The organism is Cupriavidus sp. USMAHM13, assembly GCF_001854285.1.
Lineage (GTDB): Bacteria > Pseudomonadota > Gammaproteobacteria > Burkholderiales > Burkholderiaceae > Cupriavidus > Cupriavidus malaysiensis.
In genome coordinates this window covers 2596392-2823226 of record NZ_CP017752.1, presented here as the reverse complement: position 1 = coordinate 2823226, position 226835 = coordinate 2596392, and the positions used below count along the sequence as shown (strand labels likewise).

The following is a 226835-nucleotide window of genomic DNA, read 5'->3' as shown; positions in this document are numbered from 1 at the left end:
CGCGCGCTGATGACCAACCCGGCGCTGCTGCTGCTCGACGAACCGATGGAAGGGCTGGCGCCGATCATCGTGCAGGAACTGCAGCGCGTGATCGGCCGGCTGATCGCCGGCCAGCTCGCCGGCGAGGCCGGCATGGCCGTGATCCTGGTGGAGCAGCATGCGCGCCTGGCGCTGTCGATGACGGCCCGAGGCATGGTGCTGGAGCGCGGGCGCGTGGTGCATGCCGGGACCAGCACGGAACTGCTGGCGGATGCCGGGCGGCTGGATCGCTTGCTGGGGGTGGGGTAGGGAGCAGGGCCGGCGTTGGCTGCCGTCCCTGCTGCCGTCCCTGCTGCCGTCCCGCTACTTGCCGGAGTCCTTGACTTCCGGGAACTTGTCGAACTCGACGTTCTGCAGTTCGCCGCCGACCTTTTCCACGCGGCGGATGTACACCGTCTGCACCACGTCGCGCGTGGCCGGGTCGATGTAGATCGGGCCGCGCGGGCTGGTCAGCTTCATGCCCTTGAAGGCCGCCATCATCTTGTCGGCATCGGTGCTGCCGCCGTTCTTGCGGATCGCTTCGTAGATCGCGGCCATGCCGTCATAGGCGGCGACCGCCATGAAGTTGGGGCGCCCGGCGCCGGGGTTGGTTTCGGCGAAAGCCTTCAGGAAGGCCTTGTTCTCGGGCGAGTCGTGCGCCATCGAGTAGTGGAAGGAGGTGATCACGCCCAGGGTGGCGTCGCCCATCGCCGGCAGTACGTGGTCGTCGGTCAGGTCGCCGGTGGCGATCACGCGGATGCCCGCATCGGCCAGGCCGCGTTCGCGGAAGCCCTTCATGAAGGCGACGCCCTGCTCGCCGGCCGGCAGGAACAGGAATACGGCCTCGGGGCGCGCGTCCTTGATGCGCTGGATGAAGGGGGCGAACTCGGGGTTGCGCAGCGGCACCCGGATCGATTCCACCACCTGGCCGCCGCCGCCGATGAAGTTGGTCTTGAACGCGGTCTCGGCATCGATGCCGGGCGCGTAGTCGGCCACCAGGGTGACCACCTTGCGCAGCTTGTTCTTGACCGCCCAGGCGGCCATCGGCGCCGACACCTGGGGCAGGGTCATCGAGACGCGCGTGATGTAGCTGGATTTGGTGGTGATCACCGACGATGCCGCGTTCATGATGACCATCGGCTTCCTGGCCTGGTCCGCCACCGGGGCCACCGCCAGCGCTTCGGGCGTGAGCCCGAAGCCGGCCAGGATGTCGACCTTGTCGCGCACCACCAGCTCCTGCGCCAGCCGCTTGGCCACCTCGGGCACCGGCCCGGTGGTGTCTTTCAGGATCACCGTCACCTTGCGGCCCGCCACGCTGTCGCCATGCACCTTCTGGTAGGCCTTGATGCCGCCCTCCATCTGCTTGCCGTAGTCGGCGAAGCTGCCGGAGAAGGGCGCGATCAGGCCGATCTTGACCGGTTCGGCCGCGCCGGCGGCGGCTGGCAGCAGGGCGACGGTGCTGAGCGTGGCGGCGGCCAGGACGGCGGCCGCGCGCAGCAAGGGTGCAGGCTTCATGGAATGGTCTCCTGGTGGCGCGGCTCGCATGGCCGCATCGACCTCGCAGTGTAGGGGCGGGCGCGCCACATGACAATGCCGGCCTTGCCGGGGGGACGGGCCGTGCCAGTGCGCCATGCGAAAGCCCCCGGATCGAAAGACACCCCCGATCGGCCGCGCCTCCAGGCCGTATGCTCGGCTGTGCTTTCTCTGGCGCAATGGACTAACATGCCCGGCGGGACCATCATCTGCCACGCAGCGGGAGTCAGCCATGGCCAAGCGGGAACGCAGCGCGCGCGTGCTGCAGGAAGAAGCGAGCCGGCGCATCCAGAAGGTCGACGAGATCGCCGACGAGGGCGCCAGGATCCGGGTGCCGCTGCCCCAGGCGCATCCGCGCGACGCGCGCGGGCGCAACTGGGACATCAAGGGGATCGGCAAGGGGTCGGGCCACGAGCGTGCCGTGCGCGAGGTGGTCGACCGCCTGCGCGACGAGTTCGACCTGGGCGAGGCGCCCGCCGGCTCGGCGCCGAATCCCTTCGGCGACTGAGGCGGCCGCGGGGCGCGCCGGCGCGGGGCCTCAGCCCAGCAGCGTGGCCAGGCCCAGCGTCAGCAGCAGGGCCACCACCGAGATCACGGTTTCGCAGACCGTCCAGGTCTTCAGGGTCTGCGGCACCGTCATGTTGAAGTACTCCTTGACCAGCCAGAAGCCGCCGTCGTTGACGTGCGACAGGATCAGCGAGCCGGCGCCGGTGCTCAGCACCAGCAGTTCCGGGTGGGTGCCCGGCACGCTGGCGGCGATCGGCGCGACGATGCCGGCGGCGGTGGTCATGGCGACCGTGGCCGAGCCGGTGGCGATGCGGATCAGCACCGCGACCAGCCAGCCCAGCACCAGCACCGAGACGTTGGCGCCGGTGGCCACGTCGACGATGGCGTTGGAGATGCCCGAGTCGCGCAGGATGCGGCCGAAGCCGCCGCCGGCGCCGACCACCAGCGTGATGATGGCGACCGGCGCCACGCATTCGTTGGTGAACTTGAGGATGGTATCGCGGTTGAAGCCGCGCGCGCGGCCGAAGGTGTACAGGCTGACCAGCACGGCAATCAGCAGGGCCATCACCGAATTGCCGATCAGCTTGACGAAGTCGTTGGCGAAGGTCTTGGGCGTGGTGAACAGGTCGGCCCAGCTGCCCAGCAGCATCAGGAACACCGGCAGCAGGATGGTGAAGACGGTGATGCCGAAGCCCGGCAGCTCGTGCGAGGCCTTGACGCCCTCGTCCTCTTCGGTGAACTGTGCGGCGAGCGGGTTGACCTCCGGCAGCTTGACGTAGCGGTCCATCAGCTTGGCGAACAGCGGGCCGGCGATGGCCGCGGTCGGGATGCCGACGATCAGCGCGTACAGGATGGTCCGGCCGATGTCCGCGCCGTAGGCGGTCACGGCCAGCAGCGCGGCCGGGTGCGGCGGAATCAGGCCGTGCACCACCGACAGGCCGGCCACCATCGGCAGGCCGACCAGCACCATCGAGGTGCCGGTGCGCTTGGCGACGTTGAAGGCGATCGGGATCAGCAGCACGAAGCCGACCTCGAAGAACACCGGCAGGCCGACGATGAAGGCGATGGTGACCATTGCCCAGTGCACGTTCTTTTCGCCGAAGAAATCGATCAGCGTGCGCGCGATGCGCTCGGCGCCGCCGGACTCGGCCATCATCTTGCCGAGCATGGTGCCCAGGCCCACCACCAGCGCGATGTGGCCGAGGGTGCCGCCGACGCCGGCCTCGAAGGACTTGATGATGTCGCCCATCGGCATGCCGACGGCAAAGCCGAGCAGCACCGAGACCGTCACCAGCGTGATGAAGGGATTCAGTTTGTAGCGTGCGATCAGCACGACGAGCGCGATCACGGCGATCAGCGCATAGACCAAGAGCGTGGTTCCGGTGACGGCACCCATATTGTCTCCTTGTATGGCACGGCTCCCGGCCGTGCACTTCCGCTGCGGATGCGGCCGCGCCCTGCGCGGCGCCGCGCGCCGGCATGGGCGCCGTGCGCAGGGCGCCGCCCGGCGGGGCGGCTGCGATGGAAAGCTGAAAAAAAGAAAAAGAAAAGGCTCGAATCAGGCCGTGCCGGCGCCTGCTGCAAGGCTCCCGGGCCATCCGGGGCGCCCGGCACGGCTACGCCACTTCAGGCTGCCGGCTTCTTGTAGGCGATGCAATCGACCTCGACCTTGCAGTCCACCACCATGCTGGACTGCACGCAGGCGCGCGCCGGCGGATTGGCGCCGAAGTATTCCTTGAAGACCTTGTTGAACGAGGCGAAGTCGCGCGCGTCGTCCAGCCATACGCCGCAGCGCACCACGTGCTCCGGCCCGTAGCCGGCCTCGGCCAGGATGGCGAGCACGTTGCGGATGGCCTGGTGGGTCTGGGCCACGATGCCGCCGTCGATGACTTCGCCGTCGACCATGGGCACCTGGCCCGAGACGTAGAGCCAGCCGTCGGCCTGCGTGGCGCGCGCGAAGGGCATGTGCTGGCCGCCGGTACCGGTGCCGCCTTCGACGCCGTATCGTTTGATTTCCATGAGGACTCCTGTGAGGCTGTGTCTGAATCCGAAACTGTGTCGGGATGGAGGGTGAAAGCGGGCAGGGCGCGCGTCAGCCGCGTCAGCCGCGTCAGCCGCGGGGGGCGCCGATGCTGGCGCCGCCCTCGGTGCCACGCGCGAGGAAGCGGCCGGCCCGCGTGCCGGTGGGCTGGCGCTCGTGCCAGGACAACTCGCCGTTGACCCAGACCGCGGCAATGCCTTCGGCGGGCTGCATGGGGTCGGCGAAGGTGGCCGCGTCGCGGATGGTGTCGGCGTCGAACAGCACCAGGTCGGCCCAGCAGCCTTCGCGTACCAGGCCGCGCTCGCGCAGGCCGAAGCGCTCGGCCGGCAGGCCGGTCATCTTGTTGACGGCCACTGCCAGCGGGAACAGTTCGCGGTCGCGCGCATAGTGGCCGAGCACACGCGGGAAGGCGCCCCACAGCCGGGGGTGGGGCAGCGGATCGTTGGGCAGGCCGTCGGAGCCGATCACCGTGGCGGGGTGGCTGAGGATGCGGTCGACGTCGGCGTCCTCCATGCAGTGGTAGACGGCGCCGGCCGGCTGCAGCCGGCGCGCGGTCTCGTGCAGGTCCAGTTCCCACCCGGCCGCGATCTCGGCCAGCGACTTGCCGCCCATCTCGGGGTGCGGCTCGGACCAGGTCACGGTGATGTCGAAATCGCTGGTGACCTGCTTCAGGTCGAGCGTGGAGGAACTGGCGGTGTAGGGATAGCAGTCGCACCCGACCGGCTGCCAGCGGCGCGCGGCGTCGAGCGCGTCGAGCACTTCGCCGCTGCGGCCCCAGTTGGGCACGCCGGCGCATTTCAGGTGCGAGATCACCACCGGCACGCGCGCGTGGCGGCCGATGCGGAAGGCCTCGTCCATGGCGTCGAGGATCTCGGCGAACTCGCTGCGCAGGTGGGTGGCGTAGAGCGCGCCGGCCTGCGCCAGCGGTTCGGCCAGGGCCAGCACCTCTTCGGTCGGCGCGCAGAAGGCATTGGCATAGGCCAGTCCGGTGGACAGGCCCAGCGCGCCATGCTGCAGGGCGTCTTCGAGCTGGGCGCGCATGGCGGCGATCTCGGCGGCGCTGGCGGCGCGGTCGAGGCGGTCCATCTGGTTGCTGCGCAGCGCGGTGTGGCCGACCAGGGCCGCCACGTTGACGGCCGGGCGGGCGCTGGCGATGGCTCGCACGTAGCTGGCGAAATCCGGGTAGCGGAAGGCATCGGCCTCGCCGAGCAGGTTCATCGGGTCGGGCGGGTCGCCGCGCAGCGCGACCGGCGCCGCGCTGATGCCGCAGTTGCCGACGATGACCGTGGTCACGCCCTGCGACAGCTTGGGCGTCATGTCCGGCTGGCGTACCACATTGGTGTCATCGTGCGTGTGCACGTCGATGAAGCCGGGGGCGAGCACGAGGCCGTGGCCTTCCACCACGTGCGCCGCGGCATCGGGGTCGATGGCGCCGGCGGCGTCGATGCGGGCGATGCGGCCGTCGCGCACGGCCACGTCGGCCAGGCGCGCCGGCGCGCCGGACCCGTCGACCAGGGTCACGTTGCGGATCAGGGTGTCGAAGGCATGCGGCATCTCAGTCTCCCAGCGGTTGCCTGCCGTCGCCGCGGGGGCCGCGGTGCGCGTCCAGCACGTACTTCAGGCGGCGCAGCCGCTCTTTGTTCGGTTCCTGCTGCAACAGCGCCAACTGGGTGGCGAGCACGTCCATCACCAGCATCATGGCGTAGCGCGAGGCGGACGGCTTGAAGATGAAGTCCGTCTCCAGCGTGCGCAGCGGCAGCAGCACGTGCGCCCGCCCCGCCAGCGGCGAGCCGAGCGCGGTCACGGCAACCAGGCGCGCGCCATACTCCAGCGCGACATCGCAGCTCGCCAGCATTTCCGGCACCTCGCCGGTGGCCGAGAAGGCCAGCACCACGTCGTCGCGGTCCAGCGTGGCCGCCACCATCTTCTGCAGCAGCGCGTCCTGGTAGCTGGCCACCGGCCGGCCCAGCCGCGCCAGGCGGTAACGCGCCTCGTCCGCCATGAAGGTGGAGCCGCCGCCCATGCCGAAAGCGTAGATCATGCGCGCCCCGAGCAACAGGCGCGCCGCCTGCTCGATGCGTTCGGCGTCCAGCAGTTTCAGGCTGGCGTCGAGCGAGGCGACCGCGTCGGCGTGGATGCGGCCCGCCAGCGTGTCCTGGGCGTCATCGGACGCCGGCGCCTGCAGGAAGCGCTGGCCCACGGCGGTGGCCTGGGCCAGGCGCAGCTTCAGGTCGCGCACGTCGCGGCAACCGATGGCCTTGGCGAAGCGGGTCACGCTGGCCTCGCTGACGCCGGCCTGGCGGGCCAGTTCGTTGATGCTGGCGGCAGCGGCGCCGCCAAGGTCGGCGAGGATGACCTGCGCCACCTTCTGCTCGGCCAGGCGCAGCGCGGGGCCGCGCTCGGCGATGCGGGTGAGGATGTCGAAGGGGGCGGTCATGGCGGGGAGGGCGGCGCTTGCCGGGCGAGGCTGGCGCCGCTTGCGTGTTACTTTATAACAAGGATGAAATATCGTAATTTCAAGGCTATGATTACGTCAATCGGAAAATTGACGGACCCGCCTGGGGCCGTGCAGAGGTGACAGTCAGCATGCGTGAAATAAAGTACCAGACGGGCATGATCGACCCGCTCAACAAGGCGCTGGGCAAGCTCGAGGCGCCGCTGGCGCCGGCCGAGGCGGCCGCGGGCCAGGACTGGAGCCTGCTCGACGAATCATTGAGCCTGCCGGCGGCGGTGCTCTACGAGTCACGGCTGGCGCACAACCTGGCCTGGATGCGCGGCTTCGTCGAAAGCTACGGCATGCAGCTTGCGCCGCACGGCAAGACCACCATGGCACCGAAGCTGTTCGCGCGCCAGCTGGCGGCCGGTGCCTGGGGCATCACGCTCGCCACCGCCCACCAGACCGCCGCGGCCCACGCCCATGGCGTGCGCCGCGTGCTGATGGCCAACCAGCTGGTGGGACGCCGCAATATGGAGATCGTGGCCGACCTGCTGCGCGATCCCGGCTTCGAATTCTTCTGCCTGGTCGATTCGCCGGCGCTGGTCGACCAGCTCGGTGCCTTCTTCCAGGCGCGCGGCCAGACCCTGCAGGTGCTGCTGGAACTGGGCGTGGCGGGCGGGCGCACCGGCGTGCGCGACGCGGCCCAGCAGGAAGCCGTGCTGGCCGCGCTGGCGCGCTGGCCGCAGGCGCTGTCGCTGGCGGGCGTGGAACTGTACGAGGGCGTGCTCAAGGAGGAGGCCGATATCCGCGCCTTCCTGCAGCGCGCGGTGGCGGTCACCCGTGAACTGCTGGCGGCGGGACGCTTCGGCCGCAGCCCGGCGGTGCTGTCGGGCGCCGGCTCGGCCTGGTATGACGTGGTGGCCGAGGAATTCGCCGCCGCCGGCACCGGCAACGCGGTGGACCTCGTGCTGCGCCCGGGCTGCTACCTGACCCACGACGTGGGCGTCTACCGGGCCGCGCAGGAGCGTATCCTGGCGGCCAACCCGGTGGCCCGCCGCATGCAGGAAGGGCTGCTCCCGGCACTGCAGGTCTGGGCCTACGTGCAGTCGATGCCCGAGCCGGATCTCGCCATCATCGGCATGGGCAAGCGCGATGCCGCCTTCGACGCCGGCATGCCGATCCCCGCACAGCGCTATCGTCCGGGCACCGCCGCGCCGGTCGAGGCGCCGTCGCATTGGGCGGTCACCGGCATGATGGACCAGCATGCCTACCTGCGCCTGCAACCGGGCGACGACCTGCGCGTGGGCGACATGATCGCCTTCGACATCTCGCACCCTTGCCTGACCTTCGACAAGTGGCGGCATATCCCGGTACTGGACGACCGCTTGCGTGTGGTCGACGTCGTGCAGACCTTCTTCTGAACGGGACTGGCCGCGGGGAGCCCCGAGGAGTCCCTGTAGTCCCTGTGCAGGCCCCTTCGGGACCGACGCTCCGGCAGACCCCTGCGGAAGAACATCAAGGATGAGCGCATCATGAGCATCGACATACTCGCCTACGGCGAGCCGCTGGTCGAATTCAACCAGCAGCCCGACCGGCCCGGCCACTACCTGCAGGGCTTCGGCGGCGACACTTCGAATTTCTGCATCGCCGCGGCGCGCCAGGGCGCCAGCACCGGCTACCTGAGCGCGGTCGGCGAGGACGGTTTCGGCGAGCGCCTGCTGGCGCTGTGGACCCACGAGCGCGTCGACACGCGGCACGTGCGGGTCGACCCCGCGGCGCCGACCGGCGTCTATTTCGTCAGCCACGACCACCGCGGCCACCGCTTCGACTACCTGCGCGCCGGCTCGGCGGCGAGCCGCTACAGTCACGAGCACCTGCCGCTGGCAGCCATCGCCGAGGCGCGCTACCTGCACCTGTCGGGCATCAGCCTGGCGATCAGCACCAGCGCCTGCGACGCCGGCCTGGCTGCCATGGCACACGCACGCAAGGCCGGCACCCGGGTCTCGCTCGACACCAACCTGCGCTTGCGGCTGTGGCCGCTGGCGCGGGCCCGCGCCATCATGCGCGAGGCTTTCGCGCTGACCGATGTCTGCCTGCCGAGCTGGGACGATATCAGTGTGCTGACCGGCCTCGATGACCGCGACGCCATCGTCGACTACCTGCTCGGCTGCGGCATCGGGCTGGTGGCGCTCAAGCTGGGCGAGGAGGGCTCCTATGTGGCGACGCCCGACGCGCGCACGCTGGTGGCGCCCCATCCCGTGCATCCGGTCGATGCCACCGGCGCCGGCGACTGCTTCGGCGGCTGCTTCATCGCGCGCCTGGCCGCCGGCGACGATTCTTTCGCGGCGGCGCGCTATGCCAACGTGGCCGCGGCCTTGTCGACCACCGGCTACGGCGCCGTCGCACCCATCCCCGCGGCGGAAGCCGTGCTGGGACGGCTGGGCAGCCCGGTGGCGCTGCCCGCCCAGCCCTTCGCCTGAGCCCGTCCGAGCGGACTTTCCCGCCCCCTAGACCGTAGACAGTAGACCGACCCAACCGACCGCCATGCAAGCCAATTCCTCCCCTCTGCTCACCCGCCTCGATGGCGTGCCCGTCATCCCCGTGCTCGAATTCGCCTCGGTCGACGAGGCGCTGCACGTCAGCGAGGCCTTGATCGCCGGCGGCCTGCCGGTACTGGAAATCACCCTGCGCACGCCGGTGGCGCTGGACGCCATGCGGGCCGTGGCCGCAGCCTTTCCGCAGGCTTGCGTCGGCGCCGGCACGGTGCTCAACGCCGCCCAGCTCAAGGCCGTGCGCGAGGCTGGCGCCCAGTTCGCGGTGTCGCCGGGTCTGACGCCGGCGCTGGCCGTCGCCGCGCAGGGCGAGGGCATCGCGCTGCTGCCTGGCGTGGCGACCGCCAGCGAGGCCATGGCGGCGCTCGAGGCCGGCTTCTCCTTCCTGAAGTTCTTCCCGGCCGAGGCGGCCGGCGGCGTGCCGATGCTGAAATCGCTGTACGGCCCCTTCGCGCAACTGCGCTTCTGCCCGACCGGCGGCATCAACGCGGCCAAGGCGGTGGAATACCTGGCGCTGCCCAATGTGGTCTGCGTGGGCGGTTCCTGGATCGTGCCCAAGGACGCGGTCGCCGCCGGCGACTGGGGCCGCATCCGCACGCTGGCGCAGCAGGCGTCGGCGCTGCGTTGAGCCGCGGGCAAGGGAAAAGAGAAAAAAGAGAAAAGAAAAGCCGGGCAGGAGCCCGGCTTGGCGACGCGTGCGCGGCCGATGCCGCTGCGCCTACTTGGAGCGGTCCGCCGCGCTTTCCAGCTTCTGGCCACCCTTCTGGATATCCTGACCCAGCCCGGCCATCGTATTGCAGCCGGCCAGCAGGGTTGCAAGCAGTACAAAGCCAATCCATCCTTTTTTCACGCCAGGCTCCTTCCTTTCGATGCGAACAGTGATTGGGCGCCGATTTTACCGTCGGCGCGCGGTCTCATTGACGCACGAATGTGCCAATTTGTAACTTGGCGGAAGACCGGCTGGACAATGGCGGCCGGACTGTGCGAGAAGGCGTTCCTTTCCGCTCAGCCGCCGCGGGCCGAGGCCAGCAGGTCGCGGGCACGCTGGTCGAGGGTGGCGTGGATCTGCGGCAGCCAGCGCGCGGGGAAGGGCTGGGCCAGCAGGTAGCCCTGCATGCTGGTGCAGCCCCAGCGGCGCACTTCGTCGAGTTGCGGGCGCGTCTCGATGCCTTTCGCGCAGGCGCCGTAGCCGGCGTCGCGCGCCAGGGCGCAGGCCGCCCGCAGGCCAGCCGCGACCTCCGGACCCTGGGCCGGGCTGCCGAGCTGGCGCGCGTCGAGCGTGACCAGGTCGGGACGCAGCAGGCCGAGCGCATCGCGGCAGATTTCCGTATCGGTGAAGTCGCCCAGGGCAAGCTGAACACCCGCGCGGCGCAGAACCTCGAAGCGGGCGCCGAGCAGGTCGCTGGCGCGTACCGCGTCCGGGCAAGGCACCTCGATGCAGACGCGCGCGCCCTGCACGCCCAGCCTGCCGATGGCGGCGCCGAGTTCCTCGATCAGGTGTTCCCGGTGGAGCTGGGCGCCCGGCGCCGGAAAGTGGAATTGCACCGGAACCGGAAAGGAAGCGGCCGCCAGCAGCGGCAGGGCATCGTTGAGAATCCAGCGCGCGACGTCGCCCATCAGGCCGAGCGCCTCCAGCGCCGGCAGGAAATCCTGCGGCGCGACCCGGCCGAATGCGGCGCTCTGCCAGCGCAGGCGCACCGTGTAGCTGTCGACGCTGGCCGCATCCGCATCCAGGCGCGCGCGCGGCTGCAGGTTGATGGCGAACTCACCGCGTTCCAGCGCCTGTGGCAGGGCGGCGAGCATGGCCGCCGGCAGCGGCGGCGCGGCCACCGAGCCGGCGCTGGCGATGGCGTCGCCCCCGCGCCTGGCCACGCCGAGCATGGTGTCGACTGCCCGCTGCAGGCAGCGTTCGGCGGGGCAGCCCGGCTCGCCCAGCGCCACGCCGATGCTGCAGGAAAGGAACAGCTCGAAGCCGCCGACGGCCACTGGCCGCGCCAGTGTGTCCGCCACGGCGCGGGCCAGGCGCAGCGCTTCCGGCTCGCCGCCATGCAGCGGGGTGGCGATGGCGAGGTCGGCTTCGCCCAGCCATTGCAGCAGCGCGTCGGCCGGGAGCACCGCGCGGGCCCGCTCCAGGATGCGCGCGCGCAGCTTGTCGCTTATGGCGGGTCCGAGTGGCAGGCGGGCATGGGCGAAGCGGTCGAGGCGGACGGCCAGCATGGCGAGCCGCGCCTCGGGGCCGGGCGAGCCCGTGCCGGGGCCGGCGGCAGGTGTCGGGCCCAGCCGGCATGCCGCCGCGAGAAAGGCGGCGTGCCCGCGGGCCTCGGCAAGGCCGGGCGCCATCCCGGAAGGGGACGGCGGGCAAAGCGATGGCGGATAAGGTGGTCGAGCGGCCTCGTCTTGAGACATGGCGGAATCCTGACGGCGGTGGCGACACCTGGCTGCGCGGGCTCGTGCACTGCAGGTTCCCGCCATGCCGCGCTGCCGCCGGGAGCCGCGGGCGCGCGTGGCGCGCCCGCTCTCCGATCATACGGCACCGGCGCTATTTCACCACGAGGGCTGGCCCGGATGGCGGAGGCGGAATGACGGGTTCCTGACCGTGGTCAATTCCGCCGGGCGGGGCCGCAGGGCGGGATCCTGGGGGCCGAAGCGCGGGGGCGAAGCGCAGGGCCGAACTCAGGCCGTGGTGTCGGACTCTTGCTCGGGCGGTACGGGGGTGGCCAGCACCTTGTCGATGCGCTTGCCGTCCATGTCGACGATCTCGAAGCGCCAACCGCCCCATTCCACGCTGTCCGTGGTCTGCGGCAGGCGGCCGAGCAGGAGCAGCAGCATGCCGGACAGCGTGTGGTAGCGCTCCTTGGCCTCCTCGGGGACATAGCGCAGGGCCAGGCGGTCCTTCATTTCCGGGATCGGGATCAGGCCGTCCAGCAGCCAGGAGCCGTCCGCGCGCTGCACGGCCCACTCCTCGTCGGCGCTGGTGGGCTTGAATTCGCCGGTGATGGCCTCGATCAGGTCCTGCAGCGTGACCAGGCCGAGCACCTCGCCGTACTCGTCGATGACGAAGGCGATCTGCCCGCCCGACGAACGGAAATTCTCCAGCAGTTCCATGCCGGTGACGCTTTCCGGGACGAACACCGCCGGTTGCAGCACCGCGGTCAGGTCGGTCTGCTCGCCGCGCAGGCGGCGCGCGAGCAGTTGGCGGGCGCTGACCACGCCCAGCAGGTCGTGCATGCCGCCGCGCACCACCGGGAAGCGCGAATGATCGGAGGTCTCGATGCGGCGCAGGTTTTCCTCCAGCGTCGCCTCGACGTCCAGGCAGACCACTTCGCCGCGCGGCACCATCAGCGAGGTCAGCTGGCGGTCGTCGAGGCGGAACACGTTGCGCACCATGGTGTGCTCCTGCTGTTCGATGACGCCGGCCTCGGAGCCTTCGATCAGCAGGGCGTGGATTTCTTCTTCGGTCACGGCGGGGCCGCGCGCGCCTTCGACGCCCAGCACGCGCAGCATCAGCCGGGTCGAACCCGACAGCAGGCGCACCAGCGGTGTCGAGGCCGTGGCCAGCCAGGAGATCGGGCGCGCGGCGATGCGCGCGATCGACTCGGGCGCCAATTGGCCGAGCCGCTTGGGTACCAGTTCACCCAGCACGATGGAAAAATACGTCAGGCCCGCGACCACGATGGCCGTGGCCACATAGCCCGCGGTGGTGGCGGGCAGCCCGAATCCCTGCAGCCAGACGCCGAACGGCTGGGCCAGCGTCGACTCGCCGACCACACCGTTGAGCACGCCGATCGACGTGATGCCGATCTGCACGGTGGAGAGAAAACGGGTCGGGTCTTCGCCCAGCTTGACCGCGGCGATCGCACCGCGATCGCCTTCCTCGATGCGGCGCTGCAGGCGCGCCTTGCGCGCTGTCACCAGCGCGATCTCGGACATGGCGAACAGGCCGTTGAGCAGAATCAGCGCCAGTAATATGGCAATTTCCATCAGGGTGCGCGCCCTTTGCGCGCGGGGGTGAAAAACGTCAAGGATACCATCCGCGCATGTCAGGCCGGAGTCATCTGCGGGCATGTCCTATGATGGCCGGGAGCGGACCCCTGGAGGAAACAGCCATGGAACGGCGTTTCGAGTATGGCGGCTATGCGGTGCTGGCAAGGGCGGTGCCGGCCGGGCAGGGCTATCTGGGCCTGGCGGTGATCGCAGATGCCTTCGGCGAAGAGGCTTCGGTGCCGACCCACAGCCAGGAGGTGGGGGTGGCGCCCACGGCCGAAGCGGCGCTGGCCCTGGCCGAGGCGGCGGCGATGCGCGCCATCGACGCGGGCGAGGTGGAGTGATGATGCCGGCATTGTGGCGGGCGGATGGCAGAAGAAGCGCCCCGGTTCCGGATGCGCACTGGCGGGGCGCTGAATCGCGGTGATTACCTCGAAGGTATTCGCCCAGCCTCACCCGGCGTGCTGTAATACCGCCATGGACACCCTGACACCCGCTTCCGAAGCGGCGCTCGACTTTCCCGCGCTGCTGCGCTACTGGCGCAACCGCCGCGGCTACAGCCAGCAGGCCCTGTCGCAGGTCGCTGGCGTGTCGCAGCGCCATATCAGTTTCCTCGAGTCCGGCCGCGCCAGGCCGAGCCGGGAGATGGTGCTGGCGCTGGCCGAGCGCCTGGGCGTGCCGTTGCGCCAGCGCAACCGCCTGCTGCTGGCCGGTGGCTATGCGCCCGCCTACAGCGAACAGGGCCTGGCGGCGCCGCCGGCCTCCATGGTGCAGCAGGCCATCGCCCTGATCCTGGCCAAGCAGGAACCCTATCCGGCCGTGGTGCTCGACCGCTTCTGGAACCTGGTGGATGCCAACCAGGCCTATCGCCGCATGCTGGGGCTGCTGCTGCGCGGGCGCGCGCCGGCGGCGCTGGAGCAGGGCGGCGGCCGCGTCAACCTGATGCTGACGGTGTTCGACCCGGCCGGGTTGTGGCCGTCGATCGAGAATGCGCGCCAGGTCGGGCGCTACCTGCTGCGCCGCGTCTGGCAGGAACTGCAGGTACAGGCGCACGACCGCACCGCGCGCGAGATATTCCAGCGCATCGCCGTCTGGCATCCTGACATGGTCGGGCCGGGCGGCGTGCCGCTGTTCGACGATGAGGCTGGCGAAGGCGTGCCGCCGCCGGTGCTGCCGGTGGTGGTGGCGGGGCCGGGCATCCATGCGTCCCTGTTTTCCACGCTGACCACGCTGGGGATTCCGCAGGACGTCAGCCTGCAGGAACTGCGCATCGAGTGCTTCTTTCCCGCGGACCGCGCCTCCGCCGCCGCCTTCGAGGCGCTGGCGCAGTCCGCGCCGGCGTAAGGTTCAGACCGAACGCACGTGTTTGCGGCGGCCGCCAGGGTTGCCGGCGTCGAGGCCTGTGCGACAATGCCGGCTGTTTTTCCCGTCTTTACGAGGGCCCGCCCATGCTGTTTCCACGATGTCTCCGTGCCGCCGCGTTGATCGCCGGCGGCGTCCTGTGCTCTGCCGCGCATGCGCAGACGATGAACAACGCGACGGCCACGCGACCGGTCGCCACCGGCCTGTACCAGTGCGAGAGCGCCAGCGGCGATACCGTGTTCCGCTCCACGCCGCGCGATGGCTGCACCCTGTTGTCCGCCCCGGATCCCTCGGCTCCCGATCCGCAACGCTGGCTGCCCATGATGGGTGCCAACGGCGTGGTGAGTTACTTCGACACCGCATCGGTGCGCCGCCGCGGCAGCGAAGTCGGCGTGGTGCTGATGCGCAATGCCCCGTCGGGGGGCGTGATCCGCACCACCGCCGGCGAGCCGATCGCCTCCTCCCTCAAGCGCATGGTGCTCGATTGCGCCAGCTCGACCTACCTCGTCGTCGAGCAGACGCTGTACGGCAAGCGCTATGCCCGCGGCGAACCCCTCTATACCATCCGCGCTCCCGAGTCGCGTGCGCCGCAGTCCGCATCCAGCGGCACCATCGCCGGCGACCTGATGAACCGCCTCTGCCATTGAGCGCGCCACGCGCCGCGCCGTCCTTGCGGCGGCGCGCGTTGCTTGCTGCACCCGTCTCCAGGCGCTTGTCTGCGGCCGTCGCCGCCGTGGCTGGCGCTTGTCTCCCCAGGTTGCTGCCAAGTGCCCCCGGCGAGGTGATGCGTCGCCCGCAAAGCCTTGTGGCAAGCGGCGTTCCGGCAACCCTGTAGGAAAATGTTGCAAACGTTTCCGGGGTGAAACGTGACTTTTAAGGCTCCGCTTGCTAAGGTAATTCTTGCGCAATGCAGCAAGACTAAGCTGAGAGCGTCTCACTTGTTGCTGGCACCGAGCGGCAGAGTTTTCGTCTGCTGGCCTGCCTCTTGCAACGGCTTCCGTCATCCTTTCCGTTTCAGGACTCTTCCTCCGGTTTTCATGTCCGAACCCACAGTGCTGTCCGGCAGCCTGGCAGCGAACTTCCGTCCCGCGACGCCGCGCCGTGCCGGCGCGCGGCGTTGTCTCCAGGCCCTGGCCGCATTGGTGCTGGGGTGGGCTGCGGCCGCGCATGCCTTCGACTTCAACATGGTGGCGGCGCGCGCGCGCCAGCTGGCCAGCACGCCTTACAAGGCCCCGGGCTCGACCAATGTGCCGCGCGAGTTGCGCGAGCTGCCCTACGAGCGCTATCACGAGATCCAGTTCAAGCCGGAGCACTTCCCCTGGCGCAACAACCGGCTGCCGTTCGACTTGTCCTTCTTCCACGAAGGGATGGTGTTCGATCAACCGGTCCGTATCAACGAGGTCGTCAGCGGCAATGCGCGCGAGATCCGCTTCGATCCCTCTGCGTTCCAGTACGGCCCGGTCAAGGTGGACCCGGCCCAGTTGAAAAAGCTGGGCTTCGCCGGCTTCCGCGTGCTGTATCCGCTCAACCAGGGCAAGCGCAAGGACGAGGTGGTGTCCTTCCTTGGCGCCAGCTATTTCCGCGCGCTCGGCAAGGACCAGTGGTACGGCCTGTCCGCGCGCGGGCTGGCGGTGGACACCGCGCTGAATTCGGGCGAGGAGTTTCCCCGCTTCGTCGAGTACTGGATCGAGCGCCCGGCAGCGGGCGACAAGCAGCTGACCATCTACGCCTTGATGGACTCGCGGCGCGTCGCCGGCGCCTATCGCTTCGTCATCAAGCCGGGCGACGAGACCGCGATGGAGGTCAAGGCACGCCTGTTCCTGCGCGAGAACGTCACCAAGCTCGGGCTGGCGCCGCTGACCAGCATGTACCTGTTCGGCGAGAACCAGCCGTCGGCCCAGCCCGACTTCCGCCCCGAGGTGCACGACTCGGACGGGCTGTCGGTGCAGCTTGGCACCGGCGAGTGGATCTGGCGCCCGCTGGTCAATCCGAAGCGCCTGCTGGTCACCTCCTTCGCGGCGACCAACCCGCAGGGTTTCGGCCTGATGCAGCGCGACCGCAGCTTCGCCAGCTACCAGGAAATCGGTGCGAACTACGAGCACCGGCCGAGTGCCTGGGTGGAACCCAAGGGCAATTGGGGTTCCGGCCGCGTGGAACTGGTGCAGATCCCGACGCCGGATGAGACCAACGACAATGTCGTGGCCTTCTGGGTGCCCGACAATCCGCCCAAGCCCAAGCAGCCCTTCGACTTCGAGTACCGCCTGCTGTGGCAGAAGGATGGCGAGCGCACGCCGCCGCTGTCCTGGGTCACGCAGACCCGGCGTGGCCAGGGCCTCACGCGCAAGGATGATGACACCAGTTTTTCCTTGCAGGTCGATTTCGAAGGCCCCATCTTCAAGAGATTGCAGGCCGACGCGCGTGTCGACGCGATGATTTCGGCCGACAGCAATGGCGAGGTGCTCAAGAGCACCGCACAGCGCAACCCGGCGACCGGCGGCTACCGCCTGACGCTGGTGGTGCGCCGTAAGGATGAAGGCAAGCCGGTGGAACTGCGCGGCTACCTTCGCAATGGCAATACAACCCTGTCCGAGACATGGAGCTACATCTTACCCCCAGGCTGAAGCGAGGCCAGGCGGCATGTGAACGCTATGTCGAATGCCTGCCTGCCTCGCCCGAACAGCGCCGGGCGCTGCTCGACGATGCTACGCGCGCCGGCGGCGGCGACGCGCAGGCCACCATGCATGCCCTGCAGGCCCGCTTGGCGCGGGCCGATGCCGGCACGGCCGCGGCAGCCCCGGCCGGCGCATCCGCGCCGGACGAGGCTGAGCACGACGACGGCTATGGCTCGGTCGGGCAGCGCTTTACCATGGCGTACGGCGAGGCCGGCGACGCTGCCGGCACGGCGGCAGGTCCCGTGCTGCAGCGGCGCGCCGACGGTACCGTGCGCGTCGATACCGGGCCGCGTCCGCAGCGCGGCGCCATGGTGCCCAAGCCTTGGCCGCCGCACGTGCTGGGCCACTGGCTGCGCAACCTGGCGCGCCGCCTGAGCGGCCGCCCGCCGGTGCCGGCGGTATGGGATACGCTGCACGACGGCCCGGATGCCCTGGGCACCTGGCACCCGGCCGGCTCCCACCGGCGCTGGGTGCTGCTGGCGCTGGTGCTGGCGCAGACCGGGCTCGCCACCTATTTCATGGCGCATGTGCTGCCCTATCAGGGGCGGGACCTGCTCGAGGTCGCCATCCTGACATTGTTCACGGTGCTGTTCGCCTGGGTGTCCGCCGGCTTCTGGACGGCGATGATGGGCTTCCTGGTGCTGGCCAAGGGCGGCGACCGCCACCTGATCTCGCGCAGCGCCGCCGCCGACGGCCCGATTCCGGCGCAGGCGCGCACGGCCGTCATCATGCCGATCTGCAATGAAGACGTGACGCGCGTGTTCGCCGGCTTGCGCGCGACCTACGAGTCCGTGGTGCGCAGCGGGCAGATCGACGCCTTCGATTTCTTTGTGCTGTCCGACAGCGGCAATCCGGACCTGCGCGTGGCCGAGACCGATGCCTGGATGGAGATCTGCCGCGCGGTCGGCGGCTTCGGGCGCATCTTCTACCGCTGGCGCCGCCACCGCGTCAAGCGCAAGACCGGCAACGTGGCCGACTTCTGCCGCCGCTGGGGCAGCCAGTACCGCTACATGATCGTGCTCGACGCCGACAGCGTGATGAGCGGCGACTGCCTGGCCACGCTGGTGCGGCTGATGGAAGCCAATCCCGGCGCCGGCATCATCCAGACCGCGCCGCAGGCGGTGGGCCGCGAGACCATGTACGCGCGCGTGCAGCAGTTCGCCACGCGTGTCTACGGCCCGCTGTTCACGGCGGGCCTGCACTACTGGCAGCTCGGCGAATCGCACTACTGGGGCCACAACGCCATCATCCGTGTGAAGCCCTTCATGGAGCACTGCGCACTGGCGCCGCTGCCCGGCAAAGGGCCGCTGGCGGGCGAGATCCTGTCGCACGACTTCGTCGAGGCCGCGCTGATGCGCCGCGCCGGATGGGGGGTTTGGATCGCCTACGACCTTGCGGGTTCCTACGAGGAACTGCCGCCCAACCTGCTTGACGAACTCAAGCGCGACCGCCGCTGGTGCCAGGGCAACCTGATGAATTTCCGCCTGTGGCTGAAGCAGGGTTTCCACATGGTCCACCGCGCGGTGTTCCTGACCGGAACCCTGGCCTATGCGTCGGCGCCGCTGTGGCTGCTGTTCCTGCTGCTGTCGACCGCGCTGCTGGCCAAGCACGAACTGGTGCCGCCCGAGTATTTCACGCAGCCTTACCAGTTGTTCCCGACCTGGCCCGAGTGGCATCCCGAGAAGGCGCTGGCGCTGTTCTCGGCCACGGCGACGCTGCTGTTCCTGCCCAAGCTGGCGAGCGTGCTGCTGCTGATGCGGCAGGCGCGCCAGTACGGCGGCCGGCTGGCGCTGCTGGGCAGCGCCCTGGTGGAGATGGTGCTGTCAGCCTTGCTGGCGCCGGTGCGCATGCTGTTCCATGCCAAGTTCGTGCTGGCAGCCTATGTCGGCTGGGGCATCAGCTGGAAGTCGCCGCCGCGCGAGGATGCGCAGACCGGCTGGGGCGAGGCGCTGCGCCGCCACGGCGGGCATACGCTGGTGGGGCTGGCCTGGGGAGCGCTGGTGTACTGGCTCAATCCGTCCTTCATCTGGTGGCTGCTGCCCATCGTCGGCTCGCTGGCCTTGTCGGTGCCGCTCTCGGTGTTCCTGTCGCGTGTCTCGCTCGGGCGTGCGCTGCGCCGCGCCAACCTGTTCGTGATCCCGGAGGAGGTGAGCGTGCCGCGCGAGATGCAGGACACGCAGCGTTTCGTCGAATCCGCGCACGCCAGCCCGGACTTCATCGATGCGGTGGTCGATCCCGTGACCAACGCGTTGCTCTGCGCGACGGGCAGCGCGCGGCGCGTGCAACCCGAAGCCGCGCGCCTGCGCAATGAAGCCCTGCTGCAGCACGCGCTGACCTCGGGCCCGGCTGCGCTGACCCCGGCCCAGAAGCTGCAGTTGCTGGGCAATCCGCTGGCGCTGGCGCGCCTGCATGCGCTGGTGTGGGGCTCGTCGCTGGCGCACGAAGACTGGAAGCGCACGCGCGCGGTGCTGCGTCGTGTGGCCGATAACGTGGTGCCGTTGCGCCAGCGTGCCGCGGCCTGAGGGTCCGCAGGTCCGCAGACCTGTTTGCGCGCCGCGGGTGCAAGGCCCGCGCGCCGCGCTGGCCGGCACCGCCTCCAGCGCCCCGGCGTTCCAGTGGTCGAGCAGCCTCAGCGCTGCGCCGTCGCGCAGATCGGTGCGCTGATGTAGACGTCGCCGACGCGGCGCTCGCCGCGCTCGTTGCGCGTCATGTAGCGGAACATCATGCTGATCCCGAGCTTGGTCAGGATCTCGACGTCACGGTTGGCGCAGATATTGCGCTGCAGGGGCGCGGCGTAGTTCACCTCGAAGCTGGCAAGGTCGAGCATCGGGCCGCGGTAGTTGGTCAGTTCGAGCTGGAACAGCACATGCTTGCCCGGCACCGTCTGGCAGCGCCGCAAGCGGGTCTCGGCATCGATGTCGATCGGCAGCGCATCGTTGAGCTGGCGGCAGGCACGCGCCAGCACGCTGTCGGGCCGGTTGGTATTGCGCAGCAGTTCGGGCACGCCCGCCGCGCCGGTGTTCTGGCCCGTGGCGGCACCCTTGAGCATGCGCGCCAGCGGTTCGGCTTCGTCCGCCGGCGGCTGCGAGGCGGCCTGCGGCCGGGCTGCGGCGGGGGCCGCCGCAGCGGGCGGCATCCAGGGCCCCGGTGCCAGCGAAGCGGCCAGGCCGAGCACAGCGAGGAGCGGCGTTTGTCTTGTTCTCATGCAGAAAAACGTTGCCCGGACCAGGGCCGTCAACCGCCGGCCAAGCTCATATGGCAGTGCGGTCGTCGGCCACAGCGTCGTCGACAGGCCGCATTGTACCCTTCCGCCCGCCTGCCGTGAAAGCCGCGCCACACATGGGATCGGCGGCGACGGGGCGGCATCGCGTGGACAGCTCTTCTCCTGCCGGTTTCGTTATGCTGTGCAACAATTGCGGCTTCGCACCATGCGTGCGGGCGTGCCTGCCCGCCGCGGCCAACCGATTGCAGGGTTCCCGCTATGACGTCTTCCGCCAGCGCGCAGCAGGCCGCGCGCTTCCCCCTCTGGCTGCTGGTCTGCGCCTCGCTGACGGCGCTCGCTCCGCTGTCCATCGACATGTATCTGCCGAGCTTCCCGACGCTGTCGGCCGATCTCGGCGTCGACATCGGCCGCATCCAGTTGACCCTGGGCACCTTCCTGGTCGGCCTGGCGCTCGGCCAGGCCTTCTACGGCCCCTTGAGCGACCGCTACGGACGCAAGCCGCCGCTGTATGTCGGGCTCGGCCTGTACGCGGCCGCGGCAGCCGGCTGCGCGCTGGCGCGCGATGTCGAGGCGCTGATGCTGTTCCGCTTCCTGCAGGCGCTCGGTGGCTGTGCCGGCATGGTGGTAGCGCGCGCGGTGATCCGCGACCGGCTTGCGGCGCACGAGTCGGCGCGCGCCTTTTCCTCGCTGATGCTGGTGATGGGGCTGGCGCCGATCCTGGCGCCCATCCTCGGCGGCTTCATCCTGCAGACGCTGGGCTGGCGTGCGATCTTCTGGGTGCTGGTGGCGGCGAGCCTGTCCATCCTGTGGCTGGTGCACCTGCGCATGGAGGAGTCGCTGGATCCGGCGCGTGCAGCGCCGCTGCGGCTCGGCCATGTGCTCGCCGGCTATGGCGAACTGCTGCGCGACCGCGAGTTCCTCGGCTACTCCTTGTCCGCCGGTTTTGCCCAGGCCGGGATGTTCGCCTATATCGCCGGATCCCCCTTCGTGCTGATCGAGCTGCACGGCATCGCGCCCTCGCACTACGGTTTCGTCTTCGGCGCCAACGCCTTCGGCCTGATCGCCATGTCCCAGTGCAATGCGCGGCTGGTGCGCGGCAGGCCGCTGGACCGCGTCCTGCGCGGCGCCTTGCTGGTGCCCTGCGCGGCGGGCCTGGGACTGGCCGGCGCCAGCCTCGCGGGCTGGGCCACGCTGCCGGTGCTGCTGGCGGGCTTCTTCCTCTTCATCGCCGCGCTGGGCTGCATCCTGCCCAATGCCTCGGCCATGTCGCTGGCCCACCAGGGCCATCGCGCCGGCACGGCCTCGGCACTGATGGGCACGCTGCAGTTCTCGCTGGGAACGCTGGCGGGCGCCGCGGTCAGCCTGTGGCATGACGGCACGGCACTGCCGCTGGCGGTGGTGATGGGCGTGTGTGGCGTGGGTGCCGTGCTGATGCGCGCCTACGGATGCCGCGGGGCAGGGCATCCCTGACGGGGGCGCGCCGGGTAAGTCGAACGCGCGTTTGGCGCGGGCCCGCAGGCTCAGGCCGCGGCCTGTACCGGTACCGCGGCGGCGCCGTTCTGGACCACCACCATCTGCGCCGGCATCGGTGCCGCGAAGCCGGCCTGGCCGAAGGTGTCGCGGATCACGCGGTTGGTGTCGAAATAGACCTGCCAGTAGTGGTCGTTGTTGCAGTAGGGCCGTACCGCCAGCACCGGTCCCACCAGCGTGAACTCCAGGATTTCCACGTCGACCGGCGGCTCCGCCAGCACGTTGGGGATGGCGGCGAGGCGTGCCTTGAGCAGCGCGGCCGCTGCGGCCGGGTCGGTGCTGCCGGCGAGCTGGGCCTTGAGTTCGACGCGGCGGTAGGGGTTGGCGCTGAAGTTCTGGATGGTGTCGGCGAAGATCTTGTTGTTGCCGACCACCGTCAGCACGTTGTCGGGCGTATCGAGCGTGGTGGAGAACAGGCCGATCTCCTTGACCGTGCCGGTGATGCCGCCGACGGTGACGAAGTCGCCGACCTTGAAGGGGCGCAGCACGATCAGGAAGGCGCCGGCGGCGAAGTTGGCCATCAGGCCGGACCAGGCCATGCCGATGGCGACGCCGGCGGCGGCGATCAGCGCGGCGAAGGTGGTGGTCTGGATGCCGAAGTAGCCGAGGATGCCGATCACCAGCACGACGTTGAGCGTGACGGTGACGATGGAGCCGACGTAGCGCAGCAGGGTGGAATCGACCTTCTGGCGCGACAGGGATTTCTGCACCAGGCCGACGACGAAGTGGATCAGCCAGCGGCCGACGATCCAGAAGGCGAGGGCGGAGAGTATCTTGACGCCGAACTCGGTGGCGTAGGCGGTAACCGTTTCCTGAAATTTCTGCAGCGTTGCGGCATCCATTGGCGTGTTCTCCCGGCTGGCTGGACAGAGATCGATCCCGGATCGACGGATCGATGCGGATTCCTGCCTGCCGCGGCGGTGCCGGGCAGGCAAAAATCATTATTGCGCTGCCAAAATCGGAAGTTCAAGCAAACAATGGTAAGGCGCCGGGCGGCCTGCCGCCGCCCGGCGCCTGCCTGTCTTTGTCTGCCGGTTCTCGTTTACCAGTTGGTCTCACGCTCCGCGGTGGCGGAGATGCGGTGCAGCGACAGATCGGCGCCGTTGAATTCGGCCTCGGGATCGAGCCGGATGCCGACGAACTTCTTCAGCGTGCCATAGACCACCGTGCCGCCGACCAGGGCGATGACGATGCCCAGTACCGTGCCGATCAGTTGGGCCAGCAGCGATACGCCGCCGATGCCGCCCAGCGCGCGGGCACCGAAGATGCCGGCGGCGATGCCGCCCCAGGCCCCGCACAGACCGTGCAGGGGCCATACGCCGAGCACATCGTCGATATGCCATTTGTTCTGCGCCAGCGTGAACAGGTAGACGAACAGCACACCGGCAACCGCGCCGGTGGCCAGCGCGCCCAGCGGGTGCATCAGGTCCGAGCCGGCGCAGACCGCCACCAGGCCGGCCAGCGGGCCGTTGTAGGCGAAGCCCGGATCGTTGCGCCCGGCCCACCAGGCAGCCAGGGTGCCGCCCACCATGGCCATCAGCGAATTGATGGCGACCAGCCCGCTGATCTTGTCGATGCTCTGCGCGCTCATCACGTTGAAGCCGAACCAGCCCACCGCCAGCACCCAGGCGCCCAGCGCGAGAAACGGGATGTTCGACGGCGGATGCGCGCTGATGCGCCCATCTTTCTGGTAGCGGCCGCGCCGCGCGCCCAGCAGCAGCACGGCGGGCAGCGCGATCCAGCCGCCCACGGCGTGCACCACGACCGAGCCGGCGAAGTCATGGAAGGGCACGCCGGTCAGCGTGGTGATCCATTGCTGGACGCCCAGGCGCTGGTTCCAGGCGATGCCTTCGAAGAAGGGGTAGACGAATCCGACCAGTACGAAGGTGGCCATCAACTGAGGCGTGAAACGGGAGCGCTCGGCAATGCCGCCCGAGATAATCGCCGGGATGGCCGCGGCAAAGGTGGCCAGGAAGAAGAATTTCACCAGTTCATAGCCGCTTTTCTGTGCCAGCACGTCGGCGCCGACCATGAAATTCACGCCATAGGCCACCGTATAGCCGATGAAAAAATACGCAATAGTGGAAACCGCGAAATCCACCAGGATTTTGACCAGGGCGTTGACCTGGTTTTTCTTCCGTACCGTGCCCAGTTCGAGAAAGGCGAAGCCGGCGTGCATGGCCAGCACCATGATCGCGCCTAGCAGGATGAACAGGGCGTCGGTGCCGCTCTTCCAGTTGTCCATGAGTCCCTCATGCTCAAAATAGGCGCATGGGTATGCAAAAAGCGTTCCAAGTTGGGGCCGGTCGCACCATGGCATGGTGCAGACGCACCGTAGTGGGGGTTGTGGCGGAAGTCCCGGGACAAGCCGCCGCATCGAGGCGGGTCCGCGCGCACCGATTCGGAGCGGCCTGCTTTGGCTTTGTGCACCTAATCGGGGCGCGGCGCCAGAATGGGGCGTGCGCCGGGCGCGCCGGAGCCGGTCCGGTGCATGGCCGCCGACGGGGAGACCAGGCCAGGCGGGGAGACGCATGGCCTGCGTCCATCGGCGGACGCATCGGCGGCATCGGTCGCACCGGAGGCGCCGATCATGCCGGCGTCATTGCCATTGTTTGCATTCCGGGACGCGTGCGAATAGCCCTGCCAGCTGCCTAAATCCGCTACAAAGGCGCGCCGGCGAAGGATTTGCGGGTTTTTTTCGTTGCGTCGGTGCCACTGGGGATTGCTCTCGGCGCAAAGGGCAGATTAGACTGCGCCGATCGGTGAACTGCCGCCTGGAGGCGGGGCCGGTGAAGACGACCAACAAGGGAAATCAGCCATGAATAAAGGTGAACTGGTATCTGCCATCGCCGCGGACGCGGAACTGAGCAATGCTGCAGCAGAGCGCGCGCTGAATGCCGCGCTGGACAATATCAAGAAGGCAGTCTCCAAGGGTGACTCGGTGACGCTGGTGGGCTTCGGCAGCTTCAGCTCGGGCAAGCGCGCAGCGCGCACCGGCCGTAACCCGCGCACCGGCGAGACGATCAAGATTCCGGCTGCGAAGACGGTCAAGTTCGCGGCTGGTCAAGGTTTCAAGGACGCTGTGAACAAGAAGAAGTAAGCCGTCCGCGGTCCATGCTTCGCGATAGAGCGGCCTTTGCGGCCGCTTTTCATTTTGCGGCGCGATGACGCCGCGCCGTGTCACGGCCGGCAGCCTGTTCCGGCGGTACACTGGCCGGGCCGCGCCCTGCGGGCGCCGAACTTTCCTTGGCACCAGGTAGCATCATGAACGAATTGCCCCACCAGCTTTCCATGACCGTGCTGATGACGCCGGACATGGCCAATTTCTCCGGCAATGTGCACGGAGGCACGATCCTGAAGTATCTCGACATGGTGGCCTATGCCTGTGCCAGCCGCTATGCCGGCAGCTACGTGGTCACCCTCTCGGTGGACCAGGTGACCTTCCGCCAGCCCATCCACGTAGGCGAACTGGTGACCTTCCTGGCGGCGGTCAACTTCACCGGGCGCAGCTCGATGGAGATCGGCATCAAGGTGGTGACCGAGAACATCCGCAGCAAGCTGGTGCGCCACACCAACAGCTGCTATTTCACCATGGTGGCGGTCGACGACGACGGCAAGCCGACCGAGGTGCCGCCGCTGCAGCCCCGCGACAAGGTCGAGCGCGAGCGCTTCGCCGCCGCTCAGCAGCGGCGCGCGCTGCGCCAGGAAATGGAGGCGCGCCAGCACCAGATCAAGGCCGCCCCGGCGGCCTGAGGGAGACGCGATGCGCACCATTGCCAGCGTGCTGGCCGCCGGCTTCCTGCTGGCGGCCGCGGCGGCGCAGGCCGAGGAGATCGGCAGCGTCAGCACCAATTTCCGCGTGACCGGTTCCGACAAGGTCGTCATCGAAGCTTATGACGATCCGCAGGTGGCTGGCGTCACCTGCTATGTCTCGCGTGCGCGCACCGGCGGCATCAAGGGCACGCTGGGCATGGCCGAGGATCCGCCGGAGGCCTCGATCGCCTGCCGCCAGGTCGGGCCGATCGCCTTCAAGGCACCGCTGCGCCAGCAGGACAATGTGTTCTCGGAGCGGATGTCCATCCTGTTCAAGACCTTGCACGTGGTGCGCGCGGTCGACCGCAAGCGCAACACCCTGGTCTACCTGACCTATTCCGACCGCATCGTCAGTGGCAGCCCGCAGAACAGCGTCACCGCGGTGCCGGTCGAAGCGGCCACGCCGATCCCGGTCAAATAGCCGGTCGGCAGGGCCACCGCGCGCCGGCGCGCTCCCTGCCATTGGGGGACGCGCCGGCGGGTGCCGCCGTCCGTCCCATCCCGTCGCCTTTTATTGGCCTGCCGGCGCCGCGGCGGGCCACTGTGCCATGGCGGCAGCTTCCACGGCGCAGTCGCGCTCCGGCGCCAGGCCGCGCGTGCGCGCGGCGGCCAGTTCCTGCCGCGCCAGCGCCAGGTCGGCGCGGAACACCGGGTCGGCATGCAGGCGCGCGACCGCAGCGGCACCCATCACGCGGCCGGCATTGGCGTCGCTCTGCCAGTGGACATTGCAGACCAGGCGGCTGTCGCCGAAGGCGCGCCCGCGCGCGAGGATGGCGGTGGCGCGTTCCGGCGCCACTTCGGCCAGCACCAGCGCCCAGGCCCAGCCGACCGCATTGTGGCCGGAGGGATAGGAGCCGTCCTTGACGAGCTTGGCCTCTTCCTGCGGCGTGCAGGTCGGCTGCCCGTTGACCATGAACGGCCGCTTGCGCTGGTATTGGTCCTTGGCGCGGTAGGTTGCCAGTCCGGCATCGGCCAGCGTGCGGCGCAGCAGCAGGTAGAGGTGCGGCGTGTCCTGGGCGTTGACCGGGGCCCCCAGCACGCAGCTGAAGGCGCCGGCCGCCTTCGGGAAGCCGAGTTCGGCGTCCTCGCTGGCAAGTTGCCAGCGCGCGCTGCCGCGCAGCGCGGTGGCGCGGCGCGCGATGTCGTCGTCGAGCGCCTGGGCGGCGGAGCCCGGCGCGGGCGGCGGGGGCACCAGCACCAGGCTGTCGGGCAGGTCCTGGCGCGGCAGGTAGCCGGCCAGGATGCCCGGGCGGATTTCGGGAACCTGTCCGATCGGGCTGCCAGCGGCACCGGGGCCGGCGGCACAGCCGCCCAGGGCCAGCAGGGCGGCGGCGCCGAGCAGCGCCAGCGCCACGCCGGCAGGGCGGGGGCGGACCGGCTGCGGCGGCGTTATCGTCGCTGGGAGTGATGGCATCGGGGTGGTCTCCTTTCTACTTCCTGTTTTTGTTCTTGTTCCCGGCCTGCCGCCGGGCCCGTCGCGAGCCGGGCGGCAGGAGGGCGGGGCGGTCTCAGGCCGCCGGCCCGAACATGGCCCGCAGCGTGGACTTCAGGATCTTGCCATTGGCATTGCGCGGCAGCATATCGGGACAGAACAGGATACGCACCGGCACCTTGAAGGCCGCCAGCCGCTCGCGCAGGTAGTCCTGCAGTTCGGCCTCGCTGACGCCGGCATCCGGCTTGAGGCTGACCACCGCGCCGGGCTCCTCGCCGAGCGTCTTGTGCGGGATGCCGACCACGGCAGCGTCCATCACCGCCGGATGGGAGTACAGGGCGCTTTCCACCTCGATGCAGTAGATGTTCTCGCCGCCACGGATCAGCATGTCCTTCATGCGATCGATGATGTAGAGATAGCCCTCCTCGTCCAGGCGCGCGATATCGCCGGTCTTGAGCCAGCCGTCGACGAAGGTCTGGGCCGTGGCTTCCGGCTTGTTCCAGTAACCGCGCACGACGTTGGCGCCGCGTACCCACAGTTCGCCGGCCTGCCCGGGCGGCAAGGCCTTGCCCATCTCGTCGACGATCTTCATCTCGCCGATGGGCAGCGCCGGACCGGCGCTTTCCGGCCGGTGCACGTACTCTTCCGCGCTGTGGCTGGTGAAGGTGGCCGAGGTTTCCGTCATGCCCCAGCCGATGCCGGGCGCGGAAGCCGGGAAGACTTCCTTGATGCGCCGTACCAGTTCCGCCGAGGCCGGCGCACCGCCGTAGTTGACGTTTTCCAGGGAAGACAGGTCGAAGCGCGCACGCTCGGGATGTTCGATGATCTGCCAGGCGATGGTCGGCACACCGCCGGCCGCGGTGCAACGCTCGCGCTCGATCAGCCCCATCGCGCGCACCGGGTCCCAGCGGTGCATCAGCACGATCTTGCCGCCGCTGGCGATGGTGGCATTGAGCACCGCCATGCAGCCGGTCACGTGGAAGAAGGGGACCGACAGCAGCGAGCCCTTCTGCGCAGCTTTGGGATCCGGCGTGGGGATCGGCTCGCCGCGGCGCAGGAAGTTGCGCATCGGGCTGAGCAGGCCCGCCATTGCCACCACGCTGGCGTTGCGGTGGGTACCGATGGCGCCCTTGGGTTTGCCGGTGGTCCCCGAGGTGTAGAAGATGGTGGCGTCGTCGTCCGGCGCGAGCGCAATGTCCGGCGGCGCGCAGGGCGGCAGGCCCTGCCAGTCGGATGCCGGGCCGAGCAGCGACTCCAGCGCGCGCACCTGCACGCCGGCCGGCAATGCAGGCAGCGCGCCTTCGCTGCGCGAGACGTAGATCTTCTGCAGCGCGGGACAGGCGCCGAGATGCGGCGCGATGCGCTCCAGGCGCTCCGCATCGACGATGGCGACGCGGCTGCCCGAGTCGGCCAGGCCATATTCCAGCTCGGCGCCGGTCCACCAGGCATTGAGCGGCGTGACGATGGCGCCGGCGAGCAGTGCGCCATAGAAGGCAACCGGCCACTCGGGCAGGTTGCGCATGGCCAGGGCCACGCGGTCGCCCTTGCGCACGCCGTCGCGCACCAGCGCATCGGCCACGGTCAGCGCGGCGCGGGCGAAGGCTTCATAGGAAACGCGCTCGTCCTCGTAGACGACGAAGGTCTTGTCGCCGTGGCTGCGGCCCAGCAGGAACAGCTCGCGCAGCGTCGGCGGCGCGTTCTTCCAGGTGGTGACGGGTATTCCGCGTACCGTCACCGTTTCGGTTTCGAACGGGGCACCGGGCGCGGTCAGGCGCGCGTGCGCCTCGGCCAGGCTGATGGCCGGCCAGGCGCCGGCGGGCGAAGGGCTAGTCATGACTGCCTCCCTGTCTGCAGGCAGGTTGGATGGGGCCGGGCACGCGGGCGCGGGGCCCGGTGCGCCGGGCCGTCGCTGCGGGACTGCCCGGATCAGGGATCAGATGGTGACGCCGCCGTCGACGACCAGGGCCTGCCCGGTCATGAAGGAACTGGCCGGCGAGGCCAGGTAGCAGGCCGCGCCGGCGATCTCCACCGGCTCACCGATGCGGCGCAGCGGCGCGCCCTGGGTGGATTGCTTGTAGCGCTCGGGATCCTCCCACAGGGCCCGGGCGAAGTCGGTCTTGATCAGTCCCGGGGCGATGCAGTTGACGCGCACATTGTGCGGGCCGAACTCGACCGCGAGATTGCGCGCGAGCTGGAAGTCGGCGGCCTTGGAGATGTTGTAGACGCCGATGGTGGGCGAGCCGCGCAGGCCGCCGATCGACGAGACGATGATGATGGAGCCGTCCTTGCGCTCGATCATCTGCGGCGCCACCATCTGGATCAGCCAGTGGTTGGAGATGACGTTGTTGTCCAGCACCTTGCGGAACTGGTCGTCGCTGACGCCGGCCATCGGGCCGAAGTAGGGGTTGGAGGCGGCGTTGCAGACCAGCACGTCGATCTTGCCGAAGGCGCGGTTGGTCTCGTCGACCAGGTTCTGCAGGTCTTCCTTGGAGGAGATATTGGCGGGCACGACGATGGCGGTGCCGGCGCCGTGGCGCGCGTTGATGGCATCGCAGACTTCCTGGCAGGCCTCTGCCTTGCGCGAGGAAATGACTACCTTGGCTCCCTGCACGGCCAGTTGCTCCGCGATGGCGCGGCCGATGCCGCGCGACGAGCCCGTGACGATGGCAACCTTGCCCGTCAGATCAAACAATGACATGTTGTCTCCTGATGATGCGCGGCCGTCCCGTCAGGGCGGCGCTGCTGGCTTTCCGCTTGGATTGGTCGGCGATGGCCCGGCGTCGGCGACGCCGCGGGGCACTGCCTTACCGACCGGTACATTATGTGTGAGGCGGCGCGGCCCAGTCCACAGCCGCGGGCGCGCGGCGGCGCGCATATCAGCATTCTTTTTGCCGGCAATGCGCGCGGTGCATGGTGCCGCCTGCAGTGCAGGACACGCCGGCCCGCGCGCCCCGGGCGGGCCGCGTCGGGACCTGCCGGAGCGCATCGGGACGTGCGGTAATCCCCGCCCTGTCAGGCCGGGCGGCCGCCGGCCAGCAAGGCTGGCAGCGCCTGCGCCAGTCCGGCGCGGCTGGCGGCGTCCAGCACGATGCCGAAGCGCGTGTCCAGCACGTCCAGCACCGCCTGCGCATCCGCCAGCCGCTCGCGCTGCACGCTGCCGTCGGCGGCGCGGGCGGCGAATTCGCCATCGCCCAGCGTGAGGCGGGTGCTGCCCTCGGTGCGTGCCACCATCAGGCGGCGCAGGAAGATGCTGTCGGGATGCGTGGCGACGTACCAGTTGCGCGGCACGAAATCGAGCCAATGCTGCGGTGCGAGGTCGAAGCGGTAGACCTGGCGCCAGCCGCCGTCGCCGCGCGCTTCGAGATCGAAGGCCGGGTAGGCGCCGGTCGCGGCCGATGCCGGCACCGCGGCCAGGCGATAGGGCCGGGTGTCGTCGCGCTCGCCGTCGAGCGGCAGCGCGCGGTCCGGCGTCGGGCCGCCGAAGCCGACGTCGACGATGTAGCTGCGGTGCGCCGCTTCGACGCGCAGCAGCATGTGTGTCTGCAGCGTCAGCCGGTCCGGCGGCACCTGCCAGCGCACACGCGCCGCCAGCGGCGTGACGCGGAAGCCGAGCGCCTCGAGCGCGGCGGCCAGCAGCGTGTTCAGTTCGAAACAGTAGCCGCCGCGTGCGCGTGTCACCAGCTTGTCGAACACGCTGTCGGCATCGATGGCGACGGGCCGGCGCAGCAAGGGGTCGATGTTCTCGAAGGGGATGGCCGCGAGCTGCGCGGCGATCAGCGCATCGAGCGCGTCGCGCTCGGCCCGTGCCGGTGCATCGATGCCGACGCGGGTGAGGTAGGCGCGCAGGCGGGCGGGGTCGAGTGTCGTCATGGCGGCGGGAACGTTGAGCGGCAGCGCAGGGGCGCGTGCAGGGGGCGGGCGGCGTGTCGCCTAGCCGAGCGCCGCCAGCGCATCCGGGTCGAGCAGCTCGATGCCGGCGTAGTGCAGGCGCAGCAGGCCGCGCGCTTCCAGGTCGCGCAGGGCCTGGTTGACGGTCTGGCGCGACAGGCCGAGCATCTGCGCGAGTTGTTCCTGCGGGATGCGCAGGGTGCGCGGGGCCGGCGCCGCCTGGCTTGCGCCGGTGCCGCCGCCATTGCCCTGGGCCAGCGCGGCCAGCCGGCGCGCAGTGCGCGCCAGCGGCGCCAGCAACTGCGCCTCCTCGACGAAACGGAAGGCCTGGCGTGTCTTGGCCGCCAGCAGCCGGCCGAATTCCGGCCACCACTCGGGGTGGGCCTGCAGCCGCCGCAGCAGCTTCTCGCGCGGCACCAGCAACACGCTGGCGGCGCTGACGGCGTGCGCGTCGTGGGTGCGCTGCAGGCCGTCGAACAAGCAGATCTCGCCGAACCAGGTGCCCGCTTCCAGCAGCCCCAGCAGGGCGGCCTTGCCGGCAGCGCTGACGGCATCGACCTGCACGGTCCCGCTCAGCACGCAGTAGAGGCCGTCGAACGGGTCGCCGCGCGAGAACAGCGCCTGGCCGGGGGCGAGCGAGCGCGTGGCGGCATCTTCGAGCAGTGCCTCGCGCAAGGGCGCGGGCAGGGTGCGGAACCAGGCGCCTTCCTGCACGGTAGCGAATGCCGGCGGCGCCAGGGTGGGATGCGGGGGCCGTGAACGGGTGGGCTGCGATGCGATGCCCATGGTCGATATCTCCAGTCTTGGCGGCCGGGCAACTGTCAAAAACCGGACAGACCCGGCCGGTGCTGCCTAATACTATACGGCCAGCCCGAATGGCGCGCCCGCTTCCGATCCCGGCGGGACCGCGCCGAGCCTCAAGGAGACCTGGATGAAGACACTGATCGAGCACCTGGCCGGCTATGCCGCCTACCATCGCGATCCGCGCAACGTGCTGACGCATTTCGTCGGCATACCGATGATCGTGCTGTCCGTGACCACCCTGCTGGGCCGGCCGGCGCTGGCGCTGGGCGACGGCTCGGCCTTCGTGACGCCGGCCATGGTGGTGTACGCACTGTCCTGCCTGTTCTACCTGCGCCTTTCGCTCGGCTTCGGCCTGGCCATGCTGGTCCTGCTCGGCGGCTTCCTGCAGGCCGGCGCCTGGCTGGCGGGTCTGCCCACGGCACAATGGCTGGCGGCAGGCATCGGCCTGTTCGTGGTGGGCTGGATCATCCAGTTCGTCGGCCATTACTACGAGGGGCGCAAGCCCGCTTTCGTCGACGACCTGACGGGACTGATCGTGGGGCCGCTGTTCCTGGTGGCCGAGGCCGCCTTCTGGCTGGGGCTGGCGCGCGAGACGCGCGCTGCGATGGAGGCACGCGCGCACTGAGCGGCCGGCGGCGCAGCGCGCCGGCCGGTTCGCAGCATGCCAGCCGCTTCAGGTAGATAACGTCAGGCAGGCAACGTCAGGCGCGCGGCGAGCCCGCCGAGCGGGCTGCTGTCCAGCGTCAGGCGGCCGCCGTAGAGGCCGGCCACCTCGGTCACGATGGCCAGGCCCAGGCCGCTGCCGGCGGCGCTCTCGTCGAGGCGGCCGAAGCGCTCGGTGGCCAGGGCGCGCGCCTCGGGTAGCATGCCGGGGCCGTCGTCTTCCACCAGCACCTGCAGCATGGCCCCGGCGGTGGCATTGTCCACGGTGCCGGCAGGGGCCGCACCGGACTCCGCGCCGGACTCCGACAGCGAGACCCGCACGCGCGAGTGCGCCCACTGGCAGGCGTTGTCGAACAGGTTGCCCAGCATTTCCAGCAGGTCTTGCCGGTCGCCGGCGAAATGCCCGCTGCCGTCCACCGCGATCTCGAGTCCCTTCGCCGCGTGCAGGCGGCCCAGCGCGCGCGCCAGTTCGGCGGCTGCCGCGGCGGCGTCGATGCGCGTGCCGCGCGAGGCGGCCGCGCCGGCAGCGCGTGCGCGCGCCAGGTGCCGTTCCACCTGGCGCCGCATTGCTTCGATCTGCCGCCGCGCGGATGCCGCCGCCGCGCCGGGCAGCGCGTCCGCGTCGTTGGCCAGCACGGCCAGCGGTGTCTTGACCGCGTGGGCGAGATCCGCCGCCTGCCGGCGCGTGCGCTCCAGCGCCTGGGCATTGTGCGCCAGCAGCGCGTTGATCTCGCGCACCAGCGGTTCGACCTCGCTCGGCCAGGCGCCGCCGAGGCGGCTCTCGCGGCGCGCCTGCATGCCGGCCAGGGCCTGTCGCAAGCGCGCCAGCGGCGCCAGGCCGAATTTCACCTGTGCCGCCACCGCGAGCAGCAGGCCGGCGCCGAGTGCCGTCAGCGACCACCACAGCATCCGGTTGAAGGCCTGGCGCGCGGTGCGCAACTCGGTGCGGTCCAGTGCCACGGCCAGCTCGACCGGCGTGTCGGCCGATGCCAGCACGATGCGCCGCGCCACCACCAGCAGCGATTGGCCCTCCGGCCCCGGCCGCACGTCGGCGGTGGTGCCATCCACCCGGCGGGTGGCGGCGGCCGGCATTTCCGTATCCCACAGCGAGCGCGAGCGCAGCAGCGCCTTGCCGGCACGGGCCTGCCAGTAGGCGCCCGAATACGGCAGCTCGTAGCGCGGGTCGGCCGGCGCGCGGGTCAGGACCAGGTGCCCGCCGTCCCAGTCGAGGGCGGCGGCCAGGCTGCTGAGCTGGTGTTCGAGCTGGCGCACGTAGGTCTGGTCGACATGGCGTGCGAACAGGGCCGACAACAGCCAGCCGGTGCCGCCCAGCGCCGCCACCAGCCACACCGCCGCCACGGCCAGCAGGCGCAGCGCCAGCGAATGGCGCAGCATGCCGCCGGCGCGGCCGCCCGCGCCGGTGCCTGCGCGCGGCGGCGCGCTCATGCCGGCTCCGGTGGCGGCCGCAGGCGGTAGCCCTGGCCGCGCACGGTCTCGATCACGTCGACGCCCAGCTTGCGCCGCAGCCGTCCGACGAAGACCTCGATGGTGTTGCTGTCGCGATCGAAGTCCTGCGCATAGATGTGCTCGGTCAGCGTGCTCTTGCTGATCACGGCGCCGGGATGGTGCATCAGGTAGTCGAGTACCTTGAACTCGTGCGCGGTGAGCGCGACCGGGGCGCCGTCCACGCTCACGGTGCCGGCACGCGCATTGAGCCGCACGGGACCGCAGGCCAGCTCCGGCGACGGCATGCCGTGCGCGCGCCGGATCAGCGCACGGATGCGCGCGAGCAGCTCTTCCATGCGGAACGGCTTGGCCAGGTAGTCGTCGGCGCCGGCATCGATGCCTTCCACTTTCTCGGTCCAGCTGTCGCGCGCGGTCAGGATCAGGACCGGCACCGCGACCGCCGCGGCGCGCCAGCGGCGCAGCACGGTCAAGCCGTCCAGGCGCGGCAGGCCCAGGTCGAGGATGACGGCGTCGTAGGGCTCTTCGCTGCCCAGGTGCCAGCCGTCGATGCCGTCGGCGGCATGGTCCACGGCATAGCCGGCCTCGCGCAGGCTGGCGCCGACCTGCGCGGCCAGCGCGGCTTCATCTTCCACCAGCAGGATGCGCATGATGTCAGGAGCCCTTCCTGGCCTGCTCGATGCCGTGTCCCTTGGCCTTGAGCAGGGCCGCGCTGCGGGCATCGTATTCGAGCTTGGCCACCGAGCCGTTCGGCAGCAGCAGCTTGACTTCGTACTGCCAGGCACCGTCGTCGCGCTCCAGCTTGACGCCGATCACATCGCCGGCGAACTGGCGCGAGACGGTGTCGAGGATGCGCGACAGCGGCAGGATCTCGCCGGCCTGCACGGCGGCGCGCGCGCGGTCCGCGTCCTTGTCGGCGCGCGCGGGCAGGGACGGGCCCAGCGACAGCGCGAGCAGCAGGGCCGCGAGGATGGCAGGGCGCCGGGGCGGCCGGCGGAAGCGGGAGGCATGGAGCATAGGCGAAGGAGCGTGCCAGGGATGCGCTGAACGGAAGCTGAACGGCGGGCTCAGCCGGCGTTCAGGCGGGCGGGCGCAGACTGCGAAGCCTCTCCACCGTCCCGCACCGCCATGCCCGCAGAGCTTACACGCCAGCATGATATCTCTCACGCCGCGCGTCCCGGCGCCGTCCGTTCGCCTGACGGCCGCGCCGCGCCACCCGCTTCGCTCCGCACGCAGGCGCTGCTGGCGCTGGCGGCGCTGTCGAGCCTGCTCGGCGTGGCCGCCCTGTTCGCGCTGCATGCCGGCCTCGGCGCCGTGCTGGCCGAATGGCGGCGCTGCGGCAGCAGCCTGGCGCTGATCGCGCTGGGCGCGCTGGCAGCGGGGCCGCTGCTGGCCGCCTGCCTCGATGAGCGTGACGGCGACGAGGGCTAGCGCCGCGCGCGCAGCGATGCCTGCACGCCATGGCGAATGTACGGCGGCCTGCCTGGGCCGTCTCGCATGGACACCTTTCTCGGGCTGCACTACACTCGACCGCGATAAAACGCACGACCGTTCGAATTTATACGTCCGACGCATGGTCTGCCATGAATGCTCGACATGACCATTGCGGCGGTGTTTCTACCCTCGAAGTGCGAATGGAAGGAGACAAGGCATGGAATCGAAGAACGTTCCACACGTGGCAGAGCTGTTGCGCGACGCGCCGAAGAACTGGGGCAGGTGGGGGCCTGACGACGAAGTCGGTTCGCTCAACTACCTGACCCAGGCGGAGGTGCTGCGCGGCGTCGCCGCGGTGCGCTCCGGCAAGACGTTCACGCTGCAGATCCAGATGGGCCATCCCAAGGGCGACCCGGTCTGGCCCGGCCGCGCGCAGGCGCGCCGTCTCAACGTGATGGACAAGGGCCACTACCTGTGCGGCAAGGGTCCGGTCTTCCCCGGCGAAGGCGAGTACGCGGACGACATGATGATCATGTACCTGCAGGGCTCGACCCAGTACGACGCGCTGGGCCACGTGTGGTACGGCGACCAGCTGTGGAACGGCTTCGATGCCAGGTCGACCATCGGCGGCCTCGACAAGGCCAGCGTGCTGCCCATCGCCGAGCGCGGCGTGGTCGGGCGCGGCGTGCTGATCGACATGGCGCGCCATCGCGGCAAGGACGTGCTCGATCCCGGCGAGACCTTCACCCACCAGGACCTGCTGCAGGCCGCCGAGACGCAGGGCGTGCGCATCGAGAAGCACGACATCCTGATCATCCGCACCGGCTGGATCGGTTCCTTCTACCATCGCGACCAGACCGAGTTCTACCAGAACTTCATCGAGCCGGGCCTGACCTACAGCCCGGAGCTGGTCGAGTGGTTCCACAAGATGGAGATCCCCAACCTGGTGACCGACACCATCGCCAACGAGGTCACCATGGACCCCGTTTCGGGCGTGGCGCTGCCGCTGCACAATGCGCTGATGCGCAACCTGGGCGTGACGCTGACCGAGATCGCGCAGCTCGACCCGCTCGCCGCCGATTGCGCCGAGGATGGCCAATGGTCCTTCCTGTACACGGCGGCGCCGCTGAAGGTGGTCAACGGCAGCGGCGCGCCGGTCAATCCGGTGGTGATCAAGTAGGCGCCGCAGCACGGCCTGCCCCGTCCCGCGCCCGGCGCCCGCGCCGGGCGTTTCCCCGACGCCGGCGCGCCCCCGGGCCGCGCCGCGGTGTCCGCTTCCAGGAGGGCACATGATGTCCCTGCCCAGCAGCACTCCCTACGACGGCAAACCCTGGCTGGCCCGCTACCAGGCCGGCCAGCCGCATGCCATCGCTCCCGCCTTCACCGATGCGCTCAGCGTGTTCCGCGCCGCCGTGGCGCGTGCCGGAGAGCGGCCGGCCATCCTCTACTTCGACGGCAGCCTGAGTTACGCGGAACTCGATGCCCAGTCCGACGCGCTCGCCTGCGCCTGGCTGGCGCGCGGCTGCGCGCGCGGCGACCGCATCGCGATCTACCTGCAGAACGTGCCCCAGTTCGTCATCGCCCTGGTGGCGGCGTGGAAGATCGGCGCCATCGCGGTGCCGGTGAACCCGATGAACCGCGCGCGCGAGTTGCGCCTGCTGCTCGCCGACTCCGGCGCGCGCCTGCTGGTCTGCCACGAGTCGCTGTATGCCGAGGTGGTGCATCCTCTGCTCGCGCAAGAGGCCGGGCTGGCCGCGCTGGCCGCGCGCGGCCAGCCGGCGCTGCAGCCGGCGGTGATGACGACCTCCGAACTGGAGTACCAGTCGCGCCTCGATCCCCGCCTGTTCGCCGGCGGGCGGCGCGTGCCGGCCGAGGCGCTCGCGGGCGCCGAAGACCTGGCCGGGGTCATCGCGGCCCATCGCGGCAGCCGTCCGCCGCCGGTCTTGCTCGGGCCGTCCGACATCGCCATGCTGGTCTACACCTCGGGCACCACCGGGGTGCCCAAGGGAGCGATGAATACCCACGGCAACATCGCCTTCAATGCCCAGGTCTACCGCGACTGGATCGCATTGCAGGAAGGGGCCCCCATTCTCGGCGTGGCGCCGCTGTTCCATATCACAGGGCTGGTCGGGCATATCGGCGCGGCCTTCATCTGCGCGGCGCCGCTGGTGCTGGCCTGCCGCTTCGAGCCGGGCGTGATCCTGGATGCCATCCGCGAGCACCGCGTCGCCTTCACCATCGGTTCCATCACGGTCTTCATCGCCTTGATGAACCACCCGCAGGCCACGCGCGAGCACTTCGCCACGCTGACGCGCATCTATTCCGGCGGGGCGCCGATCCCGCCCAGCGTGGTCGAGGCCTTCCGCGCCCGCTTCGGGCACTACATCCACAACGGCTACGGCCTGACCGAGACCAACTCGCCCACCCACGTGGTGCCCTTCGGCAGCGAGGCGCCGGTCGATCCCGCCTCCGGGGCACTGGCGGTCGGCGTGCCGGCGTTCAACGTCGAGTCCTATATCGGCGACGACGAGGGCCGCCCGCTGCCGGTCGGCGAGGTGGGCGAGATCATCTCGCGCGGGCCGATGATCGTGCCGGGCTACTGGAACAAGCCGCAGGAAAGCGCGAAGGCGATCGTCGACGGCTATTTCCGCACCGGCGACGTCGGCTTCATGGACGAGCGCGGATGGTTCTACCTGGTCGACCGCAAGAAGGACATGATCAACGCCGGCGGCTACAAGGTCTGGCCGCGCGAGGTGGAGGACGTGCTGTACACCCACCCGGCGGTGCGCGAGGCGGCCGTGGTCGGGGTGCCGGACGACTACCGGGGCGAAACCGTCAAGGCCGTGGTCAGCCTGAAACCGCAGGCGCAGGCGACTCCGGAAGAGCTGGTGGCCTACTGCAAGGAGCGCATGGCGGCCTACAAGTACCCGCGCATCGTCGCCATCCTCGACGAACTGCCGAAGACGGTGACCGGCAAGATCCTGCGGCGAGAGCTGCGGGGCTAGCGTCGCGGACCGCGGGAGCGCGGACGGGTAGCGCCGGAGCGCCGGAGCGCCGTCTGCCTGCGCGGTGGCAACGGGGGCCGCCGTCGCGCATTGCCGGCCTCCTGCGCGCGCGGTTCCGCAAGCTGCGCACGGTCCGCGCGCGCCGTGGGGCCGCGTTGCGCAGCGTTGCCGCAGCGGTGAAATCAGGTACCGCATGTCCATCGCAGTGTGCTGCTGAGGTAAAGCAGCGACAAAACACGGGGTTTTCACCCGGTTTGGCTTGCCGCATGCACGAAAAGTCCTTGACGTGTCGCAGTTTCCGCTATGATTCAGTGGGCGCCGGCAAGGGCGCGTCGGTTGGCGGGAAGCGCTTCCGCGCACCACCGCAGCGACGAACCGGCCGGCACCATTCTGTTCAACTCACGTATATCGATATGGCGACCAAAGCGAAACCGACCGCGAAGACTGCAACCAAGCCCGCTGCCAAGAAGGCCGCGGCAACCAAGGCTCCCGTGAAGGCTCCCGTGAAGGCTGCTGCTGCTGCCAAGAAGGCCGCGCCGGCTGCTGCCGCGCCGACGCCGCGCCCGCTGAAGGACACCTTCAACAAGTCGAGCCTGGTCGCTCACCTGGTTGCTCAGACCCAGCTGGAAGCCAAGGCCGTGAAGTCGGTTCTGGCCCATCTGGAAAACACCATCGTCAGCGCGCTGCACAAGAAGGGCGCCGGCGAATTCACGCTGCCGGGCCTGCTGAAGGTCACCGCGCAGCAAGTGCCGGCGAAGAAGAAGCGCTTCGGCAAGGACCCGTTCACCGGTGAAGAGCGCTGGTTCCCGGCCAAGCCGGCCAGCGTCAAGGTCAAGGTCCGCCCGCTGAAGAAGCTGAAGGACGCCGCGCTGTAATTCGCCTCCGCAGTCCAAGCTTGAAAGGGAGCCGCCTCGCGGCTCCCTTTTTTATTGCCGCGCCGCCGCCGGATCGCAACGGCAATGAGGCGCGTTCCGGCCTGCGGCGGCGGCTCGATGAGAGGATAATGCCCGCGTTGCCGGCACCACGCCGGCGCTCAAGGAGTCCCCATGTTCTCTCGTCGCTACGGTGCGGTGTGGTCGGCCGTGCTGGCCCTGGCGGTGCTGGCCGCCCTGGCCGCCGCGCACCGCGCCTCCGCCTGGTGGCTGGTGCTGCCGTCGGCCTTGCTGCTGGTGGGCCTGCACGACCTGCTGCAGTCGCGCCACGCCATCCTGCGCAACTACCCGATCTGGGGCCATCTGCGCTTCTTCTTCGAATTCGTGCGGCCGGAGATCCGCCAGTACTTCATCGAGGACGACACCGGCGAGATGCCCTTCTCCCGGCAGCAGCGCAGCATCGTCTACCAGCGTGCCAAGAGCGAGGTCGACAGCCGGCCTTTCGGCACCGAGCTGGACGTGCGCGCGGTCGGCCACGAGTGGGTCGGCCATTCGCTGGCGCCGAGCCGCATCGACTCGGCGGATTTCCGCATCACCGTGGGGCCGCAGCGCGCCCAGCCGGTGCAGCTGTCGGTGTTCAATATCTCGGCCATGAGTTTCGGCGCGCTGTCCGGCAATGCCATCCGCGCGCTCAACCGGGGCGCCCGCATCGGCGGCTTCATCCACGATACCGGGGAGGGCTCGATTTCCCCCTACCATCGCCAGGAAGGCGGCGACCTGATCTGGGAGGTGGCGTCCGGCTACTTCGGCTGCCGCCGCGCGGACGGCAGCTTCGACCCGGACAAGTTCGCCGAGCAGGCGCGCTCGCCGCAGGTCAAGATGATCGAGGTCAAGCTGTCGCAGGGCGCCAAGCCGGGCCACGGCGGCGTGCTGCCTGCCGCCAAGGTGACACCGGAGATCGCCGCCACGCGCGGCGTGCCGCTGGGGCAGGACTGCGTCTCGCCGGCCCGCCACAGCGAGTTCTCCACGCCGCTGGGCCTGCTGCAGTTCGTCGACCGCCTGCGCGACCTGTCGGGCGGCAAGCCGACCGGCTTCAAGCTCTGCATCGGCCATCCCTGGGAGTTCTTCGGCATCGTCAAGGCCATGCTGGAGAGCGGCATCCTGCCGGACTTCATCGTGGTGGACGGTGCCGAAGGCGGCACCGGCGCGGCGCCGCTCGAGTTCGTCGACCATATCGGCACGCCGCTGCAGGAAGGCCTGCTGCTGGTGCACAACACGCTGCTCGGCGTGAACCTGCGCGACAAGATCCGCATCGGCGCCAGCGGCAAGCTGGTGACGGCCTTCGACGTGGCGCGTACGCTGGCGATCGGCGCCGACTGGTGCAACTCGGCGCGCGGCTTCATGTTCGCGCTGGGCTGCGTGCAGGCGCAGAAGTGCCATACCGACCGCTGCCCGACCGGCGTGGCGACGCAGGATCCGGTGCGCCAGCGCGCCGTGGTGGTGCCCGACAAGGCTGAGCGCGTGGCCAATTTCCACCGGCACACGCTGCATGCGCTGCAGGAACTGCTGCAGGCCGCGGGTTTGCAGCATCCCTCAGACCTGCGCGCACACCATATCGTGCGCAGGGTCTCGGTCAACGAGGTGCGCCTGCTGTCCGACCTGCTGAAGTTCCTGGCGCCGGGCGACCTGCTCAACGGCAACTACCGCTATCAGCTCTACGAAAAGTACTGGCCGATGGCCCGTTCGGACAGCTTCGCGCTGTAGCGCGACATGGCACGATATGGCGCGACGTAGTGCCCCGGCGAGCCGCTGCTCAGGCACCCGGCGCCGGCAGGCGCGCGCGGCCCTGCTGGCGGAAGGCGGTCGGCGTCTGCCCCACGTGCCGCATGAAGAAGCGGGCGAAGTAGGCGGCATCGGTGTAGCCCAGCGTGGCGGCGATCTGCTTGATGTCGAGGTCGCTGTACAGCAGGTCGCGCTGGGCCTCGACCACCAGCCGCGAGTGGATCAGGCGCAGCGCCGAGCTGCCCGCCAGCTGCTGGCAGATACGGTTCAGCTGGGTCGGCGTGACCCCGACCGCGGCGGCGTAGTGGGCGACGTCCTGGTGCTGGCGGAAGCCGGCTTCCAGCAGTTGCTGGAACTGGCGGAAGTGGCGCGCGGTGCGGCCGCCGGCCGGCGCCGTTTCCGCAGCCCCCGCCGCGGCCCGCCGCCGCGCGATGCCGACCAGTATCAGCGACAGCAGTGCTGCCAGCGCCGCCCCGCGCCAGAGCGAGACGGCGTGTATCTCGGCGCGGAACAGGCCGAGCGCGCCGGCCAGCACGGCATCGCCCCCCGCCAGCGGGCCGCCCGGGTTCGCTGAGTCCTCCGTGCCCCCGATCCTGCCCACGCGGTCGTGAAAGGGGCGCGCGAACAGCGGTAGCGCGTCCGGCACGCCGGCCAGCAGGTTGCGCAGGTAGTGGTCGGTCATGGTGATGACGATGCCGTCCACGTCCGGCGTGAAGCGGAAGCCGTGCACGCAGCGCGGCGGCACCGCCACCAGGGTGCGCTCCGCCAGCGCCAGCCGTTCCTCGTCGAGCAGGGCCTCGCCGCCGCCATGGTGCACATAGAGGATCTGGAAGAAGCGTTCGTGCCGGTGCGGCTTGATTTCCCAGTCGTTGACGCGGCTGCGGGCCGGGATCGATTCGAAATGCAGCTGCTCCAGCAGGGGCTCGTTGGAGTTGACCCCGTAGAGGGAATAGGTCGGTACGGTTTTCATCGCGGCAAGGACGGGCGCCGGGGCCGCCATTGTCCCGCCGCGGCAGGGCGCCTGTCTATCGGCTCCGGCCCGGGGCCTGAGCCCCGGCGGGCTTCACTGGTCGGCCCTGGCCCCCGAGCGGCGCACGATCTCGGCCCACTTGCGGCCCTCGGCCTCGGTGTAGCGGGCGAATTCCGCCGGCGTGGAGCCGACCGGTTCCGCTCCCATCTCGGCATACTGGCGCTGCACTTCCGGCTGCCGCAGCGCCTGCGCGGCGTTGGTGGCGAGTGTCTCGACCACCGCCGGCGGCGTGCCGCGCGGCACCCACAGCCCGTACCAGGTGCTGATGTCGAAGCCGGGCAGGCCCGACTCGGCCACGGTCGGCACGTCGGGCAGCGCGCGGGCGCGCTTGCGGGTGGTGACGGCCACCGCGCGCAGCTTGCCCGACTTGATGAAGGGCATGGCCGACGGCATCGAGTCGAACATCAGCTGGATCTGTCCGCCCATCAGGTCCGTCAGCGCGGGCGAGCTGCCCTTGTAGGGCACGTGCTGCATCGACACATGCGCGGCCAGCTTGAAGGACTCGCCCGCGAGTTGCTGCGCCGAGGCGTTGCCGGCCGAGCCGAAGTTGAGGGCGCCGTGCTTCTCCTTGGCCAGCGCGATCAGGTCCTGCACCGTGCGCACCGGCGAATCGGCGTTGACGACGAGCACCAGCGGCACCTCGGCGAGCTGGGTGACCGGCACGAAATCGCGGAAGGCGTCGTAGCGCATCCTGGGGTAGATGCTGGGATTGATCACATGCAGCGAGGCATTGGCCAGCAGGGTGTAGCCATCCGGGACGGCGCGTGCCACGGCTTCGGCGCCGATCATGCCGCTGGCGCCGGGCTTGTTGTCGACCACCACGCTCTGCCCGAGCGTGTCGCCCATGCGCACGGCGACCACGCGCGCCAGCAGGTCGGTCGGGCCGCCGGGCGGATAGGGCAGCACCAGGCGGATGGGCCGTTGCGGATAAGGCTCGGCGGCCGCGGCCGGGCCGGCGCCGAACAGCGCCGCCGCGCCCAGTGCCGCCAGCAGGGCGAAGGCCCGTGCCGGCGCGCGGCGCCGCGCGCCGGGACGCATGGAGCGGGCGCTCGCGCCCGCGGTCGGTTGTCTCATGGTGCTGTCTCCTCGTTCTCGTTCGCCCTTGGGCTAGTTCTTCTTCAGGGAATCGTTCGCGGTATCCGGCGGCCCGTCTGCCGCGATCCGCAGCGCGACCTTGCCCACCACCTGCCGCGTCTCGAGCGCGTGCAGCGCGTCGGCCAGGCCGCCGTGCGGGTACACCTGCGAGACGGTCGGGCGGATCCGGCCCGCGCATGCCCAGTCGAACAGGGTCTGCATCGCCGCCTGCAGCGCGGGGGCGTGGCGGGCACGCTCGTCGGCGGGCGTCCAGCCGATGTAGCGGCCGACGAAGAAGCCGTGCAGCGTCAGGTTCTTCACCAGCAGCAGGTTGAGCGGCGCCTGCGGGATGCGCCCGCTGGCGAAGCCGATGCTGAGCAGGCGCGCGTTGGCGGCGGCGGCCCGCAAGGCCTGGTCGAACAGGTCGCCGCCGACCGGGTCGGCCACCACGTCGGCGCCGCGCCCGCCCGTCAGTTGCTTGACCCGGGCGGCGAGATCCTGCGGCGCCACCGCATGAGCGGCGCCGCGCCGCAGGGCTTCGGCGCGCTTGGCCTCGGTGCTGGCGCAGGCGATCACGGTGGCGCCGAGCTGGTGCGCGATTTCTACCGCCGCCAGCCCGACGCCGGCGCCGGCGCCGAGCACCAGCACGGTCTCGCCGGCCTGCAGCGCGCAGCGCCATACCAGGCCGCAGTAGGCGGTGCCATAGGAAAGCGGCACTGGCAGCGCCTGCAGCGCTTCGAGGGCGTCGGGCACCGGATAGACGGTGTATTCGGGCAGCCGCAGCACTTCGCCGAAGCAGCCCCAGTCGGCGATGGCCACCACGCGGTCGCCCGGACGCAGCCGCGTCACGCCGGCGCCGCAGGAGAGGACGCGGCCGACCGCTTCGGTGCCGGGCACGAAGGGCAGGGGCGGCCGCGTCTGGTAGCGCCCGGCCACCATCAGGCCGGTGGCGTGGCTGACGCTGGCGTACTCGACTGCCAGCGTGACGGTGTGCGCATCGTCCGCCGGCGGGCGCGCGACCTCGGCCAGTCGGGTGGATCCGGGCGGGCCGAAGGCTTCGCACAGCACGGCACGCATGGTGTCCGGGCCGATGGCGGCGGCGGGGCTCATGCCAGGTCTCCGTGCGCGGCGGGCAGCGCCGGCGCCTGCCGCACCACGCCGTCGCGCAGCCAGGCGGCGATCTGTGCCGGGGCGATGCCCGCCTCGCTCAGCACCGCCTCGGTGTGCTCGCCGATGCGGGGTGCCGCGCCGGCCGGCCGCCGCAGGCCCCGCGCCGGCACGCCGGCGAAAGGCAGGGTGCCCAGGCCCGGCTGCGCAAGCGGCTGGAAGCTGCCCTGCTGCGCTGCCTGGGGGTGGTCCAGGACCTGGTGGTAGTCGCGCACCGGCGCGTGCAGCACGTCATGCGCCTGCAGCACGCGCTGCCAGTGCGCGGTGTCGTGGCGGGCCAGGCAGTCGGCCACCGCGGCATGCAGCCATGGCGCGTGCGCCATGCGTGCGGCGTTGTCGGCGAAGCGTGCATCCTGCAGCCATTCCGGCCGCTCCAGCGCCTGGCACAGGCGGCTGAACTGGGCATTGTTGAGCGCCAGCACGCTGAGGCTGCCGTCGCGTGTGGCGAACACCCCATTGGGGGCGCTGACGGGCCCGGCGGCGACCGCGCCCTGGATCGCGTACTCGAGGATATTGTTGGCCTGCAGGGCGCAGCAGGCGTCGAACAGGCTCAGCTCGACATGCGCGCCGGATGGCGCCCCTTGCGGAGCCGGCATGGCTTCACGCCGGAAGCGGCGGCACAGCGCGGCCGCGGCCGCCTGCGCGGCGTACAGGCCGGTGGCGGCATCGGCCAGCAGCATGCCGACGCGGCGCGGGGTGCCGTCCGCGCCGCGGTTGGTGAACATCAGGCCGCTGTCGGCCTGCATCACCGAGTCGGAGGCGGGGTGGTCCGCGTAGGGGCCGTCGGCGCCGTAGCCGCTGATCGACACATAGACCAGGGCCGGCTGCTCCGCCGCCAGGTCCGCGTAGCCCACCCCCAGCCGCGTGGCCACCTGCGGGCGGAAGTTCTGCACCACGACGTCAGCCTGGCGCGCCAGCGTGCGCAGCAGGCGCCGTCCATCCGGGGTGGCGGCATCGATGCAGACGCCGCGCTTGCCGCCGTTGTAGGCGATGGCCAGCGCGCTCAGCTCGCCGCGTACCACGCCGACATGGCGCCCCCAGTCGCCGGAGGGCGGGTCCACCTTGATCACCTCGGCGCCCTGCTGCCACAGGATGTGCGCGCAGTAGGGGCCGGCGATGCCCTGGCTGATGTCGAGCACGCGCAGGCCGGCGAAGGGCAGCTCGGAGGCGGCGGGCGGGGAAGGGAACGCGGGGGATGCAGCAGGGGTTGCCATCTCGGAATCAGGGAAGCGGGCGATGGCTTATGCTAGGCGGCGCGCCTGCTTCGAACAATCCGCCGACCTGTGCCAGCCGTGTTGACTGATGATTGACAATTCCCTCGACCTCAACCTCATCCGCCTCTTCGTCACGCTGGTCGAGGCTCGTACCCTGACGGCGGCGGCCGCGCGCAGCGGCATGACGCGCTCCAATGTCTCGCGGCGCCTGAAGTTGCTGGAGCAGCAGCTCGGCGCGCAGTTGATGCGGCGCACCACGCGCCATGTGGAACCGACCGAAGCCGGCAGGCTGCTCTATGCCCATGGGGTACGCATGCTGGACGAACTGCAGGCGGCGGGTGCGTCGATCGACAGCCTGGGGCAGACCGTGCGCGGCGACGTGCGTATCCGCCTGCCGACCGGGCTGGGCCATCTCTACCTGGCGCAGGTGCTGCTGGACTTCGCGCAGCAGTATCCGGCCATCTCATTGCGGGTGCTGATTAACGACTTCATCGGTGACCTGATCCCGGCGGAAGTCGACGTGGCGCTCAAGATCACCTCCACGCCGCCCGAGGACCACGTGGCGCGTCGCATCGGTGCCGTGCGCTGGTGCCTGTGCGCCACGCCGGCCTACCTGGCGCGGCGGGGCGCGCCTGCGGGCCCCGCCGAACTGCCGGGCTGCGCGCTGATCGCGCCGGCCTCGCTGGGCCGCCGCTTCGATCTCAAGCTGACCGCGGCCGGCGAGCCGCAGGTGCTGCGGGTGTCGCCGCGCATCCAGTCGGGCGACTATCCCTTCCTGCGCGAGGCGGTGCTGGCGGGCCTGGGCGTGGCGCTGCTGCCGCGCTATGCGGTCTGGCAGCAGATCGGCCGTGGCGAACTGGAAGAGGTCTTGCCCGGCCACGAGCCGGAAGGCGTGGGCGACAGCATCTATATGCTGACCGCGCCCAACCGTTTCCCGACGCTGGCCACGCGTACCCTGATGGATTTCATCCGCGCGCGCCTGCAGGGGCAGGAAGCCGTGTGGGAGGGCATGCCGGCACACACGGTGCCGGCATGACGCCGCGCCGCGCCGGAACCTCTGGCGGCGGCGCGGGGGCGGGTCGTGCATCGCCGCCCGCGGGCCGCGACGCACAAGGGGAGGGGGTGGTGTCTTACTGCGGTCCGAGCTTGCGGATCAGCGCGTCGAGCTGTTCGAGCTCCTGGGCGTCCAGGTCGGTCAGCGGCGCGCGCACCGGGCCGGCGTCGTGGCCGACCAGCTTGGCGCCGGCCTTGACGATGCTCACCGCATAGCCTGCGCGGCGGTTGCGGATCTCCAGGTAGGGCAGGAAGAACTCGTCGAGCAGCTTGCCCACGGTGGCGTGGTCGTCGGCGGCGATGGCGCGATAGAAGTCCATCGCCGTCTTCGGGATGAAGTTGAACACCGCCGAGGAGTACACCGGCACGCCCAGCGCCTTGTAGGCGGCGGCGTAGACTTCGGCGGTCGGCAGGCCGCCCAGGTAGGACAGGCGGTCGCCCAGGCGGCGGCGGATGCGCACCATGTTCTCGATCTCGCCCACGCCATCCTTGAAGCCGATCAGGTTGGGGCAGCGATCCGCGAGCCGTTCCAGCATGTCGGCGGTCAGGCGCGAGTTGGCGCGGTTATAGACGATCACGCCGATATCGATGGCCTTGCAGACTTCCTCGACGTGGGCGGCGATGCCGGCCTCGCACGCTTCGGTCAGGTAGTGCGGCATCAGCAGCACGCCCTTGGCGCCCAGGCGCTGGGCTTCCTTGGCGTAGGCGATGGCGGTGCGGGTGGGGCCGCCGGCGCCGGCCAGGATGGGCACCTTGCCCGCGCAGGTCTCGACCGCGGTGCGGATGACGTTGGCGTAGTCATCCGGCGTCAGCGAGAAGAACTCGCCGGTGCCGCCGGCCGCGAACAGAGCAGTCGCACCGTAGGGTGCCAGCCATTCGAGCCGCTCGACATAGGTGTCGGGGCGGAAGTTGCCCTGGGCATCGAAGTCGGTGACGGGGAAGGAGAGCAGGCCTTCGGAGACGATCTGCTTCAGTTCTTGCGGTGTGGTCATGGGCTTGCGTCCGGTTGGCCTCGCGGGGAGGCGTTGCAGGTGGCGATTGTTTGCTATTTGTTATACGTCATCGTACAACTAGACGGCGCCTGGTGCAAGCCGTCCGGGGGGAAAGGGCCTCAGGGAAAACACGGGAGGGCCGGGCAGCCGTCGCGGCCAGCGATCCCGCGGCGCTCCCGTCCGTGATGGACAGCGTTCCCGGGCGGCTCGCGCCGGCGGCGGCACGGGCGATGGGAAAGGATGCGGCTGTCGCTAGGGTAAACACCGAGGTGGTGCTGCGAATCGTCTCCCTATAATCCATGTCATATGATGACATATCACGGTGAGCCGGCCATCTGCTTTTCCGATCGCCGCTGTGAGGAGACCCGACCGGATACGCGCCTGAGGAAGACAGCCAGGATCAACCAGCCCGGTGCCGGATGGCAGCGGGCACAACCACTGAACGACAAGTGAACGAACGTCAAGGCGAGGGCGGCCAGGGCATGGCCCCGCTCTATATCCGCATGCATCCCCAGGACAACGTGGCCATCGTCGCCAACGACGGCGGCCTGGCCGAAGGCGGCGTCTTCCCCTGCGGCCTGGTGCTGCGCGAGCGCGTGCCGCAGGGCCACAAGGTGGCGCTGGCGGACCTGGCCGCGGGCGATCCCGTGATCCGCTACAACGTGGTGATCGGCTACGCGGCGCGCGACCTGCCGCGTGGCAGCTGGGTCAACGAGCGGGTGATCGAGATGCCGCCCGCGCCGGCGCTGGACGACCTGCCGATCTGCACGCGCGCCGCCGGGCCGATGGCGCCGCTGGAGGGTTACACCTTCGAGGGCTTCCGCAATGCCGACGGCTCGGTCGGCACGCGCAACATCCTCGCCATCACCACCACCGTGCAATGCGTGTCGGGCGTGGTCGAGCACGCGGTGCGGCGCATCAAGGCCGAGCTGCTGCCGCGCTACCCCAATGTCGACGACGTGATCGGGCTGGAGCACACCTACGGCTGCGGCGTGGCGATCGACGCGCCGGATGCGGCGGTGCCCATCCGTACCCTGCGCAATATCGCGCTGAACCCCAATTTCGGCGGTACCGCGATGATGGTCAGCCTGGGCTGCGAGAAGCTGCAGCCCGAGCGCCTGCTGCCGCCCGGCACCATTCCCATCCAGGCCGGCGCCGGCGAAGTGCAGGTCGGCGTGGTCTGCCTGCAGGACGAACAGCACGTGGGCTTCGGTTCCATGATCGCGGCCATCATGGAGATGGCCGAGACCCACCTGGCCAAGCTGAACGCGCGCCGCCGCGAGACCTGCCCGGTCTCCGACCTGGTGGTCGGCGTGCAGTGCGGCGGCAGCGACGCCTTCTCCGGCGTGACGGCCAATCCGGCGGTGGGTTTCGCCACCGACCTGCTGGTGCGCGCCGGTGCCGCGGTGATGTTCTCGGAAGTGACCGAGGTGCGCGACGGCATCGGCCAGCTCACCGCGCGCGCCGCCACGCCCGAGGTGGCGCAGGCGATGATCCGCGAGATGGCCTGGTACGACGCCTACCTGCAGCGCGGCCGCGTGGACCGCAGCGCCAACACCTCGCCAGGCAACAAGAAGGGCGGCCTGTCCAACATCGTGGAAAAGGCCATGGGCTCGATCGTCAAGTCCGGCAGCGCGCCGATCAGCGGCGTGCTGGCGCCGGGCGAGAAGCTGCGCCAGAAGGGCTTGATCTACGCCGCCACGCCGGCCAGCGACTTCATCTGCGGCACGCTGCAGCTTGCCGCCGGCATGAACCTGCACGTCTTCACCACCGGCCGCGGCACGCCCTACGGGCTGGCCGAAGTGCCGGTGATCAAGGTCGCCACGCGCAGCGACCTGGCGCGCCGCTGGCACGACCTGATGGACGTGGACGCGGGCCGTATCGCCACCGGCCAGGCCACCATCGAGGAGGTGGGCTGGGAGCTGTTCCGCCTGATGCTCGACGTCGCCAGCGGCCGCAAGCAGACCTGGGCCGAGCACCACCAGCTCTACAACGCGCTGGCGCTGTTCAACCCGGCGCCGGTGACCTGAGCCTACTCTCCCGCAGGCCGCCCGCCACGCTCGTGCGGGGGACACCCGTCGCGGCGGGCGGCCTCCCGCAGAGGTGTGGCGGGGCCGCGTCAGTGCCGCTGGACGGGCAAGCTTGTTTGCGGCTTCCCATTGCCTGGGGATTTCCGGTCTTTATATAATAACGATTCTCATTATCGTTATTTGTGACTTGGCGCGCGGCCCGTCCGCAGGCGCCGGGAGCCGGATCATGGCCGCCGAAGCGGGGATACAGCAGGAAATTCAGGCGCTTTACCGCGGTCACCACGACTGGCTGCATGGCTGGCTGCGGCGCAGGCTGGGCTGCGCGCACCGCGCTGCCGACCTCGCCCACGATACCTTCATGCGCCTGCTGGCGCGCGAGGAGGCGCTGCAGGTCCTGGAGCCGCGCGCCTTCCTGTCCACCGTGGCGCAACGCGTGCTCGCCAACCACTGGCGCCGCGAGAAGCTGGAACAGGCCTACCTGGAGGCGCTGGCCTGCCTGCCCGAGCCGGTGGTGCCGTCGGCCGAGGCGCGCGCCATCCTGCTGGAGACCCTGCACGAGATCGATGCCTTGCTGGACGGCCTGCCGGTGCCGGTCAAGCGTGCCTTCCTGATGGCCCAGCTCGACGGCATGAGCCAGCTCGAGATCGCCGCCGCGCTCGATATCTCCGTCACCACCGTCAAGCGCTACCTGGTGCGCGCCGGCACGCAGTGCTATTTCGCGCAGGGTGGGGCATGAGCGCGGCCGGCAGCGAAGGGCGCGCGCGCAAGCTGTCCGCGCGCCCTCCGGCGATTTCCCCCGAAGTGGCGCGCCGCGCGGTCGAGTGGCTGGTCACGCTGCAATCGGCCGAAGCCGACGGGCGCACGCGCGCCGACTGGCGCCGCTGGCTGGAAGCGCATCCGGACCACGCGCGCGCCTGGCGCCATATCGAATCCTTCAACGGGCAACTGCGCGAGGTCGCTTCGCCGCTGGCCAGCGCGGTGGCGCGCGCGGCGCTGGCCGCCCCCGGCTCGCCGCGCCGGCGCCATGCCGTGCGCGCGCTGGCGCTGTTGTTCGCGGGCTGCGGCGCCGCCTGGCTGGCACGCGAGCAGGCGCCGCTGCAGGGCTGGCTGGCCGACCTGCACACCGGTGTCGGCGAACGCCGCACCGTGCGCCTGGAGGACGGCACGGCCCTGGTCCTGAATACCGACAGCGCCGTCGACGTGCACTACGGCGGCACCGGGCGCGTGGTGCGGCTGTTGCGCGGCGAGATCCTCGTCAGCACCGCCAGGGACCGGCAGGTGCCGGCGCGCCCCATGCTGGTGGAGACGCGGCAGGGCCGCCTGCGGCCGCTGGGCACGCGCTTCGCCGTGCGCCAGTTCGAGGGCAGCAGCTGGGTCGGCGTGCTGGAAGGGGCCGTCGCGGTCGAGCCGCTCGACGTTGCCGGCGGCGGGCCGGTCGTGGCTGCCGGCGGGCAGGTCCGCTTCGGCCGGGGCGGGGCCGAGGCAGCGGCGCCGCTGGCCGACACGGCGGTGGCCTGGACCGACGGCATGCTGGTGGCCAGCGCCATGCGGCTGGAGGACTTCCTGGCGGAGCTCGGCCGCTACCGCCCGGGCCGCCTGCGCTGCGATCCCGCCGTGGCCGGGCTGCGTGTCTCGGGCACCTATCCGCTGGCCGATACCGGCCGCGTCCTCGACCTGCTGCGTACCACGTTGCCGGTGCGCATCCACTTCCTGACCCGCTACTGGGTCACGGTGCTGCCGGCGCCGGCCTGACCGGCCGCGCGTTTTTTTCGCTTTTTTGCTGGCCGGGTGGCCTGTTTGGAAATCTCGCGTGACTTAGGAGATGAGAACACCGTCTTCGAGTCCACCGCGAGTCTGCCTTCATGACGCATCACCATCGCCCGGCCCGGTCCCGCGCCGGCTCCGTTTCCTTCCGACCCGCGCGCCGCGCCGCGCTCGGCCAGCAGGCCCTGCGCGTGCTGCGGCACGCCATGCTGGGTGCCAGCCTGGGCGGTGCGCTGCCGCAGGCAGGCCTTGCCCAGGCTGCCCCCGCCGGCGCGGCGGCCGAGGCGCCGCGCAAGTCCTACGACATTCCGGCCGGCCCGCTGGAGGCCGCGCTCAACCGCTTCGGCCGCGAGGCCGGCATCCTGCTGTCATTCACGCCGGAGCAGACGGCGGGGCGGCACAGCGGCGGCCTGCGCGGCAGCTATGGCACCGCCGCCGGCCTCGCCGCCCTGCTGCAGGGCACCGGCCTGGCCGCGGTGGCGCAGCCCAATGGTGGCTACGCGCTGGCGCCGCGGAGCGGTGCGCAGGCCGCAGCGCCGGTAGCGGGGGATGCCGCCACGGCCCTGCCGCAGGTGACCGTCAGCGCGCAGTCGATCGGCAGCTACCGGCCTGCCGCCAACAGCTCGGTGATGCGCTCGGACCTGCCGCTGCAGGACACGCCGCAGGCGGTCAACGTGGTGCCGGCCCAGGTGCTCAAGGACCAGCGCCCGCGCAACCTCGACGACGCGCTGGCCAACGTCAGCGGCATCACCCAGGGCAATACCCTGGCGGGAACCCAGGACACGCTGATGAAGCGCGGCTTCGGCGGCAACCGCGACGGCTCCATCATGCACAACGGCATGCCGCTGGTGCAGGGCCGCGGCCTGAATGCCGCGGCCGACAGCGTGGAGGTGCTCAAGGGGCCATCGTCGCTGCTGTACGGCATCATGGATCCGGGCGGCGTCATCAACATCGTCAGCAAGCGCCCGCAGCTCAAGCAGAGCACGGCCCTGTCGCTGCTGGGCAGCACCTACGGCCATGGCAAGAACGGCGCCGGCATCACGCTCGATACCACCGGCCCGCTTGGCGAGTCGGGCCTGGCCTACCGCATGGTGGCCGACCATGTCGACGAGCAGTACTGGCGCAATTTCGGCGTTCATCGCGAAACCCTGATCGCGCCGTCGCTGGCCTGGTATGGCCGCGATACGCAGGTCGTGCTGTCCTACGAGTACCGCGACTACCTGTATCCCTTCGACCGCGGCACCGCGATGGATCCCCGCAGCGGCGCGCCGTTGCCGATCCCGGCCCGCCGGCGCCTGGACGAGCCGTTCAACAATATGGTCGGCAACTCCCACCTGGCCCAGCTGGCCGTGGACCACCAGTTCAACGGCGACTGGCGCGCGCACTTCGGCTACAGCTACAACCGCGAGACCTACGACGCGAACCAGATCCGCATCACCGGCATCAATACCACCACCGGCCTGGTGAGCCGCAGCAACGACGCCACCCACGGCGCGCTCAGCACGGACAGCTACGGCATCGCCTACGTCGACGGCAACTTCCAGCTCGGCGGCATGCGCAACAACCTGCAGATGGGCATGGACAGCGAATACCGCCTGATCTACCGCGCCGACCTGCTGCGCCAGTCCGTGTCCAGCAAGTTCAGCTACCTGAACCCGGTGTACGGGCAGATCAGCCCGTCCAGCACGGTCTCCGCCAGCGACAGCGACCAGACCGACGCCCTGCACAACACCTCGGTGTTCCTGCAGGACAGCCTCTACCTGACCGACCGCTGGATCCTGGTGGCCGGCATGCGCTTCCTTTCGTACAGCCAGTGGGCCGGACGCGGCCGTCCCTTCCATGCCAACACGGACATCGAGGGCAATCGCTGGCTGCCGCGCGCCGGCCTGGTCTACAAGTGGAGCCCGGCGCTGTCGCTCTATGCGAGCTATACCGAATCGCTCAAGCCGACCTCGACCATCGCGCCGCTGAGTTCCGGCGTGGTGATCGATTCGGCCGTGGCGCCGGAGCGGGGCAGGTCGTGGGAAGTGGGCGCCAAGGCCGACCTGGCCATCGGCCTGACCGGCACGCTGGCGCTGTTCGATATCGACAAGCGCAACGTACTGGTGTCGCAGTACAACGATGCCGCCAAGCTGACCGAATGGCGCACCTCGGGGCGGGCGCGCTCGCGCGGTGTCGAGCTGGATATCACCGGCCAGGTCGGGCCGCGCTGGAACGTCATCGCCAGCTATGCCTACATCGATGCCAAGACCACCGAGGATCCGCTCTACGCGGGCAACCGCCTGTGGAACGTGGCGCAGCACACCGCCTCGCTGTCCGCCGTCTATGACTTCGGCAGCCTGTTCGGCGGCGACCGCCTGCGCCTGGGCGGCGGCGTGCACTACGTCGGCAACCGGCCCGGCGACTCGGCCAACAGCTTCATGCTGCCGGCCTACGCGGTGGCCGACGCCTTCGCCAGCTACGACACACGCGTCGGCGGACAGAAGGTGCGTTTCCAGCTCAATGTCAAGAACCTGTTCAACACGGTCTACTACCCGTCCAGCGCCAACCAGTACTTCGTCGCCGTGGGCGACGCGCGCCAGGTGTCGCTGCTGACCACGATGGAGTTCTGAACCATGCCGCATCCGCTTCCCTCACGACCGTGTGCCGATGCGGCCGCTGTGGCAGGGGCCGCGCGCCGGCCCTCGCGCAGAGCCTTCCTGGCCGGTGCCGCGCTGGCCGCAGGCGCGGTCCTGCTGCCGGGCGCGGCCCAGGCGCAGCCGGCGGCGCGTGGCCGCGTGGTGCTGGTCGTGCAGCAGCAGGGGCCCAGCCTGGCGGTCGACCAGGCCATCGCGGCGCACCTGCGCCGGCGCGGCTTCGCCGTGGACCTGCTGGACCAGTCGGCGGCCCCGGCGGCCGCGGCAGGGGCCGGCCTGGTGGTGCTGTCCTCGACAGTGGCGGCCAAGTCGGTCCAGGCCGGCTGGCGCCAGCTCGCCATCCCGCTGCTGACCTGGGAGAACGACCTGCTGGACGATCTCGCCATGACCGGCAAGCGCCTCGACAGCGACTACGGCGAGGCCGGGCGCGAGCGCTACCTGTGGCTGGTCAACGCGCCCCACCCGATGGCCGCGGGACTGCCCGCCGGCAGCGTCAACGTCTATGCGCGCCAGGCGCCGATGAGCTGGGGCAGGCCCGGCCTGGGCGCGAGCATCATCGCCACGCTCTACGGGCAGCCCGAGAAGGCAGCCATCTTCGCCTACGAGAAGGGCGCCACGATGGACTACGAAGCCCTCGCGCCCGCACGCCGCGTGATGTTCTTCCTGGCCAACGACACCTTCACCAACCTGTCCGCGCCCGGCCTGCGGCTGTTCGATGCCGCGATCGACTGGGCCATCGGCGCGCCGGACACGGCCTGCGTGACGGCGCGGGGGGCGGAGGCGGGCTGATGCTGGGCTCGGCCGGCGGTGGCTGCCGGCTGGCTTCAGCGGGGGCAGGCCTCGTGCCTCTCGTCTCATCTTATTCAATTAACGGCCAGGCGTTTTTTGTTCTGCTTCAGACGCGGCAGGGCCGCGCCATGACGATAGTGTCATGGGGAGGGAAAGGGCCGCTGCCGGTTGGCCGTGGGGCTTGTCGGCTTCGATTCTGTGCTCGCGTGCTGGATCACACCGTTGGCTTCGCTTGGGCGTGGCGCCTTGCTAAACCACCCCTCTCCCCCGCCCTCTCCGTGCGGGGAGAGGGAGCCAAGACCGTGTGCTTGGCGCTCGGTGTTGGTGCATCTCGTCGGCTTTGTCCAGCGCGACGTGGTTCGCACCGCGCCGCTTCGCTCCCCTCTCCCGCCTGCGGCAGAGGGGCCGGGGGAGAGGGCCGGCATTCGCTAGCACGATGGCGTTCGCAGGCCGGCAGGCGCCGCCCTACACCAGCCGCGCGCCGGGCCAGGCGCCCGACATCACCGTATTGCGCACCGATTGCCGCACGGTCTGCATGATGTCCCACAGTTCAGGCACCGGCGGGCGGTTGCGCGCCGTGGCGAGCGCGACCTGCCGCGTCACCACCGGCTCGACCAGGCGCGCCGAGTGCAGGCGGCCCTGGGCGACGCGGTCGGCCACGGCGGCGAAGGGCAGCAGCGTGGCGCCGCAGCCGTCTTCCACCAGGCGCATCGACACCGTGTTCGATGCATCGCATTCCATCGCCAGTTGCAGGGAGGCACCGTTGCGCGCGGCCAGGGTCTCGGCCAGCACGCGCAGGCCGTGTCCGGTGCTGGGCAGGATCAGCGGCACTTCGGCCAGCCGCCGCACGGGGAAGGTCGGGCCGAGGTGGCTCCAGGAGGTGGGGGTGACCAGGGTCAGGTCTTCCTCCAGCAGGATGTCGACCTTGAGCGCGCCCTGCTGCTCGGGCAGGTAGAGCAGCGCGACGTCGATCTCGCCGGCGGCCAGCCAGGCCAGCAGCGGGCTGGCCAGTCCTTCGACGAAGCGCACCTTGGTGGCGGGAAAGCGCAGCTTGAGCGCGGTGCCGATGGCGGCGAAGGCGGTGTTGGCGATGGTCGGCTGGGCCGCGATCACCAGCTGGGCCGGCCCCTTGGCCGAGGAGGCGCGGATGGCCTCGCGCGCTTCGGCCAGCGTGGCGGCGACCTGGCGTGCATAGCCGAGCAGCGTCTGCCCGGCCTCGGTCAATACCACGCCACGGCCGCTGCGGTGGAACAGGCGCGCATCCAGCGCGGCCTCCAGCCGGGCGATCTGGCGGCTGATGGTCGACTGGTCGGCGCCCAGTTCGAGCGCGGCGCGCGAAATGCTCTGCGTGCTGGCGACGCAGACGAAGCAGGCCAGGTCGTCGGAGTTCAGGGCGGAGGGCGGGGTGGCCATGCCGGGCGTCAGGCCTTGCCGGCGCTGCCGGCAGTCCCGTCCGCGCTGTCCGCACCATCCGCGCCGGGGACCTTGTCGCCGATGGCGAACGACGCCATGTGTTCCAGCGCCCGCACCAGTCCGGCGTGGTCCCAGCGCGCGCCGCCGAGCGCGCTGCAGGTGTTGAACAACTGCTGGCAGGAGGCGGTATTGGGCAGGTTGACACCGAGCTTGCGCGCGGTGGACAGCGCCAGTTCCAGGTCCTTCTGGTGCAGCGCGATGCGGAAGCCGGGCTCGAAGCGGCGCTCGATCATGCGCTCGCCGTGCACCTCGAGGACGCGCGAGCTGGCGAAGCCGCCCATCAGCGCCTGGCGCACGCGTGCGGGATCGGCGCCGGCCCTGGCCGCCAGCACCAGCGCTTCGCCCACGGCCTCGATGGTCAGGGCCACGATCACCTGGTTGGCCACCTTGGCCACCTGGCCGTCGCCCACGCCGCCCACCAGGGTGATGTTCTTGCTCAGGCATTGCAGCAGCGGCTGCACGCGCGCAAATACTTCGGGCTTGCCGCCGGCCATGATGGACAGGGTGGCGGCCTTGGCGCCGACCTCGCCGCCCGACACCGGCGCATCGACATAGTCGCTGCCCAGTGCCTCGATGCGTGCAGCGAAATCGCGCGTCTCGATCGGCGAGATCGAGCTCATGTCCACCACCGTCTTGCCCGCGCCCAGTCCCTCGGCCACGCCGCCGGCGCCGAACAGCACGCGCTCGACGTCCGGCGTGTCGGGCAGCATCAGGAACACGGTGTCGGCCTGGCGCGCGACCTCGGCGGCGCTGGCGCAGGCCTGCGCCCCGGCGTCGCGCAGGGCCTGCGGCACGCCGCTGCGGGTGTGCGCGTACAGCGTGTGGCCGGCGGCCAGCAGGTGTGCCGCCATCGGCGTGCCCATCACGCCCAGGCCGATGAATCCGATCTTGCTCATGTGTCGCTCCCTGCCTCAGGCATGTATGCGGCGCCGCTCACGAGGCGAAGCGCTCGCGCAGCGCCCGCGTGGCGTCGCGGAACAGGTTCTGGTCGAGCCCGACCGCGACGAAGGCGGCGCCGCGCTCCAGGTAGCGGCGTGCGTCCGCCTCCACCGGGGTGAGGATGCCGACCGCCTTGCCCGCGCGTTCGGCGGCGCCGAAGATGCGCTCCATCTCGGCCTGCACCTCGGGGTGGTTGGGGTTGCCGAGATGGCCGCAGGCGGCGGCGAGGTCGGACGGGCCGATGAAGACGCCATCGACGCCATCCACGGCGCAGATCGCCTCGGCGGCATCCACGCCCTTGCGGCTCTCGATCTGTACCAGCACGCAGATATTGTCGTTGACCTGCGTGAAGTAGTCGGCGACGGTGCCGTAGCGGTTGGCGCGCTGGACCATGGACACGCCGCGCGTGCCCTGGGGCGGGTAGCGCGTCGCCGAGACCGCGCGCGCGGCTTCGTCGGCGCTTTCCACCATCGGGATCAGGAAATTGTAGAAGCCGATGTCGAGCAGGCGCTTGAGCAGGATGGGGTCGTTGGCGGGCGGGCGCACCACGGGCGCGCTGGCGCTGTCCTTCAGCGCCATCAACTGCGGCACGAAGCTCAGCACGTCATTGGGCGCGTGTTCGCCATCGAGCAGCAGCCAGTCGAAGCCGGCCAGGCCGAGGATCTCGGTGGTGGTGGGATTGGCCAGCGAGCACCAGCAGCCGATCTGGCGCTGGCGTGCCAGGATGGCCGAACGGAAGCGGTTGGGCAGCGGCGAGGGCAGGAGGGAAGGCATGAGGATTCCTGTGCGGGATAAGGGAAGGCAGGCGGCGCGGCGGCGCGATGATGCGATAGCGTTCAGCCGGTGATGCCGATCTGCCACGGCGCGAATTCGTGGTCGCCGAGGCCGAGCAGTTCGCTTTTGCTGCGGCGGCCGGAGGCGGTGGCGAGGATGTCGGCGAAGATACGTTCGCCCATGCTCTCGATGGTGGCGGTGCCGTCGAGGATCTCGCCGCAATTGATGTCCATGTCCTCCTCCAGCCGGTGGTACATCGGCGAGTTGGTGGCCAGCTTGAGCGAGGGCACCGGCTTGGCGCCGAACATCGAGCCGCGGCCGGTGGTGAAGCAGATCAGGTTGGCGCCGCTGGCGATCTGGCCGGTGGCGGAAACCGGGTCGAAGCCCGGCGAATCCATGAACACCAGGCCCTTCTGCGCGATCGGCTCGGCGTAGCGGTAGACCCCCATCAGCGGGCCGGTGCCGCCCTTCATCGAGGAGCCCAGCGACTTCTCGAAGATATTGGCCAGGCCGCCGGCCTGGTTGCCCGGGCTGACGCGGCCGTTGATCTGCACGTCGCGCCCGGCTGCGTAGACGTCCTTCCACCAGCGGATGCGCTCGACCAGCTTCTCGCCGATCTCGCGGCTGGCGGCACGGCGGGTCAGGGTGTGTTCGACGCCATAGATCTCCGGCGTCTCCGACAGGATGGCGGTGCCGCCGTGGCGCACCAGCAGGTCCATGGCGGCGCCCAGCGCCGGGTTGGCGGTGATCGAGGAGAAGCTGTCGGAGCCGCCGCACTGCAGGCCGATGCTGATGTGCTCGGCGCTGACCGGCCGGCGCCGCGCGCGGTCGGCCTCGGGCAGCAGCGCCTGCACCGCGGCCACGCCGGCCTCGATGGTCTTGCGCGTGCCGCCGGTGTCCTGCATGGTGAAGGGCACCAGGCGCGGGCCGGCCTGCAGGCCCTCGGCTTCCAGCAGGCCGGCGACCTGGTTGCGCTCGCAGCCCAGTCCCACCACCAGCACCGCGGCCAGGTTGGGATGGCGCATGTAGCCGGCCAGCGTGCGGCGCAGCAGCGCCATCGGCTCGCCGCTCATCTCCATGCCGCAGCCGGTGCTGTGCGCGAAGGCCACCACGCCATCGACGTTGGGATAGGCGGCCAGCCGCTCCGGCGTGAACCACTCCGCGATCTTGTGCACCACCGTGGCGGAGCAGTTGACCGTGGCCACCACGCCGATGAAGTTGCGCGTGGCCACGCGGCCGTCGTCGCGCACATAGCCGTCGAAGGTGGCGCGCTGGTGTGCCGGCAGCACGGCGGCGGGGACGTAGTCGCGCGCGTGGGCGTAGTCGCGCTCGAATTCCTCGAAGGCGATGTTGTGCCCCGAGACCAGGCTGCCGGGCGCGATGTCGGTGCTGGCGAAGCCGATGGTGGTTTGGTACTTGAGGATCGGCTCGCCCTTGCGGATCTGCCGCGCCGCGATCTTGTAGCCGGCCGGCACCTGGGCGCGGACATGGAAATCCGCGCCGGGCACGGGGGTGCCGATGGCGAGGTCGGTGCGGGCGATCAGGACGTTGTCGCCGGCGTGCAGTCGGATCACGGGGGGGATCATGCGGGGGTCTCCTTGTTCTGGTGGGGGGCGCCGCATGGCGCCGGCTCGCCCCGGCGCGCGGCGGCGGCCTGCCGGCGGCCAGCGCCGCCGGCAGGCCAGGCGGGTCAGCTCGCGCTGGTGATGACCTGCTTGGCGTAGCTGGCGCGCTCCATCTCGGCCACTTCCACGCTCACCTGCACTTCGCCGCCGGCCAGCGGGCGCACGGCTTCGGCGATGACGTCGCATACGGCCTGGCCGAGCGCGCGGCGCGTGGCCAGCTCGCGCCCGTCGAGGATGCACAGGCGCGCATGGACGAAGGCACGCTCGCGCGCCTCGGTGCCCTGGCGGTAGACCGGCAGGGTGATGCAGCGCGACTTGATGTCGGCTTCCTGGAACTGGCCGCTGGCCAGCAGGGCGGCGTTGACCTCGTCGAGCAGCTCTTCCTGCGAGCGGTTCAGGCGGGTGTTTTCCGTGAGTTCGATGGTGACGTGCGGCATGTGGCTTCCAATCGGGTGATACAGAGACAGATGATGCGGGTGCTACGGATGAGGCGCTCCGACGTCAGGCGGCCAGGCGCGACAGCGGTCCCGGTGAGCTGCCGCGCGCGGCTTGCACGCGGGCGGCGGCATCGTCGAGCTGCGCCAGCGTGCCGGCGTCCACCGGCACCCATTCCGCGCGGGCGCGGCGCCAGGCGCGCTCGGGTTCGCCCGGCAACTGTACGCCTGCGCAGTCCGGCTGGAGCGCCGACGAGCGGATCCAGTCGACGAAGGCCTCGACCTCGTGGCCGAAGCTGGTGCTGCTGCCCAGCCGCGCCGGATCGAAGACCAGGGCCAGCATATTGTTCCAGACCGCGTGCTCGTGCGTCAGCGTCTCCGGACGGATGGTGTGGCCGCCGGTGACCGCGGCGCCCAGCAGCTCGCACATCACCGCCAGCACATAGCCCTTGTGCTCGCCGAAGCTGCGCAGCGCGCCCTGGGGCGTACCGGCCGGCGGGAACATCACGCCCGGGTCCTCGGTGGGGTGGCCGGCCGCGTCCAGCAGGCAGCCCGGCGGGACCGGCACTTCCTTGTTGTGGGCGACCCGTACCTTGCCCAGCGCGATCGCGCTGGTGGCGAAGTCCAGCACCAGCGGCGCCTGCCCGGGCACCGGCACGCCGATGGTGAAGGGATTGGTGCCGTAGCGGGCCTGGTAGCCGCCATGCGGGGCCACGATAGGTTTGGACAGCACGTTGACGAAGTGGATGGAGATCAGGCCGGCGGCGCTGGCCTGCTCGGCCCAGTGGCCGACCCGCCCCAGGTGGTGCGAGCGGCGCAGCCCCATCACGCAGACGCCGTGTTCGCGCGCGCGGCCGATGGCCAGTGCCATCGCCTGCTCGGTGACCGCCTGGCCCATGCCGCGGTTGCCGTCCAGGCTCAGCATGGCGCCGGTGTCGTGCAGCACGCTCACCTGCTGGTTGAGCTGGAGCTGGTCGCCCAGCCATGACAGTACGTACTTCGGGATCATGCCGACGCCGTGCGAGTCGTGGCCGGCGAGGTTGGCGCCGACCAGGTGGTCGGCGGTCAGGCGGGCTTCGCGGGCGTCGCAGCCGGCGGCGAGCCAGAGCTCGTCGACCCAGCGGTGCAGGGCGTCGGTGGGAATGCGGGATTCGCTCATGGGATGTCTGAGGTGGGCTATCAGGGGTGGGCGATGGCTGGGGGCAGGGCGGACTTGCCGGCGTGGCGCAATGCAAGGGGTTCGCTCGGTCGCGGCCCGAGGGGCCGGCCGGCGCGCAGGTGTGTGCCGGCGGCCGGACCCTCATGATAGCGCCCGGCGGCTCCGGCGCCACATGACGCTGCAAGGAGCCACATGGCGCCGGGCAAGGTGATCGAGCCGCGGTCGCTCATTCGAGCCGGATGCCGGCGCTCTTGACCAGCTGGCCCCACTTTGCCACCTCGGCCTTCTGGAAGGCGCCGAGCTGGGCCGGGCCGGCACCCGAGGGCTCGATGCCGAGCTGGGCCAGGCGGCCACGCACGGCCGGGTCGGCGAGGATCTTGCCGATCTCGCCGGCGAGGCGGTCCACCACCGGTGCCGGCGTGCCGGCCGGCGCGAAGATGGCCTGCCAGGAGACGATCTCGTAGCCCTTGAGCCCGGCCTCCGCCAGCGTGGGCACGTCGGGCAGCTCGCCGGCGCGCTTGCTGCCGGTGGTGGCCAGCGCGCGCAGCTTGCCGGACTGGATCAGTGGCATGGCCGCCACGCTGTTCTCGAACACCAGGTCGACCTGCTTGCCGAGCAGGGCCTGCATGGCCGGGCTGCTGCCCTTGTAGGGCACGTGCAGCAGCTTGACGTCCGCCAGCTTGGCGAACAGCTCGCCGGCCAGGTGCTGCGAGGTGCCGTTGCCGGACGAGCCGAAGGTGACCTGGGTGCCAGGCACGCGCGCGGCGGCGATCACGTCCTGCACGCTCTTCCACGGGCTGTCGGCATTGACCACCAGCACGTTCGGCAGGGTGCCGATCAGCGCCACCGGCTGGAACTGCTTGACCGGGTCATAGGGCATCCTGGGATAGAGGCTGACGTTGATGGCATGCGAGCTGATGGTGCCGCCGACCAGCGTGTAGCCGTCCGGGGGCGCCTTGGCGACGTAGTCGGAGCCGATATTGCCGCCCGCGCCGGCGCGGTTCTCCACCACCACCGGCTGGCCCAGCGCGACCGACAGGCGCTGGCCGATCAGGCGGCCCAGCACGTCGGTGGTGCCGCCGGCGGCGAAGGGCACCACGTAGTTGATCGGCTTGCTCGGCCATTTGTCCTGGGCGTGGGCCTGGGTGGCGGGCAGGGCAGTCATGCAGGAAAGGCAAAGCGCAGCGAATGCTGCCCGGTGGCGGGAGGGCAGGGTGGGCATGGCGGTAGTCTCCTGTGTTCTTTTATATGTGGGGCGGCACTTGCGGATCCGCGCGGGGCACGCCGGGCGTGGCGGGATACGGTGGCCTGCCGCCAATCTACACGCCGCGCGGGGGACGAGCCTTGCGCTGGATGCATAGCAGAAATGCGCCAGGTGCCGGGCGCTGCCCGCGGCACCGACGCACACTGGCGGACATCCCGGCTTCTCCGAGGAGGCCGGGCGGACCGGCAGCCGCTTGCGCTGCCGGCAGCGCAAGCGCCCGCACAGACCACACCGACATGACCCGCACGCCACCCGCCTCCGCCTCCGCTTCCGCTTCCGCATCCGGCCAGCCCCAGCCGCTTTCCGACACCCGCCGCCGCAGCGGCGGCCGCGCGCTGGTCGATGCCCTGCGCATCCATGGCGCCGAGCGCATCTTCTGCGTGCCCGGCGAGAGCTTCCTCGACGTGCTCGATGCCCTGCACGATCAGCCCGCCATCGACCTGGTGGTGTGCAAGCACGAGGGCGCCGCGGCCAATATGGCCGAGGCCGACGGCAAGCTGACCGGGCGCCCCGGCATCTGCTTCGTCACGCGCGGGCCGGGCGCCACGCACGCGAGCATCGGTGTGCATATCGCCGCGCAGGACTCGACGCCGATGATTCTCTTCGTGGGCCAGATCGCACGCGGCCACAAGGGGCGCGAGGCCTTCCAGGAGGTCGACTATGCCGCCATGTTCGGCGGCATGGCCAAATGGGCGGCCGAGATCGACGATGCCGAGCGCATCCCGGAGATGGTGGCGCGCGCCTTCCGCGTGGCGACCTCGGGCCGGCCGGGCCCGGTGGTGCTGGCGCTGCCCGAAGACGTGCTCGACGGCGAATGCGCCTGCGCCGACACTGCGCCATACCGCCCGGTCAGCGCGGCACCGTCCGCGGCCGATGCATCCGCCCTGGGCGAGATCCTGCGCGGGGCGCAGCGGCCGCTGGTGATCGCCGGGGGCGCCAACTGGAGCGACGCCGCGGCGGCGGCTTTCTCCCGCTTCGTCCAGGCCTGGAACCTGCCGGTGGCCTGCGCCTTCCGCCGCCAGGACGTGTTCGACAACCGCGACGCGCACTACGCCGGCCACCTGAGCCTGGGCATGAACGCGCGCCTGGCCGAGCGCGTGCGCCAGGCCGATGTGATCCTCGCCTTCGGCACCCGCCTGGGCGACATCGCCACCGATGGCTATACCTTGCTGGACGTGCCCCGTCCGCGCCAGCGCCTGATCCACCTGCATGCCGACAGCGCGGAACTGGGCCGGGTCTACCAGCCCGTGCTGGCCATCCAGAGCGGCATCGAAGCGGGTGCGGAGATGCTGGCGGCCCTGCCGGCCCCGGCTTCCGCGCCTTGGGCCGAATGGACGGCCGGCGCGCACGCCGACCACCTCGCCTTCGCCGCACTGCCGGCGCCCCATGCGGAACTGAGCGGGGTCGACCTGGGGGCGGCGGTCGCCCACCTCGACCGCGTGCTGCCCGACGACGCCATCCTCAGCAACGGCGCCGGCAACTACACCGTCTGGCTGCACCGCTTCTATGCCTACCGTCGTCCCCGCACCGAGCTGGCGCCGACCTGCGGCGCCATGGGCTACGGACTGCCGGCCGCCATCGCCGCCAAGCTGCGCGCGCCCGAGCGCACCGTGGTCTGCTTCGCCGGCGACGGCTGCTTCCTGATGTATCCGCAGGAACTGGCCACAGCGGCGCAGGCCGGCGCCAACCTCATCGTGGTGGTGGTCAACAACGGCATGTACGGCACCATCCGCATGCACCAGGAGAAGCGCTACCCGGGCCGCGTCAGCGGCACCGGCATCGCCACCCCGGACTTCGTGCAGATGGCGCAGGCCTGTGGCGCCTGGGCGGAGCGCATCGAGCGCACCGAGGACTTTGCCGCGGCCTTCGAGCGTGCCCGCGCGGCGGGCCGGCCGGCACTGCTCGAGCTGATCACCGATGCGCGCCAGATCACGCCGGCGATGCGGCTGGCCGACTGAGGGCTGGCCGCCTGAGCAGGACCGGGCGCGGCCGCGCACCGCGCCGGCAAGGACCCGCCCACAGCTGCCGGTCAACAACGTTGCCGAACTGACGCGCTACGTGAAGCAGGCCAACGGCAAGGTGACCTTCGCCTCGTCCGGTACCGGCACCTCCATCCACCTGTCGGGCGAGCTGTACAAGGTGATGACGGGCACCTCGATGATCCATGTGCCTTACAAGGGTAGCGCGCTGGCCGACACCGACCTGATGGCCGGCCAGGTGCAGCTGATGTTCGACAACGCGCCGACCGCGCTGCCTTTCGTCAAGGGCGGCAAGCTCAAGGCCCTGGCCGTGACCGGCGCCAGGCGCATGAATGCGCTGCCCAATGTGCCGACCATGGAGGAGGCCGGGCTGCACGGCTTCGTCACCGGCTCCTGGTTCGGCGTGTTCGCGCCAGCGGGCACGCCGCGCGAGATCGTCGCGCGCCTGAGCGACACCATCGTCGCCGCCGTGCGCCGGCCTGGCATCCGCGCGCTGCTGCTCAATGCCGGCGCCGAGCCGGATCCCAAGCCGGCGCCCGAGTTCCAGGCCTTCGCGTTGGCCGAGAAGGCGCGCTGGGAGAAGGTGATCAAGGCGGCCGGCGTGTCGGGCGACGCGGATTGAGCCAGGAACCGGGAGCCAGGAGAGCGAGATGAAGGAAGAGACGCAGACGGTGCGCCACGACAGCGCGGCGCTGGTGGAACTGGCCGGCAGCCTGCTGCGCAGCGCGGGCATGCCGGGTGACCGTGCCGACGACGTGGCGGCGATCCTGGTCGAGGCCGACCTGATGGGGCACGACACCCACGGGCTGCAACTGCTGCCGACCTACCTGGCCGAGATCGAGAGCGGCAGCATGGCGGTGCAGGGCGACTACACGGTGCTGAGCGAGCGCGCCGCGGTGGCCACCTGGGACGGCCATCGCCTGCCCGGCCCGTGGCTGACGCTGCGCGCGCTCGACGCCGCCATGGCACGCGCGCGCGACTACGGCACCGGCACCGTGACGATCCGGCGCAGCCACCACATCGCCTGCCTGGCCGCCTACCTGGAGCGCGCCACGCAGGCTGGCTACGTGATGCTGCTGTTCTCGTCGGCACCGGCCGCGGCCACCGTGGCGCCGTTCGGCGGCACCCGCGCGGTGTTCTCGCCCAGCCCGCTGGCGGTCGGTTTCCCGACGCCGCGCGGTCCGGTGCTGATCGACGTCTCCACCTCCATCACCACCAACGGCCTGACCGGGCGCCTCTACCGGGAAGGGAAGCGCCTGCCGCATCCGTGGCTGATCGACGCGCAAGGGCGGCTCAGCGACGACCCCGCCGTGCTGTTCGCGCCGCAGGCCGGCTCCATCCTGCCGCTGGGCGGGCTCGACGCCGGCCACAAGGGCTTCGCCCTGTCGCTGATGGTGGAAGCGCTGACCGCCGGCCTGTCCGGCCACGGCCGCGACGACCCGGGCAAGCGCTGGGGCAATACCGTCTTCCTGCAGGTGCTCGATCCCGAGGCCTTTGCCGGCGGCGAGGCCTTCGCCCACCAGATGGGCTGGGTCGCCGGGGCCTGCGCCGACAACCCGCCGCGGCCCGGCGTCGATGCCGTGCGCCTGCCCGGCCAGGGCGCGCTGGCACGCAAGGCGCGCCAGCTGCGCGACGGCGTGGCGCTCAATCCGGCCATCGTGCCGCAGTTGGCGCCATGGCTGGAGAAGTACGGCGTGGCGATGCCGGCGCCGGTGGCCGGTTAGGGCGGGCCCGGCACGCGCCCCGGTGCCGCCTTCAGCCCGCCGTCACCCCCAACGCGGTCTCGATCTTGCGGATGCTGGCCAGCAGGTGCGGCCGCACCGTGTCGAGCAGCTGTGCGGCCGGCACGATGGCGGCGGGGCCGCTGCAGCTCAGTGTCATCGGCGGCAGGGCCGGACCGGGGCGGAAGGCAGCGGCGATGGAGTTGATGTGCGGCAGCCATTCGCCGAAGGAGGTGGTGCAGCCCAGCCGCTTCACCTCGTCGTGGCTGGTGGCGAGGATGGCATCGGCACGCGCCGCGTCGATGCCGTCACGGCCGCGGAAGGCCGCCACGGCACGACGCTGGTCGATGCCGCCGAGCGCGTCCAGGTAGGCGCGCCCGGCCGCGGTGGCCAGGCCGGAGATGCGTGTGCCGACGGCCACGCGCAGGGTCAGGTAGGACTCTGACTGGCAGTTTTCGAAGATCATCATGTGCGCGCGGTCGCGCACGATCAGCGAGGCCACGCCTTGCGACAGTTCGGCCAGCCGCTGCATGTGCGGGCGCACCACGGCCAGCACCTCGGCGCCTTGCTGGGCGGCGGGCGCCAGCGCCAGCGCCGAACTGCCGAGCCGGTAGCGGGCCGGCTCGTACAGCGGCTGCAGGTAGCCCAGCTCGGTCAGCGTGTGGGTCAGGCGCGAGACGGTGGATTTCGGCAGCCCGCAACGCTGGGCGATCTCGGCATTGCCCAGCACGGTGTCAAAGGAGCGGAAGCAGGCCAGCACGTCGAGTCCGCGCGCCAGCGCCGTGACGAAATGGCGGTCTTCCTTGCCGGCCCGGACCGCCGTATCTGTGCCATCCGCGCCATCCGCGGCGTCCGCCACGGCAGAAACGCCGTTCTCCTCTGGCTGTTCCGCAATCATTTCCTGTTGTGCTTGCATGGTGGCTTCGTGTCTGGGGTCAGGCCGTCGCGTCGAGCGGCTTGCGCGGCCAGGCACTGAACGTGCCGAGGCGACGCGCGGTTTGATCAATGGTCTTCGGCAATTCCCCATAGCGCCGCGCGCTTGCGGCATGCCGCAGTGCTACCCGTTCCGGCACCTCGGCCACCCGGGGGCCGCTGGTCTGGTACGGGCGCGCGCAGACAGGCTGAAGGCAGATGGAGCGGGCGATGGCCAGGGAGGGGGAAGCAGGCAGGGCGGGCAAGTCAGTGGCGCCGGCAGTGGCGGGCCGCTGGGTGCTGCGCATGGGGGTCTCCGGGACGGCTTCCGGCGTGGGCACCGGTCTTGTTGGTGGGCGCTATGGTCCCATCGATTGCCTGGAGGCGTCAACCGCATTGTGGAATTCATATTCTGCATTGCGGAATATGGAGGCAAGGCGCCTTGAGCCTTGAGGCAGGCGGGCAGGGCGGGCAGGGCGCGGGCAGGACGCCGCCATGAATGCGGCCCGCGCCGGCGTGTGCCGGGGCGGGCCGTGGCTGGAGGACCGGGGAGGGGCCGGGAGGGGCGGCGCGGCCGCCCGCGATCAGGAGTGGAACAGGGTTGCCGGAGCGGCGGCCGGCGCGGCCGGACCGAAGCGCTCGGGCGCCAGGCGTGCCAGTTGCTGCAATTGGCGCAGCCGCTCGGCCAGCTCGGGGTGGGGCTGCACGTCCAGGCACATGCCGGAAGGGCAGCCGACGCCGAGCACGTCGAGCGCGCGGCGGAAACCGTCCGGGGTCAGCCCTTGCGCGGGATCCACGCTGACCAGATGCGCAAGCTGCTGTGGCTGCAAGCTGTCCGGCGCGGCGCTCAGGATCACGTAGGCGGACGGAGCGGGGCGCTTGGCGAAGTAGGCTGCGATCTCGGCGCCGAAGCCGCCCGGCGCCGGCGGCATCATGTCCTCGACCTGCAGGTCCAGCTGCTGCAGGATGGCGGCGGGGATGCCGCGCCGCCAGTGGTCGGACACCACGACGCGGGCACCGGCCAGCCCGAACAGCCGGCGGATGAAGCCGAGCGCGACCGGGTCGAAGAAGCGGACATCCTTCAGCGTGCCGCTGTCCGGCGTGCCGCCCAGGCGGGTCGCCGAGCTGGCGGAGTAGAGGACACCAGGGATGTCGAGCAGGATGAGGCGGTCGGACATGGTTTCCTGTGCGGTTTGCGCGTCGGGTTGAGTTGTCTCAAGACTACGCGGCGGCGCGCAGGAAGCCGAGTGCCTCCGAGGGCATAAGTTGCAACATATCTGTAACTTTTAGATGGAAGTCGTAAAAGCCACCTGCACGTGTCTGACATTTGTTTCCGGCAGACACATCTGCGGCCCGGAGGGCGTGCTGGTGTCGCTGCCAGGGGATTTTCTTGTGACAGGCCAACCTTCGTGCAACCCGAAGCCCTTTAGTCTTGAGCCATGCAGATATCAGAACTTGCCAAGCGCGTCGGCGTGACCGCCCACGCTGTCCGCCACTACGAAAGCCTCGGCTTGCTGGTCGCGCGGCGGCGGCCGTCCGGCTACCGCGAGTTCGACGAAGGCGCCGTGCGCGAACTGCGCTTCATCACCATGTCGCGCCAGTGCGGCTTCTCGCTCAAGCAGATCGCCGCGGTGCTGCCGGATTACCGCAGCGGGGTGCTGACGGCGGCCGACATGATCGGCATGCTGCAGGCCCGCATCGCCGAGGTGGACGCCGAGATCGACAAGCGGCAGGTATTGCGCGCCCATCTGGTGGCGCACATCGGCTGGTTCGAGGCACGCGAGCAGCGCCGCGCGGACAAGGCGGCGCAAGGTGGGCGCGGCTTTCCGCGCGCGCCGCGCGAGGCCTCGCTGGCGGCCAAGGGACGGGCCGCCGGGCCGGACGACAAGAAGGTTTCGACACGTAGCAGGAGACAAGGACCATGACAGAGAACCCCGCCGATTTCGCCCGCGACCTGGAGGCAGCCGTGATGGCCATGCCGGCGGCGCGCACGCTGGGCTTGCGCTTCACGCGCATCGAGGCCGGCCAGGTGGAGCTGGAGCTGCCTTACCAGCAGACCCTGAGCTTTCGTCCGGGCCAGCTCCAGGCCACGCCGATCTTCGCCGCGGCCGACTTTGCCGCCGTGTCCGCCGCCGGCACGCTGCTGCCGAAGGGGTGGGCCAACGCCACCATCGACTGCGCCCTCAAGATCGTGGGGCCGGCCCGTGGCGACCGGCTGGTGGCGCGCGGCCGCGTGGTGCAGGCGGCCCGGCTGCTGACGGTCGCTGCCGCCGAGGTCTTCGCCTGCGATGCCGAGGGGGAAACGCTGTGCGCCACCATGCTGGCGACGGCACGCAATATCGCGCCGCCGGCCTGAGCCGGCACCTTCGCGTGGCCGCTGCCTCATTCGATCATTCGACGCCGGCGTAGCGCCGCAGTGCCTCGGCGCTGCAGGCGCGGGCGTCGAAGGTGATGACCCTGCCGGCCGAATCGAAGTAGACGCTGAGCGCGCCGCTTCCCAACGGTGCCGTGGCCGGCGACGTGTACTGGAAGCATTCCAGACCGGCTTCGCCGATGCGGCTGTCGGGGTGGCCCTTGATCCGGATGACCTGCTGCTTGCTCATGCCCACGGCCAGCGCGGGCCGTTTCGGCGCCGGCGGCGGCGGAGGGGGCGGCTCGAGTAACGAGCAGGCCGGCAGTACCACGGATGCCAGTACGATCATCCAGGTCGTTCGCATGTCCTCTCCTTGCTTGTCTGGGAACAGGAAGAAGGGCGGCACGGACCTCCACGTGCATCGCGCAGGGCCGCGGCGCTTTCTCTGATGCAATGGACAAGCATACGCGATGTCCGGCGGGCTGCCGCCCAGGTGGACCGGGGGAGGATCGGCCCGCTGCCGCCGCGCACGGCATGGCCGTGCGCGGCGAGGCGGCTGCGGCGGCCCGCCGGGAGGGGGCTCAGAAGCGGAAGCGGGCCACGTCGGCGGCCAGCGCCGCGGCCTGGTCGTCGAGGCGGCTGCCCTGGGCGGACAGGTCGTCGACCAGGGCGGCATTCTGCTGCGTGGTCTGTTCGAGGCGGCCGATGGCCGCGCCGGCCGCGCGGATGCCGCCGGCCTGCTCCTCGGCCAGCACGCGCAGGCCGTCGGCCAGTTCATGGCTGTGGGCGACCGCGTTCTCGATGCCGGACATGGCGCGCACCACCTCGCCGCTGAGGCGCGCGCCGCTCTCGATCTCGCGGCCGGCGTCGCCGATCAGGGTGCCGATCTCGCGCGCGGAGGTGGCGCTGCGCTGGGCCAGCGCGCGCACTTCCTGCGCCACCACGGCGAAGCCGCGGCCGGCCGCGCCGGCACGCGCGGCCTCCACGGCGGCGTTCAGTGCGAGGATATTGGTCTGGAAGGCGATGCTCTCGATCACCGCGACGATCTCGGAGATGCTGCGCGAATGGGCATGGACGGCATCCATGGCGCCGCTCATTTCCCGCACCACGGCGATGCCGGCGTCGGTGGCCGCGCGCGCCCGGCGCGCCATCTCGCTCGACTCCAGCGCCTGCTGGTGGGCCTGCTCCACCAGCGTGGTGAGCCGGCCCACGCTGGCGGCGGCTTCGGCCAGGGCCTGCACCTGCTGGGCGGTGCGTGCCGACAGTTCCTGGTTGCCGCCGGCCACGCCCTGGCTGGCGGCGGTGATCTCCAGCGTCGAGCGGTGGATGCGCTCGAGCACGCCGGCGAGCTGGTCGCGCATGCCGCCGAGGTAATACAGCAGGCTGCCGCGGTCGCCGGCCCGCAGCGGAATCGACGCGGTGAGGTCGCCGGAGGCGATGCGGTTGGCCACCTGCGCCGCCGCGCGCGGTTCGCCGCCGAGTTCGGCGGTCAGGCTGCGCGCGGCCAGCCAGGCCAGGCCGACGGCGGCCAGCAGGCTGGCGCCGAGCAGCACCGCCGTCATGGTCTGCGCGGCGATCTGCTTGCCGGCGACGTGCGCGACGGTGTCGGCCGCCTGCCGTTCCTGTTGCGCGCGCAGGGTCTCCATGTGGGCGCCCAGCTTCTGCAGCGCTTCGCTGACGAAGTGCCCGTCCACGGAGACCGCGCTGTCGAACTGCAGGGTGTCGAGCGGCTGGCGCTTGACCAGGTCGACATAGCTGGCGATCAGCTTGCCGGCCGCCGCGCGCTCCGCGAGCAGCGACGCGACGCGGTCGGGCGCAGCCTGCTTGACGTGGTCGAGTGCGCCGTCCAGGCGGCGCAGGCCGGCGTCGACATCGGCGCCGGCGGCGTCGCGCTCGCTGGTGCTGGTGGCCATGGTGAGCGCCAGCTGGGCGCGTCCGATCTGCTCGAGCGCGGTCTGGGCATGGGCGGCCGCGATGGCGCCGTTCATGTCGCGCTGGTAGAGCGTGTCGGTCATCTGCTTGATCGACACCAGGTTGACGATGCCGCTGAGGCCCACCGCAGCCCCGAACAGATAGACCAGGGCGAAGGCGGCGCACAAGCGCGCCGCCAGCGGCAGGCGCGCCAGCCAGGCGGGGGCATCCGGCAGGATCCGGCCCGCCAGCTTGAGTTTGAGGACTTGTGACACGGAGAGGACTCCTGGCAGGCCGAAGCCTGGCTTGCTGCTGACCCGGACCATGCGCGCTGCCGGCTGTTTTGCGGGCTGGCACTCGGCTGCCCGGGACGGTCGAATCGCGCATGGCGTTGCTGTAGCGCGATGATGTCGCATCGATGTGACGCCAACATGACATTCATGTGTCATTCACAAAATTGCGTTTTGTCACGGCACTGTCATGTTCGTGTCATGAAATGTCGATGCGGCAGCACAACAGGCCGCGGTTCCTGTTTGCCATCCGATCATGTCCACCGCCGCTTCTGCACCGGCCCTGCGGCCGGCGCTGCCTGGCCTGCCTCCCGTGCAGGCCGTTTTCCAGCCCATCGTGCAATTGCACGACGCGGCGCTGCTTGGCTACGAGGCGCTGGTGCGCGGCCCCGAGGGGTCGCCCTATGCCAGCCCGGATGCCTTGTTCGGACTGGCGCACGACAGTGTCGGTACCATCGCGCTGGAACTGCATGCGGCGCGCGCCGCGCTGGCTTCGTGGCAGGAGCAGGGCCTGCCGGGCCGGCTCTTCCTCAATTTCAGCCCCTTGTCGCTGCGCCATCTGCTGGCCGAGCGCGGCCGTGCGATGGGCGCGCTGCTGGGCCAGCGCGCGCCGGCCAGCCGCGTGGTCATCGAGGTCACCGAGCAGACGCCGATCGGCGACGCCGCCGGCTTCGCGCAAGCGATGGAGGTGCTGCGCGCCATGGGCCTGCAGTATGCGCTCGACGACTTCGGCACCGGCCACGCCAACCTCGATCTGCTGGCCCATCTCTCGCCGCACTACGTCAAGATCGACAAGTCGCTGATCCGGGGCATCGCCACCTGCTCGCGCCGGCTCGAAATCCTGCGCGCGGTGCTGCGCATGGTCAGTGCCTTCAGCGGCCACGTGATCGCCGAGGGCGTGGAGGAGGAGGATGAATTCGCCGTGCTGCGCGACCTTGGTGTTTCCTGCGCGCAAGGCTTCTACCTGGGGCGGCCGCAGGCGCGTCCCGTGCCCGAGGTCTCGCCGCATGCGCTGCGCGCGCTCGCCTCGCGCCAGATCGCGGTGTTTCCGCAGATGGTGAGTTCCGGCTGGTCGGGGCTGACGGCCGGGGCCTTGATGCGCGATGCGCCCACCATGCGGCCGGCCACGGTCAATGACGAGGTGCTGGGCTGCTTCCATGCGCATCCGGACCTGCACGCGGTGGCGGTGGTGGACGAGGCAGGCAAGCCCCTCGCGATCATCAACCGGCAGCATTTCATCGATCGCTACGCGGCGCCGTTCCATCGCGAGCTGTATGGGCGCAAGGCCTGCGTGGTACAGGCCAACCGCGAGCCGATCTGCTTCGACCGCCATGTCAGCGTGGAGGAGATGGCGCAGGTCCTGGCGCGCGCCAGCCAGCGGGCCCTGGCCGATGGCTTCATCGTGACCGAGCAGGGCCGCTACGCCGGAATCGGTACCGGTGCCGAACTGGTGCGTGCGATCACGGACATCCGCATGCAGGCGGCGCGCCATGCCAATCCGCTGACCTTGCTGCCCGGCAATATCCCGCTGAACCAGCACATCGACCGCCTGATCGCCTCGGGCAATGCCTTCCATGCCTGCTATGTGGACCTGAATCATTTCAAGCCCTACAACGATCAGTACGGCTACTGGAAGGGCGACGAGATGCTGAAGGGGGCGGCCGCGATCCTCGCCCAGGCCTGCGATCCGGCGCGGGATTTCCTCGGTCATGTGGGGGGCGATGATTTCCTGGTGCTTTATCAGAGCGCGGACTGGGCCGAGCGCGTGCGCGCCGCCATCGACAGTTTCAATGCCATCGCCAGTGCGATGTATCCGCCGCAGGCCAGGGCGGCCGGTGGTATCCACGCGGAAGACCGGCTCGGGCGGAAGACCTTTTTCCCGACGGTGTCGATGGCGGTCGGCGTGGTGCGTGTCGGCGCCTCGGGCATGGCCAGCCTGCGCCGCCAGGGCAGCAGCCTGATCGGCAGCGCCGCAGCCGCGGCCAAGCGCGAGGCGAAACGCGCGCCGGACGGACTGGCGATCATCGAACTGAATGCGGCGGATGCGCTGCGGTCACCCGTCCACTGAATCCCTGAAAGCGGTCGGTGGGGTCGGTGCCTGGCATGGCCTCCACCTCCCGTTTCATGATGCGATGGGCTAGCGTGACGCGTGGCGGCGCCGCATGGCGGAGGCGTGCCGGCCAGGCAGCACGTCCAGCCGGTAGCCCCTCGCATAGACCACGGACAACAGCACGCCATTCTCCTCGTGCAGCCTGAGCGTCCGCCGCAGGCGCGACACCAGGCCGGAGAGGGCACGCGATAGCGGCGGCAGCTCGCGGCCCCAGACCGCTTTCTCGATGCGGTCGCCCGACAGCACCTCGCCGGCATTGGCGAACAGCAGCAGCGCCAGTTCGAATTCCTTGGTGGTCAGTCCGATGCATTTCCCGTCGGCACGCGTGACCTGCTGCGTCTGCGTGTGCAGCGTATAGGGCCCCACGCGCAGATTGCCGCCACGCGTCGGCGCTCCCGGCGCGGGACGCCGGCTCAGCGCACGCATGCGCGCCAGCAGTTCACGGGGGCGCTGCGGCCAGGCGACGCAGTCGTCGGCGCCGGCGAGGAAGGCCTCGAGCACCCGCTCTTCGTCGGCGCTGTCGGTGAGCATCAGGATCGGAAGGTGGCGCGAGCGCAGGTTGCGGATTGCGCGGATGACGTCGGCGGCGTGCCAGTCCTGAGTGGTCGCCTCGACCAGCAGCAGCGAGAATGGACCGTGGCAGAGGCCGTGCAGCAGGTCAGCGCTGCGGCGGAAGGTCTGGCAGGCGAAGCCGGCATCGTCCAACTGGGTGGGCAGACTGGCGGCTTGGGAGGCACAGGACGTCAGCAGGGCGACGGGAAGAGTGGCTGACATGGAGCTTGCGAAGCGAAGGTCGGGTTGCCACGGCCTTGGGGTGCGTGGTGGGAACCAGGTGCGGAGCCGGCCTGGAACCGCGTGCCAGCATAAGCACGGGGGGCGCTTGTCAGTTTCGGAATCGTCTGCATTGCCGGCGGGAGCCGGCGCATTCTCGCTGCGTCAAGCGGCCGTCAAGCGGGCTTTGTATGGTCTTGCAGTCATTGATTGAAGAACGGGCGTCTTATCCACACGAAGTGTGGATAACCCATCCGTCCAGGCGCCGCCACCCCGTTGTTTGCGTGTTTCCATCGGCGTGCGCAAAAAATGAGCAGGAGCATGCTGTAATGTGCGGTTTGGGGCTTCCCCTGGCCCCGGCGCGAGCCGGAAGCCGCTCGCGCCCGGGGGAATCCTGCCGCTGCTGCAGTGCCGTATGCGCCGCCGCCTATGCCAGAATAGCGGCATCGCCACTCTTGCTTGCGCATGCGAGATACCCGCTGATGTCCAGCCCCAGCACCATCGCGACCATCGTCCTGTGCTTGCACGGGATCGGCATGCTGGCGGCCCTGCACGCCATCATGACGGTGCGCACGGCGCCGGGGGCGATCGCCTGGGCTGGCTCGCTGGTGCTGATGCCCTACCTGGCGCTGGTTCCCTACCTGATCTTCGGGCGCAGCCGCTTCGCCGGCTACGTGAGCGCGCGGCGCTTCAACACCGACCGGCTGCGCGAGCTGACCGCCGGCATGCAGGCCGGCGAGCGCGAGGCCAGGCGCGCCAGCGTGGTGGCCGAGCCGCCGCTCGCGGCCATGCGCGCGCTGCCGGGCCTGACCGGCGTGCCCTGCCTGGCCAACAACGACGTGCGCCTGCTGATCAATGGACAGGCCGCCTTCGAGGCGATCTTCGCCGCGATCGCGCAGGCGCGCGAAGTGGTGATGGTGCAGTTCTTCATCGTGCACGACGACGGACTCGGCCGACGCCTGCTGGAGTTGCTGTGCGAGCGCGCGGCGGCCGGCGTGCAGGTCTATTTCCTCTATGACAGCATCGGCTGCCATGCGCTGCCCAGGCACTATGTGCAGGCGCTGATGGCGGCCGGCGTGCGCGCGCGCGCGTTCGCCACGCGGCGCGGTTTCGTCAATCGCTTCCAGCTCAACTTCCGCAATCACCGCAAGCTGGTCGTGGTCGACGGCGAGCAGGCCTTCACGGGGGGGCTGAACGTCGGCGATGAATACCTGGGAAAGCGCCCGCCGCTGGCGCCCTGGCGCGATACCCATATCGCGGTGCGCGGTCCGGTAGTGCTCGATCTGCAGATGGCCTTCGCCGAAGACTGGTACTGGGCCGCGCGCGAGGTGCCGCGCCTGCTGCCGCCTCCGCCCGGGCCGGCCGGCGCGATGGTGTGCCAGCTCGTACCCTCCGGGCCTGCCGATCCACAGGAAACCTGCTCCCTGTTCTTCGTCGAGGCCATCCAGTCGGCCCGGCGCCGCGTGTGGATCACGACCCCGTACTTCGTGCCGGACGAGGCGGTGTTCGCGGTGCTGCGGCTGGCGGTGCTGCGCGGCGTCGACGTGCGCATCCTGATTCCGTCGCGCCCCGATCACCAGGTCGTGTACGCGGCGTCGAAGCTGTATGCCTACCAGGCCGTCCGCGCGGGCGTGAAGATCTATCGCTACCAGCCGGGCTTCCTGCACCAGAAGGTGATCCTGGTCGACGATGTGGCGGCTGCGGTCGGCAGCGCCAACCTCGACAACCGCTCGTTCCGCCTGAATTTCGAACTGATGCTGCTGACCGCCGACCGCGGCTTCGCCGCCGAGGTGGAGACGATGCTGGAAGCGGATTTCGCGCAAGCCAGGCAGATCGACAAGGAAGAGTACCAGCGCAGTCCCGCGCTGCTGCGCGTGGCCACCCACGTGGCGTCCTTGTTCGCGCCCATCCTCTGACGCGTGGGGCCGGTCCGCCGGTCACCGGCCGCGGCTGCTTGTGTACACTGTCTACTATGACATCGCGCGTTCCCGCTCCGCCTTCCCGCCATCGCATCTCGGCGCCGGCCGCCACGTCGCCGCCGCGCCGCGAGACCTACCGGCATGGCGACCTGCGACGTGCCCTGCTCGAGGCCGGCGTCGAACTGGCGCGCGCAGGAGGGCCGGGCGCGGTGGTGCTGCGTGAGGCGACGCGCCATGCCGGCGTCGTGCCGAATGCCGCCTACCGGCATTTCGCCAGCCGCGAGGCGCTGCTGGACGCCGTGCGCGCTGCCGCGCTGTCGGCCCTGGCGGTCGCGATGGAGGCCGAGCTGGCCAGGCTGCGGCGCGGCGCCGACGCCGCCGCGTTCGCGCGTGGCGGCCTGCGCGCGGTCGGCACCGGCTACCTGAAGTTCGCGCAGGCGCAGACCGGGCTGTTCCGCACCGCGTTCAGCGTGGCCGAGCCGGTGCACGAGTCCGCCACCGGTGGCCAGATGCCGGCCGATCCGGCCATGGCCGGGCGCAGCGGGCGGAATCCCTTCCAGTTGCTGGAGGCCGCGCTCGACGGGCTGGTCGAGGCCGGCGTCCTGCCGGCGGCGCGCCGGCCCGGGGCCGAGTACCTGGCGTGGTCGGCGGTGCACGGGATGGCGATGTTGCTGATCGACGGACCGCTGCGGCGGCTCGGCAAGGGCCAGACAGCGGTGCTGGGCCAGCGGCTGCTGGACATGGTGGAGCAGGGCCTGTAATCCAGCCGGCCGCAGAGGGGGAGCGCGCTGGCAAAAAAAGTGCTGCGATGCGCGATGCATCGCAGCACGTCAATGAGGCGCATCTGCCGGTGCAGGCAGATGGGGGTGTGGGCCTCAGATCGGGACACCCCGTCGGGGGGACAGGGTGCGGTAGAACTTTATTTGCAACCGCCTGCGAGTTGTTTGGGAGTAGTCCGCAAGGCTATTTGGAAGTATCTGAATGATCGGCAAACCAGCGTCAAGGGCCGCGACAGCAGGGCCGGGATGATGCGCTCACTGCTGCTGGTACCCGCCGCGGCATTGCTGCTGGGCGCCTGCGCCGGCGAGCCGGCCTTCCCGGGCGATGCCGAACGGGGCTGTCCGCGCTATCCGGCCAATGCCTCGCCCTACGCCTGCGACGGCTGGCCCTGCGACGACAGCTACGTGCCCTATGCCCATCCCTATCCCTTTGGAGGGCCGATCCGGCCCTCTTATTACGACGGGCCGGGGTGGCCGGGCTTCGGTGCCTTCTCTGTCGGGGTCGACAGCCCCTTCTACGGCTATCGGTACGGCTATCGGTACGGCTATCGGCATGGATTCCGCTACGGTCTTTACTACGGTCGTTACTACCACGGCTACCGCGGAGGCTACGCCGACCGGCGGGGCTGGCGCGGCAGCCGCGCGGGCGCTCCGGCGGCGGGCGGCCGCTCCGGTGGACGCGGCCGCTAGCCGGCCCGCCAGGTTCTGGAGTATTCCCGCAGGGTAGATTGCGCCAATGCCTAGTCCTGAAGGGCACCGGCTTCCTACACACTCCTCCTTTTCAGTCAGGCGGCGAAGCGTTCGCCGACCTTTTTCCTTAGCATGGAGTTCATCTGCTTATGAGTGTCTTTCAAGGGACCGGTGTCCTGCTCGCCTTGATTGCCGTCTTCGGCGTCATCAACCATCGCTTCATCAAGCTGCCCGACACGCTGGGCATTACCGCCGTCGGTATCGTCGCCTGCCTGGCGGTGTCGGCATTCGGCTTCAGCCACCCGCAACTGGTGGCACAAGCGCGCGCCCTGGTGGCGCGCATCGATTTCCCCGAAGTGGTATTCCACGGCCTGCTGGGCCTGCTGCTGTTCGCGGGCGCGCTGCACGTCGACCTGTCACGGATGCGCCAGCAGCGGCGCGCCGTGCTGTTGCTGGCCACGATCGGTGTGCTGATCTCCACCCTGGCGGCGGGCGCCGGATTCTATTTTGCCGCGCAGTGGCTCGGCCATCCGATCAGCCTGCCCTGGTGCCTGGTGTTCGGCGCACTGATCTCGCCGACAGATCCCATCGCCGTGCTCAGCGTACTCAAGAAGGCGGGCGCGCCGGAAAGCCTGGAGGCCAAGATCGCCGGCGAGTCCCTGTTCAACGACGGTACCGCCGTGGTCGCCTTCCTGACGCTGCTGGGCCTGGCCACAGGCGCAAAGGAGCTTTCCGCGCCGGACGTGGCCACGGTCCTGGTGCGCGAGGTGGCGGGTGCGCTGGCGCTGGGCGCGGCGGTCGGCTACTGCGCGTCGCTGCTGTTGCGCAGCGTGGACAGCTATCCCGTGGAAATCCTCATCACGCTGGCATTGGCCATCGGCGGCTACGCCCTGGCCGAAGCCGTGCACGTGTCGGCACCGCTGGCGGTGGTCATCATGGGCCTGGTGATCGGCAACCACGGTGCGGCGACGTCGATGTCGGAGAAGACCCGCGAACACCTGTTCTCATTCTGGGGGCTGCTGGACGAGCTGCTGAACCTCGTCCTGTTCGGCCTGATCGGCCTGGAAATCATCGCGCTCTCGCTGCAACAGCACATCGTCTGGCTCGGCCTGGTAGCGATTCCCGTCGTGCTGGCAGCCCGCGCCGTCAGCGTGGCCGTGCCGCTGCTGGCATTGCAGCGCTTCCGCCGCCTCAACCCGCATTCCGCCACCATCATGACCTGGGGAGGGCTGCGCGGCGGCATTTCGATCGCGCTGGCGCTTTCGCTGCCGGATTTCGACGGCCGCGAGATAGTGATCGGCGTGACCTACGTGGTGGTGGTGTTCAGCCTGCTGGTCCAGGCCACCACCTTGGGCCGCCTGGTCAGGCGCCTGGGCGCAGGGCCGGGGGCGCGCGCCGATACCGCACAGCCAGCACAGCCGGCCTAGTCGCCTGCATCAAGGGATGCGGGACCCGGGCCAGCGGCGCGGCTACCAGCAAGGTCACAGGTCACCGGCATCGCGCCACCTGTCCCGCATGCGAGGACGTTTCCGGCTTCACCCGGCGGCGTGCTCGCCCCGCTCAGGTGAGCTGCCGCAGCTGGCCGATGACGTTCATCAACTGCCCGTGTGCCACGATCACGCCGGATTCGTCCTGCAGCGCTTCCTGGTAGCGCTTGCAGAAGGCCGGGTCTCCGCGCTGGCTGAACAGCTTTTCGCTGGCCGCGGCGACCGCGCGGCAGGTTTCGTCGTGATGTTCCTTGCTGTCGAGTTCTTCGTCGATCTCGATGATCAGGCGCGAGAGGGGGTCGAGCCAGCGAAAGTAGGCATCCTCGGTCACGATCTGCACGAACTGCCCCGCTGGAATCGGGCCGTACAGGCGTTCATATTGACCTCGGTCATACCCGATCACTTCCTTGTGCACCTGGAGCAGCGCCGCGCGCAGGGCTCTCAGGCCTGAACGGCGATTCTCCTGGATGGCGAGGAACTGTTCGCTGGGCATGCTCTCCTCCTTTTCTGAGTGTTGCTAAGCGGATCCCGATGTCGTGCCGGACACTTCCAGCCAGTGCTCGGACGCGCTTGCCAGTATAGGCAGAGGCTATCGGTCCAGCCAGCGGCCAGCCCTAGCGAGTTTCCCGCATGCGGTTTGTCCCGATTGGCGCTGCGGGGCGGCTGGCGCTTGAGGAGGCGAGGGCCAGCGAAGGGCGGCCGCCGGATCACGCGCGGCTTGCGTGCCGGCCGCGCTACCCGGGGTCGGGCGGCGGGCGCCGGACGGCCCCGCCTGCACTTGGCTCAGGCTGCCTGCGCAGCCGCTTGCAGCAGGTGCTTCTGGATCTTGCCGCTGGTGGTCTTGGGCAATGCCGCGACGAAGTGGTAGCGGCGCGGGCGCTTGTAGGCGGCCAGCCGGTCGCCGTGGACGAGGAAGCGGTCGAGCGTGGCGGCGTCGACCGCGGCGCCGTCGCGCGGCACCACGTAGGCGCTGACGACCTGGCCCCAGACCGCATCGGCCTCGCCCCGCACGGCGACCTCGAGCACGTCGCCGTGCTCGATCAGCGCATCTTCCACTTCGCGCGGATAGACGTTCTCGGCGCCGGAATTGATCATGTGGTCGATGCGGTCGCGGATCCACAGGTAGCCGTCGCCATCGAGCACGCCGACGTCGCCGGTGTGGTACCAGCCATGGGCCAGCGCGCGCGCGTTGGCTTCGGGCCGGTTCAGGTAGCCGCGCATCATGCAGGGGCCGCGCACCAGGATCTCGCCCGCCTCGCCCGGGGCGCAGGCGTCGGCGGGATCGGTCGGGGCGCCATCGTCGCGCAGCCGCGCCACCACCAGGTCGTGGTTCAGCGCGGGGGTGCCCGCCGAGCCGGGGTGGCTCAACTGCTCGTGCGGATAGAGCACCGACATGCAGGGGCCCATCTCGGTGGTGCCGTAGACCTGGATCAACTGTGCGCCGACGAGCCGGTCCCATTCGCGCACCAGGTGCGGGGCCATCGACGCGCCGCCGTACTCGACCAGGCGCAGCGAGGCGAGGTCGCGTGCCGGCAGGTCGGGATGGTTGAGCAGCATGCCCACCATGGTGGGCGCCGCGAAGAAATGCGTGACGCGCTCGCTCTCGATCAGGTGCAGGGCCTCGGCGGCGTCGAAGCGCCGCTGCAGGACCTGGGTGGCGCCGACCTGCAGCCGCGGCAGGAAGCTGGTGTGCAGTTCGGCGGTATGGTTCAGCGGTGCCACGGACAGGCCGACGTCCTCGCGCGACAGGCGCATGGCCTGGTGCATCAGCGCGTTGTGCGCCAGCTTGCTGCGGTGGGTATGGAGCACGCCCTTGGGCCGGCCGGTGGTGCCGCTGGTGTACATGAGGATGCAGTCATCGTCCTCGTCCACCGCGATGCCAGGTGCCGTGGCGGGGCGGCCCGCGGCGAGGGCTGACAGGCGCGACGTGGCGAAAGCCGGCGCCGCATCCTCGTCCGCATAGATCCAGTGCGTGGTCGCGGGCGCCAGCGTGGCGGCCTTTTCCGCCACGTTGGCGCCCTCCGCTTCGAACAGCAGGGCCTTGGCGCCGCCATCCGCCAGGATGAAGGCGAGTTCCTGCGCGGCGAGCCGGTAGTTGACCGGATTGAAGACCGCGCCGATGCGCGCCGCTGCCAGCAGGCTGAAGACGAAGGCGGGGGTGTTGTAGAGGAAGGCAGCGACGACGTCGCCCTTGCCGATGCCCAGCGACAGCAGGCCGTGTGCGTGCCGGTTGACCTCCGCATCGAGTTCGGCGAAGGTCCAGGCACGGCGCTGCGCGCCATGCCCGTAGACGAGAGCGGTCTTGCCCGGCAGGTAGCGCGCGGGCCAGGCGAGGGTGTCGCCCAGGGTCTGGCTGTGCTTCAAGTCTTGTCTCCGGCTCGCCGGCAGCGATGTCTGCCGGGTAAAGCCGAAAACTATAAGGCGCGCCGCGCCGCAGGGGAAAGAACCTTTGGAAGTTTGCTTATGCCGGAAACGGCATATTTGCCGGCGACCGGGATCTTCCAGGCATCCGGGCCATCCGGGCCATCCGGGCGGCCCGCGCGCCTAGCGCGCGCTGTCGCACTGCGGGCAGACGCGCAGCAGCAGCGGGCCCTCCAGGCCGAGTTCGCCATCCTGGGGCAGGGGGCGTGCCTCGCCTCCGGCACCGGCCAGCATGCAGCGGCAACCGGCCGGACGCGGTTCCAGGCGGCGCGGCGTGCCTGCCGGCACGACCGCATAGTGGACGCCGAGCTGTACCCGGCGTTCCCACTGGCCGCTCGGGTCGAGCATCAGCAGCCACTGGCGGATCTGCGTCGACCAGTGCGCCACCGTTTCCGCCTTCACTTCGAGTTGCCGGGCCGCTTCCGCCAGCGACATGCTGCGCGCCAGCAGCGGGAAGATCTGCGCGAAGCGATCGACATGCCGCAGCCGGGCCAGCGGCGTGGCGCTCAGCCGGGTGAAGCGCCGCCGGCAATGGCGGCAGCGGAACTGGGGCAGTTCGTCGCCGCTCGGCGCGCAGGCATGGGCATCGTCCGCGCCGCAGTGCGGGCAGGCCGGCGCGATCGCCGCCTCGCTGCGCAGCACCTGCCAGGCGGCCTCGAGATAGGCGGCCAGCTCCGCATCGCCGCGGTTGCGGTTGCCGCTGCTCACGTGCATCAGGCTCGTCGGGCGCGGCTGCGCGCCGGCGGTGGACGCGAGGCCGGTGCAGGTGCGGAGGGCGGAGTGCTGGCGCATGGATGGAATCATGGTTGGCTTGTCTTGGCGCCGCTGTCTCCGGCGGCGATGGAAGAGGTGTCGCCGTGCCACCAGCCGCCACCCAGGGCGAGGTAGAGCGCGGCGGTATCGGCGAAGCGGCTGGCGCGCGCTTGCACGGTGGCCTGCACGGTGGTCTGGTAGGCCTGTTCGGCGTTGAGCAGCGCGAGCACGTTGATCTGTCCGAGTTCCAGTTGCCTGCTGGTGATGTCGAGCGTGCGGTTCGCCGCTTGTTCGGACTTCAGGGCCGCCTGCAGCACCAGCGCGTCGGCGTCCAGCGCATGCAGGGTGTCGGCCACGTTCTGGAAGGCAACCACCACGGTCTCGCGGTACTGCGCTTCGGCCTGGGCCATGGCGGCATCGGCAGCGCGCTTGCGCGCCAGCAGCGTGCCGCCGGCGAACAGTGTCTGGGTCGCGCTGCCGGCCAGGCTCCAGAACACGTTGCCGTCGTTGAACATCTGGCTGAACACGGTCGAGCTGCCGCCCAGGCTGCCGGTCAGCGTCAGCTGGGGCAGCATGTTCGCGATCGCCACGCCGACCTGCGCGGTCGCCGCATGCAGGTTGGCTTCGGCGGCACGCACGTCGGGGCGCTGGTGCACCAGTTGCGACGGCAGCGAGACAGGGAGTTCGCGCGGCAACTGGAAGTCGGCGAAGGTGAAGGTGTCCTCCGGGCCTTCGGCGGGCAGCTTGCCGGTCAGGGCGGCAAGCTGGTCGCGCTGCAGCGCGAGCTGCTTGCGCAGCGTGGGCAGCGCCTGCTCGGCCTGCGCCAGCTGGGTCTGCGCCGCCGCGACGTCGAGGCCGCTGGCCGCGCCCAGACCTTGCTGGCGCTGGAGATTGTCGAACAGGCGGGTATTGATCTCGACGATGCGCTCCTGTGCGTGGATCTGGGCGCGCAGGCCCGCTTCCTGGATCGCGGCCACGACCAGGCTCGAGGCCAGCGTCAGGTAGGTCGCCTCCACCTGGCAGCGCTGCGCTTCCTCGCTGGCGCGCAGCGATTCGACCTGGCGGCGGTTCAGGCCGAACACGTCGGGTGCATAGCTGATCGCCAGCTGCGCGGTGTGGAGGGTGAAGTATTCGTCGCCGGAAGTCAGCGTCGGCGAGATCGTGCCGACCGCGTTGCGCTGGCGGCTGGGCGAGTACGAGGCTTGCAGGGTTGGGAAGAAGGCCCCTTGCTGTGCCTTCACGTTCTCGTGCGCCTGCCTCAGTGCCGCTTGCGCCGCGGCCACCGTCGGGCTGGCCTGGAAGGCATCTTCGATCAGGCGGTCCAGCTTGGGCGACTGGAACAGCTGCCACCACTGGCGCGGAATGTCCATGCCGGCGACAAAGCGCTGGGCTTCGCCGCCCACGGTTGCTGCCGCGGCAGTCTGCGCCGGCAGCGGGGCCGGCGTGTAGCCGGCCGTGGCCGGTGCAGCAGGCGTCTTGAAATCCGGGCCGAAGGCGCAGGCCGAGAGCAGCGCACAGCCCGCGGCGGCGGCGGCCAGGGTGCTGCGTTGCCACCGGAATGGCCCGGTCTGCGGCGTGCGGTTGGGGAGAGACATCGATACGGCCTGCAGGCGTCCGGCTGGAATGTGCAGCGATTCTAGGAGCGATCCCGCAGGCCGAATACTGTGATTCGTCACAGTCCTGTGATTCCTCACAGTAGACTGCCCCCCATTGGTGCAAGCATGATGCGGGCAAATTTGCGCTATCTGTGGGGGTCCGCCGTGCCAATCGATGTCAAATCCGCCGCCATCGGGGCGACGGCCGCCGCTGTCGTGGTGGGAGGACTGGTGTTAGGCCTGTCCGGGCACACGCAGCCGACAGCCCTCTACGGCCCGCCTGCGGGCGGGCCCGCTTCGGCGCCGGCCGCGACCGTGCGCGGTGCGCAGGAAGTCACGCTCAACCAGGGGCAGATGCAGCACGTCAAGGTGGCCCCGGTGGAGGAGCGCGATTTCGCCAACCGGCGCGAGGCCATCGGCAACGTCGACTTCAACGAGGAGCGGTCGGTCCAGGTGTTCCCCACCAACCAGGGCAGGATCCGGCGCGCGTTTGCCAGGATCGGCGAAGACGTGCGCAAGGGCCAGCCCCTGTTCGAGATCGACAGTCCCGACCTGGTGCAGGCGGAATCCACGCTGATCTCCACGGCCGGCACGCGCGAGCTCACCACGCGCGCGCTGCAGCGCGCGCGCGGGCTGCTGGAGATCCAGGGTAACGCGCAGAAGGACGTGGACCAGGCCGTTGCCGATCAGCAGACGGCGGACGCCGCCTACAAGGCCGCGCGCAATGCGGTCGCCATCTTCGGCAAGAGCGAGGCCGAGATGGACCGCATGATCAAGGAGCGCCGCACCGATCCCGTCCTGACCGTGACCAGCCCCATCGATGGGCGCGTCACCGCGCGCAACGCCCAGCCCGGACTGCTGGTGCAGCCGGGCAGCAGCACCGCGCCTTATACCGTGTCCGACCTGTCGACCATGTGGATGCAGGCCTTCGTGCCCGAGACCGACAGCCCGCTGCTGCGCGTCGGCCAGCCGGTCAAGGTCAAGGTGATGGCCTTCCCCGGGCGCGTGTTCGACGGCAAGGTCACTTCGATCGGTGCCACCGTCGATGCCGGCACGCACCGCGTGCTGGTGCGCTCCGAGATCCAGGATCCGCACCACGAACTGCGCCCCGGCATGTTCACCTCGTTCGAGATCCGCACCGGCGAGCCGATCCGATCGCCCGCGCTGACGGTGGACGGCGTGGTGCGGGAAGGGGACGGCACCATGACCGCCTGGGTCACCGCGGACCGCAAGCGCTTCACGCGCCGCGTGGTGAAGATCGGCCTGATGCAGGACGACGTGATCCAGATCGTCGACGGCCTGCGGCCGGGCGAGCTGGCCGCCACCGAGGGCGCGCTCTTCATCAGCAACGCCGCCGCCATGTCCGGCACCTGAGCCGGCGATGCGCACCGAATCCATCCATACCCGATGAGCATCGAGCTGAACAAGAGGTAAATCCGTGCTGAGTGCCCTTCTCAAGCTGTCGCTGACTCGCCGGCCGCTGATCCTGCTGTTCCTGCTGGTGTTCGCCGGCGCCGGCCTGTTCGCCTTTTCCAAGCTGAACATCGAGGCCTATCCCAATCCCGCGCCGGTGATCCTGGAGATCACGGCGCAGGCGCCGGGCCTGTCGGCCGAGGAGATGGAGCGCTACTACACGGTGCCGATGGAAGTCGGGCTGGCGGCCACGCCCGGCGTCGAGAGCATCCGCTCGACATCCTTCTACGGCCTGTCCTTCGTGCGCGTGACGTTCAAGTACGGCATCGACTACTACTTCGCCTACACGCAGGCGGCGCTGGCGCTGCAGCAGAACGTCAGCCTGCCCAACAACGTGCAGCCGCAGATCCAGTCCTCCAGCCTGGTCGGCGAGATCTACCGCTACCAGCTCAAGGGGCCGCCGCACTTCGGCCTGACCAACCTGCGCACGCTGCAGGACTGGGTGCTGCAGCGCCGCCTGAAGACCGTGCCGGGCGTGATGCAGGTGGTGAGCTGGGGCGGCACCACCAAGGAATACGACGTCGATGCCGACCTGCACAAGTTGGAGGCCTACAACGTCACGCTGCCGCAGATCGTCACCGCGCTGGGCAATGCCAACGCCAATGTCGGCGGGCGCACCATCAACTTCGGCCAGCAGTCGGTCAATATCCGCGGCGTCGGCCTGATCCAGGATGTGTCCGACATCGAGAACATCGTGCTGACGCAGAGCAACGGCGTGCCGGTGCTGATCAAGGACGTGGCCAGGGTCAAGGTCGGTTTCACGCCGCGCCTGGGCCGCTCGGGGCGCGACAACGAGGATGATGTGGTGACGGCCGTGGTGGTGATGAACCGCACCCTGCAGACCAACGAGGTGGTGGCCCGCGTCAAGGCCGAGATCGACAAGATCAACAGCGACGGCACGCTGCCGGCGGGCGTCAGGATCGATCCCTACTACGACCGATCCTCCCTGGTGGCGGTGACCACGCACACCGTGCTGCACAGCCTGCTGTTCGGCTGCCTGCTGGTGTTCTTCATCCAGTGGGTCTTCCTCGGCGACCTGCGCAGCGCCATCATCGTCAGCGTCAATATCCCCTTCGCGCTGTTCTTCAGCATCATGATCCTGGTGCTGGTGGGGGAGTCGGCCAACCTGCTCTCGGTGGGGGCGGTCGACTTCGGCATCATCGTCGACTCCTCGGTGATCCTGGTCGAGAACGTGTTCCGCAACCTGCAGATGCCGGCCGCCGAGCAGGCGCGGCTGCTGGCCAGCCGCGAGGCTCGCGTGCTCGGCATGCGCGTGCCGGAGCGCATGCGCATGATCTTCGTCAGCGCGCTGCAGGTCGACAAGGCCGTGTTCTTCTCGGCCGCCATCACGGTGGCCGCCTTCGTGCCACTGTTCACCATGCAGGGCGTGGAAGGACAGATCTTCGGCCCGATGGCGCGCACCTACGGCTACGCATTGCTGGGCGCGCTGATCGCCACCTTCACCGTGACGCCGGTGCTGTGCAGCTACCTGCTGCCCAAGGACATCGAGGAGAAGGAAACCTGGCTGGTGCGTGCGCTCCACCGCGTCTACGCGCCGACGCTGAAGTGGTCGCTGTCGAACAAGCGCTTCGCCGTGGTCGTCGGCGCCTGCGTGCTGGTGCTGACCGGCGTGCTGATGTCGCGCCTGGGGACCGAGTTCCTGCCGGCGCTGGAGGAAGGCAACCTGTGGATCCGCGCGACCATGCCGCCGACGGCCTCGCTGGAGGCAGGGGTCCAGCCGGTGGCGCGCATGCGCCAGATCCTGCTGCGCCACCCGGAGGTGGCCACGGTGGTGTCCCAGCATGGCCGCCCCGATGACGGCAGCGATGCCGCGGGCTTCTTCAATGCGGAGTTCTTCGTGCCGCTGAAGCCGTTCGACCAGTGGCCCGCCGGCATGACCAAGGAAAAACTGGTGGCGCAGGTGCAGAAGGAGTTCAACGATGAGTTCGCCGGCATCGCGCTGAACTTCTCGCAGTACATCCAGGACAACGTCGAGGAAGGGCTGTCCGGCGTCAAGGGCGCCAACTCGGTCAAGATCGTCGGGCGGGATCTCGACACGCTGGAGCGCCTGGCCGACCAGGTCGAGCGCGAGATGTCGCAGGTCAAGGGCGTGACCGACCTCGGTGTCTTCCGCGTGATGGGCCAGCCCAACCTGAACATCCGCATCCGCCGCGACGCGGCGGCGCGCTACGGCTTGAACACCGGGGACGTCAACACCGTGATCCAGGCGGCGCTGGGCGGCACGCAGGCGACCACCGTGCTGGAAGGCGACCGGCAGTTCGCGCTGACGGTGCGCCTGGCGCCGGAGTATCGCAACAACATCGATGCCATCCGCAACCTCAAGGTGGCCTACCAGACCTCGGGCGGCGGCAATGCCTATATCCCGCTGAGCGAACTGGCCGACATCACGCTGGACACCGGCGCTTCGTACATCTTCCACGAGCGCAACCAGCGCTTCATCCCGGTCAAGTTCAGCGTGCGCGGGCGCGACCTGGGCGGTACCGTGGCCGAGGCGCAGGCGCGCATCGCGCGCAACGTCAAGCTGCCGGAAGGCTATCGCATCGACTGGGCCGGCGAGTTCGAGGAACTGGAGCAGGCCAAGCAGCGCCTGGAGGTGATCGTGCCGATCAGCATCCTGATGATCCTGGTGCTGCTGTACGGCCTGTTCAACTCGCTGCGCGACAGCCTGATGGCGCTGGCCGGCATCCCCTTCGCCATCGCCGGGGGCGTGGCCGCGCTGTTCCTGACCGGGCTGGACTTCAGCATCTCGGCGGCGATCGGCTTCGTCTCGCTGTTCGGCGTCTCGGTGATGGACGGCATCCTGATGATCACCTACTACAACGACCTGCGCGGCCAGGGCATGCCGTCGGGCGGAGCGATGTTCCATGCCGCGCAGCACCGCATGCGGCCGATGCTGATGACGGCCCTGTCGGCCTGTATCGGCCTGTTCCCGGCGGCCATTTCCACCGGCATCGGCAGCCAGGTGCAGCGGCCGCTGGCGACGGTGGTGGTGGGCGGCATGCTGGTCGGGCCGATCATGCTGCTGGTGATTGTGCCGGCGCTGCGCATGGTCTTCCTCGGCAAGGATGCGCAGCCCGACGGCGAGGGCGGCGCGGCTGCGGAATCGGGGGTGTAGCGGCGGGTGCGCAGCGCCTGGCGGTGGCGGCGCGCGGCCGCCGTCGCCTGCCGCCGCCAGAGCCCGATCCTCAGGGTTTGATGATGCCGGCCGAGGCGGCCTTGACCACCGCCTCGATGCGGGTGGCGACGCCGAGCTTCTCGCGCGCGTTGTCGATGTGGAAGTCCACCGTGCGCTTGGACAGGCCGAGGATGGTGGCGATCTCGCCCGAGGTCTTGCCGCGCGCGGACCACACCAGGGCCTCGATCTCGCGCTCGCTCAAGTGGACCGCGGGCAGCGCGGGGCGCTGGCGCGCGACGCGCGCCAGCCGCGTCTCGACGATGCTGGCGAGGATGTCGAAGTCCACCGGCTTGGTGACATAGTCGTCGGCGCCCAGCCGGCGCCCCTTCAATTCCGCCTCGCGCTGGGCCAGCGCGGTCAGGAAGATGAAGGGCATGTCGGCGAAGCGCGGCGCCAGCGCGGTCACCCGCTCCAGCAACTCGAAGCCGGTCATCACTGGCATACTCACGTCGCAGAGCACCAGGTCGGGGGCGTCGCGCAGGATGGCGGCCAGGCCTTGCTGGCCGTCGTGGGCGATGTCGACGGCGAAGCCGCGGTCGACCAGTTCTTCCGCGATCAGGTCGGCGGTCTCGGGATCGTCCTCGATGCAGAGGATCTTGCGCCGCGCGGCGTTCATGGCAGTCTCCGCGGCGGGCGGGCCGGGGCGGCCCGCGCGCCGGCCCGGTGCGGGCAGGCAGGTTTCATCATGCGTATCTTATGAAGCATCCGAGTCAGGCGTCCGTTACGGCGCCAGCCAAGCCGCAGCGGCCCGTGGCGCGCCGGCGCGCGGGCATACCGGCGTTGCGCCCGATCCGGGTACGGCTGTCGCTGGTGTTCGTGCTGTTCCTGTTGCTGGTGGCCGGGGTGGGCGTGTTCAGCATCGACCGGCTGGCGAGCTTCCACAGCGTTTCGGCCCAGATCAGCGGGCGCTGGCTGCAGAGCAACCGTATTCTAGGGGATCTGAACAACTACATCTCGGATTTCCGCGGCAGCGAGGGCGACCTGCTGATCGCCAGCACACGCGCCGACCTGCACGCCGCGGAACAGGAGATCGCCCGCCTGGACGATATCGTGGAGGGCGGCGAGGCGCGCTACAGCCGCCTGGAACACGATCCGGCCGAGCTGGCGCTGTTCCAGCAGTTCACGCAGGAGTGGGCCACCTACCGGCAGGCCGCCTTGCGCGTCAGCGCGCTGGTGCGCAGCGGCGACATGCCCGGCGCCATCCAGCTATACCACGGCGATTCGCGCCGCGCCTTCAGCGCCGCCAACGGCACCCTGTCGGTGCTGACCGAGCGCAATGTGACGGGGGCGGCCGAGGCCACCGAACGCGAGGCACAGGCCTACGAGGAAGCACGCCGGCTGATCGCTGGCGCCATCCTGATCTCGCTGTGCCTGGCGGTGGCGGCGGTGGCCTATATCGTCGGCGCGGTGTCGACGCCGATCGCGCGCCTGGTCGAGCGCATGCACCGCATCTCGGATAACGACCCCGACGTGGACATTCCCGGCGCCCAGCGCCAGGACGAGATCGGCGACATCGCCCGCGCGGTGGTGCGCTTTCGCGACAATACCCGCGAACTCGAGCGCAGCAAGGCGGTGCTGGCGGCGCAGACCGCCAGGCTGGAGCAGACCCTGGCCAACGAGCGCCGCATGGCCGAGCTGCAGCGCAATTTCGTCTCGATGGCATCACACGAATTCCGCACGCCCCTGAATGTGATCGACGGCCATGCGCAGCGCCTGCTGCGCATGCGCGAGCCGCTCTCGGCCGAGGCGCTGGCGGAGCGCTGCGGCAAGATCCGCGGAGCCGTGCAGCGCATGACCAGCCTGATCGACCGCCTGCTGGATTCGTCGCAGCTGATGGACAGCGTGGCCATGGCGGCACCGCAGAGCGAAGACTTCGCCTTGCCGCAGCTGCTGCATGAGGTCTGCGAGATGCATCGCGACAGCTCGCCCAGCGCGCAGCTGGAAGAGGCCTTCGACGCCGCCGCCGCCGAGTACGTGCACGGCGATCCGCGCCTGCTGTTCCAGGCCTTCAGCAACCTGGTCGGCAACGCGGTCAAGTACTCGCCGGCGCGGTCGCCGGTGCGGATTGCCATCGAGAGCCGCAAGGACGCCCTCGCCGTGTCGGTCGAGGACCAGGGTATCGGCATCCCGGAGAACGATGTGGCCCACCTGTTCGAGCGCTATGTGCGCGGCGCCAACGTGGCCGGCACCGTGGGCGCGGGCGTCGGGCTCTACCTGGTCAAGCTGGTGGTCGACCTGCACCATGGCGAGGTAGCGGTGGACAGCCGCGAGGGGCGCGGATCGCGTTTCACCGTGGTGCTGCCGCGCGTGGCGCCGCCGCGCCGCATGCCGTAGCCGCGCGGGGCGGGCCGCCGGCGCGCGGCGCTCAGACGCGGAAGTCGGCGATCATGTCCTCGTCGGTGCGCGCCTCCAGCCGCCCTGAGCGGCACGCGGCGGCAAAGGCGTCGTAATCGCGCTCGACCTGGTCGGCATAGCTCGCGGCATATTTCAGCAGGGCCTCGACGAAGCGGTCGCTGCGGCCCATGTAGGCGGCGATCTCGATGGCCTTGCCGCCCGCCTTGGCGTGGGCGCGCGCCAGGCTCCAGCCGCACAGGTTGGCGTAGCCTTCCAGCACGTCGAGATCGAACAGCTCGATGTCTGCCGACAGCTTCATGTCGCGCAGCTGGCGGAAGTAGAAATGCCGTCCGGTCGGCCCGGTCGACCAGCCGAGGAAGATGTCGCTGGCCGCCTGCAGCACGCGCTGGCCGAGCACCACCCGCTGTCCCTCGTGGGCCGCCGCCTTGCCCGACAGGCTGCGCCGGATCACCGACGGGCTGGCTTCCTTGATCTGCAGGAACATGGGCTTGCCCAGGTCGTCCGTCATCAACAGCACCAGGCAGCGCGTGCCGACACTGCCGACACCGACCACCTTGAAGGCGAGGTCGTGCGCGCGGAAGTGGCTGAGCAGCGCGCGCCGGTCGTGTGCGAGCGTCTTCAGGTAGCGCGCGAACATCTGCCCGGCCAGTTCCTGCCAGTCGTCCAGCCGCAGCCAGCCGTCGTCGGCGTCGAACAGGGAGTTCACGCCGTGCACGTGGAACATCGCCGGCGGCATCTCGCGGATGGTCCAGGTGCCGTCACGCAGCTCCGCCATCTTTTCCAGCATGGTGTCGTGCGTGCGCGTGGCCGCGCGTTCCATGCCATGGCGGATCGCGCGGCGCCGCTCGGGGGTGAGCGCGGTCTCTAGCATGCGCTCGAAGGTGATGCGGTCGTACCAGAGTTCGAGCGCGCTGTATTCGGCATAGCGGCGCATGCGCGCCTGGTACTGGCGCACCACGGCCTCGACCATCGCCTCGGCGGTGCCGCGGCTCAGGCGCAGGTGGCGCGCCGCCAGGATAAAGCTGACCGCCAGCCGCTTCAGGTCCCATTCCCACGGGCCCTCGTCGGCCTCGTCGAAGTCGTTCAGATCGAATACCAGCTGGCGCTCGGGCGTGGCGAAGCCGCCGAAGTTCAGCAGGTGGGCGTCGCCGCAGATCGGCATGGCCATGCCGGTGCCGGGCAGGCGGCCGAGATCATGGGCCTGGAGGATGGCGCTGCCGCGGAAGAAGGCGAAGGGCGAGGCCAGCATGCGGCCGTAGCGCAGCGGTACCAGGCGGGGCACGCGACCCGCGCTGCTCTGTTCGAGCAGGGCGATGGCGTCACGCTCGGGCTTGCCGGCCTCGGCGTGGGCGGAGCGTTTCATGTACTCGCGTACGGCGCGCCCGGCCGCCGCACGGTTTGCCGGCGAGGTCTGCGCCATCATGCGCCGCTCTCCGTCACGCAGGCGGACGCAGCGGGTCCGGGGCGGGACCGGCGTGAAGGAAATGTCCTGGTTGCAGCTGGATACCGCATCGCTTTCTCCTGGCGGGCGCCAGGCGCGGCGCCGCGGTGGCGCGCGTCCCCGGCCGCGGCGGGACGGATTCTGTCCATGCGACAGGAGCATAGCAGTCAAGCGCGTGTGTGGAGAGGGCTTTTGCATCTCCCTGCCCGCATCTCCCCGCCGGTCCGCCAGGGGCAGGGAAATGGATCGCCCGGCCCGGCGGGGCACGGGCCCCGCTTGCGGAGGGAGCCCGCGCTTGCCGGCTGCCTGCCGGCCGCCGGTGCGCTGGCTAGTGCAGGCCGAGACGATAGCTCACGGCGTAAGGCAGCTTGCCCGGCTTGGCGCTGCCGACGGGCTGCGACAGGGCGGTGAACTCGGTCTCGTTGAAGGCATCGAGCCGGCCCAGTTCGGCGGCGGTCTTGCCGTTGCTGACCACCGCGCCCGGCGCCAGCGCCACCATGGCCGTGGCGGCGGCACGCACCGCCGACAGGTAGCTGGCGTTGTCGTCCAGGTTGTAGCCGGACAGCTTGACCTGCCGGCGCAGCCAGTCGCCCCAGTAGAACTCGGTGAACTCGGTGGCGCCCGCCAGCTGCTGGTAGCCGATGTCGCGCGTGAAATAGACCAGGGAGCGGTAGCGGTCATTGCCCAGGCCGTTGCCGAAGCCCAGGCCGGCCGGCAGCTGGACCGGCGTGATGGCGCGGTTGTCGGCATCCTTGAGCCACACCAGCTTGCGGGCGCGCAGCGTGCGGAAGAAGGCGCCGCGGCTCAGGGTCGACAGGTTGTCCTGCACCTTGATCCACATCCTGGCCTTGCTGCCGCCATCCGCGCTTTCCCACACGCTGCTGAAGGTGTGGTGGCCATCGGTCAGGTAGGGCACGCCGCCGGGGCCCACCACCAGCGTCTTCATGTCCTCGGGCTTGGTGCCGACGTCCTTGGTGCAGGTGAAGGAAGACAGGTCGTCCAGGCGGGCGGTGGCCAGCGGCGCGCTCTTGCTCTTGTTCTGCCCGTTGGCCTCGCAGGCGTCGTCGAATTTCTTGACGGGGTCGGCCGCGTAGCGGCCCAGCTTGTAGTAGATCTGGTCGTAGCCGATCGCCGGCTGGGTCGGGCGCAGGTCGCCCAGCGTCACCTTGATGATGTCGTTGGCCTTGGCACCAAGGTAGGCGGAATTGCCGGCCTCGGCCGGCATCGGCGTGCAGACCCCCATCAGCTGGCGCGTGCCGCCCTCGACCTGGCGCAGCTGGTAGGCGAGCCGGGCGTTGACCGGCAGCAGGGCGAGGGTAGCTTGCCGGGCCTGCCCGTCGACCGTGAGCGGCCAACTGCCCGCGATCAGGCCATTGGCGTTGCCGCCGGCGGCGGCGTTGTAGCGCAGCGCGACATCGGCGGCGAGGTTGTCGGCGGCCAGGGTGGTGCCGCCGACGGAGACGATGTTGCGCGCAGTGCGGCCGGTCGTTGCACCGGCGCTGTCGAGTTCCGGCTCGGCGCACAGCCAGTCGCCGTCGATGGCCTGGGTGCCTAAGGCCTGCGTGGCTTGCAGCAGCCAGCTGCCGTTGCGGGCGGTGCCGTTGCTCTCGCGCGAGGCTTCGTCGACCACCAGCGTGGCCTGTCCTGCCTTGGCGCCTTCGGCGCGTGCCACGAACAGGCGTCCGACCGCCTTGCCGGAGAGCGACAGGGCAAAGGCGCCGGGGTAGCGCGCCTGGTCCGCGTCGGCGGCCAGCTTGCCGCTCTCGCCGCCGCTGCAAGCGTCGGCATAGGCCTGGCCCGGGCAGTAGCGCACGGCGCCGTCGCTGCCGATGCGCAGCTGGCCGGCGGCGGCGAGGGTGCCGGCCTGGCGCAGGAAGTTGTAGGTGCCGGCGATGTCGGCGAGCTGGGCGCCGCGGTTGGCGGCGCTGAGATGGCCTTGCAGCAGGCTGCCGTCGCCGGCGGCGACGTTGGGGACCTGGCCCAGGGCGCCCGACAGCACGCCATCCTGCAGGGTGAAGGTGAAGGTGACCGCGGCGGCGGCCTGGGCCAGCGCGGCGGGCGCGCCGGCACCGGCCGTGAACTGGCCGGCACGGTAGCCGTTGCCGGCGGCCGCGTAATCGGCGACCAGGCTGCCGGCCAGGCCGAACTGCGAGTCGAGGAAGCGCAGTGTCAGCTTGCCGGCGGCGGGCTGGCCGAGTTCGACCGAAACCGTATCGCCGAAGCCGATCGCGCCCACATAGAGCTGGCCGCCGGCCAGCGGCGCCACCGCCGCGGGCGTGCTGGTGCCGGGCGTGCCGCCCCCGTTGCTGCCGCCATTGCCGCCGCTGCCGGCGACCGGCGCAGCGTCGTCGCCACCGCCGCAGCCGGCGATCAGCGCGGCCGCCAGGCCGCAGGCGATGGTCCTCGAATGCCCCTTCATGTTCTTCCCCGTTCCTTTTTTCGATGATCCGCGCCGGCGCATGTGACGCCGGATGCAGGCGGACGGTGTGCAAATCTATGGCAGGAAGATGACGGTGGTGTTACAGAATGCGTTGTCGAGAGGACAAGCAGGGGGCGTATGGCGCGCCTTGCGGCCGCTGGCGTGCCGGCGCCGGACCGCAAGGCGAGGTGATGCGGCAGGGGAAGAGGCTCGGCGAAGCGAGCCGGGGCGGGGCGCGGTCCAGCCCGTGCCCCGCCCCGGCGGCCCCGGGTGCTGCCTTGCCTTAGAAGGGCAGCGGGCCGACCGCAGATTGCGGCGCCGCCGGCGGGAACTGCAGCGGGCCGGTCTGGCGCTGCAGCGCGTAGCGCAGGTAGACGCCGGCGTACCACTGCCGGTAGTCGCGCGCATTGTCGATGCCGAACAGGCCGCCGACGTACATCTGCTGGCTGGCCTGGTACTCCATCGAACCGACCAGGTTGTACGCCAGGCCGGTCTTGGACTGGCCTGGGTAGACCGCGCTGGTGGCGTTGGTCAGGCCGGCCGCGTTGGCGCTGGCCACGGCGCTGTTGGCGGCGGACTGCGCCGCCGCATTGGTCGGGAAGAAGTTGGAGTCGTTCTCGGAGAAGGACTGCACGCCGAGCGCGCCGCGGATGTGGTACGCGATCTTGCCGCTGCGGCCGGACAGCGACATCGGCAGCGTCACGGCGAAATAGCGCTGGGGGCTGAAGTAGCCGCCCTGGCCGAAGGTGAAGTAGCGCAGGTTGTCGGCATAGCCCATCGAGGTGAAGTTGATGCCGCCCATCCAGCGTTGCTCGGGTGTGTCGAGCAGGCGGATGTAGAAACCGCCGCCACCTTCCCAGCGGGTGTTGCGCGCCACGTCGTGGCCGGTCAGCAGGCCGTAGCCGCCGTAGCCGTAGATGCCCAGGGTGCCGTCGTCCCAGCCCAGGTCGGCACGCCCGCTGCTGTTCATCACGCCGCCCCAGCGCAGGCCGGCACGGGTATCCTGCGCGCCGGAGTAGGACAGCACGCTGTCGGTGACCGGGCGCCGCGACGCCGCCAGCGACAGCGTGGTGCGCTGCGTGACCGGCAGGTTGACCTTGACGCCGGCATTGACGTCGGCGTACTGGAAGCCCAGCGGGGTCGAGCCCACGTCGGCATTGATGCGCTCCGACTCATAGGCCACGCCCACCGCCGCGCCGAAGGCGCTCTGGTTGCCGGCCGAGGCGCCGGAGCGCGCCACCAGCGGGCCGGCGCCGAAGCGGTAGGCCGAGTTGTAGTCGGTGCCGACCGAGCCGGCATCGATGGTCACCGGCGTCACGCGCGCCACCAGCTTGCCGTTGCCCGCCGGCATCCTGCCTTCCGCCACCACCTGCGTCTCCATCATCTGGCTCATGCCGGAGTCGCCGCTGCGGCCGCGCAGCATCGGACCGCCAGCCAGCATCGGGCTGCGCTGCGCCTGGAGGTCCTGCAGTTCCTGCTGCGCGGTGCGCGGCGTATTGGTGTCCGCTTCCTGGCTGTCGTTGTCGGACAGCCAGGGCAGGCGAGACTGGGCGCCGAGCGGCTGGCGCGCGGGCACGGCCACGGGCTGGGGCGCCGCCACCGCGGCGGCATAGGCCTGGGCGGGGGAGGCGTTGGCCGGCAGCGGCGCCGCGGCGGGAGCGGCCGCATAGCCTGCGGCATAGCCCGCTGTAACCGGCGCCACAGCCGGCGCCGCGGCGGCACGCGTATTGCGTGTGTTGCCTGTGCTGCGGCTCGCTGTGGTTGCGCGGGTGCCGGCGCCAGCGGCCGGGTAGTAGGCGCCCGGTGCCTGCATGGCCTGCTGGGCAGCCTGCTGCTGCGGCACGGGGATGTAGGGCTGGCCGTAACCCTGCTGCGCGTAGGCGGGCGGTGCAGCCGGCAGCGAGGCTGGCTGCATCACCGCTTGCGCGGCCACCGGCGCCGGCATCGGCGCATAGGGTGCGTTCGAGCCCGGTACCGGCAGCTGCGAGGTGCCGCGCTGCCCGGGCAGGCCGACGAAGGGGTTGCCCGGCACGCGGTCGAAGCCCGAGCCGGGGCGCGCCGGCGCCAGGCCCGGCATGGCGGCGCCGGCCTGCGCGGCTGCGGCATTCTCGGCCGCCACGGCGGCGCGGAAATAATCCATGGCCTTGGTCGGCTTGCCTTCGGTACGGTAGAAGCGGCCGGCCTCGGTCAGCACGCGCGGCGACTTGGGTGCCTGCGCCAGCGCCATCTGCAGGATGGCTTCGCCGCGGCTGAATTCCTTGGCGGCGCCGGCCGCGCCTACCGCCGACAGCAGCAGGTCGAGGTTGCGCGGGTCCTTCTCGATCAGGCCCTCGTACAGCGTCAGCGCCTTCTGGCCTTCGCCGGCCTTGGCATACATGCGTGCCAGGCTGCCGCGCACCGCGGCATCGCCCGGCCGTTCGGACAGCGCCGGCGCCAGCGTGTCGTAGGCCGCCACCAGGTCATTGGCCTCGGTCAGCTGGTCGGCCTGGCGCACGATGTAGGCCACGCGCAGCGAGTCGTAGTCGCGCCGCTGCGGCGCGTTCATCGGAGCGTTGAGGAGCTGGCGCAGCAGGCCGGCCAGTTCGACGTCCTGCTTGGTCTTGAGCAGGATGGCGGCGTACTGCAGTTGCACGCCGACATCGGGCTTGGCGGTGCGCCCGATCACGGAGCGCATCAGCATCAGCGCGTGGGTCTCGTCGCCCGCGTCGGCATAGGCCAGCGCCAGCGCGCCGAGCTGGTCGGCATCGCGCTGGGCATAGCGTTCGGCCTGCTGCAGCACGTTCAGCGCCGCGGCCGGCTGGCCGGCGGCGGCCAGGCCGGCGGCACGCTCGGCTTCGGCGTGCACCCACAGCCGGCGCTGCAGATTGCCCATCTCGCGCGTGCGGTTCTGCGGCGGGATGCGCTCCAGCGCATCGAGGCCGCTCTGCCAGCGCCCGGTCTCGGCGGCCAGCAGCGCGCTGGCGAAGAGCACATCGGGCTGGTCGGGGTTGGACATCAGCAGTCCGTCCATGACCCCGCGCGCCTGCTCGGGCTGGCCCATGGCGACGTAGGCGCGTGCCACTTCGAGCCGCACCCAGGGGTCGGTCGGGTCGGCCGCCATGGCGTCTTCCATGGCACGGCGCGCGGCCGCCGTGTCGCCGCGGGCCAGGGCTTCGCGGGCCTGGATACGCGCCTGTTCGGCGCGCAGCTTGCCCAGCGAGCCGACCTTGTCCTGCTGCTGCGGCGTCAGCCGCTCCACCACGGCCAAGGCTTCGGCGTTCTTGTTCTGCGCCGCCAGCACGTCGACCAGGCCGCGCGTCGCATCGGGGTTGTCGGGCTGCTGGCGCAGCACGCGGCGGTAGCCGGCCTCGGCCGCGGCGTACTGGCCATCGGTGGCGAGCACATCGGCCAGCGCCACCTGGGCCGCCGGCTGGTTGGCGTCGAGCTTGGTGGCGCGCTCCAGCAGCTTGCGGGCCTCGGCGCGGTTGCCGGCGTCGCGCGCGGCGTTGGCCTGCTCCATCAGCATCCAGTAGTCCGCGCTGTTGTGCGCGCTGCGGTAGCGCGCGCCGGCGCCGCGCCGCTCGGCCTGCTCGAAGAAGTCGGCGGCCTCGGCGAACTTCTCCTGCTTCAGGCGCAGCACACCCATGCCGCCGAGCGCGTCGGCGTCGCCGGGACGCTGGGACAGGGCGTTGCGGAAGGCCGTGTCGGCGCCCTCCAGGTTGCCGGCGTCGAGCGCGCGGAATCCTTCCTGGACCACCTTGCGCACCGGGTCGGCGCTCGGCGCTTCGGCGCGGGCCGCCTGCTGCTGCGCGCGCGCGATCGCGTCGAGCTTGGCGCGCACCGCGGTGTCGTCGGGATGGGTGGCGAGCCAGGTCTGGAACAGCGGTGCGTCGGCCGGGCGGCCGCCCAGCCAGGTCAGGGCGCGGCGCCAGCTCTCGCTGGCCTGGGTGCCGACGTCGGAGCGCTTGGACAAGGCTTCGAGCTGGCGGATGCCCTCGCGGCGCGTGTTCTCGCGATAGGTCAGGTGCTGTGCGAGCGCGAGCTGCGCGCGCACATCGCCGGGGTTGTCGCGCACCAGTTGCTCCAGGCCCTTGCGCGCCTGTTCCCAGCCTTGCGCGGTGCCGCCGAGCGTCTGGTAGTACTCCAGCGCCAGGTCGCCTTGCGGCGCGGCGCCGCCGGCAGCCTGCTGGTAGCGCTTGACGGCCTCTTCGGACTGGCCGGCGCGCGCCAGCTGGCGCGCCTGCTCGACCTGCTGGCGCGTGCCGGCGCTGCCGCCGTTGCGGATGGCCTGGTCGAGGCGCCCGGCCAGCGGCGAGTCCGGCTTGGCCTTGCGCAGCCGGTCGAGATAGGTGCGCGCGCTGTCGGCCCGGCCGGCTTCGAGTTCGGCGACGCCCATGCCGTACAGCGCATCGGGCTGGTTCGGGTCCAGGCGCAGGATCTTCTGCCAGGCTTCGATGGCGCGGTCGCTGCGCCCGCGTGCCTGCCAGAACTTGCCCTGGTCGGTCAGCAGCTTGACCGGATCCTCCTGGGCCGCGGCGCTGACGCTCCACATGGCCATCAGGCCGAGCAGCAGCGAGCGCGCGGCCGGCCGCGCCTGGCCACCCGCCGTGCCGGCGCCGGCCTGCCGCCGGCTGCTCATCCGCCTCACTTCGCTGCTGCGCTTCGACATGCTTTTTCCCACTGCAGTTCTAGTTGTCCCGAGGGCGCGAACCGGTAGCGGCCTTCGTCATAGCCGAGGCCGAACAGTCCGAGCACGGTGTCGTAATAGGTTGCCGGCGCGCGCTGCTGGTGCACCGGGTCGGCCAGTCCCTGGGCACGGCTGCGCTGCGCTGCCAGGCCGGACGAGCCGGCCGCGGCCAGGAAGGGCAGCAGCGCCGCGGAGAAGCCGAGCGGGCCCTCGCCCTCGAGCGCGCCGCTGTCGGCGTGCATGCGCTCGGGCGGCGCGGCGAGCCCGGCCATGCGCTGGGCGTGGGGCGCCAGAGCCTGCCGGATGGCACGGCCGGCCGCGTCGGCGCGCGGTGTCATGCCGGACCACAGGTAGACGCGGATGGCGTCGTAGCTGCTGACGTCGCCCTTGACCGCATCGGTGCCGAAGCCGCCCGGGCTGGCATAGGCGGACCAGTCGGGCACGATGCCCTGCCGGGCCACCGCCGTGATGAAGCGCCCGGCCTGCACGGCCAGCGTGGCCCATGGCCCGGCACCGTCGGCGGCAGCCAGGCGCCTCAGCACCGGCACCGGCAGGTAGCTGGCATTGAGGCGCCACTGGCGCGGTGCGTCGCTCTTGGCGTCGCTCCTGGCGCCGCCCTTGCCGTCATCCTTCGCGGCCGAGGCAGCTTCGGCCTTGTCCGCCGGCTTCGGGCCGCCTGTCATGAAGCCTTGCGGTCCCGGCAGCAGCATGGTGCCGAAGCCGGGCAGGCTGCCGACCTCCTGCGCCGCCACCTGCTTGAGCAGGGCGCGCGCGGCCGTGGCGTAGCGGGGTTGTTTCCACAGGCGCGCGCCTTCCAGCAGCGCGTAGGCGAACCACAGGTCGGCGTCGGAGGCGGAGTTGGCATCGATCACGCCCCAGGAGCCGTCGCTGCGGCGGCCCCAGCGCCAGGCCGGCAGCCTGGTGGCGAGATCGCCGGCGCCCAGGTTGGCCACGCTCCATTGCCACAGGCGGTCGAAGGTGGCGCGGTCGTTGGCGATCAGTGCGAACACCATGCCGTAGGACTGCCCCTCCGAGGTGCTGTGCTGCTCGGGCGTGGACGGATCGATGACGCGGCCGTCGTCCTGCACCAGGCGGGCGAGGAACTGGCGGTACAGCGGCCAGTCGCAGGCCTGGGGGGCAACCTGAGCGGCAGCCTGCGCCGGCCGCGGCAGCGCGCCGAGCAGCGGCGCGGCGCCGAGCGAGCCCAGCCAGCCGAGCAGGCGCCGCCGCGAGGCGAACGCAGCGTGCCGCATCAGCCCTTGCCTCCATGCCGCATGGCGGCACGTGCGCGCAGCGTCAGGTACAGCATGGCGCCCAGCAGCAGGGCCGCCAGCCCGATCATCAGCACCAGCGCGTAGGGCCGCTTGGACAGCCACCAGTGTGCATAGGTCCACGGCGGCAGGCGGCCGACGTAATAGTTCTGCTGCGCCGCCAGGCTGTCGATGGTCTTGCCGCGCAGCACCGCCAGGCTGCCTTGCACCTGGGCGAGCTGTTCCGGCGTCAGCAGGGCATCGGTCATCGCCTGCAGCCCCTGCGGCGTGTTGCCGATCACGGCGACCACGCTGCGGCCGCTCTGCAGCGGCGATTCGAAGCCGGCCAGCGCCGCCTGGGTACCGCTGGCGCTGACCGACAGGCGCGCGGCGACGCGCCGGTCGCGCGACAGCTCGGCGCCGTTCCACCAGTCCAGCAGCGTCGAGTAGACCGAGGTCAGCGTGAAGCGCCCTTCGTTGGCGCCCAACCCGACCGGCATGCTGTCGGCCCAGCGGCTGAGCAGCGGCTGGTTCTGCGGCGTGCCTACCACCAGCAGGTCGCGCGAGGCCACGCTCTGCACCTGGGCGGCACCTGTCACGGTCACGCCGGTGGCGGGGTAGCCGGTCGACTCGCCCATGCGGCCGAGCAGGGTCAGGTAGGCGGTATAGTCCTCGGCGCCGGGCTTGTCCGGCAGCACCACGGCCGTCTCGGAGAGATCGGCCAGGCGCGTGAAGGGGAAGCCGCTGTTGCCGAACACAGCGAGGTCGGGCAGGGCGATGAAGTGCGGCAGGCCGGATACGTCGATGGTCGAGTCCGGATCGATGGCGCCCTTGACGTTGTCGATCAGCACGTCCTTGCAGGCGCCCTGCTTGAGATAGTCGTAGTAGTAGTGGAACTGCAGCTGTGTCTGCGCCGGCAGCTGGAACAGCGGCAGCTTGATATTGGCCGTTTCGGGGATCGAGCCGTCGGGCAGCGCGCGCTCCAGCAGCTGCGTGACGCGGCCCTGCTGGTCCTTGACGGCGCGCAGCGGGAAGGCGCGCAGGAAGCGGCCGCCGACGTTGACGTTGAGCGTGGACTTGTCCAGCACCGGGCGCGGCGTGTAACGGTACTTCAGCTCGATCGGCACGCCGTGCCCGCGCCAGTCGAACAGGTCGGGCGGCAGCCGCAGGTTGACGCGCACCAGGTCCGGGTTGTAGCCGGAAACGTTCAGGTCGCGCGTGTTGGCCAGTTCGCCGAAGCGCACCGGGCGGTCGGTGCGCAGCCAGTTGGGCGCGTCATAGGGCTGGCGCGGGGCGATCTGGTCGATCTGGGTGATCGTGGCGGTGCTGCCGGACAGCGCGCGCGCGCCCAGCGCCAGCCCCTGGGCGGCTTTCTTCAGCTCGGCGCTGTCGCGGCCCATCACCAGCAGCAGCTTGCCGTTCGCATCGCCCGGATTGGGCACGATGGCCACCGTCGGGCCCGACACCGGCGGCAGTGCGACGCCGGCGGGGCGTTCGTCGGCGGTGGCGAAGACCACCGCGTTGCCGCTGGCGGGCACCTGGTTCAGTGCCGCCGGGAAAGAAGCACCGCGATAGCCGGCCAGGGCGCCGAACCACGAGGACACCGCGCCGGCGGCTTCCAGCGTGGTGGTCGATGGCGCGCCGGCGAAGACGAAGGGCAAGGTCAGCCGGCGCACGTCACGCCGGTCGAAGAAAGGCAGCGGCAGCAGCGCCAGGTCATTGGCCATGCCCAGCGAGGTGACCGTCAGTTCCAGCACGCTGGCATTGCTGACGGTGGCCCACAGGCTGCTGTGGAAGGGGTCCTCGCAGTCGGTGGTGTAGTGGCCGATCAACTGCAGGTTGAGCCGGTTGAACTCGGTGATCAGCTGCGGCTCGATGGTGATCTCGCGCTCGATCGTCGTGCCCGCCTGTTCCTTGGGCACCGGCAGCGCCGCGGCGACTTCGCCGTTGACGATCACGTTGATATGCGACAGCGCGGGGATCAGCGCCGGGGAATAGGTGTAGCGCAGCTTGAGGCGGGCGCCGGTGACCACCTGGTCGGCGCGCACCGAGAAGGGCACGCCGTTGACGCCGTCGACGCCGCGCAGCTGGAAGGGGTTGTCCGCGCCCAGCTGCTTCAGGGTGAAATTGACCTGTTGCGTGCCGGCGCGCGGCCCCGCGGGCTGGGCCGTGCCATCGGCCGGGAGCGGCGATTGGCGCGAGGCGGCGGGCACGGTGGCGGCCTGGCGCTGGGCGCCGGCAGGGGCCGCGGCCAGCAGGGCCAGTGCCAGCAAGGCGCTCAGGCGGGCGGGCCGCGCGCGTCGTTGCGCGTGCGCGTCGGATGGGCGTCGAATCGTCATCAAGGCTGTCTCTTCTTGTTCCTGAATTCCGTTGTTTTTGGGGGCCGGCCGCGGCGGGCCGGGGCCGTCAGCGCGCGCGCGCCTGCGGTGCGGGCCGGCGCAGCAAGCGGCGCATCTCCCGACCGAGGTGGAACATCACGTTCTGGAATCCCATCACGCCGATGCGCATGATCTGCCGTGCCGCCAGCCGCGGCGCGTCGGGGCGCTTGCGGCCCCATGAGTCGATCCAGGCGTCGGCGCGGGCGAACGTGCACTGCACGAATTCCATCTCCTGGCGCGGCGTCATCTCGTCGAGCGCGAGGCCGGTATGGCTGCGCCCGTGGAACACCACCTTGCCGGTGAAGGCATGCTCGTCCTCCTGCAGGTAGAGCGACACGGTGACCGCGTCGCCCTTCTTCAGCTCGCAGCCGGGCGGCAGCTTGAGGCCGAGGCCGCCTTCGGCGAAGTCGCTGGTCTCGCAGACGATGGTATTGCCGTCGGCCAGGCGCAGCGCGGCCGGCAGGCGCATCGCCACGCGGTGCGATTCGCGGATCTGGCGCGTCTCGGTGGCCACCGCGATCGAAGCGCCCAGGATGATCAGGTTGTACACCGTCCAGATCAGGTTCAGCACCACCGTGGTGGTCTCGACCTCCTGCCAGACGAACAGGCGCATCACGCCCACCGCCAGCCCCAGCAGGTTCAGCAGCAGCATGATGAGGTAGGGGCGCGAGATTTCCCAGTCGAAGTAGGCTTCCTCGATCACGCCGCCCTTCGGTGTCACGTTGAACTTGCCCGCGGCGGGGTTGAGGAAGGCGACCAGGGTCGGGCGCATGATGTACCAGGCCAGCACCGACTCGTAGACCTCGTTCCAGAAGGAATGGCGGAACTGGCCCTGCACGCGCGAGTTGGTCATATTGGCGTGCAGCAGGTGGGGCAGCGCGAAGATGGCGATGGTCAGCGCCGAGGCCTGGATCACGTGCGCGCCGAACAGCAGGTAGGCCAGCGGCGCGGTGAGGAAGACCAGGCGCGGCAGCCCGTAGAAGAAGTGCAGCATCGCGTTCAGGTAGCACAGGCGCTGCGGCAGCGACAGCCCGGGACCGAACAGCGGGTTGTCCAGCCGGCAGATCTGCGCCATGCCGCGCGCCCAGCGGATGCGCTGGCCCACATGGCCCGACAGGCTTTCGGTGGCCAGGCCGGCCGCCTGGGGAATGGCCAGGTAGGCGGTGCCATACCCCTTGCGGTGCAGCTTGAGCGCGGTGTGGGCATCCTCGGTCACCGTCTCCACGGCGATGCCGCCCACTTCGAGCAGCGGGGCGCGCCGGATGATGGCGCACGAGCCGCAGAAGAATGTGGCATCCCACAAGTCGTTGCCGTCCTGGACCAGGCCGTAGAACAGCTCACCCTCGTTGGGCACCTGCTGGAAGGTGCGCAGGTTCTTCTCGAACGGGGCCGGCGAGAAGAAATAGTGGGGCGTCTGCAGCATGGCGAGCTTGCGGTCCTTGAGGAACCAGCCGGTGCAGATCTGCAGGAAGGAGCGCGTCGGGATGTGGTCGCAGTCAAAGATGGCGACGAACTCGCCGTCGGTCTTCTTGAGCGCCTCATTGATATTGCCCGCCTTGGCGTGGCGGTTGTTGTCGCGGGTCAGGTGCGCGACGCCGACCTTCTCGCAGAAGGCGCGGAATTCCTCGCGGCGGCCGTCGTCCAGCACGAACACGCGGATCTTGTCGGCGGGCCAGTCGAGCGACATGGCGGCGAACACGGTCGGCTTCACCACCGAGAGCGGCTCGTTGTAGGTCGGGATGAAGACGTCCACCGTCGGCCAGGTCGAGGTGTCATCGGGCATCGGCACCGGTTTGCGCTTGAGCGGCCAGGCGGTCTGGAAATAGCCCAGCATCAGCACCGCGAAGGCATACAGCTCGGCCAGTACCAGGCCGGTGCCGAAGGCGACGTCGGTCCAGTTGGTGAAGCTCATCGTCTCGGTCAGGCGCCAGTACATGTAGCGGCTGGACGCCGACATGGACAGTACCACCAGGATCAGCGTAGCCAGCCGCCCGTGGATCCGGTTCAGCCACACCGCCATGGCGAAACAGGCGGCGGCGAAGCCGACCTGCTGCCAGAAGTCCAGCGGCACCGTCACCACCAGCAGGAACAGGAACAGCGCGACCACAAGGGCAGCCACGCGTGCTCCCGGGTGGTTCCACAGCGGCAGGCCGACAAAGGTGTTGCCGAAGCCCCGCACGCGCGAGGACAGGCGATCGAACCAGCCGGCGCGGGGTGCCGCGGTGGCGGCTGCGGGAGGGGAGGGCTGGCGCTTCATGCTTCGACTCCGTGCAGGCCCAGCGCCTGGCGCAGCCAGCCGGCGCAGCGCAGCAGGTCCTGGGTGGCCTGGCTGTTGGGGTTGTATTCCAATACGCTGCGGTCGAAGGCCAGCGCTTCCGCCACGGCTTCGTCGCGATGGACCACGCCCAGCAGGCGGTCGCCGAACTGCTGGCGCAGCACCTGCAGCACATCCTTGCCCAGCTGGCGGCTGACATCGACCTGGTTGACCACCACGGCATGGCCCAGATAGTCCGGCCGTCCCTCGCAGTAGGTCTGGATCAGGTCTTCCATCAGCGGCAGCGTGGCATACGAGGCCGCGTCGGCCAGCGTCACGACCACGCACACCTGCGCGCAGGACAGCGCCTGCCGCATATACGGGGAGGGGCCGGGCGGGGTATCGATGATGACCACGTCGTCGCGGCCCGGCAGTCCCAGCAGCTCCAGGTGCGAACGCAGCCAGGCGGGCTCGCCGGCAAGCCGCTGCTCGAAGCTCGAGCGGTCCGCTTCGTTGAGCGCGCCGAAGGGCAGCACCTGCACCGTCGAGCGGCCCCGGAACACGCTTTCGTGCCAGGGCTGGCCGGCCAGCGTGGCACGCGCATGGCCGTCGATCAGCTCGGGCGGCATGCCGAAATGCAGGCGCAGCGCGTTCTGCGGGTCGAGGTCGATGGCGAACACGCGTTGGCCCACCTGTGCCAGGGCCTGGGCGAGATTGGCGGAAAGGGTGGTCTTGCCGACGCCCCCCTTGGCCGACACTACAGCGACGACCTTCATGGGCGCTTCAACCGGTCGAGAAGGGAGCGGCGCAACTGTGCCCGCTCGGCGTCCGGATCCGCGCTGCGGCCTTCCAGGCGCGCGAACACCCGGGTGAGCTCGGTGCCGGACGCCTGGCTGGCGGCATTGGCCGATGCGGCGGCCACGGCGGAGGCGAACTGGGCCGGGGGCGCGACATAGGCCCGCGCCGGCGCGGGCGGCGGCGGCACGGTTGCGCCAGCCAGCCTTTGCTTGAGCGTCAGCCTGGCCGCTGCCGGGGTTGCCGAGGGGGCGGCGGGCTGTGTGGGCTGTGCGGCGCTGGACGCCGGCATGCCTTGCAGGCCCGGGTGGGCGACCGGTGCCGCGGGCGCTGCCGGAATTGCCGGCATGGGCTGCAGCAATGGCGCACCGGCCGGCGGCAGGCCGGCCGTGCGCACCGGCAGCGGCGGCCGCGTCGGGGCGAAGTGGGAGGGCGGCAGTGGTGCCTGGGGGGTGGGTGCCGGAGGCAACTCCGGCTGCGCCGGCGCCGGCGCCGGCGCCGGCGGCTGCCGCAGCATGGCGCCCGCCAGCTCGCCGGGGGATACCGGCGGCACTTCGTCGGGCCGATCCGCCTGGACGGCAGACAGCAGCGGCCAGCGCGCGCGTGCTTGCTGCGCACCCTCGCTGCGGACGATTTCGCGGTAGGAGGTGGTGTCGCCACCGAACCGCTTGAACAATTTTGTCAGGTCGTCGGACTGGCTCATGGTCTTTGGCTGGTCGATAGATTCCGGTGCGGCGCGGCAAGCTCGTGCCGGGCGCCGCCGCCGGAGGCCCGGTCCATTCAGCGCCCGAAACGGAAGGCGACTGTGCCAGTGGCGTCGATCTGCGTCACCTGCGTCAGGGCCAATGCGTCGGAGGAGCCGAGGACGCGGAACCAATGCTGGTAGGCGCCTTCGAGGAAGCCCGGTGACCACGCATCGGCCGACTCGCCAAGCGCCGTCCTGAGCGGGGCGCAATGGTGGTGGATGGTCAGCGTTTCGCCGTTGTCCTCGATCCGGGTCCAGCCCCAGTCGATGCGCAACCACACCTGCGTGAGGGCCTGCTCCAGGTCGGCGACGGTGTCGCAGCGGCCCAGGTCGAAGCGCTCGGCGAACCGCGCGCCGACCCGGCGCATCAGTTCGCGCAGGCTCGCGACATCCAGCGTATCGGCCAGCTCGGATGCAAAAGCGCCAAGCACATCACGCCATTGCGAGGAGCAATGACGTTCCGTCAGATATTGAAGCGTGGACAAAGTCACCCCGTAATTTCCTATTTTGATCTGCAGATCGCTGTTATTGATTTCCTGTTACATTTTCATGCCTTTTACGGTACCGAAGCAATTGCTTTGACCGCACTTTATTCCGATGGGTAACATTGTCCCTTTCTCACAACAACCCCCCGAAATGGTGAGGAAAACCGCCGGATTGCTCTGATAGGATCGCGCCCCTTCGGCGCTTGTCCGGTCCCTTGTCGGGCGGGCCTCCGATACTCCCAGGCAGGGTGTGCGGATTATCTCCGAAGCCGGGCCAGAGGGCGATAAGATGCATCCAGAAGCGATGTTAGACTGGCTCGTCGCTGTCTTGCCCCGATCCCATGAGACTCACGGACTACACTGACTACAGCCTGCGCACGCTGATCTTCGTGGCGGTCCACCCGGACGGGCTGGTGACCATCCAGCAGGTCGCGGACGCCTTTTCCATTCCGAAGAACCACCTGATCAAGATCGTCCAGCGACTCGGGCAGGCCGGTTTCCTGCACACCGTGCGCGGGCGCGCGGGGGGCATCCGGCTCGGGCGGCCTGCCGCGCAGATCCGGATCGGGGATGTGATCCGTGCCACGGAGCCGGATTTCGGCCTGGTCGAGTGCTTCCAGTCCGGCGAGAGCGCCTGCGTGATCACCCAGGTCTGCGGTTTGCGCGGCGTGCTGGCCGATGCCTTGCTGGCCTATTTCGATGTGCTGGACCGCTATACCCTGCAAGACCTGGTCGCCCGTCCGGCGCCATTGGTGCGCTTGCTGTCCGGGGCGGGCGTGTCCGTGCCCCTGCCTGCCAGGCCGGCGCGGCGCATGCCTGGCGGCGAGCCCTGAACGGGGCGGCAGGTCAATCCATTCTGTCTAGTGCAGCCAGCCGCTGGCGAAAGCCGCGGCGGGAAGCGGCTGCGAGAACAGGAAACCCTGTACCTGGCGGCATCCCAGCTTGCGCAGCATCTCCAGTTGCGCCGGCGTTTCCACGCCCTCGGCGACCACCTGCATGTCCAATGCGCGGGCCAGCGCGACCACCGCGGCGACGATGGCGCAGGTCTTGGGCTCCTGAGCGTCGAGCGGTGTCACGAAACTGCGGTCCAGCTTGAGCTCGTGTGCCGCCAGCGCATGCAGGCGCGCCAGGCTGGAGTGGCCGGTGCCGAAATCATCCAGCGCCACCCGCAGCCCGGCGGTGCGCAGCCGGGCCAGCACATCGGCGATGTACTGCGGATCGTGCATCGCGGTCGACTCGGTGAATTCCAGCAGCAGGCGATGCGGGCCGATACCGTGGCGCCGCAGGCAATGCCCGATCTGCGGCAGCAGGTCCGCATTGCGCAACTCGCGCAGGGAAACGTTGACGGCGACCTCGGGCGTGGGAAGGCCCTCGGCATCCCAGGCCGCCAGTTGCCGGCAGACCTCGTCGACCATCCAGTGCCCGATCGACTCGATGTGGCCGCTGCGCTCGGCCAGGGGGATGAACGTATCGGGCAGCAGCAGTCCGAAGCGGGGGTGCTGCCAGCGCGCCAGTGCTTCCGCGCCGACCAGTTGTCCGGTCGCGGTGTCCAGCTTGGGCTGGAAGAAGGCGCGCAGCTCGCCGCGCCGCGCGGCGTGTGGCAGGTCGCGCAGCAAGGCCTGGCTTCCGGCCGCAAGCGCCGTGGTGGCGGGGCGGGTGTTGCTGCGGGGACGGGGGTCCGGGCTCGGCGTGCCGATCGTGTTCACAGGGTTCCGGCCTTGGCGGGGCATGGTATCCAGCGCCACAGAGTTTCTCCAGTGACGAATAAGGCAATGTCCATGCCAAGCCTGCCGCCCGCGGTCGCTGGCCGCGCGCCGGTGGCGGGCCTTTGCCTGCTGCCAGGCGGGTTGCCGTCGCGTGCGCCGCCGCGCATCGGTATCGCGGCGCCGGGGCCGCGCCGCTCCACGGCGGCGGCTCGCTTGCGGCAGTTCCTCGATCCGTTGCGAAAACGTTACGTGTTACGTCGCACGTAACGTAACACTCCTCCTTCAGCGGCCCTCCCGGCGCGCGCCACGGCGGACCTCCACGTGATTTCCCGATAGGCCGGAAACCCAGTCCCCACAAGGCTTTGCGGGTGGCAAGCCGGTTTTTGCGCCGTCCCGCGCGGCGACGCAGGCGCCGATGGCACAGCGATTGCACACCATGCCGGTACCGAGCAGGCACAAAGAGTACGCGTTCCAACGCGTCGACCAATGCAACGGGAGTGAAACGTCGTCAAGACGGATGGCGGCCGGACGGATGCAATCAAGTCCGCCGGGAACGCCGGGCACGGGCGCCTGCGCCCGTGTCCTTGTGGGGGGCGGCTGCCGCAGGCCACGTGCCGGGCGCCGCCGCCTGGTTTTGGGAAGGAGGCCGGAGCCGGCGCAAGCGGCTGCGGCAGCAATCTACGGGGAGAAACAACGTCATGGAAGCACGGGACAAGACTGTGTTCACGGCGGAGCAGCTCGACGCCTACTTTGCGTCCTACGTCGGCATGGAAGGTGGCGATCCGGCTGCCCCGGTCTGGTTCTGCGATGCCACGCCGCATACCTGGGCCGAAGCCCTGGCTGCGCCGCTGGTGCCGCGCGCCGAGCCGACCGCCTGGGACAGCGACTTCCGCGCGCGCCATCACGATGTGATGCAGCGCTGGCAGTCCCACCAGAAGATCGCACGCATCATGGCGTCCGCTCGCGCCGAAGTGTTCCGTCGGCCGCAGAGTGAATGCGACTGGCAGCACTATTTCGATACGCACCTGTTCGCGCCGGGCGGGGCCGAGTTCAAGATGAGCCTGTTTCCGCTGCCGGCCAACCATATCGGTTCGGTGCCCTGGTCGCAGGCATTCCGCGGCCAGCCGGCTCTGGTGCCCAAGCGGCGCTACCTGGACCTGTGCCGCAACGGCGGGCGCTTCCGCTTCGTCGCCGACACCCGCCGGCGCTGGAAGCCCAAGCTGGTGGTCTGCTTCGGCGAGCGGCACCGGGAAGATTTCGTGCAGGCATTCGGTCTCGGGCACGTGCACGCGAGCGAGCACGTGCTGCAGCCGGCCGACCAGGCCAAGACGCTCTACATGGTCGAGCACGACAACACCACCTGGATCATGTGCGCGGCGCTGGCGGGCGCCGCCGGCATGACCTCCGACGTGCTGCTGGATGCCTTGGGCGCCTTCATCGCGCCGTGGCTGGAGCAGGCCGACTTCGCGCGCTGCGGTGGGCACTGCGGCCGGGCCGCGGCGGTGTCGCCGCAGCGCCGGCTGCCGGAGTCGAGCTGGCTCGGAGCGCTGCGGGCGGCCTGAGCCTCCCGGGCGGCGGCACGCGCGGCAGGCCGCCGCCGACCCGGTCGCCAGGGCGGCAACCGTGATCGCGCCCGCGCTGCGCCGGGCCTAGCTGGCGCGCACGATGTGCACGGGACGGCGCTTGCCACTGGCGGGGTGGCAGGCTTGGGAGTAAAATCGCTGCCTTCGCTCTTCCGGCAGTCCCCCCTATAACATGACAATGAGCCCCCGTTCTTCGCGCTTGGCGTGCATCGATGCACTCAAGGCGGTCAGTTCGCAGCTGATTGTTCTGCATCATCTCGCCTTCTACGGTCCGATGTCCGATGCGGCGCACGTGCTTGCGCCCGGCGTGCTCGACTGGCTCTCCCAATACGCCCGCATCGCGGTGCAGGTCTTCCTGGTGGTCAGCGGCTTCCTCGCCGCGCGCAGCCTGGCGCCGGGCGGCGAGCTGCTGGTACAGCGCCCGCTGGCCGCCTTGTGGCGGCGCTACCAGAAGCTCGTGGTGCCCTATAGCGTGGCCATCGTGCTGGCCATCGCCGGGGCGGCGGTGGCGCGCCACTGGATGCACCACGATTCGATTCCCGCGGCGCCGCACCTGCGCCAGTTCATCGCCCACGTGTTGCTGATGCACAGCCTGCTCGACGTGGACGCGCTGTCGGCCGGCGTCTGGTACGTGGCCATCGACATGCAACTGTTCGCGCTGCTGCTGGCGCTGCTGTGGGCGGCCCGCACCATCGGCGCCGGTGCGCGCGGCTTCGGCATCGTCCTGGTCGTGGCGATGGCGCTGGCCTCGCTGTTCTGGTTCAACCGCGATGCCGCCTGGGACGTCTGGGCGGTCTACTTCTTTGGCGCCTACGGGCTGGGTACGCTGGCCTACTGGGCGTCCAGCCCCGGGCGCCCGGCGCTGCCCCTGCTGCTGCTAGGGGCGGTGGCCCTGCTGGCGCTGGCGGTGGACTTCCGCCTGCGCATCGCCCTGGCGCTGGTGGTGGCCTTGCTGCTCGGCGTGGTGCGGCGCCAGGGTTGGCTGGAGCAATGGCAGGGCGGGGCGCTGCTGGCCTGGTGCGGGCGCGTCTCCTACTCGGTATTCCTGGTCCACTTCCCGGTCTGCCTGGTGGTCAACGCCTTGTTCTTCCATTTCCTGCCTGGGCGGCCGCTGGCCAATGCCTGCGGCATGGTGCTGGCGTGGGCGGCCAGCAACGTTGCCGGGGCGCTGTTCCATCGCTATGTCGAGGCCGCCGGCCTGACCGGGCTGTTGCGCGCGCGTTGGATGCTCTGGCGCAGCGGCCATGCGGCCTGACCGGCGGCACGGGGCGCACGGGGCGCACAGGGTCGATCGTGCGAGCGGCACCCATCGGGTGCCGCTTTCTCATGGTGCCGTGCACCGCGCCTGATGCCCGCCGGCCGTCCGGCCGTGGCCCGTCCTGCACCTCGGTGGTGCGCGGATGGCGTGTGCTGCGCCTCACACAGGGCTGAAATCGAGGTTGGGAGATGGCACGAAGGTTGCCTAGTATGGAAGCGTAAACCTGACCATTTGGTCAGGATTTCCTTACCGAGGCCGTCATGTCCGACCACATCGTCCTGACTTCGCACGCCCGTCGCGGCAAGCCCGCCGAGCCGATCTGCTGGGGGGCGCCGACCGCCACGGAGCGCGGGCCTGTGATCGCGAGCCTGACCAATCCGGCGCACCGCAACGTGATCGGGACCCATGGCGGTGCCTATGCCGTCTATCGCGCGCTCGCGGTGGCGTCCGGAGCGCTGCAGCGCGACCACCGGCCCGATTTCACCGACACCGCGCCCGCGGTGCCGGTCGGACCGCATCCGCAATGGAGCGACCCGGACAAGATCGTCTCGCTCGATCCCTGGGGCCACCTGGTTGCGACGGCCTTCGCCGAGCGCATCGCGGCCGGCATCGACGTACGTCCCACCATCGCCATCACGCGCGCCCACATCAATATGCCGGAGCTGGTGGCGGCGATCGCCGCGGGGCGGCTCAAGCCGGATGGCAGCATCCTGTTCGCGAACGGCGACGTGCGCGTGACCAAGGCCGCCATCGATCCGGTCTGGCACCTGCCCGGACTGGCGCGCCGTTTCGGCATCAAGGAAAGCGTGCTGCGGCGCAATCTGTTCGAGCAGACCAGCGGCATGTTCCCGGAGCTGGTGACGCGGCCGGACCTGAAGGTTTTCCTGCCGCCGATCGGTGGCATGACGCTCTATTTCTTCGGCGACCTGGAGCGGCTCGGCGATCCCGGCACGCGCGTGGCGTGCCGCGTGCATGACGAATGCAACGGCTCGGACGTGTTCGGCTCCGACATCTGCACCTGCCGCCCCTACCTGGCTCACGGCATCGAGGTCTGCATCGAGATGGCGCAGCAGGGCGGAGTCGGGCTGGTGGTCTATAACCGCAAGGAAGGGCGTGCATTGGGCGAGGTCACCAAGTTCCTGGTCTACAACGCGCGCAAGCGGCAGGCCGGCGGCGACCGCGCGGAAACCTATTTCGCCCGCACCGAATGCGTGGCGGGCGTGCAGGACATGCGCTTCCAGGAACTGATGCCCGACGTGTTCCACTGGCTGGGCATCCGCCGCATCGACCGCTGGGCCTCGATGAGCAATATGAAGCACGGTGCGCTGGTGGCACAGGGCATCGAGGTGGTGGAGCAGGTGCCGATACCGGAAGAATTGATCCCGGCCGATGCCAGGGTGGAGATCGACGCGAAGGTGGCGGCCGGCTATTTCACGCGGTATACGCCGCCCGATGCCAGCGAACTGGCGCTGGCCAAGGGCAGGGGGTTGGAAGAATGAACGCTTTTCCGGAAGGGGATCTGGCGGGGGCCGGCGGTGCGGACGCAGGGAGCGGCTGGCTCTGTCCGCTGCCGGAGGGGCATCTCGCGGCAGCGCTGCTGAGCGCGCGGGCCGTGCGCAAGCATTGTGCCGAAGTGACGCGTTTCGTTGCCTCCGGGGAGTCGGCGCTGTTCAGCTGGCACCCGGAACGGGTGCCGGAAATCGCGGACTACGTGAGCGCGACCATCCGGCGCCGCTATCCGGACCTGGTCGTGCCCTACCATAGCCGCTGGCGCCATTTCGAGGCCGGCGGGCCCGGCGAGACCGTCGACCGCTGGCGCATGCTGTGCGAGCGCGCCGGCCTGAACGGGCCGGAGCAGCGCGAGGAGCGCGCCCGCATCGGCATCGACCTGGTGATTCCCAGCGTGCTGCTCGACGCCGGCGCCGGGCCAGACTGGCGCTACCGGGATTCCGCCAGCGACCAGATGCTGAGCCGCTCGGAGGGACTCGGCGTGGCCAGCTTCGACCTGTTCGCCCGCGGCGGCTTCTCCGCCGCGCTGGGCGACCCGCTGCGCGCCGATGCCGAGCGGCTGATGCGCATCGACGTCTCCTCCATCGCCAGCGCCTTCCAGGTCGCGCAGCATAATCCGCTGGTCGGCCTGGACGGCCGCGCCGGCCTGCTGCGGCGCCTGGGCGAGGTGGCGCAGGCCACGCCGGCCGTGTTCGGCGCGCCGGCCCGGCTCGGCAACCTGTTCGACTACCTGCGGGCGCATGCCAGCGATGGCCGCATCGAAGCCGGCTTCGTGCTGCGTACCTTGCTGGTGGCCCTGGGGCCGGTGTGGCCGGGGCGCATGGTGCTGGATGGCGTGCCGCTGGGAGACTGCTGGCGGCACGCCGCCGCCGCCGGCGGCCTGGTCCCGCTGCACAAGCTCACGCAGTGGCTGACCTACTCGATGCTGGAACCGCTGGAGGATGGCGGGCTGACGGTGACCGGCCTGGACGCGCTGACCGGCCTGCCGGAGTACCGCAACGGCGGCCTGCTCTACGACTTCGCGCTGATGGTGCCGCGTGACCCGGGCTTCGCCGGGCACGCCCACACGGTAGGCGAGCCGGCCATCGTCGAATGGCGGGCCTTGACCGTGTCGGGCCTCGACCTGGTGGCGCAGAGCGTGCGCGATGCGCTCGGGCTGTCGGCCGAGGCCTTCCCGCTGGCGCGCGTGCTGGAGGGTGGCACCTGGGCGGCTGGCCGGCGCATCGCCGCCCAGCGGCGGCCTGGGGGCCCGCCGCCGTTCTCCATGATCAGCGACGGTACGGTGTTCTGACGCGGGCGCGCGGCAGGCGGGCGGGCAGCCGCAAGGCTGCCGGCGCCGGCCGTTGCCGCCGCGTCCGCGGGCCTGTCTCGTGGTCCCCGTCTGCAACCTGCCCCAGGAGCGACAATATGAACGACATCTCTTCAGCGACCCGGCTCGAAGGCGCCGCGCCCAATGTGCTGGTGGTCAGCCATCCGCTGGTCCAGCACAAGGTCACGCTGGCGCGCAGCGAGGAAACCACCACCGACAATTTCCGCCGGCTGGTGCGCGAGATCAGCCAGTTGCTGACCTATGAGGCCACGCGCGACCTGGCCATGGAGACGATCGACATCAAGACGCCGATCGCGCCGATGCGCTCGCCGGTGCTGTCCGGCAAGAAGCTGTGCCTGGTCTCGATCCTGCGCGCCGGCAACGGATTCCTCGATGGCATGCTCGAACTGCTGCCGGCCGCCCGCGTCGGCCACATCGGCCTGTACCGCGATCCGGAGACGCTCGAACCGATCGAGTACTACTTCAAGATGCCCGAAGACATCCACGAGCGCCTGGTGATCGTGGTCGACCCGATGCTTGCCACCGGCAACTCCGCCGTGGCCGCGCTCAACCGGCTCAAGGAGGCCGGCGTCAGCGCGCTCAAGTACGTCTGCCTGATCGCCTCGCGCCCGGGCCTGCGCGCGCTGCAGGCGGCGCATCCGGACGTGGCCATCGTCACCGCGGCGATCGACGAGACGCTCAACGAGCACGGCTACATCGTGCCGGGGCTGGGCGACGCCGGCGACCGCCTCTACGGTACCCGCTGATGGACCTCGCGGCCACGGCGGATGGCCGGCTGCCCCCGAGCGCGGCCGGCGCGGCCGGCGCGGCGGGCGGGGGCCGCATCCGCCAGGAGAACGAGGCGCGCATCCTGCGTGCGGCGGAATATGTATTCGCGCGGGCGGGATTCGCCGGCGCCACCATGGCCGACATCGCCGTGCGCGCCGGCGTGCCCAAGTCCAACCTGCACTACTACTTCCGCACCAAGCAGGCGCTGTACCGTGCCGTGCTGTCCCACACGCTGCGCCTCTGGCTGTCGGAAACCGACATCATCGATGCCGCTACGCCGCCGCGGCGCGCGCTGGAGCAGTACATCCGCGCCAAGATGCGGCTGTCGGCCAGCTACCCCGACGCGTCGCGCGTGTTCGCCAACGAGCTGCTGCACGGCGCGCCGGAGATCGCCGACGTGCTGGGTGGCGCCTTGCGCGCGCTGGTGGCGCGCAAGGCCGAGGTGATCCGGCAATGGGTGGCCAGCGGGCAGATGGCGAGCGTTGATCCGCAGCACCTGTTCTTCACTATCTGGGCCGCCACCCAGACCTATGCCGATTTCGAGACCCAGGTGTGCGCCGTGCTCGGCGTGAGCCGGCTCGGTGCACGCGAGTTCGAGCGCGCCACCGACCACCTGGTCGGGCTGTTGTTGCGCGGCTGCGGCCTCCCGGGCGACGAAGGCGGTGCCGCCATGGCGCCGGCGGAAGGGGAGCGCGGCGACCACGGGGCCTGAACGACCCGGACGTCCCGGACGTCCCGGTCGCCGCGGCATACTGGCGGGATCACGTACGGTAACCACAGGGACCCACCATGCTCGACCTGATCCTGCGCCACTGCAGCCTGCCCGACGGGCGTAGCGACATTGACATCGGCATCGCCGGCGCCCGCATCGTGGCGCTGGAGCCGGCGCTTGCCGCCAGCGCCGGCGAAGAGATCGATGCCGCCGGACAACTGGTGTCGCCGCCTTTCGTCGATGCCCACTTCCATATGGACTCGACCCTTTCCTACGGGCAGCCGCGCGTGAACCGCTCGGGCACGCTGCTGGAAGGGATCGCGCTGTGGGGGGAACTCAAGCCCCTGCTGACGCAAGAGGCCCTGGTCGAGCGGGCACTGGCCTATTGCGACTGGGCGGTGGCCAAGGGCCTGCTGGCGATCCGCTCGCACGTGGACGTGTGCGATCCGCGGCTGCTGGCGGTGGAGGCGCTGCTGCACGTGCGCGAACGGGTCCGGCCCTATCTCGATCTCCAGCTCGTCGCCTTTCCGCAGGACGGTCTGCTACGCGCGCCGGGCGCGCTGGACAACCTGCGCCGCGCGCTCGACATGGGGGTGGACGTGGTCGGCGGCATCCCGCACTTCGAGCGGACCATGGCCGATGGGACAGAGTCGGTGCGCATCCTCTGCGAACTGGCGAGCGAGCGCGGCCTGCGCGTCGACATGCATTGCGACGAAAGCGACGATCCGATGTCGCGGCATATCGAGACGCTGGCCTGCCAAAGCCAGCGCCTCGGGCTGCAGGGCAGGGTGGCGGGCTCGCACCTGACCTCGATGCATTCGATGGACAACTACTACGTGTCGAAACTGCTGCCCCTGATGCGCGAGGCCGGCGTGGCCGCCATCGCCAACCCGCTGATCAATATCACGCTGCAGGGGCGGCACGACACCTATCCGAAGCGGCGCGGCATGACGCGGGTGCCGGAACTGCTGGCGGCCGGCGTGCCGGTCGCCTTCGGCCACGACTGCGTGATGGACCCCTGGTACGGCCTGGGCTCGGCGGACATGCTGGAGGTCGCGCACATGGGTCTGCACGTCGCGCAGATGACCGGCCAGGAAGCCATGCGCGAATGCTTCGCGGCGGTCACCGCGACGCCTGCCGCCATCCTCGGCCTGGAAGGCTACGGGCTGGCGCCAGGATGCCGCGCCGACCTCGTGCTGCTGCAGGCGCGCGATCCGGTCGAGGCCCTGCGGCTGCGCGCCACGCGCCTGCTGGTGCTGCGTGCCGGCAAGGTGGTGGCCAGGACGCCACCCGCGACGGCGACCCTCTACCTGTCCGGGCGCCCGCCTTCGGTCAGCTTCCAGCCGCACCGGGGCCAGGCATGAGAGCGGGCAGCCGGCGATGCCGCGGCGGCTGTGGCGCCTGCTCTGGCACATTTCTGTGACAATATTTTTGATAACCCCTTGACGTAGGCTGGGCTGCCAAGCATAATTTTGTTCTTCGCTTCGAACGCCGGTGGCGCGAGAGACGAAGCCCAGATGGCGGAATTGGTAGACGCACTAGGTTCAGGTCCTAGCGGTGGCAACACTGTGGAGGTTCGAGTCCTCTTCTGGGCACCATATCCAAAGGGCAGATGATCGCAAGATCATCTGCCTTTTTCATTTGTCCGCCCGGAAAGTCAGGTGCCTGCGCACCTGACGTGAGGACTCGAAGGGCCTGGCTTGCAAGCCAGGCCGGGGTCGCGCCAGTGTGACCGAGTCCTCTTCTGGGCACCATATTTGAAAGGCAGATGATCGCAAGATCGTCTGCCTTTTTCATTTTGTCCGCCCGGAAAGCCGGGTGCCTGCGCACTTGAGGTGGGGACTCGAGGGCCTGGCTTGCAGGTCGGGCCGGTGCGGCCGCGTGCGCTTCCGGGCGGCAATATCCGGTTCCGCGGGCAGCCGGATCGGCTTGTGATACATCGGCAGCGCCCGCCGAAAGAGCCTGCGCAGGCGGGCGCTTTGCATGCGCTTCTCGATGGTGCATCGCCTGCCGCATGAGCGGCGTTTCCCGTCTTTCCAGCGGTATCGGCAGCGCCGCCGCGCTGCCTCGTCCACGAAGTGTTACGTCGCTGTATCAAGGCCGCGCCGACCTCCGCGCGCAGCGTTGGCGCCCGCTCGCCGGCGCCTTACACGGCCTTGCGCAATCGCCTATGCTCAAGCAAATCGGGCGGCGTTCATTGGGCAGAGGGGCGCGCCATGTGTGTTGTCTTGTCATGGTCGAGAGAGGGAGAGTCCGGACGCCGGTCCGGACTTCGGCGTCGTCTTGTCGCCTGCGGCACTGCGGCGCCTCCCCATGCTTCCCGCCGCTGCGGGCTGCTGTTGCTGCTGCAACTGTTGCTGCTGCCGGCCTTCGTTCAAGCTGAGGAGTCCTCTGTCGAGTGGCGCCAGCCCCGTGCCGGCGACACGGCAGCCGATCGCGATGGCATGGTGGCCGCAGCCGCCGTGACCGGCGCCGCCACGGTAGCGCAGGATGCGCCGGCGGCGGTGGCCTCACTGGGGCGGCCGCTTGCGGGCGCCACGCCGTCGGCTGGCCTCGGCGGCACGGCAGAGGCGGCGGCTCGCAAGGCCGAGTCATTCACCTCGCCGATTCCGGCGCAGGTCGAGCCGGTCGAGTATGAGCGGCAGGCAGCGCCGGTGGGCGGCTATGGCTACAGCGGCGTGCCGGGCACCAGCCTGGCCGAGCGCGAGGCCGCGCTGGCCGCCCGGGCCGGCGCGGAGCCGCCGGCCATGCACGTCGACGATGCCACCACCGCGATCGGCTTCGTCGATGCCCGCAGCAACGCTATGTCGCTTGCCTATGACCGCGTGTTGCCTGGTGCGGGCGGCGTGACCATCCAGTCGCGCTTGCAGTTTGCCTACCAACCGGGCGGAGGCCCCGGCCATCCGATCTTCGGCGACCAGTTGCTCGATGCCAGCGCGGCCGGGGTGGCGGTGCGCCTGTACAGTGCGCAGCCCACCCGGCTGGCGGGGGTCTACCCCTTCGTCGAAGCCGACTGGTGGCAGAACAGCCGTACCCAGACGATCAACGTCAACGGTACCAAGGTCGACGCGGACCTGCTGCGCGGATTGTTCTCGGTCAATGTCGGCGCGCATGGCAACACGGTCAGCGGCATGAACCTGTGGCTCAAGGTGAAGGCGGGGCACAGCGGCGGCGCAACGGTCGGGGCGCGCTATCGCTGGTAGCGCGGGGCCGGCAGGCCGAGGCCCTTCGATGCTCCTCGGACGCCATATCTTAGGGCGTCATAAGAAAATGCTTGCGTTCGGTGCGAAGCTGGTCAATAATTGCGTCCTCGCGTGCGGCTGTAGCTCAGTTGGATAGAGTACTTGGCTACGAACCAAGGGGTCGTGGGTTCGAATCCTGCCAGCCGCGCCACCTATTAAAAAAGGGCTTCCGGAAACGGAAGCCCTTTTTTCATTGCATCGTTCCTCCCTTCAGCATCACCGATTTCAGCATCACCGATCGTGCCGTCGCGCCGGCGCCGTTCAGGCGGCGCCGGCGACGGCCGCGCGCGCCAGCAGCGGCGTGGCATCGACCGTGTCTTCCGCGGCGCGCACGCGGTTGCGGCCATGTTGCTTGGCCTGGTACAGGGCCGCGTCGGCACGCGCTGCCAGTTCGGCCAGTCCTTCGCCGGGCCGCAGCGTGGCAAGGCCCGCGCTGAGGGTGTAGCCCACCGTGCCGAAATCGCCGTCGACGCGGTCGGCCGCGGCCAGCACGCGGATCCGCTCCGCGATGCGCCGTGCCGCGTTGCCGCCGAGCTCCGGCAGCAAGATGGCGAACTCCTCGCCGCCGAGGCGTCCGAGGCGATCGGCCGGCCGCGTCTGCGTGCGCGCGAGCCGGGCAAAGCGCTGCAGTACCACATCGCCGGCATGATGTCCGAAGCGGTCGTTGACGTGCTTGAAGTGGTCGATGTCGACGATCAGCAAGGTGAGGCTGAGCCCTTGCCGCCGCGCCGCGGCGAATTGCCGCGCGGCTTCGGACTCGAAGGCCTGGCGCGACAACGTGCCGGTGAGGAAGTCCGTGTTGGCCGCGTCTTCGAGCCGGCGCACGAGCCGGTCGTGGATCATTACCACGGTGCACAGTGTCATCGCTGGCATGGCCAGCGGGCCGAGCAGCAGGAAGCCGATATGCAGGCCGGCAGGCGCCAGCGAGTCGCCTGGCGCGCCATCGGCCAGCGCGGCCAGCGCGGCCAGCGCCGACAGGAGGCTGCGCAGCAGGTAGACGGTGCCGAAGAACAGCGCGCAGGCGGCCGTGGCGTAGCGGCTCGCGGCATGGCGCTGGCCGACGGCTTCGCGGTCGCGCCGCAGCAGGACGATGCCTGCATGCAAGGACAAGGCGGCCTGCAGCGCGGAGACGCAGGCCACGCGCAGGTTGAAATCGTCGCGCCCGTAGCGCCACGCCACCACGCCCGCCGTCACGGCGGCGATGGCCCACCACAGCCGGCGCCAGTCGGGCCGGCGCCCGCTGAAGCGGAGCAGGCCCGCGTAGAACTGCGCCGACCCCCACAGCAGCAGGAGATTGGCGGTAATGACGGAAAGCAGGTCGCTGGCGTGGCCGCGCAAGCCGAACAGCAGCAGAGACATTGCCACCGCGACGTTGCCTTGCCACCACTGGCGTACACCGGGCACATCGCAGCGCCGCAGCGACCAGACCATGACGAGCATCATGGCGCCCAGCACTGGCATGGCGATCTGGATGGCGAGCAAGGCCGGCATCGGGGCGGGTCCTCGGGTGGATGGGGCGCGTGCCGGACCGGAGGCGGCCTGGGTGCGCGAAACGGCTGCAATGATACCCACAGAGCGAGGGATCGGAGCAAGGCGCGGCAACGCGTCGCGCCGCATGGCACGTGCAACCGTGCCGGCGGCGGCAGTGGCGGAAAGGAGAAAGGGGCAGGCAGAGGCGAGGTCTCTGCCGCCCAAGCCGCAAGTGTGCGGCAACCGGTTCGACACATGCTAACCACGGTGCCGCCTTGCCAATGCCGCGAATAGGACAGGTTTTCCGTCGGCTTTCCGCGCGCGCTGCAGCCGGCGGGGACATGGGGTTGCCGCGGGACCCGCCGCGCGGGCCGTGCAGCCGCTTGGCGGGATACCTGTGCGATGTCCTGCCGGGAGCAGGGACCATGCGCGCGAAGGGAGCAAGAAAAAAGCCGCCAGGCGAGTCGGGCCGGCGGCATGGAGAAGCGAAACGAGGAGCACCGTGTGGTGTCGAATTCAGTCTAGTTCCGCGCGCGACAAGCGAATGCAATCAATTGTGAGTGGTCCAGGCAGCATGGCGGGGCCATCGGCCGGCGCCGCTTGCCTGCCCGCGGCGAAAAAACGCCCCGGTCCGGGGTGATGGACCGGGGCGTGGGAACGTAGCCAATCCAACTGTGCAATCCAACTGTGGAAGCCTGTCTTCGCGCCTCTGGAATCAGCCGGCTTCGATTATTGCCGCTCCCGGCCCTCGCGGGCGGTTTCCCCGCGGGGGTCCCTGGCATGCTGATGCTTTACCGCAACTCACTCAAACAAGGTATGCCCCTGCGGCGGCCCCGCGCCTGATACACCGGATCCCGGACGGGTGCCGCCGGAGACACCGCCGGAATGGAATCCCTAACAAGGCGGGACAGGAAAATTCAGATCGCACGGCCGTGCCACGTGCCCGGCATTTCGCTAAAGTGGGCTCGCTTCACATCCGGCCGGCATCGTGCTGGTGCCGCCGGCGGGCGTGCACCGCTGCACCGGCATCTCGTCCGGCGGCGACAACATGGGGGGGGGGAGCATCATGAGGCAAGGAGGTCGACAGTGGGAGAGCAGCGCGGAGTGGATGCAAGCGGTTCTGCTGGGGCATTTCAAGGCCTCGCTCTGGCATGCGCCGCATGCGCCGGCGGGCCGGCAATACGCGCGTGACTGGACCGGCCACGGCCGCATTCCCACGCTGCGGCCGGGTGGACTGGCGGAACTGCCGCCGGGCGCCTGTGCCTGGCCGCACCAGATCGGCGAGCGGGTGGGGAGCTTCACCTGCATCTCGTGGCCGCGCGGCCTGAAGCGCAAGCGCGCGGCCTATCGCTGCCAGTGCGGGCAAGAACTGCTGGCGGGTTGGGAGCGCATCGCACGCGGGACCGCCCGCTGTACGGCCTGCGATCCGCTGCGGGGACAGGCCGCGTCGCGCCAGCGGCCGGCTGCTCCGGCCTGACGGGGCGGGCGTGCCTGGCCACGCTATTCCGGCGCGACCGGCAGGCCGCTTGCCTGCGCCAGGCGCGTGAGCGCGTCCCAGTCGATCGCCAGTGCGCGCTGGCATTGCGGGCAGGGCAGTGGCGCGGGCATGCGGCCGGAGATCGCGTCCTGCAGCGTCTCGGCGTGGACGTGGCCGCAGTGCGTGCAGGTGAAGAAGATGGGGATCGGTGACTTCATGGCAGCCTCCGCAGATCGCCTGTTTCCGTTTCCGTTTCCGTTTCCGGTATAGGCAGGGCGCTGCAAAGTCTGTCGAAAAGCCGGAGGCCTCCGTGTCAACGCCGTATCAACGCACCCCGCACGCAGTGCCCGGCGCGGTACTGCGCCGGGCACCGGATGCCGCCCCGGTGGCGTCAAGGCCGCCGCGGCCGGCTTTCGCCGCCTGCCGCTTCGGCTCCCGCGCGCACCGTGGCGCCGCGCCAACGGGCGGCCGCGCTGCCGCTTGCGGCCTCCGCGGCGGGGCGCCAGCCCAGGGACAGCAGGAAGGCCGCGATTCCCGTGGCCAGCAGGAAGCCGAAGGCGGGCTGGAAGTTGTCCTGGAAACGCGCGATCAGCAGGCCCATGACCGCGGGGGCGATAGCGCCGGCCAATTGCCCGCCGAAGTTGATCAGGCCAGTGGCATTGCCCACCATCTCGTCGGGCAGCCGCTTGAGCGGGATGGCGAACACGGTGGCATAGACGAAGTTGTAGGACAGGGTGCTGAGCACCCAGCAGGCCATCAGCACGACCAGGGAATCGGTCCGCATCACCACCGCCAGCGCCGCCACGCCCAGGGCCGAACTGGCGGCCATGCAGAGCCGCTCGCGCCCCTGGCCGGCCTTGTCGAGCAGCCAGCCCACGCCGTTGAGGCCGAGGAAGGCGAGCAGATAGGGCAAGGCCGCCATCAGGCCGGCGTGCAGCAGGTCGACGTGGTGCACGCGCATCAGGTAGGTCGGCATCCAGGCCTGCATGCCGAGGGCGCCCATATTCTTCAGGAACCAGATCATCGAGGTCTTGCGCACCATGGGGATGCGCAGCACCTGCAGCAGGCTGGCGCCGGCGCGCGGCGGCATGGCGCTGGCCGCTGCCACGGGCGGCCGGATAGCCAGCCAGAGCAGCCCGGCCAGGCCGATGCCGACCAGCCCGAGCCAGTGATAGGTGGCGCGCCAGCCATACTGGCTGATCGCCGCGGCCGCCACCCCGGAGCCGACCGCGCCGCCGAGCAGCACGCTGCTGATGACGAAGGACTTGGCGCGTGCGCGCTCGGCCCTGGGAAAGACCTCGGCAATGGTGACCGAGCTGGCCGGCGAGAAGCCGCCCTCGCCGATGCCGAACAGCAGGCGCACGGCGACCAGGGAGGCGAGCGACCAGGCCTGGCCGGTCAGGCTGGTGAAGAGCGACCAGGAAAAGACGCAGAAGAGCAGGATGCGCCGGGCGCCGAAGCGGTGCGCCATCCAGCCGCCGGCGATCTGCATCACCGCGTAGCTGACGTAGAAGGCGCTGAGCACATAGCCGGCCGCGCGGGCATCGAGCGCGAACTCGCGCGAGATCGGCACGATGGCCGTGCTGATGGCAATGCGGTCGGCATAGCCGACCAGCCAGGCCAGGAACAGGCAGGCGAGCACGGCGCCGCGCCGGCGCGGGGAGTAGGCGGAGTTCATGCCCTGCTCCCGTCGCCCGCGCCGCGCCCCAGCAGGCGGCCGGCGCGCTGGCCGGTCGGCACGCTGTCTTCCCACACCGGCCGGCCGTTGGTGAAGACGTGGAGGATACCGCTGGACGGCAGCGCCGGGTTCTCATAGGTCGCGTTGTCGCGCACCGTGGCGGGATCGAACACCGTGATGTCGGCGAACCAGCCTTCGCGCAGCAGGCCGCGCCGCTGCAGGCCGAAGCGCTGCGCGGGCAGGCCGGTCATCTTGTGCACGGCGCGCTCCAGCGGCATCAGGCCGAGATCGCGCGCATAGCGGCCGAGCACGCGCGGGAAGGTGCCCCACAGGCGCGGATGCGGCTGCGGCTGGTCGTTGACGCCGTCGGAGCCGATCATGGCGAGGTCGTGGTTGAGGATGCGGCGCACGTCGTCCTCGCTGAGCATGAAGTAGGTGGCGCCCGCCGGGTGCAGGGCCTCGCACAGCGCCTCGACCGTGCAGCCGCGCTCCTGCGCCAGTTCGCGCGCGTCGCGGCCCACCACCTCGGGGTAGCGCGCGCAATGCGTGATCAGGGTGCGCTGCGAGATGCGGACGCGGTCCGCGCGCAGCATGGTGGACGAGGCATCGTAGGGATAGACGTCCATGCCGACCGCCTGCGTGGCGGCCATGGCTTCGATGGCCGCCAGGGTCTCGCGCGAGCGGCCATGGTTGCGCACGCCGGCACACTTGTGATGCGAGATGACGACCGGCACGCCGAGCGCGCGGCCGATGGCCGCGGTTTCCTCGAGCGACGCCATCACGCCGTCGGCCTCGTCGCGCATATGCGTGGTGAAGATGCCGCCGGCGCCGCGCAGGGGCGCGCAGACGCGGATGATCTCGTCGGTGGTGGCGGCGCGCGCCGGCGGGTAGAAGGTGCCGGTGGATATGCCGAGCGCACCGGCCGCCAGCGCGTCGGACAACAGGGCCCGCATGGCGCCGATCTCGCTGTCGCTGGCGCTGCGCGTGATGTCCGGCATCACGCTGGCGCGCAGCGAGGAATGCCCGACCAGGGCGCCGACGTTGACCGCGCCGGGCCGGTCGCGCAGTGCGCCGAGGTAGTCGGCGAAGTGCTCGAAGCCGGCGCGGCCGGCCGCGGAGGAGCCCATCAGTTCCGCTGCGCGGGAGGCTGGCGCGGCGCTGATGCCGCAGTTGCCGACGATCACGCTGGTCACGCCCTGCGAGACCTTGGCGCGCATCTCGGGCCGCACCAGGACTTCGGCGTCGTCGTGGGTATGGGTATCAATGAAGCCAGGCGCCACCGCCATGCCGCTGACGTCGATTTCCCGCCGCGCGCGGGCGCCGTCGAGCCTGCCGATGGCGGCGATGCACTCGCCCTGGATGGCGACATCGGCGCGGCTGGCGACGCTGCCGCTGCCGTCGATCACCCGTCCGCCGCGCAGGATCAGGTCGTAGTGTCCGGTCATCTTGCCTTTCCTGGTTATCATTAGAAAATGGCATGCTAATCAATGCTATGGCCTTGAAAAAAGCGAATATTTTTGATGATTGCATGAGAATCTAGAATGCAATCGGGAGGGAAGTGCGATGAAGAGAGGATTGCGGCGCAATATTCCGTCGAGCGACAGCCTGGTCATCTTCGAGGCCGCCGCGCGCCACCTGAGCTTCACCCGCGCCGGCGAGGAACTGGGCCTGACGCAGGGCGCGATCAGCCGGCAGATCCTCGACCTCGAAGCCTTTCTCGAGGCACCGCTGTTCGACCGTTCACGGCGCGCCCTGGCCCTGACCGAGGCCGGCCGAGACTATCGGGACAGCGTGTGCCCGCTGCTCGACGCGCTGGAGAGCGCCACGCTGCAGGCACAGGCTCAGCGCACGCTGCGCCGCGCTATCAACCTCTCGGTGGCGGCGAGCTTCTGCAACCGCTGGCTGATTCCCAAGCTGCCTGGCTTCGTGTCGCGCCATCCGGGCGCGCTGGTCAACGTGTCGTCGCGCGTGGGCCGTATCGACCTCGATAGCAGTCCGTTCGACGCCGCCATCATCAATGCGGCGGCGCCGCCGCCGGGGGTGGCATCGGTGCCGCTGATGCCGATCCGGCTCGTCCCCTATGCTTCGCCGCGGCTGCCTGGCGCGCGTCCGCCGCTCGCTGCCGCACAGTTGCGCGCCTTGCCGCTGCTGCATCTGTACGAGGCGCCCAAGGCCTGGGAGGCCTATTTCCAGGCCATGGGGGCGGCCGACGCGCCGCTGCCGGCCGGGGCCCAGCACACGCTGTTCCTGGTGAATTGCGAAGCCGCGCTGGCGGGGCTGGGGGCAGCGCTGCTGCCGCCGGAGTTCGTCGAGGAGGACGAGCGCACGGGGCGGCTGCTCCGGCTCGCGGAGCCGGCGCTGGTCGGCGATCGCAGCTATTTCCTGATCTGGCGGGAGGCGGCGGCCGAGCGTATCGCACCCTTGCGGGCGTGGATGCTGGAGACGCTGGGAGGCGTCGCGCCGGACGCGGCGCCTGGATCGGCGCCCGGGGCCCGGTAGCGGTCGCGCCCGCTTCGTGTCCGCTTCAGGGAGGCGGCGCTGCCGCCGGGGGCGCCGCGACGCTGTCGGCGCTGCCGCGCAGGCGGGTGAGTGCGCGCGTCAGCAGGCAGCCTTCTTCGGCTAGGATCGCCGACTGGAAGCGTGCCATGGCGTCCTCGACGCCGCTGTAGTCGCGCAACTCGCTGCCGCGCCGCGTGCGCAGCGCTTCGTACTCGGCCTCGATTTCCCGGCCGAGCTTGCGCGCGAACTCGGGATCGATCAGCTTCTGGCTGGCCGCGTGGGTGATGTGGTAGAGCAGGGCGGTCAGGCCCTCGGGGGTCGTTTCGCTCTCCTTCGCTGTGCGTGCACGCGCTGTTCGTGCGCTCATGGATGGATCCTCCTTGAGGCCATTGTAGTGGTCGGCCGGCGTCCGGTACATGCCACTTCCAAGTGGGACGTACGCAGCGCGACGCTCCTTCCGGCTGCTGGATGGCACAAACAAAGAGAGCCATCGGGAGCGATGGCTCGAGGTTTCCCCGCTGCATCAATGGAAGGCACACGGGAGGCCGCCGCACACTCGGCAGGTGTGCTGGCGAAGGGTCCTTCCCGCGGGATGGCTGTCGTCGGCGCAGGCGCGCGATGTGATTCCCAGCATGTTTCACCGGCCATCGCGCAGCAGTCTGGCGGCACTCCATGGCAGGCGCGTGTCATCGCAGCAGGCTTGATATTCCTCAACCCGTCCCGTGCATCCTCTCTATACTCTGGTGACGCAGCAGGGCACAAACCTGTGCCCGCCACGACGTCGAGGGAAACATGCATACCCAGTCGCAGAAGGAATTGATCGAGAAGATCGCCGAGCAGACCGATACGCCGTTGCGCGACGTGGAAAATGCCTTCCAGGAAGCCTGGAACGACCTCAAGCAGGAGGCGCGTTTCCACGATTTCCTGCCTTTGCTCGCGGCCAAGCGCGTCAGCGAGCGCTTCCGGAAGCTGCACTAGTTCACTGGGTCATTCGACGAATGAGCAATGGACGAGCGTGCAGGCAGCGCCACTGCGTCATGCCGCATGTGCCGGTGTCGTTGCGTGCCGCCTGCGCCGGCCGCTGACGTGCCGCCACGGAGATTGACATTGGTGTCCCGAATGATCACGCTGTGGATTCCATGCCGGACCGCCCGGCGGCATGGACTGGACGGAGCGTAACGGCCTTCGCGGCCGGCGCCGGTTCGGGCGGACGTTGTGCTTGGAGGAGTTGCAATGAAGACCGTGTTGTCGATAGCGCTTGCGCTCAGCCTGGGGGCCCTTGCCCTGCAGGCTTCCGCTCAAGGGTCGGGCAAGCAGTTCGATCCCTATTCCCAGGGTGCCAAGGCGGGCGACAAGTTCGACCCGTATTCGCAGGGCGCGAAATCGGGCGACAAGTTCGATGCCTATTCGCAGGGCATGAACCAGAGCACCCGCGCCGACCTGGCGGCCGAGCCGGCCAAGCCCGCGAAGGCGGTCAAGCCGCCCAAGGGAAGCCACACCAAGTCCAAGAAGGAGGAGCCGGCGGCGAAGCCGGAATCCTGATCCATCGGTTCTCCGCCAGGATCGCGAGGTCTCGATCCGTCAAATCAAAGGGTTACGTGAGTCATTTGCGTAACCCTTTGTTGTATCCCGCTTCGTATCGGCGCACCTCCCCTCCGCCTTCGGCCGCTGCGATGGCTCTCCGTGCAAACGGGCCTGGCACGCCGGGCCCGCGTCTGTGCCTATGACGGAGGTAGCGCGGGGTCCCGGGGAAGCGAGGGAAGCAAGGGAAGCGAGAGGTGTCCTGGAGAGAACGAGAAGCGCGGCCAATGAGACATCTTTTCCGTTCCGATCCACCGCTGGCGCGGTTGCGGTATTGCCGGCTCCTTGCGGGATGCGTGCTGCTCTCAGGCGTGGCATATCTCACATGGGTGTATCTGCTGAGAGGGTGAGGGCGTCCTGAAGCCGAGGGGCAAGCCGCGGCGCGATGTCGTGGCGCGATGTCGTGGCGTGATAGCGACGCGCTTGCAGCGGAGCCACGATGTACCTGTGAATTCTCTCAAGGCATGGCTGGCGACGCGTGGGGTCCTTGCGCGGTCTCCGGTGGCAAGCAGGTTTCAGCCAATGGCCGGTGCAATTCCTGCACGAAGCAAGCCTGAGCAGATCCCCTGGATTCCTCCGCGTGCAGCCGGAGCGGGCTGGCCCATGGCCACCAGGCCCATCGGGGCGCATGCAGGCGTTGGACCGGAGGCAACTCCACTCGCGGCGCGAAGATGCGAAGATGCGAAGATGCGAAGATCCGAACGCTGCAGCATCCACCAGGAAGGATGTGCACGCGGAGGATGAACGCCGTGTAGGACGCCAGCCGATTTCAGCGATCCTAAGCAGTGCCTAAGCTGAAACCACGGCACTCTTTTCCGGTGACATCGTCATGGCGAGGACCATCCGGCAGGCTCCGGCAACAGCACCAGGCGTTGCCGCGAAAGCGCAGCAAGCGACTGGCAAGCGGCTGCAGGATGCGCTCGCGCCGTACCGGCGCCGACGGGACTTCCGGACCACGCCGGAGCCGCGCGACGAGGCTGCGGCACGCCCGCGCCGCGTCGCCGGCAGGCATGGCAGAGCGCTTGCCTTCGTGGTCCAGAAACATGCCGCGCGCCGCCTGCATTACGACTTCCGCCTCGAACTGGACGGCACGCTCAAGAGCTGGGCCGTTCCCAAGGGGCCCAGCCTCGATCCGGCCGACAAGCGCATGGCGGTGCACGTGGAAGACCATCCGGTGGACTATGCCGAGTTCGAAGGCGTGATTCCGCCCGGCCAATATGGCGCGGGCACCGTCATCGTATGGGATCGTGGCGCGTGGATCCCGGAGGGCGACCCGCGTGCGGCCTATCGTGCCGGGAAGCTGACGTTCGAGCTGCGCGGGGAGAAGCTGCGCGGCCATTGGACGCTGGTCCGCATGCACGGCAACAGGCAGAAGGACCAGGATGCATGGCTGCTGATCAAGGGCCGCGACGAAGCCTCCGTGCCGATCACGGAACTCGATGTGGTGGAAGCCATGCCAGACAGTGTCCTCTCCGGAGCGGCAGGGCGAGCGCCGCGCAAGGGCGCATCAGCGCGGAAGTCAGGCAAGCCGAAGGCAGCAGAGGACGTGCCCCTGCCTCGCGGCGCCAGGGCGGCTCGGTTGCCGCTGACGCTGTCGCCACAACTGGCAACGCTGGTCGAGACGCCACCCGCCGATGAGCAGGACTGGCGCTATGAGATCAAGTTCGATGGGTATCGGCTGCTGGCGCGGATCGACGGCAAGGGCGTCCGCCTGTTCACGCGCGAGGGCAACGATTGGACTTCCAGGCTGCAAGCGGTGGCGCGCGACGTCGGGGCGCTCGGCTTGCCCGATGGCTGGTTGGATGGCGAGATCGTGGTGTTGGGCAAGCATGGAGAGACCGATTTCCAGGCGTTGCAGAACGCCTTCAGGACTTCGTCCGTCGATGCCATCCAGTACTTCGTCTTCGACCTGCCCTTCTACGCCGGCCACGACTTGCGCAAGGTGCGCCTGGCGCAGCGCCGCGGGCTTCTCAGGCGGCTCTTCGAACGCAATACTTCGCCGCGCCTGCAATTCAGCGAGGAATTCGAGGCTGGCCCGGCTGACATGCTGGACGCGGCGTGCCGCATGAAGCTGGAAGGCGTCATCGGCAAACGCGCCGATTCGCACTACGTCAGCGCGCGCAGCAAGACATGGATCAAGCTGAAATGCACGCTGCGGCAGGAGTTCGTGATTGGAGGCTTCACCGACCCCAGGGGCAGCCGGCACGGTATTGGTTCCTTGCTGCTGGGCGTGCATGCCAGCAACGGGCACCTGCGCTATGCCGGCAATGTCGGCACGGGTTTCGACGAGCGCATGCTCAGTACTTTGCGCGCCAAGCTGGATGGGCTGGTCACTGACACGACACCATTCGACGCGCCGCCGGCATCGCTGAACGTGCATTGGGTGCGCCCGAAACTGGTGGCCGAAGTTTCGTTCGGTTCGTGGACGCGTGATGGGCGGGTGCGGCATTCGGTTTTTCATGGCCTGCGCAGTGACAAGCCCGCATCTGCCGTCATTCTCGAACAGCCTGCCGAGGTCCCCGCCGGGCCAGCACGGCCTTCACACAAGCATAAGCACGGGCACAAGCCGACTGCCGCGGGCGGGAGGGTCGCCATCAGCCACGCGGATCGCATCGTCGACCAAGCCACGGGAATCACCAAAGGAGAACTCGTGCGCTACTACGAGCGCGTGGCGCCGCTGATGCTGCCGCACCTGCGTGACCGTCCGGTCGCCCTGGTGCGCGCTCCCGACGGCGTGGGCGGCGAGCAGTTCTTCCAGCGCCATGGCGACACGCTGCGGGTCGACGGTATCCATGTTCTGGATGCCGGCCTGTGGCCGGGACATCCGGGATTGCTGGAGATCGTCTCGGCACCGGCGCTGGTGGCGGCTGCACAGCTCAATGCGATCGAGTTCCACACCTGGAATGCCAGCAAACGCAGTATCGGCAAGCCCAACCGTATCGTCTTCGACCTGGATCCCGGCAAGGGCTTGTCCTGGGCGCATATGCGCGAGGGCGCGGCGATGGTGAAGGCGCTGCTCGATGAACTTGGACTCGTCAGCTTCCTCAAGACCAGCGGAGGCAAGGGGCTGCATGTCGTGGTACCGGTGACGCCGAGGGCAGGCTGGGACGAGGTGAAGGACTTCGCCCACGCCGTGGTCATGCATATCGCCCAGCTCATCCCGCAGCGCTTTGTCGCCAAACGCGGCGCTGAGCGGCGCGTCGGGAAGATCTTTATCGACTACCTGCGCAACGGTATCGGGGCTACCACCGTCGCGGCCTTCTCGGTGCGTGCGCGCCCTGGTCTGGGCCTGTCGATACCTGTAGGCTGGGACGAACTGGAATCGTTGGAGAGCGCCGCGGAGTGGAGCGTTTCCAACTGTGGGCGCCGGCTGGAAGCGCTGGCATCTCGTGATCCATGGGAAGCCTATGCCCGGACGCGCCAATCCATTTCGCGCGCTGCGGCCCGGCTGGCAAGCGCGCCTGGGTGAGCGGCGAGGCAGGCTGTCATGGACGTAACCCGCCGAGTCACCTGCATTGCCCGGTGCGCGTTGGTGACCGCGCAAACAGGAGAGCAAGATGAACGACATCAGGACCGATTATTCGATGCATAGAGATGTATTGACGCGCGACGTCAATGCACTGCTCACCGACGTGCAGGCGCTCTTGCGCGACGTCGCGAACGAGGCCGGCACGGAGGCGGCGCAAGCGGGAACGGAAGTCGGCATGCGGCTGCGTGAACTCCAAGGGCGACTGGAAATGCTGCGTCAGACGGGCATGGAGCGCGTCTCCCAATGGGCCAACAGCACCGACCAGTATGCGCGCGAACATCCGTGGCAATGCATAGGCACCGCCGCCACGGTGGCGGCGGCCGTCAGTGCAATCGTCACGCTGTCGCTCTATCGGCGGTAGCCAGTGCCATTTGCCATCTCTGTCCGCGACGAGGTCGCCGCCAAACGCGCCTTCGCGCGCAGAAGAGGGGGGCCTCCCGATGGATGGCCCGCAGGCGCGAACGCCGGCGCGCCGCGGGTGCGCCGAGAGGTCTTCGTGATAGGGATGTGCCCGAAGGGGAGCAACCATCGTAGTTGTGGAGACAACCATGTCAGGCGATATCCATGTTGTCCGGCACGACAGTGAGTGGGCGATTGTCATCGAGGGGCCCGGGACCCTGACGAGGTTTCCATCGCGGGAAGAAGCCATTGCTGTCGCCACCCGGCTGGCGAAATGGAACAGAGTAGGATTGCTGATTCATGATCGCAACGATCAGCTTCTTGAGCGGAATATCGTGGCCCGTGCTTCCGTGAAGCAGCGAGGCTGAACGGGAACGCCGGGAATTCCATGCGTGTTGCGCACCCCGTTGCGCGACAAGCATGCTGGACAAGCATGCTGCTGTGCCTCTTCCATGGCAGAGGCGGTCATCGGTGTCTGGTCCACAGCGCTAGTCCACAGCATCTCGCAGCCATCGCCACGCAGGTGCCTCCTGGCGCTCCTGCGGCGGCGAAGAGCGTGGATCTGCCGCCCGCTATGGCTTCGTCTGCAGGCGCAGATACTCGTCTCGCTTCATTTGCATATACTGCTGCCGGCCAATCTCGTGCAGCTGCCGCGGGTACTGCTCGCTGGCGCTGAACCAGTTGCTCAGGCGCTGCTCCAACCGCCTGTCCAGGGGGGACGATAGGGCACCCAGATAGGCATCGATGGCCAGGTAATAACGCATGGTGTTGCGCTCCGCGAGGCCGCGTACCCCCTCGATGTATTTCGGCTGCGCCGCGGACGGATCCGCCAGGTTGGTGAACCCGATCCGGCCGCGGCCGAAAGTCGCCAGATAGCCTTTCAGGGCAAGCCGCCCGACCACACCATAGCCGTAGGCGTAGGTCAGATGCAGGAACGTCCGGTGGCCACCCAGCGCCGTAGCCTCCATGACGATCCGATAGTCCCGCGTGTTCAACGGTCCGCTATCGGCATTGAGCCTTACCTGGAAGTACTCCGGGCCGGTGATGGCAGCGTCGTAGTTGAATTGCACGCGCGACGTGCTGCTGAGTTTCTCGGGGGCCTCCTCTTTGCTGATGTTCACCGTCAGTGTGCTTCCGCTGCTGCCATCCGACGCGAGGCAGTACTTGATATTCGGATGCAGCATCAACATATCGCACCAGTTCATCGGGCCTTGCGAACTCTCATTCAGGGCGTAGCGCACTGTCGTGAACGGGTAGTCCATCACCGCGTAGATTTCACCCTTGACCGTGGATGGCGATTCCTCCGAATAGAGATACAGCTGCCGCTGAAAGGCGTTATGGTCAAGCTCGGGTACGAGGTTCTGGTATATCTGGCGCAAGGCGGTGGCATCGCCGGAGCCTTGTGCCGATACCCCCTGGCTCAGCAGGCAGCATGCCGCCAGAACGGCCAGCGTGCATGCCAACCTTGTTGCGGGCCGATTGGCAGGGTTTCCTGCCGGCAGGCAGCCGGCTCCCGACGGCCGGGGCCATCTTGCAGGCCGCGCCTTGACTGCCTTGCGGCCGAACCGGATGGCTACCAGCGTACGTCCTGCTCCCATGCCTTCAGTTCTTCCTCGGCCTTCTCCTTGGTGCAGCCGTAGCGCTCCTGGATCCGGCCGATCAGTTGCTCCCGCTTGCCGTTGATTCTCGTGATGTCGTTCTCGGTGAGCTTGCCCCACTTTTCCTTGACCTTGCCTTTGACTTGTTCCCACCTGCCTTCGATCTGATCCCAGTTCATGTCTGGCTCCTTCCATTGGTGCCCCAGGCCGGCCGCGCTCCCTGAGCGTGCCTCGTCGCCTGTCCGTGTCTCAAGGTTAGGTTCGGACTGGGCGAGGAAGATGAAGGGGCAGTTCCGAAAGTTGTGTCAGATGATTCCGACGACAGCGGGCCTTGGCGGCGCAAGCGCGTCATCCTGACCCGGCAGCCCTGTCGCCGCGGTGGGGGATGGCGCCGTGGGGTTTGCCGGCCGTCCTTTCGGCCAGGCAGATGAGATGAGCGCCGGACGCATCATCGCCATGCGCTGCCCTGCGTCGCGCCAGCGCGTGGTGCGCGACATGGTGGGGCTGGCTGCCCTGAAGAAGACACCCCCGCCGGTCGGCGGGGGTGTGAACAGGAACGGGCCTCACGTCAGTGGGCCGCGTTCCAGTCTAATCCGCGCGACCACTCTTTCATCCCCACGGACGTGGGGCGTCGGCAGGGGCAGGGCGGCCGCCGAAGCGGGCGCGACGGCGGCTCAGAAGCGGTGGCGCACGCCGACGATGGCACCGAACTGGTTCTCGCCATTGGCGACCTGCGCCGAGGTGTTCACCAGCGTGGTGGCGGCGGGGTTCAGCGAGGGATTGAGGCCCGTCAGGCTGAGACCCGAGCCGTCGCGGTTCTTCGCGTAGCCGAGGATCGTGTAGAGGTCGGTGCGCTTGGACAGCGCATAGGAGCCGGACAGCACGAAGCTGTAGGGGTCGGCCGAGGTGTGCGCGACATCCGTGTAGTAGACGGCCCCGGTCACGGTCAGCGCCGGCGTCGCGCGGTACTGCACGCCGGCCCAGTAGAGATTGGTCAGCAGCGAGGTGCCGGTGCTGTCGAAGATGCCGTGGTAGTAGCGGTAGCCGGCCAGGACCTTGGCCGGGCCGAACTGGTAGGACAGGCCCAGGGTGGCGCGCCGTTCCACATTGTCCTGCAGCGCGACCGTGCTGCCGCGTGCCTCGTCGTAGGCACTGCCGATGGCGAAGGGACCGCTGGCGTAGCCCAGCGAGGCGGACCATTCCTTGCCGGCCTTGTAGGCGCCGGGGATCTCGCCCCCGGCCTGGCTGTCGTAGCCGGTGCTGTAGAGCAGGCCGTAGTTGACCGGGCCCGAGGCACCGTAGAACTTGATGGAATTGTCCGCCCGCCCCGACATCCATTTGTCGTGCATGATGACCGAGTAGCGGGTCGCGATCACCATCGGGTCGAACGACGCGGAGAAGTCGTACAGCAGGTTCTGGTGACGGCCGAAGGTCAGCGTGCCGAATTGCTGCTGCAGGCCCACGAAGGCCTGGCGGCCGAACAGGCGGCCACCCTGGTTGGCGCTGCCGGTGTCGAGGTCGAAGCCGTTCTCCAGTACGAAGACGCCCTTGAGGCCGCCGCCCAGGTCTTCCACGCCGCGCAGGCCCCAGCGGGAAGTGGACAGGTTGCCGGTCGACATCCGGACCAGCGAGCTGCCGCCGCCGCCGCTGTTGGGAACGCTGTTGATGTACTCGATGCCGGCATCGACGATGCCGTACAGCGTGACACTGCTTTGGGCAAGCGCGCTGCCGGGAATCAACGGCAGCAGCGCCAGCCAGGCGCGGGATTTCTTCATCGTGACCTTCCTTTGTCGATCTTATGCTTATCGGCGCCGCACCTGCGCGCTCCCGTGGACGGAGGGAGCAACCAGGGTGTTGCGGCGGCGCCACTATAGCGGCAGCACTACGCAGGACAAAGCCGGATCCGGAGATAGATTGTTCGCCTCCTTGGACAGTCAGGGTTTGCCGGTGTCGGGCGCGTCGACAGGCTCCGGGTCGGAAATCGTGCCGGCGTCCATGGCTGCCGCTTCGTCCGCCTCGGCCGGTACGGACTCCGACAAGAAGATCCACAGCGTGCGCACCCGCACGATGCCGTCGCCGGGTCCATCGTGGGTCAGGCGACTGGCCAGTCGCTTCAGTGTAGTCCACGACTGCGGGCGCAGTTGCGTACGCAGGACTTCCAGTTGCGCCGGTGGTACAGGCAGGTTCTCGCGATTGCCGCCGACGAGGCGCTGCAGCACGAAGACGGCGGCAGCCAGCACTGCCGCGCCGATGCCGACGTCGCTGACCTCGGGCGCGCCGAGGCTGCCGATGCTCAGGCACAGCACGGCGAACACCACGGCGCCGATGAAGAGCATGCGCGCGGCACGGTAGGCTGGCGGATAGGCCAGGCGCTGGGCGGTCGCGCGCAAGGTGTCGATTTCGTGGGCTTGCAGCCTGTGCAGTTGCTTGGGAGAGGGGAGTTTCATCGTGCTGCCAGGTCTCCGGTTGGGTTCCGGCGGGCGCTTGTGGCACGCTGTCACGGCCGTGCCGCGCGCGCCGCAGGCGCTGCTGCCGGTCGATTCGCTGCGGTCGCCGCAGCGCGGCCCGCGCTGTGATGGTAACGCGGCGCGCCGTGCCGTCAAGGCTCCCTTGGTGGGGGTGCGCAATGCCGGCTTTGATGGCAACGCCACGCTATGCCGGTCAATTCCGCTTCATGTGGCGCCATTCTGTAGCAATCTACACCCACGCGCCGTCCGGCACTGCCGCGCTGTGTTCGCTGCCGCGCGCAGGGCCTTGGGCCGCCGATTGACAGTGCGAAAGCAATGGTTCCATCATTTGCCGACAGAGAGGCACACGCGCGCCGCCGGCAGGCATCCGGCGCCACGATGCGTTGCCCGGACAAACACGGGAACGGGGTCATGAATCCAATTTTTCGCCGCGCCGGCATCGCCGTGCTCGGCCTCCTGCTGTGCGCCTGCACGGCCGGCGGCATGTCTTCAGGGCCGGTCGCCGCCGGCGCGCCGCAGCAGCCGGATCCGGCCATGCGCGCCCTCGCCGGCGAAGTCTTCGTCTACGGTTATCCGCTGGTGCTGATGGATGTCACGCGCGAGACCATGAGCGCGCGGACGCCCCCCAACGCCTTCCACCACGCTCGCGTCTTCCCGGACGCCAGCTTCACCGACGTGGTCAGCCCCAACGCGGACACCCTGTACTCGACCGCCTGGCTCAACCTGGGCGACGAGCCGGTCGTGCTGACGGTGCCGGCCATGCGGGGCCGCTACTACCTCGTCCAGATGCTCGATGCCTGGACCAATGTGTTCGCCGCGCCCGGGACGCGCACCGCCCCCGACGGGCGGGCGGTGGACTATGCCATCACCGGGCCGGCCTTCACCGGCCGCTTGCCGCAGGGGGTGGTCGAGATCCGGTCGCCGAGCCAGATGGTGTGGCTGATCGGCCGGATCCAGACCAACGGCAAGCGCGACTACGGCGCCGTCAACCGCCTGCAGGACCAGTTCAAGCTGACGCCGCTGTCCGCCTGGGGGCGCACCGGCCAGTCGGCGGCGCGCGAGGGTCCGATGGCCCTGTCGCCGCGCGAGGGCTCGCCGGCGGACCAGGTGGCGCAGATGGATGCCCAGGCCTTCTTCAGCCGGCTGGCGGAGCTGCTGCCGGCCAACCCGCCGCTGCCCGGCGATGGCGTGATGGTGGCGAAGATGGCCCGCCTGGGCATCGTCGCCGGCCAGCCGTTCAAGACCACGGTGCTGGAGCCGTCGACCGCGCGCGCCGTGCAGGAAGGCGCCACCGCCGCGCTGGCCCGGATCCAGGCAGCCGCGCGGCCGGCAGCCGGCACAGGTGGCTGGCAGGTGGCGCGCAATCTGGGCAGCTACGGTAGCGCCTATCTGCAGCGCGCGGTGGTGGCGCGCACCGGCCTGGGGGCGAACCTGCCGCAGGACGCGCTCTACCCGAACACCCGCACCGATGCCGACGGCCAGCCGCTGGATGGCGCGTCGCGCTATGTGATGCACTTCCCCAAGGGGCAGCTGCCGCCGGTGCGCGCGTTCTGGTCGCTGACGCTGTACGACGAGAAGCATGCCTTTGCCGCCAATCCGCTGGGCCGCTACGCGCTGGGCGACCGCGACCGGCTGCGGCGCAACCGCGACGGTTCGCTCGACCTGTATATCCAGCATGAACGGCCGCAGGGCGCCCGCGTGGCCAACTGGCTGCCGGCGCCCGCCGGGCCGTTCGGCCTCACCATGCGGCTGTACTGGCCCAAGGCGGAGGCGCTGGATGGCAACTGGATGCCGCCGCCGGTGCGCCGCGAGCGCTAGCGCCGGCGGCGCCCGTCCCGGCATCGCCGCCGGGTCCGTGCCGCCGGCCGAGGACGATCAGAACCTGTAGCGCAGGCCTGCGTAGAAGGACCGCCCCGAGCCCGGCTGCAGGGCGATACGCGCGGCGAGTTGCGCATCGTGCTGGAATGCCACACCTGCTTCGACTGGCTGATGCCGGTGATGGACGAATTCCGGCGCCGCTGGCCGGAGGTGGAGATCGACCTGGTGGCGGGTTTCCACGCCGACCCGCTGGCCCTGCTGGACGAGGGTCGGGCCGACCTGGTGGTGGGCTCGAAGCCGGCCGCCCGGCGCGGGCTGTCGGTGACGCCGCTGTTCCGCTTCGAGATCCTCGCGGTGATCGCCAACGAGCACCGCCTGCGCAACCGGCGCCGGCTCGAGGCGCTGGATTTCGTCGGCGAGACGCTGATCACCTATCCGGTGCCGGAGCCGCGCATCGACCTGATCCGCGAGGTGCTGGAGCCCGCCGGCATCAAGCTGCAGCGGCGCACGGCGGAACTGACCGTGGCCGTGCTGCAGCTGGTGGCCAGCCGGCGCGGCGTGGCCGCGCTGCCCAACTGGGGCGTGAAGAACTACGTCGACCACGACTACGTGCTGGCCAAGCGCATCGGCGCCAAGGGCCTGTGGAGCGAGTTGCATGCGGCGGTGCCGGCCGCCATCGCGGCGCGCCCCTACGTGCGCGATTTCATGGTCATCGTGCGCGATATCGTCGCCGCCGAGCTGGACGGCATCGAACTGCTGCCGGAGAGCGCGGCGGCGTGAGCGCGGCAGCCGCCGCGTGCGGCCCCGGTTCAGGCGGCCGGCTCAGGCGGCCTGCAGGGCGAGCGCGCCGCCCGCCGCATGGCTCTCGTCCGCGCCCAGCACTTCCAGGTCCATGCCATTCTCCAGCCGCCGCACGAACAGCCCGAGCAGGTCGGCCTCCTCGGCGCACACCGACAGGCGGATGGGCGTGGCGGCATCCTGGCCGACCCGCAGCGAATGCAGGCTCAGGCCGGTACGGCGGGCATTGGCCAGCGCCCATTCCAGGGCCCCGAACAGGTCGGAACCGGTGCAGCGCAGGGTCAGATGGAGGGTGGGCAGGCAGGGCATCATGGTGTTCACCGCGTGGTTTGTCGTTCAGATGAATTTACCAGCGCGGCTGCGGAATTGCCTTCCTGTTTATCTGTATCGATCGCAAGAATTGAGAATAATCGACTGCCGATGATAGGATTGGCAGTCAATGATTCTCAAGAGATAAGGTGATGGCCACGATACCCCGCCTGGACGAGACCGATCGCCGCATCCTGCGCGCGCTGCGTCGCGACGGCCGGCTTTCCAATGCCAAGCTCGCCGAGCAGGTCGGGCTGTCGGCAACACCCTGCTGGAACCGCGTGCGTGCGCTGGAGGAGAACGGCGTCATCGAGGGCTATGCGGCGATGCTGAACCAGAAGGCGCTGGGCCTGCCCGACACCGTGCTGATCGAAGTCACGCTGGACCGGCATGACGACGACATGCTGCACCGCTTCGGCGAGGCGCTGGCGGAGCTGCCCGAGGTGCTGGAGGCCTATCTGTTGACCGGCGAGTACGACTACCTGATCAAGGTGGCGGTGGCCGGCACCGAGGGCTACGAGGAGTTCCTGCGGCACAAGCTGTACAAGCTGCCCGGACTGCGCCACAGCCACTCGACCTTCGTGCTGCGCTGCCTGAAGCGGCAGACCTCGGTCGAGCCCTGAGCGGCGCCGGCCGCCAGGGCCCTGCAGGGGCGCTCAGCCGCGCGCCGCCGCGTGGCGCCGCAGGCGCGGCCCCAGCGCCGAGGTGGCGACGCCCAGCGCGATCAGCGCCAGGCCGGCGGACAGGTCCGGCGAGATGCGCTCGTGGAAGGCCAGCGCCGACAGCAGCAGGCCCAGCAGCGGCACGCACAGCATGGCGATCGAGGTGGCCGCGGGCGGCAGCATCTGCGTGATGTTGAGCACCACGATGAAGGTCAGTGCGGTGGCCAGCGGCCCCGTATAGAGCACCACCGGCCAGACCGCGCCGAGCGCTGCCGTGCTCGGCAGGCCGTCGCGCAGCAGCGCCAGCGCCAGCAGCGGCAGCGTCGCCACCGCGCATTCCCAGGGAATCATGTCCGCGCCCAGGCGCACCTCGCGGTGGGCGCGCAGCTGGATGATGTTGACCGACCAGGCCAGCGAGGCGCCCATCAGCATCAGCAGGCCGAGTGCCAGGTGGGCCTGCCAGTGGGCCAGCGCCGGCGCCACGATGAGAATGATGCCGCCGTAGCTGAAGGCGGTGGCCAGCCACTGGGCGCGCGACAGCTTCTCGCGCAGGACCAGGGAGGACAGCGGGATCACCCAGATCGAGGTGGCGTAGGCGATCACCGAGGCGCGCCCGGGCGGCACGTACTGCAGCGCCCACAGCGCCAGGGCGGTGAACGCCGCCATCTGCAGCAGGCCGACGCCCAGCACCAGCGGCCATTCGCGCCGCGTGGGCAGGCGCAGGCGGCCCAGCAGGGCCAGCACGGCGAAGCTGATGAGCGCGGCGGAACCGAAGCGCGCGGCGGCGAACCACAGCGGGCTGACGTGGGTCAGGCCCAGCTTCATCACCGGCCAGTTGCCGCCCCAGATGACCACCGCGCCGGCCAGCGGCAGGAAAGCGCGGATGCCGCCGCGGGCGGCGCGGCCGCCGTCCTGGCCGGAGGGCGTGGCCGGCGTGGCGTGGGCGGCGGGAAGGGTGGGGCTGGCTGGGGAGGCTGGCATGGCGCAAGGGAAAGAGGCTGCCGCGGCCACTTGCCGCGGATGGGATGAGTCTAGGGCGCATTGCGCCGCAGCATTTCCCGTATTTCGCTGCCCCAGCCTATCGGTTCAGCATAGAATGCTGCCCATGCCATTTTCAGGAGCATGATGTGCTGGACGTCGATCTCGATGCCACCGATATCCGGATTCTCAGCGAACTGCAGCGCGACGGCAGCTTGACCAATGTGGAGCTGGCCAGCCGCGTCAACCTGTCGCCTTCGCCCTGCCTGGCGCGCGTGCGGCAGCTGGAGAAGCAGGGCGTGATCTCGCGCAAGGTGACCCTGCTCGATGCGCGCAAGCTGGGCCTCAAGGTGGTGGTCTTCATCCAGGTGTCGCTGGACAAGCAGCGCCGCGAAACCCTCGACAGCTTCGAGCGGCGCATCGCCGGCCTGCCCCAGGTGATGGAGTGCTACCTGATGTCGGGCGATGCCGACTACCTGCTGCGGGTGGTGGTGCCCGACGTGGAGGCGCTGGAGCGCCTCATCATCGACCAGATCACGCGCATCCCCGGCGTGTCCAGCATCCGCTCCAGCTTCGCGCTCAAGCAGGTGCTGTACAGCACGGCGCTGCCGCTGGGCTGAGCAAGCCGGCCCGGGCGGCCCGGGCGGCCCGGGCGGCTCGGAGCGCTCAAGGGCGCTTCAGGCGGGCGCGGTGCGCCGGCACTCGCGCAGGTAGCCGTGCAGCGCCAGCCGCACCTGTCGCCGCAGCCGCTCGTGGTCGACGCGCGCGCCCGCGCTGATGCAGGCGCGCGCGATCAGCCCGTAGACCAGGGTCTGGGCGGTGGCCGCGGCCTCCTGGGCATCGACTCCGGCCGGCCAGTCGCGCGCCAGCAGGAAGGCGCGCCGCCAGGCGTCGATGAAGCGGTCGTAGGTCTTCTGGTAGGCCGCCTGGCCCGAATAGTGGCGCTCCAGCAGGTAGAGCGGACCCCAGCGTTCGGGGGTGGGGCGGTGGTGGTCGATGTTGACGTCGATGAGGCGCTCGGTGACGTCGCGCAGCCGGCGCCCCGCGCAGTCGTCGAGCGCCTGTCCCATGGCCTGCAGGATGGCCTTGGTGCGCAGGTGCAGGCAGACCCGCACCAGTTCTTCCTTGTTGGCGAAGTACTCGTAGAAGGTGCCCAGGCCCACGCCGGCGAGGTCGATGATGGCGCGGATCGTGATGCCGTCGTAGTCGCCCGTCTGCACCAAAAGCCGAACAAAGGCTTCCTGGATGGCCAGCGAGGTCTGCCAGGAGCGGGCCTGGATGGGTTTGCGGCGCGTGCGGGACGGGGCTTTGGCGGGCAGCGGCATGGTTCTCCGGAAGCCGAACAGTCGGGGGCGCATTCCTTCCTAGAATGACCGCTCGACTATACCAAGGGCGGGCCGGGCCGGAGCGGCCGGGCGCCGCCGGCCAAGGAGACCCGCCATGACATGGAAGACCCACGACGTCAGCAACCAGGTGCCGGAGCTGAAGGACTACAACCTCTACGCCACGGACCTGCCGCTGCAGCGTGCTGTCGAGCGCGGCGGCGCCGGCTGGCATGCCGCCGAACTCAGCCGCCAGGGCGCCGAGCTGGGCTCGGAGGCGATGCTGCGCCGGGCCGAGGCTGCCAACCGCTACACGCCGGAGCTGCACACGCACTCGCGCCTGGGCGAGCGCATCGACCAGGTGCGTTTCCACCCGGCCTGGCATGAGGTGATGCAGATCGCGCGGCGCAGCGGCCTGGCCAACCTGCCGTTCGCCGACAGCCGGCCGTCGGCCTGGGCCGCCTACGGCGCCGCGCAGTACATGCACAGCCAGATCGAGTCGGGTTCGCTGTGCCCGACCAACATGACCCAGGCCTGCATCCCCGTGCTGCAGAAGGAGCCCGCGCTGTACGAGCGCATCGGGGCCAGGCTGCTGGCGCGCGACCACGATGCGCGCGACCTGCCGGCCGAGCTGAAGACCTCGATCACGGTCGGCATGGGCATGACCGAAAAGCAGGGCGGCAGCGACGTGCGCGCCAACACCACGCGCGCCGTCAGCCTGCGCGGCGAGGGGCGCGGCGCCGAGTACCTGCTGACCGGGCACAAATGGTTCTTCTCGGCGCCGATGTGCGACGCCCACCTGGTGCTGGCCAAAACCGAGGCGGGCTCGTCCTGCTTCTACGTGCCGCGCTGGCGGCCCGACGGCAGCAAGAACGCGGTCGAGATCCAGCGCCTGAAGGACAAGGTGGGCAACCGTTCCAACTCCAGCAGCGAGGTGGAATTCAAGGAAGCCTGGGGCATCCTGGTCGGCGAGGAGGGGCGCGGCATTCCCACCATCCTGGAGATGGCCACCTACAGCCGCCTGAACTGCGCCCTGTCGAGCGCCGGTTTCCTGCGCCAGGCGCTGGCGCAGGCCCTGCACTACGCGCGCCACCGCCGCGCCTTCGGCAAGATGCTGGTGGAGCAGCCGCTGATGCGCCGCCTGCTGGCCGACCTGGCCCTGGAGAGCGAGGCCGCCATGCTGCTGTCGATGGACCTGGCCAGCGCCTTCGGCGAAGACGACGAGGCCGTGGTCGGCTGGCGTCGCGTGCTGACCCCGGTGGCCAAGTTCTGGGTGTGCAAGCGCGCGGTCGAACTGACCGGCGAAGCGATGGAAGTGTTCGGCGGCAACGGCTATGTCGAGGACGGCCCGATGGGTCGGCTGTTCCGCGACGCTCCGGTCAATTCGATCTGGGAGGGCTCGGGCAATGTGATGTGCCTGGACGTGCTGCGCGCCATCAGCCGCAAGCCGGGCGACTTCGCCGCGGTGCTGGCCCGCCTGCAGGCGCTCGGCGGCGGCGACGCCCGCGTCGCGGCCAGCCTGCGCAAGCTGCAGGACGCGCTGGCGCTGCCGCCCGAGGTCCAGGAAACCGAAGCGCGCCGCTTCACCACCCGCCTGGCGCTGACCGCGCAGGCCTGCCTGATGCTGCGCCATGCCGATCCGCTGGCGGCCGAGGCCTTCGTGGCCAGCCGCTTCGATGCCGATTGGGGCGCGGTGGCGGGCATCAGCGCCGGGCTGGGTCGCGGCGCCGACGAAGCACGGCTGCTGGAGATGGCCTGGGCGGCCTGAGCCCGATCCATCGGTCCCGGCGGCGGGCACCCCCGGACCTGCCGCCCGGCCCGCAGCGCGCGGCGGCCGCGCCGTGCGCGATCACGACTACGACTACGACTACGTCCACGACAGATGGGAGACACAGCTTGAACCTTGTCGCAATGCTCGAGGCCACGGTGCGCAACCAGCCGCACCGGCCGGCGCTCCGCTACGAAGGCGCAACCCTCAGCTACCAGGACTTCAACGCCATGACGCGGCGTGCCGCCACCGTGCTGCAGGGGCGCGGCGTCACGCGCGGCAGCCGCGTGGCGCTGATGTGCACCAACACGCCCGGCTTCCTCGTGGCCATGTTCGGCGCGCTGCGCCTGGGCGCGGCGGTGGTGCCGGTCAACCACAAGCTGCAGGCGGCGGAAGTGGACTACATCCTCGCGCATAGCGGCGCCCGGCACTGCATCCATGACGGGCGCTTCGCCGCCGTGCTGGCGGGCGTGTCGGCGCCGCTGCAATGCCTGACCACGGCCACCGCCGCCGCCGGCAGCGACGACTTCGATGCGCTGGTGGCCGCGGCGCCGGAGCACGCCGGCATCGAGCCGGACGCCGGCGATCTCGCCGAGATCCTCTATACCTCGGGCACCACCGGCAAGCCCAAGGGCTGCCTGCACACCCATGCCAGCGTGTTCGCCGCCGCGCTGGGCACCGCCGCCGGCATGTCGATCACGCGCGAGGAGCGCATGCTGGTGGCGATGCCGATCTGGCATGCCTCGCCGCTCAACAACTGGACCCTGTCGACGCTGCTGATGGGCGGCACCGTGGTGCTGCTGCGCGAGTACGAGCCGGCCGCCTTTCTGCGCACGATCCAGCAGGAACGCACCACCTGCACCTTCTGCGCGCCGGTGGCGCTGCTGGCGCCGCTGCATGCGGTGCCGGACTTCGCCGCCTACGACCTCGGCTCGATGCGGCTGTGGACCTGCGGCGGCGGCCCGCTGGGCGCCGGGATGGCGCGCCGGCTGGCGGATGCCTACCGCTCGCCGCACTTCGTGCAGGTCTACGGCATGACCGAGACCGGGCCGCTCGGCACCGCGCTCTATGCCGACGAGGCCATCGCGCGCGCGGGCTCGATCGGGCGCGCCAGCATGCCGGGCGTGCAAATGCGCGTGATCAAGGACGACGGCAGCCCGGCCGGGCCCGGCGAAGTGGGCGAGATCCGGCTGCGCTCGGACGCGATGATGCAAGGCTACCTCGATGATCCCGAAGCCTCCGCGAACGCCTTCGACAGCGATGGCTGGTATGCCAGCGGCGATCTCGCGCAGGTGGACGAGGACGGTTACCTGACCATCGTCGACCGTGCCAAGGACATGGTCATCACGGGCGGGGAAAACGTCTATTCGAAGGAAGTCGAGGACGTGCTGAGCACGCATCCGCTGGTGCAGGACGTGGCGGTGATCGGACGGCCCCACCCCGAATGGGGCGAGACCGTGACCGCCTGCGTGGTGCTCAAGCCGGGCGCGGCACCCGGCGCGGCCGACGTCGAGGCGCTGCGCACCTTCCTGACGCCACGCCTGGCGCGCTACAAGATTCCCCGCCGCGTCGAGCTGTACGACACGCTGCCGCGCACGCCTACCGGCAAGCTGATGAAGCACGTGCTGCGGGGGCGGGCGGCGTAGCGGCGGGGGCGCACTCTTACGGGGATGGGGGCATCGAGCCGTTGACGCAGATCACGTAGATGACCGAGCCCGTGCCGGTGAGCGGTATGTTGTAACCGCTCAGGTCGGGCAGGTTGAAGAGCGCGCCGTTGCCACCGTAGGTCGTGCCGATCACATTGTAGAGACCGGGGTATTGCCCCTGGAACAAGGCCCTGCCATCGGCGGGCAAGTACCAGCTGTTGCTCGTCAGGCTTGGATTGCCGAGGTTGGTCGCGACCATCCACACCGTGCCGAGTATGCAGCTGCTTGGGCCGGTCGCACCGGTCGCACCGGTCGCTCCGGTCGCGCCCGTGACGCCGGCGCTGCCCTGCGGCCCCGTCGCGCCGGTGGCTCCCGTCACACCCATGGCTCCTGTCACACCCGTCGCACCCGCAGCGCCGGTGGCTCCGGTGGCGCCCGCCGGGCCGGTGGCTCCGGTCGCTCCGGTGGCCCCCGCCGTCCCCGTGGCACCCGTTACACCGGTAGCCCCGGTCGCACCCGTCGCGCCAGCGGATCCGGTTGCGCCCGTGGCGCCCACGGGTCCGACGGGTCCGACGGCGCCAGCGGGGCCGGTCGCGCCGGTCGCCCCGATCGCGCCGGTTGCGCCGGTTGCGCCCGTCGTACCCGTGTAGCCCAAGGCCCCGGTCGCTCCGGTCGCCCCGGTCGCCCCGGTCGCTCCCGTTGCGCCAGTGGGGCCGGTCGCTCCCGTGGCACCCGCCGCGCCGGTGGCGCCGGTAGCACCCGCTGCACCCGTGGCCCCGGTCGCTCCCACGGCGCCGGTCGCCCCGGTGGCGCCTGTAGCCCCCGCAGCCCCCGTCGCGCCGGTGGCCCCCGTGGCGCCCACGTTGCCATTGGCGACATCCTGCTTGATCGCCGCCAGCGTCGCGTTGGCCGCCGTCAACTGGGCGCGCAGCGCTTCGAGCTTGTCGTCGTAGCTGTCGCCGTTCTTGGGCTGGAACGCCTGGTTGAGCAGGTTGAGCCCGCGCACGTCCACGCCCAGGTTGGACAGGCGCTGCTGGGTCAGCAGGATCGCGCTGTCGAGGCGGCCGCTGATCTGCGAGGCGGAATTGGCCGACAGGCCGCTATACACCGACTCGGTGTCCGAAGTGCCGGCAGCCGCGGCCACCACCAGTTCGGTGAGCGGCGTGATGTTGGTGTTGCCGGCACTGGCGATGAAGGTGTGCAGCACGCTGCCGTCCGGCGCGACCACGCGCCCGACGCAAGGCAGGACGAGGCCGGCCGAACTGACCTTCCAGCTGCCGTCGGAGCCCGTCGTTGCCGAGGCTTGACCCTGCACGCACTTGAGCAGTACCTGGGCGCTCGCGATGGGCGAACCGATGGCCGCGATGCCGTTGATGCTGGCAACTTGCGGCGCCGCGCCATTGCTGCTGACCGGCGCGGCGTCGTCGCCGCCGCCGCACGCGCTCAGGAGCGTGCTTGTCGCGAGCGACAGGCACAATGCCCAACTGGATTTCCGCATGATTTTCCCCAAAACAATTTGTCGTTGTGAAATGATCCGGTCGCATGCGCTCCGGACCTGTTTGCGTCTTCTTGGTCTATCCGAGTGGATATGGTGCGTGTGCATCGGGCGCGACATCGTTTGCCAACAAAGGGCCAGCGACGCAGGCCATCCGCTACCATTCGGAAATGACCGAGCGGATTATATTGTTCAATCTGATAATGTTGTCAGATTCGACAAAATCACTAGACATTAGCGATACACGGCGGCCGGGCGTCTGGCCGGCCGGTGCGCGGAGAAAGGAAAGGACGGCAAGGTGAGTGGTATCTGCCTGAACATGATCGTCAAGAACGAGGCGCCGGTGATCACCCGCTGCCTGGCCTCGGTCAGGCCGTGGATCGATCGCTGGGTCATTGTCGACACCGGTTCGACGGATGGCACGCAGGACATCATCCGGGACTTCATGGGCGGCGTGCCCGGGGAACTGCATGAGCGTCCGTGGCGCGATTTCGCCCATAACCGCAACGAGGCAATGGCGCTGGCGCGGCCGCAGGCGGACTACCTGCTGTTCATCGATGCGGACGAGACCCTGCGCATGGACGCGGGTTTCCGCTGGCCCGCGCTGGACGGCGACGGCTACCAGTTCCGCTGCGAGCTGAACGGCTGGCAGTACCAGCGCAACGCGCTGGTCTCGGCGCGCCAGCCGTGGCGCTGGGAAGGGGTGCTGCACGAATACCTGACGCAGGATGCGCCGCACCGCTGGCAGAACCTGGCCGGCGCCGCCATCGTGGTCTCGCGCGACGGTGCGCGGGCGCGCGACAGCCAAACCTACCTGCGCGACATCGAGGTGCTGGAGCGCGCCCTGCGCGCTGAACCGGGCCATACGCGCTACCGCTTCTACCTGGCGCAGAGCTACCGCGACGCCGGCCTGCTGCAGCAGAGCCTGCAGGCCTACCGCGAGCGCATCGCGCTGGGCGGCTGGGAGGAGGAGTGCTGGTTCTCGCGCTTCCAGGTGGCGGTGCTGACCGAGCGGCTGGAAGCGCCCGCCGCCGAGGTGCGCGAGGCCTACCTGGCCGCCTACCAGGCGCGGCCGGTGCGTGCCGAGCCGCTGTGCGAGCTGGCGCGCTACCACCGCCTGCGCGGCGAATTCGCGCTGGCGCACCTGTACGCGCAGCAGGCCGCGGCGCTGGCGCGTCCTGCTGACACGCTGTTCCTGGACGATGCCGTCTACACCTGGCGCGCGCTCGACGAACTGGTGGTCAGCGCCTATTACGTCGGCGCGCTGGAGCAGGGCCGCGAGGCCCTGCGCCGGTTGCTGGCCGGCGCGGCCTATCCCGAGGCCGAGCGCGCCCGCATCGAGGGCAACCGCGTCTTCTACGGCATCTAACCTGGTGCCTCAGGCCTGGTCGGGCCGCCGCCCGGCGGTGGCGGCCGCCGCCGCGCGGCTGTTGCCGCCAGGGTCGCTCCGGTCGCCCCGGTCGCCCCGGTCGCCCCGGTCGCCCACCGCGTCCGCGGGCGCGGGCGCGGGCGTCGGCGCATCCACGGCCCCGGCGGACCCGGCGCTTGCCTCGCGTCGCGCGATCTCTTCGCGGGTGGAGGTGGACAGGTCCCAGGCGGCGATGAACAGCGCGGCGATCAGCGGGCCGATGACGAAGCCGTTCAGGCCGAACAGCGACATCCCGCCCAGCGTCGAGATCAGCACCACCCAATCGGGCATGCGCGTGTCCTTGCCGACCAGGATCGGCCGCAGCAGGTTGTCGACGGTGCCGATCACCACGGCGCCGAAGGCGATCAGCACGATGCCCTTGGCGGTCTCGCCGGTGAGCAGGAAGTAGATCGCAACCGGTCCCCAGATCAGGCTGGCGCCGACCGCCGGCAGCAGCGACAGGAAGGCCATCAGCACGGCCCACAGCAGCGCGCCCTGGATGCCGAGGATCCAGAAGATCAGCCCGCCCAGAGCCCCCTGCACGGCGGCCACGGCGAGATTGCCCTTGACGGTGGCGCGCGCCACCGTGGTGAACTTGCGCAGCAGGTGCTCCTTGTGGCCGGCCTCGAGCGGGATGGCGTGGATGATGCGGCGCGAGATGTCGGGGCCGTCGCGCAGCAGGAAGAACAGCAGGTACATCATCACGCCGAAACCGATCATGAACTGGAAGGTGTTCTGGCCGATGCTGAGCGCGCGCGTGGCGACGAACTGGCTGGCCTGGGCGGCGCCGGCGGTCAGCTTCTGCTGCAGGCCGCCGATGTCGGCCAGGTCCAGCCGCTCCAGCAGCTTGCCGAGCGAGGGCGGCAGCGCGTAGATGGCGCGCTGGAAGTAGTTGCCGAAGTCGATCTGGCCGGAGCGGATCTGCTGGAACACCGTATTGCCCTCCTGCAGCAGCGCCCCGGCGAGGAAGACCAGGGGCAGCACCACGATCAGCAGGCAGATGGTCAGCGTGAGCAGCGCGGCGAGGTTGCGGCGGCCGCCCAGCGCGCGCGCCAGCCAGTTGTTGGCGGGCGTGAAGATGATGGCGAGCACGGCGCCCCAGAACACCGCGCCCGCATAGGGCCAGAGCACGAAGCAGAAGGCCACGGAGACCGCGGCCAGCACGAGGTAGAAGGAGATCTGCTGCAGGCCGGACCGATCCCTGTCACTCATGTCGAAGTCACCTTGTCGGGGGCGCAGTCCCGCGCCGCCGGGTGGCGCGGGCTGCCGAAGCTCCAAGCTTACCAAGTCCGCGTGACGGCGCGTGTGTGCCGGCGGCCTCCGCCCGCGGAGTCAGCCGGGTGCGCCGAGCGCCGCGCGCAGCGGAAAGCGAGCGGTGAGCGCGCCGCCCAGCGACGGGCGGCCGACCCGGTAGCGGTGGCATTCGCCGCCGCTTTCGAAGGACAGGCTGTCCGGCTGCCAGCGCAGCGCGTCGATGCGCCAGGTCTCGACGCCGCGCACGCTGATGGCGCCGTCGTGGACCACCACGGTGGTGCAGGGCAGGCGGACGGTTTCGCGGTCGCCGGGCAGGAAGTCGGCTTCCAGCAGGATGGAAGTGGCAAGAAAGGCAGGCATGGGACTTGGCAAGGCGTGTAACGATACTGTACGGATATACAGTATAATTCTGACCTGCTGGGTCGGGAATAGATCAGGGAATGCCCAGCGTCTTTCCGAGTTCCCGGCCGAACGTCCTCCTGCTTTGGTGTGATACTGTGGCTTTCCGCGCCTCGGCCCGGCGCTGGATTGCGTGTAATGCCTTGATTTGGAAGAACAAATTGTCCAGGGAAAATCTGATCAGCATCCGCGGCGCGCGCCAGCACAATCTCAAGGAAGTCGACCTCGACCTGCACACCGGTGAGTTGACCGTGGTGACCGGGCCGTCCGGTTCGGGCAAGTCCAGCCTGGTCTTCGACACCCTGTACGCCGAAGGCCAGCGCCGCTACGTCGAAACCTTCAGCGCCTACGCGCGCCAGTTCCTCGACCGCATGGACCGTCCGCAGGTGGATCGCGTCGACGGCGTGCCGCCCGCGATCGCCATCGACCAGACCAATCCGGTGCGCAGCTCGCGTTCGACGGTCGGCACCATGACCGAGCTGAACGACCACCTGAAGCTGCTGTACGCGCGCGCGGCCGAGCTGTTCGACCGCGACACCGCCCAGCCGGTGCGGCACGACACCCCCGAGACCATCTATGCCGAGCTGCTGGCGCGCACCGCGCCTGGCACCGCGCACGCGGGTGCGCGCCTGGTGGTGACCTTCCCGGTCGAGCTGCCCAGCAGCACCACCGAGGAAGAGGTGCAGCAGTGGCTGTCGGTGAGCGGCTATACGCGCGTGCAGGCGCAGCGCGAGGCGGACTCGCCGACCGGGCGGCGCAAGATCCTGGACGTGGTGGCGGACCGCTTCCGCCTGCCGGGAGCGGACAAGGCCCGCGTGATCGAGGCGCTGGAAGCCTCGCTCAAGCGCGGCGGCGGACGCGTCGACGTCCACGTGCTGGCCGAGGAGGGCGAGGCGCAGTTGTGGCGCTTCTCCACCGGGCTGCATTGCCCGGACAGCGACCTGCGCTATGCCGAGCCCCAGCCGGCCTTGTTTTCCTTCAATTCGGCCTACGGCGCCTGCGACACCTGCCGCGGATTCGGCCGCGTGATCGGCGTGGACCTCGGCCTGGTGATCCCCGACGGCCGCAAGAGCCTGCGCGACGGCGCCATCAAGCCGATGCAGACGCCGGCCTGGAAAGAATGCCAGGACGACCTGATGCGCTACGCGGCGCGCGCCGGCATCCCGCGCGACATTCCCTGGGAGCAGCTCAGCGAGGCCGAGCGGCACTGGGTGGTGCACGGCTCGCCGGAGTGGGACGGCCAGTGGAACAAGCAGTGGTACGGCGTGATGCGCTTCTTCGACTACCTGGAGTCGAAGGCCTACAAGATGCACATCCGCGTGCTGCTGTCGAAGTACCGCAGCTATACGCCCTGCGAGACCTGCGGCGGCGCGCGCCTGAAGACCGAGTCCCTGCTGTGGCGCCTGGGCAGCCGTGACAACGCCGATGCCGTGCTGGCACCGGCGCAGCGTTTCCTGCCGCGCGGCACGCACTGGCAGCGCGAGCAGCTCGAAGCGCTGCCGGGCCTGACCGTGCACGACCTGATGCTGCTGCCGATCGAGCGCATCCGCCGCTTCTTCGACACCCTGACCCTGCCCAGCGCGCTGCTGGACGATGCCCTCAAGCTGCTGCTGGCCGAGGTGCGCACGCGCCTGAAGTACCTGTGCGACGTCGGCCTGGGCTACCTGACGCTGGACCGCCAGAGCCGCACGCTGTCGGGCGGCGAGGTGCAGCGCATCAACCTGACCACGGCGCTGGGCACCTCGCTGGTCAATACGCTGTTCGTGCTCGACGAACCCAGCATCGGCCTGCACCCGCGCGACCTGAACCGCATCGTCGAGGCCATGCACCGCCTGCGCGATGCCGGCAACACCTTGGTGGTGGTCGAGCACGATCCGTCGGTGATGCTGGCCGCCGACCGCCTGATCGACATGGGCCCGGGACCGGGCGAGCGCGGCGGCACCATCGTCTTCGACGGCACGCCGGGGCAGATCCGCAGCGTCGCCACGCTGACCGGCGACTACCTCGGCGGACGCCGCCGCGTGGCCGACGCCACCCACTGGCAGCGCCGGCCGGTGGCGGACGACACGCCGCGCATCGTGCTGGAGGGTGCCAGCGAACACAATCTGCAGGACGTCACGGTATCGATCCCGCTGCACCGCCTGGTATGCGTGACCGGGGTGTCGGGCTCGGGCAAGTCGACGCTGCTGCAGGACGTGCTCTACCCGGCCATGGCACGCCACTTCGGCAAGGCCACCGAAGCGCCCGGCGCCTACCGCGCGCTGTCCGGCGCCGGCCAGGTCAGCGACGTGGTCTTCGTCGACCAGTCGCCGATCGGCAAGACCGCGCGCTCGAACCCGGCCAGCTACGTCGGCGCCTTCGACGAGATCCGCAAGCTGTTCGCCAAGGCGCCGGTGGCGCTGCAGCGCGGCTACACCGCCGGCACCTTCAGCTTCAACTCGGGCGACGGGCGCTGCCCCACCTGCGGCGGCTCGGGCTTCGAGCACGTCGAGATGCAGTTCCTGTCCGACGTCTACCTGCGCTGCCCGGACTGCGACGGCACGCGCTACCGCGCCGAGGTGCTGGAGGTCAAGATCGAGCGCAGCGGCGCCGACGGGCGGCCGCGCCTGCTGAGCGTGGCCGACGTGCTGGACCTGACCGTCAGCGAGGCGGCCGCGCTGTTCGCGCGCGATGCCGGCGTGCTGCGCGTGCTGCAGCCGATCGAGGACGTTGGGCTGGAGTACGTCAAGCTGGGCCAGCCGGTGCCGACGCTGTCGGGCGGCGAGGCGCAGCGCCTCAAGCTGGCCGGCTTCCTCGCCGAGACCGCGCAGGCCACCAGCGGGCGGGTCAGGCCCTTGCCCGAGGAAGGCAAGCTCTTCATGTTCGACGAGCCCACCACCGGCCTGCACTTCGACGATATCGCCAAGCTGATGCGGGCCTTCGGCAAGCTGCTCGACGGCGGCCATTCGCTGATCGTGATCGAACACAACCTGGACGTGATCCGCGCCGCCGACTGGCTGGTCGATCTCGGCCCCGAGGGCGGCGACGCGGGCGGGCGCGTGCTGTGCGAAGGCACGCCGGAAACGGTCAAGCGCTGCGCCGCATCGCATACCGGCCGGGCCCTGGCGCAGTACGAGGAAGCGATGGCGGCCATGGCCGCCGCGGCGAGCGAGGCGGTCGCGCCGGCAGCGGAGGGAGAAGGCGAGGGACTGCCACTGCAGACCGCGCTGCAGGCGGCTCGGGCACGGCGCCTGCCGCCGCAGTCGGTGCGCATCGTCAACGCGCGCGAGCACAACCTGAAAGCGCTCGACGTCGACATCCCGCACGGCAAGTTCAACGTGGTCACCGGCGTGTCGGGCTCGGGCAAGTCCACGCTGGCCTTCGACATCCTGTTCCACGAGGGCCAGCGGCGCTACCTGGAATCGCTCAATGCCTATGCGCGCTCCATCGTGCAGCCGGCCGGCCGGCCCGAGGTGGACGCGGTGTACGGCATCCCGCCGACCGTGGCGATCGAGCAGCGCCTGTCGCGCGGCGGCCGCAAGAGCACGGTGGCCACCACCTCCGAGGTCTGGCACTTCCTGCGCCTGCTCTACGTCAAGCTGGGCATCCAGCACTGCATCCACGACGGCACGCCGGTGACCTCGCAGAGCATGGAATCGATCGCCGCGCAGCTGCTGCGCGATTATCGCGGCCAGCATGTCGGCCTGCTGGCGCCGCTGGTGGTGAACCGCAAGGGCGTCTATACCGACCTGGCCAAGTGGGCCAAGGCGCGCGGCAACACGCACCTGCGCGTCGACGGTGAATTCCTGCCGGTCGATCCCTGGCCGCGCCTGGACCGCTTCCGCGAGCACACCATCGAACTGCCGGTGGGCGACCTGGTGGTGTCGCCCGACGACGAAGGGCGCCTGCGCGAGCTGCTGGCGCAGGCGCTGGAGATCGGCAAGGGCGTGATGCACCTGCTGGCGCCGCTGGACGGGCTGGACCACGCCATGCGCCAGGGCGGCACGGCGCGCGTGGGCGAGACCAAGGTCTTCTCCACCAAGCGCGCCTGCCCGGTGTGCGGCACCAGCTATGCCGAGCTCGACCCGCGCATGTTTTCCTACAACAGCAAGCACGGCTGGTGCACGAGCTGCGTCGGCACCGGCCTGCAGCTGACGCGCGAGCAGCGGGCCGCCTACGACGACACCGTGCTGGCCGAGGACGGCCGCGGGCGCGAGCAGACCCTGCCCTCGGAAGAGCAGGAGCCCGAAGGCGTGGGCGAGACGCCCTGCGCCGATTGCGGCGGCACGCGGCTGAACCCGGCGGCGCGCGCGGTCACTTTCGATGCTTGCGCCATCGTCGACGTGGCGCAGTGGACCGTGTCCGACACGCGCGCCTGGATCGCCGGCCTGTCGCTGTCGGGGCGCGACGCCGAGATCGCGCGGGACGTGGTCAGCGAGATCCGCAGCCGGCTGGAGTTCCTGGAGGAGGTGGGGCTGGGCTACCTGAGCCTGGACCGCGCCGCGCCCAGCCTGTCCGGCGGGGAAGCCCAGCGCATCCGGCTGGCGGCCCAGCTCGGCAGCAACCTGCAGGGCGTGTGCTACGTGCTGGACGAGCCGACCATCGGCCTGCATCCGCGCGACAACCGGATCCTGCTCGACGCCCTGCGCAAGCTCGGCGACAAGGGCAACACGCTGGTGGTGGTCGAGCACGACGAAGACACCATCCGCCGCGCCGATCACATCATCGATATCGGACCGGGGGCGGGCAAGCGCGGCGGCAGCCTGGTGGCCCAGGGCGGCGTGGCCGAACTGGAGGCCAGCGCCGCCTCGACCACCGGCCGCTTCCTCGCCAATCCGATGGTGCATCCGCTGCAGCCACGCCGGCCGGTGCGCCCGGGCCGCGCCGGCGGACCGGACGAGCAGGCCGAGCCGGCGCAGTGGCTGACCGTGCACGGCGCCTCGCTGCACAACCTGCGCAAGGTCACGGCCGCGCTGCCGCTCGGCCGGCTGGTGGCGATCACCGGTGTGTCGGGCTCGGGCAAGTCCACGCTGGCGCGCGATGTGCTGATGGCCAACCTGCTCGACGCGGTGGGGCGCTCGGTGCTGTCGTCGCCGGCCACGCGCCGCGCGCGCGCCGCCGCGCAGAAAGAGGCCGCCGAGGCCGGCAAGGCCAAGGCGCGCGCCAAGGTCGAGGCGCGGCCCGAGTGGCGGGGCTGCGAGCAGATCACCGGCTGGGAACAGATCGACCGCGTGCTGGAAGTCGACCAGACGCCGATCGGCAAGACGCCGCGCTCCTGTCCGGCCACCTACATCGGCGTGTGGGACACCATCCGCAAGCTGTTCGCCGACACCCTGGAAGCACGCGCGCGCGGCTACAGCGCCTCGCGTTTCTCCTTCAACACCGGCGATGGCCGCTGCCCGGCCTGCGAAGGCCAGGGCGTGCGCACCATCGGCATGAGCTTCCTGCCGGACGTCAAGGTGCCATGCGATGTCTGCCACGGGCAGCGCTTCAATGCCGAGACCCTGGCCGTCACCTGGCGCGGCAAGAACATCGGCGATGTGCTGACCATGGAGATCGACGAAGCCGTCGAGTTCTTCGCGGCCATGACCAGCATCGCCCACCCGCTGCAGCTGATGAAGGACGTGGGCCTGGGCTACCTGACGCTGGGCCAGCCGTCGCCGACGCTGTCCGGCGGCGAGGCGCAGCGCATCAAGCTGGTGACCGAGCTGTCCAAGGTGCGCGACGACATCACGCGCCGCGGGCAGAAGGCGCCGCACACGCTGTACGTGCTGGACGAGCCCACCGTCGGCCTGCATATGGCGGACGTGGCGCGCCTGATCCGCGTGCTGCACCGTCTTGCCGACGGCGGCCACAGCGTGGTGGTGATCGAGCACGACCTCGACGTGATCGCCGAGGCCGACTGGATCCTGGACCTGGGACCGGAGGGCGGCGCGGCGGGCGGCACCATCGTCGGCGCGGCCGCGCCGGAGGCGCTGGCGCGGCTGCAGGCCAGCCACACCGGCGCGGCGCTGGTGCCGGTGCTGGCGCGCCAGGCGCCGGCGGCGGCACGGGAGGCGCGCGAAGCGTAGGCGCGGCGGCCGGCGCAGCGGCAGGCACGTCAGCCAGCGCCGGCCGGCGCGTCAAGCGGCGGTAAGCAGCGCGGCCACCGCCGGGAAGACCTCGTCGCGCCAGCGCGGGCCGGTGAAGAGTTCGTAGTGGCCGCTGCCGGCCACCATCAGGTGGTGCTTGTGCCGGGCCGCGAGGCCGCTGCACAGGTCGGCCGCGGCCCGCGTCTGGCCGGGGCCGGCGATGTCGTCGAGCTCGCCCTCGACGGTCAGCAGCTCGATGCCGCGGATGTCCTGGGGCCGCACCGGCCGGCCGCCGACGCTCCAGTCGCCGCGCGCCAGGCGGAATTCCTGGAAGACGATGCGGATCGTGTCGAGGTAGAACTCCGCGGCCATGTCGATCACCGCGTTGTACTCGTCGCAGGTGCGCAGGTGCAGGGCGGCCGCGGCGCGGTCGCCCTGCATCAGGTCCATGTAGTAGTCCCAGTGCGATCCCATCAGCCTGGACGGGTGCGCGGCGACGAGGCCGGCGTGCTGCAGGAAGCTGGGATAGACCCGGCGCCCCGCGCCTGCGTAGCGGGGTGGCACGGTGTGGATCAGGTGGCGCGCGAACCAGGAGAGCGGCTGGCGCAGCGCCAGCCGGTCCACCGCGGTCGGATTCTCGCGCGCGTCGATCGGGCCGCCCACCAGGGTCAGGCTGGCCGGCAGAGGCTCGCCGGCGCTGGCCAGCAGCGAAACCGCGGCCAGCGCCGGCACCGTGGCCTGGCAGACCGCCAGCAGATGGCGGGACGGCGCCTCGATGGCGCGCAGGAAATCCTGCAGGTAGGCCACGTAGTCGTCGAGATGGAAACTCCCGGCCGAAAGCGGCACCTCGCGCGCATCGATCCAGTCGGTCACGTAGACGTCGCACAGCGGCAGCAGGGTCGAGACCACCTCGCGCAGCAGCACCGCGTGATGGCCGGCCAGCGGCGCGCACAGCAGCACGGCAGGGCGCGTCGCCGCGGCCGCCGCCGGTGGCGGCGCGAAGCGCAGCAGGCGGCAGAAGGGCCGCTCGGTGATCACCTGTTCCTGGATGGGCAGTTCGCGTGCGCCGTCAGGCACCGAAGCAATGGCGAAGTCCGGCTTGCCATACTCGCGCCCCAGGCGCGCCAGCATGTCGCAGCCGGCCGCCACGCAGGGCGCGCCAGGCATGCGCGCCAGCGGGCTGTCCGGGTCGGCGAAGGCGCGCGTCAGCTCGGAGGCCCAGTCGGAGACGGGCGTCAGCAGCGAACGCTGGTATTCGAGGAGCTGGTACAGCATGGGGAGTTCCGGACAGTGGGCGGGAGGCAGGCGCCAGCGGATGCGGCCCGTTTCCTTTCACTATACGTGCAGGTGCCCGCGCGGCAAGCTTCGCGTGGCCGCCTCCATTCTCCATTGTCCGGAGTTTGCTACATGGAATCGGCCGGCCATCCACGCCTGCCGCAATGCGGGATTCCTCGGGATGGCCACCGGATCCGTGTCGCCTTGTGAGTGACAGGGCAGCCCTGCGCCGGGCTTTTGCGGCGCCCGGCGGGCGCCGCCGCCTGGCGCGGCCCCGTCCGGGGCAGGCGCGCCAAGGCGGGGAGATGGGGGGTCTCAGGCCGCCGGGGCCAGCGTCACCAGCTGGGCGCCGTCCTGCACCTGGTCGCCCACGGCATACAGCACTTCGCCGACCACGCCGTCTGCCGGCGCCGTCAGGGTGTGCTCCATCTTCATCGCTTCCATCACCACCAGCGGGTCGCCCTTGCGGATGGTCTTGCCGGCCTCGACCATGACCGCGATGATGCGCCCGGGCATCGGCGCCGCCAGCTTGCCGCCATCGGCCTCGGCGGCACTGGCGTGGCGCAGCGGATCGACGATGTCGAGCCGCACATGCCGGCCAGCCTGGAACACATGGACGGCGTCATCCTCCAGGTGGTAATGGCCGTGCAGCGTGCGGCCGCCCAGCACCACGGTGCAGCTGCCATCGTGGGCCACGGCGCGGAAGGGCTCGCTGCGGCCGTCGAAGCGCAGCCATTCCCCGGCCGCGGTGGCCTGCAGGCGTGCCCGCAGTTCGCCGTCGGCGGCGCCGAACAGGTAGTCCGTGTGGCTGTCGCCATTGAGGCGCCAGGCCCCGGCACGCACCCAGGGCGAGTGAGGATCGGCCTCGTCGACGCGGCGCTCGGCCGCCTCGCGCGCCTGCAGCGCCGCCACCGCCAGCGCGATGGCCTCCATGCCCACCGGCGCCGCCGGCGGGAACAGCACCGCCCGGTTGCGCTCGATCAGCCCGGTGTCCAGGTCCGCCTGCGCGAAGGCCTCGCACGCCACCAGCCGCTGCAGGAAGGCCACGTTGGTCGACAGCCCCACCACCTGGTAGGCCGCCAGCGCCTGGCGCATGCGCGCCAGCGCCTCGTCGCGGTCGCGCCCCCACACGATCAGCTTAGCGATCATCGGGTCGTAGTAGGGGCTGATGGTGTCGCCCTCGCGCACACCCGCGTCGATGCGCACGCCGGCCGGGCCGTGCGGGTTGCCGTCGACCGCGCCGCCGCGCATGAACTGCACCGCCGCCGGCGTGCGCAGGTAGCGCAGCGTGCCGGTCGAGGGCAGGAACTGCTTGTCCGGGTTCTCGGCGTAGATGCGCGCCTCCAGCGCGTGGCCGTCGATGCGCAGCTGCTCCTGCGCCAGCGGCAGCGGCTCGCCCGCGGCCACGCGCAGCTGCCACTCGACCAGGTCCTGCCCGGTGATCATCTCGGTCACCGGGTGCTCGACCTGCAGCCGCGTGTTCATCTCCATGAAGTAGAAGCTGCCGTCCTGGTTGGCGATGAACTCCACCGTGCCGGCGCCCACGTAGCCCACCGCGCGCGCCGCGGCCACCGCCGCCTCGCCCATGGCGCGCCGGCGTTCCTCGCTCATGCCCGGCGCCGGCGCCTCTTCCAGCACCTTCTGGTGGCGCCGCTGCACCGAGCAATCGCGCTCGAACAGGTAGACACAGTGGCCCTGGCTGTCGGCGAAGACCTGGATCTCGATGTGGCGCGGGCGCGTCAGGTACTTCTCGACCAGCACGCGCTCGTCGCCGAAGCTGGCCAGCGCCTCGCGCTTGACCGAGGCCAGCGCGGCCTCGAAGGCCTCGGGCGCCTCGACCACGCGCATGCCCTTGCCGCCGCCGCCGGCGCTGGCCTTGAGCAGCACCGGGTAGCCGATGCGGTCGGCCTCGCGGCGCAGCAGCGCCGGGTCCTGGTCATCGCCGTGGTAGCCGGGCACCAGCGGCACGGCGGCGGTCTCCATCAGCTGCTTGGCCGCGCTCTTGCTGCCCATGGCGCGGATGGCCGAGGCCGGCGGGCCGATGAAGACCAGGCCGGCGGCCGCGCAGGCCTCGGCGAAGCCCTCGTTCTCGGAGAGGAAGCCGTAGCCGGGGTGGATGGCCTGGGCGCCGGTGGCGCGCGCCACCTCGATGATGTGGTCGGCGCGCAGGTAGCTGTCGCGCGCGGCGGCGCCGCCGATGTGCACGGCCTCGTCGCAGAAGGCCACGTGGCGCGCGTCGGCGTCGGCGTCCGAGTACACCGCCACGGTGCGGATGCCCAGCCGGCGGCAGGTGGCCGCCACGCGGCAGGCGATTTCTCCTCGGTTGGCGATCAGGATCTTGTTGAACATAGTGTCTCTACCTGTGTGGTGTAGGGGCAGGATCGGCGCTGGTCGAGGTGCGCTCTCATCACTTCCCGTTCAGGTCTGGGTGGCTACGGGGTCGGGAGGGGGCCGCCGTGCCGCCGCGCGTTAGACGCGGTCTGGACGCGGTCTGGACGCCGTCATGCTGGCAAGTGCCAGCCCTCTCCCCCGGCCCCTCTCCCGCGAGCGGGAGAAGGGAGCAAAGCTCGTGTCGTGCGCAGGCTCAGGCGGGACGCCAGGCTGGTGTGCGTTTCTCCAGGAAGGAGCGCACGCCTTCGCGGCCTTCGTCGGAGGCGCGGATGGCGGCGATGCGCTCGGCGGTGTCGGCCAGCAGGTCGTCGTCGATCGGGCGACCGGCTACCTCGCGCACCAGGCGCTTGCTTTCGCGTACCGCGTTCGGGCTGTTGGCGACCAGCGCCGCGCTGATCTCGTTGACCTTGGCGTCGAGCGCATCGGCGCCGGCCACGGCATGGACGAAGCCCAGGCGCAGCGCCTCGGCGGCATCGAAGCGCTCGGCGGTGATGAAGTAGCGGCGCGCTGCCTGCTCGCCCATGGCGCGGATCACATAGGGGCTGATGGTGGCGGGCAGCAGGCCCAGGCGCGCCTCCGACAGGCAGAAGTGCGCATGGTCGGCGGCCACGGCGATGTCGCAGGCCGCGGCCAGGCCGACGCCGCCGGCGTAGGTGTCGCCATGGATGCGGGCGATCACCGGCTTGGGGCAGGACCAGATGGTGTACAGCATCTCGGCCAGCGTGAGCGCGTCGGCATGGTTCTCCTCATTGGAGTAACCGGCCATCTTCTTCATCCAGTTCAGGTCGGCGCCGGCGCAGAAGGCCGGGCCGTTGCCGGCCAGCACGATGGCGCGCACCTCGGGCTCCGCGCCCAGCGCGCGGAAGGCGCCGGTAAGCTCCGCGATCACGGTCTCGTTGAAGGCGTTGCGCACGTCCGGGCGGTTCAGCGTGACCGTGGCGACGTGGCGGGCGGTAGTGACGGTGAGGGTGGTGAATTCCATGGGGCGATCCTGTAGATGTCGGCCACTCACATGCGGAAGACGCCGAACTTCATGTCTTCGATCGGTGCGTTGAGGCTGGCCGACAAGCCGAGGCCGAGCACGGTGCGGGTCTGCGCCGGGTCGATCACGCCGTCGTCCCACAGCCGCGCGCTGGCGTAGTAGGGGTGGCCCTGGTGCTCGTACTGGTCGCGGATCGGCTGCTTGAAGGCCTCTTCCTGCTCGGCGCTCCAGTTGCCGCCCTTGGCCTCGATGCCGTCACGGCGCACGGTGGCCAGCACGCTGGCGGCCTGCTCGCCGCCCATCACCGAGATGCGGGCGTTGGGCCACATCCACAGGAAGCGCGGCGAGTAGGCGCGGCCGCACATGCCGTAGTTGCCGGCGCCGAAGGAGCCGCCGATGATCACGGTGAACTTGGGCACCTGGGCGGTGGCGACCGCGGTCACCATCTTGGCGCCGTTGCGCGCGATGCCTTCGTTCTCGTACTTGCGGCCCACCATGAAGCCGGTGATGTTCTGCAGGAACACCAGCGGGATCTTGCGCTGGCAGCACAGTTCGATGAAGTGCGCGCCCTTGAGCGCCGATTCGGAGAACAGGATGCCGTTGTTGGCGACGATGCCGACCGGGTAGCCCCAGATGCGGGCGAAACCGCACACCAGCGTGGTGCCGTAGCGGGCCTTGAACTCGTCGAAGTCGGAGTCGTCGACGATGCGCGCGATCACCTCGCGCACGTCGTACGGCTTGCGCGTGTCGGTGGGGATCACGCCGTACAGCTCTTCCACCGGGTAGCGCGGCGGCTTGGGCTCGTGCAGGCGGATCTGGTCGGGCTTGCGGCGGTTCAGGTGCTGGACGATATTGCGCGCCAGCGACAGCGCGTGCAGGTCGTTCTGCGCGAAGTAGTCGGCCACGCCGGACAGGCGGGTGTGCACGTCGGCGCCGCCCAGGTCCTCGGCGCTGACTTCCTCGCCGGTGGCGGCCTTCACCAGCGGCGGGCCGCCCAGGAAGATGGTGCCCTGGTTCTTGACGATGATGGACTCGTCACTCATCGCCGGCACGTAGGCGCCGCCCGCGGTGCAGGAGCCCATCACCACGGCGATCTGCGGAATGCCCCGCTTGGACAGGTTGGCCTGGTTGTAGAAGATGCGGCCGAAATGGTCGCGGTCCGGGAACACCTCGTCCTGGTTCGGCAGGTTGGCACCGCCGGAGTCCACCAGGTAGATGCAGGGCAGGTTGTTCTCTTCGGCGATCTCCTGCGCGCGCACGTGCTTCTTCACCGTCATCGGGTAGTAGGTCCCGCCCTTGACGGTGGCGTCGTTGCAGACGATCACGCATTCCTGGCCGGCCACGCGGCCGATCCCGGTGATGATGCCGGCGCCGGGCGCCGCATCGTCGTACATGTCGTAGGCCGCCAGCTGGGACAGCTCCAGGAAAGGCGTGCCCGGATCGAGCAGTTGCTGCACGCGGTCGCGCGGCAGCAGCTTGCCGCGCGCCAGGTGCTTGTCGCGCGCGGCTTCGCCGCCGCCTTCGGCGAGCTTGGCGATCTTGGCCTTGAGGTCGGCCACCAGGGCCTGCATAGCCTCGGCATTGGCCTTGAAGGCCTCGGCGCGGGCATTGAGCTTGGATTCGAGGATGGGCATGGGGTCTCGCGGTTCGGGGCGGATCAGGGCGGATCGGGTCCGGGGCGGGCGCGGCGGGCGCAGTGGCAGCGCGGCCCGCCGCGGCGCGGGCTTACATGGTCTCGGCGAACAGTTCGCGGCCGATCAGCATGCGGCGGATCTCCGAGGTGCCGGCGCCGATCTCGTACAGCTTGGCGTCGCGCCACAGGCGGCCGGCCGGGTATTCGTTGATGTAGCCATTGCCGCCCAGGATCTGCACCGTCTCGCCGGCCATCCAGGTGGCCTTCTCCGCCGTGTACAGGATCACCGCCGCGCAGTCCTTGCGCACCTGGCGCACGTGGTCGCTGCCGAGCGCGTCGAGGTTCTTGCCGACCGTGTACAGGTAGCTGCGCGCGGCCTGCAGCGTGGTGTACATATCGGCCACCTTGCCCTGGATCAGCTGGAACTCGCCGATGCTCTGGCCGAACTGCTTGCGGTCGTGGATGTAAGGGGTGATCACGTCCATGCAGGCCTGCATGATGCCGACCGGGCCGCCCGACAGCACGGCGCGCTCGTAGTCGAGGCCGCTCATCAGCACCTTGGCGCCGCCGTTCTCGGCGCCGAGGATATTTTCCACCGGCACTTCGACGTCCTCGAACACCAGCTCGCCGGTGTGCGAACCGCGCATGCCCAGCTTGTCCAGCTTCTGCGCCACCGAGAAACCCTTCATGCCCTTCTCGACGATGAAGGCGGTCATGCCGCGCGCGCCCAGCTCGGGCTCGGTCTTGGCGTAGACCACCAGCACGTCGCAGTCGGGGCCGTTGGTGATCCACATCTTGGTGCCGTTGAGCACATAGCGGTCGCCCTTGAAGTCGGCGCGCAGCTTCATGCTGACCACATCCGAGCCGGCGTTCGGCTCGCTCATGGCAAGCGCGCCGATCCATTCGCCCGAGACCAGCTTGGGCAGGTAGCGGGCCTTCTGCGCCGGCGTGCCGTTGCGGTGGATCTGGTTCACGCACAGGTTGGAGTGGGCGCCGTAGGACAGGCCCACCGAGGCGGAGGCGCGGCTGATCTCCTCCATGGCGATCATGTGGGCGAGATAGCCCATATTGGCGCCGCCGTATTCCTCGGCCACGGTGATGCCGAGCACGCCGAGGTCGCCCATCTTCTTCCAGGCGTCCATCGGGAACTGGTCGGTGCGGTCGATCTCGCCGGCGCGCGGCGCCAGCTCGGCCTGGGCCCAGTCGCGCACGGCGGAGCGCAGCATCTCGATGTCTTCACCGAGGTCGAATTTCAGTCCGGGGAGTTCGGTCATGGTCGTGTGCCTTTCGTCAATGGTTGAGCGCCGTTGTTCGGCTTGTCGTTCTGGCTTGCTGGCAGTCCTGCGCGACCGGTCCCGCGGGCGGGGCCGGACGCTTCGGGGTTCGGGGTTCGCGGTTCGAGACGCAGGTTCAGGCGGTCTTCGGTTCGGTCAGGTTCAGCTCCACCGTCATGCGCTCACGCATGACGAACTTCTGCACCTTGCCGGTGATGGTCATCGGCATCTCGTCGACGAAGCGGATGTAGCGCGGGATCTTGTAGTGGGCGATCTGCTCGCGGCAGAAAGCGCGGATCTCGTCCTCGGTGGCGCTCTGGCCGGGCCGCAGCACGATCCAGGCACAGATCTCCTCGCCGTACTTCGGATCGGGCACGCCGAACACCTGCACGGCCTGCACCTTGGGGTGGCGGAAGAGGAACTCCTCGATCTCGCGCGGGTAGACGTTCTCGCCGCCGCGGATCAGCATGTCCTTGACGCGGCCGACGATATTGCAGTAGCCGTCGGCGTCGATGGTGGCGAGGTCGCCGGTGTGCATCCAGCCGTCGCGGATGGCCTCGGCCGTGCGCGCCTCATCCTCCCAGTAGCCCTGCATCACCGAATAGCCGCGCGTGCACAGCTCGCCGGTGGCGCCGACCGGCAGCACCTGGCCGTCGACGTCGACCACCTTGCACTCCAGGTGCGGATGGACGCGCCCGACCGTGGCCACGCGCTTGTCGAGCGGGTCGTCGGTGGCGCTCTGGAAGGACACCGGGCTGGTCTCGGTCATGCCGTAGGCGATGGTCACCTCGGCCATGTGCATGTCCTTGATCACCCGCTTCATCACCTCGATCGGGCAGGGCGCGCCGGCCATGATGCCGGTGCGCAGCGAGGAGAAGTCGTAGCTGCCGAAGTCGGGGTGGTCGAGCTGGGCGATGAACATGGTCGGCACGCCGTGCAGGGCGCTGCAGCGCTCCTCGCTGACCGCCGCCATGGTGGCGACCGGGTCGAAGGCCTCGCCGGGGAACACCATGCAGGCGCCGGTGGACACGCAGGCCAGCACTGCCAGCACCATGCCGAAGCAGTGGTAGAGCGGCACCGGGATGCACAGCTTGTCCTGCTCGGTAAAGCGCATCGCCATGGCGATGTAGCGGGCGTTGTTGAGGATGTTGCGGTGCGTCAAGGTGGCGCCCTTGGGGGCGCCGGTGGTGCCGCTGGTGAACTGGATGTTGATCGGGTCGTTGCGGTCGAGCGAGGCCGTCAGTGCGTCCAGTTCGGCACGTGGCACGGCGGCGCCGCGCGCCACCATCTCGTCGAAATTGAGCATGCCCGGCGTGCGTGCCTCGCCCATGCGGATCACCCAGCGCAGCGCCGGCAGGCGCGCCGCCTGCAGCGTGCCGGGTGCGCTGGCGGCCAGTTCGGGCGCCAGCGTCTGCAGCATCTCCAGGTAGCGCGAGGTCTTGAAGGTTTCCGCCGCGATGATGGCCTTGCAGCCGACCTTGTTGAGCGCGTACTCCAGCTCGGCCAGCCGGTAGGCCGGATTGATGTTGACCATGACCAGGCCGGCGCGCGCGGTGGCGAACTGGGTCAGCAGCCATTCCACCCGGTTCGGCGACCAGATGCCGACACGATCCCCGCGGCGCAGGCCGAGCGCCAGCAGGCCGGCGGCCATGGCATCGACCGCGGCGGTGAACTCGCGCCAGGTCCAGCGCACGCCCTGTTCGCGGAACACCACCGCCGGCCGCTCCGGGAAGCGCGCCGCGGTGGCGGCGAGGAAGTCCGGGATGGTCTGCTCGGACAGCGGGATGCGGGTATCGCCGCGCACGTGCGACATTCCGTCGAGGGGAAGGCCCACGGCTGTCTCGGTGCGGGTGGTGTCGGTCATGGTCGTCTCCAGATGGGTGCTTGCCGTTGAATGTTGAGTGTGTCTCAACTATGTTACGGCTATCTGACTGCCTGATTTTTTTGCTTTATTTCTGCTTTGAGCGGCGCTCGCTTCGCCGCCAACGGGGTAAAATTACACCGGCATTGGCAAAATTGCAAATGCAAATTGAGTGACATTCAAGAAACTGCGGAGCACGGGCGGAGGCGGCAGCCGCCATCCCGGCCGGCCCACGCAAAGAGGATAGTTCCATGGACGACACCCTGGCCAGGCGGCGCGTACCGGCGCGCGCCAAGGCGGAACAACGCATACGCGACATCCTGCGGATCAGCCGCGAGGTGTTCTCCGAGCTGGGGTACGAGCGCACCACCACGACCGAGATCGCCCAGCGCCTGGGGATCTCGGAAGGCACCATCTTCACTTACTTCCACAGCAAGCGCGAACTGTGCGCGCGCGTGATCCAGGACTGGTACGACGAGATCATCGCTGCCATCGAGAACGGCATGCCGCGCGGCCAGAGCACCCGGGCGCAGCTCGAGTTCTTCATCCATACGCACCTGCGGCTGTTCCTGATCCAGGGCACCGGCCTGTGCGCCCTGGTGCTCTCCGAAGGGCGCGCCAAGGGACAGGGCCTGGGTGAGGTCTTCCTGCCGCTGCAGCGCCGCTACACCGCGCCGCTGATGGACCTGCTGGCGCGCGCACGGGAAGCCGGCGAGATCCGCGCCGACCTGCCGCTCAGCCTGCTGCGCTCGGCCATCCTCGGTCCGATGGAGCACGTGCTGTGGGATGCGGTGGTGGGCGGGCGCCCGGTCGACATCGAGAAGACGGCGCAGCACCTGGTGGCCTTGCTGTGGCCGGCTTTGCTGCCGCCTGATCTGGAGGTGGCGGCGTTGAAGCGGTTTTATGGGGAGGTGGGGGTGGCGTTGAGGCGGGTGGAGGAGGGGAAGTAGGTTTGCCTTGCTTTGGTGAGGCCTGGGTAATGGTGGATGTTGTTGGTTTGCGAGGCAACGGCCTGTTTCGACTCCCCCTGCGAGGGAGCCGACCTACTTTCTTGGTCTTGCCCAAGAAAGTAGGCAAAGAAGGCGCGCCGGGTGCGGCTCAAAGACCCCTCGCGTGCTGAGGCAAAGAGCGGCCGGGCCCCAACTCGGATCGCCTTAGGGCGATCCTCAGACAGGGGGCCCTCTAATCCGCTCTTTGCCCCAGCCCGCGAGGCGCCGCACACGGCAGGGAACAGATGCCACGCCTCGCTTCGCTTCGGGTGGGGGTGTTCGGCCAGCTTGCTGGCCGAACACCAATGCACGCGTGACTCGATGCCTTGTCGCTTGTTTTCGGGCGGTGTTCGTGTGCGGGGCAACGGCCAGTTTCGACCCCCTGCGGGGAGCCGACTCGCTTTCGTGACGCACGGCTTTTGCGCGTGGATTCGAGTGGTATCGGTCAGTGTGACAACGGCCTGTTTCGACTCCCCCTGCGGGGGAGCCGACCTACTTTCTTGGTCTTGCCCAAGAAAGTAGGCAAAGAAGGCGCGCCGGGTGCGGCTTAAAACCCCCTCGCGTGCTGAGGCAAAGAGCGGCCGGGCCCCAACTCGGATCGCCTTAAGGCGATCCTCAGACAGGGGGCCCTCTAATCCGCTCTTTGCCCCAGCCCGCGAGGCGCCGCACACGGCAGGGAAAAGAAGTCACGCCTCGCTGCGCTTCGGGTGGGGGTGTTCGGCCAGCTCGCTGGCCGAACACCAATGCACGCGTGATTCGATGCCTTGTCGCTTGTCTTCGGGTGGTGTCGGTCTGCGAGGCAACGGCCTGTTTCGACTCCCCTGCGGGGAGCCGACTGGCTTTCGTGACGCAAGGCTTTTGCGCGTGGATTCGAGTGGTATCGGTCTGTGTGATAACGGCCTGTTTCGACTCCCCCTGCGGGGGAGCCGACCTACTTTCTTGGTCTTGCCCAAGAAAGTAGGCAAAGAAGGCGCGCCGGGTGCGGCTCAACCCCCCTCGCGTGCTGGGGCAAAGAGCGGCCGGGCCCCAACTCGGATCGCCTTAAGGCGATCCTCAGACAGGGGGCCCTCTTTTCCGCTCTTTGCCCCAGCACGCGAGGCGCCGCACACGGCAGGGAACAGACGCCACGCCTCGCTTCGCTTCGGGTGGGCTGTGTTCGGCCAGCTGCTGGCCGAACACAAAGGCTCAGCCAGCCAACCAAGTCAGCATGCAAGAGCAAGCCCGCTCGCATACCAACGGTTGGCCTTTCCCTCCCGTGTGCGGCGCCTCGCGAATGGGCCCCGGCCGCCGATGAAGCCCGTCCGCTGTCTGAGCGGCCGCAGGCCGCGAGTTCGGACGGGCGCGGCGGCCGGGGCCCATTCGCGAGGGGGGGTCGCCGCACCCGGGTCGCCTTTCTTTGCTTACTTTCTTTGGCGAGACAAAGAAAGTGAGTCGGCTCCCCGCAGGGGAGTCGAAACAGGCTTTTGTCTCGCAGACCAACACCGCCCGAACCCAAACGGCAAGGTACCAAATCACCAGAGCAAGCCGTTGCCAAGCACACCGACAAGCCATCCCAAAACCAACCAACTCAAGCCCAAAAGATCAAGCCATCTGACTCAACGCCCTACGAAACCGCCCCAGCGAAAACGCAAACAAGACACTGCCGATCACCAGCAGGAAAAGAAACGGCTTCCAGACCACGCCCATCCCAGCACCACGATAGAGAATGGCCTGCCCAAGCTCGACGAAGTGGGTGGTCGGCGCCGCCAGCATGATGACCTGCACGAACTCCGGCATGCTCTCGCGCGGCGTGCTGCCGCCCGACAGCATCTGCAGCGGCAGCAGCACGAGCACCAGCAGCATGCCGAACTGAGGCATGCTGCGCGCCAGCGTGGCCATGAAGATCCCCATCGAGGTGGTGGCGAACAGGTGCAGCGCGGCGCCGGCCAGGAACAGCCACATCGAACCCTCGATGGGAACGTGCAGCGCGCCGCGCACGACGAAGGTGAGCGAGAAGCCCGCCGCCAGCAGCACCACCAGGCCCATCGACCACACCTTGGCCAGCATGATCTCGGTCGGCGTGACCGGCATCACCAGCAGGTGCTCGATGGTGCCGTGCTCGCGCTCGCGGATCAGCGCGGCGCCGGTCAGGATGATGGAGAGCATGGTGACGTTGTTGATGATCTCCATCATGGCGCCGAACCACGACTGGGTCAGGTTGGGGTTGAAGCGCATGCGCACGGCGAGGTCGACCGGCAGGTCGGCGGCGGCGCGGTAGCGGCGCACGAATTCGTTGATTTCGTCGTTGAGGATCTGCTGGACGTAGCCGCTGCCGGTGAAGGCCTGGCTCATGCGGGTGGCGTCGATGTTGAGCTGGATCTCGGCCGGACGCCCCGCCAGCACGTCGCGCTGCAGGTTGGGCGGGATGTCGAGCGCGAAGGTGTAGCGGCCGGCGTCCATGCCGGCGTCGGCCCCGGCCGGGCTGACCATGGCCGGGGCGGAGAAGTGCGGCGGGTAGAAGGCCGAGACGATGCGCGAGGACAGCGGCGAGCCGTCGTTGTCGGTGACGGCGATGGGGGCCATGTGCAGGGTTTCGGGAATCGCCGTGGCCGAGGTGTAGATCGTCACGGTGAAGGCGAACACGATCAGGATCAGCATCATGGGATCGCGCACCAGGCTCCACAGCTCCTTGACCCCCAGCCGGTAGATATTGGCCAGGTGGCGGGGCCGGGTGCGGGTGGTGGGCGCGGCCGGGCTGGCGTCTTGCCGGGCGGGCGCGGCGGCCCCGGTGTCGTTGGCGTTCATCTCAGCTCTCCTGCTTCTTCAGCAGCGCCACCGAGGCGCCCAGGATCACCGGTACCGCGAGCAGCAGCGGCCAGAAGGCGCTGCGCAGGTCGGCGAAGTCGAGCGCCTTGCTGAACACGCCGCGGCTGACGGTCAGCATATAGGTGGCGGGGTAGACCTGCCCTATCAGGTAGCCCGCTCCCTCCAGCGAGGCGACCGGGTTCAGCAGGCCGGCGAACTGCACCGCGGGCACCATGGTTCCCATCATGGTGAAGAAGAGGGCGGCGATCTGGCTGCGGGTGAAGGTGGAGGCCAGCAGGCCGATGGCGGTGGCGATCACGCAGTAGATGGCGGCCGCCAGCAGCAGGGTGGGGAAGCTGCCCTTGATCGGCACGTCGAACAGCGTCACCGCCAGCAGCGTCATCAGCAGGAAGTTCAGCATGGCCAGCAGCACGTAGGGCGCCTGCTTGCCGAGCAGGAATTCCAGGCGCGTGACCGGGGTCACGTAGAGGTTGATGATCGAGCCCAGTTCCTTCTCGCGCACCACGGCGAGGGCGGTCAGCATGGCCGGCATCATCAGCAGCAGCAAGGGAATCACCGCCGGCACCATGGCCGGCAGGCTGCGCACGTCGGGGTTGTAGCGGAAGCGCGTTGCCACCGTGACCGCCGTGCCGGCGCTGGTGCCGAGGCGCTGGCGCGCCTGCTCGGCCAGCCAGCCCTGGTGCATGCCCTGCACGTAGCCGCGCACGGTCTCGGCGCGCTGGGGCATGGCGCCGTCGATCCACACGCCGATCTGCACCGCTTTGCCGCGCGCGGCGTCGCGCGCGAAGCCGGGCGGGATCTCGATGGCCAGGGACAGTTCGCCGCTGCGCATGCGCCGGTCCATCTGCGCGTAGTCGGTGATCGGGGCCTGCTCGATGAAGTAGCGCGAGCCGGCAAGGTTCAAGCGGTAGTTCTCGCTCAGCGCCGTCTGGTCGCGGTCGAGCACGGCATAGTGCAGGTCTTCCACATCCATGCTGATGCCGAAGCCCATGACGAACATCAGCAGCAGGGAGCCGGCCAGCGCCAGGGTGGCGCGCACCGGGTCGCGGCGCAGTTCCAGCGCTTCGCGCCACATATAGCTGAGGGCGCGGCCCAGGCTGAAGCCGCGCGTGGGCGTGGGCGCGTGTCCACCACCGCTGTCGAGGATGGCGGCGGATTCCGATTCGGCGCCCTCCGGCTGGCCGCCCTGCGTACCCGCGCCGGCGTCGACCAGGTAGGCGATGAAGGCCTCTTCCAGCGTGGCGGCGCCGCGCTGGCGCGTCAGCGCATGCGGGGTGTCGCTGACCAGCACGCGGCCGGCGTGCATCAGCGAGATGCGGTCGCAGCGCTGGGCCTCGTTCATGAAGTGGGTGGAGATGAAGATGGTGACGTGATCCTCGCGCGCCAGCGCGATCAGCAGGCGCCAGAAGTTGTCGCGCGCGACCGGATCGACGCCCGAGGTCGGCTCGTCGAGGATCAGCAGTTCGGGCTTGTGCACCATCGCCACCGCCAGCGAGAGGCGCTGGCGCACCCCCAGCGGCAGGCTGTCCGGCAGCGTGTCGAGCACCTCCGCCAGGTGGAAGCGCGCCACCATCTCGTCGACGCGCGCCGGGATGTCCGCTTCCGGCACATGGAACAGGCGGGCGTGCAGCACCAGGTTCTGGCGCACGGTCAGCTCGCCATACAGCGAAAAGGCCTGCGACATGTAGCCGACGCGCCGGCGCGTGTCGAGGTCGCGCGGATCGACTGCCTTGCCGAACAGCCAGGCCGTGCCCTCGCTGGCCGGCAGCAGCCCGGTCAGCATCTTCATGGTGGTCGACTTGCCGCAGCCGTTGGAGCCGAGGAAGCCGAAGATCTCGCCGCGGCGGATGCGGAAGTTGACGTGGTCGACGGCGGTGAAGTCGCCGAAGCGCATGGTCAGGTCGCGCGCTTCGATGGCGATCCTGGCCTGCTCGTCCACGCGCAGCGGTGTGATCGCCACGGGCTGGTGGCCGCGCCGCTTCGCCTCCGGCAGCAGGGCGATGAAAGCGGCTTCCAGCGCATCGGTGCCGGTGCGCGCCAGCAGCTCGTCCGGTGTGCCGGTGGCGAGCACGCGGCCGCCGTCCATGGCGACCAGCCAGTCGAAGCGCTGCGCCTCGTCCATGTAGGCGGTGGCGACGATCACGCTCATGCCTGGGCGCTGGCGGCGGATGCCGTTGATCAGGTCCCAGAACTGGGCGCGCGCGAGCGGGTCCACGCCGGTGGTGGGCTCGTCCAGGATCAGCAGGTCGGGATCGTGGATCAGGGCGCAGCACAGTCCCAGCTTCTGCTTCATGCCGCCGGACAGCTTGCCGGCCGGGCGGCCGAGGAAGGCGTGCATGCCGGTGGCGCGCGTCAGGGTATCGATGCGGCGGCGCCGTTCCTCGCGGTCGTGGCCGAACAGGCGGCCGAAGAACTGCAGGTTTTCCTCCACCGACAGGGTCGGGTAGAGGTTCTTGCCCAGGCCCTGCGGCATATAGGCAATGCGCGGACAGACCGCGTCGCGGTGGCGGGCGCTCGCCATGTCGCCACCGAGGACCGTCACCGTGCCTTCCTGCACCGCCCGCGAGCCCGCCGCCAGCGCCAGCAGGCTGGACTTGCCGACGCCGTCGGGGCCGATCAGGCCGACCATGCAGCCGGCGGGGATGTCCTGGGTGATGGCATCGAGCGCGAGCGTGCTGCCGTAGCGCAGCGTCACGCCCCGGACCTGGACGGCGGGCGGGGGCCGGTTCGCCATCACGGTACCCGCACCTGCAGCTTGTCCGGCCACTGCGCCTTGGCGTCGAGCTTGAGCCAGGCGATGCCGGGCACACCGGTCTTGACGTATTCCAGGTGGCGGCGCAGCAGCTCGGGCGGGATCTGCGCCTTGACGCGGAACATCAGCTTCTGGCGTTCGCTGGCGGTCTCCACGGTCTTGGGCGTGAACTGAGCCGTGCTGGCGACGAAGCTGACCTTGGCCGGGATCACATACTGCGGCACGGCGTCGAGCACGATGCGCACGTCGTCGCCCATGGCGACCCGGCCGGCGACCTGCTCGGGCAGGAAGAAGGTCATGTAGACGTCGGCCAGGTCGACCATGTTCAGCACCTTGCCGCCGGCGCCCAGCACTTCGCCGGCCTGGGCGACGCGGTACTGCACGCGGCCGTCGCGCGGGGCGCGCAGTTCGCTGTCGCGGATGTCGGCGTCGATGCGCGCAATGGTGGCCTCGGCGGCGGCCACCGAGGACTGGGTGCCGGTCTGCTCGGCGCGCGCGGCATCGATGGCCGCCGCCGCGGCGGTCACCTGCGCGCGGGCGGCGTTGACGGCGGCTTCGGCGCTGTGCACGCGGGCGCGGTCGTCGTCCAGTTCCTGCATCGACGAGGCGCCTTCACGCGACAGCGTCTCGGAGCGCGCGAAGCGGCGCCGTGCCGCATCAAGTTCGCTCTCACGCTGCACCACCACGGCCTCGGCGGCGCGCCGGTCGCTTTCGCGCAGGGCCACCTGGGCCTTGGCGCTGGCCACGGCGTTGATGGCGCGCTGGCGCTGGGCGTCGGCTTCCTCACGCTGTGCCTGCAGCGTGTCGCTCTGCATGCGCGCCAGCGGCTGGCCGGCCTTGACGAAGTCGCCGTCGGTGACGAGCACCGCGGTGACGCGGCCGGCCAGCTTGGTGGCGACGTCGATCTCGGTGGCTTCGATGCGGCCGTTGCCGCTGACGAATCCGTCGCCCGGTCCGTCGTTGCCGATCAGCTTCCAGCCGTAGTAGGCGGCGCCGGCGAGGGCCAGCACGACGAAGGCGGGGAGGAGTTTGCGGGCGGGCAGAGGCATGGGTTCGATCTGGTGGCCTGGTTGTCAGGGGGTGGCGTCCGCGTGTGGCGTGGCGGACAGGGTGCTCGCGACGTCCTCCGGGGCGGCATCGAACGTGCCGATGCCACCGGCCAGCGCGGTGTAAAGCGCCACGCGGCTGGAGATCAGCGCGCGCCGTGTCTGCACGAACTGCTGCTGGGCGGAGAGCAGGTCGCGCTGGGCGTCGAGCACTTCGAGGAAGGGCGAGGCGCCGTGGTCGTAGCGCAGGCGCGCCAGGCGCTCGCGTTCGCCTTGCGCCTTGACGGTGGCGCCCAGCGTTGCCACCTGGCGCGCCAGCCAGTAGCGCGCGGCGAGCGCGTCGGAGACGTCGCGGAAGGCCGCCTGCACGGTGCGTTCGTAGGTGGCCACGGCCTGGTCGCGCCGGACTTCGGCCAGGTCCAGCCCGGCGCGCCGGCGTCCGGCGTCGAAGATCGGCAGGCTGATGCTGGGCGCGAAGCTCCAGGCGCGGCTGGGGCCGGTGAACAGGCCATCCAGCTCGGCACTGGCGGTGCCGAAGGCGCCGGTCAGGGTCACCTGCGGGAAGAAGGCGGCACGCGCCGCGCCGATATTGGCGTTGGCGGCGCGCAGCTGGTGTTCGGCGGCGACGATGTCCGGCCGCTTGTCCAGCAGTTCGGCGGGCAGGCCGGCCGGCAGGTCGCGCTGCACGGCATCGTCGTCGAGGCGCTCGCTCGCCGGCGGCAGCGCCAGCGGCGTGCCCACCAGCAACTCCAGCGCATGGGCCTGCTGCGCGCGCGTCTGCTCGAGCTGGGCGCCGAGCGCCTGCGCCTGCTCGTACAGGGTCTCGACCTGGGTCAGGTCGAGCTTGGAGATGGCGCCCACCTCGTAGCGCCGCCGGAAGATGCGCAGGGACTCGCCGCGGCTGGCGATGGTCTGGCGCGTCAGGGCCAGCCGCTCGTCATACTCGCGCAGGGTCAGGTAGGCATCGGCTACCTGGCCCACCAGGCTGAGCGTGAAGGCGCGGCGCGCGGCGTCGGTGGCCAGGTAGTTCTCCAGCGCCGCGTCCTTCAGGTTGCGCACGCGGCCCCAGAAATCCAGCTCCCAGCTGGCGGCGCCCAGGCTGACCTGGTACTGGCTGGCGGTGAGCGGCCGGCCGCTCAGGTTGAGGTCGCCGGGAGTCCGGGCGCGCGTGCCGTCGGCCTGCAGGCCGACGGTGGGAAAGAGGTCGGCGCGCCGGATTGCGTAGGCGGCGCGTGCTTCCTCCACGCGCAGCACGGCGACGCGCAGGTCGCGGTTGTTGGCCAGCGCGGTGCCGATCAGGCCGCGCATGGCGGGATCCTGGAAGTAGCTCTGCCAGGACACTTCGGCAGCCGGCGTCGTGGTGGTGCCCTGCGTCTCGGCCACGGCTGCGTCGTAGCGGTCGGCGACCGGCAGCGGCGGTGCCTGGTAGGAGGGGGCCAGCGACATGCAGCCGGCCAGCAGGGGGCCGAGCAGCGAGCCGAGCAGGGCCGCGGGCAGCCAGTGCGGCGCCAGCGGCGCGTGCGCGGAGGAATGCGATCGAGCAGGGTGGCGCGGCATGGTTCATGGCTCCAGCACGTAGCTGCCCGGCGCATCGCCCAGTGCGGCAGAACCGTGGCGCCGCGCGGCCATGCGCGGCGGCGCGCCCGGCGGGCCGGACAGGTTGTCCAGCCAGTCCACCCATTGCGGCCACCAGGAGCCGGCCTGCGCCGGCGCGGCCTGGAGCCACTCGTCGGGCGTCATGCTGGCCTGGCCCGCGGGGCGGCACAGCACGCGGTAGCTGCGATGCGGATGGCCCGGTTCGCTGACGATGCCGGCGTTGTGGCCGCCGCTGGTCAGCAGGAAGGTCAAGGGGGCCGGCGACAGGTAATGCAGCTTGTAGACCGAGCGCCATGGCGCCACGTGGTCGGTCTCGGTGCCCACGCAGAAGACCGGCAGGCGCAGGTCGCCGAGCATCACCGGCTTGCCGCCGACCTGGTAGCGGTTTTCCGCCAGGTCATTGTCGAGGAACAGCCGGCGCAGGTATTCGGAATGCATGCGCGCGGGCATGCGCGTAGCATCGGTGTTCCAGGCCATCAGGTCGGACATCGGGCGGCGCTGCCCGAACAGGTAGTCGTTGACCATGCGCGACCACAGCAGGTCGTAGGGGCGCAGCATCTGGAAGGCGCCCGCCATCTGCTGGGCGGTCAGGTAGCCGGTGCGCGCCATCTGGGCCTCCAGCAGGCTGACCTGGCTCTCGTCGATGAAGAGGCCGAGCTCGCCGGGCTCGCTGAAGTCGGTCTGCGCGCAGAACAGGGTCAGGCTGGCGAGGCGCGTGTCGCCGTCGCGCGCCATGGCCGCCGCCGCCAGGGACAGCAGCGTGCCGCCCAGGCAGTAGCCGGTGGCGTGGATGCGGGCCTTGGGCACGATGGCCTGGACCGCGTCGAGCGCGGCCTGCACGCCCTGCCTCAGGTAGTCGTCCATGCCGACGTTGCGGTAGGACGCATCGGGGTTCTTCCAGGAGATGCAGAAGACCGTGTAGCCCTGGCCGACCAGATAGCGGATCAGCGAGTTGTCCGGCGACAGGTCGAGGATGTAGTACTTCATGATCCAGGCAGGGACCACCAGGATCGGCTCGGGCCGCACCTTGCCGGTCGCCGGGCGGTATTGCAGCAGTTCGATCAGCTTGTTGCGGTACACCACCTTGCCCGGGGTGATGGCCACTTCCTGGCCGACGCGGAAGCGTTCGGTGCCGGCCGGGCCCTGGCCGGCGAGCTGGCGCAGCGAGTCATCCCAGGCATTGCGGGCCCCGCGCAGCAGGTTGGCGCCGCCTTCCTCGAGCGTGCGGCGCAGTGCCACCGGGTTGGTGGCGAGCTGGTTGCCGGGCGACAGCATGTCCAGCCACTGGCGGGCGGCGAAGGCCACCAGTTGCGCGTGGTGCGGTTCGACTCCGGGCACGTCGCGCGTGGCCTCGGTCCACCAGCTCTGCATCAGCAGGAAGCGCTGGTGCCACAGGTTGAAGGGCCATTGCCGCCACGCGGGATCGGCGAAGCGGCGGTCGGCGGCGGGCGGGTCGATGCAGGTGTGTGCGCTGCCGGGACCGGCGGCCAGGCACTCGGCGAGATAGCGGTTCAGTTCGGCGGCGCCGGTGGCGACGTGCTCGGCGAGTTCGATACGCTTGCCGGGCGCCATGGCGAGATGGGAGGCCCAGTCCAGCCAGGCCAGCGCCCCCGCGGCGGGGGACAGCGAGCCGGTCCAGCGGGCGAGGGCGCCGCGCGCGGCCGTGTCGAGTGCAGCCGCGGCGGTGTCGCGGTGCGGCCGTTCGGGAGAAGTGCTCATGCGAAATCGGCTCCGTATCGGGGCCGGACGGGCGGCGGCGCGCCGCGCGTCCGGCAGGCATTGCGGCGCCGGCGGGGCTTCTGGCCCGGCCGGCGCGCCCGGGGCACGCGGTTTCGTGCCCATGGCGGCCATTCTGAACAAAGTGACCGCGAAGGACCTTGATGCGTGTCAAGTTACTGACCGGCCAGTCGGTTTCTAATGGGGCTCCGAAGTCGACCGCTGCCGCGCGACCCGCGGCGCCGTGCTGCCATGCCGTTGCCTCGTCGCAACCCGCCGTCCGAGCCACCGCCCGACTTGCTACCTTCCGCCGCATCCGCCGCCAACCCGGTGACGGGGACCGGGCGCCGACGCCTGCCACCCGCCTTGCGCGTCGAGCAGATCCTGGGCGCCGCGCTGTGCGAATTCTCGGCGCGGGGCTATGCCGACACCCGCATGGAGGACATCGCGCGCCGCGCCGGCCTGTCCAAGGGCGGCCTCTATGTGCATTTCGCCAGCAAGGACGAGGTGCTGGAGGCGCTGCTGGCCGGCAAGCTGACGCCGCGCCCGCTCGATAGGGAAGCCATGCTCGCCGGCGTGGCGAGCGCGCGTGAACTGGCCGAGCGTTTGGTCGGCCATCTCCACACCAACCTGGCCGATCCGGCCATGGTCGGCACCATGCGCCTATTGTGCGCCGAGAGCGCGCGCGTGCCGCGCCTGGTCGAGCGCTGGCGCCGTGCCGCGCTCGACGGTATGCATGCGGAGATCGCCGGCCTGCTGCGCGAAGCGGTGCGGCGCGGACTGTGCCGCGAAGGCGTGGCCCTGGACCATCCCTGGCTGCTGGTATCGCCCTTCGTCCACATCCTGCTGACGGCGATCGTCGGCGGCGCGCCGGACGAGGCCGAACTGGCGCAGCGACGCGCGGCCCATGTCGAGATGTGCTGCGCGCTGTTCGGCGGACGCGCTGCCGGCGCGGCGCTTGATCCACATCAAGACATGTGCGCTTAAGCGGCGGGAAAGGCAGTCTGCGCCGGCGCGGCGGCTGCCGGGCTGCGGCCGCCGTTGCTACACTGGCCTGCCCCGCGGGCGGTGTCGCCGCCGCGGGGCCAGCAGCAAGACTCCAGCCTTGAAGAAATGAAGATGACAACAGCTTCCGCCCCAGGAGGCGATCGATGACGGTCGACGGCGCCCCCCCAGATCCGCGCGGCCACGACGCGCCGCATGCCGGCCCGGCCCTGGCAACCCACCCGGGCACCACGCCCGCCGGCCGCCGCGCCGGCGCCGCGGCAAGCTGCGGCGGTGAGCACCGCGCCATGGTCACGCTGGCCAGCCTGACCATGGCCGGCTGCGCACGCTATCCCGGCGCGGCCGGCCACCTGATCCGCACCGCCCATATCGCGGCCTGCCTGGCCGACCTGATGGCCCTGGATGCCACCCTGCAGCAGCGTATCCGCCTGGTTACCCCCGTGCATGATGTCGGCAAGCTGGCGATTCCAGATGAGATCCTGCTCAAGCCCGGCCGGTTGGCGCCGGACGAATGGCGCACCATGGAGCGGCATACCGAGATCGGTGCCGAGGCGCTGGCCTCGGGCAGCCACGAATTGCTGCAGTTCGCGGCAATGATCGCGCGCCATCACCACGAACGCTTCGATGGCAGCGGCTATCCGGCGCGGCTGGCGGGCCACGGCATTCCCCTGGCGGCGCGCGTGGTGGCGGTGGCCGATGCCTTCGACGCCATGACCGAGACGCGCTGCTACCGCCCCCGCATGACGGATGACGATGCCTGCTCGATCATCGCCGGCGGCAGCGGCACGCATTTCGATCCCGAGGCGGTGCGCGCCTTCCTCGATGGCTTCGCCCAGGTGCGGCGCGCACGCGCGACGGCCGATGCCTTGCTGGCGCGGGGCAGCGATACCCAGGCGGTCTCCGACTTCTACCGCCTGGCGCCACAGGACTTCCGCCTGGCGGCGCGCGTTGCCTCGCGGCTGGCGCAGCACGCGCTGCGCTTGTCCGTGCCGGCCTGAGGCGGCCACGGCGTTCCCGCAGCACCGGCACCGGCACCAGGAGGCAGCAGCTGTCCGTGCGAGGCTTTGTATCGATGGAGATACGTATAAGTAAATGCACATTGCTTCGTTCTAAGTACAAGGCGAGGCCGGGACAATCGGCGCAGGCGCGATGGAGCCCCCCCGCGGGCGGGTGGCGCCGCGCGCGCCGACGCCCTTTCTGGTTCCTGTCCGAAGCCATGTCCACGATCCCGATCCGCCTCGTTTCCCTGCTCGCCAGCGCCACGCTGGCCGCCGCCGCGCTGCCTGCGCGCGCCGACACCGCCATCCTCAACGCCGGCTATGACGTCACGCGCGAGCTGTACCGCGAACTCAATCCCGGCTTCGTCGCCAGCTGGAAGCAGGCCAGCGGCGAGACCGTGACCGTCAACCAGTCGCACGGCGGCTCCAGCAAGCAGGCCCGCGCGGTCGCCGATGGCCTCGACGCGGACGTGGTGACGATGAACCAGGAAACCGATATCGACATCCTGGTGCACAAGGGCGTGGTGGCGCAGGACTGGAAGAAGCGCCTGCCGGACAACGCCGCGCCGTACTATTCCACCATCGTGTTCCTGGTGCGCAAGGGCAACCCGAAGCGCATCGCCGACTGGGACGACCTGGGCCGCGCCGGGGTGCAGGTGATCGTGCCCAATCCCAAGACCTCGGGCAACGGCCGCTACACCTACCTGGCGGCCTGGGGCGCGGCCCTGCGCAAGGGCGGCGGCGAGGCCCAGGCGCGCGAGGCGGTCGCGCGCCTGTTCCGCAACGTGCCGGTGCTCGACACCGGCGGACGCGGCGCCACCACCACCTTCACGCAGCGCCAGCTCGGCGACGTGCTGGCCACCTTCGAAAGCGAGGTGCTGCAGATCCGCAAGGAGCTGGGCGACGGCTTCGACGTGGTCTACCCGAGCCAGTCGATCGTGGCAGAGGCGCCGGTGGCCGTGGTCGACAAGGTGGTGGACAAGCGCGGCACGCGCAAGGTGGCCACCGCCTACCTGCAATACCTGTGGTCCGATGCCGGCCAGGACGTGATCGCGCGGCAGTTCTACCGCCCGCGCTCCGCCGCCGTACTCAGGGCGCATGCGGCGCAGTTCCGCCCGCTCCAGCTCTTCACCGTCAGCGAGGTGTTCGGCAGCTGGGCCCAGGCGCAGGCGCGCCATTTCGCCGACGGCGGCGAGTTCGACAAGATCTACCAGGCGCGCCAGTAGCCGCTGGCATCATCCGCCGGTACCGCGCGGCGGCCGTTGGCGGCAGGGTTCCGCCGCCGCTGGTGTCCTGGCTCAATCCATGGGCGAGGCAGGGCCCTCGGCGCCGGGGGCGAAGCTGTCGCCAAGATAGGCCCGCACCGTCGCCAGGATCTCGTCCGACAGCGGATCCCCGGCGCAGGCGCGCGCCAGGCCGAGCGCGCCCACCATGGCGCTGAAGGCGACCATGGCGCGGACCTCGGCCTGCGCCCGGGCCGCTCCCTCCGTGCCGCCGAGCAGTCCGGCGAGCGTCCCTAGCGACTGGCGCAGTTGCTGCGCGTAACGGGCGCGTGCCGCATCGTCGGCGCGTCCGACATCGCCTGCCAGTGCCGCCACCGCGCAGCCGCTGCCCGGCGCGTCGCGGTGCGCCGGGCTGAGATAGGCCTCGACGCGCTGGCGGAAGCCGGCGCCGTCCGTGCCCGCCTGGGCCGACGCTGACAGCGCGCAGTCGAGCGCTTCCTTCACCAGCGCGCCGCGCGAATCGAAATGCTTGTAGAAGCCGCCGTGCGTGAGCCCGGCTTCCTGCATCAGGCCGGCGATGCTCAGGCCTTCGATGCCTCGCTCGCGAAAGCGCCGGGCCGCCGCCTGCACGATGCGGGCGTGGCTTTCCCGTTTGTCTTCCCTTGAGTGGCCCATGGTGTCCCTGTGGTTGCACATGTTGATGCACATGTTGATGCACATGTGCGGCGTGCGGGCTCGGCCGCTGCCGGATGGCCTGTCGCCGATCGCCCCGCCTTTCTGGATGTTATTTGACATCCAGATACATGACAACTAACATCCAAAAACCGCCGGCACCGGCCACCGGGAGCGGCGGGGGCAAGTGCCTTGCCGAGCGGCGGCGCCGTGTCCTGCCTGCTCCATCCGGTCCGCTCCGGTCCGCTCCGGTCCGTCCTGACCGCTCGATCGATTCGATACGCTTCATCCACCCGATGCATTGCATCCGGCCCGTTGCCGGAAAGGAATCCACTGTGCAGATCCAGAATGCCGTCGCCCTCGTCACGGGTGCCAATCGCGGCCTCGGCCGTGCCATCGCCGAGGCCCTGCTCGCGCGGGGCGCGCGCAAGGTCTACGCCGGCGTGCGCCAGCCGGAGCGCCTCGACCTGCCCGGCGTCGAGCCGGTGCGCCTCGATGTCACCGATCCCGCGGCCGCCGCGGCGGCAGCCGCGCAGTGCGGTGACGTCAACCTGCTGGTCAACAATGCGGGCATCGCGCGCGTGATCGGTTTCCTCGATGCGCAGGCCGCCGACGCCACGCGCGAGATCTTCGAGACCAACCTGTACGGATTGATCCACATGAGCCAGGCCTTCGCGCCGGTGCTGGCGGCGAACGGCGGTGGGGCCATCGCCAACGTGCTGTCGGTGGCGAGCTGGATCAATGCCGGCCGGTTCAGTGTCTACGCGGCCTCCAAGTCGGCGGCCTGGGGCTTCACCAACGGCCTGCGCAATGAACTGCGCGGGCAGGGCACCCAGGTGGTGGGCCTGCACGTCGGCTTCATCGACACCGATCTCACCAAGGGCTTCGACGTGCCCAAGGCGGATGCGCGCGACGTCGCGGCGCAACTGCTGGATGGCATCACTGAGGGCCAGGAAGAGGTGCTCGCCGACGACATCACGCGCGCGGTCAAGCAGGGACTGTCGCAGCAGCCCGGCATCTACCTGGACCCGCCGCAGCGCTGAGGCGGGTGCCGGAGGGCGCCGCCGGACGCTGCCGGGCGCGCGCGGGATCAGAGTGTCAGCAGTTCGCGCAGGACCATGTGCAGGCCCAGCAGCGCCAGCGTGCCGAGGAAGCAGCGCTTGAACAGCAGCGGCGACAGCCTCTGGCGCAGCCATTGGCCGGCAGCCATGCCGGCCAGCGCGGGCGCCAGCATCAGCGCGGACTCGCCCAGCAGCCGGCCCGAATAGCTGGTGCTGAGGGCGAGGCCCGCCGCCAGCGCCAGCGTGGACACCGTGAAGGACAGGCCCATGGCCTGGATCAGTTCGTCGCGCCGCAGGCCGAGGGCTTGCAGGTAGGGCACGGCAGGGATGACGAAGACGCCGGTGGCGGCCGTCACCAGCCCGGTGGCGGCGCCGAGGGCGGGGCCCAGCCAGCGCTCGGCCCGTGGCGGCACCGTCCAGTGGGCGCCGGCCAGGCCCCAGGCGGCGTAGGCAAGCAGCGCCAGGCCGAGCGCCACCCCGGCCCAGGCGCCGGCGGGCGCGCCCAGCAGCCAGGCGCCGGCCAGCGTGCCGGCACAGACGCCGCACTGCATCGGCGCCAGCCGACGCGCCACCGGCCCCAGCGCGGACCAGGGCCGCACCTGCCAGACATTGGTGAAGAAGGACGGCAGGATCAGCAGCGCGGCGGCCTGCGCGGGCGGCATGAACAGGGCCAGCATGGCCATCGAGAAGGTCGGCAGTCCCAGCCCGACCACGCCTTTGGCGACGCCGGCAGCGGCGAACACGGCGGTGGCCGCCAGCAGCGGCGCGGCGTCGGGCAGGGAGAAGGCTTCGGCAGGCATGTCGGCAGGGCGGTGGATACCGCATCGGGTCTCGGGACGGGCAGCATTGCGGAACGCATTGTGGGCGCCTTCCGGCACCCCGCAAATTTGGAAGTCACGAAGCGAGCCTCAGGCAGGACCAGAGGCAGGACGTGCTAAGGTGGCGGCATGCGTTTCGACCTGACCGACCTGCGGCTTTTCCTCAACGTCCTCGAGGCGGGCACCATCACGGGCGGGGCAGAGGCGACGCACATGACGCTGGCATCGGCCAGCGAGCGCGTGCGCGCCATGGAGGACACGCTCGGCGCCGCGCTGCTGTTGCGCGAGCGGCGTGGCGTGCGCCCGACCGCCGCCGGCCACACGCTGGCCCAGCATGCCCGCCTGGTGCTGCATCAGGTAGAACGCCTGCAAGGCGAGCTGGGCGGCTACGGTCGCGGGCTGCAGGGCCATATCCGCCTGCTGTGCAATACCTCCGCGCTGAGCGAGCATCTGCCGCAGGCCCTCAGCGGCTTCCTCGCGGAGCACCCGCTGATCTCGGTGGAGCTGGAGGAGCGGGTCAGCTACGAGATCGTCGACGCGGTGCGCAACGACCTGTGCGATATCGGCGTGGTATCCGACGCGGCCGATCTCGCCGGCCTGCAGTCTTTCGTATTCCGTGCCGACCCGCTCGCGCTGATCGTGCCGCGCGGCCATGCGCTGGCCCAGCGCGCCGGCGCCAGCCTGGCCGACGTGGTCGACCAGCCCTTCGTCGGCCTGTCCGAAGGCAGCGCGCTGCAGGAGCACGTCGAACACCACGCGCGGCGCCAGGGCCGGCGCCTGGCCTACCGGGTCCGGCTGCGCAGCCTGGAGGCGATCTGCCGCATGGTCGGCGCGGGGATCGGCGTCGGCATCGTGCCACAGGCAGTGGCGGTGCGCTGCGCCCGCGCCGCCGGCATCAAGCGCATCGCCCTGAGCGACGCCTGGGCGGCGCGCAGCCTGATGCTCTGCGTGCGCGAGCTCGAGGCTCTGCCGGTGCCGACGCGGCAACTGGTGCGGCATCTGCTGCAAGGAGCGCCAGGACAGTAGTGTCCTGAATCACAATGAGGCCGTTGTCCACGCTGGAGAGCGGCCTGGCCCTGGCCAAGCAGATGCCTGGGCTGCAGTACGATGCAGCCGGCGACGCCTTTGCGCTGTGTGACAGCGAATGCGGCTATGGCCTCTTGCGCATTGAAGCGGTTTTGACCGTCCTGTGCGCGCTTGACGCCGCTTGTGCGATGGCGCAGGCCTCTTCCGACGCGTAGCGCGGATCCGATGTGATGCGCAAAGGCGAAATCGAGGAGGTTCCATGGCCCGCTGGCTTCGCCCAGGGCGGGCGAAGCCAGCGGCGCAGGCTCAGAACTTGTGGCGAAGGCCTACCGCCACGCCAAGCTGGTCCTTTTCGTTGGGCGCGATCTGGTACGCCGCGATTGCGCCGTTCAGGTTCTCGAAGTTGAGTGCGGCGTTCTTCGTGTAGGCTGTGCTGAGATAGACGTCGGTTCGCTTCGAAAGCGAATAGTCGGCGATCAAGGTGACTTGCCAGGGCTTCCTCGGAGAGGTCACGCCCGTCGCGGTGTAGAGCCTCTTCACGTTGTCGTAGTAGAACGCGCCGGTCAGTTGCAGGGCGCCGCTTGCCTGATAGTTCAAGGCGAACCACCACATGTCGTCACGTGCGGCCGTGTTGGTGGCGACGATGCCGTTGTTGTTGTAGCGATAGGCGGCTTGCATCAGCAGGTCGGGCGTGATCTGGTAACGCAGGCCCACGGCTGCCTTCTGCGTGCGGCTGAAATTGCCGGCCGTCTTGGCGCTATTGATGCTATCGTAGGCACCCGCGATGCCGAGCTGACCGATGCGGTAGTCGAAGCCGGCACCGTATCCAGCCGAGCCTTGCACCGTGCCTGGCTGCTCGCCGAAGCTCCAGTGCATTTCCGCTGCCAGGGGGCCGAGGTCGAGATGGTATTTCACCATATTGTCCTCGCGCAGATTTGCCCCGGCGATGCCGACCACGGGTTCATAGGTGGTGGCATAGGCCGTCGGCGAATAGTTGGCCATCATCAGAAACAGCGATGTGTATTGACGCCCCAACGTTACCTGATGACCGCCCGCACCGAGGCCAACCCATGCCTGGCGGCCGAATAACCTCCCGCCTTGCGTCGAACTGCCCGTGTCCAGGCTGAAGCCACTCTCCAAGGCAAAAATGGCCCGCTTGCCTCCGCCCAAGTCTTCTGTGCCACGCAGGCCCCACCGGCTGGGCGACAGGCCACCGGAGTTCAGGGCGACTCTGGATTGTCCGCCTGAACCGCTGCCCAGGTTGTGATTGGTGTACTCCACGTTGGCGTCGACGACCCCATAGAGCGTGACCCCGGATGTTTGGGCTGCCGCGGCGGCACTGGCCAGTGCACAGGCGAGCCCGAAAAGACGCGTCTTCATCTAGTTTCCTCCTTCTTCGTCTCGGTTGTTCTCAGTACGCTGATTGATGACCGATCATCGCATACTGGTATTTGTAAAATAATTAGTGGTATACGTTATGTTGGTGAAAAAATACAACATATGAAGTTATTTCTACCTGCGCGGCGCTACGTTTGACAGTGATGCGTCGGACAGCGAATCAAGCTGCGGCGGACCAGTCGGAGAAGCGCCGGCCGTTGCGAGCGAGTTCCGCCAGCAGGGGGGAGGGTTGCCACCAGTAACCGTGCTCGTCGTGGAAGCGTTGGATATCGGCGTACACGCTGGCCAGCCCGATCTGGTCTGCGTAGTACATCGGTCCGCCGCGGTAGGCCGGGAAGCCGTACCCGGTGACGTAGACGATGTCGATGTCACTCGGACGCAGCGCGATACCTTGTTCGAGCAGCCTGGCCCCTTCGTTGACCATGCCGTACAGGCAACGCTTGAGAATCTCTTCTTCGCTGATGGGGCGCCGCTTGAAGCCGAGCCGCGCAGACTCTTCGACGATGAATTGCTCCAGCTGCGGGTCTCGATGCGGCGTGCGGCTCCCGGGCTCGTAGCGGTACCATCCAGCGCCGCTCTTCTGTCCGAGGCGGCCCTGCTCCGTCAGTTTGAGGATCATGTCGTTCCAGCGCCTGTCCTGCGGCCGTGTCGCCATTTGCGCCTTGCGCGTCTGGTAGCCGACGTCGTTTCCCGCCATGTCGTGCACGGCAAAGATGCCCATGGCGTAGCCAAAACTCATCAGTGCCTGGTCTACCTCGTGCGGTAGCGCGCCTTCTTCGAGGAGGAAGTGTGCTTCGCGCGTGTAGTTGCGAAACAGTGCATTGCCGATGAAGCCTGGGTAGATGCGCGCCAGCACGGATGTCTTTCCCATCTTCCGGCCCAGCCCCATCAGTGTGGCGATCACGTCCGGCGCGGTCTCCCGGGCGCGGACCACTTCGAGAAGGCGCATCACGTGGGCGGGGCTGAAGAAGTGGGCGCCAATCACGTCCTGCGGGCGCCGCGTGGCGTCGGCGATTGCGTCGACGTCCAGCCCCGAGGTGTTGGTGGCGAGAATTGCGCCTGGCTTACAGAGTGCATCGAGCTGGCGGAAGATCTGCTGCTTGAGCGCCAGGTCTTCGAAGACAGCTTCGATCACGAGATCTGCTGAAGCCGCATCGGCCAAGTCGACCGAGCCGCGGATTCGGGCAAGCCGCTCCTCCATGGCTGCCGCATCGAGCCTGCCGCGCGCGACGCTGCCGGCATAGTTGTCACGCACGCGTTGAAGTCCGGATGCGAGTCCTTGCGCACTGCTGTCGATCAAGGTGACGGGAATGCCGATATTGGCGAGGGCCATGGCAATGCCACCCCCCATGGTACCGGCGCCGACAATGGCAACTTCGTGGATCGGGCGTGTCGGCGTGTCGACCGGGATGCCCGGGATGTTTGCGGCCTCGGCCTGGGCAATGCGCACGTATTCGGCGGCGTCCTGCGCTGCCTGGGATTGCGGCGTGATGGGGAGCGTGGTCATGATCGGGTTCAGTTCGACTGGTTGCCAGGGGTGGCCAACGGCTTGGCGCGGCCTTCGACGAAGTCGCGCAGGCGTTCCGAGGCTTCCGGTGGGCGCGGGATATTGGAGGTCAGGTATTCGACGAATAGCCCATCGTCGTGCGACAGGTCGTTGATGCGTGGCAGTACGTTGGTGATGCGCCAGTTGGTGTCGGCGGTGTTGCGGGCGATCAGCGCCGCCAGTTCGCGTGCTTTGTCCAGTGCTTTGCCGGCTGGCACCACGTAGCGCACGATGTGCTCGCGCTCGCCCTCGGCTGCATTGAGCAGGCGTCCGGTCAGCATCATGTCGGCCATCACCGTGTAGCCGACCACGCGCTGGATGCGTACCGTTCCGCCACCGCCGACGAAGATGCCGCGCTGTCCCTCGGGCAGGCCGAAGAAGGCCGACTCGTCAGCCACGCGTATATGTGCCGCGGTGGCCAGCTCCAGCCCGCCGCCGACCACTGCTCCATGCAGCGCAGCCACGAAGGGGATGGGGCCGCGCGCGATGATGTCGAACACGGTGTGCCAGGAATGGCGCTGGCGCTTGCGCGGGCGCGGCATGTCGCCAGAAGCGCGAGCCAGTGCTTCCTTCAGGTCCAGGCCCGCGCAGAAGTTGCTGCCGTGGCCGAACAGTACGCCGACGTCTGCCTCCTCGCCGGCGCGAACGACGGCATCGCGCAGCGCCCACACCACGTCCTCGTTGATCGCGTTGCGTTTTTCGGGCCGGTTCAGGCCAATCAGCGCGACATTGCCGTCGAGCGCGTAGGTCACCAGTTCATTGCTCATGGTCTTGTTTCCTTGTAGGGATTTCGGGGGAGCGCTGAGCTCAAAGATCGAGGATGAGCTTGCGGCTCTTCGCTCCGGAGCAGCAGATCATCATGCGCTTGTTCGTCGCGCGTTCCGCTTCGCTCAGCACGAGATCGCGGTGGTCGGGCACGCCTTCCAGCACGCGTACTTCGCAGGTGCCGCACACACCTTCCTGGCAGGAATAGGGCGGCTCGATGCCCTCGCTGAGCAGGCAGTCAAGGATGGTCTTGCCGCTGGGCACCTCGAGGCTGCGTCCCGTGCGCGCCAGTTGCACGACGAAGCCACCTTCGGTTGCGGCCGCTTCGCGCGCCGCGAAGTACTCGCGGTGGACCCTGTCCGGCGGCAGCGCCGCGGTGGCGGTCTCAAAGGCCTCCAGCATCTGCACAGGGCCGCAGCAGTAGATATGGGCGCCGTCCGGCAGTGTGGCGGCGATGGCGGGGATGTCGAGCATGCGAGCGCCCGCCTCACGGTCGAAGGTCATGTGTACCTCCGCGCCATCCAGGCCATGCATGGCTTCGAGTGCGTCGACAAAGGCGGCCTGCCTGCGCGTGCGTGCCGCGTAATGCAGGTGCCAGGGACGGCCAAGCGCACGCAGGCGCTGAATCATGCCGAAGATCGGTGTGATGCCGATGCCGCCGGCGATGAATACACTGAGCGGTGCGTTTTCGTCGAGAGGGAAATTGTTGCGAGGTGGCGCGACGGTGACGGTGTCGCCCGGGCGCAGTATTTCATGCAGGTAGCGCGAGCCGCCACGGCTGCGGGCGTCCTTGTTGACGCCGATGACATAGCGCCGGCGTTCGCCAGGCGCATTCAGGAGGGAATAGCTGCGGATCAGCCCGTTGGGCAGGTGCAGGTCGATGTGCGCGCCGGCGCCGAAGGCAGGCAGATCCTTGAGCGGTGGCTCCGGATGCAGCTCGTAGCTCAGGATGCCATCGGCTTCCCAGGTGATGGACTTGACGCGCAATTGCAGGGTTTCAGTATGATTCAATTTTTGTCTCCAGGCTGGGCGACGTACCGCGTACCGCGGGCCGCGGCTGTGCAAGCCGATGCAGAGGCAATGGCCTCCCGCTCAGACATCCACGACATCGATGTCCTCGATGGCAACGCCGGTGGCTGCCTCGCAGGCACGGCGGACGGCCTCGGGCTGGCCGGCGTGGAAGATGAAGTGGCGCAGCAGTTTGTTCCACTTCGGATGGCGTTCGTACTCGGCGCGCGGCAGGCCGTCGAGAAAAAAGTCACGCGAATCGCTCGGTAGAATCAGGCGCCGGTTGGCGTGCGCGTCGCGGATCACGCCTTTGGGGTCGCGCCCTTGCGCGACGGCGTCGATGTCGTCAAACAAGCGCCGGCGGATCATGGCAATGCCTTTGTCGCTGGCACCCAGGTTCTCGCGCGTGCGGTCGGTGACCGGGCCTTGTCCGACCCAGGCGATGATGTCCTGGTTGATCACATGGCTGGAGATCCAGCGGCCCGTGGCGGGATCGCGCGTGGGGCTCTTCCAGCTCGGGATCGTGCGCTGCACGAAAGGCTCGGCCTCGCGCGGGACGCGGATGAACGACCAGGTGACGCTCAGCGTGTTGGTGTCGTCCACCGGCACTCGCCACTCGAAGTGATCGCCGAGGAAGAAGCCGTTCGGCCACAGGCAGACCCGGCCGATGGTCCACAGGGGATGCCGCTCGTCGGTATCTTCGCTGATGCGCTTGTAGAGGAAGCCGTGTTCGAATTCTTCGAAGCCGAGCCGCAGGTGGCGCGGCGCGCGCCGCCCGCCCTCGCCGCGCAGTTGTCGCCCCCAGTTGGCGTGCATCCATTCAAAGTGTACCGGGTCGATCGAGTTCTCCTGTGCTTGCAGCCAGTTGCAGGGAACATCGGCGAACACCACCTGGACGAAGCCATTGCCCCAGCTGAAGGGCTCCCAGTCCGGCAGTTGTGGCACAGGATCTGGTCCCAGGTAAGCCCACAGCATGCCGGCCTTGGCTGCGACGTGGTAGGCCTTGAGGCGAACACGCTCGCGCAGCCTGGCGGCCGGATCGGCGACTTCCTCGAATGGTTGCTCGATGCAGCGGCCACGCGCGTCATAGCACCATCCGTGGTAATTGCAGCGCAGGCCGTGCTGTTCCACATAGCCGTAGGCGAGATCGGCGCGGCGGTGGGCGCAGTGTCGGGCCACCAGGCCGTAGTCGCCGCTCAGATCCTTGTAGAGGACCAGGTCCTCACCCATCAGGCGGACGGGCTTGATGGCCTCGCGTTCCAGTTCGTCGACGCCCGCGATCGGATGCCAGTGGCGGCGCAGTACCTCACCCATCGGCGTGCCGGCTCCGACGCTGGTCAGCAGTCGGTTCTTGTCTTCGCTCAACATACGATATTCCTGCCAGGGTCAGAGCTCGGCTCGGAAGCCGGATGCCTTGATGATCGGCGCCCAGGTTTCAAGCTCGGCGCGCTGGCGGCGCGCCATCTGCTGGTCGTCGAGGTAGTCTGGAACGACGGCGAGATCCTTCATCAGGAAGTCGCGCGACCTTGGCGTCGAGAGGATCGTGCGCAAGGCCTGCTGCATGCGTGCGATCTCGCGTACGGGCGTGCGGGCCGGCGCCCACATCGCGGTCCAGCCGTCGCCATGCGTGACATCGATGCCCTGCTCGGCCATGGTCGGCATCTCCGGTGCGAGCACGGAGCGCTTCTCGCTAAAGATGCCGAGCAATTGGATCCGGCCCGCCTGGTGGTATCTGCGCAGGTCCTCGAGCAGCGTGACGGCGCTGGCGATATGTCCGCCGAGCAGGTCGGTGATCATCGGCGGCGTTCCCTTGTAGGGGGCGACGGCCAGGTCGATGCCGGCTGCCTTGGCGAACTGCAGGCCGAGGAAGTGATTCTGACCGCCCAGGCCCGGTGTGCCGAACGTGGCCTGACCCGGATTGGCCTTGGCCCAGCGGGCGAAGTCGCGAGCGTTGCCGGCCCGCGTGGCAGCGCCGGCAGCCATCCCGCAGGGAAAGGAAACCAGGCCGGCAACCGGCTCGAAGTCCCGCCAGATATCCCATTTGAGCTGATTGCCGAACACGAGCGTCTGGAAGGTCGGCGTGGCGTTGGGAGCGATCATGTAAGTGAGTCCGTCCGGTGCGGCGGACTTCAGCGCATCTGCTGCGAGCCTGCCGCCAACACCGACACGGTTCTCGATAATCACCGGCTGCTCGAGCAATGAGGACAGCGCGTCGGAGAAGTAGCGCGCGATGGCGTCTGTGCCACCACCAGGCGGCAGGCCCAGCAAGATCCGGATCAATGGTTTGCCGCGCATGTCGGCAAAGGACGCGGCCGGCATGCAGAGGCCCGCACAGGCGGCCTTCAGCAGCCTGCGGCGGCGGAGGCTGGTCATGGTTGTCTCCGGGTTTGTTTTTATTGGGGAATCGGGGGCGCTGCTTGTCCTGGCGGCGGTGCTCAGGCGGCGCTAGAGAGGTCGCGCCAGTCGCTGCCGGCCGGCAGCACACCGCCGACCGATACCGCCTGGCGGTAGTCCAGCTCAGGGCTGTCGGCCAGCGTTGGCGTACGTCCGGCCTGGAACTCGCGCACGGATTTCAGCAAGGCCTGGCGTACGCGCAGCACCGCGCCGTCGGCTGAGCAGAGTTGCTCCGTGGTGCGGTCGGCGATCGGCCCCTGGCCGAGGAACATGGCGAAGTCCTCGGTGCCGAGGTGCTGCGGGAAGCCGGTGGCGTGGCCGCGCTTCATCAGATTCCGATTCTGGCCCCAGTTGTCCTCCGGGCCGCCGGGCGGCAGCGGCGGGAACGCCCATACGTCCGGTGTGGCCGACATCACGGTCATACCGAGCGGACGGTGTGGATTGAAGTGGACGAACCAGGCGCGGTGCGTGACGTCGTCGACGGGGGTGGAGAAGAACACGGTACTCGGGCCGTTCGCATCGGGCGCGCAGATGATGCCGTACCAGGGCATCACGAAGTTATTGAGGCGCACGTAGACCTGGTCATCGCTGAGCGGGCGGATTGCCGCGTAGCGGTAGCCGTAGGGACGATCCTCGAACTCCAGTCGCGGCGCCAGCGCCTTTGTCATGTGCAAGCGCTGGTTGCCCGATCCGGCGGTGATCTGCGTGGTCGACTCATGCAGCACACCGACGTGCGATGAATCCATCGAAGCTTCCACGCCCTGGACCCAGTTGGTTGGCACTTCCTGGCTGGTGACCGAACGCTGGCTCTCGGGCAGGGAGACGAAGGGCAGCTCGGGGAACTTCGGTGGCGTGTCGCCGCGGCCCAGCCACACCCAGACGATGCCGCCCCGATCTTCCACCCGGTAGCGATTGACGCGCACGTGCTTGCAGAACTGCTGCTGGTCGCCGACGTGGTTCGGCGCCTCGACCACCTCGCCATGCGCGTTGAGCTTCCATCCGTGGAAGATACAGCGCAAGCCGTTGTTCTCGTTGCGCCCCATCAGCAGCGAGGTCTTGCGGTGCGGACACAGTTCGTCGAGCACGCCGACGCTGCCATCGGTGGTGCGGAACGCGACGTAATTGGCGCCAAGCAGGCGCACCCGCACCGGCGCGCCGTCTGCTACCAGCTTGGAGGACGGCACGGCCGGAATCCAGTAGTGCTGGCGGATCATCTCGCCCATCGGTGCGCCGTTATCGACCCGCGTCAACAGCTCATTGTCTTCCTTTGTCATCGGCATGGTGTCTCACTCCCCGTCTTGATAAAAGGCGCGCGTATAGACGCGTCTGCAATTGCATTCGAAGATGTTGCGGCGCTGCGCTTCGCTCAGCCACTCGATGCCTTCGATCACGGGCTTCATGTCGTCGTAGTCGCGCCCGGTCAGCGGGTTGCGCGCGCTGCCGGTACCCGGCTTCTCAGTGCCGAACAGCACGTTGTCTGTGCCCGCCACCTTGAGCAGCAGATCGATGGCCTCCGGCGAGTAGTTGCAGGTGTCGAAGTAGAGGCGCTTGAGCTGCTCATCGAAGCCGGTGGTCTCGCCCTTGCGCGCGGACCATGCGCGGAACCGGCCCATCTGGTAGGGAATGGCGCCGCCGCCGTGAGCGACGACGATCTTCAAGTCCGGAAACTGCTCGAATACCTTGGAACCGAGCAGAGAGACGATGGCAATGCTCTCTTCATTGATGAACTTGAGTGTGTAGGACTCGCGCGCGCTGCAGCTTCCCGCCGAATGAATCAGGCCGGGTACGTCGAGCCGGGTCATGGCCTCGTACAGCGGATACCAGAACGGGTCACCCAGCCCGGGCGGGGTAGGGCCTTCGCCTTCCGTAGGGTCCGGATTGATCAGGCAGCCGACGAAGCCCAGTTCGTTGACGCAGCGCTCCAGTTCCGGCACGGCGCGCTCGGCGGGCGATTCGAGCATGAACTGCGGCAGGCCGGCCACGCCGCGGAAACGGTCGGGGAACAACGCGACGTAGCGGGCGATGAGGTCGTTGCAATGGCGCGACCAGAGCTCCGTGACGCGCCCTGGCTTGACCGAGTGCATCTGCAGGTAAGGCCGTGGCGAGATGAACTGCACGTCGGTGCCGACGGCGTCCATGCTGCGGACCAGCTCTTCCGCTACCTTGCGCACGGAGTCGTCCGCGATTTTCGGCGTGGTGGAGGGGTTGGCACGGCCGCCGACAAGTTCCGCCATATAGCGGAAGCTCTCGGCGGGCATGACGACGTGGGCGTGGGAATCGATGATCATGGGGTTTCAGCCTTGGTTCGCGTCGGCCACGACGGCCAGACACTCGAGTTGCAACTGCATGCCGTGCTGCAGGTCGTGCACGACGATATGGCGCGCGGGACGGTCGCGCGGATCGGGAAAACAGGCCAGCCACTGTGCGTTGACGGGCTCGCGCACGCTGTCGTCCTTGACGTAGACGGTGAGCTTGACCACATCGGCCAGCGTGGCGCCGCCGGCCTCCAGTACGCGCCTCAAATTGACAAAGGCCTGCACGGCCTGTCCCGATGCCGTCGGTGCGAGCTTGCTGGTGGCGGGATCCTTGCCGGACACGGCAGAAGTGCAGAGCACGTTTCCCACACGCGCCGCGGCCGGGATCGGCGCCTGATGGGCAAGGTCGGGGATATCGATGGAACGCAGCGGTCGGGTCATGGAGTCCTCGTGGGGCCAGTCGGTGTGATCGGATGACGGTGGAAGCCGGTCTCGGTTTCGAAGAAATGCGGCGGGACCATGGCCAGGAATTCGGCGAAGCCTGTCGTGCCAGCCGGAACGTGCAGCGTCATGGCATCGGCGGCGTGTCCTTCGTCACCGCTGACAATCGCTTGCGCGATGCGCTCGTGGTCCTGCAGCGAATGCATGATCTGCGCTTGGGTGACGAAGTCGCGCGGCCGGTAGCGCTGCACGCGGCGGCGGGCATAGCGGATCTGGCTGGCAAGGTAGTCGTTGCGGCAGCCGGCGTAGATAGCCTCGTGAAATGCGGTGTTGGCTGCGGCGTATCCCGCCGCATCCGCCTGTTCGGCGGCTTGCCGGCATTGGCGTAAGCCGTCTTCAAGCGCCGCGTGCAGCGTGGAGTCACCCCGGCGCGCGGCGAGCTTGGCCGCCAATGCCTCCAGTTCGCCCACATATTCGAGCATCGAACGGACTTCACTGATCGACATGCGCGTAACGGATACACCATGGCGCGCAACAATGCATACCAGATCGCTTGCCAACAACTGTTGTATCGCCTCGCGAACCGGCGTCCGCGAGACGTTGAAACGCTGTGCCAGCGCCCGTTCGTCCAGCGGGGTGCCCGGCGGCAGGATGCCGTTCTCGATCTCTGCGGCCAGTGTCGAGCGTATGTCGCCGGCGAGGCTGGCACGACCGCCAGGCTCGCCGGCGGCGGACGCCGAGCCCGCTGCCATCGGGGCCGCGGATGCGACAGGTCTTGTTTGAGTAGCGGTCATGATGCGTGCGCGCTGGGCCAGCAGGGAGCTTGCAGTTTTCCTGCTAGAAAATATACAACACAACTGTTTTGGTATGCAAATAGGAAGAAGAATGATGCGTGGATGTTGGCTGCTGGGCTCGATCTTTGTATCGGCGTATGTCAATTGCAGCGTTATGTTGCAGCGTCATGTGGCGAACTATCCGCGTGCGGCGCGCTGCGGGAAGCATCCGGCGCTGTACTGCTACGTGCCCGGCCTTGGCCCAAGGGGCCTCACCATCCGGCGTGCTGCGGCTGTCGGGATCCTTGCGGGTAAACACTTATAATTGGATGCCAATAATTTTATCTGGTGTATTGAAATTGCTTTTTGTGTATGCCAGAATTCTCAAAAATACAGGAGATGTCGTGCGGCTCACCCCTGGTTCGCACGTGTTCCTGTGCTTCTTCTTCCATCGCAAGGTTGCAAGGCGTACTTCCCATGAATCCTTCCATCGCTTCCCCCGCTTCACCGGAGCAGGCGTTGCTGCCGCTGGGCCGCATCCTTGCGCCAGCATCGATCGCTATCGTCGGGGCGTCGGCCGACCCCCGCTCGTTCGGCGGATTCGTCTTGGACAACCTGGAGCGTTTCGGCTACGCAGGCGCCGTACACCTGGTCAGCCGCAGCAGCACCGAAATCAACGGCCGGCCCTGCGTCAAAACGGTGGACGCGCTGCCGCAAGGGATAGACCTGGCAGTACTGGCGATTCCCGAGGCCGGTGTGCTGGACGCCGTGCGTGGTCTGGCGGCGCGCGGCACCCATGCTGCCGTGTTGTTCGCCTCCGGCTACGCGGAGGCGGGCGAGACGGGGCGCGTCAAGCAGGAAGAGCTGGCGCGGGTGGCGCGTGACAGCGGGATCCTGCTGCTGGGCCCGAATTGCATGGGCTTTACCAATTTCGAAGTGGGTGTGCCGGTGACCTTCGAGCCGCTTGCTCCGCAGCCGGCCGCGGGCCGGGCCGGCGTGGGCGTGGTGGCGCAGAGCGGCGCCATGGCGGCCAATGTGCGCGATGCGCTGAGCGGCCGGGGTCTGCCGCTGACTGCGGTGGTGTCGACGGGTAACGAGGCAGTGCTGGGGCTGGAAGATGTGCTGGCGCACTACATCGCCGATGCGCAGACGCGCGTGATCGCCGTCTATGCGGAACAGGTGCGCCGCCCGCAGACGTTTCTGCGCCTGGCGCGGCAGGCGCGCGAGGCGGGCAAGCCGGTGGTGATGCTGATGCCGGGGCGCAGTGCGCGGGCACGCGAGGCCGCGCAGTCGCATACCGGTGCGCTCGCTGGCGATCACGCCACCGCCTCGGCGGCGCTGGCGCGCGAAGCCGTGGTGCTGGTGGATTCGCTGGACGAGCTGTTCGATGCCGCTGCGATCCTGCTGCGGTTTCCGGTGCCGCCGAGCGGCGGCCCGGCTTTCATGACCGGGTCTGGCGCGATGAAGAACATCGCGCTGGATTTCTGCGATGCGCTGGACCTGGACCTGCCTGCGCTGGGCGAGCAGACGACGGCGCGCCTGCAGGCCATGCTGCCGGCCTACGCGGTGGCCGAGAACCCGCTCGACTACACCACCATCAGCGTGCGCCAGCCTGGGCTGGTGGGCGAACTGCTGCTGGCCATGTTGGCCGACGACAACATCGGCAGCATCGTGCTCAGCATCCCGGCAGGTCCGACGGTAGCCCAGCGCGACAAGGCCGAGCACATCGTGCCGGCGCTGGCGCGCGCGGAGAAGCCTGCGGTCTTGGTGGTCACCGGCGACGCAGGTCCGATCGAGCCGTTTTTCGTCGACGCCATCCGCGCCAGCGGCGTGCCGTTCTTCCGCTCCCCCGACCGCGCGCTGCGTGCGCTCCGGCGCGTGACCGCCTACGGCGAGGCGCTGCAGCGAGCCCGGCGTGCCAACCAGGTCGATCCGGTCGCGGTGGCGTTGCCGGCGCCGCGGCCTCCTTCCGGTGTGTTTGCCGAATATCAGGGCAAGGCATGGCTGGCTGCCGCCGGCGTGGCAGTGCCAGCCGGTGGGCTGGCGCAGAGCGTAGAGGATGCGGCCACGATCGCCGCGAGCCTTGGCTATCCGGTGGTGATCAAGGCCCAGGCCAGCGAACTGCCGCACAAGAGCGATGTCGGCGGCGTGATCATCGGGCTGGGAGACGAGGCCGCTTTGCGCGCGGGCTGGCAGCAGTTGCAGGACAACGTCGCCAGGCATCGCCCCGGCCTGCGCCTGGATGGTGTGCTGGTGGAGAAGATGGGCGAGCGCGGGCTCGAACTGGTGGTCGGGGCGCGCCGCGACGCCGGCTGGGGGCCGGTTGTGCTTGTCGGCCTGGGTGGCATCTGGATCGAGGCACTCGAGGACGTGCGCCTGTTGCCGGCCGATCTGGCCGAAGAGGACATTGTGACCGAACTCGGACGGCTCAAGGCCGCCTCGCTGCTGCGCGGCATCCGCGGTGCGGCGGCGGTCGACGTGCGGGCGATCGCGCGCGTGGTGGCGCTGATCGGAACGCAGATGCGTGCCAATCCGGCCATCCTGGAGATTGACGTCAATCCTCTGCTGGCCTATCCCGACCGTGTGCTCGCCATCGACGCGCTGGTCGTGTGCGCTGCGCCGCAAGCCTGAGACAACGCAATGAAGCTCGAATTTTCCGCCGCCGACGAGGCATTCCGCCAGGAAGTGCGCGCCTTCGTGCGCGAGAACCTGCCCGCCGATATCAAGCGAAAGGTCGAACTGGGCCTGCGCCTGGAGCATCTGGACTATGTGACGTGGTTCCGCATCCTGGAGTCGCGCGGCTGGCTCACGCCGGGCTGGCCGGTCGAGCACGGCGGTCCCGGTTGGAACCACGTGCAGCGCTACATCTTCGATGAGGAAACCATGCTCGGCAGCGCGCCGCGCATCATCGCCAGTGGTATCCAAATGCTGGGGCCGGTACTGATCGCCTTCGGCACCCCGGAGCAGAAGGCAAAGTACCTGCCCGATATCCGCCGCAGCAATACCTGGTGGGCGCAGGGATTCTCCGAACCGGGGGCGGGATCCGACCTGGCAACGCTGCGGACCACTGCCGTGCTGGAGCCGGACGGCAAGCACTTCGTCGTCAACGGCCACAAGGTATGGACCTCGTACGCGCACTGGTGCTCGATGATGTTCGCCCTGGTGCGCACCGATCCCGACGCGGCCAAGCCACAGGAAGGCATCTCTTTCCTGCTGATCGACATGGCCTCGCCCGGCGTGACGGTGCGTCCGATCCGCATGCTGGAGGGGGGTACCGACCTCAACGAGTGTTTTCTCGACAACGTGCGCGTGCCGGTGGAGAACCTCGTCGGCGAACGCAACAAGGGCTGGTCGTATGGCAAGTATCTGCTCGGCCACGAGCGTACCGGCATTGCCGGCATCGGCTCGTGCAAGCAGCAACTGGCGCGGGCGCGCCGGCTCGCGCAAGCACAGGGGCTGGGCCATGACGCGGTGCTGGCATCGAAGCTGGCCCAGTTCGAGATCGAGGTGATGGCGCTGGAGTTCACCGCGCTGCGCCTGCTCAGCGCCAACCAGAGCAGTCGGGTGCCGGCGGTCGAGGCCTCGATGCTGAAGGTGCGTGGCACTGAGTTGCGCCAGGGCATCCATGCGCTGCTGGTGGACATCGCCGGCCCGGGCGCGGTGCCGTTCGATCGCGAGGGCAACCTGCTCGAGGCCGCCGGCCTGGAGCGGGAGGGCGCGCCGGTGCCGCCGGAACTGGCCGCGTTGGCGGCCAACTACCTGGACGCGCGCAAGCTGTCGATCTACGGCGGCGTCAATGAAGTGCAGCGCAACCTGATCAGCAAGGCCTTCCTTGCAGCCTGACCACTGACCGAACATGGACTTTTCTCTGAACGACGAACACATTGCCCTGCAGGACGCCGTGCGGCGCTTTTGCGACGGCGAGTATCCCGCGCACCAGCGCGGCGACGACGAGCCCGCCGAGGTGGCCGCGCGGCGCTGGCAAGGCATGGCGGAGCTGGGTCTGCTCGGGCTTCCGCTGGGTACCGACGTGGGTGGCAGCGGTCTGGGCGCGGTGGAATCGATGCTGGTGGCGCAGGAACTCGGCCGGGCGCTTGGCGGTATCGGCTGGCTCTCCAGTGTGGTGGCCGCCGGCCAATTGCTGGACCAGCTCGGCAGTGCGGCGCAGCGCGAGCGCTGGCTGCCTGCGCTGGCCAGCGGCGGGGCGCGCGCCGCGCTGGCCCTGCACGAGGCCGGCGCACGCTACGACTACCGCCGCCCCGCCACACAGGCCCGCCGCCAGGGTTCGGGCTGGGTACTCGAAGGCGGCAAGACACTGGTCCTGGATGGCGCCGCGGCGCAACTGCTGATCGTGTCGGCGCAGGTGGAGGGCGGCGGCCCGACCTTGTTCGTGGTCGAGGCCGGAGCACCGGGTGTCGAAGTGCAGGACTTTGCCACGCTGGATGGCCGCCGCGCGGCCAGCGTGACGCTGCGAGGCGTGGCGCTGACGGCCGGAGATGTACTGGGCGAGGTGGGCGGGGCATTGCCTGGCATCGAAGCCACGGCCGACCGAGTCAACGCCGCGCTGTGCGCGGAAGCCGCTGGCGCGCTGCAAGCGCTGATCGACCTGAGCGCCAAGCAACTCAGGACACGCAAGCAGTTCGGCGCTCTACTGGCCAGGTTCCAGGTGTTGCAGCATCGCGTCGCCGACATGCTGATCGCGCTCGAACAGTGCAAGTCGATGGCTTGCGCCGCGGCCATGGCGGTGGATGCCGGTGAGCCGGCGCTGCGCCGCCGCCTGGTCTCCGCCGCCAAGGTGGTGGCCGGCCAGGCTGGACGTCAGGTCGGCGAGTGGGCGATCCAGATGCATGGCGCCATGGGCATGACCGACGAATGCCGCGTCGGCCACTACGCCAAGCGGCTGCTGGTGATCGGCCAACTGTTCGGCGATGCCTCATATCACCTGGACCGCTTCGCCGCGGCGTCCTAGGTTCCGCTGCATCGCTGGGCGCGCGCGGAAAGACAAGATCGACAACAGCCAAAGCGTCGAGAGACAGACGCAAGGAGACAGCAGATGGCCATTTTCAGCAAGCTACGCCGCGCCGGGATCGTCCTCGCGGCCGGACTGGGCATCGGGTGGGCCGCGATGACAGCCGCTCAGGAGCGGCAGCCGATCCGGCTGTTGGTGGGATTCCCGCCGGGCGGCTCGACCGACACGGTGGCGCGCATCCTGGCCGACAAGCTGCGCATCGTCCTCGACCAGCCCGTGGTGGTCGACAACCGACCGGGCGCGGGCGGCCGGCTGGCTACCGGCATGCTGAAGAACAGTACGCCCGACGGCTCGACCTACATGGTCGCACCCAACGCCACGGCGATCTTCCCGACCCTGCTCTACCCGCCGGCTGCGCTGCGCTACGACCTGCTGACCGATCTGGCACCGGTCGCGATGGTCGTGTCTTATCCGCTGGCGTTGGTCGTCAGCACGCGGGTGGGCGTCAGCAATGTCAATGAGTACGTGGCCTGGGTCAAGGCTCACCCGAAGGAGGCTGTGTTCGGCACCGCGGGACTGGGTGGACAGACGCACTTCACCGGGCTGCAGTTCGGCAAGGCGGCGGGTGTGGCGCTCAATGTCGTCCCCTACAAAGGCAATGGACCGCTCACCACGGATCTGCTCGGCGGCCAGCTTGCCGCGGCGGTGATGACGGCGGGCGACATTCTCCCGCACCAGCGCAGCGGCAGGGTCAAGGTAATCGGCGTGTTCGCCGCTAAGCGCTCGCCGCTGATGCCGGAGGTACCGACTGTGGCCGAGCAGGGGGTCAAGGTCGACGCTGCTGAGGCGTGGGCGGCCGTCTGGGCACCGGCGCGTACGCCGAAGGCCGAGATCGAGCGCATGCAGGCGGCACTAGGCAAGGTGCTGGCAATGCCGGAAGTCCAGCACACCCTGACGCAGAACGCCACGCAGCACCCTGATTTCCGTCCCGCTGCCGAACTCGATCGCCTCCAGCGTAGTGAGCTGGCCTACTGGGGCCCTGTGATCAAGGCGAGTGGATTCACGCCCGAGCAATGAAACCGAGGCGCGCTTGCGCGCCGCCAGGTCCGCCGAATCGTTGGTGATGCAGGTCGAAGCCTTGCCCTGCGGGTGACATCGGGTCGTCCGCGGCAGGCACCGATCGACTTCACCGCGGTGGCTGGCCTGCCTGTCCCCCGACCTCTGCAATCATCATGAGTCTGAACGGATCCGCATACATCGTGGGTGCCTACGAGCACCCGACCCGCAAGGCCGACGAGCTTTCGGTCGCACGCCTGCACGCCGACGTCGCCAAGGGGGCGCTGGCCGACGCCGGCTTGTCTGCCAGCGACATCGACGGCTACTTCTGCGCCGGCGACGCACCCGGCCTCGGCACTACCACCATGGTCGAGTACCTCGGCTTGAAAGTGCGCCACGTCGATTCCACCGAATGCGGTGGCTCAGCGCCGATCCTGCATGTGGCGCATGCCGCGGAGGCGATTGCCGCCGGCCGCTGCAACGTGGCGCTGATCACGCTGGCAGGGCGCCCGCGCGCGGCGGGCGCGGCGCTGGCCCTGAAGGCGCCGGATTCGGACGCACCCGACGTGGCCTTCGAACTGCCGTTCGGTCCTGCCACCCAGAATCTGTATGGCATGGTGGCCCGGCGCCACATGCATGAGTTCGGCACCACCAGCGAGCAGCTGGCATGGATCAAGGTGGCAGCCTCCCACCACGCCCAGCACAACCCTGACGCCATGCTGCGCAATGTGGTGACGGTGGAGGACGTGGTCAACTCGCCGATGATCGCCGATCCGCTGCACCGCCTCGACTGTTGCGTGATGTCGGACGGCGGAGGCGCGCTGATCGTCGCGCGGCCGGAGATCGCCCGGCAGCTCAAGCGTCCGCTGGTGAAGATCAAGGGCACCGGCGAGGCGCCGAAGCACGCCAGGGGCGGCGACATCGACCTGACCTGGTCGGCGGCCGCCTGGGCCGGGCCGGCGGCTTTCGCCGAGGCGGGCGTCACGCCGGCCGACATCAAGTATGCGTCGCTGTACGACAGCTTCACCATCACGGTACTGATGCAACTAGAGGACCTCGGCTTCTGCAAGAAGGGCGAGGGCGGCAGGTTCGTCGCGGATGGTGGCCTGATCTCGGGCGTGGGACGGCTGCCCTTCAATACCGACGGCGGCGGGCTGTGCAACAACCATCCGGCCAACCGGGGTGGCGTCACCAAGGTGATCGAGGCCGTGCGGCAGTTGCGCGGCGAGGCGCATCCCGCGGTGCAGGTGAAGGACTGCGACCTGGCGCTGGCAAGTGGCATCGGTGGCGCGCTCGCATCGCGCCACACCGCCGCGACGCTGATTCTGGAGAGGATCTGAACATGACGAGCACGACGAACGCACAATCCGAAAAGTCCGCCAAGCCAGCCGTCCCGGGCGGCCCGCGCAGGATACCCGCCCCGCGCATGCTGCCCGAGAGCCAGGCTTTCTGGGACGCGGCCGACGCCGGCCGCCTGCTGCTCAAGCATTGCCTGGATTGCGGCAAGCCGCACCACTACCCGCGCGACATCTGTCCGCACTGCCTGTCCGAGCGCACCGTATGGCAGGAGGCCAGCGGGTTCGGCACGGTCTACTCGTACAGCACGATGGGGCGCGCCGAGGCGGCATACACATTGGCCTTCGTCACGCTGGACGAGGGCGTGACCATGATGACCAACCTGGTCGACTGCGATCCGCGCGAGCTCGCTATCGGCCAACGTGTGTGCGTGGTGTTCCGGCAGAGCGAGGGCGGGCACGCGGTACCGATGTTCGCGCCCGCCGGCGCTGCCTGAGGCCAGTGCCGGGCGCACGTAGCGGCCCGGCGCGGCGACAACGAAAGACGGAGTTACCCAATGCAGGACGACAACAGCGCTGCAGGAGAAGCAGGCCAGGCGGGCCAGGCAGGCCCGCGCCGAGGCGCGCTCTCGCGTTTCACCATCATCGACGCCTCGCGCGTGCGCGCCGGTCCCACCGCGATGCGTTTGTTCGCCGACATGGGCGCGCGCGTGATCAAGCTGGAGATCCCGCCCGGAGCGCCGGGTGGCGACGACATGATCGGTGGGCGCGACCACAACCGCGCTGACTACGAGAACCTGCACCGTAACAAGGAAAGCCTGACGCTGAACATGAAGACGGCAGCGGGGCGCGAGATTCTGCATGAGCTGGTCAAGCGCGCCGACGTTTTCATCGAGAATTTCCGCCCGGACGTCAAGGACCGCCTCGGCATCGGCCCCGACGCTTTGCGCGCGGTCAATCCTCGCCTGGTCTATGCCAGCATCTCCGGCTTCGGCCAAGACGGTCCCTGCGCACGCTGGCCCGGCTTCGACTCCATTGCCCAAGGCATGGGGGGGCTGATGAGCGTGACGGGCAAGCCTGGCGAGGGGCCGATGCGGGTGGGCATCCCCCTGGCTGACCTGTGCGCGGGGCACTTCTGCGCCATGGGCATCTTGACGGCATTGCTGGAGCGGGAGGCGTCGGGCGAAGGGCAGTGGGTGCAGACCTCGCTGCTGGAGGCACAGGTGGCAATGCTGGACTTCCAGGCGGCGCAATGGCTGGTCGACGGCAATGTACCGGAGCAGACCGGCAATGAGCACCCGCTGACCGTGCCTACCGGCGTGTTCGCCACCAGCGATGGATACCTGAATATCGCCGCCATCGGCCAGACCATGTGGCGGCGCCTGTGCGAAGCGCTTGGCGTGCCGCAGCTGGTGGCGGAGCCGGGCATGGGATCGGATCCCGAGCGGGTCAAGAACCGCGAGCGGGTCAACGCTGCCGTCGAGGCGGCGCTGCGGCAGCGCACCACCGCCGAGTGGACCGAACGGTTGCTCGCGGCCGGTGTTCCATGCGGTCCGATCCATCGCGTCGACCAGGTGTTCGCCGATCCGCAGGTGAGGCACCTGGGTATCGCCTGGCCGATGATGCATCCGGAACTAGGCGACATCTCGCTGGTGGGCCAGCCGATGCGGCTGTCGCGTTACCAGCGCGAAGCTCCGCCGCGCCCGGCGCCGCGGCAGGGCGAGCACACCGACGGCATTCTCACCGAGCTGGGCTACAGCGCCGAGCGCATCGCCGAGCTGCGCGCAGGCTTCATCGTTTGACTCCAAGGACATTGACATGGCAAGACTGGTCGCCGCATTCGGCTCGTCGCACAGCATCATGCTGGTATCCCAGCGCGAGGACTGGCAGCATGGCTTTCGCCAGGTAGACCCGAAGAACCCCCACTATTACGACAGCGAGGGCAACGCCACCACTTACGAAAAGCTGCTGGCCATCGCGCCACCGGACGCCGAGGCGATGGTGACGCCGGAACGCATGGGCGAGCGCTTCGACCAGGCGGAAGCCGCGATGGATACCTTGCGCGACCGCATTCACGCTGCGAGGCTGGACGTGCTGCTCGTGGTCGGCGATGACCAGACCGAATTGTTCCGCACTACCAACAACCCGGCCTTCGCCATCTACTACGGCGAGACCATCCGCAACGCGAAGCGCGAGGAGGGCTTGTCGGACGGTTGGTACAAGAAGGCGCGCATGGCGCGCCAGGAGCCGGACGCCGACCGCGAATATCCGGTGGCAGCCGGCATGGCGCGCTGGCTGATCCGCGAACTCTGCGACCGCGACTTCGACATTGCCGCCATGGACGGGCTCGAACGCGGGCAGTTCGAAGGCCACGCCTTCTCCTTCATTCACCGCCGCTACCTGCAGGGCATTGATCTGCCCGTGGTGCCGGTCATCGTCAACACCTTCGACCCGCCCAATCAGCCCACGCCGCGGCGATGTATCCAGCTCGGCGCCACGTTGCGCGAGTTGATTGCGGGCTATCCGGAAGACCTGCGCGTGGGGGTGCTGGCATCCGGCGGGTTGAGTCATTTTGTCGTCGACGAAGCGCTGGACGAGGGCATCATCGACGCCATCCGCCGCAAGGACACTGCCTACCTGGCCGCGCTCGACCCCAAGCAACTGCAGGCGGGCAGTTCGGAGATCCGCAACTGGCTGATTGCGGTCGAGGCAGTCAAGGACCTGGACCTCGAGTGGGTGTCTTACACGCCGGGCTACCGCAGCCCGGCCCTGACCGGCACCGGACTGTGCTTTGCCGCCTGGCGCACGCTCGATTGAGCGCCGGCCGCGCCAATCATCGAAAAGAACACGGAGAACACGGAGAACACGGAGAACACGTCATGACTCAATACGATTCCCACGTGCAGCGGCTGCGCCGGCTTGACTGCTGCGCGGTTTCCGATGCGCTCGACAAATTGCGCCTTCCCGGTGTGGTGACAGGGCTGCCGCAGCGCTCCGGCGCCGGACGCATCGCCGGACGCGCCGTTACCGTCAAGCTCGGCACCGGCGCGCCACCGGAAGGCCCGGCGCGCCATCTGGGTTGCACCGCGATCGAGGCCGCCGGTCCCGACAACGTGATCGTGGTCGAGCAGCGCAGCGGCGTCGAGGCCGGCAGCTGGGGTGGCTTACTGTCGCTGGGCGCCAAGGTGCGCGGCGTGGCTGGCGTGGTCGCCGACGGCCCGGTGCGCGATATCGACGAAGCCATCGGCTTCGACTTCCCGGTGTTCAGCCGCGGGTTGACGTCGCTGACGGCGCGTGGGCGCGTGGTCGAGAAAGGTACCAACGTGGCCGTCGAGGTAGGCCACGTGACGGTTCATGCCGGCGATTACGTGCTGGCGGACCGTAGCGCGGTGATCTTCATCTCGTCCCAGGACATCGAGCGCGTGCTCGAAACGGCGGAGGCCATCGTGCTCAAGGAAGCTGCAATGTCCAAGGCGATCCTGGCCGGGACGCCGATTGGCGAGGTCATGGGCGGCAACTACGAACACATGCTGCAGAGCTGAGGAGGAGCAGGACATCATGAGCCAGAAAGAAGACATCAACATTGAACGGGCCGGCAGGCTGGATACCGCCACACTGAGCGACGCGCTCGACAAGCTCGGGATCGGCGGGCAGTGCTACCGCATCCAGGCGCGCGGCGAAGGCTTCGCCATGGCGGGCCGCGCCTTTACGCTCCAGTACGGCCCGGCGGCCAATCCGCCCGGCACGGTGGGCGACTACATCGACGACGTGCCGCCCGGCAGCGTGCTGGTGCTGGACAACGGCGGGCGCGACAACGCCACCGTATGGGGTGACATCCTGACCGAGATCGCCCACCGCCGCGGCATCGCAGGCACGGTGATCGACGGTGTCTGCCGCGACGTGGCGCTGTGCCGCAAGCTGGGCTATCCGGTGTTCAGCAAAGGCCATTGGATGCGCACCGGTAAGGATCGCGTGCAGGTGGAAGCGACCAACGTCCCGGTCAACATCGGTGACGCGCGGGTGCAGCCCGGCGACATCGTGCGGGGTGATGCGGATGGCGTGGTGGTCATTCCACGTGAACACGAGGACGCGGTGCTGGATACCGCCGAAGCGGTGGAGCGCGCCGAGGAATCGATCCGCGAGGCTGTGCGTGGTGGCATGCGCCTCGACGAGGCGCGCCGGCAGTTCCGTTATCACCAACTGCAGACCAAGGGAGCCTGAGCATGAAGGAACACGACGCCGCGTCCACCACGCGGACAGCATTCGAGCGGGTGGCACCGGCGCTGGTGGAGGCGGCGCGTGCGCTGCCGACCGCCACGCTGCATGAGGCCGGCGGCAAGGCCGGGGCCCTGCCGAGTGCCATCAAGCCGGTGGCCCCGTCCTTCCGGCTGAGCGGCCCGGCCCTGACCGTGCACTCACCGGGCGGCGACAACCTGTGGCTGCACCGCGCGCTGGAGATCGCCCGGCCCGGCGATGTGCTGGTGGTACATGCCAGCGGCGTCTTCGAGCATGGTTACTGGGGCGAGATCATGACTACCGCCGCCAAGGTGAAAGGCCTCGGCGGCCTGGTCATCGACGGCTGCGTGCGCGATGGTGTGCTGCTCGAAGAAATCGGTTTTCCGGTGTTCGCGCGTGGCTTGTGCATCCGCGGGACCGGCAAGGACTATGGCGCCATCGGCTGGCTCAATGAGCCGGTGCTGATCGGCGATGTGAGCGTGGCCGCGGGCGACCTGGTGGTCGGCGATGCCGATGGCGTAGTCGTGCTGGCGCGCGAGCGTGCCGAGGCAGTGGTGGCGAAGGCGCGCCAGCGCGAACTGGACGAGGCGGCCGTCCTCGCGCGCGTGCAGGCGGGTGAGTCGACCATGCAGATTTATGGCTTTCACTGATTCCACCGACGGCGGACAAAGATGACGACGGACTCTCCCCGCGGCCTGCCGCCGCAGCTCGATATCGATGGTGCGATCGCCACCATCACCCTGCGCCGACCTGATGTGGCCAACCGCCTCGAACTGTCGGATCTCGAACAGCTGCGCCAGCAGCTCGCTGAGGTCGATGCCGCGCCTGGCGTGCTGGTGCTGCGATTGCGCGGCACGGGACGCCATTTCTGCAGCGGCTTCAATATCGGGGAGGTCGGCGGCAGCGAGGCCGGTGCGCGCTTCGAGGCGCTCGCTGCGGCGCTGGAGGCGGCCCGCCCTGTGACGATTGCCATACTCAACGGCGGTGTCTACGGCGGGGCGACCGATCTCGCGCTGGCCTGCGATTTCCGCCTCGGAGCACCAGGCTGCGAGATGTTTGTGCCGGCGGCTCGGCTCGGCCTGCTGTTCTACCGTGGGGGGCTCGAGCGCTATGTGTCCCGCCTGGGGCTTGGCATGGCCAAGCGAGTGCTGCTCGCCGCCGACAAGCTCGACGCGCAGCAGATGCTGGACTGCGGCTTCCTCGACAAGCTCCTGCCCGATAGCGCGGCGCTGGAAGCCGAGGCCGGGCGCCTTGGCGGGGAACTGGCCGGCATGGCACCGCTGGCATTGCTGGGCATGAAAAAACACTTGAACCGCATCGCGGCCGGCCAGCTCGATGCGGGGGACATCGCACGGGATATCGCGCTGGCGGACGCCTCGGAGGATCTGGCCGAGGGCGCGCAGGCTTGGCGGGAAAGGCGCGCGCCGCGTTTTCACGGCCGCTGAAACCGATGGCGGGAGATTGGATATGAATCGGGAAGGTATCAGCCAGGACGGCTATTTCAAGCGATTGCAGCGCGGCGAAGCGGCACCGCCGCCCGTGGCGACGCTGCTGGGCGGGAAGATCGGGACGGTGGATCTGGAGGCGGGCGCGCTCACCTCCGCCTACCACGCGACGGAATCCTTCCTCAACCCGGCAGGCCAGGTTCAGGGGGGCATGCTGAGCGCCATGCTGGACGACGTGACGGCGATGCTGGTGACCGCCACGCTCGGGGAAGGCGAGGCCTGCGCCACCCTGAACCTGAACGTGACCTTCTTGCGCGCGGCGCAGGCGGGGCCTCTGCAGGGGCGTGCCACACTTGTACGCCGCGGCAGGGATATCTGTAACGTCGCCGGCGAGTTGCTGCAGGAGGGCCGCGTGGTGGCGTCGGCCGTCGCGACCTGCATGATCGTGCGCGGCGGCGATAGCCGTCGCGCGGCAGCGGCGTGAACGGTCGTCAAGAGCCTGCGCCCGCCGGGGCGCGGGCCCACGTGCGCCGGGACGTGCGCAACACGACGCGCCGTGCGCTGTTGGCCGCGCGGAAGCTTGCCGCCTCCGCGCCGGTGACTGATGCGGCGGCGCTGTCGGGCTTGTTCGATGCCTGGATGGCGGCGGCCGACGGGCGGGGCCGACTGGTTTGCATGGCGTCGGCGGTGGAACTCGGCCTGCCCGTGGTGCGCTATCTGGCACCGTGCCGGCAGGCGGTCGCTGACGTGGATGACACGGCGCTACGGGCGCTGTTCTGGGCTGCCTGCCGGCGCTTGCAGGATACTTTGCAGGCCGCCGGGTGAGCGAAGCAAGGCGCGTGGGTGGCAAGAGTGGTGCCGTCGGCAACGGCAGCAGACCGGCGCCTGGCGTTGGAAGAATGCAAGGAGACAAGGAAATGAAAGAACTGGCCGGGGTGGTGGCGGGTACAAGATCGTCGAAGCGCGGCCTGTACTCCACGTGGTTTCTGTTGCTGCTGACCCTCATCTATGCGTCGAGCTTCGTCGACCGCATCTTCCTGTCGGTGGTAGGGCAGGCCGTCAAGCTGGAGATGAACCTGTCGGATGCCGAGTTGGGCGTGCTCGGCGGGCTGGCGTTCTCGGTCTTCTACTCAGCATTGGGCATTCCCATGGCGCGCCTCGCCGAGCGCTACAGCCGCGTCATGCTCATTTCCCTCTCGATCGCGGCCTGGTCGGCCATGACCGCCCTGTGCGGCACCGCCGGGGGGTTCTGGCACTTGCTCGTTTACCGGCTGGGGGTCGGCATCGGCGAGGCCGGCAGCACCCCGACCGCTCATTCGCTGATTGCCGACCAGTTCCCAGAGGGGAGACGGGCGACGGCGCTGGCTTTGTACGCCTTAGGTCCGCCTATCGGTGTTCTGGCAGGGGCGATAGGCGGTGGTTGGGCGGCGCAGCACTTCGGCTGGCGCCACGCTTTTTTCGCCGTAGGCCTGCCGGGGATCGCGCTCGCCGTCCTCGCCTGGTTGACGCTGCGTGAACCTCGGCATGCGCAGGTCGACGCCGCACCACCCACTGCAGTTCCTCCGTTGCGCAGCGTGGTCCATCTGTTGATGTCGAGCCGCATCTTCGTGCAGATGCTGCTCGGCACCGTGATCGGCGCATTTGCGCAATATGGCATCAACCTGTTCCTGCCGGTCTATCTCGCTCGTGTCTACGGCATGGGGCTGGCTCAGGCCGGCATGGTATTCGGTCTGATCGTCGGGGTCGGCGGTATTGCTGGCAATGCGCTGGGCGGATATCTCTCCGATGCGCTGGGCGCGCGCGACAAGCGATGGTATGCCTGGGTACCGGCCATCGGGACGCTGCTCGGATTCCCCTTGGCCGCGATGGCGTTCACCCTGTCCGACTGGCGTCTGGCGGTGCCCCTGCTGCTGGGCTGCACCGTCATGTTGAACGTGTGGAACGGGCCGACCTTCTCGATCGTGCAGGGGCTGGTGACGCCGCGTATGCGCGCGACCGCATCGGCCTTCGTGTTCCTGTTGATGAACCTGGTCGGGCAAGGCCTGGGCCCGACCACCGTCGGACTGCTGAGCGACCGCTTTGCCGCCAGCCTGGTCAAGGGAGGGGGCTACCAGGCCACTTGCCACGCCAGTGCGGCCGGGGCACAGGGACACGCTGCGGCGGGGGCGGTGTCTCAGGCTTGCACACAGGCTGCTGCCAGCGGCCTGCGCTACGCCTTGCTGCTTATGAGCGTCGTCCTTGTCTGGTCCGCATGGCACTACTTTTCAGCGGCGCGCCACATCGATCGCCGCTGAACGCCGCACCCGCCGGAGCGGCAGTTCGGCGCGGTCCCGCAAGCGCTCGGCGATGCGCTCCCGCTCCCGTGTGGCCGTTCCGGGAAACTCAGCGAACGGCTTACGCTTCGACCACGGGGTTGGCCGGCTTGCGCCCGCGCCGGGCGCGCGGGCGCTCCGCAGCGGCAGTCGTCGTGGCTGCTGCCATGCCCGATGCTGTCTCCCCCTCCAGGTAGCTGGAGGGGAGCATCGAGAGGAACTCCGAGAAGCCCGTGGTGCCAATGGGGGCGTGATGCAGCATGGCTTCCTGCGCCGCGGCTTCGTCGCCGCGCAGAATGGCGTCGACCAGCGTCTGGTGCTCGCCCAGCACGCGCTGGCGCTGTGCCTGGGAGCCGAAGATCTTGGGCCGGTAGCGCTGCATTAGCCGCCGCATGCTCTTGATCTGTTCCGACAGGTATTCGTTGCGGCTGGCGTCGTAAATCAACTCGTGAAATGCCGCGTTGGCCTTGCCGAACTGCTTGCCGTCGTCCGCTGCGGACGCTTGCTCACACGACCGGGCCAGCGCCTGGAGTTCGGCGCGCTGGGAGTCATCCATCCGACGGGCCGCGAACTTGGCCGCGATGGCCTCGAGTTCGGCAAGGAGCTCCAGGGTTTCGCGCAATTGGGGGATGGAGAGGCGAGAGACGAATACTCCGACTCGCGGAGCAATCCTGACAAGATTCTGGACGGCCAGTTGCTGCAGCGCCTCCCGGACCGGGGTCCGCGACACGCTGAATCGTTCTGCCAGCGTGCGCTCGTCCAGAAGCGCGCCGGGCGGGAAGGCCCCGCTCTCGATCTCGGCCTGAATAGTGCTCTTGATTTCACTTGCCATGCTCGGCTTTTTCGACAAGGTCATTGAGTGCTATGCCAGTGATGTCGTTGATGGGCATTTCGCCGTATGCACGGCCAGGTTCGAGTATACCAAATCAATCTTTTGGCATTCACCGCCAGGCAGGATGGCGCGGTGAGCCGCGCAGATCCGCTACCCTGACGGCCCATGTGGCGTATTGCCTCGGATTGCGCGCACGCCCGGCCCGGGCCGCCCCGGGCGGTCTCCCAGGCAGGCTTTGCTGGCGGCGGAAGCGGTTCGATCGGTGCCCACCATCCGTCGTCGGTGATCGGCTTGCCCATCCCCTCTGTCCTGCTCTCACAACGGATGAGGTTAACAGGTCCGCAGGCCCGCAGGGCCGCCTTGCAGGTTCGCCTTGAGTACCCAGCAACTCTTTTTGAAACGGCTTCCTGGTTCTCCACGAATTCAAGACTCAGGACACTAGCGCCCTGTATCGCGATGTCGTCGACATGCGTCGATCAGGTAGGCGCGCGGCGCGCGCCTTGGCTACAATGGCGACCCGTCGCGGCGCAGGGGCGGAGGCCGGCGCGGCCGCTGCACCGGATTGGCGCATGACGGCATGTCCGGTGCGCTCCGGGGCGCGCCCGCCGACCGCGGACAGCCGCGCACCGCCATTGGCCGGCGCTCGGCCATGCCCGCCTCTCACTCCGAACCCGCCTGCAGGCGCGATCCCATGGAAAGCATCGTCATCGAGATCTTCTACCGCCTGTCGACGGCATTCTTCTGGCCGGTGGCGGTGGCGCTGCTGGTGTTGTTCGCGCTGTCGCTGGCCGACCTCGGCGCGCTGCTGGTGCAGGCGCGGCGGCGCGCGCACACCGCCGCCACCGACCTGCCGGCGGTGGCGAACGCGCTGGCGGCGCGCTTGCCGGCGCCCGGCAGCGGCCGCTCGGCCAGCCTCGACGACGTCGCGCTGTCTCCCTCGCTGGCACGCTTCTGGGCCCTGCTGCAGCAACGGCTGGCCCAGCTCGATTCGCACGAGCACCTCGACCTGTGGCTGGACGAGACGCTGCAGCGCGAGGAGATCCGCATCGCCAACCGCCTCGACCTGTCGCGCACCCTGGTGCGCATCGCGCCCATGCTGGGGCTGGCCGGCACCATCATCCCGCTCGGGCCGGCGCTGCAGTCGCTGCTGTCGGGCGACATGGGCAGCATGGTCAGCCATCTGGTGGTCGGCTTCGGCGCCGTCGTGTGCGGGCTGGTGCTGGGTGGCATCGCCTACGTGCTGACGCTGACGCGCGAGCGCTGGGCACGCGCCGACCTGAAGGAGATGGAGAACCTCAGCGAACTGGTGCTGCGGGCCCTGCCGGCCGGCGCGGGGGCGGCCGCCTGATGGCGCGGCCGCTGCAACGCCGCTTCGTGCGGCGCCGCCGCGTGCTGGGCGAGCTGACTTCCATCCACCGCGAGGATCCGCTGGCCGGCGTCGCCAACCTGTTCGACGCCTCCATCGTTTTTGCCGTGGGCCTAATGGTGGCGCTGATGCAGGCCTTCAGCCTCGCCCAGCTGTTCAACCCCGAGGCGCAGTTCACCCTGGTCCAGCGCGACCCCCGCACCGGCGAACTGCATTTGACCGAGAAGAACCGCAAGGAGATCAAGGTCAGCCGCATCACGCCCGAGCAGAAGGCGGGCGAGGGCACGCGGCTGGGCGTGGCGTACCGCCTGCCCGACGGCAGCGTGGTGTACGTGCCCGAGGCCGGCGCTTCGCCTGCCGCCGCCACCTCTGCCGCCGCCTCTGCCGCCGCCGCGCCGCTGCAGGCGGCACCTGCCGGCCCGCGCTGAACCGTGCCGCAGGGGCTTCCTCCATACCGCCATCCTGCGGCCGGCCCGGGCCGGTGGCTGGCATGGCTGGCCTGCCTGCTCTGGCTGGCGTGGCTGCCCGCCGCCTTCGCGGCGCCGGTGCGCGTGCTGGTGGTGACACCGAACACTCACCTGCTGCCCGCCGCCCTGGCGGCCTTCCAGCGCGCCCATGGCGGGCAGGTGGCCAGCCTTGACTTCACTACCGAGGCACCGGACGCGGCCCGCCTGCAGGCGGCCGACGTGGTCTACACCTATTACGCGCCGGTCGACGTGCTGCGCCGCATGGCGGACGGCGTGCGGCGCGCGCGCCAGCGTGGCGCGCTGGTGCTGGCGGCGCCGGCGCAGAGCGCGCAGGCCGCCTGGGGCATCGAACTGGACAGCGCCGCCGGCACGGCCGCGCAGGCGTACTGGGAGGCCGGCGGCAGCGACAACCTGGCGGGCTTCCTGGCTTACGTGGCGGCCGCGCGCCAGCCGCCGGGCGCGGCAGCCGCGCTGGTGGTGCCGCCGGTGCGGCCGGCGCCGGCGGCGGGTATCTATCACCCGCGCGCACCGGGACCGTTCGACAGCCTCGATGCCTACCTGCGCTGGTACCGCCAGGCGGGTCCGGGGCCGGGCGCGCCGCTGGTGGGCATCGCCTTCTATGCCACCAACTTCCGCCAGGGCGACCTGGCCCAGATCGACACCCTGGTCGACGCGCTCGAACGCGCCGGCATCGGCGCCGTGCCGGTGTTCGGCTGGCCGCTGTCCAGCCTCGACCGCTGGCTCGCGCAGGACGGCCGCACGCCGCTGCGCCTGCTGCTGGCGCTCAACCTGACCATCAGCCGCGACCCGGACAAGGCCTGGCTGGAGCGCCAGGGCCTGCACACGCTCAACCTGATCGCCACGCGCGACAGCCGGGCGGCCTGGCAGGCCGACGTGCGCGGCATCGCCGGCGAACGCTTGCCGATGCTGCTGAATACGCCGGAGCGCAACGGCGCCAGCGAACCCATCCTGTTCTCCACCCAGGAGGAGGTGGGCGGGGCCCGCGCCAGCGCCGCCGTGCCCGAGCGCGTCGACGCGGCGGTGGCGCGCGTGCGGCGCTGGCTGGCGCTGCAGGACAAGCCCGCGGCGGACAAGCACATCGCCATCCTGTACTACAACAACCCGCCCGGGCGCGGCAATATCGGCGCCAGTTACCTGGCCACGCTGCCTTCCCTGCGCGCCATCCTGCAACGCCTGCACGAGGCCGGCTACGACAGTGGCGACAACCTGCCGGACACGGCGACGCTGACCGCGCTGCTGGAGGCGAGCGGGCGCAATGTCGAGACGTGGTCGCCCGGCGAGCTGGCGCGCATGCAGGGGCAGGGCCGGCTCACGGTGCTGCCGCTGGCACAGTACCGCGCCTGGTTCGCGCAACTGCCGCCGGCCTTCCGCGCCGCGGTGCTGCGCGCCTGGGGGCCGCCCGAACGCAACCCGCTGATGCTGGCGGACGACGGGCGGGGCGGGCTGGGCTTCGTCATCCCGGGGGTGCGCTTCGGCAAGCTTTTCCTCGGCCCGCAGCCGCTGCGCTCCACCTTCGAACGGGCGATGGACACCACCCACGATACGGTGACGCCGCCGCCGCACTCCTATATCGCCGCCTATCTCTGGTACCGCCATGCCTTCGGTGCGGATGCGATGGTGCACGTGGGCCGCCACGGCACGCTGGAGTGGCTGCCGGGCAAGCAGGTGGCGCAGGCGGGCGATGACAGCGCGGAAGTGCTGCTGGGCGACCTGCCCAATGCCTACTACTACATCCAGGATGGCGGTGGCGAGGCGATCCAGGCCAAGCGGCGCGGCGCGGCGGTGCTGGTGAGCCACCTGGCGCCGTTGCTGGCCCGCGCCGGCTGGCCTGCGGCGCTGGCCGGGCTGGACCAGGCCATCGAGCAGGAGGAGGCGACCCGCGAGACCTCGCCGGAGCTGGCGCGGGTGTACCGCGAGCAGGCGCTGGCGCAGGTGCGCGCGCTCGGGCTCGAGCGCCAGCTCGGACTCGGCAGCGAGGCGCCCTGGGAGGAGATCGAGCCCGCCGTCCATGCCTTCCTGCACCGTGTCGAGGCGGAGCCGATTCCGCTCGGCATCTACGCGCTCGGCGAGCTGCCGGACGAGGCCGCGCAGCGCGATGGACTGGCCACCATGCTGGCCGGACGCTTCAGCAGCCAGGAAGCCGAGGCCATCGGGCCGTCCGCCTTCGCGCGCTGGGCGGCCGACCTGGTGGCCGGGCGCGAGCCGGCGGCACCGGCCGAGGCAGTGCCGCCGCCGCTGGAAGCCAAGGCCGCCGAGGCCTTGGCGGCGGGCCGGCAGTGGCTGGCCGCGCTGCGCGCTTCGCCGCGCGACGAACTCGACGGGCTGGTCACGGTGCTGTCGGGACGCTACCTGCCCAGCGCGCCGCTGGGCGATCCGGTGCGCACGCCGCAGAGCCTGCCGAGCGGGCGCAACCTGCACGCCTTCGATGGCGCCCTGATTCCCACCCGCGCCGCGTGGGAACTGGGCAAGACGCTGGCGGGGCAGACCCTGGGGCGCTACCAGCGCGAACATGGCAGGCTGCCGGAGTCGGTCTCGATGGTGCTGTGGTACGGCGAGACCGAGCGCCACCAGGGCGCGCTGGAAAGCGAGGCGCTCTACCTGATGGGAGTGGAGCCGGTGTGGAATGCGCGCGGCGTGGTCGACGACGTGCGCCTGATCCCCGACGCCGAACTGGGGCGGCCGCGCGTCAACGTGCTGTTCACCATCTCCGGCATCTACCGCGACGGCTTCGGCGACAAGGTCGCCCTGCTCGACAAGGCGGCGCGCCTGGCCGCCGCCGCCGGCGACAACGCGCTGAGCCGGCACGACCGGGCCGTGACGGCCGCCCTGCTTGCCGCCGGCACCGAGGCCGGCCTGGCCGGCAGCCTGGCGCGCGCGCGGGTGTTCGCCGCCAAGCCCGGCAACTATGCCATCGGCGTGTCGCAGATGGTGGAGCAGAGCCGCGACACCGAGGCGCCCGATGCGGTGGCGGCGCAGTACCTGCGCTACATGAACTTCGCCTATTCGGCCGAGGGCTGGGGCACCAGCGCGCCGCAGGCGCTGGCCAGCCACCTCAAGGACAACCAGGCGGTGCTGTTTTCGCGCGCCAGCACCTTGTACGGCGCGCTCGACAACGACGACACCTACCAGTACGCGGGCGGGCTGGCGGCCGCCACCCGCGCCGCCGGCGGGCAGGCGCCGGCCTTCTGGCTGCACAACCTGCGCACGGCCGGCGAGGCGCGCACCCTCGATGCCCGCGCCTGGCTGGCCACCGAGCTGAACGCGCGCAACTGGAACCCGAAGTGGATCGCCGCCATGCAGGCCTCCGGCTATGCCGGCGCGCGCGAGATGTTCAAGGAGATCGAGCACCTGTACGGCTTCCAGGCGGCCACGCCGGAACAGATGTCGGGCCAGTTCTGGCAGCGCACCTATGACGTCTACGTGGCCGACAGCGAAGGCCTGGGCATGGAGGCCTTCTTCCGCGCCAGCAATCCGCACGCCCAGCAGTGGATCCTGTCGCGGCTGCTGGAAGTCGACCGCCAGGGCAGCTACCGCTTCAGCGCGGCGCAGCGCGCCGACATGGTGCGCCGCTATGTGGCATCGGTGGCGCGCGACGGGCTCTCGTGCTCGGCCAACACCTGCGGCAATCCGGCGCTGATGCGCTACATCGAGGGGCTCGGGCGCGCGGCGGACACCGACGCGCAGGCCATGCGCCGCTTTGCCGGTGTGCTGGCGCAGGCGACCGCGGCGGGACCTGCCGCCGCGCCCTCGGGCACCGGGGCGGCGCGGGGCGGGCAGGCCGTGCCGGCGCGGCAGGCGAGGGACACACGGCAGGCGCTGCGCCGGCAGTCCGCCGCGCCGCCGCGCTCCGCGGCGAAGGCGGCCGATCCGCCGCGGCCGGCCGCGCGCGGCACGCCGGTGCGCGGGCAGGTGATGGAGACGCGCGTGCTGCGGCTCGACGCGCCGGCCCGGCCTGTGGCCGGCCGCGCGGCAGGCGCGCTCGGCGTCGGCGCGCTGATGCTGCTGGCGATCGGCGCCGGGGCCCTGGCCGAGTGGCGGCGCGGCCGGCGCCGGCGCCCGTGAGCGGCGCGCCGCCGCGCCGCCGTGCCGCCGGCCCATGCCGCAGGCGGGGTGGACAGTCCGCGGCGATGTCATTATTCTGGTCGCCTTCGCCGGCCGGCGGCACCCCGCGTTCCCGCGCCGCGCGCCCCTTCCCCTGATCCATTCGATCCGATCGATCCATTCCCCGCCTTCGGGCCCGTGTGTCGGCGCCCGTGGAGTCCCAGCATGCAGACCAGCAAGATCCCGGCCACCATCGTCACCGGCTTCCTCGGCAGCGGCAAGACCACGCTGCTGCGCCACATCCTCGACCATGCCGACGGCCGCCGCATCGCCGTGATCGTCAATGAGTTCGGGGAGCTCGGCATCGACGGCGAGATCCTCAAGGGCTGCGGCATCGGTTGCGACGAGTCGGGCGAGGCCAACGGCCAGCTCTACGAACTGGCCAACGGCTGCCTCTGCTGCACCGTGCAGGAAGAATTCTTCCCGGTCATGGAAGCGCTGCTGGAGCGGCGCGGCCAGATCGACCACCTGCTGATCGAGACGTCCGGCCTGGCCTTGCCGAAACCGCTGGTGCAGGCCTTCAACTGGCCGAGCATCCGCAATGCCTTCACCGTCGACGCGGTGATCACGGTGGTGGATGGCCCGGCCGCCGCCGCCGGACAGTTCGCCGCCGACCCGGGCGCAGTCGATGCCCAGCGCCGCGCCGACCCCAACCTCGACCACGAATCGCCGCTGCACGAGCTGTTCGAGGACCAGCTGGCCAGTGCCGACCTGGTCATCCTCAACAAGACCGACCTGATGGATGCGGCGCAACGCGCGGCGGTGGAGGTGCTGATCCGGCCCGAGATCCCGGCCGAGGTCAAGATCGTGCCCGCGCAGTCGGGGCGCCTCGACCTGGAACTGCTGCTGGGGCTGCAGCGCGCGTCGGAAGCCACCATCCACCTGCGCCCCGACCACCACGGCTCGGCCGGGGATGGCGATCACGCGGACCATCACCACGATGAGTTCGACTCGGTGGTGGTGGAGGCCGGCACGGTGGAGCGGGAAGCCTTGCTGGCGGCCCTGCAGGCGCTGGTGGAGGGCAATACGATCTACCGCGTCAAGGGCTTCGCGGCGCTGCCGGGCAAGCCCATGCGGCTGGTGCTGCATGGCGTGGGGCGGCGCTTCGACAGCTATTTCGACCGCGCCTGGCGCCAGGACGAGACGGCAGCCACGCGCGTGGTGCTGATCGGCGCTGACCTGGAGCGTGAAGCGCTGCAGGCCGCGCTGGATGCCGCTCTCGCCGCGTCGCCCGCGGCCCCTGTATCGTCAGCGGCCTGAGGGCACCCGCATGCACCTGCTGTCGACCCGGCCCGGCGGCTTCGTCGAGGACGGGGCCGGCGTGCTGCGCATCGAGCAGACGCCGGCGCAGATCGTCATCCTGAGCGCGGCCGATACGACACTGTCGCTGCTGGCCGGTGTCTATCCGCGCCTGGGGCCCGGCTACCCGAGCGTGCGGCTGGCCAACCAGATGTACCTGCGCCAGCCGGCCTCGCTCGACCTGTACGTCGACGAGGTGCTGCAGCACGCGCGCGTGGTGGTGGTCGACCACCTGGTCGGCGGCAGCGACTGGTCATATGGCCTGGAGCGGCTGCCCGAACTGGCGCGTGCGCGCGGCCAGTTGCTGGTGATGCTGTCGGGTGACCTGGCCGAGGACGCCAACCTCGCGCGCCGCGGCAATGCGCCGGCGGCGCTGTCGCATGCGCTCTGGCAATACCTGCGCGAGGGCGGTGCCGCCAACGCCGAGCAGTTCTACCGCTGCCTGGCCCACCACGCCTTCGGCCTGGGCGCGCCGGCGCTGCCGCCGCAGGCGCTGCCGGAGGCTGCGCTCTACCATCCGGCGCACGGCGTGGCGACCGCGGCCGACTGGCAGCGCACCTGGCGGGAGCGCGGCGTGGCCGGCGCGCCGGTGGTGGCGCTGCTGTTCTACCGCGCCCACCTGCAGGCGGGCAATACCGAGGTGTTCGAGGCCCTGGCCGAGGCCCTGCTGGCAGCCAGGCTGTGCCCGCTGCCGCTGGCGGTCACATCGCTCAAGGCACCGCTGGCGCGCGAGGTCCTGCAATACCTGTGCGCGGAACATGCGGTCGCGCTGGTGCTGAACACCACGGCCTTCTCGGTGGCCTCGCTGGATGGTGGCGCCGAGGCGGAAGCGCCGCTGGCCGGCGACGCACCGGTGCTGCAATTGATCCTGAGCGGCGGCAATCGCGAGGACTGGCTTGCCGACGAGCAGGGCCTGGGTACGCGCGACGTGGCCATGCAGGTGGCGCTGCCCGAGGTGGACGGCCGCATCGTCACGCGCGCGGTCAGCTTCAAGGGCCTGGCCTGGCGCTGCCCGCACACCGAGGTGGACGTGGTGCGCTACCAGCCGGACGCCGAGCGGGTGCGTTTCGTCGCCGAGCTGGCGCGGCGCTGGTGCCGGCTGCGCAGCTTGCCCAATGCCGACAAGCGGGTGGCGCTGGTGCTGGCCAACTACCCCGCCAGCGAAGGCCGCATCGGCAACGGCGTCGGGCTGGACACGCCGGCCTCGATGGTGCGCATCCTGGCCATGCTGCGCGAGCAGGGCTACACCACCGGCGCCTTGCCCGCCGACGGCGCCGCGCTGCTGCGCGGCCTTACCGCCGGCATCACCAACGACCCCGCGCAGCACGCGCTGCGCCCCGCCTTCCAGAGCCTGGCGCTGGGCGACTACGAGGCGTGGCTGGCCACCTTGCCGGAAGGCAGCCGTGCCGCCATCTCGGCGCGCTGGGGCGAACCGGCGGCCGATCCGATGGTGCGGCAGGGCCGTTTCATGATCGCGGGCGTGCGCAGCGGCCGGCTCTTCATCGGCATCCAGCCCGCGCGCGCCTACGGTGTCGACGACTACGCCAGCTACCACGATGCCGAACTGGTGCCGCCGCACGGCTACCTGGCCTTCTACTGCTGGCTGCGCCAGGTGTTCGGCTGCGATGCCGTGGTGCACGTGGGCAAGCATGGCAACCTGGAGTGGCTGCCCGGCAAGAGCGTGGCGCTGTCGCCTTCCTGCTGGCCCGATGCCATCCTCGGGCCGCTGCCCCATCTCTACCCCTTCATCGTCAACGATCCCGGCGAAGGCGCGCAGGCCAAGCGGCGCACGCAGGCCGTCATCATCGACCACCTGATGCCGCCGCTGACGCGCGCGGAGAACTATGGCCCGCTGCAGGACCTGGAACGGCTGGTGGACGAGTACTACGAAGCGCTGGCGGTCGATCCGCGGCGCGCGCGGCTGCTGCGCAAGGAGATCCTGGCGGGCATCGTCGGCCAGCAGCTGCACCGCGAGCTGGGCTTCGACGGACAGCCGGCCGCCGCCGACGAGGATGAACTGCTGCGGCGTACCGATGCCTACCTGTGCGAGCTGAAGGAGTCGCAGATCCGCGACGGCCTGCACGTCTTCGGCCAGTCGCCGCAGGGCCGCCAGCGGCGCGACACGCTGGCCGCGCTGGCGCGCTTCCCGGCCGGCGACGGCAAGGGCGCGCAGGCCGGCCTGCTGACCGCGCTGGCCGCCGACCTCGGCCTGGGCGCGGGCTTCGACCCGCTCGACGCCGATTGGGCGGCGCCGTGGCAGGGCCCGCGCCCGGCGGCCCTGCAGGCGGTCAGCGGCGAGCCATGGCGCCACCATGGCGACACGCGCGAGCGTCTCGAAGCGCTTGCGCTGGAACTGCTGGCGGGGCTCGACGCCGAGGACAGGGGCGCGCCGGCGGCGCTGCCCTGGACCGCGCAGGTGCTGGCGCGGCTGGGCGGCGACGTGCTGCCGCGCCTGGACGCCTGCGGCGAACAGGAGCTGACGCAGCTCGCGCGCGGGCTGGCCGGCCGCTTCGTGCCGCCGGGCCCGAGCGGCGCGCCGTCGCGCGGCCGTCCCGACGTGCTGCCGACGGGGCGCAACTTCTATTCCGTGGACACGCGCGCCGTGCCCACCCGCATGGCGTGGACACTGGGTTTGCGCGCCGCCGACCAGCTCATCGAACGGCATCTGCAGGAACACGGCGACTACCCGCGCGCCATCGGCCTGTCGATCTGGGGCACCGCCACCATGCGCACCGGCGGCGACGACTTCGGCCAGGCCCTGGCGCTGATGGGGGTGCGCCCGCGCTGGGCGCCGGGCAGCCACCGCGTGGTGGATTTCGAGATCCTGCCGGCCACCGTGCTGGGGCGCCCGCGCGTGGACGTCACGCTGCGCGTGTCGGGATTCTTCCGCGATGCCTTCGCCAATCTCGTCAAGCTGTTCGACGCGGCGGTACGCGCCGTGGCCGCGCTGGACGAGCCCCCCGAGGTCAATCCGCTCGGCGCGCGCGTGCGCGCCGAGCAGGCCCGCCTCGAGGCGCAGGGCCTGGACGGCGCGGAGGCGGCCGAGCGGGCGGCTTGGCGCGTGTTCAGCGCGCGCCCCGGCGGCTATGGCACCGGCCTGCAGGAACTGGTCGATGCGCGCCGCTGGCAGGACGATGCCGATCTCGCCCATGCCTACCTGCAGGCCGGCGGCTACGCCTACGGGCAGCGCGCCGACGGCATCGAGGCCCGCGCGGATTTCGGCGCGCGCCTGGCCGGGCTCGACGCCGTGGTGCAGAACCAGGACAACCGCGAGCACGACCTGCTGGATGCCAACGACTACTACCAGTTCCAGGGCGGCATGGCGGCCGCCGTGCGGCACCTCGGCGGCGCGCAGCCGGCGCTCTACCATGGCGACTTCAGCCATCCCGCGGCGCCGCGCGTGCGCACGCTGGGCGAGGAGATCGCCCGCGTGATCCGTGCGCGCGTGGTCAATCCCAAGTGGCTGGCGGGCGTGCGCCGGCACGGCTACAAGGGCGCCTTCGAGATGGCCGCCACCGTCGACTACCTGTTCGGCTACGACGCCACCACGCGCGTGGTGGCCGACCACCAGTACGCGCTGGTGGCCGACGCCTATGTCAACGATCCCGTCAACCGCGCCTTCCTGGCGCAACACAATGCGCGCGCGCTGCACGCGATCTGCGAGCGCCTGCTCGAAGCCATGCAGCGTGGCCTCTGGCAGGAGCCCGGCGCCTACCGCGCGCAGCTCGAGGCGCACCTGCTCGATGCCGAGCAGCGCCTGGAAGGAAGCTGAGTCACCATGAGCCTGCCCCAACCCTTTCCATTCAGCGCCCTGGTAGGCCAGGCGCGGCTGCAGCGCGCGCTGATGCTGGCGGCGGTCGATGCCGGCATCGGCGGCGTGCTGGTCGGCGGCCCGCGCGGCACGGCCAAGTCCACCGCCGCGCGTGCGCTCGCGGAGCTGCTGCCGCAGGGGCGCTTCGTGCCCCTGCCGCTCGGCGCCAGCGAAGAGCAACTGGTCGGCAGCCTCGACCTCGACCACGCCCTGCGCGGCGGTGAGGTGCGCTTTGCGCCCGGCCTGCTGGCGCGCGCCCACGAAGGCGTGCTGTACGTGGACGAGGTCAACCTGCTGCCCGACCACCTGGTCGACCTGCTGCTCGACGCCGCCGCCAGCGGCGTCAACGTGGTGGAGCGCGACGGGGTCTCGCACCAGCATGCGGCGCGCTTCGTGCTGGTCGGCACCATGAATCCGGAAGAGGGCGAGCTGCGACCCCAGTTGCTGGACCGCTTCGGGCTGGCGCTGATGCTGGAGAACCTCACCGACGCCGCGCAGCGCCAGGCCGTGGTCAAGGCGCGCCTGGCCTTCGATGCCGATCCGGCGGCGTTCCGCGCCGCGGTGGCGGGGCGCCAGGCGACGCTGGTGGCGCAGATCGCGCGTGCCCGCGCAGGGCTGGCGGCGCTGCGCTTCGACGATGCCGTGCATGGGCGGGTCAGTGCCTTGTGCCTGGCGGCAGGCGTCGACGGGCTGCGCGCCGACCTCGTCATGCTGCGCGCGGCGCGCGCGCTGGCGGCTCTGCAGGGCGATGCCGCCATCTCCACGGCACATGTCGACAGCGTGGCCGAGCTGGTGCTGCATCACCGGCGCCAGGCCGGCGCGCCGGCTCCGGCCGGTGATGGGGAGGATGACGGGCAGGGTGACGGGCAGGGGAGCGGACGCGATCGCGGGCAAGACGGCCATCCGGCCGCAGCGACCGTTCCTGGCCGCCCGGCGCCAGGGCAGGGCGAAGCCCCCGCGGGTGCTGCCGGCGGCTGGCAGCCCGATCCGGAAGGCAATCCCTGGGGCGCCATGCCGCCGCCGGCCGGCGGCACGGCCGTGGCGCCGGCGGCGGTCGCGCCGGTGGCGCCCTTCACCCGCCTGAAGGACCCGGCCTACGCCAAGGACGCCCCGCCAAAAAAAGCCTGAGCCACCAGGCCGCCGACGCCGGGATCCGGCGCGGCGGCCACCGGTGGCAAGCTCCCCGCCTGCCCGCGCCCGGCATCCTGCCCGGCTCCCGCCTGCACTGGCCGCGCACGCTCGCGGCCAAGGGCACGCAGCCGCTCGCGCGCGGCCACCTGCGCTGGCGTCCAGCCGCCTCGCGCGGCGGCGTGCTGCATTGCTTCCTGCTGGACTGCTCGGCGTCGATGCTGCCGGGCGAACGGCTGGCGCTGGCCAAGGGTGTGCTGCTGCGCCTGCTGGAGCGTGCCTACCAGGCACGCGCCGAGGTGGCGCTGGTGTGCTTCGGCGGCGGCAGCGCGGAAGTCCGCCTGCAGCCGGCGCGGGCCCGCCCGTGGAGCGATGCCTGGATCCGCCCCATCGCCGGCGGCGGTGGCACGCCGCTGGCGCTCGGCACGGAGCGCGCCGGCCGGTTGCTGGCACAGGCCGCGCGCCGCCGTCCGGCGCAGCAGCGCTGGCTGTGGCTGCTCAGCGATGGCCGCAGCAGCGAGCAGCCGGCGCGTCCGCGCTGGGCGGATGCGGTGATGGTGGTGGACTTCGAACGGCAGGCGGTGCCGCTGGGGCGCTGCCGGCGGCTGGCGGAGGATTGGGAGGGGGAGTACCTGGTGGCTGATCGGTTGATCGGCCGCTAGGACTGCCGCCCTGGGGTCTTGCGGTAAGTGCTTCTTAGAGCTTTTCTTGCGGGTTGACGCAGGCACCATCCAGCGCTGTTCCTGCCTCGAACCTGATAGGCTAGACCAGTCTGTAGACCAGATGAGGTCAGCATGTTTGTCGAAGTCGGTTCCTACGATGCCAAGACCAGGCTCCCCGAGTTGCTTCGGAAGGTGGAGCAAGGCGAGCGATTCACCATTACCCAGCGTGGGCGCCCGATTGCGGATCTGGTGCCGAGCGCTGACAACGCACGCCACAGCCGTGAGGAGGCCGTGGCGGCAATGCGCTCGATGAAGCGCCTAGTCGATGTCGCTCCCGACACGCTCGAACAATGGGTCGAGGAAGGCCGCCGATGACCTTGGTGCTCGATGCCTCCATGGCCCTTGCCTGGCTGTTCCAGAGCGCGGATCCGGCCCAGGTGGCATTGGCAGAGGCGATGCGCAATGCCGGTGGCGCAGTGTTCGAATGATCGGCATGCCGATCCCGCGCGGTGGCCCGGAGTCGTGAACGCCCGGGCCGGATGTATTGACCTTCGGCATCACGGCACGATGCCCGCGTCCTGCAGCCACGCGGCCATGTCGTCCACCACCTCGGCCATGTGAGATTGTCCATCGGGCCCGCGCAAGCGGTGGTCCAGCGCCGCATAGGTCTTGTAGGTGATGTTGCGCTTGCCCGCCTGATGGAGCCGGGCAACCATGGCCAGCACGGCCTCGGGGGACACGGAATCGTCGGCGCCGGCCTGGATGATCAAGGCCGGAGAGCGGCTCGCCTGCAACACGGCCAGCTGATCCGTGTCGAGCGCGTCGCGCCACCAGCGGTAGCCGTGGCCGCTGGCCGCGATTGCCGCCCGCGCCGCGGGCGTGGCGGTGCGGACATGGCGGGCGAAGGCACGCATGCCCCGCTTCGATTCGGCCTTCTCGCGCGGGGTGCCGGGCGCGCTGGCGATGCTGTGCAGCACGTCGTCGAGGAACCATCGGCCGCCGCCATTGAAGGCGATGGTGGCCGAGATGCGATCCGAGCGCGCCGCCAGCAGGTGCGCGACCACGGCCCCTTCGCTGCCGCCGAGGGCCACCACCTGGCGATAGCCGTGCCGGCGCAGCACGTCGGCGATGACGGCGTCCAGGTCCGCGGCGCGTTGTGCGAGGCTGTCGTGCCGAACATAGGCAAGCGGGCAATCCGCGCGTGCGGGATCGTCGCTGTAGGGCAGGCTGGCATCGATACCGTACTTCTCCACCGTCAGGATGTCGGCTGCCGGCATCACCCGCGCGATGTAGGCGCGGATCGCCTCGACCCGGGTCACGCTGTTGCAATCCGAGCCCTGGATCACCACCAGCAGTTGGTCCGCTTGCGCGGAGGCATCGCGCTGGTCGAGGTAGTAGCGGATCCGCGAGCCGTCCGCACGGGCCAGGTCCTGGCCCCGGTCCGCTTCCTCCGCCTGTGCCCATGCGGACTGCAGCAGGCAGGCCAGCGCGCAGGCAAGTATCCGCAGCTTGGATTTCACCGGTTCTCCCAGGGCATGGAACTGTCGTCGAAGGGGGAGACTATAGGCCGCCGCGGAGCGGGAGCCGCGGACATTGCCGCGGTTTGGGAGGTATCCCGCGTCATCTTGAGATGGTTCCGCACCATGCCGCAGGCGGCATCGCACCGGCTCCGGGAGCGGCCGCTTCCTCTCCACCTGCACGCCGGCTTTGTCATGGCACTCACCCCAGCTTCACCTCGATCTCGTCATAGCGCTGCACGCGGTACACCACCATCGAGACCAGCCAGCTCAGCACGAACACGCCGATGATCACATAGCCCAGCATGCCGAAATGTGCGTTGAGCGCGCCGACCACGTCCCACAGGCCGCCTTCCAGGCCGAGCTTGTCCGCGATCAGGCCGAGTGCTTCGATGCCGCCGATGACCACCGCGACGATCACCGAGACCAGCGTGATGGTCATGTTGTAGTAGAGCTTGCGGATCGGCTTGGTGAAGGCCCAGCCGTAGGCGCCGAGCATGAGGATGCCATCGGTGGTGTCGACCAGCGACATGCCGGCGGTGAACAGCGCCGGGAACACCATGATGGTCCAGAACGGCACGCCCTTGGCGGCTTCCGCGGCGGAGAGGCCGAACAGGGCCACCTCGGTGGCGGTGTCGAAGCCCAGGCCGAACAGCAGGCCCATCGGGAACAGGTGCCAGCTGCGGCTGGCCAGGCGGAACAGCGGGCGGAACCAGCGCGCCAGCACGCCGCGCTCGTTGAGCAGCAGGTCGAGGTCCTGGGCGCGCAGCGTCTCGCCGCGCTTGACGGCGCGGAAGGCACGCCAGACCGAGACCAGGATCAGCAGGTTGAAGAAGGCCAGCAGGAACAGGAACAGCGCCGAGACGCTGGTGCCGATCAGGCCGCCGACCGCCTTCATCTCGCCGAAATGCGATTGCAGGGCGGCCGCCGCGATGGCGATGCCGATCGACATCAGCGTGACCACGGTGGAATGGCCGAGCGAGAAGAAGAAGCCCACCGCGACCGGCCGCTTGCCTTCGGCCATCAGTTTGCGCGTGACATTGTCGATGGCCGCGATATGGTCGGCGTCGACGGCGTGGCGCAGCCCCAGCGTATAGGCCAGCACGGCGGATGCCAGCAGCACCGGGTGGTCGCGGAAGGCGGCCAGGGCCCAGATCCAGGCCCCGGCATTGGCGGCGATCAGGATCGCGTAGAGCGCCACGGTCTTGCGGCGCACGTCGGTGGCTTCGTCATTGAAGATGCTGGCGATCAGGCGGAACGGGTGGGCTGGCATGGGGCGCAGGGCAGATGCGGGGTCAGGGAGCGAAGAGACGGTGCCGAAGCGGGGCGGGCATGCCTGCCCAGGCAGGGAGGCCATGAGAAGCGCCGCGACGGCGGCGGGGTGTGCTGGGCGCGCGGGCGGCGCGCCGAAGGGGCTGGCTTGCGGTCTGTCTTCATCGTGTCGTGCCCGGGCATCCCCGCCCGGGCGTGGCAACTGGTGCCGGAAAGGACGATGAAGCCGCGGCCGTGCGCGGGGCATGCCGCGGGGCTGCCCCGCGGCAGGGCCCGGCACGACACCCGGCCGCCCGTCCGCGGCTTCGGTGGTCGAAGTCAGGCCGGTATCCGGGCTGGCAGGCGATGCGCGCGGTGGGCGCCGCGTGCGCGTGGGGGATGGCCGCCTTCCCGCGCTGGCGCGCAGTGGCTGCCGGCACCAGGCCGGCGTGGCGATCCCTTGACCTGCTTACCGTTGCGGGGGCAGCACAGGCATTGCCGCCAGCGTCCCGAGTCCGCGCATGCAAGACTCAAGCCATTGGCGTTGGCGCACCTGTTTCCCGTTTAACCCGCGCCGCTGGCGTGGCGCGGGCACCTGTCATCGTGATCGGTAAATCACGCGCATTGTAATGGCGGGTGGCGCATGCCGCCAGCGCCGTGCCACGCGCTCCGGTGCGCCATGGCGGGCCGGGCGGCGCCGGCCTTGCCGGCCTGTGTTCTTGCAGAGTGGGGCGGGCGCGGCCCGGTTCGTGTTCCCCCGAGCCGCCAAATCGTCGTTTCGGACGACGCCCGGCGCCGGGGCGCTGCCGAGAATCGTCGTAACCGGCCAGGGCCGGCAGACAGACCGCCGGCGCCAGGCCAGGCGGCGGGATCCACCAGGAGACAGGCATGCGGGCGCCCGCGGGCGCAGGACTTCGTGCGCCGGCGAACGGCGGTACGCCGTCGCGCATGCCCGCTTCCGTCTTCGGCGAGGCAGGCATCGTGACGCAAACGCATTCCACAGACCCCGGGCAGCACAGCGAGGCGGCTTCCGTGCTGGTCGAGATCGATCCGGCCGGCTATGCGGTGC

At 69.7% G+C, this 226835-nt stretch carries 187 protein-coding genes, 2 tRNA genes, 1 pseudogene and 1 riboswitch (2 of these 191 cut by a window edge); of the genes and pseudogenes, 97 read left to right on the top strand and 93 right to left on the bottom strand.

Annotated elements, in window-relative coordinates:
* Window positions 1–288, top strand: partial view of an ABC transporter ATP-binding protein gene (locus BKK81_RS30600; RefSeq protein ID WP_071020811.1) — the end only. Its footprint begins 429 nt before the window's first position; only the last 288 of its 717 coding nucleotides appear in the window; its start codon lies off the left edge, out of view; it ends in the stop codon at window positions 286–288.
* 54 nt (window positions 289–342) lie between these two features.
* Here the strand turns inward: BKK81_RS30600 and BKK81_RS30595 are convergent, their stop codons facing one another.
* Window positions 343–1533, bottom strand: a complete 1191-nt coding sequence (locus BKK81_RS30595; RefSeq protein WP_071020809.1) for an ABC transporter substrate-binding protein — start codon at window positions 1531–1533, stop codon at window positions 343–345.
* Window positions 1534–1783: 250 nt separating this feature from the next.
* Between BKK81_RS30595 and BKK81_RS30590 the strand changes: the two genes are divergently transcribed.
* A complete protein-coding gene (locus tag BKK81_RS30590) occupies window positions 1784–2059 on the top strand; it encodes a hypothetical protein (RefSeq protein WP_071020807.1) in 276 nt (91 codons plus the stop codon).
* A 30-nt stretch (window positions 2060–2089) separates the two neighbouring features.
* Here BKK81_RS30590 and BKK81_RS30585 read toward each other — a convergent pair whose 3' ends face one another.
* The 4 genes from BKK81_RS30585 to BKK81_RS30570 form a co-directional block, all read right to left on the bottom strand.
* Window positions 2090–3454, bottom strand: coding sequence for a GntP family permease (locus BKK81_RS30585; RefSeq protein ID WP_071020804.1), 1365 nt, complete (start codon window positions 3452–3454; stop codon window positions 2090–2092).
* A gap of 230 nt (window positions 3455–3684) precedes the next feature.
* Window positions 3685–4077 carry a RidA family protein gene (locus BKK81_RS30580; protein WP_071020801.1) on the bottom strand — a complete coding sequence of 131 codons (393 nt, stop codon included), beginning with the start codon at window positions 4075–4077 and terminating at the stop codon, window positions 3685–3687.
* A 91-nt stretch (window positions 4078–4168) separates the two neighbouring features.
* Window positions 4169–5653 carry an N-acyl-D-amino-acid deacylase family protein gene (locus BKK81_RS30575; protein ID WP_071020800.1) on the bottom strand — a complete coding sequence of 495 codons (1485 nt, stop codon included), beginning with the start codon at window positions 5651–5653 and terminating at the stop codon, window positions 4169–4171.
* A 1-nt stretch (window position 5654) separates the two neighbouring features.
* The gene (locus BKK81_RS30570) at window positions 5655–6536 is read right to left on the bottom strand and encodes a MurR/RpiR family transcriptional regulator (protein ID WP_071020797.1); all 882 of its coding nucleotides are present in this window, start codon (window positions 6534–6536) and stop codon (window positions 5655–5657) included.
* A 149-nt stretch (window positions 6537–6685) separates the two neighbouring features.
* On the opposite strand from BKK81_RS30570, the gene BKK81_RS30565 reads away from it, so the two are divergent.
* The 3 genes from BKK81_RS30565 to BKK81_RS30555 all read left to right on the top strand — a co-directional run bounded on the left by BKK81_RS30565 (window position 6686) and on the right by BKK81_RS30555 (window position 9716).
* Window positions 6686–7957 carry an amino acid deaminase gene (locus BKK81_RS30565; protein ID WP_071020794.1) on the top strand — a complete coding sequence of 424 codons (1272 nt, stop codon included), beginning with the start codon at window positions 6686–6688 and terminating at the stop codon, window positions 7955–7957.
* Between the two features lie 111 nt (window positions 7958–8068).
* Window positions 8069–9016 (top strand): sugar kinase, encoded by a 948-nt coding sequence (locus tag BKK81_RS30560; protein ID WP_071020792.1) that lies wholly within the window; start codon window positions 8069–8071, stop codon window positions 9014–9016.
* Between the two features lie 64 nt (window positions 9017–9080).
* Window positions 9081–9716, top strand: coding sequence for a bifunctional 4-hydroxy-2-oxoglutarate aldolase/2-dehydro-3-deoxy-phosphogluconate aldolase (locus BKK81_RS30555; RefSeq protein ID WP_071020789.1), 636 nt, complete (start codon window positions 9081–9083; stop codon window positions 9714–9716).
* 90 nt (window positions 9717–9806) lie between these two features.
* Here the strand turns inward: BKK81_RS30555 and BKK81_RS30550 are convergent, their stop codons facing one another.
* The 3 genes from BKK81_RS30550 to BKK81_RS30540 form a co-directional block, all read right to left on the bottom strand.
* On the bottom strand, window positions 9807–9938 hold the full coding sequence (locus tag BKK81_RS30550) for an entericidin A/B family lipoprotein (protein ID WP_071020787.1): 132 nt from the start codon (window positions 9936–9938) through the stop codon (window positions 9807–9809).
* A 155-nt stretch (window positions 9939–10093) separates the two neighbouring features.
* Entirely contained in the window at window positions 10094–11305 is a 1212-nt protein-coding gene (locus BKK81_RS30545; RefSeq protein WP_071020784.1) for a GGDEF domain-containing protein, read from the bottom strand.
* A 456-nt stretch (window positions 11306–11761) separates the two neighbouring features.
* Complete coding sequence (locus BKK81_RS30540) at window positions 11762–13069, bottom strand: hemolysin family protein (RefSeq protein ID WP_071020782.1); 1308 nt, start codon at window positions 13067–13069, stop codon at window positions 11762–11764.
* A 125-nt stretch (window positions 13070–13194) separates the two neighbouring features.
* Between BKK81_RS30540 and BKK81_RS30535 the strand changes: the two genes are divergently transcribed.
* The 5 genes from BKK81_RS30535 to mdoH all read left to right on the top strand — a co-directional run bounded on the left by BKK81_RS30535 (window position 13195) and on the right by mdoH (window position 19628).
* Window positions 13195–13416 (top strand): hypothetical protein, encoded by a 222-nt coding sequence (locus BKK81_RS30535; RefSeq protein ID WP_071020780.1) that lies wholly within the window; start codon window positions 13195–13197, stop codon window positions 13414–13416.
* Between the two features lie 133 nt (window positions 13417–13549).
* Window positions 13550–14416 carry a helix-turn-helix domain-containing protein gene (locus BKK81_RS30530; protein WP_071020777.1) on the top strand — a complete coding sequence of 289 codons (867 nt, stop codon included), beginning with the start codon at window positions 13550–13552 and terminating at the stop codon, window positions 14414–14416.
* Between the two features lie 104 nt (window positions 14417–14520).
* Window positions 14521–15081 (top strand): surface-adhesin E family protein, encoded by a 561-nt coding sequence (locus tag BKK81_RS30525; protein ID WP_071020775.1) that lies wholly within the window; start codon window positions 14521–14523, stop codon window positions 15079–15081.
* Between the two features lie 390 nt (window positions 15082–15471).
* Window positions 15472–17055: a glucan biosynthesis protein G gene (locus BKK81_RS30520; RefSeq protein WP_083384578.1), complete on the top strand. Its 1584-nt coding sequence runs from the start codon at window positions 15472–15474 to the stop codon at window positions 17053–17055.
* Entirely contained in the window at window positions 17028–19628 is a 2601-nt protein-coding gene (gene mdoH, locus BKK81_RS30515; RefSeq protein ID WP_071020772.1) for a glucans biosynthesis glucosyltransferase MdoH, read from the top strand. Before BKK81_RS30520 ends, mdoH begins: the two co-directional genes overlap by 28 nt.
* A 107-nt stretch (window positions 19629–19735) precedes the next feature.
* Here the strand turns inward: mdoH and BKK81_RS30510 are convergent, their stop codons facing one another.
* The gene (locus BKK81_RS30510; RefSeq protein WP_071020771.1) at window positions 19736–20311 is read right to left on the bottom strand and encodes a hypothetical protein; all 576 of its coding nucleotides are present in this window, start codon (window positions 20309–20311) and stop codon (window positions 19736–19738) included.
* 276 nt (window positions 20312–20587) lie between these two features.
* Here BKK81_RS30510 and BKK81_RS30505 point away from each other — a divergent pair, with 276 nt between their 5' ends.
* Window positions 20588–21799: a Bcr/CflA family multidrug efflux MFS transporter gene (locus tag BKK81_RS30505; RefSeq protein WP_071020770.1), complete on the top strand. Its 1212-nt coding sequence runs from the start codon at window positions 20588–20590 to the stop codon at window positions 21797–21799.
* Window positions 21800–21849: 50 nt separating this feature from the next.
* Here BKK81_RS30505 and BKK81_RS30500 read toward each other — a convergent pair whose 3' ends face one another.
* Entirely contained in the window at window positions 21850–22701 is an 852-nt protein-coding gene (locus BKK81_RS30500) for a mechanosensitive ion channel family protein (RefSeq protein WP_071020768.1), read from the bottom strand.
* Between the two features lie 200 nt (window positions 22702–22901).
* Window positions 22902–24104 (bottom strand): ammonium transporter, encoded by a 1203-nt coding sequence (locus BKK81_RS30495; protein WP_071020766.1) that lies wholly within the window; start codon window positions 24102–24104, stop codon window positions 22902–22904.
* 573 nt (window positions 24105–24677) lie between these two features.
* Between BKK81_RS30495 and BKK81_RS30490 the strand changes: the two genes are divergently transcribed.
* From BKK81_RS30490 to BKK81_RS30480, 3 genes are all read left to right on the top strand, one after another.
* Complete coding sequence (locus BKK81_RS30490; RefSeq protein WP_071020764.1) at window positions 24678–24959, top strand: HU family DNA-binding protein; 282 nt, start codon at window positions 24678–24680, stop codon at window positions 24957–24959.
* Between the two features lie 164 nt (window positions 24960–25123).
* Window positions 25124–25612 (top strand): acyl-CoA thioesterase, encoded by a 489-nt coding sequence (locus BKK81_RS30485; RefSeq protein ID WP_071020761.1) that lies wholly within the window; start codon window positions 25124–25126, stop codon window positions 25610–25612.
* Between the two features lie 10 nt (window positions 25613–25622).
* Entirely contained in the window at window positions 25623–26093 is a 471-nt protein-coding gene (locus BKK81_RS30480) for a CreA family protein (protein ID WP_071020759.1), read from the top strand.
* A gap of 90 nt (window positions 26094–26183) precedes the next feature.
* Here the strand turns inward: BKK81_RS30480 and BKK81_RS30475 are convergent, their stop codons facing one another.
* The 5 genes from BKK81_RS30475 to BKK81_RS30455 form a co-directional block, all read right to left on the bottom strand.
* Window positions 26184–27086: an acid phosphatase gene (locus BKK81_RS30475; protein ID WP_083384574.1), complete on the bottom strand. Its 903-nt coding sequence runs from the start codon at window positions 27084–27086 to the stop codon at window positions 26184–26186.
* Between the two features lie 94 nt (window positions 27087–27180).
* A complete protein-coding gene (locus tag BKK81_RS30470; RefSeq protein WP_071020756.1) occupies window positions 27181–28938 on the bottom strand; it encodes a class I adenylate-forming enzyme family protein in 1758 nt (585 codons plus the stop codon).
* Window positions 28939–29037: 99 nt separating this feature from the next.
* Window positions 29038–29802 (bottom strand): SDR family oxidoreductase, encoded by a 765-nt coding sequence (locus BKK81_RS30465; protein ID WP_071020753.1) that lies wholly within the window; start codon window positions 29800–29802, stop codon window positions 29038–29040.
* Between the two features lie 314 nt (window positions 29803–30116).
* Window positions 30117–30974 (bottom strand): arylamine N-acetyltransferase family protein, encoded by an 858-nt coding sequence (locus tag BKK81_RS30460; RefSeq protein WP_071020750.1) that lies wholly within the window; start codon window positions 30972–30974, stop codon window positions 30117–30119.
* A 60-nt stretch (window positions 30975–31034) separates the two neighbouring features.
* Window positions 31035–31778 (bottom strand): Crp/Fnr family transcriptional regulator, encoded by a 744-nt coding sequence (locus BKK81_RS30455; protein ID WP_071020748.1) that lies wholly within the window; start codon window positions 31776–31778, stop codon window positions 31035–31037.
* Window positions 31779–31923: 145 nt separating this feature from the next.
* Between BKK81_RS30455 and BKK81_RS30450 the strand changes: the two genes are divergently transcribed.
* The gene (locus tag BKK81_RS30450) at window positions 31924–32421 is read left to right on the top strand and encodes an Mpo1 family 2-hydroxy fatty acid dioxygenase (RefSeq protein ID WP_071020745.1); all 498 of its coding nucleotides are present in this window, start codon (window positions 31924–31926) and stop codon (window positions 32419–32421) included.
* A gap of 62 nt (window positions 32422–32483) precedes the next feature.
* On the opposite strand, the gene BKK81_RS30445 is transcribed toward BKK81_RS30450, so the two are convergent.
* The 3 genes from BKK81_RS30445 to BKK81_RS30435 are packed head-to-tail and all read right to left on the bottom strand — an operon-like array spanning window position 32484 to window position 34940.
* A complete protein-coding gene (locus BKK81_RS30445) occupies window positions 32484–33905 on the bottom strand; it encodes a sensor histidine kinase (protein WP_231908146.1) in 1422 nt (473 codons plus the stop codon).
* Window positions 33902–34573 (bottom strand): response regulator transcription factor, encoded by a 672-nt coding sequence (locus tag BKK81_RS30440; RefSeq protein WP_071020743.1) that lies wholly within the window; start codon window positions 34571–34573, stop codon window positions 33902–33904. Before BKK81_RS30440 ends, BKK81_RS30445 begins: the two co-directional genes overlap by 4 nt.
* A 4-nt stretch (window positions 34574–34577) precedes the next feature.
* Window positions 34578–34940, bottom strand: coding sequence for a PepSY domain-containing protein (locus BKK81_RS30435; protein WP_071020740.1), 363 nt, complete (start codon window positions 34938–34940; stop codon window positions 34578–34580).
* Window positions 34941–35051: 111 nt separating this feature from the next.
* On the opposite strand from BKK81_RS30435, the gene BKK81_RS30430 reads away from it, so the two are divergent.
* The 5 genes from BKK81_RS30430 to BKK81_RS30410 all read left to right on the top strand — a co-directional run bounded on the left by BKK81_RS30430 (window position 35052) and on the right by BKK81_RS30410 (window position 40998).
* A complete protein-coding gene (locus BKK81_RS30430) occupies window positions 35052–35354 on the top strand; it encodes a hypothetical protein (protein WP_071020738.1) in 303 nt (100 codons plus the stop codon).
* 220 nt (window positions 35355–35574) lie between these two features.
* Window positions 35575–36537: a cyclase family protein gene (locus BKK81_RS30425; protein WP_071020732.1), complete on the top strand. Its 963-nt coding sequence runs from the start codon at window positions 35575–35577 to the stop codon at window positions 36535–36537.
* A 109-nt stretch (window positions 36538–36646) separates the two neighbouring features.
* A complete protein-coding gene (locus tag BKK81_RS30420; protein ID WP_231908145.1) occupies window positions 36647–38362 on the top strand; it encodes a class I adenylate-forming enzyme family protein in 1716 nt (571 codons plus the stop codon).
* A 413-nt stretch (window positions 38363–38775) separates the two neighbouring features.
* Window positions 38776–39237: an HU family DNA-binding protein gene (locus BKK81_RS30415; RefSeq protein ID WP_071020729.1), complete on the top strand. Its 462-nt coding sequence runs from the start codon at window positions 38776–38778 to the stop codon at window positions 39235–39237.
* Between the two features lie 171 nt (window positions 39238–39408).
* Window positions 39409–40998 carry an FMN-binding glutamate synthase family protein gene (locus BKK81_RS30410; protein WP_071020727.1) on the top strand — a complete coding sequence of 530 codons (1590 nt, stop codon included), beginning with the start codon at window positions 39409–39411 and terminating at the stop codon, window positions 40996–40998.
* A gap of 49 nt (window positions 40999–41047) precedes the next feature.
* On the opposite strand, the gene BKK81_RS30405 is transcribed toward BKK81_RS30410, so the two are convergent.
* The 4 genes from BKK81_RS30405 to BKK81_RS30390 all read right to left on the bottom strand — a co-directional run bounded on the left by BKK81_RS30405 (window position 41048) and on the right by BKK81_RS30390 (window position 45501).
* Window positions 41048–41986, bottom strand: a complete 939-nt coding sequence (locus BKK81_RS30405) for a helix-turn-helix domain-containing protein (protein WP_071022670.1) — start codon at window positions 41984–41986, stop codon at window positions 41048–41050.
* Between the two features lie 93 nt (window positions 41987–42079).
* Window positions 42080–43084 carry a tripartite tricarboxylate transporter substrate binding protein gene (locus BKK81_RS30400; RefSeq protein ID WP_083384572.1) on the bottom strand — a complete coding sequence of 335 codons (1005 nt, stop codon included), beginning with the start codon at window positions 43082–43084 and terminating at the stop codon, window positions 42080–42082.
* Window positions 43085–43153: 69 nt separating this feature from the next.
* Complete coding sequence (locus BKK81_RS30395) at window positions 43154–44197, bottom strand: NADPH:quinone oxidoreductase family protein (RefSeq protein WP_071022668.1); 1044 nt, start codon at window positions 44195–44197, stop codon at window positions 43154–43156.
* 29 nt (window positions 44198–44226) lie between these two features.
* Window positions 44227–45501, bottom strand: coding sequence for a CaiB/BaiF CoA transferase family protein (locus BKK81_RS30390; protein WP_071020721.1), 1275 nt, complete (start codon window positions 45499–45501; stop codon window positions 44227–44229).
* An 88-nt stretch (window positions 45502–45589) separates the two neighbouring features.
* Here BKK81_RS30390 and BKK81_RS30385 point away from each other — a divergent pair, with 88 nt between their 5' ends.
* Window positions 45590–46537, top strand: coding sequence for a LysR family transcriptional regulator (locus tag BKK81_RS30385; protein ID WP_071020719.1), 948 nt, complete (start codon window positions 45590–45592; stop codon window positions 46535–46537).
* A 94-nt stretch (window positions 46538–46631) separates the two neighbouring features.
* Here BKK81_RS30385 and kdgD read toward each other — a convergent pair whose 3' ends face one another.
* Window positions 46632–47546 (bottom strand): 5-dehydro-4-deoxyglucarate dehydratase, encoded by a 915-nt coding sequence (gene kdgD, locus BKK81_RS30380; protein WP_071020716.1) that lies wholly within the window; start codon window positions 47544–47546, stop codon window positions 46632–46634.
* Window positions 47547–48028: 482 nt separating this feature from the next.
* Between kdgD and garD the strand changes: the two genes are divergently transcribed.
* The 5 genes from garD (at window position 48029) to BKK81_RS30355 (ending at window position 54765) form a co-directional block, all read left to right on the top strand.
* Complete coding sequence (gene garD, locus BKK81_RS30375) at window positions 48029–49576, top strand: galactarate dehydratase (protein WP_071020713.1); 1548 nt, start codon at window positions 48029–48031, stop codon at window positions 49574–49576.
* Window positions 49577–49802: 226 nt separating this feature from the next.
* Window positions 49803–50312: a sigma-70 family RNA polymerase sigma factor gene (locus BKK81_RS30370; protein ID WP_071020710.1), complete on the top strand. Its 510-nt coding sequence runs from the start codon at window positions 49803–49805 to the stop codon at window positions 50310–50312.
* The gene (locus BKK81_RS30365; RefSeq protein WP_071020708.1) at window positions 50309–51328 is read left to right on the top strand and encodes a FecR domain-containing protein; all 1020 of its coding nucleotides are present in this window, start codon (window positions 50309–50311) and stop codon (window positions 51326–51328) included. Before BKK81_RS30370 ends, BKK81_RS30365 begins: the two co-directional genes overlap by 4 nt.
* Window positions 51329–51438: 110 nt before the next feature.
* The gene (locus tag BKK81_RS30360) at window positions 51439–53952 is read left to right on the top strand and encodes a TonB-dependent receptor (protein WP_083384571.1); all 2514 of its coding nucleotides are present in this window, start codon (window positions 51439–51441) and stop codon (window positions 53950–53952) included.
* A 3-nt stretch (window positions 53953–53955) separates the two neighbouring features.
* Window positions 53956–54765, top strand: a complete 810-nt coding sequence (locus BKK81_RS30355; RefSeq protein ID WP_197524001.1) for a hypothetical protein — start codon at window positions 53956–53958, stop codon at window positions 54763–54765.
* Between the two features lie 465 nt (window positions 54766–55230).
* Here the strand turns inward: BKK81_RS30355 and BKK81_RS30350 are convergent, their stop codons facing one another.
* The 7 genes from BKK81_RS30350 to BKK81_RS30320 all read right to left on the bottom strand — a co-directional run bounded on the left by BKK81_RS30350 (window position 55231) and on the right by BKK81_RS30320 (window position 62334).
* Complete coding sequence (locus BKK81_RS30350) at window positions 55231–56178, bottom strand: LysR family transcriptional regulator (protein ID WP_071020701.1); 948 nt, start codon at window positions 56176–56178, stop codon at window positions 55231–55233.
* An 8-nt stretch (window positions 56179–56186) separates the two neighbouring features.
* Window positions 56187–57134 (bottom strand): 2-hydroxy-3-oxopropionate reductase, encoded by a 948-nt coding sequence (locus tag BKK81_RS30345; RefSeq protein WP_071020698.1) that lies wholly within the window; start codon window positions 57132–57134, stop codon window positions 56187–56189.
* Between the two features lie 37 nt (window positions 57135–57171).
* A complete protein-coding gene (gene garL, locus BKK81_RS30340; RefSeq protein WP_071020695.1) occupies window positions 57172–57951 on the bottom strand; it encodes a 2-dehydro-3-deoxyglucarate aldolase in 780 nt (259 codons plus the stop codon).
* Between the two features lie 62 nt (window positions 57952–58013).
* Window positions 58014–59537 (bottom strand): UxaA family hydrolase, encoded by a 1524-nt coding sequence (locus BKK81_RS30335; RefSeq protein WP_071071868.1) that lies wholly within the window; start codon window positions 59535–59537, stop codon window positions 58014–58016.
* A gap of 104 nt (window positions 59538–59641) precedes the next feature.
* The gene (locus BKK81_RS30330) at window positions 59642–60013 is read right to left on the bottom strand and encodes a 5-carboxymethyl-2-hydroxymuconate Delta-isomerase (RefSeq protein WP_071020691.1); all 372 of its coding nucleotides are present in this window, start codon (window positions 60011–60013) and stop codon (window positions 59642–59644) included.
* A 64-nt stretch (window positions 60014–60077) separates the two neighbouring features.
* Window positions 60078–61169 carry a malate/lactate/ureidoglycolate dehydrogenase gene (locus BKK81_RS30325; RefSeq protein WP_071020688.1) on the bottom strand — a complete coding sequence of 364 codons (1092 nt, stop codon included), beginning with the start codon at window positions 61167–61169 and terminating at the stop codon, window positions 60078–60080.
* 226 nt (window positions 61170–61395) lie between these two features.
* Window positions 61396–62334, bottom strand: a complete 939-nt coding sequence (locus BKK81_RS30320) for a Bug family tripartite tricarboxylate transporter substrate binding protein (RefSeq protein ID WP_071020686.1) — start codon at window positions 62332–62334, stop codon at window positions 61396–61398.
* Between the two features lie 335 nt (window positions 62335–62669).
* On the opposite strand from BKK81_RS30320, the gene BKK81_RS30315 reads away from it, so the two are divergent.
* The 3 genes from BKK81_RS30315 (at window position 62670) to BKK81_RS30305 (ending at window position 66136) form a co-directional block, all read left to right on the top strand.
* A complete protein-coding gene (locus BKK81_RS30315; RefSeq protein ID WP_071020683.1) occupies window positions 62670–64391 on the top strand; it encodes a thiamine pyrophosphate-binding protein in 1722 nt (573 codons plus the stop codon).
* A gap of 100 nt (window positions 64392–64491) precedes the next feature.
* Window positions 64492–65034, top strand: coding sequence for a tripartite tricarboxylate transporter substrate-binding protein (locus tag BKK81_RS30310; protein ID WP_071020680.1), 543 nt, complete (start codon window positions 64492–64494; stop codon window positions 65032–65034).
* Window positions 65035–65062: 28 nt separating this feature from the next.
* On the top strand, window positions 65063–66136 hold the full coding sequence (locus BKK81_RS30305) for an Ldh family oxidoreductase (protein WP_071020678.1): 1074 nt from the start codon (window positions 65063–65065) through the stop codon (window positions 66134–66136).
* Window positions 66137–66167: 31 nt separating this feature from the next.
* Here the strand turns inward: BKK81_RS30305 and BKK81_RS30300 are convergent, their stop codons facing one another.
* The 3 genes from BKK81_RS30300 to BKK81_RS30290 form a co-directional block, all read right to left on the bottom strand.
* Window positions 66168–67049, bottom strand: a complete 882-nt coding sequence (locus BKK81_RS30300) for an IclR family transcriptional regulator (protein ID WP_231908144.1) — start codon at window positions 67047–67049, stop codon at window positions 66168–66170.
* A gap of 19 nt (window positions 67050–67068) precedes the next feature.
* A complete protein-coding gene (locus BKK81_RS30295) occupies window positions 67069–67353 on the bottom strand; it encodes a hypothetical protein (protein WP_071020672.1) in 285 nt (94 codons plus the stop codon).
* Window positions 67354–67629: 276 nt separating this feature from the next.
* On the bottom strand, window positions 67630–68223 hold the full coding sequence (locus BKK81_RS30290; protein WP_071020669.1) for an HAD domain-containing protein: 594 nt from the start codon (window positions 68221–68223) through the stop codon (window positions 67630–67632).
* 261 nt (window positions 68224–68484) lie between these two features.
* On the opposite strand from BKK81_RS30290, the gene BKK81_RS30285 reads away from it, so the two are divergent.
* Together BKK81_RS30285 and BKK81_RS30280 are read left to right on the top strand one after the other, a co-directional pair.
* A complete protein-coding gene (locus tag BKK81_RS30285) occupies window positions 68485–68970 on the top strand; it encodes a MerR family transcriptional regulator (RefSeq protein ID WP_071020666.1) in 486 nt (161 codons plus the stop codon).
* The gene (locus BKK81_RS30280; RefSeq protein ID WP_071020664.1) at window positions 68967–69401 is read left to right on the top strand and encodes a PaaI family thioesterase; all 435 of its coding nucleotides are present in this window, start codon (window positions 68967–68969) and stop codon (window positions 69399–69401) included. Before BKK81_RS30285 ends, BKK81_RS30280 begins: the two co-directional genes overlap by 4 nt.
* Window positions 69402–69435: 34 nt before the next feature.
* Here the strand turns inward: BKK81_RS30280 and BKK81_RS30275 are convergent, their stop codons facing one another.
* Window positions 69436–69762, bottom strand: a complete 327-nt coding sequence (locus tag BKK81_RS30275; protein ID WP_156811498.1) for a hypothetical protein — start codon at window positions 69760–69762, stop codon at window positions 69436–69438.
* Window positions 69763–69979: 217 nt separating this feature from the next.
* Entirely contained in the window at window positions 69980–71584 is a 1605-nt protein-coding gene (locus BKK81_RS30270) for a methyl-accepting chemotaxis protein (RefSeq protein WP_071020659.1), read from the bottom strand.
* A gap of 271 nt (window positions 71585–71855) precedes the next feature.
* Between BKK81_RS30270 and BKK81_RS30265 the strand changes: the two genes are divergently transcribed.
* Window positions 71856–73667: a phosphodiesterase gene (locus BKK81_RS30265; protein WP_071020656.1), complete on the top strand. Its 1812-nt coding sequence runs from the start codon at window positions 71856–71858 to the stop codon at window positions 73665–73667.
* 69 nt (window positions 73668–73736) lie between these two features.
* Here BKK81_RS30265 and BKK81_RS30260 read toward each other — a convergent pair whose 3' ends face one another.
* Window positions 73737–74483 carry a response regulator transcription factor gene (locus BKK81_RS30260; protein ID WP_071020654.1) on the bottom strand — a complete coding sequence of 249 codons (747 nt, stop codon included), beginning with the start codon at window positions 74481–74483 and terminating at the stop codon, window positions 73737–73739.
* Window positions 74484–74962: 479 nt separating this feature from the next.
* Here BKK81_RS30260 and cls point away from each other — a divergent pair, with 479 nt between their 5' ends.
* The 4 genes from cls (at window position 74963) to BKK81_RS30240 (ending at window position 79295) form a co-directional block, all read left to right on the top strand.
* Window positions 74963–76396 carry a cardiolipin synthase gene (gene cls, locus BKK81_RS30255; RefSeq protein WP_418235916.1) on the top strand — a complete coding sequence of 478 codons (1434 nt, stop codon included), beginning with the start codon at window positions 74963–74965 and terminating at the stop codon, window positions 76394–76396.
* A gap of 56 nt (window positions 76397–76452) precedes the next feature.
* Window positions 76453–77160, top strand: a complete 708-nt coding sequence (locus BKK81_RS30250; RefSeq protein ID WP_071020651.1) for a TetR/AcrR family transcriptional regulator — start codon at window positions 76453–76455, stop codon at window positions 77158–77160.
* A gap of 264 nt (window positions 77161–77424) precedes the next feature.
* Window positions 77425–77868 (top strand): hypothetical protein, encoded by a 444-nt coding sequence (locus BKK81_RS30245; RefSeq protein WP_071020648.1) that lies wholly within the window; start codon window positions 77425–77427, stop codon window positions 77866–77868.
* A 149-nt stretch (window positions 77869–78017) separates the two neighbouring features.
* On the top strand, window positions 78018–79295 hold the full coding sequence (locus tag BKK81_RS30240) for a cation:proton antiporter (protein ID WP_071020646.1): 1278 nt from the start codon (window positions 78018–78020) through the stop codon (window positions 79293–79295).
* Window positions 79296–79428: 133 nt separating this feature from the next.
* On the opposite strand, the gene BKK81_RS30235 is transcribed toward BKK81_RS30240, so the two are convergent.
* From BKK81_RS30235 to BKK81_RS30220, 4 genes are all read right to left on the bottom strand, one after another.
* Entirely contained in the window at window positions 79429–79848 is a 420-nt protein-coding gene (locus tag BKK81_RS30235) for a hypothetical protein (protein ID WP_071020643.1), read from the bottom strand.
* Window positions 79849–80138: 290 nt separating this feature from the next.
* Window positions 80139–81719, bottom strand: coding sequence for a long-chain-fatty-acid--CoA ligase (locus tag BKK81_RS30230; RefSeq protein ID WP_071020640.1), 1581 nt, complete (start codon window positions 81717–81719; stop codon window positions 80139–80141).
* A 180-nt stretch (window positions 81720–81899) separates the two neighbouring features.
* Complete coding sequence (locus BKK81_RS30225; protein ID WP_071071889.1) at window positions 81900–82568, bottom strand: DUF746 domain-containing protein; 669 nt, start codon at window positions 82566–82568, stop codon at window positions 81900–81902.
* Between the two features lie 8 nt (window positions 82569–82576).
* Entirely contained in the window at window positions 82577–84124 is a 1548-nt protein-coding gene (locus tag BKK81_RS30220; protein ID WP_083384564.1) for an efflux transporter outer membrane subunit, read from the bottom strand.
* 165 nt (window positions 84125–84289) lie between these two features.
* Between BKK81_RS30220 and BKK81_RS30215 the strand changes: the two genes are divergently transcribed.
* Together BKK81_RS30215 and BKK81_RS30210 are read left to right on the top strand one after the other, a co-directional pair.
* Entirely contained in the window at window positions 84290–85498 is a 1209-nt protein-coding gene (locus tag BKK81_RS30215) for an efflux RND transporter periplasmic adaptor subunit (protein ID WP_071022658.1), read from the top strand.
* Window positions 85499–85562: 64 nt separating this feature from the next.
* Window positions 85563–88733, top strand: coding sequence for an efflux RND transporter permease subunit (locus BKK81_RS30210; protein WP_071020635.1), 3171 nt, complete (start codon window positions 85563–85565; stop codon window positions 88731–88733).
* A 70-nt stretch (window positions 88734–88803) separates the two neighbouring features.
* Here BKK81_RS30210 and BKK81_RS30205 read toward each other — a convergent pair whose 3' ends face one another.
* Entirely contained in the window at window positions 88804–89409 is a 606-nt protein-coding gene (locus BKK81_RS30205) for a response regulator transcription factor (RefSeq protein ID WP_071020632.1), read from the bottom strand.
* Window positions 89410–89489: 80 nt separating this feature from the next.
* On the opposite strand from BKK81_RS30205, the gene BKK81_RS30200 reads away from it, so the two are divergent.
* Complete coding sequence (locus BKK81_RS30200) at window positions 89490–91127, top strand: ATP-binding protein (protein ID WP_083384562.1); 1638 nt, start codon at window positions 89490–89492, stop codon at window positions 91125–91127.
* 31 nt (window positions 91128–91158) lie between these two features.
* On the opposite strand, the gene BKK81_RS30195 is transcribed toward BKK81_RS30200, so the two are convergent.
* The 9 genes from BKK81_RS30195 to bcsD form a co-directional block, all read right to left on the bottom strand.
* Complete coding sequence (locus tag BKK81_RS30195; RefSeq protein ID WP_071022655.1) at window positions 91159–92568, bottom strand: DUF2252 domain-containing protein; 1410 nt, start codon at window positions 92566–92568, stop codon at window positions 91159–91161.
* A gap of 349 nt (window positions 92569–92917) precedes the next feature.
* Window positions 92918–95008 carry a ParB/Srx family N-terminal domain-containing protein gene (locus BKK81_RS30190; RefSeq protein WP_071020627.1) on the bottom strand — a complete coding sequence of 697 codons (2091 nt, stop codon included), beginning with the start codon at window positions 95006–95008 and terminating at the stop codon, window positions 92918–92920.
* 283 nt (window positions 95009–95291) lie between these two features.
* A complete protein-coding gene (locus BKK81_RS30185) occupies window positions 95292–99656 on the bottom strand; it encodes a cellulose biosynthesis protein BcsC (protein WP_231908142.1) in 4365 nt (1454 codons plus the stop codon).
* Window positions 99632–100927, bottom strand: coding sequence for an endoglucanase (locus BKK81_RS30180; protein WP_071020621.1), 1296 nt, complete (start codon window positions 100925–100927; stop codon window positions 99632–99634). Before BKK81_RS30180 ends, BKK81_RS30185 begins: the two co-directional genes overlap by 25 nt.
* Window positions 100927–103263: a cellulose biosynthesis cyclic di-GMP-binding regulatory protein BcsB gene (gene bcsB, locus BKK81_RS30175; RefSeq protein WP_071020618.1), complete on the bottom strand. Its 2337-nt coding sequence runs from the start codon at window positions 103261–103263 to the stop codon at window positions 100927–100929. The genes BKK81_RS30180 and bcsB overlap by 1 nt, the downstream gene beginning before the upstream one ends.
* Before the next feature lie 67 nt (window positions 103264–103330).
* Window positions 103331–105559 carry a UDP-forming cellulose synthase catalytic subunit gene (bcsA, locus tag BKK81_RS30170; RefSeq protein ID WP_083384560.1) on the bottom strand — a complete coding sequence of 743 codons (2229 nt, stop codon included), beginning with the start codon at window positions 105557–105559 and terminating at the stop codon, window positions 103331–103333.
* Complete coding sequence (gene bcsQ / locus BKK81_RS30165) at window positions 105556–106332, bottom strand: cellulose biosynthesis protein BcsQ (protein WP_071020616.1); 777 nt, start codon at window positions 106330–106332, stop codon at window positions 105556–105558. The genes bcsA and bcsQ overlap by 4 nt, the downstream gene beginning before the upstream one ends.
* Entirely contained in the window at window positions 106329–107054 is a 726-nt protein-coding gene (gene bcsP, locus BKK81_RS30160) for a cellulose biosynthesis protein BcsP (RefSeq protein WP_071020613.1), read from the bottom strand. Before bcsP ends, bcsQ begins: the two co-directional genes overlap by 4 nt.
* Window positions 107055–107131: 77 nt before the next feature.
* On the bottom strand, window positions 107132–107587 hold the full coding sequence (bcsD, locus tag BKK81_RS30155; RefSeq protein ID WP_083384558.1) for a cellulose biosynthesis protein BcsD: 456 nt from the start codon (window positions 107585–107587) through the stop codon (window positions 107132–107134).
* Between the two features lie 335 nt (window positions 107588–107922).
* Here bcsD and BKK81_RS30150 point away from each other — a divergent pair, with 335 nt between their 5' ends.
* Window positions 107923–108414, top strand: a complete 492-nt coding sequence (locus BKK81_RS30150) for an Rrf2 family transcriptional regulator (protein WP_071020606.1) — start codon at window positions 107923–107925, stop codon at window positions 108412–108414.
* A 27-nt stretch (window positions 108415–108441) separates the two neighbouring features.
* Here BKK81_RS30150 and BKK81_RS30145 read toward each other — a convergent pair whose 3' ends face one another.
* Window positions 108442–109287: an EAL domain-containing protein gene (locus tag BKK81_RS30145; RefSeq protein ID WP_197523999.1), complete on the bottom strand. Its 846-nt coding sequence runs from the start codon at window positions 109285–109287 to the stop codon at window positions 108442–108444.
* A gap of 698 nt (window positions 109288–109985) precedes the next feature.
* On the opposite strand from BKK81_RS30145, the gene BKK81_RS30140 reads away from it, so the two are divergent.
* The 10 genes from BKK81_RS30140 (at window position 109986) to BKK81_RS30095 (ending at window position 119840) form a co-directional block, all read left to right on the top strand.
* Window positions 109986–110849 (top strand): transcriptional regulator, encoded by an 864-nt coding sequence (locus BKK81_RS30140; protein ID WP_071020600.1) that lies wholly within the window; start codon window positions 109986–109988, stop codon window positions 110847–110849.
* Between the two features lie 199 nt (window positions 110850–111048).
* Entirely contained in the window at window positions 111049–112125 is a 1077-nt protein-coding gene (locus tag BKK81_RS30135; protein WP_071020598.1) for an acyltransferase family protein, read from the top strand.
* Between the two features lie 263 nt (window positions 112126–112388).
* Window positions 112389–113627, top strand: coding sequence for a GTP cyclohydrolase II (locus tag BKK81_RS30130; protein ID WP_071020595.1), 1239 nt, complete (start codon window positions 112389–112391; stop codon window positions 113625–113627).
* Complete coding sequence (locus BKK81_RS30125) at window positions 113624–114928, top strand: URC4/urg3 family protein (RefSeq protein WP_071020592.1); 1305 nt, start codon at window positions 113624–113626, stop codon at window positions 114926–114928. The genes BKK81_RS30130 and BKK81_RS30125 overlap by 4 nt, the downstream gene beginning before the upstream one ends.
* 116 nt (window positions 114929–115044) lie before the next feature.
* Window positions 115045–115713: a uracil phosphoribosyltransferase gene (upp, locus tag BKK81_RS30120; RefSeq protein ID WP_071020589.1), complete on the top strand. Its 669-nt coding sequence runs from the start codon at window positions 115045–115047 to the stop codon at window positions 115711–115713.
* Window positions 115713–116447 (top strand): TetR/AcrR family transcriptional regulator, encoded by a 735-nt coding sequence (locus BKK81_RS30115; RefSeq protein WP_083384556.1) that lies wholly within the window; start codon window positions 115713–115715, stop codon window positions 116445–116447. The genes upp and BKK81_RS30115 overlap by 1 nt, the downstream gene beginning before the upstream one ends.
* 77 nt (window positions 116448–116524) lie before the next feature.
* A complete protein-coding gene (locus BKK81_RS30110; protein WP_071020586.1) occupies window positions 116525–117811 on the top strand; it encodes an amidohydrolase family protein in 1287 nt (428 codons plus the stop codon).
* A 147-nt stretch (window positions 117812–117958) separates the two neighbouring features.
* Window positions 117959–118045: transfer RNA gene (locus BKK81_RS30105), tRNA-Leu, on the top strand.
* A gap of 741 nt (window positions 118046–118786) precedes the next feature.
* Entirely contained in the window at window positions 118787–119650 is an 864-nt protein-coding gene (locus BKK81_RS30100; protein WP_071020583.1) for a hypothetical protein, read from the top strand.
* Window positions 119651–119763: 113 nt separating this feature from the next.
* Window positions 119764–119840 (top strand) — tRNA-Arg (locus BKK81_RS30095).
* A 110-nt stretch (window positions 119841–119950) separates the two neighbouring features.
* Here BKK81_RS30095 and BKK81_RS30090 read toward each other — a convergent pair.
* Window positions 119951–121180 carry a GGDEF domain-containing protein gene (locus BKK81_RS30090; RefSeq protein WP_083384554.1) on the bottom strand — a complete coding sequence of 410 codons (1230 nt, stop codon included), beginning with the start codon at window positions 121178–121180 and terminating at the stop codon, window positions 119951–119953.
* A 1087-nt stretch (window positions 121181–122267) separates the two neighbouring features.
* Here BKK81_RS30090 and BKK81_RS30085 point away from each other — a divergent pair.
* Window positions 122268–122636 carry a hypothetical protein gene (locus BKK81_RS30085; protein ID WP_071020581.1) on the top strand — a complete coding sequence of 123 codons (369 nt, stop codon included), beginning with the start codon at window positions 122268–122270 and terminating at the stop codon, window positions 122634–122636.
* A 23-nt stretch (window positions 122637–122659) separates the two neighbouring features.
* Here BKK81_RS30085 and BKK81_RS30080 read toward each other — a convergent pair whose 3' ends face one another.
* The 3 genes from BKK81_RS30080 to BKK81_RS30070 form a co-directional block, all read right to left on the bottom strand.
* On the bottom strand, window positions 122660–122854 hold the full coding sequence (locus BKK81_RS30080) for a hypothetical protein (RefSeq protein WP_071020578.1): 195 nt from the start codon (window positions 122852–122854) through the stop codon (window positions 122660–122662).
* Between the two features lie 173 nt (window positions 122855–123027).
* Entirely contained in the window at window positions 123028–124314 is a 1287-nt protein-coding gene (locus tag BKK81_RS30075; protein ID WP_071020576.1) for an MFS transporter, read from the bottom strand.
* Entirely contained in the window at window positions 124311–125759 is a 1449-nt protein-coding gene (locus BKK81_RS30070; RefSeq protein ID WP_071020573.1) for an N-acyl-D-amino-acid deacylase family protein, read from the bottom strand. The genes BKK81_RS30075 and BKK81_RS30070 overlap by 4 nt, the downstream gene beginning before the upstream one ends.
* 118 nt (window positions 125760–125877) lie before the next feature.
* Between BKK81_RS30070 and BKK81_RS30065 the strand changes: the two genes are divergently transcribed.
* The gene (locus BKK81_RS30065; protein ID WP_083384552.1) at window positions 125878–126813 is read left to right on the top strand and encodes a LysR substrate-binding domain-containing protein; all 936 of its coding nucleotides are present in this window, start codon (window positions 125878–125880) and stop codon (window positions 126811–126813) included.
* 25 nt (window positions 126814–126838) lie between these two features.
* On the opposite strand, the gene BKK81_RS30060 is transcribed toward BKK81_RS30065, so the two are convergent.
* Complete coding sequence (locus BKK81_RS30060; RefSeq protein ID WP_071022644.1) at window positions 126839–127180, bottom strand: hypothetical protein; 342 nt, start codon at window positions 127178–127180, stop codon at window positions 126839–126841.
* A gap of 425 nt (window positions 127181–127605) precedes the next feature.
* Here BKK81_RS30060 and BKK81_RS30055 point away from each other — a divergent pair, with 425 nt between their 5' ends.
* From BKK81_RS30055 to BKK81_RS34740, 6 genes are all read left to right on the top strand, one after another.
* Entirely contained in the window at window positions 127606–127791 is a 186-nt protein-coding gene (locus tag BKK81_RS30055; protein ID WP_071020568.1) for a DUF3562 domain-containing protein, read from the top strand.
* 255 nt (window positions 127792–128046) lie between these two features.
* Window positions 128047–128355: an amino acid ABC transporter permease gene (locus BKK81_RS30050; RefSeq protein ID WP_071020565.1), complete on the top strand. Its 309-nt coding sequence runs from the start codon at window positions 128047–128049 to the stop codon at window positions 128353–128355.
* Window positions 128356–128792: 437 nt separating this feature from the next.
* Window positions 128793–128951 (top strand): high-potential iron-sulfur protein, encoded by a 159-nt coding sequence (locus BKK81_RS36950; RefSeq protein WP_083384547.1) that lies wholly within the window; start codon window positions 128793–128795, stop codon window positions 128949–128951.
* Window positions 128952–129223: 272 nt separating this feature from the next.
* Window positions 129224–131863: a DNA ligase D gene (gene ligD, locus BKK81_RS30045; RefSeq protein WP_083384546.1), complete on the top strand. Its 2640-nt coding sequence runs from the start codon at window positions 129224–129226 to the stop codon at window positions 131861–131863.
* 88 nt (window positions 131864–131951) lie between these two features.
* Window positions 131952–132284 carry a DUF883 family protein gene (locus BKK81_RS30040; RefSeq protein WP_071020562.1) on the top strand — a complete coding sequence of 111 codons (333 nt, stop codon included), beginning with the start codon at window positions 131952–131954 and terminating at the stop codon, window positions 132282–132284.
* Window positions 132285–132471: 187 nt separating this feature from the next.
* Window positions 132472–132690 carry a DUF2188 domain-containing protein gene (locus BKK81_RS34740; RefSeq protein WP_083384545.1) on the top strand — a complete coding sequence of 73 codons (219 nt, stop codon included), beginning with the start codon at window positions 132472–132474 and terminating at the stop codon, window positions 132688–132690.
* Window positions 132691–132894: 204 nt separating this feature from the next.
* Here the strand turns inward: BKK81_RS34740 and BKK81_RS30035 are convergent, their stop codons facing one another.
* The 4 genes from BKK81_RS30035 to BKK81_RS30020 all read right to left on the bottom strand — a co-directional run bounded on the left by BKK81_RS30035 (window position 132895) and on the right by BKK81_RS30020 (window position 136367).
* Complete coding sequence (locus tag BKK81_RS30035) at window positions 132895–133920, bottom strand: hypothetical protein (protein ID WP_231908140.1); 1026 nt, start codon at window positions 133918–133920, stop codon at window positions 132895–132897.
* Window positions 133896–134099, bottom strand: a complete 204-nt coding sequence (locus BKK81_RS30030) for a CsbD family protein (RefSeq protein WP_071020559.1) — start codon at window positions 134097–134099, stop codon at window positions 133896–133898. The genes BKK81_RS30035 and BKK81_RS30030 overlap by 25 nt, the downstream gene beginning before the upstream one ends.
* 495 nt (window positions 134100–134594) lie before the next feature.
* Complete coding sequence (locus BKK81_RS30025; RefSeq protein ID WP_071020555.1) at window positions 134595–135695, bottom strand: porin; 1101 nt, start codon at window positions 135693–135695, stop codon at window positions 134595–134597.
* A gap of 159 nt (window positions 135696–135854) precedes the next feature.
* On the bottom strand, window positions 135855–136367 hold the full coding sequence (locus tag BKK81_RS30020) for a hypothetical protein (protein WP_071020552.1): 513 nt from the start codon (window positions 136365–136367) through the stop codon (window positions 135855–135857).
* Window positions 136368–136799: 432 nt separating this feature from the next.
* Here BKK81_RS30020 and BKK81_RS30015 point away from each other — a divergent pair, with 432 nt between their 5' ends.
* Together BKK81_RS30015 and BKK81_RS30010 are read left to right on the top strand one after the other, a co-directional pair.
* Window positions 136800–138206 carry a DUF1254 domain-containing protein gene (locus tag BKK81_RS30015; protein ID WP_071020549.1) on the top strand — a complete coding sequence of 469 codons (1407 nt, stop codon included), beginning with the start codon at window positions 136800–136802 and terminating at the stop codon, window positions 138204–138206.
* A 102-nt stretch (window positions 138207–138308) separates the two neighbouring features.
* Window positions 138309–138986, top strand: a pseudogene (locus BKK81_RS30010) (LysR substrate-binding domain-containing protein); the annotation flags it as partial.
* A 42-nt stretch (window positions 138987–139028) separates the two neighbouring features.
* Here BKK81_RS30010 and BKK81_RS30005 read toward each other — a convergent pair.
* Complete coding sequence (locus BKK81_RS30005) at window positions 139029–139316, bottom strand: AsnC family transcriptional regulator (RefSeq protein WP_231908139.1); 288 nt, start codon at window positions 139314–139316, stop codon at window positions 139029–139031.
* A gap of 149 nt (window positions 139317–139465) precedes the next feature.
* Between BKK81_RS30005 and BKK81_RS30000 the strand changes: the two genes are divergently transcribed.
* On the top strand, window positions 139466–139936 hold the full coding sequence (locus BKK81_RS30000) for an Lrp/AsnC family transcriptional regulator (RefSeq protein WP_071020547.1): 471 nt from the start codon (window positions 139466–139468) through the stop codon (window positions 139934–139936).
* Between the two features lie 33 nt (window positions 139937–139969).
* On the opposite strand, the gene BKK81_RS29995 is transcribed toward BKK81_RS30000, so the two are convergent.
* Complete coding sequence (locus BKK81_RS29995) at window positions 139970–140956, bottom strand: DMT family transporter (protein ID WP_083384544.1); 987 nt, start codon at window positions 140954–140956, stop codon at window positions 139970–139972.
* 146 nt (window positions 140957–141102) lie between these two features.
* Here BKK81_RS29995 and BKK81_RS29990 point away from each other — a divergent pair, with 146 nt between their 5' ends.
* A complete protein-coding gene (locus tag BKK81_RS29990) occupies window positions 141103–141573 on the top strand; it encodes an Lrp/AsnC family transcriptional regulator (RefSeq protein WP_071020544.1) in 471 nt (156 codons plus the stop codon).
* A 57-nt stretch (window positions 141574–141630) separates the two neighbouring features.
* On the opposite strand, the gene BKK81_RS29985 is transcribed toward BKK81_RS29990, so the two are convergent.
* On the bottom strand, window positions 141631–142278 hold the full coding sequence (locus BKK81_RS29985; RefSeq protein WP_231908138.1) for a TetR/AcrR family transcriptional regulator: 648 nt from the start codon (window positions 142276–142278) through the stop codon (window positions 141631–141633).
* Window positions 142279–142393: 115 nt separating this feature from the next.
* Between BKK81_RS29985 and BKK81_RS29980 the strand changes: the two genes are divergently transcribed.
* Window positions 142394–144043, top strand: a complete 1650-nt coding sequence (locus BKK81_RS29980) for an acyl-CoA dehydrogenase family protein (protein ID WP_071020541.1) — start codon at window positions 142394–142396, stop codon at window positions 144041–144043.
* A 128-nt stretch (window positions 144044–144171) separates the two neighbouring features.
* Window positions 144172–145689, top strand: coding sequence for a class I adenylate-forming enzyme family protein (locus BKK81_RS29975; protein WP_071020539.1), 1518 nt, complete (start codon window positions 144172–144174; stop codon window positions 145687–145689).
* Window positions 145690–145705: 16 nt separating this feature from the next.
* Here BKK81_RS29975 and BKK81_RS36180 read toward each other — a convergent pair whose 3' ends face one another.
* Complete coding sequence (locus BKK81_RS36180) at window positions 145706–147292, bottom strand: phage tail protein (protein WP_197523998.1); 1587 nt, start codon at window positions 147290–147292, stop codon at window positions 145706–145708.
* Between the two features lie 190 nt (window positions 147293–147482).
* Between BKK81_RS36180 and BKK81_RS29965 the strand changes: the two genes are divergently transcribed.
* Window positions 147483–148553, top strand: a complete 1071-nt coding sequence (locus BKK81_RS29965) for a glycosyltransferase (RefSeq protein ID WP_231908137.1) — start codon at window positions 147483–147485, stop codon at window positions 148551–148553.
* 9 nt (window positions 148554–148562) lie between these two features.
* On the opposite strand, the gene BKK81_RS29960 is transcribed toward BKK81_RS29965, so the two are convergent.
* Window positions 148563–149804 carry an AI-2E family transporter gene (locus tag BKK81_RS29960; protein ID WP_083384543.1) on the bottom strand — a complete coding sequence of 414 codons (1242 nt, stop codon included), beginning with the start codon at window positions 149802–149804 and terminating at the stop codon, window positions 148563–148565.
* A 120-nt stretch (window positions 149805–149924) separates the two neighbouring features.
* Entirely contained in the window at window positions 149925–150206 is a 282-nt protein-coding gene (locus BKK81_RS29955; RefSeq protein ID WP_071020534.1) for a hypothetical protein, read from the bottom strand.
* Window positions 150207–150406: 200 nt separating this feature from the next.
* On the opposite strand from BKK81_RS29955, the gene uvrA reads away from it, so the two are divergent.
* On the top strand, window positions 150407–156295 hold the full coding sequence (gene uvrA / locus BKK81_RS29950; RefSeq protein ID WP_071020531.1) for an excinuclease ABC subunit UvrA: 5889 nt from the start codon (window positions 150407–150409) through the stop codon (window positions 156293–156295).
* A gap of 51 nt (window positions 156296–156346) precedes the next feature.
* Here uvrA and phaZ read toward each other — a convergent pair whose 3' ends face one another.
* The 6 genes from phaZ to BKK81_RS29920 all read right to left on the bottom strand — a co-directional run bounded on the left by phaZ (window position 156347) and on the right by BKK81_RS29920 (window position 165714).
* Complete coding sequence (phaZ, locus tag BKK81_RS29945) at window positions 156347–157570, bottom strand: polyhydroxyalkanoate depolymerase (RefSeq protein ID WP_071020528.1); 1224 nt, start codon at window positions 157568–157570, stop codon at window positions 156347–156349.
* Window positions 157571–157885: 315 nt separating this feature from the next.
* Complete coding sequence (locus BKK81_RS29940) at window positions 157886–159919, bottom strand: acetyl/propionyl/methylcrotonyl-CoA carboxylase subunit alpha (RefSeq protein WP_071020526.1); 2034 nt, start codon at window positions 159917–159919, stop codon at window positions 157886–157888.
* Between the two features lie 235 nt (window positions 159920–160154).
* Complete coding sequence (locus BKK81_RS29935) at window positions 160155–160943, bottom strand: enoyl-CoA hydratase/isomerase family protein (RefSeq protein WP_071020523.1); 789 nt, start codon at window positions 160941–160943, stop codon at window positions 160155–160157.
* A gap of 26 nt (window positions 160944–160969) precedes the next feature.
* Window positions 160970–162577: a carboxyl transferase domain-containing protein gene (locus tag BKK81_RS29930; RefSeq protein ID WP_071020520.1), complete on the bottom strand. Its 1608-nt coding sequence runs from the start codon at window positions 162575–162577 to the stop codon at window positions 160970–160972.
* A gap of 91 nt (window positions 162578–162668) precedes the next feature.
* Window positions 162669–163850 carry an isovaleryl-CoA dehydrogenase gene (locus tag BKK81_RS29925; protein ID WP_071020517.1) on the bottom strand — a complete coding sequence of 394 codons (1182 nt, stop codon included), beginning with the start codon at window positions 163848–163850 and terminating at the stop codon, window positions 162669–162671.
* Between the two features lie 136 nt (window positions 163851–163986).
* Window positions 163987–165714, bottom strand: coding sequence for an AMP-binding protein (locus BKK81_RS29920; RefSeq protein WP_071020515.1), 1728 nt, complete (start codon window positions 165712–165714; stop codon window positions 163987–163989).
* Window positions 165715–165962: 248 nt separating this feature from the next.
* Here BKK81_RS29920 and BKK81_RS29915 point away from each other — a divergent pair, with 248 nt between their 5' ends.
* The gene (locus BKK81_RS29915) at window positions 165963–166661 is read left to right on the top strand and encodes a TetR/AcrR family transcriptional regulator (protein ID WP_071020512.1); all 699 of its coding nucleotides are present in this window, start codon (window positions 165963–165965) and stop codon (window positions 166659–166661) included.
* A gap of 1620 nt (window positions 166662–168281) precedes the next feature.
* Here BKK81_RS29915 and BKK81_RS29910 read toward each other — a convergent pair.
* From BKK81_RS29910 to BKK81_RS29890, 5 genes are read right to left on the bottom strand one after another with little or no spacing between them, the layout of a single operon-like run.
* Window positions 168282–169484 carry an ABC transporter permease gene (locus BKK81_RS29910; RefSeq protein WP_083384542.1) on the bottom strand — a complete coding sequence of 401 codons (1203 nt, stop codon included), beginning with the start codon at window positions 169482–169484 and terminating at the stop codon, window positions 168282–168284.
* Window position 169485: 1 nt separating this feature from the next.
* Window positions 169486–172239: a ribosome-associated ATPase/putative transporter RbbA gene (gene rbbA, locus BKK81_RS29905; protein ID WP_071020509.1), complete on the bottom strand. Its 2754-nt coding sequence runs from the start codon at window positions 172237–172239 to the stop codon at window positions 169486–169488.
* Complete coding sequence (locus BKK81_RS29900; protein WP_071020507.1) at window positions 172239–173306, bottom strand: HlyD family secretion protein; 1068 nt, start codon at window positions 173304–173306, stop codon at window positions 172239–172241. Before BKK81_RS29900 ends, rbbA begins: the two co-directional genes overlap by 1 nt.
* Window positions 173307–173330: 24 nt before the next feature.
* Window positions 173331–174860, bottom strand: coding sequence for an efflux transporter outer membrane subunit (locus BKK81_RS29895; RefSeq protein WP_071020504.1), 1530 nt, complete (start codon window positions 174858–174860; stop codon window positions 173331–173333).
* A 3-nt stretch (window positions 174861–174863) separates the two neighbouring features.
* Window positions 174864–176741: a PHA/PHB synthase family protein gene (locus BKK81_RS29890; protein WP_083384541.1), complete on the bottom strand. Its 1878-nt coding sequence runs from the start codon at window positions 176739–176741 to the stop codon at window positions 174864–174866.
* A gap of 126 nt (window positions 176742–176867) precedes the next feature.
* Here BKK81_RS29890 and BKK81_RS29885 point away from each other — a divergent pair, with 126 nt between their 5' ends.
* The 3 genes from BKK81_RS29885 (at window position 176868) to BKK81_RS29875 (ending at window position 179844) form a co-directional block, all read left to right on the top strand.
* The gene (locus BKK81_RS29885; protein WP_083384540.1) at window positions 176868–177602 is read left to right on the top strand and encodes a TetR/AcrR family transcriptional regulator; all 735 of its coding nucleotides are present in this window, start codon (window positions 176868–176870) and stop codon (window positions 177600–177602) included.
* Between the two features lie 164 nt (window positions 177603–177766).
* On the top strand, window positions 177767–178618 hold the full coding sequence (locus BKK81_RS29880; protein WP_231908136.1) for an HD-GYP domain-containing protein: 852 nt from the start codon (window positions 177767–177769) through the stop codon (window positions 178616–178618).
* 218 nt (window positions 178619–178836) lie between these two features.
* Window positions 178837–179844: a sulfate ABC transporter substrate-binding protein gene (locus BKK81_RS29875; RefSeq protein ID WP_071020496.1), complete on the top strand. Its 1008-nt coding sequence runs from the start codon at window positions 178837–178839 to the stop codon at window positions 179842–179844.
* Between the two features lie 72 nt (window positions 179845–179916).
* On the opposite strand, the gene BKK81_RS29870 is transcribed toward BKK81_RS29875, so the two are convergent.
* Window positions 179917–180537, bottom strand: coding sequence for a TetR/AcrR family transcriptional regulator (locus BKK81_RS29870; RefSeq protein ID WP_231908135.1), 621 nt, complete (start codon window positions 180535–180537; stop codon window positions 179917–179919).
* A 311-nt stretch (window positions 180538–180848) separates the two neighbouring features.
* On the opposite strand from BKK81_RS29870, the gene BKK81_RS29865 reads away from it, so the two are divergent.
* Window positions 180849–181556, top strand: coding sequence for an SDR family oxidoreductase (locus BKK81_RS29865; RefSeq protein ID WP_071020491.1), 708 nt, complete (start codon window positions 180849–180851; stop codon window positions 181554–181556).
* Between the two features lie 47 nt (window positions 181557–181603).
* Here the strand turns inward: BKK81_RS29865 and BKK81_RS29860 are convergent, their stop codons facing one another.
* Window positions 181604–182374, bottom strand: a complete 771-nt coding sequence (locus tag BKK81_RS29860; protein WP_156811494.1) for a sulfite exporter TauE/SafE family protein — start codon at window positions 182372–182374, stop codon at window positions 181604–181606.
* A gap of 147 nt (window positions 182375–182521) precedes the next feature.
* On the opposite strand from BKK81_RS29860, the gene BKK81_RS29855 reads away from it, so the two are divergent.
* Window positions 182522–183418, top strand: a complete 897-nt coding sequence (locus BKK81_RS29855; RefSeq protein ID WP_071020489.1) for a LysR family transcriptional regulator — start codon at window positions 182522–182524, stop codon at window positions 183416–183418.
* Window positions 183419–183441: 23 nt separating this feature from the next.
* Window positions 183442–183633: a hypothetical protein gene (locus BKK81_RS29850; protein WP_156811493.1), complete on the top strand. Its 192-nt coding sequence runs from the start codon at window positions 183442–183444 to the stop codon at window positions 183631–183633.
* A 91-nt stretch (window positions 183634–183724) separates the two neighbouring features.
* On the opposite strand, the gene BKK81_RS29845 is transcribed toward BKK81_RS29850, so the two are convergent.
* The 10 genes from BKK81_RS29845 to BKK81_RS29800 form a co-directional block, all read right to left on the bottom strand.
* Window positions 183725–184798 (bottom strand): porin, encoded by a 1074-nt coding sequence (locus tag BKK81_RS29845; protein ID WP_071020483.1) that lies wholly within the window; start codon window positions 184796–184798, stop codon window positions 183725–183727.
* Between the two features lie 178 nt (window positions 184799–184976).
* Window positions 184977–186323, bottom strand: a complete 1347-nt coding sequence (locus BKK81_RS29840) for a 3-hydroxyacyl-CoA dehydrogenase (RefSeq protein ID WP_071020481.1) — start codon at window positions 186321–186323, stop codon at window positions 184977–184979.
* 8 nt (window positions 186324–186331) lie between these two features.
* Window positions 186332–187129, bottom strand: coding sequence for a crotonase/enoyl-CoA hydratase family protein (locus BKK81_RS29835; RefSeq protein WP_071020478.1), 798 nt, complete (start codon window positions 187127–187129; stop codon window positions 186332–186334).
* Between the two features lie 40 nt (window positions 187130–187169).
* A complete protein-coding gene (locus tag BKK81_RS29830) occupies window positions 187170–188138 on the bottom strand; it encodes a PDR/VanB family oxidoreductase (RefSeq protein WP_071020475.1) in 969 nt (322 codons plus the stop codon).
* Window positions 188139–188219: 81 nt separating this feature from the next.
* A complete protein-coding gene (locus BKK81_RS29825) occupies window positions 188220–189503 on the bottom strand; it encodes an aromatic ring-hydroxylating dioxygenase subunit alpha (RefSeq protein WP_071020472.1) in 1284 nt (427 codons plus the stop codon).
* An 18-nt stretch (window positions 189504–189521) separates the two neighbouring features.
* Complete coding sequence (locus BKK81_RS29820) at window positions 189522–190508, bottom strand: tripartite tricarboxylate transporter substrate-binding protein (protein WP_071020470.1); 987 nt, start codon at window positions 190506–190508, stop codon at window positions 189522–189524.
* Between the two features lie 62 nt (window positions 190509–190570).
* Entirely contained in the window at window positions 190571–191809 is a 1239-nt protein-coding gene (locus BKK81_RS29815; protein WP_071020468.1) for a Rieske 2Fe-2S domain-containing protein, read from the bottom strand.
* A 6-nt stretch (window positions 191810–191815) separates the two neighbouring features.
* Window positions 191816–192817, bottom strand: coding sequence for an amidohydrolase family protein (locus BKK81_RS29810; protein ID WP_071020465.1), 1002 nt, complete (start codon window positions 192815–192817; stop codon window positions 191816–191818).
* A 6-nt stretch (window positions 192818–192823) separates the two neighbouring features.
* Window positions 192824–193225, bottom strand: a complete 402-nt coding sequence (locus BKK81_RS29805; RefSeq protein ID WP_071020463.1) for a RidA family protein — start codon at window positions 193223–193225, stop codon at window positions 192824–192826.
* Complete coding sequence (locus tag BKK81_RS29800) at window positions 193222–193977, bottom strand: GntR family transcriptional regulator (protein ID WP_071020460.1); 756 nt, start codon at window positions 193975–193977, stop codon at window positions 193222–193224. Before BKK81_RS29800 ends, BKK81_RS29805 begins: the two co-directional genes overlap by 4 nt.
* Window positions 193978–194475: 498 nt before the next feature.
* Here BKK81_RS29800 and BKK81_RS29795 point away from each other — a divergent pair, with 498 nt between their 5' ends.
* From BKK81_RS29795 to BKK81_RS29725, 15 genes are all read left to right on the top strand, one after another.
* Window positions 194476–196629, top strand: a complete 2154-nt coding sequence (locus BKK81_RS29795) for an acetate--CoA ligase family protein (protein WP_071020457.1) — start codon at window positions 194476–194478, stop codon at window positions 196627–196629.
* 9 nt (window positions 196630–196638) lie between these two features.
* Complete coding sequence (locus BKK81_RS29790; protein ID WP_071020454.1) at window positions 196639–197841, top strand: acyl-CoA dehydrogenase family protein; 1203 nt, start codon at window positions 196639–196641, stop codon at window positions 197839–197841.
* Between the two features lie 13 nt (window positions 197842–197854).
* Window positions 197855–198967: an acyl-CoA dehydrogenase family protein gene (locus BKK81_RS29785; RefSeq protein ID WP_071020452.1), complete on the top strand. Its 1113-nt coding sequence runs from the start codon at window positions 197855–197857 to the stop codon at window positions 198965–198967.
* An 84-nt stretch (window positions 198968–199051) separates the two neighbouring features.
* Complete coding sequence (locus BKK81_RS29780) at window positions 199052–200044, top strand: tripartite tricarboxylate transporter substrate-binding protein (protein WP_071020449.1); 993 nt, start codon at window positions 199052–199054, stop codon at window positions 200042–200044.
* Between the two features lie 155 nt (window positions 200045–200199).
* Complete coding sequence (locus BKK81_RS29775) at window positions 200200–201363, top strand: thiolase domain-containing protein (protein WP_071020446.1); 1164 nt, start codon at window positions 200200–200202, stop codon at window positions 201361–201363.
* An 86-nt stretch (window positions 201364–201449) separates the two neighbouring features.
* Window positions 201450–201815 carry a Zn-ribbon domain-containing OB-fold protein gene (locus BKK81_RS29770; protein WP_071020444.1) on the top strand — a complete coding sequence of 122 codons (366 nt, stop codon included), beginning with the start codon at window positions 201450–201452 and terminating at the stop codon, window positions 201813–201815.
* A 60-nt stretch (window positions 201816–201875) separates the two neighbouring features.
* Complete coding sequence (locus BKK81_RS29765) at window positions 201876–203120, top strand: CaiB/BaiF CoA transferase family protein (RefSeq protein ID WP_071020441.1); 1245 nt, start codon at window positions 201876–201878, stop codon at window positions 203118–203120.
* Between the two features lie 16 nt (window positions 203121–203136).
* Complete coding sequence (locus BKK81_RS29760; protein ID WP_071020438.1) at window positions 203137–204135, top strand: protocatechuate 3,4-dioxygenase; 999 nt, start codon at window positions 203137–203139, stop codon at window positions 204133–204135.
* A 62-nt stretch (window positions 204136–204197) separates the two neighbouring features.
* Window positions 204198–204860: an RraA family protein gene (locus tag BKK81_RS29755; RefSeq protein WP_071020437.1), complete on the top strand. Its 663-nt coding sequence runs from the start codon at window positions 204198–204200 to the stop codon at window positions 204858–204860.
* A 16-nt stretch (window positions 204861–204876) separates the two neighbouring features.
* Entirely contained in the window at window positions 204877–205539 is a 663-nt protein-coding gene (locus tag BKK81_RS29750; protein ID WP_071020434.1) for an RraA family protein, read from the top strand.
* Window positions 205540–205541: 2 nt separating this feature from the next.
* The gene (locus BKK81_RS29745) at window positions 205542–206204 is read left to right on the top strand and encodes an RraA family protein (RefSeq protein ID WP_071020431.1); all 663 of its coding nucleotides are present in this window, start codon (window positions 205542–205544) and stop codon (window positions 206202–206204) included.
* A 21-nt stretch (window positions 206205–206225) separates the two neighbouring features.
* Window positions 206226–206999 carry an enoyl-CoA hydratase/isomerase family protein gene (locus BKK81_RS29740; RefSeq protein WP_071020428.1) on the top strand — a complete coding sequence of 258 codons (774 nt, stop codon included), beginning with the start codon at window positions 206226–206228 and terminating at the stop codon, window positions 206997–206999.
* A 22-nt stretch (window positions 207000–207021) separates the two neighbouring features.
* Window positions 207022–207483 (top strand): PaaI family thioesterase, encoded by a 462-nt coding sequence (locus tag BKK81_RS29735; RefSeq protein WP_071020425.1) that lies wholly within the window; start codon window positions 207022–207024, stop codon window positions 207481–207483.
* Between the two features lie 53 nt (window positions 207484–207536).
* Window positions 207537–207824, top strand: a complete 288-nt coding sequence (locus tag BKK81_RS29730; RefSeq protein ID WP_156811492.1) for a hypothetical protein — start codon at window positions 207537–207539, stop codon at window positions 207822–207824.
* Window positions 207825–207916: 92 nt separating this feature from the next.
* Entirely contained in the window at window positions 207917–209293 is a 1377-nt protein-coding gene (locus BKK81_RS29725) for a spinster family MFS transporter (protein ID WP_083384538.1), read from the top strand.
* A gap of 100 nt (window positions 209294–209393) precedes the next feature.
* Here the strand turns inward: BKK81_RS29725 and BKK81_RS29720 are convergent, their stop codons facing one another.
* Window positions 209394–210167, bottom strand: coding sequence for a GntR family transcriptional regulator (locus tag BKK81_RS29720; RefSeq protein WP_071020420.1), 774 nt, complete (start codon window positions 210165–210167; stop codon window positions 209394–209396).
* 667 nt (window positions 210168–210834) lie between these two features.
* On the opposite strand from BKK81_RS29720, the gene BKK81_RS29715 reads away from it, so the two are divergent.
* The 8 genes from BKK81_RS29715 to BKK81_RS29680 all read left to right on the top strand — a co-directional run bounded on the left by BKK81_RS29715 (window position 210835) and on the right by BKK81_RS29680 (window position 223373).
* The gene (locus BKK81_RS29715; protein WP_071020417.1) at window positions 210835–211491 is read left to right on the top strand and encodes a MotA/TolQ/ExbB proton channel family protein; all 657 of its coding nucleotides are present in this window, start codon (window positions 210835–210837) and stop codon (window positions 211489–211491) included.
* Window positions 211491–211937: a DUF2149 domain-containing protein gene (locus BKK81_RS29710; protein WP_071020415.1), complete on the top strand. Its 447-nt coding sequence runs from the start codon at window positions 211491–211493 to the stop codon at window positions 211935–211937. Before BKK81_RS29715 ends, BKK81_RS29710 begins: the two co-directional genes overlap by 1 nt.
* Before the next feature lie 3 nt (window positions 211938–211940).
* Window positions 211941–216059 (top strand): cobaltochelatase subunit CobN, encoded by a 4119-nt coding sequence (locus BKK81_RS29705; RefSeq protein WP_071020412.1) that lies wholly within the window; start codon window positions 211941–211943, stop codon window positions 216057–216059.
* 204 nt (window positions 216060–216263) lie between these two features.
* Complete coding sequence (gene cobW / locus BKK81_RS29700) at window positions 216264–217358, top strand: cobalamin biosynthesis protein CobW (RefSeq protein WP_071020409.1); 1095 nt, start codon at window positions 216264–216266, stop codon at window positions 217356–217358.
* A 10-nt stretch (window positions 217359–217368) separates the two neighbouring features.
* On the top strand, window positions 217369–221169 hold the full coding sequence (gene cobN, locus BKK81_RS29695) for a cobaltochelatase subunit CobN (protein ID WP_071020408.1): 3801 nt from the start codon (window positions 217369–217371) through the stop codon (window positions 221167–221169).
* Window positions 221170–221175: 6 nt separating this feature from the next.
* The gene (locus tag BKK81_RS29690; protein ID WP_071020405.1) at window positions 221176–222336 is read left to right on the top strand and encodes an ATP-binding protein; all 1161 of its coding nucleotides are present in this window, start codon (window positions 221176–221178) and stop codon (window positions 222334–222336) included.
* Between the two features lie 182 nt (window positions 222337–222518).
* Complete coding sequence (locus tag BKK81_RS29685; RefSeq protein WP_083384537.1) at window positions 222519–222998, top strand: vWA domain-containing protein; 480 nt, start codon at window positions 222519–222521, stop codon at window positions 222996–222998.
* A gap of 132 nt (window positions 222999–223130) precedes the next feature.
* Complete coding sequence (locus BKK81_RS29680) at window positions 223131–223373, top strand: type II toxin-antitoxin system Phd/YefM family antitoxin (protein ID WP_071020400.1); 243 nt, start codon at window positions 223131–223133, stop codon at window positions 223371–223373.
* A 182-nt stretch (window positions 223374–223555) separates the two neighbouring features.
* Here the strand turns inward: BKK81_RS29680 and BKK81_RS29675 are convergent, their stop codons facing one another.
* On the bottom strand, window positions 223556–224518 hold the full coding sequence (locus BKK81_RS29675) for a serine aminopeptidase domain-containing protein (protein WP_231908134.1): 963 nt from the start codon (window positions 224516–224518) through the stop codon (window positions 223556–223558).
* A gap of 199 nt (window positions 224519–224717) precedes the next feature.
* The gene (locus BKK81_RS29670) at window positions 224718–225788 is read right to left on the bottom strand and encodes a HoxN/HupN/NixA family nickel/cobalt transporter (protein ID WP_071020398.1); all 1071 of its coding nucleotides are present in this window, start codon (window positions 225786–225788) and stop codon (window positions 224718–224720) included.
* 303 nt (window positions 225789–226091) lie between these two features.
* Window positions 226092–226380, bottom strand: a riboswitch (cobalamin riboswitch).
* Window positions 226381–226714: 334 nt separating this feature from the next.
* Here BKK81_RS29670 and BKK81_RS29665 point away from each other — a divergent pair.
* Window positions 226715–226835, top strand: partial view of an enoyl-CoA hydratase gene (locus BKK81_RS29665; RefSeq protein ID WP_156811491.1) — the beginning only. 731 nt of this gene lie beyond the right edge of the window; only the first 121 of its 852 coding nucleotides appear in the window; the start codon lies at window positions 226715–226717; its stop codon lies off the right edge, out of view.

Bases quoted from the DNA above. Each gene is read 5' to 3' on its own strand.
- BKK81_RS30465 (WP_071020753.1), bottom strand. From the start codon at position 29,802: ATGTCATTGTTTGATCTGACGGGCAAGGTTGCCATCGTCACGGGCTCG.
- BKK81_RS30580 (WP_071020801.1), bottom strand. From the start codon at position 4,077: ATGGAAATCAAACGATACGGCGTCGAAGGCGGCACCGGTACCGGCGGC.
- BKK81_RS30300 (WP_231908144.1), bottom strand. From the start codon at position 67,049: ATGCAAGCACAACAGGAAATGATTGCGGAACAGCCAGAGGAGAACGGC.
- BKK81_RS30425 (WP_071020732.1), top strand. From the start codon at position 35,575: ATGGAATCGAAGAACGTTCCACACGTGGCAGAGCTGTTGCGCGACGCG.
- BKK81_RS30430 (WP_071020738.1), top strand. From the start codon at position 35,052: ATGCCCGCAGAGCTTACACGCCAGCATGATATCTCTCACGCCGCGCGT.
- BKK81_RS29875 (WP_071020496.1), top strand. From the start codon at position 178,837: ATGTCCACGATCCCGATCCGCCTCGTTTCCCTGCTCGCCAGCGCCACG.
- BKK81_RS30370 (WP_071020710.1), top strand. From the start codon at position 49,803: ATGGCCGCCGAAGCGGGGATACAGCAGGAAATTCAGGCGCTTTACCGC.
- BKK81_RS30565 (WP_071020794.1), top strand. From the start codon at position 6,686: ATGCGTGAAATAAAGTACCAGACGGGCATGATCGACCCGCTCAACAAG.
- bcsA (WP_083384560.1), bottom strand. From the start codon at position 105,559: ATGAAGCGCCAGCCCTCCCCTCCCGCAGCCGCCACCGCGGCACCCCGC.
- bcsP (WP_071020613.1), bottom strand. From the start codon at position 107,054: ATGAGCCAGTCCGACGACCTGACAAAATTGTTCAAGCGGTTCGGTGGC.
- BKK81_RS29795 (WP_071020457.1), top strand. From the start codon at position 194,476: ATGAATCCTTCCATCGCTTCCCCCGCTTCACCGGAGCAGGCGTTGCTG.
- BKK81_RS30585 (WP_071020804.1), bottom strand. From the start codon at position 3,454: ATGGGTGCCGTCACCGGAACCACGCTCTTGGTCTATGCGCTGATCGCC.
- BKK81_RS29715 (WP_071020417.1), top strand. From the start codon at position 210,835: ATGGAAAGCATCGTCATCGAGATCTTCTACCGCCTGTCGACGGCATTC.
- BKK81_RS29670 (WP_071020398.1), bottom strand. From the start codon at position 225,788: ATGCCAGCCCACCCGTTCCGCCTGATCGCCAGCATCTTCAATGACGAA.
- BKK81_RS30520 (WP_083384578.1), top strand. From the start codon at position 15,472: ATGTCCGAACCCACAGTGCTGTCCGGCAGCCTGGCAGCGAACTTCCGT.
- BKK81_RS29960 (WP_083384543.1), bottom strand. From the start codon at position 149,804: ATGAGTGACAGGGATCGGTCCGGCCTGCAGCAGATCTCCTTCTACCTC.
- BKK81_RS29815 (WP_071020468.1), bottom strand. From the start codon at position 191,809: ATGCCGATGACAAAGGAAGACAATGAGCTGTTGACGCGGGTCGATAAC.
- BKK81_RS30305 (WP_071020678.1), top strand. From the start codon at position 65,063: ATGAAGGAAGAGACGCAGACGGTGCGCCACGACAGCGCGGCGCTGGTG.
- BKK81_RS30390 (WP_071020721.1), bottom strand. From the start codon at position 45,501: ATGGCAACCCCTGCTGCATCCCCCGCGTTCCCTTCCCCGCCCGCCGCC.
- BKK81_RS30290 (WP_071020669.1), bottom strand. From the start codon at position 68,223: ATGTCCGACCGCCTCATCCTGCTCGACATCCCTGGTGTCCTCTACTCC.
- BKK81_RS30460 (WP_071020750.1), bottom strand. From the start codon at position 30,974: ATGACGACACTCGACCCCGCCCGCCTGCGCGCCTACCTCACCCGCGTC.
- BKK81_RS29820 (WP_071020470.1), bottom strand. From the start codon at position 190,508: ATGACCAGCCTCCGCCGCCGCAGGCTGCTGAAGGCCGCCTGTGCGGGC.
- BKK81_RS30420 (WP_231908145.1), top strand. From the start codon at position 36,647: ATGATGTCCCTGCCCAGCAGCACTCCCTACGACGGCAAACCCTGGCTG.
- BKK81_RS30235 (WP_071020643.1), bottom strand. From the start codon at position 79,848: ATGCCCAGCGAACAGTTCCTCGCCATCCAGGAGAATCGCCGTTCAGGC.
- ligD (WP_083384546.1), top strand. From the start codon at position 129,224: ATGGCGAGGACCATCCGGCAGGCTCCGGCAACAGCACCAGGCGTTGCC.
- BKK81_RS30180 (WP_071020621.1), bottom strand. From the start codon at position 100,927: ATGCGGCACGCTGCGTTCGCCTCGCGGCGGCGCCTGCTCGGCTGGCTG.
- BKK81_RS30135 (WP_071020598.1), top strand. From the start codon at position 111,049: ATGAGCCCCCGTTCTTCGCGCTTGGCGTGCATCGATGCACTCAAGGCG.
- BKK81_RS29825 (WP_071020472.1), bottom strand. From the start codon at position 189,503: ATGTTGAGCGAAGACAAGAACCGACTGCTGACCAGCGTCGGAGCCGGC.
- cobW (WP_071020409.1), top strand. From the start codon at position 216,264: ATGCAGACCAGCAAGATCCCGGCCACCATCGTCACCGGCTTCCTCGGC.
- BKK81_RS29775 (WP_071020446.1), top strand. From the start codon at position 200,200: ATGAGTCTGAACGGATCCGCATACATCGTGGGTGCCTACGAGCACCCG.
- BKK81_RS29885 (WP_083384540.1), top strand. From the start codon at position 176,868: ATGCCGTTGCCTCGTCGCAACCCGCCGTCCGAGCCACCGCCCGACTTG.
- BKK81_RS29690 (WP_071020405.1), top strand. From the start codon at position 221,176: ATGAGCCTGCCCCAACCCTTTCCATTCAGCGCCCTGGTAGGCCAGGCG.
- BKK81_RS30005 (WP_231908139.1), bottom strand. From the start codon at position 139,316: ATGATGCCCTGCCTGCCCACCCTCCATCTGACCCTGCGCTGCACCGGT.
- BKK81_RS30485 (WP_071020761.1), top strand. From the start codon at position 25,124: ATGAACGAATTGCCCCACCAGCTTTCCATGACCGTGCTGATGACGCCG.
- BKK81_RS30500 (WP_071020768.1), bottom strand. From the start codon at position 22,701: ATGGATGCCGCAACGCTGCAGAAATTTCAGGAAACGGTTACCGCCTAC.
- BKK81_RS29870 (WP_231908135.1), bottom strand. From the start codon at position 180,537: ATGTGCAACCACAGGGACACCATGGGCCACTCAAGGGAAGACAAACGG.
- BKK81_RS30000 (WP_071020547.1), top strand. From the start codon at position 139,466: ATGGCCACGATACCCCGCCTGGACGAGACCGATCGCCGCATCCTGCGC.
- BKK81_RS30490 (WP_071020764.1), top strand. From the start codon at position 24,678: ATGAATAAAGGTGAACTGGTATCTGCCATCGCCGCGGACGCGGAACTG.
- mdoH (WP_071020772.1), top strand. From the start codon at position 17,028: ATGGAGCTACATCTTACCCCCAGGCTGAAGCGAGGCCAGGCGGCATGT.
- BKK81_RS30440 (WP_071020743.1), bottom strand. From the start codon at position 34,573: ATGCGCATCCTGCTGGTGGAAGATGAAGCCGCGCTGGCCGCGCAGGTC.
- BKK81_RS30525 (WP_071020775.1), top strand. From the start codon at position 14,521: ATGCTGTTTCCACGATGTCTCCGTGCCGCCGCGTTGATCGCCGGCGGC.
- BKK81_RS30540 (WP_071020782.1), bottom strand. From the start codon at position 13,069: ATGGAAATTGCCATATTACTGGCGCTGATTCTGCTCAACGGCCTGTTC.
- BKK81_RS30260 (WP_071020654.1), bottom strand. From the start codon at position 74,483: ATGTCAGCCACTCTTCCCGTCGCCCTGCTGACGTCCTGTGCCTCCCAA.
- BKK81_RS30090 (WP_083384554.1), bottom strand. From the start codon at position 121,180: ATGCCGGCCTTGCTCGCCATCCAGATCGCCATGCCAGTGCTGGGCGCC.
- BKK81_RS29980 (WP_071020541.1), top strand. From the start codon at position 142,394: ATGACATGGAAGACCCACGACGTCAGCAACCAGGTGCCGGAGCTGAAG.
- BKK81_RS30395 (WP_071022668.1), bottom strand. From the start codon at position 44,197: ATGCGTGCCGTGCTGTGCGAAGCCTTCGGCCCGCCCGGATCCACCCGA.
- BKK81_RS30330 (WP_071020691.1), bottom strand. From the start codon at position 60,013: ATGCCGCACGTCACCATCGAACTCACGGAAAACACCCGCCTGAACCGC.
- BKK81_RS29955 (WP_071020534.1), bottom strand. From the start codon at position 150,206: ATGCCTGCCTTTCTTGCCACTTCCATCCTGCTGGAAGCCGACTTCCTG.
- BKK81_RS30040 (WP_071020562.1), top strand. From the start codon at position 131,952: ATGAACGACATCAGGACCGATTATTCGATGCATAGAGATGTATTGACG.
- BKK81_RS29800 (WP_071020460.1), bottom strand. From the start codon at position 193,977: ATGGCAGCGGGCTCGGCGTCCGCCGCCGGCGAGCCTGGCGGTCGTGCC.
- BKK81_RS29935 (WP_071020523.1), bottom strand. From the start codon at position 160,943: ATGGAATTCACCACCCTCACCGTCACTACCGCCCGCCACGTCGCCACG.
- BKK81_RS29845 (WP_071020483.1), bottom strand. From the start codon at position 184,798: ATGAAGACGCGTCTTTTCGGGCTCGCCTGTGCACTGGCCAGTGCCGCC.
- BKK81_RS30400 (WP_083384572.1), bottom strand. From the start codon at position 43,084: ATGCGTCCCGGCGCGCGGCGCCGCGCGCCGGCACGGGCCTTCGCCCTG.
- BKK81_RS30020 (WP_071020552.1), bottom strand. From the start codon at position 136,367: ATGAAACTCCCCTCTCCCAAGCAACTGCACAGGCTGCAAGCCCACGAA.
- BKK81_RS29895 (WP_071020504.1), bottom strand. From the start codon at position 174,860: ATGCCGCGCCACCCTGCTCGATCGCATTCCTCCGCGCACGCGCCGCTG.
- BKK81_RS29855 (WP_071020489.1), top strand. From the start codon at position 182,522: ATGCGTTTCGACCTGACCGACCTGCGGCTTTTCCTCAACGTCCTCGAG.
- BKK81_RS30285 (WP_071020666.1), top strand. From the start codon at position 68,485: ATGCAGATATCAGAACTTGCCAAGCGCGTCGGCGTGACCGCCCACGCT.
- BKK81_RS30115 (WP_083384556.1), top strand. From the start codon at position 115,713: ATGGACCTCGCGGCCACGGCGGATGGCCGGCTGCCCCCGAGCGCGGCC.
- BKK81_RS30035 (WP_231908140.1), bottom strand. From the start codon at position 133,920: ATGGGAGCAGGACGTACGCTGGTAGCCATCCGGTTCGGCCGCAAGGCA.
- BKK81_RS30265 (WP_071020656.1), top strand. From the start codon at position 71,856: ATGTCCACCGCCGCTTCTGCACCGGCCCTGCGGCCGGCGCTGCCTGGC.
- BKK81_RS30415 (WP_071020729.1), top strand. From the start codon at position 38,776: ATGGCGACCAAAGCGAAACCGACCGCGAAGACTGCAACCAAGCCCGCT.
- cls (WP_418235916.1), top strand. From the start codon at position 74,963: ATGTCCAGCCCCAGCACCATCGCGACCATCGTCCTGTGCTTGCACGGG.
- BKK81_RS30110 (WP_071020586.1), top strand. From the start codon at position 116,525: ATGCTCGACCTGATCCTGCGCCACTGCAGCCTGCCCGACGGGCGTAGC.
- BKK81_RS29810 (WP_071020465.1), bottom strand. From the start codon at position 192,817: ATGATCATCGATTCCCACGCCCACGTCGTCATGCCCGCCGAGAGCTTC.
- BKK81_RS30450 (WP_071020745.1), top strand. From the start codon at position 31,924: ATGAAGACACTGATCGAGCACCTGGCCGGCTATGCCGCCTACCATCGC.
- BKK81_RS30220 (WP_083384564.1), bottom strand. From the start codon at position 84,124: ATGTCTCTCCCCAACCGCACGCCGCAGACCGGGCCATTCCGGTGGCAA.
- BKK81_RS30325 (WP_071020688.1), bottom strand. From the start codon at position 61,169: ATGAGCGAATCCCGCATTCCCACCGACGCCCTGCACCGCTGGGTCGAC.
- BKK81_RS29920 (WP_071020515.1), bottom strand. From the start codon at position 165,714: ATGACCGACACCACCCGCACCGAGACAGCCGTGGGCCTTCCCCTCGAC.
- BKK81_RS30295 (WP_071020672.1), bottom strand. From the start codon at position 67,353: ATGCGCAGCACCCAGCGGCCCGCCACTGCCGGCGCCACTGACTTGCCC.
- BKK81_RS30190 (WP_071020627.1), bottom strand. From the start codon at position 95,008: ATGAAGGGGCATTCGAGGACCATCGCCTGCGGCCTGGCGGCCGCGCTG.
- BKK81_RS30250 (WP_071020651.1), top strand. From the start codon at position 76,453: ATGACATCGCGCGTTCCCGCTCCGCCTTCCCGCCATCGCATCTCGGCG.
- BKK81_RS30080 (WP_071020578.1), bottom strand. From the start codon at position 122,854: ATGAAGTCACCGATCCCCATCTTCTTCACCTGCACGCACTGCGGCCAC.
- BKK81_RS30195 (WP_071022655.1), bottom strand. From the start codon at position 92,568: ATGGCGCAGACCTCGCCGGCAAACCGTGCGGCGGCCGGGCGCGCCGTA.
- BKK81_RS30030 (WP_071020559.1), bottom strand. From the start codon at position 134,099: ATGAACTGGGATCAGATCGAAGGCAGGTGGGAACAAGTCAAAGGCAAG.
- BKK81_RS30060 (WP_071022644.1), bottom strand. From the start codon at position 127,180: ATGAGCGCACGAACAGCGCGTGCACGCACAGCGAAGGAGAGCGAAACG.
- BKK81_RS30240 (WP_071020646.1), top strand. From the start codon at position 78,018: ATGAGTGTCTTTCAAGGGACCGGTGTCCTGCTCGCCTTGATTGCCGTC.
- BKK81_RS30345 (WP_071020698.1), bottom strand. From the start codon at position 57,134: ATGAGCAAGATCGGATTCATCGGCCTGGGCGTGATGGGCACGCCGATG.
- BKK81_RS29835 (WP_071020478.1), bottom strand. From the start codon at position 187,129: ATGAGCAATGAACTGGTGACCTACGCGCTCGACGGCAATGTCGCGCTG.
- BKK81_RS34740 (WP_083384545.1), top strand. From the start codon at position 132,472: ATGTCAGGCGATATCCATGTTGTCCGGCACGACAGTGAGTGGGCGATT.
- BKK81_RS36950 (WP_083384547.1), top strand. From the start codon at position 128,793: ATGTCGTGGCGTGATAGCGACGCGCTTGCAGCGGAGCCACGATGTACC.
- BKK81_RS30055 (WP_071020568.1), top strand. From the start codon at position 127,606: ATGCATACCCAGTCGCAGAAGGAATTGATCGAGAAGATCGCCGAGCAG.
- BKK81_RS30200 (WP_083384562.1), top strand. From the start codon at position 89,490: ATGAAGCATCCGAGTCAGGCGTCCGTTACGGCGCCAGCCAAGCCGCAG.
- BKK81_RS30535 (WP_071020780.1), top strand. From the start codon at position 13,195: ATGGAACGGCGTTTCGAGTATGGCGGCTATGCGGTGCTGGCAAGGGCG.
- BKK81_RS30365 (WP_071020708.1), top strand. From the start codon at position 50,309: ATGAGCGCGGCCGGCAGCGAAGGGCGCGCGCGCAAGCTGTCCGCGCGC.
- BKK81_RS30205 (WP_071020632.1), bottom strand. From the start codon at position 89,409: ATGAACGCCGCGCGGCGCAAGATCCTCTGCATCGAGGACGATCCCGAG.
- BKK81_RS30405 (WP_071022670.1), bottom strand. From the start codon at position 41,986: ATGAAAACCGTACCGACCTATTCCCTCTACGGGGTCAACTCCAACGAG.
- BKK81_RS30590 (WP_071020807.1), top strand. From the start codon at position 1,784: ATGGCCAAGCGGGAACGCAGCGCGCGCGTGCTGCAGGAAGAAGCGAGC.
- BKK81_RS30275 (WP_156811498.1), bottom strand. From the start codon at position 69,762: ATGCGAACGACCTGGATGATCGTACTGGCATCCGTGGTACTGCCGGCC.
- BKK81_RS30150 (WP_071020606.1), top strand. From the start codon at position 107,923: ATGAGACTCACGGACTACACTGACTACAGCCTGCGCACGCTGATCTTC.
- BKK81_RS29770 (WP_071020444.1), top strand. From the start codon at position 201,450: ATGCTGCCCGAGAGCCAGGCTTTCTGGGACGCGGCCGACGCCGGCCGC.
- BKK81_RS29915 (WP_071020512.1), top strand. From the start codon at position 165,963: ATGGACGACACCCTGGCCAGGCGGCGCGTACCGGCGCGCGCCAAGGCG.
- BKK81_RS30245 (WP_071020648.1), top strand. From the start codon at position 77,425: ATGATGCGCTCACTGCTGCTGGTACCCGCCGCGGCATTGCTGCTGGGC.
- BKK81_RS29710 (WP_071020415.1), top strand. From the start codon at position 211,491: ATGGCGCGGCCGCTGCAACGCCGCTTCGTGCGGCGCCGCCGCGTGCTG.
- BKK81_RS29890 (WP_083384541.1), bottom strand. From the start codon at position 176,741: ATGGGCACGAAACCGCGTGCCCCGGGCGCGCCGGCCGGGCCAGAAGCC.
- BKK81_RS30355 (WP_197524001.1), top strand. From the start codon at position 53,956: ATGCCGCATCCGCTTCCCTCACGACCGTGTGCCGATGCGGCCGCTGTG.
- BKK81_RS29740 (WP_071020428.1), top strand. From the start codon at position 206,226: ATGACGACGGACTCTCCCCGCGGCCTGCCGCCGCAGCTCGATATCGAT.
- rbbA (WP_071020509.1), bottom strand. From the start codon at position 172,239: ATGGCGAACCGGCCCCCGCCCGCCGTCCAGGTCCGGGGCGTGACGCTG.
- BKK81_RS30050 (WP_071020565.1), top strand. From the start codon at position 128,047: ATGAAGACCGTGTTGTCGATAGCGCTTGCGCTCAGCCTGGGGGCCCTT.
- BKK81_RS30510 (WP_071020771.1), bottom strand. From the start codon at position 20,311: ATGAGAACAAGACAAACGCCGCTCCTCGCTGTGCTCGGCCTGGCCGCT.
- BKK81_RS29735 (WP_071020425.1), top strand. From the start codon at position 207,022: ATGAATCGGGAAGGTATCAGCCAGGACGGCTATTTCAAGCGATTGCAG.
- BKK81_RS29680 (WP_071020400.1), top strand. From the start codon at position 223,131: ATGTTTGTCGAAGTCGGTTCCTACGATGCCAAGACCAGGCTCCCCGAG.
- BKK81_RS29840 (WP_071020481.1), bottom strand. From the start codon at position 186,323: ATGACCACGCTCCCCATCACGCCGCAATCCCAGGCAGCGCAGGACGCC.
- BKK81_RS30505 (WP_071020770.1), top strand. From the start codon at position 20,588: ATGACGTCTTCCGCCAGCGCGCAGCAGGCCGCGCGCTTCCCCCTCTGG.
- BKK81_RS29985 (WP_231908138.1), bottom strand. From the start codon at position 142,278: ATGCCGCTGCCCGCCAAAGCCCCGTCCCGCACGCGCCGCAAACCCATC.
- BKK81_RS30435 (WP_071020740.1), bottom strand. From the start codon at position 34,940: ATGCTCCATGCCTCCCGCTTCCGCCGGCCGCCCCGGCGCCCTGCCATC.
- BKK81_RS29745 (WP_071020431.1), top strand. From the start codon at position 205,542: ATGAAGGAACACGACGCCGCGTCCACCACGCGGACAGCATTCGAGCGG.
- garL (WP_071020695.1), bottom strand. From the start codon at position 57,951: ATGCCTTCCCTCCTGCCCTCGCCGCTGCCCAACCGCTTCCGTTCGGCC.
- BKK81_RS30350 (WP_071020701.1), bottom strand. From the start codon at position 56,178: ATGGCCACCCCGCCCTCCGCCCTGAACTCCGACGACCTGGCCTGCTTC.
- BKK81_RS29930 (WP_071020520.1), bottom strand. From the start codon at position 162,577: ATGCCCATCCTCGAATCCAAGCTCAATGCCCGCGCCGAGGCCTTCAAG.
- BKK81_RS30495 (WP_071020766.1), bottom strand. From the start codon at position 24,104: ATGGACAACTGGAAGAGCGGCACCGACGCCCTGTTCATCCTGCTAGGC.
- cobN (WP_071020408.1), top strand. From the start codon at position 217,369: ATGCACCTGCTGTCGACCCGGCCCGGCGGCTTCGTCGAGGACGGGGCC.
- phaZ (WP_071020528.1), bottom strand. From the start codon at position 157,570: ATGCTGTACCAGCTCCTCGAATACCAGCGTTCGCTGCTGACGCCCGTC.
- BKK81_RS30410 (WP_071020727.1), top strand. From the start codon at position 39,409: ATGTTCTCTCGTCGCTACGGTGCGGTGTGGTCGGCCGTGCTGGCCCTG.
- BKK81_RS30595 (WP_071020809.1), bottom strand. From the start codon at position 1,533: ATGAAGCCTGCACCCTTGCTGCGCGCGGCCGCCGTCCTGGCCGCCGCC.
- BKK81_RS29755 (WP_071020437.1), top strand. From the start codon at position 204,198: ATGACTCAATACGATTCCCACGTGCAGCGGCTGCGCCGGCTTGACTGC.
- BKK81_RS30445 (WP_231908146.1), bottom strand. From the start codon at position 33,905: ATGAGCGCGCCGCCGCGCGCAGGCACCGGCGCGGGCGGCCGCGCCGGC.
- BKK81_RS29995 (WP_083384544.1), bottom strand. From the start codon at position 140,956: ATGCCAGCCTCCCCAGCCAGCCCCACCCTTCCCGCCGCCCACGCCACG.
- BKK81_RS30570 (WP_071020797.1), bottom strand. From the start codon at position 6,536: ATGACCGCCCCCTTCGACATCCTCACCCGCATCGCCGAGCGCGGCCCC.
- BKK81_RS30475 (WP_083384574.1), bottom strand. From the start codon at position 27,086: ATGCCATCACTCCCAGCGACGATAACGCCGCCGCAGCCGGTCCGCCCC.
- BKK81_RS29780 (WP_071020449.1), top strand. From the start codon at position 199,052: ATGGCCATTTTCAGCAAGCTACGCCGCGCCGGGATCGTCCTCGCGGCC.
- BKK81_RS30545 (WP_071020784.1), bottom strand. From the start codon at position 11,305: ATGCTGGCCGTCCGCCTCGACCGCTTCGCCCATGCCCGCCTGCCACTC.
- BKK81_RS29860 (WP_156811494.1), bottom strand. From the start codon at position 182,374: ATGCCTGCCGAAGCCTTCTCCCTGCCCGACGCCGCGCCGCTGCTGGCG.
- BKK81_RS30320 (WP_071020686.1), bottom strand. From the start codon at position 62,334: ATGACTGCCCTGCCCGCCACCCAGGCCCACGCCCAGGACAAATGGCCG.
- BKK81_RS29910 (WP_083384542.1), bottom strand. From the start codon at position 169,484: ATGAACGCCAACGACACCGGGGCCGCCGCGCCCGCCCGGCAAGACGCC.
- BKK81_RS29805 (WP_071020463.1), bottom strand. From the start codon at position 193,225: ATGACCCGACCGCTGCGTTCCATCGATATCCCCGACCTTGCCCATCAG.
- BKK81_RS30555 (WP_071020789.1), top strand. From the start codon at position 9,081: ATGCAAGCCAATTCCTCCCCTCTGCTCACCCGCCTCGATGGCGTGCCC.
- BKK81_RS29750 (WP_071020434.1), top strand. From the start codon at position 204,877: ATGAGCCAGAAAGAAGACATCAACATTGAACGGGCCGGCAGGCTGGAT.
- BKK81_RS29765 (WP_071020441.1), top strand. From the start codon at position 201,876: ATGCAGGACGACAACAGCGCTGCAGGAGAAGCAGGCCAGGCGGGCCAG.
- BKK81_RS29720 (WP_071020420.1), bottom strand. From the start codon at position 210,167: ATGACCTTGTCGAAAAAGCCGAGCATGGCAAGTGAAATCAAGAGCACT.
- BKK81_RS29725 (WP_083384538.1), top strand. From the start codon at position 207,917: ATGAAAGAACTGGCCGGGGTGGTGGCGGGTACAAGATCGTCGAAGCGC.
- BKK81_RS30015 (WP_071020549.1), top strand. From the start codon at position 136,800: ATGAATCCAATTTTTCGCCGCGCCGGCATCGCCGTGCTCGGCCTCCTG.
- kdgD (WP_071020716.1), bottom strand. From the start codon at position 47,546: ATGACCACACCGCAAGAACTGAAGCAGATCGTCTCCGAAGGCCTGCTC.
- bcsQ (WP_071020616.1), bottom strand. From the start codon at position 106,332: ATGAAGGTCGTCGCTGTAGTGTCGGCCAAGGGGGGCGTCGGCAAGACC.
- BKK81_RS29785 (WP_071020452.1), top strand. From the start codon at position 197,855: ATGGACTTTTCTCTGAACGACGAACACATTGCCCTGCAGGACGCCGTG.
- BKK81_RS29790 (WP_071020454.1), top strand. From the start codon at position 196,639: ATGAAGCTCGAATTTTCCGCCGCCGACGAGGCATTCCGCCAGGAAGTG.
- BKK81_RS30185 (WP_231908142.1), bottom strand. From the start codon at position 99,656: ATGTCGAAGCGCAGCAGCGAAGTGAGGCGGATGAGCAGCCGGCGGCAG.
- BKK81_RS30025 (WP_071020555.1), bottom strand. From the start codon at position 135,695: ATGAAGAAATCCCGCGCCTGGCTGGCGCTGCTGCCGTTGATTCCCGGC.
- upp (WP_071020589.1), top strand. From the start codon at position 115,045: ATGAACGACATCTCTTCAGCGACCCGGCTCGAAGGCGCCGCGCCCAAT.
- BKK81_RS30130 (WP_071020595.1), top strand. From the start codon at position 112,389: ATGTCCGACCACATCGTCCTGACTTCGCACGCCCGTCGCGGCAAGCCC.
- BKK81_RS30070 (WP_071020573.1), bottom strand. From the start codon at position 125,759: ATGACCGGACACTACGACCTGATCCTGCGCGGCGGACGGGTGATCGAC.
- BKK81_RS30560 (WP_071020792.1), top strand. From the start codon at position 8,069: ATGAGCATCGACATACTCGCCTACGGCGAGCCGCTGGTCGAATTCAAC.
- bcsB (WP_071020618.1), bottom strand. From the start codon at position 103,263: ATGACGATTCGACGCCCATCCGACGCGCACGCGCAACGACGCGCGCGG.
- BKK81_RS30530 (WP_071020777.1), top strand. From the start codon at position 13,550: ATGGACACCCTGACACCCGCTTCCGAAGCGGCGCTCGACTTTCCCGCG.
- BKK81_RS29925 (WP_071020517.1), bottom strand. From the start codon at position 163,850: ATGACCGAACTCCCCGGACTGAAATTCGACCTCGGTGAAGACATCGAG.
- BKK81_RS30140 (WP_071020600.1), top strand. From the start codon at position 109,986: ATGGAAGCACGGGACAAGACTGTGTTCACGGCGGAGCAGCTCGACGCC.
- BKK81_RS29900 (WP_071020507.1), bottom strand. From the start codon at position 173,306: ATGCCTCTGCCCGCCCGCAAACTCCTCCCCGCCTTCGTCGTGCTGGCC.
- BKK81_RS29940 (WP_071020526.1), bottom strand. From the start codon at position 159,919: ATGTTCAACAAGATCCTGATCGCCAACCGAGGAGAAATCGCCTGCCGC.
- BKK81_RS30470 (WP_071020756.1), bottom strand. From the start codon at position 28,938: ATGACTAGCCCTTCGCCCGCCGGCGCCTGGCCGGCCATCAGCCTGGCC.
- BKK81_RS30385 (WP_071020719.1), top strand. From the start codon at position 45,590: ATGATTGACAATTCCCTCGACCTCAACCTCATCCGCCTCTTCGTCACG.
- BKK81_RS30225 (WP_071071889.1), bottom strand. From the start codon at position 82,568: ATGCGCCAGCACTCCGCCCTCCGCACCTGCACCGGCCTCGCGTCCACC.
- BKK81_RS29880 (WP_231908136.1), top strand. From the start codon at position 177,767: ATGACGGTCGACGGCGCCCCCCCAGATCCGCGCGGCCACGACGCGCCG.
- BKK81_RS30125 (WP_071020592.1), top strand. From the start codon at position 113,624: ATGAACGCTTTTCCGGAAGGGGATCTGGCGGGGGCCGGCGGTGCGGAC.
- BKK81_RS30075 (WP_071020576.1), bottom strand. From the start codon at position 124,314: ATGAACTCCGCCTACTCCCCGCGCCGGCGCGGCGCCGTGCTCGCCTGC.
- BKK81_RS30065 (WP_083384552.1), top strand. From the start codon at position 125,878: ATGAAGAGAGGATTGCGGCGCAATATTCCGTCGAGCGACAGCCTGGTC.
- BKK81_RS30335 (WP_071071868.1), bottom strand. From the start codon at position 59,537: ATGATCCCCCCCGTGATCCGACTGCACGCCGGCGACAACGTCCTGATC.
- BKK81_RS30575 (WP_071020800.1), bottom strand. From the start codon at position 5,653: ATGCCGCATGCCTTCGACACCCTGATCCGCAACGTGACCCTGGTCGAC.
- BKK81_RS30315 (WP_071020683.1), top strand. From the start codon at position 62,670: ATGACCCGCACGCCACCCGCCTCCGCCTCCGCTTCCGCTTCCGCATCC.
- BKK81_RS29760 (WP_071020438.1), top strand. From the start codon at position 203,137: ATGGCAAGACTGGTCGCCGCATTCGGCTCGTCGCACAGCATCATGCTG.
- BKK81_RS30480 (WP_071020759.1), top strand. From the start codon at position 25,623: ATGCGCACCATTGCCAGCGTGCTGGCCGCCGGCTTCCTGCTGGCGGCC.
- BKK81_RS30455 (WP_071020748.1), bottom strand. From the start codon at position 31,778: ATGGGCATCGCATCGCAGCCCACCCGTTCACGGCCCCCGCATCCCACC.
- BKK81_RS30085 (WP_071020581.1), top strand. From the start codon at position 122,268: ATGCAAGCGGTTCTGCTGGGGCATTTCAAGGCCTCGCTCTGGCATGCG.
- BKK81_RS30280 (WP_071020664.1), top strand. From the start codon at position 68,967: ATGACAGAGAACCCCGCCGATTTCGCCCGCGACCTGGAGGCAGCCGTG.
- garD (WP_071020713.1), top strand. From the start codon at position 48,029: ATGGCCCCGCTCTATATCCGCATGCATCCCCAGGACAACGTGGCCATC.
- BKK81_RS30360 (WP_083384571.1), top strand. From the start codon at position 51,439: ATGACGCATCACCATCGCCCGGCCCGGTCCCGCGCCGGCTCCGTTTCC.
- BKK81_RS36180 (WP_197523998.1), bottom strand. From the start codon at position 147,292: ATGCACACGCACCATATCCACTCGGATAGACCAAGAAGACGCAAACAG.